Origin of the sequence: Streptomyces sp. NPDC001315 (assembly GCF_042896175.1) — a bacterium.
GTDB lineage: Bacteria > Actinomycetota > Actinomycetes > Streptomycetales > Streptomycetaceae > Streptomyces.
This window is the reverse complement of sequence record NZ_JBIAWZ010000010.1, coordinates 55,961-265,224: the sequence shown is the minus strand read 5'-3', so window position 1 is coordinate 265,224 and position 209,264 is coordinate 55,961. Positions and strand designations below refer to the sequence as shown.

Sequence of the window (209,264 nt, the reverse complement as noted above, 5' to 3'; positions counted from 1 at the left end):
CCGAACGGGATCAGGTCGTCGTCGTGGAAGGTCACACCGTAGGCCCCGAGCTCGGCCAGGCGCTGCACCGTCTCGACCGGGTCGAGGGCACCGCGGGTGGCGTCACCGAACGGATCCCTTCCCTGCCAGCCGACGGTCCACAGACCGAAGGTGAACCTGTCCTCAGGGGTGGCGTTGAAGCGCTTCGACATGTGCGGCCCTTGCTGTCGCGCAGTCCGGCGACATTGCCGGACCGTTTTGTTTGACGTGATGACTAATACGCCAAGAGGGTGCACTCGCGCTAGCCCCACAGGGCGCGCATCTCGTCATGGCTCGAGGTGAAGACAGAATCTTTCTGTGTAATCAGGCCTGATCAGAGCCGTTTGAGCCTGAGGAGTGGCTCGTGGGCCAGATTTGTTTTGTGTACGATCAAATTCGTCGTGACGCTGCTGTGCCCCCAGCTCGACAGCCTCCGCTCCTCCTGAGGAAGATCATGAAGTTCACCAATGGCTTCTGGCGTATTCGCGATGGCGTACAGATCGCCTACGCCACCGAAGTGCGTGACGTCCATTCCGAGGCGAAGCGCTTCACCACGTATGCCGCCGTGCAGCGGGTGACACGCAGGGGCGACACGCTGAACGCGCCGCTCATCTCGGTCGACTGCTTCTCGCCCGCCGAGGGCGTCATCGGCGTCCGCCTCACCCATCACTCCGGCAAGCGCCGGACCGGCCCCGAGTTCACGGTCGGAGGCGTCGAGGGCGGTGCGGGCGAGGTGCGCACCGACGGCAGCGTCACCGAGCTGACCAGCGGCCCCCTCACCCTGCGTCTGGACAGCTCCGCCCCCTTCGCGCTGAGCTTCCGCGACGCCGACGGCCGCGAGCTGACCCAGGCGGGCGCCAAGGGCGCCGCCTTCGCCACCACCGACCAGGGCGAGCACCACATGGTGGGCAAGCTCGCCCTCGGCGTCGGCGAGCAGGTCTACGGCCTCGGCGAGCGCTTCACCCCGTTCATCAAGAACGGCCAGGTCGTCGACATGTGGCAGGCCGACGGTGGCACCAGCAGCGAGCAGGCGTACAAGAACATCCCGTTCTACCTCTCGTCGCGCGGCTACGGCGTCTTCGTCAACCACCCCGGCAAGGTCTCCTTCGAGGTCGGCTCGGAGTCCGTCGGCCAGGTCCAGTTCAGCGTCGAGGACCAGGCCCTGGAGTACTACGTCGTCGCGGGTCCCACCCCGAAGGACGTCCTCGCCCGCTACACCGGCCTCACCGGGCGCCCGGCCCTGCCACCGGCCTGGTCCTTCGGCCTGTGGCTGACCACCTCCTTCACCACCTCCTACGACGAGGCGACGGTGATGTCGTTCGTCGACGGCATGGCCGAGCGTGGCATCCCTCTGTCGGTGTTCCACTTCGACTGCTTCTGGATGCGCGAGTACCAGTGGTGCGACTTCCAGTGGGACCCGGATGTCTTCCCCGACCCCGAGGGCATGCTGGCCCGGCTGAAGGCCAAGGGCCTGCGGATCAGCGCCTGGATCAACCCCTACATCGCCCAGAAGTCCCCGCTGTTCGACGAGGCCGCCGAGCTGGGACACCTGGTGCGCCGCGCCAACGGCGACGTGTGGCAGTGGGACCTGTGGCAGGCGGGCATGGGCCTGGTCGACTTCACCAGCCCCGACGCCTGCGCCTGGTTCCAGTCGAAGCTCAAGCCGCTGCTGGACCAGGGCGTCGACTGCTTCAAGACCGACTTCGGCGAGCGCATCCCCACCGACGTCGTCTGGCACGACGGCTCGGACCCCGAGCGGATGCACAACTACTACGCGGAGCTGTACAACAGGACCGTCTTCGAGTTGCTGGAGAAGGAGCGCGGCCAGGGCGAGGCCGTGCTGTTCGCCCGCTCCGCGACCGCGGGCGGTCAGCAGTATCCCGTGCACTGGGGCGGTGACTGCTGGTCCTCCTTCGAGGCCATGGCCGAGTCGTTGCGCGGAGGGCTGTCGCTGTCGCTGAGTGGCTTCGGCTTCTGGAGCCACGACATCGGCGGCTTCGAGGGCACCCCCGACGCCTCGGTGTTCAAGCGCTGGCTGGCCTTCGGCCTGCTCTCCTCGCACAGCCGTCTGCACGGCTCCTCCTCCTACCGCGTACCGTGGGAGTTCGGCGACGAGGCCGTCGACGTCGCCCGCCGATTCACCCTGCTCAAGCACCGGCTGATGCCGTACCTGTACGGCGTCGGTGTCGAGGCCCACCGCACCGGCGTGCCCTCGATGCGCCCGATGCTGCTGGAATTCCCCGGCGACCCGACCTGCCGCCCGCTGGACCGCCAGTACATGCTCGGCGCCGACCTGCTGGTCGCCCCGGTCTTCACCGAGGACGGAGAGGTCGAGGTCTACCTGCCCGAGGGCACCTGGACGCATCTGCTCACCGGCGAGACGGTCACCGGCCCGGCCTGGCGCACCGAGCGCCACGGCTACGACAGCCTTCCGCTGTACGTCCGCGAGGGCGCCGTACTGCCGCTGTCCGCCGACGACCAGCGCCCCGACGGCGACTGGCTGGACGGCACCACCCTGCTGGTCCACCCGACCGCCGAGGCCGGCTACGAGCGCACCGTGACCGTCCCGGACCAGAACGGCACCACCGCCGCCACCTTCCACGTCCGGCGTGACGGCGACACGCTGCGCGTCACCGCGGAGGGCAGCGACAAGCCGTTCACCGTGCGGGTCGCGGGCGGCGCGAGCGCCACCGGGACCGGCGAGGTGACCGTGCCGACGGCCTGAGCCGGCACGGCGGCCCGGGTACGGCCGGGGAGGGGCGGGACGCGTGTGCGCGTCCCGCCCCTCCCCCGTCCCCGGTGCCTCCGGACCGCCCTGGACGTAGGGGCCGGGCCGCTGCTCGGTCGGTCCCCGCCGGGCACCGTGGTGGGTGAGTCTGGGGGGCGAGGAACTCCTCAGGCAGACCAGCGCGTTCGCAAGGACGGGAGAAGCCGCCAGGCCGGCCCCGGTTCCCGGCTCGGCCGGTGACATCCCGTAGGCGGGCCGGCTGTTGCCGGCCGGCGCCTGACCGCCCCGCGTTCCGTACCGCTTTGCCGCTCATCGAACTCCATCGCCCCCGAGGCGCGCATCATCGAAGGAGGGAAGACCATCGACGAGGAGTGGCGATGAGGTTGTCGTTCCTTAATCCCCTCTATGCGCAGCCGGGCCCGTTCGCCTCCGTGTACCTGGACACCTCCCGAAACGTCGAGCATCCGGAGCGGGCGATCGCGCTGCGCTGGCAGCGGCTGCGCGAGAGTCTGTCCCGTCAGGGCTCGGACCGGGCGCTGCTGAACGTACTGGAGGAGGTGGTCGGCGCCGACACAGAGGTGCCGGGGGTGCACGGTCAGGCCATCTTCGCCGCCCACGGCACGCTCGTCCTGGACGGGGAGCTGCCCAGGCCGCCCGAGCACGACTCCGCGCGCTACAGCACCCTGCCGGACGCGATGCCTCTGGTCACCCAGCACGTTCCGGAGATCCCCTACATGGCCGTAGTCGTCCACTACGGCGGCCTTCCGACTGCCGAGACCCACGGCTGGGTGACTCTGGAGGCGGAGACCGGCACCTGGCCCGCGTCCACCGTCACCCCGGGTGAGCGACTGCACCGCAGGGTCGCGGTGGCGACCTGGCACCACACCTCCCTCCGGCTCGGCCACCGGCTGGACGAACGGGCGCGGCGCGCCCATGCCGACGCCGTCGTCGTGGGCGGGGACGAGTGGGCGTGCAACGTACTGATCCGCCGCCTGCCGCACACCCTGCGGGACAAGGTCGTACGCGTGGGCGGCCGGACCCCCACCGACACCGGACGCGCCCTGTTGGAGCCACAGCTCGACGGCGTCTTCCGCGGCCGCATGGCCACGCACGACCGGGAACTCGTGGACATCTTCATCGGCCGGCGTGCCCTGGACGGACCCATGACGGAAGGGCTGGCCGCCACCATCGCCGCCCTCCAGCGCGGCCAGGTCGCGGCACTGCTGCTGAACCGGCCGCCAGGGTCCTCGCTGCGGCTCTGGGCGGGCTCCCAGCCCACTCAGCTCGCCCTGACCGAGGCGGAGCTGATGTCCTTCGGCGTGCGGGCCCCGCGCGAGGAACGCGCCGACGAGGCCCTCGTCCGGGCCATCGTCGGCACCCGTGCCGAGCTGGTCGTCGTACCCGAGAGCGAGCTGAGGCTGTACGAGGGCGTGGGCGCCCTGCTGCGGTACACCGACCCGGGGACCCCGTAGTGCCTGAGCCGCTCGTGGATCAGCTCCGCGCCGGTGGTCGGCTCGTCCAGCCGATCGGGCCGGGCGGGCAGGAGCGCGTCGAGCTGTACGAGCGGCGGGCCCGCGGCCTGGTGCAACGCAGGACGGTCACCGCGGCCCGGTTCGTCCGGCTGTACGGCGCCCATGGCTACGACCAGCGGTGACGCGTCACCGCTGATAGGTCCCGACCAGGGTGCCGGAGGCCAGCTCCCTGCCCTTCAGGGCACGGTGCACGTCCTCGGCGCCCGGGTGGTCGTGCAGCGGCAGCGGCTCGGACAGGGCGTACAGGCGGAAGAAGTAGCGGTGCGGCCCGTGCCCCGGTGGAGGCATCGGCCCTCCCCAGCCCACGCGGCCGAAGCCGTTGGGCCACGGCAGGCCCCCGTGGGGCTTCTGGCCCTCCGCCGTCCCGGTGGTCCCCGGATCGATGCCGGTCACCAGCCAGTGCAGGAAAGTCGTCCCCGGCGCGTCCGGGTCCTCGCACAGGAGCACCAGCTCCGTGGCCTCCTGGGGCACCCCCGACCAGGTCAGGGGCGGTGAGATGTTCTCACCCTCCCCGCTGTACCGACGGGGGATCACCGTCTTGTCGTCGAACGCGGTGCTGCTGAGTTCAATTCCGCTCATGCGCGCCGCCATACCCGCAACGGCGGCTCCGGCACCGGTCCGCACTGCAAAACCCCCGTTCGGCCGAGCCCACCCGGGCCGCCGCCGGAAGCGGGGGTGAAGATGGCAGTGTGCCGACAAGGATCCTGCTCGAAAGCCGCCCCGGCACGGGCAAGACGACCGCCCTCCGTCGGCTGGCCGCGCTGCTGCCCGCCCACGCGGTCACCGGCTTCACCACCGAGGAGATCCGGCAATCCGGCGCCCGCGTCGGGTTCGCCCTGGAGACTCTGGCAGGCCGACGGGAGGTACTCGCCCATGTCGACCTGCCCGGCCCACCACGGGTAGGGAAATACGGCGTCGACCTGGGCGTCATGGAACGACTGGCGCTGCCGTCGCTTCGGCCGGCAGCAACCGAGGAGGCTACAGGGCGGCTGGTGCTCATCGACGAGCTGGGGCGGATGGAACTGGCGTGCACGGCGTTCCGGCACGCGGTCGACGCGCTGTTCCTCGCAGAGGTCGACGTCGTCGCCACGGTCCACACGCACCGCGATCCGTTCACCGACGCCCTCAAGCGACGCGCCGACATCGAGGTCGTCCAGCTCACTCCGGCAAACCGGGACGTCCTGCCGGGGGAGCTCGCGGCCCGGCTGCGGCAGCCGCGGACGCAGACGAAGAACTGCACCCCTCCGGGGTGAGCATTGCAGCCGCTGTGCTGTACAGCAGCGGAGTCCAGCAACGGATCACGCACGAGCCAAGGGATACTCGGTGCGGCCGGAATTCGACGCTCTACACTCCCTCACGCGCATCAGCCCAGGAAGCTCAGCCGCACCTGGCGGTTGGGATTATCCCTGTTCGTGTCCACCAAACTCCGTTAAGACAACCCCAATCGTAGCTACGCCAGGCGCCGCAACTCACCCCGTCCCGCGCGGCATCGGCAGGTCGTGCACGATGGAGAGGAGTGGGGTGCGGGAGACGACTCTCGGTAGATCTCACTGGTCGTCGCCGTCCCAGTCTCATGTGCTGGATGCGCCCTCGCGGTGGACGTCCCCGGCAAGCGCCCGCTACCAGCGTTCGTGTGCCCGTTGTCTGCGGGCGCTGCGAGAATCGGTGCATGGGGCGAGGTCCTGGCCCAGCCGCTGACCCGGTCCACGCCACGGATCGAAGCAGCGCGGGCGCGCTCGTCGGCGTTGTACATCGCGAAGGTCGCCGGGGTCTCGAACCGCAGCGCGACCTCCCCGGGACCGTCGGCTGCCGCGGGCACCACGCCAGCGGCCACCGACGGTCGCCGCCCACGCGGTCCCCTCACAGGTTCTGCCCATGGTGAGCCACAAGGACGGTGAGGAGATGGGCCAGCGCGTTGTGAGGGGGTCAGTGGCGCGAGCATCTCGTCCTCGGCCTCCGCGAGCACTTCCAAGGAGCCGGTCAGAGGCCGAGCGCCTCGCGGGCCTCGCTCGCCGTGCCGATCAACTGTCTGGCGAACTTCGGGATGTCCGACCTGCTGCACCGGGCGACCGGCATGGCGAGGCTGAAGGCCGCCCGCTCCCCGTCGATCGTCCCGAGGGCCACCGCGAACGCGGCGACTCCGCTCTCGCTCTCCTCGAAGTTGGTGGCGAATCCCCGGCGCCGGGTCCGCTCCAACTGCTCACGAAGTACAGCGAGATCAATTTCCTTCCCGCGGCCACGAGCGCCGGAGAGTGCGACGTGGTATCTGGCGTCGAGATCGTCGGCGGGCAGATCGGCGAGCATGGCTTTCCCGGCCGACGTCCTGTGCGCGGGGAGGGTGACCCCCGTACGCAGGCCGAAGCGCAGCGCGTGATGCGTCGCCTCGACGCCGTCGAGGTGGCGGATCTCCGTCCCGATCAGCGTCGCGACGTGCACCGTCTCGCCAACGCGCTCGAACAGCCGCTCCAAGTAGGGCCGCAGCTTCTCCCGCAACGGCGGTACGTTCCGTGCGGCTCCGGGGCCGAGGAACTCGGGTCCCGGCTCATACCGTTTCCCGGCGCCCTGTACCGCGAAGCCGTCACCCACGAGCGTGGCGAGCAGCCGCTGCGCTGTCGAGGGGTTCACGTCCAGGACGGCGGCCGCTTCCGTGACGCTCAGCGAGCCCTCCTTGCCCATGATTTTGAGGAGCACCAACGCCCGGTGAACCGCCTCAACCCTGCCCTGACCTGCATCTTTGCGTATCACACAATTATGCTACCGAGTATTGTGCTCGGCGCAACAGGTCGTTAGGTTTCCTGTCAGCGAGCGGGAGGGACGACCCGCGAGTCCGCCGACAGAAATGGCCGCCGCCGACGGCCCCGACACAGTGGCCCCGGCGAAAGGGCCTCGATGCGACAGCCGCCAACCGCCGTCGCGACGGCGAACATCCGGTGCGCGATCCGCACTCGGCCGAACACGGCCGGCAGTCACCCCCGCCCCCGGCAGTCGCCCTGCCCTCCTGCACCACGACACCCGCCCATGCTCAATCCGTGACGAAGGAGTCGCAACGAGTATGTTCTCCGCAGGCAGAATGAGACTCCCGCTGCGCCCCACGACGCCCGCTTCGCCGCAGGCCAAGCGGGCGGTTACCAGCGGGACCTTCGGTTCCGCGCTCGAGTGGTTCGACTTCTCCGTATACGGGGCGATGTCGGCGACCGTGTTCCCCAAGCTGTTCTTCGACAAGCTGGATCCCGCAATGGGGCTGCTCGCGTCGTTCGCCACGTTCGGCGTCGGATTCTTCGCGCGGCCGGTTGGCGGGTTCGCCTTCGGGCACATCGGTGACCGCGTCGGCCGGCGCAACGTACTGCTGACGACCTTCATATCGATGGGTCTCGCCTCGCTCGTCATCGGGCTGCTGCCGCCCTACTCCTCGATCGGGTTCGCGGCACCGTTGTTGCTGGTCGCGATGCGGTTCATCCAGGGCTTCGCGCTGGGCGGCGAGGCCACGGGGTCGCAGCTGATGACGATGGAGCACGCGCCCGGTGATCGCCGGGCCTTCTACGGCGCGCTGATGGGTATGGGCTCACCGGTCAGTCAGGTCGCCGCCAACGTGCTCCTCGCGGTCCTGTCCGGTGTCCTGAGCGAGGACGCATTCATATCCTGGGGCTGGAGAGTTCCGTTCCTGATGAGCATTCTGCTTGTCGCGGTCGGCATCTATATCCGGACCAAGGTCGAGGAGACCCCTGTCTTCGCGGAGAAGGCCGAGGCGCCGGCCCAGCGGAGCACCGGCCCCGCCGCGGTGATTCGCGGCCACGGGTGGACGATCCTGCGGCTGATGCTGGCCTACGCGCCGATCGTGGTGACCTTCTACATCGTCTCCGTCTTCGGCCTGAGCTACCTGGCCGACCTCGGCTTCAGCCGCAGCAACACCTTCACCATCATCCTGATCTCCAATTTCCTGTCGGTCATCGCGATCTGGTGGGGCGGCCGGCTCGCCGATGTCCACGGGCGCCGGAAGATCCTGATGATCGGATCCGCGGGCACCCTGTTCGCCGCTGTGGTCTTCTTCCCGGTCGTCGACACGGGGAGCTTCCCCGTCGCCCTCGCGATGGTCGCTTTCGCCCTGGTGAGCGCGCAGTTCGGGAACGCCGGCCAGGCCGCTCTGTTCGCCGAGGCGTTCCCCACCCGGATGCGCTACACCGGTTCGGCCCTGGCGCTGACCGGCACGAACCTGGTGTTCGCCGCGCCGGCGCCGTTCCTCGCCTCCTGGCTGACCGGCCTGAGCGGAGGGGGCACGCTCAGCATCACGGTCTTCTGGGTGGGCGTCACGGTCGCCGCCCTCGTGAACATGGCGCTGATGAGTGACTACAAGACCCTTGAGGGCGCCAGGCATCACTTCGACAAGTCAGGGCCGGCGGCGGGCGGGCCCGCTGACACACCCGAGGGACGGGCGGCCGTGCAGACCGGGGACGGAGTGGTGAGGTGATCGTCGAACAGCGGACCTACGTCCTGCACACGGGGGCGAAGCTCAGCGAGTACCTCGATGCGTACGCCCGCATCGGCCTGCCCGTGCAGAAGCCGATCCTGGGCGGGTTCCTCGGCTACTTCGTGACGGAGTTCGGCACCCAGAACGAGCTGAACCACTTCTGGGCCTACAGCGATCTGGAGGACCGCAGACGCAGGCGGGCCGAACTCGCCGAGAACGAGCAGTGGCAGCAGTGTCTGTCGGTCATCCGCCCAATGATCATGAGCATGTCGAACAAGATCATGTACCCGACCTCGTTCTCGCCGATCCGCTCGCTGCCCGTCGTCGGTGGCGACCCCGACACGGCGCTGGCCGAGCGCCACGACCACCACGACCACCATCAGAACTGCCAGCACCACCAGCACCACCAGCAGCCCCAGAACGAGGAGCGATGATGACCACCACTGTCGACCACGCAACGGCACCGGCGGGCGACGAGAAGCCGGTGCGGGCCCGTACCGCCGTCGTCACCGGGGGTGCGGGAGGGATCGGCCGCGCCATCGCCCACCGACTCGCGGAGCGGGGCCATGCCGTCGTCGTCGCCGACATCGACGCGGCGTCCGCCGACTCGGCAGCACGCTCGCTGCCCCGGGTCGAGGGCGTCGAACACCGAGGCTTCGCCGGGGACTTGACGTCATCTTCGGTGAATCGGGAACTCGCTGACTTCGCGGCGGGCATCGCCCCGATCGGGCTGCTGATCAACGCGGTGGGCATTTCCCCGAAGCGGCAGGGCGCGAAGATTCCCTTCCACGAGCTGACCGACAGCGAGTGGAACGCCGTGATGGCGGTCAATGTCAGCGCGCCCTTCTTCCTGATCCGCGAGGCGTTTCGGCACATGCCGACCGACGGCAGCGCCGGCATCGTGAACCTGCTGTCCGTCGCGGCGAAGATCGGCACCGGAAGCCCCGAGGGCGACGCCAGCCCGCCGTTCCTGCCGTCGACGGTCGCCTACGGGGCGAGCAAGGCGGCGCTGCAAAACCTCACCGCGAGCCTCTCGCGCGAACTGGCGCCGTTCCGGATCAGGGTCAACGGCGTGGCGCCAGGCTTCGTGCGGACCCCGATGATGGGCGACGTTCCGGTGGACGAACGCCTCCTCGCCCAGGTGCCGATGAGGCGGTTCGCGACGCCCGAGGAGATCGCGGATGCGGTCGAGTTCCTGGCGAGCGACCGGGCCTCCTACATCACCGGAGCGAGCATCGACGTCAACGGCGGATGGCTCACCTGTTGACCGCCGGGCGGCCGGGCGGACCGTCTCGGGAACGCCTTCGCCGGGCAGCCGGGCGCCCCGCCTCACGCACATCTTCGCCGCCCGCACGAGCTCAGGAGCTCAGGACCGCACGAGCGCAGGAGCGCACGAGTCAGCAAACCGATCGTCAACGCACGGGAGCAAAGCGGTATGACCATTTCTGAAGAAACCTATGACCTCGTCGTCGTCGGTTCCGGCATAGCGGGGCAGACGGCGGCGACCTCCGCCGCCGAGGCCGGCCTCTCGGTCCTGCTGCTGGAGAAGACCGGCAGGCTGGGCGGTTCGTCCGCGATGAGCGGCGGCTGGTTCGCATTCACGGGCACCGAGGAACAGGCCGCGGAAGGCGTCGAGGACTCCCCCGAGCTGTTCCTCAAGGACATGCTGGAAGTGGGCGGGCGGCTCAACGACCGTGCGCTGCTGGAGACATACCTCTCCCACCAGGAGGAGACCTACCGCTGGCTTAAGGCGCACGGAGTGGTCTTCCGTGAAGTGGAGATCAGCTCGGGACAGTCGGCCCGGCGCAGCCATAATTCCGCCATCAAGGACGTCCTCGCGGGTCTGCACCGGGACTTCACCGCGGCGGGCGGGCAGACCCGTCTCGAACACCGCGCGGTCCGGCTCGTGCGCGGCGCAACGGGTGCGGTGACCGGCGTGGTGGCCGACCACGGAGGGAGCGAGTACCTGTTCAGCGGCCGGGCCGGGGTGGTGCTGGCCACCGGAGGGTTTTCCCGGGGCACCGAGATGCTGAAGGTCTTCGCCCCCGAACAGCTCGCCGCAATCCCCTACGGCGGCAGGGGCAACACCGGTGACGGCCTGAGGATGGCGTGGAAGCTGGGCGCCGGCATGGCCGACATGTCCTTCGTCTCCGGCACCTACGGTTCCCACCCGGAGACCGGCGAGGAGTTCCACGAGCTGCTCACCGCCTACTACATGGGCGCGATCATCGTGAACAAGGACGGCCGCCGATTCGTCGACGAGTCACAGGACTACAAAACACTCGGCCGCGTGGTCCTGGACCAGCCCGACGGCCTCGGGATCGAGGTCTTCGACGCCAAGGTGCGCGCCAAGTCTCACCGGGGCATCCCGCTCAAGGACATTGACTCCCTGGAGGAGATCGGCCACGTACACAAGGCCGACACCCTGGAGGAGCTCGCCGAGGCCGCCGGTGTCGACGCCGCCGCGCTGGCGGACACGGTGAAGCGCTACAACGCCGCCACCGCGGGAGTCTCCGATGACGAGGTCGGCCGCACCAGTCTGTGCAACGGGGTGGGCGAACTGCTGCCCCTCGACACCGCTCCCTTCTACGCCTATCCGGCCAAGTCGCTGATGACCACCACGTACTGCGGACTCACGATCAACACCGACGGCCAGGTCGTGGACGTGGACGGCGACGTCATCGAGGGTTTGTACGCGATCGGCGAGGTGACCGGCGGATTCCACGGCGCCGCCTACATGACCGGCACATCGCTCGGGAAGGGCGCCGTCTTCGGCCGTGTCGTCGCCGCGCACGCCGCCTCCCGCCGGGTCGCGTGAACCTCGTCCCGGCCGTTCGCCGCACGCGTCCGCGCGGAGGCCGCGTGAGACGGAGGAGCGGGCGCACAACGTGACCGACACAGATGAGAGGACATACGACATGACCGACCAAGTTGTGCAGGACATACGGGAGTTCGACGTCGTGGTCGTCGGTTCGGGTGTCTCCGGATCCGCCGCCGCCATGACCGCCGCCCGGGCGGGCGCCAAGGTGGCCCTGCTGGAGAAGCTGGGGACCTTCGGCGGATCCGCGGCTCTTTCGGCGGGCATGTTCTGGACCGCGCCCGACCTGGACGCCTTCCGCAAGCGGATCCCCCTCGGCAACGCCGAACTCGGTGCCAGGCTGGTCCAGGACTATCCCGAGGCACTCGCCGAACTGCGGGCCGGCGGAGCACGGGTCGCCGACGAGCCACAGCTCGGCATCATGACCTACGGCATCGGCTACTCCACCGACATCAACGCGATCCTCGCCTGGTGCCGCGACAAGGTGGTGACCGCGGGCGGAGAGACACGCACGGACGCCCCCGTCCTCGGTCTCCTTCACGACGGCCTCCGGGTCACCGGCGTCGTCGTCCGCGAGAAGGGCGGCGCGCAGGTCCACTACCAGGCCCCCGCCGTGGTGCTGACCACCGGCGGTTTCCAGGGCGCCCGGGACGAGCTCACCAGGTACATCGGCCCCAACGCCGACCGGCTGCTGCTGCGCTCCAACCCGGGCAGCGTCGGCGACGGTCTGCGTCTGGCCCGCGGTGCCGGCGCGGGCGGGACGACGGCGATGAGCACGTTCTACGGACACCTCATCGGCTGCCCGGTGAAGCGTTTCGAGCCCTCGGACTATCTGCCGTTCTCGCAGTACTACTCCGGCTCCGCGGTGCTCGTGAATCTGCGCGGCGAACGGTTCGTGGACGAGACCCTCGGCGACGAACTGCTCAACCAGTCCCTCACCTTCCAGCCCGAGGCCAGGGGCGTACTCATCTTCGATCACCACGTGCGCACCACCGAGGGCACCTCGGAGCCGTTCCCGGGTCTGGGCACGATCGACCGCTACGCCGTCGCCGTCGAGGCAGGTGCCACCCACGCGGAGGCGGACACCATCGAGGAACTCGTCGACGCGATCGCGGCCTGGGGCATCGACCGGGCCAACCTGGGAGCCACACTGGACCGTTACCAGGCGGTCGCAAACGCGGGTGGCGGCGTGGCCCGCGCGGTCCCGGTCGCCGCGACGGCCCGGCCGCCGCGGACCGCCCCGTTCTACGCGCTGCTGGTCCAGCCGTCCATCACGTTCACCTTCGGCGGCATCCGCACCAACGAGCACGGTGAGGCCCTCGACCACGACGGCCGCCCTGTCCCCGGCCTCTACGCCGCCGGCGCCGACATCGGCGGACTGTCCAACTACGGCTACGCGGGGGGCCTCGCCCCCGGCTACATCACCGGTCGCTGGGCAGGCGCCTCCGCCGCCCGCGCGGTGTTGCCGCAGGCCACGGAGGACACCTCGCTCGCGGGTCGGGCGTGAGCATGCCGGAGATGGACAAGGAGGCTTCCCACATGGTGCGTACGACGGACGTCCTGGTGATCGGCGGCGGCGGCTCGGGCATGAGTGCCGCGATCTCCGCGGCCACCAGCGGCGCGTCTGTGATGGTGCTGGAGAAATGCCCGCAGGTGGGCGGAAGCACGGCGATGTCCGTCGGGTCGTTCACCGCGGCGAACACGTCGTACCAGTACCGGGCAGGCGTCAACGACAGCATCGACCTGTTCGTCGAGGACATGAAGGTCGCCAACGGGCCGTTCGAGGAACGGGAGAACAAGGAACTCCGGCGCGTCCTCGCCGAGAACGCGGGCCCGACGATCGAGTGGCTCTCCAGCATTGGCGTCCAGTTCCTCGGTCCGACGCCGGAACCCCCTTACGAGAAACCCCGCATGCACAACGTTCTGCCCAATTCCACCGCCTACCGGACGGCACTGCTGCGCGAGTGCGGGAAGCGGGGCGTGACGATCCGCACCTCGATGCGGGTCGACAGGCTCCTGCGCAATGCCGACGGCGAGATCATCGGGGCTCGCGCGGACGGCACCGACTACATCGGGCGGCGCGGAGTGGTCCTCGCCACCGGTGACTACTCCGCGTCCACCGAGCTCAAGGCCAAGCACGTCGGCGAGGACGCCGCCAGGATTCCCCCGGTCAACCCGCACAACACCGGTGACGGCTTCCTGCTCGGCGCCGAGGTCGGCGGTGTCCTGACGCAGATGGACCGCCTCTACGAAGGCCTGCGCTTCGCCCCCTCACAGCGCAGGGACCTGATCAAGTCGCTGCCCTCCGTACCAGGACTGATGAAGGCGATGCGCCTGGTCGTCGAGAAGCTTCCGAAGAACCTGCTGGCCTACGTGATCCGTGGCGCCCTGACCAGCTGGATCGGACCGAACAACACCATGTACCGGTCCGGTGCGGTGCTCGTCGGCCCGGACGGTCGGCGCCTGGCCAACGAGGACTCGGACAAGGCCATGGCCCGCGCTGTTGCCGCCACCGACGCCAACAGCGCGTACATGATCTTCGATGCCACGGTCGCTGAGAAGTTCTCCGCCTGGCCCAACCCGGTGTCGACCTTCCCTGGCGTGGCCTACGCCTACGTCCCGGACTACCGGCGTTACCGGCCCGACGTCTTTCACAAGGCGGCCACGATCGAGGAACTCGCCGCCGAGATCGGCGTCGACGGCGCGCGGTTGCGCGCGACCGTCGACCGGTGGAACGACCAGGTCACCGCCGGAGCCGACGGCGACCACGGCAGAGAGCACCTCGGCACCGGCATGCGCAAAGGTCCGTTTTATGCCCTGGGCCCCATGAACTCCTACGTCACTCTCGCGGACGGAGGCCTCGCGGTCGACACCGCTTTGCGCGTCGTACGCGAGGACGGCGCCCCGGTACCGGGACTGTGGGCGGCCGGCTCGACCGGGCAGGGCGGACTCCAACTTCTCAATCATGGCCTGCACATCGCCTGGGCCATGATCTCGGGCCGCCTGGCCGGCAGGCACGCTGCCCGCTCCGAGGACCGGACTGACCTGCGGCCCGTGAGTGTGGGAGGCGATGGGTGAGCCGGGTTCGGACCGGCTCGTTGGTCGGCGGCACTTCCGTTCCATGACGCGAGGCCCGGCCACGGGCCTGTCACAGGTCCTACGCCGGGCTCGCCCCCACCACCGGATAATTCGGGACCTCGCTCCACGGCGAACACGCGCCACGAGGCGGAAACCGGCAGCTCAAAGGTGCCATGTTCCTCTCCGCCTTCGCCCGCATGAACGCCGATCCCGCCTCCCGGACCTACTACGACAAACAACGCGCCCGCGGAAAGACCCACACCCAGGCCCTTCTCTGCATCAGCGTCCTGTTCGCCATGCTCCGCAACGGAACCTTCTAGGAGCCCCGAACACCCGCCATCACCCTCGTCGCATGAACGGGATAAACAGCCACAAACCCGGTTGCACAGCCTCGACGAAGAAGATAGGGGCCCGAGGCTGCTATGTCGTGTCAAGCCGCTTGAACAAGATCCACGATGCTCCTGGGCGTGGGGCGGTCGATCCGTTCGAGGGTCTTGAAGAGTTGGCGGCAGATGACGCGCTTGAGGCATCGCTGCGCGTCGCGGGCGGTCTTTCCCTCAGTGATCCTCCGAGCGACGTACGCGTTCGTGACGGGGTCGAGCCGCATGCGGATCAAGGTGATGGTGTGCAGGGCCCGGTTGAGCTGCCGGCCTCCGCTGCGGTTGAGCCGGTGCCTGTTGGTGAGTCCGGACGATGCGGGAATAGGCGAGACGCCGACAAAGCACGCGAAGGCCGCTTCGGAACGAAATCGTCCCTGGTGGGACCAGCTGACCAGGGTCTGAGCCGCGGTGATCGGACCGACGCCGAGCAGGTCGAGGAGCTCCGGAGCCAGCTCTGCGACCAAGGCGTGGGTGTCCTTATCGAGATTCTTGGCCTCGGCCTGCAGGGCTTGGATGCGCTGGGCGGTGGATCGCAGGGCCCGCGCCGTCATCCGGTGCTCAAGGCTCTGTGCCGGACAGTCCCGAAGCTGAGCACAGTAGGCGATCTGGGCCGGGCGCTTGAGTTTCACGGTCCTGCAAGAGGGCCGCTGCCCTCCGGCCCAACATGTCTGTTGCCCCTGTCGATGGGATGACCTGGGGATGGTGTCACCAGGCCCGAGGGGTGCCGTCGAAAACGCCCCCGACCGCGCAACGGAAAGTGCTGTCCACCGAGTGGTACAACCAGCACGGCCCCGTGCCACTACGACATTCAGACTGAGCTAACCTCCGGCAGCAAGTACTCGGTGAATGGTTGTCACGCCTCGGGTGTGTCCACCAACCTCCGCTAGGACAACGGTCATCGTACGTACCGCCTTGAGGTTCCCCCGAGATGCGGGGACAGTTGACAGCGGGTCAGATGGGACTCATGAGAGGAACATCGACCATGGCTGCCCCCAGAAAGTACTCGCTTGAGTTGCGTGAGCGTGCGGTTCGGATGTACCGCACCACCGAGCCGAAGCCACAGATCAAGAAGCTCGCCATCGATCTCGGCGTGCATCCCGAGGCCCTGCGCGGCTGGATCCGCCAGGCCGAGGCCGATGCCGGCGAGCGCGATGACCGGCTGACCACCGACGAACGGGCCGAGCTCGCGGCTCTGCGCAAGGAGAACACCCAGCTCAAGCGGGCGAACGAGGTCCTGCGGACGGCCTCGGCTTTTTTCGCGGCCCAGCTCGACCCGACCCGGCCCAGGTGACGGCGCTCCTCGAGGAGCACCCGCACCTGGGGGTCGAGCCCGTCCTGCGGGAACTGCCCGTCCCTTCCTCGACGTACTACCGCTGGCGCCGTGCCGAGCGCGAGCCGTGCGAACGCGTGCGCCGGGACGCGGAACTCACCGAGCAGATCAAGGAGATCCACGCCGACTCGGGCGGGATCTACGGCTCGCCGCGCGTGCATGCTGTGCTCAAGCGCGAGGGCGTCCATGTGGGCCGCAAGCGGGTCGAGCGTCTGATGCGCGAGGCCGACATCGCGGGGATCAGCCCGCGTCGCAAGGGCTTCACGCGCCGGGACCCCAAGGCCACCCTGGCCCCGGACCTGGTCCAGCGCGACTTCACCGCGAGTGCGCCGAACCGGCTGTGGGTCACCGATCTGACGATGATCGCGACCGGCGAGGGCCCGTTGTGGTTGTCCGCGATCCGGGACGCGTTCTCCCGCCGGGTGGTGGCCTGGGAGACCTCCGCTCGTGCGGACGCCGACCTGGTGCTGTCCACGCTTGAGTACGCCCTCGCTTCCCGCGAGGTCGAGCCCGGACAGCTCATTCATCACGCGGATCACGGCTGTCAATATACGTCGATCAAGCTCACAACACGCCTGCTGCGAGCGGGAGTTCAGGCGTCCATGGGCTCGGTCGGAGACTCGTACGATAACGCCCTCGCGGAGAACCTGTGGATGATCACCAAGACGGAGTGCATCCGCGGCCGCGTCTTCGCCACCCGGGCCGAGGCGAACCTGGCGCTGTTCGAGTACATCGATGGGTTCTATAACTCCCGGCGCATCCAGAAACGGCTCGGCTACCTCAGCCCGATCGAGTTCGAGGAGAAGCACTACGCCGGCCAGGCAACAGCCGAACGAACGAACCTGAAACCCCGTCAACCCGCACTGACCAGCTGATCAGCATCTCCCGCCCACCGGGGGAACCTCACCTTCGATCGAAGCGATGGTGCGGTAACGCACACCCACGGAAGGGCTGGACCGTACCCTCGCCACCAGCACGCACGACTTTGCCACCCGAGCCAGTCCTTGTCAGGGGCTTTCCCCTCCCACAAGGTCCTGCGAACATCTTGTCTCGTTCGCATACCTCTGGGGGGTTGTATGACGTCCGCACAGAACAACGATCAACGGCTTCTGGACCGCATCCTGGACGATCAACACTTGCGGCTGGCACCGCAGAAGGGACGAGACGACTTCTTCACCTTCTTCGCGGCCGACAAAGCGCTGCAGGACTGGGATCTCGACAACGACGAGATCCTCGACGGCATCGTCGATGGTGCGCACGACTGCGGAATCGACGGGATCTGGTCCTTCGTCGACGGCCGCTACATCACGGCAGACGCCCACCAGTACCTGACGTCACGCGCCGGCATGATTGAGCTGGTGCTGCTCCAGGCAAAGACTTCACCCGGTTATCAGGAAACAGTCTTCGAGAAGCTGCATTTCCATCTGCCCACGCTGCTCGACATGAGCCGCGACGAGGACGAACTGGCCGCCCACACCAATGCCAAGCTTCTTGAGCGCACACGACGGTTCCTACGTGTCCTCGAAGACCTGGCGTCATCGTTCCCGCAGGTTCGCGTCAAAGTCATCTATGCCAGCAAGGCCGCTGAGGGGCCGCACCCCAACGTCAAGGCCAAAGGAGACCGGCTCCGCCGGGAACTCGCGAAGATCACGTCGGACACCGAGGCAACGATCGAGTACCTCAACGCAGCCGACCTGCGGGAGCGAACCGCTCGGGGCGCCAAGGCGGTCGCGCAGCTCGTTTTCTCCGAAACACCCATGAGCACGTCGCTCGGGGAAGGCTATGTGTGCCTGGCCAGGCTGGACGAGTACTACAAGTTCATCACCTCCGAGAATCAAGCGCTCCGACTGGAGCTGTTCGAGTCGAATGTGCGCGACTACGCCGGTTCCACCTCGGTCAACAATGCAATCAGTGAGACTCTGAAGTCGGGAACCGGCGAGGACTTCTGGTGGTTCAACAACGGCGTCACAGTTGTCGCCGACGCCGCACAGATCGCAGGCAAGAAGATCGTCATCAAAGACCCGCAGATCGTCAACGGGCTCCAGACCAGTCACGAGGTCTACAGCTACTTCCAAGCCGGTGGACAGCACCGTGACCGGTCACTCCTGGTCAAGATCGTCGTCGCACCCGAGTCCGGCACCGCACGGGACAGGATCATCCGCGCCACCAACAGCCAAACCCAGCTTCCCGCTGGAGCCCTCAGAGCAACGGAATCCATCCAGAAGGACATCGAGGAAAGCCTCACGCACGGAGGTGGCTACTACTACGAGCGCCGGGCCAGCTACTACCGCAACCTCGGGTTCCCGCTCGAGCAAGTGGTATCCATGAGCCGACTGGCTCGTGAGTTCACCGCCTTTGCCCTCCGCGAACCGCACACCGCACTCAGGCACTCGGAGGCCCTGCTCCTCGACGACAAGCACTACCAGCAGATCTTCGCGCCTCGCGTGGACCTGGATCTCTACCGTCTCTGTCTCGACGTCCACACAGAACTCCGCCGTCACCTGAACCAATACGCTGAGGACCGACCGCTCCTCGGAGAAACCATCGAGAACTGGCTTTATCCCCTGGCAGGGATGTCAGCCTACGCACTCACCCGGCTGCGTCAGCCGACCCACCGCGACCTGCTCAACATCGACCTCGTCCACCTCGACACCGAGCTCATGGACCGACTGGTCGGGGTGCTCGACCAGAACTTCAAGTCCGCGCTACGCAACAACAAGGCCGGAGGCGTCGACAGGATTGCCCGAAGCACGGACTTCACCAACCGGCTCCGGCAATCCGTCATCTCCCAAAGCCGTTTTCACATCGAGCACTAATAGGGATGGGCGTGGCGTGTACGGAACTTTGTGTAAGTCCTGGACTTTCACTTGGTGTTGAGCCGTTCCGCAGCGCCGCCTTCGCCCTGGTGCGGCGGGCTTGCCCCTCCTCACGCACCGCCCGCAGGTCCAGGTGATCCTGCATCAGCTGCCGCAGCAGCTCACGCCCCGCTCCTCGAGGTGCTCCTCCAGTTCGTCGTGGGTCCATCCCGCCGCCGCCTCGCCCGACAGGAGGGCTGTCAGCGATTCAAAGCACCCGATCGAGCAGGCAAGCAGGTCAGACGTCACGCTGGTGTCGTACGGTTTCATCCGGGCTCTTCTCTTGCGGATTCGTACCAGTTGGCACCTTCGAATCCAGGGAGAAGAGCCCTGCCTCTACTGCGAGTTCACCGATTCCGCCCCCGTGCGGCGGCGGGCCGGGGTGAAAAGCCCCGGCGCCTCCTCATCCAGAGGTGACCGCGCGGGACACCCACCGCAACGGCAGCATTCCCCCTCTCCCCCTCTGCCGCCCTTCCAGCCATCCAACGGATCATCGCACGGGCCTTGCGGGGCCTCAAAGGGTTCCCGAGGGAGCATCCAGACCCTCCACCCCGAACCTGGGCGGCCACCTCCCGGGCCTCCAACTCCTCGAACAACGAGCCCATCCGCCCTCCTCACCGTCACGGCAGAGACGAACAGCCCCGCACACAACCTCGATCAGCGTTCTGCCAGCTCAGCCCTTTCCTCAAGAAGAGCCGCACCCAACGGAATTCGCGAGTGTCGACAATGCTCCGATGTCGATTGTCGTGACGTGTTTGGCGTTGCGCCACGGGGTTGTAACAGGCGCTGACGTGGGCTGTTGTCCCTGTCAGAGTCGTTGCTGCCGCCGGTGGTTGCTTGCGTCCGGGGGCGGGGTCGGGCTTATCGCCACCGGGGCGACACCGTCGAAAGCGAAAGAGGGACACCATGCGTACCAGGACAACCCGTTGGGGCTTGTCGACTGCCGTGCTCATCGCCGCGGGGCTGGCACTGACCGCGTGCGGACCCAACGACGAGACCTCCGCCGCCGAATCCTCCACCAGTTCGTCCGTCCCCACGAGTTCCACACAGCCCACCACCCAACCCACGAGTTCCGCACAGCCCATCACCCAACCCACGGCCACGAGCAGCCAAGGCTCCGCCCACGCCACGCCGTCGGGCACTCCCAAGAAGCCTGGGGTGCGCTGCACCGACCAGATCGACTACGCGGGAGACCCGAAGTCCAACGCCGAAATCAACACCATCGGCGAGCAGACCGGCTACTGCCCGCCGGTGTCCGCCTCCGCCGGGAGCGGCGTCGCCAACCCGGGTGACCACCGCACGATCGTCGGCACGCTGGAGTACCTCGCGCCCGGCAAGCTGCTCGTCAAGCCCCAGGACGGCGGCACCGACCAGGCATTCTTGGTCTCCAACGCCACGCAGATCCTCGGCGCGGCCACGATCTGCTCCGACACCGACGGCCGTGTGACCATCGGCGACGACGGCTACGGCACCTCGAAGTGCACCGTGGACCAACTGGAGACGGCTGCGAAGACCGACAGCGTGACCGTCCGCGTCAGCATGAACTCCAAGTCCGGCAGTGCCGAGACGGTCGAGGAGAAGTACCACCCGTAAGCCCCCGCACCCCGCGCCATGCGCGCCCCGTGGGCCTCTCCCCGACCTACCGCGAGCGGGGACGCCCGGCCGTACTGCGCCGAACTGATGGGACGCCTCGTTTGCGGCGGTGTCTCTCCCCCCGCGGCCGTGGCGCCGGCAGCGGTCGGCAGGGTCATGAGCGCCACCCCCAACGTGTCGTACCTCGATACGGTGACGTGGTGCGGATGGACCGTGAGTACGCCATGTGCAGGGCGCATCTGGGCGCGCAGCAGGTCGTGATCGAGGACGGGTTGGATCGTGCCGAGCAGCCCGCCTCGGCACAGTCGAGGCCGCGGTCTTCCGGGCTCAACGGGCGTCCTGTCCCCGGCTGGGTCTACTACCTGCAGACCGCCGCCCGCGTGAGCGGCGCCGGTGCCGAACCTTGCAGGATGCCGCTGCACAGTTCGACGACGCCGAGCAAAACCTCCACGAGTGCCTGGCCGCCAAGGCGGCGAAGTCTGCTCGCCAAGCTCGGCGACGTCCACGGGCACCGCAGGTTGATCCGCATAGACCCCCTCCGTCACGGACGCTGGCCCCGACACGCCCCTGACCCTGGCGGGCTGGGCGGTGCACTACGGGCCCTGCCGATCGAACCGGCATCTACAACACGCTCAAGGCCCTCGCCGGCTCGGGCACCGAAACACCGGACACCAGCAGGGTCACGCTGCTGACCCAGTTCAGGTCGCGCCGCACAGGCCGGCACTGCGCCCTCCATCAGGAGAAAGCTTGGCTCTCTGCTGGTCGGTTTGGCCCGCGGCAACTCCTGAGGCTGGGGCTCGGGGCGACCGAACGGCCGGCCATCGTCCGCAGGTCCACCAACGGCTCTGAAACACGCAGTTCGACCACGGGGCATAAGAGGCTCCTGATACAAGGTCAAACCAGCGAGGCGGTGGGTTCGGCGGATTTCTGGCTGCTGCTCGGGCCGCCAGGGGACGAACCGCGGGCGGACAATCACCGCTGTCGGCCGGACCTTGGGTCGACGGCCGGTTCTTTGTCGGCGGTGCGTCCCGGCGCGGCAACGCGATCCTGGAGGGATGTCTACGTGGGCCGACGGTTCGCATGAGACGGGCTTCGACAGGCGGCGGAGCCGAAGATGAGTTTCGAAGACGCGGTCGTCGGCTGCGCGTTGCGTGAACTGACCGAGCCGCTGCGCTGACCGTCGGACTGGCCGAAGTCCGCATCCCGGTGATCGTCCGCAGCATCGCGGCCGGCCGCGGCTGAATCGGCTGGCAGCCGTCAGTGATCGCACCGAGTCGGCGCTCCTTCAAGCACTCCTGTTCACTCGCTGAAGCCGCTTGCCGTCCGGGCCGCCGAGGTCGGCCAGGCAGGGCTGCCAGGGCGGATCGGCCACGCTGAGGCGGGTTCACACCCGGGCCACGTCCACGGGCCAGGGCGGCGGCTACGACGCCTCGGCGACCATTGGAGCCACCCGCGAATCGAAGGGAGAGGGGATGCTGCGCGCGGGACGCGGGTCGTCGGCGGTCACCTGGGCCAGACCGTTTGGTGATGGCGATATCTGAATCGCTGCGTCTTCCGCAGGGTGCGGCTCTCCGTAAGGCGCCCTTTCCGTGGGCACGGCACCGGCCCCGGGTCAGCGCACCGAGGTGAGTCCGCCGTCGACGGGCAGCAGCTGGCCGGTGATGAAGTGCGAGGCGTCGCTCGCGAGGAAGACGAGGACCGGGGCGAGGTCCCCCGGACGCAATAATCGGCACCCGCACCGTACAAATGCCTGGGCGACCACTTCGCCCTCACCGAACTCACCACCACCGTGGCGACCATCACGCGGCACTGGCGTCTTGCTCCCGTCTCCCGGCGCGCGCCGCGCGAGGTGGCCGGAGCAGCCCTGTCACCCGACCGTCTCACCATGACCGCGCTACGCCGGGCCGCCTGAACCAGAGCGGCCATTCCCCCAGGCAGCCCGGAGACGCCGGTCTGCTCCCCAAAACCGGCCCGGCCTGGCCCCGCCCCTGAAGCAGCATGCTCAGGAAGACGACACCAGCCGGGCGGATCCAGCAATCCGGCATCCCGGATTCCCACCAGTAACCGAAAGAGGAGCAATGTTCGGAACTGTCCAACTGTCCAACGGACCAACATGGACCGGGTCTTCGACACCCTCGACGTCACTCGGGACGGCGCCATCAGCAAAGACGACTTCCAGATCATGGCCCAGCGCATGCGCGCCCTGCGACCCTCCATGGACGCATAGCTCGCCGCCGAGATCGACGCTACCTTCGACGAGTGGTGGGAGGCGATCCGCAAGGCCGCCGACCGCCGACCGCCGACCGCCGACCGCCGACCGCCGACCGCCAACGGCAACGGGAAGATCACCCACGAGGAGTTCGTCGCCGCCATCGAACGGGGCTGGAAAACGACCCCGAGTACGTCGACGAGATGGTCAAGGTGTCCGAGGTCACTTTCGCCGCCGCCGACGCGGAAGGCGACGGCCGGCTCACGCCGCTCCAGATCGAGCGGATCGACTTCGGCGTGAACGGGCAGCTCAGCGCCGAGACGTTCGCCCGCATCGACCGTAACGGTGACGGCTTCGTCAGCGTCGAAAAGTTCGCCCGCGCCGCCCGCGACGTCTACAGCAGCAACGACCCGCAGATGCCCGGCGCCGTCATGTTCGGCCCCCTCGACTAACCCCCCACCTCCCGCGCACGACGGTCCCGGCACACCCGGTGCCGGGACCGCAGATCCCAGCGACCTTCTCCCACACCCCATTTGCCGGTCGGTCTTACTCCCGATATCTCCCACCCGTTTCCCAGCTCCTCCGCCGCCGGCCCTTCAGCTGGTCGGCGGTGGGATGGTGCCTGTCACTGCCAGCTCCCGGTACCACAAGGCGCTGTCCTTCGGTGTACGGCGCTGGTTCTCGTAGTCGACGTGGACGATGCCGAAACGCTTGGAGTATCCGTAGCCCCATTCGAAGTTGTCCATCAGCGACCATACGAAGTAACCGCGCAGATCGACGCCGGCGGCGAGCGCCCGGTGGGCGGAGACGAGGTGGCGACGGAGGTAGTCGATGCGCTCGGCGTCGTGCACGGCGTGGGTGCCGTCGGCGCGGACGGAGAGGTGGTCCTCGAAGGCCGCTCCGTTCTCGGTGATGGCCAGGGGCTGGTTCGGGAACCGGGTGTGCAGGTCCAGGAGGAGTTCCTCAAGGCCCTTGGGGTCGATGTTCCAGCCCATGGCGGTGTGCGGGCCCTCCTGCGCGACGAACTCGACGTGGGGCGAGCCGGGCCAGGGGGAACCTCCCATGTCCTTGTGCCCGTCATTGTTCTGACGCGAGTTCAGGCCATCCCACAGGCGGACGGTGGTGGTGGCGTAGTAGTTGACGCCGAGCAGGTCCAGAGGCTGGTGGATGTGGGTGAGGTCGCCGTCCTGGACGAACGCCCAGTCGGTGACCGCGGCGGTGTCCCTGAGGAGGTCCTCCGGGTAGTGACCGCGCAGCAGGGGCTCGGTGAAGGAGCGGTTGGCCAGCGCGTCGATGCGGCGCACGGCCTCGTCGGCGCCGTCGCCCTCGCCTCTGAGCACGTGGAAGTTCAGGGTGATGGAGTACTGCGGGGTGTTGGTGGTGACCGCCCTGAGTTGTTGGACGGCCAGACCGTGAGCGAGGTTGAGGTGGTGGACCGCGGTCAGTGCCGCAGCTCCGTCGGCGCGGCCGGGGGCGTGGGCTCCGGCTCCGTAGCCGAGGTAGGCGGAGCACCACGGTTCGTTCAATGTGGTCCAGACCTCGACGCGATCGCCGAGAGCGGCGCCGACGATGCGGGCATAGTCGGCGAAGGCGAAGGCGGTGTCGCGGTTCGTCCAGCCGCCGGTGTCTTCCAGGGCTTGGGGCAGGTCCCAGTGGTAGAGAGTGGCGACGGGGGTGATGCCCCGGTCGAGAAGGCCGTCGACCAGGCGGCTGTAGAAATCCAGTCCCTTGAGGTTGGCCGGGCCGCGGCCGGTGGGCTGGATGCGCGGCCAGGAGATGGAGAACCGGTAGGCCCGCAGGCCTAGGGACTCCATGAGATCGAGGTCGTCCTCAAGGCGGTGGTAGTGGTCGGCGGCGATGTCGCCGGTGTCCCCGTTCCATGTCCTGCCCGGGGTGTGGGAGTAGGTGTCCCAGATGCTAGGACCGCGTCCGTCCTCGGTGGCGGCGCCTTCGACCTGGTAGGCGGCGGTTGCGGAGCCGATGAGGAAGTCCGAGGGGAACGCCAGGTACTGGGTGGGTTCGTTCCGGGATGTCGGCATGCTCGTGTCTTTCTGACGTCGTTCTGACCGGGCGGGTTCCGATGGAACAGGCGAGTTGGTGAGTGGATCAGACGAGTTGGTGGGTCCAGCCGTCCGCGCGTGTCGAGGTGACACGGATGTGCCCCTCGGCGCGAATCGTGGTGAACAGGGCTGAGGTGCCGCTGATCGGGCTGGTGACCGTGACGTTCGTGGTGCTGTCCGGGCCCGGATAGACGCGCAGGGTGAGGCCGTCGAGGTAGTCGTAGTCAGGGCGGTCGTGCCGGGATCCGACCGGTAGGACGGCGCCTTCGCGCACGTACAGCGGCAGCGAGGTGTAGTCGTGCACTTCCCTGCGCCATCCTCCGCCTCGGACACGCTCGCCGGTGAAGTAGTTGGTCCAGGTGCCGCCGGGCAGGTAGAGGTCGACGGTGCCGTCGGGCTTGAAGACGGGCGCGACGAGCAGGGAGTCACCGAGCATGTACTGGGTGTCGAGATATGTGGTGGCGGGGTCGTCGGGAAACTCCATGGCCATGGGCCGCATCACCGGGATGCCGCGCTCGTGCGCGGTGATGCCAGCCTGGTACAGATACGGCATCAGGCGCAGCTTGAGGTGGGTGAAGCGGCGCATCACCTCAACGGCTTCGTCGTCGAAGGCCCAGGGCACCCGGTAGGAGGAGGAGCCGTGCAGCCGTGAGTGGGAGGACAGCAGGCCGAACGCGGTCCAGCGCTTGAAGACTCCGGGATCGGGAGTGCCTTCGAAGCCGCCGATGTCGTGGCTCCAGAAGGCGAACCCCGAGTACGCCAGTGACAGGCCTCCACGCAGTGTGTCCGCCATGGAGCCGAGGGTTGATGCCGAGTCACCGCCCCAGTGCACGGGAAACTGCTGGCCGCCGGCGGTCGCGGAGCGTGCGAACAGCACGGCGTCGCCGCGGCCACGCTGTTCTTCCAGGACTTCGAAGACGGCCTTGTTGTAGAGGTGCGTGTAGTAGTTGTGCATGCGTTCGGGTGCAGAACCGTCGAAGTAGGCGACATCGAGGGGGATCCGCTCACCGAAGTCGGTCTTGAAGGCGTCGACCCCCTGGTCCAGCAGGACGCGGAGTTTGGACTTGAACCACTCCGTCGCTTCGGGATGCGTGAAGTCGACCAGGGCCATGCCCGCCTGCCACATGTCCCACTGCCATACGGATCCGTCCTCCCGCTTGAGGAGGAAGCCCCGGGCGGCGGCCTCGTCGAACAGTTCGGAGCGCTGCGCGATATAGGGGTTGATCCATACGCAGGTGTGCAGGTTCTTCCGGTGCAGACGGGCAAGCATGCCTGCGGGGTCGGGGAAGACACGCGCATCCCACCGGAAGTCGCACCAGTGGAATGCCCTCATCCAGAAGCAGTCGAAGTGGAAGACCGACAGCGGCAGGTCGCGCTCGGCCATGCCGTCGATGAAGGAGGTGACGGTGGCCTCGTCGTAGTCGGTGGTGAAGGACGTGGACAGCCACACTCCGTAGGACCAGGCGGGAACCTGGGCCGGGCGGCCGGTGAGCGCGGTGTACCGGGTGAGGATGTCCTTCGGGGTCGGCCCGTGGATGACGAAGTACTCCAGGCGTTGAGCGGCGACAGAGAACTGGACCCGCTGGACTGCTTCGGAGCCGACCTCGTAGGAGACGTGTCCCGTGTCGTTGACGAAGACGCCGTAGCCGCGGTTGGTGAGGTAGAACGGGACGCTCTTGTAGGCCTGTTCCGAGGACGTGCCACCGTCGGCGTTCCAGATGTCGATGCTCTGGCCGTTCTTGACGAGCGGGCCGAAGCGTTCGCCGAGTCCGTAGACGGCCTCGCCCACGTCGAGGCTGAGCTGCTGGGCGAGGTAGGAGACAGGCCGTGCCGTGGTGTGACGGGTGCGGTCGGCGGGCCCCGGGTCGAGGTGGGCGTCGCGGTCAGCGGTGAAGCAGGCGATCGACTTGGGACCGCTGGTCGTCAGCGTGCGCCCGTTCGCTTCGAAGGACAGCTGCCAAGGCGAGCCGGACGTGACCCTGGCCGTGAGCCCGCCGCTGGTGAGCATGGACTGGTCGGCGTCCGATGTCACCGTACCGACGTCCTCGCCGGCCCCGGGGAGGGGGAAGCCGTGCGGGCCGGGGATGCGGTGAGCGTGATGGTCGATCCGCACCCGGATGACGTCGGCCATGGGAGACGACAGGGACACCGTCAGCGCCGGCCGGTTCAGGGTGTCACCCCGCCTGCTGATCACCGCGGTGGGCGCGAGGACCGTGATCTCATGATCTCCGGGATGAATGTCGTAGGCCTCGGCGGCGTACAGGGCGGTGACTCCCGGACGGAGTTGCCACTGGCCGTCGGTGAACTTCATCGGGCGGAATGTCCTTTGAGGAGGAGGGGACGGGCACGGCACTGGGACACGGCCGGCCGGCATCGACGGCGGGCCGGCCGTGTCGACCGGGGTTACCCCTTCAGACCGCCGGCCAGGAGATCCGCGCGCCAGAAACGCTGCAGGCTCAGGACCAGGAGAATCAGGGGAAGGACCGAGACGGCCGAGCCCATGATGATCAGGGGATACAGGTCGGTGTCTCCTGCCCCCTTGGCCAAAAACGTGTACAGGCCCAGCGTGATCGGGTATTTGTCCTGATCGGAGAGCATGACGAACGGCAGCAGGAAGTTGTTCCAGATGCCGACGAACTGCAGCAGGAACACCGTCACGAGACCATGGGTCATCATGGGCAGGGCGATGGAGGCAAAGACCCGCGCCTCGCTGGCGCCGTCCAGACGAGCGGCTTCCAACGTGCTGTCGGGAACCGCAGAAGCGGCGTAGACCCGGCACAGGAAGATGCCGAACGGGTTGATGATGACGGGCAACAGCACGGACCAATACGTTCCGGCGAGTCCGAGGCGCGCCATGAGCAGGTACTGCGGGACAGCGAGGACGATACCGGGGACGAGTACGCCGGCGAGGATGGCGGAGAAGAGGAACTCCCGGCCACGGAAACGGAATTTCGCCAGGGCGTACCCGGTCATGGAGGACATCAGGGTGGATGCCACCGCGCCGACGCCCGCATACAACAGGGAGTTGGCCGCCCACCGCCAGAACTGTCCCCCGTCGTAGGTGCTCAGGTCGTGGAGGTTGTGGAACAGGCCGGTACCGGGCGCGAAGGAAAAGCTCGTGAACAGTTCGCGGGGGGTCTTGGAGGCGGCGATGACGACCCACGCAACGGGGGTGAGGCAGTACAGCGCACCGAGGAGAAGGACGATCATCGCCAGCCAGGGCCGCCTGGCTGGGCGATCAGGGTGGGGCAGCGAGCGGGTGACCGGCCCGAGGGCGCGTTCCTGGGCGGGGGCGCTCATGCGTTGTCTCCGAAGGTGCGGCGCTGGAGGACACGAAGCAGGAGCAGCGAGAGGGTGAGAATGCCCAAGGCCAGAACGACGGAGGCGGCGGCCGCACCACCGAGATTGTCGTTCGTGAAGGCCTCTTGGTAGATCTTCATCAGAGGTACCCAGGTGGAGGAGATGGTCGTGGTCACCGGCCGCAACGTGGCCGGTTCGCTGTACAGCTGCAAGGTGCCGATGATGGAGAACAGGCCGGTCAGCACCAGGGCCGGCGCGACGAGGGGGATCTTGATGCGGAGGGCGATCTGCAGTTCGCTCGCGCCGTCGATACGGGCCGCCTCATAGACCGACGGCGAGATGGACCGCAGCGCGGTGTAGATGATCACCATGTTGAAGCCGACGCCGGACCACAGAGCGATGTTGGCGAGGGAGAAGTACAGCGTCGGGAAACCGAAGAAGTCCAGCGGGCCCGCGTCGAGTTTGCCGGCGAGGTAGTTCACCGGGCTGGTGCTCGGCAGGTACAGAAAGCCCCACAGGAGGCTGGCGATGACGCCGGGCACGGCGTAGGGCAGGAAGATGGCCGTACGGGCGAAGCCGCGGGCACGGATGCGGGGGGTGTCCAGGAGCAGCGCGAACAGCAGCGCCAAGCCCAGAACACTGGGGACGGCGATGACGCCGTACAGGAGGGTCCGGCCGAGCCCGGCGAAGTATTCGTGATCGGTGAAGACGGCCTGGTAGTTGTCGAGTCCGACGAAGGTCTCGACCCGTTGGCCGAACGCACCGCCGCCCCGGATGCGAAACCCGCGGAAGCTGAGGTAGACCGCGTAGCCGATCGGGACGATCAGGAACATGGTGAAGAAGAGGACGGCCGGAGCCGCGAACAGCCATGGTGTGGCCTGTGTCCGGATCTGCCTGCGGCGTCTCGGGGGTGGGGCGGTGGCATTTGCAGGAGGTGAGGCGGCGGTGCGTGACATAGTGCGTCCTGGTGTTCTTGGATGGGCCGCGTTACGCGGGCGGCCGGGACTCGGCCCGCGTTACTGACTGACGGTGTAGCCCGACTTCTTCAGATCGGCGACGACCGTTTTCTGGGTCACTCGGTACACGTCGCGGAACGAGGTCTTGTTGAGTGCGGCCTTGTTCAGTGCGTCGGTGAACTTGCTCTGCGCGACGTTGACGTTGGGGCCCCACACGACCGGGATGGTGGTGTTCTTGATGACCTGGTCGGCGACCTTGTAGAAGTCCTTCTGCTGCGGCATGAGCTTGGGCGGCTCATGGGTGAGGGTCGCGGCACGGCCGGCGTTGCCGCTCGGGTAGATGTCCAGGCCGAGCAGCAGCTTGGAGCCCTCGTCGGAGGCGCCCAGCCAGGCCGCGAAGTCCGCAGCCTCCTTGGCGTGCTTGGACTTCGCCGGTACCAGGTAGGTGGAGCCTCCCTGGAAGGACACGGACGCGTCCCCGGCCTTCCACTGCGGCAGCGGTGCCGAAGCCCACTTGCCCGCCGTGTCGGGAGCGACGGAGTAAAGGACGCTGGGAGCCCACGCGGCCGCGGCCCAGCTGAGGATCTTGCCGTCGTTGACCTGTGCGTTCCACTCCGGAGTAAGGAGCGGCTCGACCTTGACCAGGCCCCGGTCGACCAGGTCCTGCCAGAAGTCGGCCGTCTTCAGCGACGGCTCGCTGTCGATGCCGACGGTCCAGCTCTTGCCGTCGTTGTTCCACCATCGGGCGCCGGCCTGGGCTGCCTGGGCTGCGAAGAACTCGAACTGAGTGGGGGAGAAGCTGGCGATGTAGGCGTTCGGGTCCTTCTTGTGGATCTGTTCGGCCGCGTCGGCGTACTCGGCCCAGGTGGTGGGGATCTTGACGCCGTACTTGTCGAAGAGGTCCTTGCGGTAGGTGAACATCATGGGCCCGATGTCCTGCGGAACGCCGTAGACCTTGTCGTTGAGGGTCGTCAGGTTCCAGATGTTCGAGTCGATCTTGTTCTTGACGCTCGCGACGTCCTGGGTGATGTCCTTGACCGCCCCGGCCACCACCAGGGACGGCAGGGCCCGGTACTCGAGTTGCACGACGTCGGGGGTGTCGTCGGCCTGGTGGGCGGCGCGCAGCTTGGAGGCGGTCTCCTCGGTGCCCCCGACCTCCGACAGCTTGATCGTGACGTTGGGGTGTTCCTGGTGGTACTTGGCCACGATGGCCTTCGCCGCCGGATCCCCGCCCTTGAGGCTGTAGGTCCAGAACTGGAGCGTGACCGGCCCTCCGTCGGATGCCGAGTCGTCGCCGGAGGAACAGCCGGCCAGCGAGGCAGCCGCGAGAACGCCTGCCAGTGCGGCGGCGGCCAGTTTCCCGGGGCCTGGACGCCGCCGCAGACGGTCTGACTGGTCGGCGGACAGGGGTGATGCGCTCATTGCACGTCTCCTTCGACGTGTGGTGCGTCCCGGCGTCTGCCGGTGCTCGACATCGGGATCCTGATGTTAACGTTAACAATCTGTCAAGGCTTCTGCCGCGACCAATCCCCCTCCCACCCCCGCTGCCTCGGAGTGCGCCCTCGTGCCGACCTTCGCCAATCCCGTTCTTGCCGGCAGTCATCCGGACCCGTCGATCTGTCGGGTCGGGGAGGACTTCTACCTGGTCACGTCATCGTTCGCGTACTATCCCGGGATCCCGGTCTTCCACAGCCGCGACCTGGTGCGCTGGAGCCCTCTGGGTCACGTGGTGCACCGGTCTTCCCAGGTGTCGCTGAGCGGCCTGGACGTCTCGGACGGCATCTGGGCTCCCACCATCCGTCATCACGAGGGCACCTTCTACGTGGTCTCGACCCTGGCGAAAGGGCGCCAGGGCAGCGTCACGTTCCTCTCCACCGCCTCCGCCCCCGCCGGCCCCTGGTCCGACCCGGTCGTGCTGGACGCGGAGGGCATCGACCCCTCGCTGTTCTTCGACGACGACGGCCGCTGCTGGTTCACCGCCTGCCGCGACGCCGCCCAGCCGGACGTGACCGGCCCCGGTGAACTGTGGATGCGCGAGCTCGACCTCGAAACCCTGGCCCTGACCGGCCCGACCCACGTCCTGTGGCACGGCGCGATGCGCGGCGCCTGGGTCGAAGCGCCGCACCTGTACAAACGCGACGGTGTGTACTACTTGATCGCCGCGGAGGGAGGCACCGAACACCATCACGCCGTGACCGCGGCTCGTTCGGACACCGTCACCGGCCCCTATTCCGCGGATCCCAGGAGCCCGCTGCTCACCCACCGCCACCGCGGGGCGGCAGAACCCGTACACAACGTCGGCCACGTCGACCTCGTCGACACCCCCGCCGGGGAAACGTGGGCCGTGGCCCTGGGTGTGCGGCCGACCGACGGCACACACACGCTCGGCCGAGAGGTGTTCCTCGTACCGGTCGAATGGACCCCCAGGGGCCCCGTCTTCGCACCGGAGACCGGACGCGTGAGACTGTCGGAACGGCTGCCCGCCGGGACCACGGTGGTGGCCGGGGGCTCGCATCAAAACGGCCGAGTACGGGACGACTTCGACGGCACCGCACTCGGCCCGGAATGGAACAGTCTGCGCGGACCGGTCGACGATCTCGTGTCGCTCCGCCCCGGGCGAGACGGCCTGACCATCCGCCTGTCCCCCGAGCCCCTCAGCTCCAGAGGTACCCCCGCGTTCATCGCCCGCCGTCAGCAGCATCTGCGCCTGCGCGCCAGCACCCGGATCCGCTTCACCGCCCTCGCACCGACCCAGGAAGCAGGGCTGGCCGTCTTCCAGAACCACGACCGGCACGCCACTCTGGCGCTGACCGTCGACGCCTCGGGAATCCCTCACGTCGTGCTCACCGCCCGCGAGGCAGGCACCGACACCCGCCTCGCGGCGGTCGCCGTGGCCGACAGCGAGGTCGTCCTCGCGGTGGACAGCGACGAGTGCGGCTACACGTTCCGCGTCAAGGACCGCACCTGGACGACCCTGGGCAGCATCGACCGGCCCTTCTTCAGCACGGAACGAGCCGGCGGGTTCGTCGGCGTCCACATCGGCCTGTACGGCACGGGAAACGCCGAAGCCGGGCAGAGTGAGGCACACATACGCTGGTTCGACTACGCGCCCGTTCTCGTCCTCCCCGGGCAGGCCGAGACCGGCGGCACGGGCGGACAGCCTCAACTGACCGCCCGCTAACTTTGTGTGCAAATGACACGGTTCGGTCGCTGGTGGAACTGTCGCTGGTGGGCGAGCACCGTTGCGGGCACGGTGGGCTCTACGACGCTCTGGCCGCGGGCCGGGTCGATGTCGTCCGGCTGCGGCGGGCCCTGGCCGCGGTGTCTTTGTCGCGGGCGGCGGACGGTGGGCTGGTGCTGGCCGCCGACATCACCAGCTGGCTTCAGCCCGACGCGCACACCTCACCGCAGCGGATCCTGTGCCACACCTACGGACGGGGGCAAGGACCGGCACATTCCCGTTCCTGGCTGGCCGTACTCGGTGATCTGTGCGCTGGAAACGGGCCGCAGTTCGTGGACGGCACCGCTGGACGCGCTGCGTCTGGCGCCGGGCGCCGATGCCGCCACCGTCACCGCCTGGCAGCGCCGCGTGATCCACGAAGCCGCGAAGGCCACCAAGACGGCCCGCCCACGGACTGCTGGAACAGGGTCTTCAACTGTCCGTCCCCAGCTGCGGCCCCGTCGTCGAACTCCCCGTCGTCCATACGGAGGCCGGGCCCCTCGGCGTTTTCAGGGCTTCTCCCTCCCCCCGAGGCGTGCGAAACACGCTTCGAGGGCTGGCCCCGGGGTGGAGTGCGTGCATGGTGTCGCGGGGCGGACTGAGTGTGACGACAGTGCCTATGAGCCGGCGCGAGGAGCAGCGGTGCTGTGCCGCACGACGAGTTCCGGCGTGATCTTCTCGCGTGCCGCCTGCTCCCCGTTCAGCATCCGCACCAGCAGCTCGATGGCGCTCCTGCCGAGGTGGGCGAAATCCTGTCGAACCGTGGTCAGGGCGGGCACCAGGTATCCGGCGCCTTTGATGTCGTCGAACCCGACAAGTGACAGGTCCTGCGGCACCTTCACTCCTCGTTCCGCGAACGCTGCCAACACTCCCATGGCCATCTCGTCGTTCCCCGCGAAGACCGCTGTCGGCAGACCGGCGTCGTACTGGCAGAGTTCGTGGGCAAGGCGAAACCCACTTTCCGCGGTGAAATCCCCTTCCAGCACGACTCCCTCCGCTCCCGCGGCAGCGAGTTCAGCCTGCCAGCCTTCGACGCGCGCTCTCGCGTCGAAGGTGCGCAGGGGTCCGGACAGATGGTCAATACGCCGGTGCCCGAGGTCGAGAAGGTGCCGAACCGCCAGACGGGCGCCGAGCTCCTGATCGACCTCGACGAAGCTCAGATCGGGGTTGGGCACACTTCCGGACATCACCACCGCCACAGGCACCCCGTAAACGAGGCCGGCCAGCGCCTCCATCACGGCAGGGCGGTCGGCGACGACCGCGATCGCCTCCACCGACTGATCGGTGAGCCGCTGCAATGTCTCCACCAGGTCACCGGTGGTGCTCTCGCCCTGCCAGCTCGCCAGGCTCACCCAGTAACCGGCTTGCTTGGCAGCCGTCTCCACTCCCAGAAGGATGCGGGGCAGTTCGAACAGCTCCGACCCGACGATCACCACACCTATCGTCGACGAACGGCGGCTCTTGAGGGCCCTGGCCACACTGTTACGGCGATAGCCCAGCTTCCGAATCGCGGCCTCGACTCGGGTCCGGGTCTCCGGCCGCACCGACGGATGACCGTTGATCACACGGGAGACGGTGATGTGCGAGACGCCCGCTTCGCGTGCCACGTCCATCATTCCTGGTGGCCGGTTCATCTCACTCGTCCCCTCGCCCTCAGCCCCAGCGCAGGGCGCTTTGCCCACCGCCGATACTGTCACAGGCTTCGGAGCCACATCCCCGCAACCGTCCGGTCCACCGGGCGGCCGATGGACGGCGCCGGTCCGGACTCCGAAGCGATTGCTCAGGCCCGGTGCTGTTTCTGAGGCCTCCATGATGCCCCATGCGGTGACACACTCGCTGCGCGGCAGAAGTGTGCAGGTACTGGTTTGTCAGAGGCCGCACAGGTCGCGGTCAGGCGGCAGGCGGCGCGGAGTTCCGGATTCAGCGCCCGTGCGCATTGTGATCGACGAGTCCCGGAACAGCCCCGGCGCCCGTTGCCGTGTGCGTCCAGCGTGAGGATCGCAAGGGACGAGACGCGGTCCCGGCCGGGTCTCAGCCCGGAGGTCTCCACGTCCACGAGAGCCCAGTCGTGGAAGTAGTCGGAAAGGGTGGGCCACTTCGGGCTCGACGACAACAGTGCCATGTGAGGCTCCCCTCCCCCGGCGCGGCGGGCGGCACGCCCTCTCCACGGTGATGATTCGAACGGTGGGATTTTCGCACGCACCAGGCGCCGTTCGTGGTGGATCCGTAACGGAGAGCCAGCCCACCGGCACCGATCACCCCTACGACTACCGCGTTCGGGTAGCCAAGGAGTGAGGGATCCAGCGCTCCTCATGCCCTGCGATAGGCAACATTGCTTGGCCTCCGCGAGCAGGCTGGCTACTGTCATGACAAGCACGCGACGGCAGCGGAAGACGTGGCCGATATGCAGGAGCCATGGGGCATTCCGACAGAGATACAGCGGCTGCAAGGGCACGCCGAACGCGCCCACCCGTTGGGGGCCGTGGACGGCAGCGTCGACCTGCTGATCGGCACCTGTGCCATGGAGGCCGAGCCGTTCATGGGCTCGCCCGTCTTCTCCCGCCGCTTCGAGACCCTCGCCCGGCAGGCGACGGGCGAGCGCGCCTGGGACCGGCTCCTGAAGGTCTACGCCGACACCGCCCTGCCCGGACGCACGACCCTCAACGACATGCTCAGCGGCTGGTTGGTCGTCATGCCCTCGGTGTGCCTGGCCGAGTACGCCCTCCGCTCCGGCGCCCGGGTGTGGCAGTACACCTTCGACTACGCGCAGGCCGGGCCCTTCGGACCCACGCACGGCAGCGACGTCCAGTCCACCTTCGGCAACTGGGGCCAGGGCGACTTCACCGGGGCCGCGCCGGCCGACCTCCCGACGGCACGGGCCCTGTCCGCGAAGATGGTGGACTCCTTCGCCGCGTTCGCCCAGCACGGAACGCCTGCGATCCGGGCACTGCCGCACTGGCCGGCCTTCCCCCCCTCGCGACCGGGCGTGCCTGTCGTTCGACGTGGAGCCGCGTCTGGTGCGCGACCGGCTCGCCGACGCGCGGCGCGAGGCATGGGACGGGGTCGATCCCTTCGCCGTCTGCTGATACCTGATGCTGCCGTGGGAGCCGCCGTCCGTTGCGTGACGGCGGCTCCCACGCCGTTACCGGGCGACGTAGCCGCCGTCGACGGGGAGGGCGACGCCTACGACGAAACCGGCTCCCGGGCTGCACAGCCACAGGACCGCCTGGGCGATCTCCTCGGCCGTACCGAGGCGGTTGATGGGCTGGTTGGCCTCGGCCTCGGCGCGGTCGAGATCCCCCTTGGCGATCATGTCGCTGACCATCGGGGTGTCGATGGTGCCGGGGCAGACGGCGTTGATCCGGATGCCGCGCGGGGCGTACTCCAGGGCCGCGCTGGTGGTCAGGCCGATCACGCCGTGCTTGGAGGCGTGGTAGGAGGCACGGCCGGGGAGGCCGACCAGGCCGCCGAGCGAGGAGCAGTTGACGATGGCGCCGCTGCCCTGGGCGCGCATGTGGCGCAGCTCGTGTTTCATGCAGGCCCACACGCCGCGGAGGTTGATGGCGTTGACGCGGTCGAACCGCTCGGCGGGTTCGTCGGCGGCGTCGCTGGGCGGGATCTGGATGCCGGCGTTGTTGTAGGCGAAGTCCAGACGCCCGAAGGTCTCCACCGTGCGGTCGACCGCGGCCGCCACCTGGTCTTCGTCGCTGACGTCGCAGGTGAGGGCGAGGGCTCGGTGACCGGCGTCGGTGAGTTCCTTGACGGCTGCGTTCAGGGCGGCTTCGTCGATGTCGGTGAGGGCGACGGCGGCCCCCGACTCGGCGAAGGCCCGGGCGGTCGCCAGGCCCATACCGGAGCCGGCGCCGGTGACGAGGGCGACCTGGCCGGTGAAGTCGTAGGTGGGGTTCACGTGCGTTTCTCCCGTTGAGAGTGCGCCGGGTCAGGACGCTGCTTCGATGGTGACCTTGGTGGCGATGGCGAGGCGTTCGGTGTCGCCGTTCATGTGGCCGAGGATGATCAGGCTGGCGTCGCTGGAGCCGCTGCCTCGGTAGTAGAGGGCCAGGTTGCCCCAAGGGGCGTAGTACGCCAGGTCACCAGGCTTGGCTTCGGCGGCGTCCGGGGCGCCGGAGGTGGACAGCCGACGGGGCAGGTCAGCGATCTTCTCGGTCTCGTGGAAGTCGCTCAGGTTCAGCGTGAGCGGGAGCAGGGTGGCGAAGTCGCGGGCCGTGGCGCTGTCGTTCAGGGTGGCGCCGACCCGGTGGCCGTCGATGGTGAGCCGGAGGTTCATGGCGGTGCCCTTGTCCTCGGAGGGTGAGGCTGGTGCCGTCGGCGTCGGCGCCGGCGTTCGCTGTGAAGCGGATGCGGACGCGGACGCGGACGGCGCGGAAGACGGGGACGGGGACGTCTCATCGGTACAGGCGGTGACCGCCAGCAGTAAGGCGGCCGGTACGGTGCGTGCAAGAGTGGAACGGGTGGTCAGGCTCACGGCACCCTCCGGGGGCGTCAGTCGGGCAGGGGCTCGGCGTAGTGGCGGAAGCCGTCGCGCTGGAGGTGGATGTCGTACAGGCGGTCGGCCAGCACTTCAGGGCTGCTGTGCTCGGCGTCGGGGCGGATGGCTCCCGGGATGATCAGCTGGGCGGTGTGGATGTTCTCCGGGGCGAGCGCGTCGTGGAGCATGCGGGCGTAGGCGCTCTCGGCGGCGAAAGCGACCGAGGTGCCGGCGACCTTGAGGTTGGGGCGCACGGCGCTGCCGCCGTTGACGAACAGCAGCGTGCCGCGGCCGAGTTCGCGCATGCCGGGCAGAACGGCGTTCACCGCGGTGACCGGGCCCTTGACGGAGAAGGCGAGGGGCGCGTCGAGGTCGTCGGCTGTGGTCTCCAGGACCGGCTTCATGAAATCGGCGCGAGGCACGGGGCTGTACTGCAGGATCTCGACAGGACCCAGGGCGGCTGCCGCCGCGTACAGGGCCGCGTCCAGTGACTCGATGTCGAGGACGTCGGCGGTGAAGCCCCGTGCCTGGATGCCGTCGCGGGCCAGCTCGGCGCTCAGCCCGTCCAGCTTCTCGACGTTGCGGGAGATGAGGGCGACGGTGTGTCCGGCGGTTCCGAAGCGGCGTGCGGTGGCGAGCCCGAGGCCGGGGCCGGCGCCTACGAGGGCGAATGTCGTCATGGTGAGTCCTTGTGGGTAGTAGGGCTTCGCTCGGGCTCGCGGGGACGTGGCCGGCCCGGCGCTCGGGATCGCCGCGCAGGCCGCTCGATGTCGAGCCTCACACGCCGAGGCAAGAGCCAAAAGTGGAGAAGGACATCCGGGGAGGGAGCCATCCTGGGTCAAAACTCTCCCTCCTTCCTCAGATGCGATCGATGCCATGCTGAACGGCATGACCGGCAACGTTCCCCTCAACGAGCTGGGAGAATTCCTCAAGAAGCGCCGCGCCGAGCTGAGCCCGCGCACTGTCGGCCTGCCCGACAGCGGCGGCCCCCGCAGGGTCGCCGGGTTGCGCCGCGAAGAGGTCGCCCAGCTCGCCAGCATCAGCACCGACTACTACACACGTCTCGAGCAGGGCCGTATGCAGGCGTCCGCACCCGTGCTGGACACGCTCGCCCGGGTGCTCCATCTCGACGACGACGAACGCGGCTATCTCTTCCAGCTCGCCGGCAAGACCACCACTCGCGCCCGCAACCGGGGGCGGCAGAAGGTCCAGCCGCAGTTGCAGCGCGTGCTGGACGATCTCACCGCCACTCCAGCCATCGTGCAGGGCCGGCGCGGGGACATCCTGGCCTGGAACGCGCTGGCGGCAGCGCTGGTCACCGACTTCTCCCGGATCCCTGAGAGGCACCGCAACTACCCGCGGATCAGCTTCACGGATCCGGCCATGCGCACGCTGTACGCGGACTGGGAGACCTCCGCGCGGCTCGCCGTGGCGCAGTTGCGGATGGAAGCCGCGCAGTATCCGGAGGACCCCCGCCTGATCGAGCTGGTCGGTGAACTGTCCCTGCGCGACAAGCAGTTCGCCCAGTGGTGGGGCGACCACCGGGTCGCGGCCCGCACGGTGGGCACCAAGACGCTCAACCACCCCGTGGTCGGCGAACTCGTCCTGGACTGGGACACCTTGACCGCCAACACCGACCCGGACCAGCACCTCACCGTCTGGACGGCCGCACCAGGTTCCCCCACCCACGAGCGGCTGCGCATCCTCGCCTCCTGGGCCGCCGACCAGAATCTGCCGGCCTCTCCCCCGGTCGCCTGACCACGGAGGCCGCGCCTGTCGACGGGCAGACGGTCCGCTCCGCTTGTACATATGGGGAGATTTGACCCTTTCATTCGCCTTTGACTTTCCTTTGTGGAACTAGCATGAATATTGCGTAATCATCCCAAGAGGCTTCCTTTAAGGGTGTTTTGTCGGGATGACACATATGACCGCCGGTTCGGCGAATCTGCCCGCAGCGTTCACGAGTTTCGTCGGGCGGCGGCATGAGGTCGCGGAGATCCGCCGTCTGCTGGGCGCGGAGCGGCTGTTGACGCTCACCGGTGTGGGCGGTGTGGGCAAGACGCGGCTCGCGCTGGCGGCGGCCGCCGACATCGAGTGGAGCTACGAGCTGTGCTGCCCGACAGAGCGGCTGCTGTGGAGCCGGCTGTCCGTCTTCACAGGCGGTTTCACCCTGGAGGCGGCCGAGGCGGTCTGCGCCGGCGAGGGCATCGCCCGCCGCGAGGTACCGGATCTGCTCGATCGGCTGGTCGCCCAGTCCGTCGTCCTGACCTGTGAGGTGGAGGGCCTGCCGCGCTATCGGATGCTGGAACTCGTCCGCCACTACGGCAGGGAACGGCTCACGGACTCCGGGGAACAGCACCAACTGGGCATGCGGCATCAGGACTTCTTCCTCGGCGTGGCCGAGCGCGCCAACCGGGGCTGGTACGGTCCCGGCCAGGTGGAGAGCCTGGCCATGTTCCGTGCCGACCACACCAACCTGCTGGCCGCACTGGAATGGGACGCCGATCCTCGGATCCGGCTCCGGCTGGTATCGGCACTCAACTTCCACTGGTGCGTGGGAGGTTTCCTCAGTGAGGGGCGCCGCCGCTTCGAACAGGCACTGGCGGCCGGCCCCGAGCCCACGTCCGAGCGCGCCTGGGCGCTGCTCGGCGCGACCTGGGTGGCGCAAAACCAGGGCGACCTCACGACGGCCGACCGCTGGATGGACGAGGCGGAGCAACTGGGCGAGGTGCTGGACGACCCGGCGGTCCGGACCACGACGTCGGGGCTTCGCGGGGTCTCGGCGCATTACCGGGGACGGCCGGAGGAGAGCATCGGCCGCTACGAGGAGGCACTGGCCGTGATGACGGCTCTCGGCGACGAGCGCGAGGCGACCTCCTGGCTGCTCGCTCTGGCCTGCGGACAGGCCTACGCCGGTGATCCCCGCGCACCCCTGACCAGCGCCCGGCTGATCGCCTCCAGTGAGGCGAGCGGCGAGCGATGGGGCCGTGGGCAGGTGCTCATGGCTCTGGGTCACGGCGCCTGGGACCGGGGCGACCGGGAGGCGGCCGAGGCGCTGACCAGATCCGCGCTGGAGTGCATGCGGGGCTTCAACGACTACGCGATGGTCGCGCGGATGCTGGAACTGCTCGCCTGGGCCACCGTCGCTGGCGGCGCACCCGCCCGGGCGGCCGGACTGCTGGGCTCGGCGGACGCCCTGTGGCGCGATGCCGGCACGTCGATCGCCGCGTTCGGTCCGCAGATGGCCGGAAATCACATGAGCTGTGAGGAGGCAGCCGTCGCGGCTTTGGGCCGTAGGGCCTACGCCGCGGCGTTCACGGCGGGCGGCCTGCGCGGCACCCCCGACCGGGCCGTCGGCTTCGCCCTGGCCGCCGGGGAGAGCTCCGGCGCGGACACGGTCGCCGCAGTCGGCGGCGGCGCCCCCACGGTCGGCACGAACGACGCCGACTGCCCGCTGTCCCACCGGGAGCGGCAGGTCGCGTCGCTGGTGGCCAAAGGGTTGAGCAACCGGCAGATCGCCGCCGAGCTGGTGCTGTCACCGCGTACGGCCGACCGTCATGTCGAGAACATCCTCGGCAAACTCGGCTTCCGGTCACGGGCGTTGGTCGCGGCCTGGTGGGCGGAGAAACAGGCGTCGTAGGAGCCGCACGGGAGGGGCCCGGAAAGTCCGGGCCCCTCCCGCTTCAGGCGTCACGGCTTGTGTGGTGCGGTCACTCCGAGTGGAAGACCGGGCCCCAGCCGTCGGTGCCGGCCAGGTACTTCGCGGCGGTGTAGTCGGCGGCCTCGGAGTCGGACATCTGCGGGGCGTTCGCGCCCACGCCCGCGCCGGGGCCGGTGTTCTGGTACTCCTTGAACCGGGCCTGCGTCCAGCAGTAGTCGGTGGTCATGTCGGTCCACGGGTGGGCGGCGGTGATGCCGGAGTTGATCGTGGTGTTGCGGATCACCGCCTGCGGGGAGGCGGTCGCGGTGTTGTGCCAGGGCCGGCCCAGGTACATCGTGTTGGCCGGCACCCCGTTGGTGTAGATGGTGCTGTGGGTGATGAGGATCCCGTACTTCTTGCTCTCGTCGGTGTTCGGAGCCAGCACCGTGCCGCCGACCCAGTTGCGCATGGCGACGTTGCAGCCGTCGAACACCGCGGTCGCGTTGCCGAAGATGAAGTCGATGTTCCCCTAGATGTAACTGCCGACGAAATACTGCCGGTTCTGGTCGGTGGGGACGGGTGACTTCGCCAGGACGGTGTCCTGGCTGCTGATGATGCGGTCCTGGGTGTAGATCTGCCGGTCGCCCTCGGCGGCCAGCGCGACGGCCTGCGTCTCGTACGGACTGATCTCCGGGTGGGCCTTGGGATCGAAGGTGTTCTGGATGGTGAGGTTGGCGACGGTGACGTCGTGGGCCTTGATGGTGGCCACGGCGCTGCCCTCGGTGCCGTAGGGCGTGCCGTCGGGCTTGAGCATCCCGTGCGCCCGGTCGCCGGTGATGACGACGTCGGCGGCGTTGCCGCTGGCGCCCCGGATCATCAGGTAGGGCTTGCTGGACGGCACGGTGATCGTCTCGTTGTAGGTGCCCGGCTCGATGGAGATCGTGTACGCGCCCCCGTCCGTGGGCAGCGCGTCGATCGCGCCCTGCACAGTGTCGTAGTCCCCGGAGCCGTCGGCGGCGACCACCAGGGTGTCGCTGTTCGCGAGGTGCCGTCTGCTGGAGTACCCGGGGTAGCCGTTGGCGACCATCATGATGCGGGCGTAGTCGCGGGCGAGGTTGAGCGAGAGTTCGACGATGTCACCGAAGCCGTTGCGGAACCAGCCCGTCAGCGGGATGGGCGTCTGGTCGCTGCCCGCGAGCTGGACCTGCCTCAGCCGCTCGCTGAGCTGGCCCCAGTCGGTCTCCTGATCGACAAGTTGCGGGTCGAGCCGCGTCTCCACGGCGTACGAGTCGGTGCCCGTGGAGCTGAACCCCTGCTGGGCGATCGTGTCCTGGATGCCGCGGAACCTGGCGGCCTCGGAGACGAACTGGGCGAAGTACACCAGCGCCGCGGCCATCGCCACGTCGTTGCTGGACTTCCACAGGCTCATGGCGTGGGCCTCGGTGGCGATCCTGCTGAACACCATGGTCGTACGGTCAACCTGGCCCTCGCGCTCGAGGGAGCCGTAGTCCGACCCGGCGAGCAACTGCAGCGCGTCGCCTGCCTGCGCGCCCGGTATCCGGGCCTCCGACGACGGACCGATGTAGCGGTAGCGGCCGGTGCTGTCGTACCAGCCGACCAGGTACAGGTCGCTCGTGCGGAACCGCAGACGGAGCTCGTGTCCGTCCTCGGTGTAGATGACGGCCTCGGTGGCGCCGACGGAGTTGGGGTTGGTGTGGTCGATCAGGTCGGTGGTGCCCTCGACCGTGTTGTCGACGTCCTGGGCCTCGAAGTCGACGTTCTCGCGGAGCTGGGCGAGGAACGACAGGTAGTTGGCGGTGGTGGCGCCGTTCTCCGTGTCGAGCCGCAGGATCGGGGTGCCGGGCGCCGCCATGGCGGGCTGGGCGGTGATCAGGGCACCGCCCAGCGCTCCGGCCAGGAGGGCTGCGGACGTCACCGCGGCGACGAGGGCCAAGACCCATCTGGGTCTGCTGCGGGCGGGGTCCTGGAGGGTGGTGGTCATCGGACCCCTGCATGTCATGGGCAGCCATGGGACTCTTTGCTTTCCTTCGGTATTCCGAGAGGAAGCGCCCTCTAGGCGGAGAGCGCTTTCTCCGTGGAACACGTGATGGGTGGGAACGCAAAGAATTTCGTGATCATGCGAGGGTCGGCATGCGTGGAACTACCCATTCCGCTACCCAGGACGAGGCGGGCGTCGGCCGGCGGGCTACCGGACGAGAACCTCGGCGAGTTGGCGGCGCCACTTGCCCGACTCGTCCGAGGCGGGTGTGCCCAGCCTGGCTGTCTGCAGTCGCAGGCGGCCGGTGGCGGCGGTCAGCGTGTAGGTCTGGGCCGCTCCGGCCGGGTTCGCCTGACCGGTGACCGTGCGGGCGGTGGTGTACGACGTGCCGCCGTCACGGCGGGTCTGGAACGTGAAGTCGGCCGGGAAGTCCGCGGTGCCGCCGCCGGCCGTCGCAATGTCGGTGCGCGGGAAGAGGCGTACGGCGTCGAGGTCGGTGTCGGCCCCGAGATCGATCTCGACCCAGACCGGGTTCGCGGCCACGTCGGCGGACGTGAACTCGTTGCTGGTGTACCCCTTCGCACCTCCCACGCTGGTGAGGCGGCCGTCGGTGAGCCGGGTCCTGCCCCCAGTCGCCGTTCTCCAGGCTGTTGCTGCTGACCGGCCTGCCCAGGGCGAGGTCGTCGAGGTGGCCCGTTCCCGTGGCGGTGAAGGTCCAGGTGCCCGGCTGCAACGATCTCGCCCTTCCGACGGTCAAGCACGCGTGGTAGCCAGCGCTGTGCCCGCTAGGTCACCGCCGTCAGGGGCAGCCGGACCGCCGGGGGCAGTGGCGGGGCGGCCGGCTCGGCCCGCAGGCCCTGAAGCAGCACCGCGGCGAAGCGGTGTGAGGCGGCCACCGTGGTGACGGTGGAGGCGGCCCGGATGCCGCCGTTGGCCATGAGCATCATGATCAAGTCGTCCAGGACGAAGTCCGGTCGCAGCTCGCCCGCGACCTTGGCCCGGCGGACGAGCTCCACGACCTTGCCCAGTGCCAGCTCCCGGTCCGCGGCGAGGTCCACCGCGCGAGGGAAGGCCGAGGCCAGCGCCGCGGTGAAGCCCCGGTCGCGTGCCTGCATTTCACACGCCTTCTCGATGACCAGGCAGAAGCCGCGCCAGGGGTCCGGATCGGCCAGCCCCTCGTCGACGAGGGCCGTGCAGACGGTCATCTGCTCACCGAAGGCCTCGGCGACCAGCGCCTCCTTGGTGGGGAAGTGCCGGTAGAGGGTCGCGGGGCCGACCTCGGCACGCCGCGCGATCTCACGCATCGCCACCTCCAGCCCCTGCTCGGCGAACGTCGTGCGGGCCACGGCGAGGATGCGCTCGCGGTTGTCCCGGGCGTCGGAGCGCTGTGAGTGAGGCAAAGGGTTCGTCACCGCTCTCACTTTAGACAAACGGACGGGGTGTTCCGTTAGCGTCCGACGCCATGAGAGCACTGACATTCTCCGAGTACGGCCCCACGAACGTCCTTGAGATCACCGACGTTCCAGAGCCACACGCGGGACCGGGCCGGATCCGGGTGGCCGTACGGGCTACCGGCGTCGCTCCTGCGGACTGTTCCCAGCGTTCGGGCCGGCTGCGCGACATCATGCCGGTGCCGCTGCCTCATGTGCTCGGCGTGGATGCCGCGGGTGTGGTCGACGAGGTCGGCGTCGGGGTCAGCGGGGTCCGGCCGGGCGACGCCGTCTTCGGCATCGTCGATCTCGCGGTGCTCGGCGGCGCGAACGCCGAGTACGCCGTCCTGGCGACCTGGGTGCCGAAGCCGGACGCGCTGAGCTGGGAGCAGGCCGGCGGCGCGGCCGCGAACGTCGAGACGGCCGTGCGCACCCTCGACCTGCTGAAGGCCGGCCCCGGTACGACGCTGCTGATCGAGGGCGCCGCGGGCGGGGTCGGCACGGTGGCCGTCCAGCTCGCGGTGGCCCGCGGCGCGACCGTCATCGGTACGGCCGGCGCGCACAACCACGAGTTCGTCGCGGGGCTGGGAGCGATACCGACCACCTACGGCCCCGGACTGGGCGAGCGTGTCTCCGCCCTCGCACCGGACGGTGTCGACGCCGTCCTGGACTGCGCCGGATCCGGTTCGCTGCCCGACCTGGTGGACCTCGCCGGAAGCCCGGGCCGGGTGGTGACCATCGCCGACCTGGACGCCGCGAAGTACGGAGTCCACCTGTCGGCCTCGGCGGGGCCCGGAGGGGACCCGCAGGCGGTCAAAGGGCTGGCCGAGGCCGCCGCCCTCGCCGAACAGGGCCTGTTCACCGTGCCCCTCGCGGCCACTTCTCCCCTGGAAGACGCGGCCGAGGCACACCGACTGAGCGAGACCGGCCACGCCCGGGGGAAGATCGTTCTCACCCTCTGAGCAGGTCGGGCGAAGTCGCCCTGAAGGGACGCGGAGCTGCGCTCGCCATGATGTGAGGCTGGACCGGCGGGTGGCGGTGACGCCACAGAGCGGAGGGCCCGCGACGTGCGCGGGCTTCCCGCCCCTCTCACACGGCGGCGCTCCGCCGGGCGACCGTGGGTGTCACATGCCTCGTGCGCCGATGGCGCCGTCGGGGGCGATCTCGTCGATGCGGGCGACGTCGTCGGCGGTCAGCTTCAGCTCGGCGGCCGCGATGTTCTGCGCGACGCGCTCGGGGTTGCGGGAGCCGGGGATCGGGACGATGTAGTCCTTCTTCGCCAGCAGCCAGGCCAGGGCCAGCTGGGAGAGGCTGACGCCCCTGCTCTCCGCGAGCTTGGTGAGCTCGTTGACGAGGGAGACGTTCTGGTCGAAGTTCTCCGGGGCCCACCAGGGGATCATGTTGCGGATGTCGCTCGGGTCATAGTGCTCGCGGGACTTCACGGCGCCGCTGAGGAAGCCGCGGGCCAGCGGGGAGTAGGCGACGAGGCCGATACCGAGCTCCTCCAGGACGGGGAAGAACTGCTCGGAGTCGTGGGCGAAGACCGAGTACTCGTGCTGGAGGACCGAGATCGGGTGGACCGCGTGGGCGCGGCGGATGGCATCGGTGTCCGTGTTGGACAGGCCGAGGTACTTGACCTTGCCGGCGTCGACGAACTCCTTCATCACGCCGACCACTTCCTCGATCGGGACCTCGGGGTCGGGGCCGTGCTGGTAGAGCACGTCGATCACGTCGGTGTTGAGGTTGCGGAGGCTGTTGTCGACGACCTCACGGATGTGGTCCGGCTTCGAGTTGGGCGCGAAGGTCGGGGTGAGGCCGAACTTGGTCGCGATCGTCACCTCGTCGCGGATGGGCGCGAGGGCGTGGCCGAGCAGCTTCTCGCCCTCTCCCCAGCCGTACATCTCGGCGGTGTCGAAGTGGTTCACGCCCAGCTCGTGGGCGCGGCGGATGGCGGTGATCGATCCGGTGTCGTCCGAGGGACCGTAGGCGAAGGCGGTGCCCATCGCGCCGTAGCTGATCTCTGAGACGGTCAGGCCCTGGCGGCCCAGATTGCGCTGCTGCATGAGTGACTCCCAATAGGTTCAAACCAAACGGTTCGGTTCGAGCATACACACGTCCGCCGCCTCTGCCAAACCGAACGGTTCGGTATGGCGGCCTGGGCGTGTGGCTCCGGCGCGGGCGCGGGCGTCGTCGTGGTGGATGGGTATCCCGGTCGAGAGCGGCGTACCGGACCCGCCGTGGGTGAGGGCCACGATCTCCGCCGTGATCGACAGGGCGGTCTCCTGGGGTGTCCTGCCCCCGAGGTCCAGGCCGATCGGTGACTTGAGCCGACCCAGCTCCGCCTCGGTCAGCCCCGCCTCACGGAGCAGATCCAGGCGCTGGAGGTGGGTGCGCCAAGAGCCCATGGCGCCGACGTACGCGACCGGCAGCCGCAGTGCCCGGGTCAGCAGCGGGACGTCGAACTTCGGGTCATGGGTCAGAACGCAGACGACGGCGCGCCGGTCGAGCCGCTGGGTGTCGAGGTAGCGGTGCGGCCAGTCGACGACGACCTCGTCGGCGTACGGGAAGCGTTGCGCGGTGGCGAAGGTGGGCCGTGCGTCGCAGACCGTGACCCGGTAGCCGAGGAACGCCCCGGCCTGCGCGAGCGCCGCGGCGTGGTCGATCGCGCCGAAGACGAGCATGCGGGGAGCGGGCAGGGCGCACTCCACCAGCAGCGTCAGCGGGCCGGCGCCGCTGGTGTGCGGGCCGACCTTCACCGTCCTGGTGCCTCCCGCCTCCAGTGCGGCGCGTGCCTGGGCCAGCGCCTCCCGGTCGAGACCGGCGTCGCCGAGACCGCCGACGTGACTGCCGTCGTCGCGTACGGTCATCGCCCGCCCCAGCAGTTGCCCTGGGCCCTCGACGACGGTGGCCAAGGCCGTGGCCCGGCCGTCGGCGGCGTCCGCCAACGTGGCGCGCAGTTGCGGGCGTTGCGGGGAGTCGATGCGCTGGACGAGGACGTCGAGTTCGCCTCCGCAGGTGAGGCCGACCGCGAACGCGTCGTCGTCGCTGTAGCCGAAGCTGTGCACCGCCGCGCCGAACCCGGCGTCCTCGGCCAGCAGTTCGGTGCACAGTGCGTGGACGCTGCCTTCGACGCAGCCGCCCGAGATGCTGCCGAGGGCGGTGCCGTCCCGGTCGACGGCGAGCGTGGCGCCGGGTGGGCGCGGTGCGCTGCCGCGTACGGCCGTGACGGTGGCCACCGCGAGGGGCGCGCCCTCGTCCTCGTCGAGGCGCCTCAGTAGTTCCTTGCCCAGTTCGAGCATGAGTGTCGTTCCTGCCAGGCGTGTTGAGGGATCAGCCCAGGAGTTTGTCGAGGGTGATGGGCAGGTCGCGGACGCGGATGCCGGTGGCGTTGTGGACGGCGTTGCCGATGGCCGCGGCCGCGCCGACCGAGGGGAGTTCGCCCAGGCCGCGGGCGCCGAGCTCGCTGACGACCGGGTCGGGCCGGTCGAGATAGTGGACGTCCAGGTCGGGGATGTCGGCGTTGACGGGCACCAGGTAGTCGGCGAGGTTCCCGGCGGCGAACCGCCCGGACTCCTCCATGGGGTTGGCCTCCAGCAGGGCGTGTCCGATGCCGAAGATGACCGCGCCGGAGATCTGGCTGCGGGTGGTCCGCGCGCTCATGATGCGGCCGGCGTCGATGACGGTCGTGAACCGGGTGACGCGGGGTTCGCCGGTGAGGCGGTGCACCTTCACCTCGCAGAAGTGCGCGCCGAAGCTGTTCAGGGCGTACTGGTCGGGCGGCGGGGGCGCCGACGAGGCCGCCGTGGCCTGGACCCGGGGCAGGCCGATGGTCTGGAGCAGGCGCCGGAAGGTGACGGAGCGTCCGCCGCCGCTGATCCGTCCGTCGCTGTAGGTGACGTCGTCCTTGTCCAGGCCGTGGAAGGGCGAGCGCTCGTTCTCCACCGCCTGGTCGATCAGGGCGGTGACGGCCGCGCGGGCCGCCGCCTGTACGGCGGGGACGGAGCTGGCGGTCGCCAGGGAGCCGGCGGCCATCGCTCCCGCGGGCAGCGCGGAGTCGCCCAGGTCCGCCGTGACCCGTTGCAGCGGGATGCCCAGGGCGTCCGCGGCGGTGACGGCGATGACGGTGCGCGCCCCGGTGCCGAGATCGGCGGTGGCGGTGCCCACGGTGGCGGTGCCGTCGGCCTCGAACCCGACCCGGGCCTGGGCGGGGATACGGCCGCCCCCGTAGATGGCGGTGGCCATGCCCATGCCGATCAGCCAGTCGCCCTCACGGCGTGAGCGCGGCCGGGCGTTGCGGCGCGACCAGCCGAACCGCTCGGCCCCGACGCGGTAGCACTCGTCCAAGTGCTTGCCGGACCAGCGCAGTTGGGTGCCGGGGACGGTGACCGCGTAGTTCTTGCGCCGCAGCTCCAGCGGGTCCATGCCGAGCTTGTCGGCCAGTTCGTCCATCGCCGTTTCCACGGCGAAGGCGCCGGGTGACTCGCCGGGGCCGCGCATCGCGCAGACCGGCGGGACGTCGAGTTCGACGAGACGCTGGTCGATCGCGAGGTTCTCCGTCTTGTACAGCAGGGTCGAGGTGCCCTGGGCGGGGAGCATGGGCCATGCGCTGACGGCGGGATCCTCCGCGTCCGACTCGTGCGCGACCACCTTCAGCATGCCGTCGGCCGAGGCGCCGAGCCGCACCCGCTGGGTGAGGGCCGAGCGGTGACCGGTGAGGACGAAGACCTGCTCGCGGGTGAGGACCAGCTTCACCGGCCGCTTGAGGTCCCGGGCCGCGGCGGCAGCGAGCACCGGCTCGCTCCAGGTGGGCGCCTTGCTGCCGAACCCGCCACCGACGTACGGGTTGACGACCCGCACCCGGTCCGGCTCGACCCCGATGCGGGCGGCGATGCTCTGGGCGTGGATCAGCGGGGCCTGGGTGCCGGTGTGGATGGTCAGGTGCCCTTCGTGCCAGATGGCGAGGGCGGCGTGCGGCTCCATCGCGGCGTGACTCTGCGCGGGCTGGGTCACGGTCGTGGTCACGGTGACGTCGGAGGAGCGCAGGGCGTCCTCGATCGAGTCGACCCCGGAGGCCAGCACGGTCGACCTGGCCGGTCCCCCGCGGTCCGAGGGGGGCGCCGTGGTGCCCGGTGACTCGGCCGACAGGGAGGTCCGCGGCTCCTGTGCGTCGTAGGTGGCGGTGACGAGACCGGCGGCATAACGGGCCTGCTCGAAGGTCTCGGCGACCACCAGGCCGATGATCTGGCCGCGGTAGCGCACTCTGGTGTCCTGGAGCGGGGCGTAGTTCTCGACGATGGGGCCGCCGGCCGGCGCGTAGAGCTTGAGCGGGTTGAACGGCGTGTACACGGCGACGACACCAGGGGCCTTGGCCGCCGCGGTGGTGTCCATGGCGCGCACGGTGCCCTTGCCGATCGTGGCCTGCACGAGATAGCCGTACGCCTTGCCCTGTGCCTGGTAGTCGGCGGCGTACCTGGCCCGTCCGGTGACCTTGGGCCGGGCGTCGACGCGGTCGAGGTCGCGGCCCACGGGAGACAGCGTCATCGGGCACCTCCGAGCTCGGTCAGGGCGCGCTGCACGGTGCGGCGCACCAGGGTGGTCTTGTAGGCGTTGTGGGTCAGTGGGCGGGCTCCGTCGTCGGCGAGCGCCGCCGCCGCCTCGAACGTGGCGGCCGTGCGGGGGCGGCCGGCCAGGGCGCGTTCCACCGCCGGCAGCCGCCAGGGGCGGGTGCCGACGCCGCCGACCGCGACACGGGCCTCGACGACGGTGTCCCCGTCCAGGCGCAGGGCGACGGCGGCCGAGGCGAGGGCGAACTCGTACGACTGCCGGTCACGGATCTTCAGGTACGACGAGCGCCGCGCCCAGGCCAGCGGGGGCACGGTGACCCCGGTGATCAGCTCGGCGGGCTTGAGGACGTTCTCGATGTGCGGGGCGCTGCCGGGCAGCCGGTAGAACTCCCGCAGGGGGATGGCGCGTTCGCCGTCCGGGCCGCGCAGGCTCAGGACGGCGTCGAGGGCCATCAGGGCTACGGCCAGGTCGCTGGGGTGCGTGGCGACGCAGGAGTCGCTGGTGCCGAGGATCGCGTGGATGCGGTTCTCGCCGTGGAGGGCGGAGCAGCCGCTGCCCGGTTCGCGCTTGTTGCAGGGGGTGGTCACATCGCGGAAGTAGCCGCAGCGGGTGCGTTGCAGGAGATTGCCGCCGATGCTCGCCATGTTGCGCAGCTGGGGGGAGGCGCTGAGGTCGAGCGCCTGGCTGATGACGGGGTAGTGGGTGCGGACCAGGGGGTGCGCGGCCACGTCGCCCATGCGCTCCAGCGCGCCGATGCGCAGTCCGCGCTCGTCGCGGGAAATGCCGTGCAGCGGAAGGCGGTTGATGTCGACCACACTGCGCGGGGTCAGCACGCCGAGCTTCATCAGGTCGACCAGGGTGGTGCCGCCGGCGAGGTAGGCGCTGGAGTCGTTCGACCGGTCCAGTGCGGAGCGCACGCTGGTGGGTGCGGTGAATGCGAAGGTGCGCATCAGCTCATCGCCTTCTTGCCGTCCTGCACGGCCCGCACGATGTTCGGGTAGGCGCTGCACCGGCAGATGTTGCCGGACATGTGCTCCCGGATCTCGTCGTCGGTGTGCGCGCGCCCCTCCTCGACCAGCGCCACGGCCGACATGATCTGGCCCGAGGTGCAGAAGCCGCACTGGAATCCGTCGCAGTCGACGAACGCCTGCTGCATCGGATGCAACCGGTCGGCGGCGGGCTCCAGGCCCTCGATGGTGGTGACCTCGCTCCCGTCGGCGGCCGCCGCCAGCGTCAGACAGGACAGCACCCTGCGGCCGTCCACATGGACCGTGCACGCACCGCACTGGCCGCGGTCGCAGCCCTTCTTGGTGCCGGTCAGCTCCAGACGCTCGCGCAGGGTGTCCAGGAGTGTGGCGCGGGGGTCCAGGTGCAGGGTCTGCGCGCTGCCGTTCACCTTCAGGCGCACGGTCAGCGTGCCGTCGGGCGCGGAGTCGGCGAGGGTCGAGCCCTGGGCCACACCGACGGCTCCGACGCCGACGGCCCCCACGGCGGCGGTGCCGCCGAGGAAGCCGCGACGGGAGAACCGGGAGCCGGTCTGCCTGTGTTGTCCTGTGGATTCCTGCATGAGCGCTCCTGGATGCCTCGTCGGGGAAGGGTCCATGGGCACCGGGCGTCAGAAGTGGGCCGCCGCATTCCGACCCGTACAGCCCGGTGGACGCTCAGCATGGCAAGGACCCGGCAGCGGAGGAAGGGACCGTTTGTCCGCCCATCGACGATCCCTGGCTGAGGTCTTGCCGGGCACGCTCAGGCGCTGATACGCCCGTGCGCGAGCACGTTGAGGAGCTGGAGCTTCTCGTGATCCTCCGAGCCCGGGGTCGCCGTGAAGACCAGCAGCGCCTGGGCCTGGTTCTCGGTGAACAGCACCTGGCAGTCCAGGTCGAGCGGGCCGACCTCGGGGTGCAGCAGCGTCTTGCGCCGCCCGACCTGCACGGCGACCTCGTGCAGCTCCCACAGCTCCCTGAACTCCTCGCTGCGCCGGCGCAGATCGTCGACCATGGCCACGAGGCGCGGGTCGTCACCGCCACGCGACAGCGCAGCGCGCAACCCCGCGACATGGGTACGGCTCTGCAGCGCGTGGCCGGCCTGCGCGTAACGGCCGCGTGCCCGCGGGTCGGTGAACCACCGGTAGAAGCCGCTGCGGGCCATGCCCGTGTACCGGGTCTCGTCGCCCAACAGCGCGGTGGCGAGACGGTTCTGTACGAGGGTTTCCGCGAGGTCGGAGATGACCTGTGCCGGGGTGTCCTCCAGTCGGTCCAGTACCCGCATCAGTCCTGGGCTGACGTGCTCCTCACGGCGCACACGTACCGGGACGCCGTGCCCGGCGAGGCGGAAGAGGTGGTCGCGCTCGTCAAGACTGAGCCGCAGGGCGCGGGCCAGCGCGGCGAGGAGCTGCTCGGACGGGCGCGGGCCGCGCTGCTGTTCGAGGCGGGCGAGGTAGTCCGTCGACATCCCGGCGAGCACCGCGACCTCCTCACGGCGCAGCCCGGTCGCCCGGCGCCGCGCGCCCTTGGGGAGGCCCACGTCATGGGGCTGAAGTGCCTCGCGGCGCCGCCGCAGGAAGTCCGCCATGGCTGCCTGATCGAAATGCTCCATACCCCCATCATCCGAGCGGGCGGTGACGGCAGCCAGGGATTGCCGATCCCTGGCTGAGGCGCGACGCGGGGACCGGCCTCCACTGAGGCGTCGTCAGGCACGGTGGTGCCGACCCCGGCGGCGCATACGATCCGGACCGCATGCGCGGGAGCATCTGCCGAGCCCTGGACACGGCCGACATCGGCGAACCGGCCGTCTTCCCAGGGTCATCAGATGTGGAAGCCGCCGACCTCGATGCGCTGTGCCGTGACCCGGCGCATACGGCCGGACAGGACGGCGGCGACCGTGGTGCCGATGTTGTCGGGGTTGCCGATCTCTCCGAAGGCGCTCAACTGGCCGATGCCGGCGTTGTTGACGAGGCAGTCGAACGTCTCACGTCCCCAGGTGTCGCTCAGGGTCGTACGGATCTCCGCGACGGAGGCGTCGAGGGAGCCGAAGTCGGCGACGTCCTGCCGGAGGGCGACGGCCGTGCGACCGAGGTCCTGGACCTCCTTGACGACCCCGGCGGCCTCCTGCTCGTTGGAGCGGTAGGTGATCACCACGTCCAGGCCCTCCCGGGCCAGGGCCAGCGCGATGGAACGGCCGATGCCGCGGCTGGCTCCGGTGACGATGGCGATCTTCGTGCTGTCGGTCACGGGACTCTCCTCCGGTTCTCACCGAGCGGTTCGGCTCGGTGGTGCGTGCACCGTCCGTCGCCATCGACCGAGCTGGCTCGGCGAACGGGACGAGGCGCATCCCCCAGCAGCATCACCGCCCCTCCCGCCGGTCGCATCTTTTCCTGGACGGCGACGGTGCGGGTGTCAGATGCCCCGTCGGCCGATGGCGCCGTCGGGGGCGATCTCGTCGATACGGGCGACGTCGTCGGCGGTCAGCTTCAGCTCGGCGGCCGCGATGTTCTGCGCGACGCGGTCGGCGTTGCGGGAGCCGGGGATCGGGACGACGTAGTCCTTCTTCGCCAGCAACCAGGCCAGGGCCAGCTGGGAAAGGCTGACGCCCTTGCTCTCCGCGAGCCTGGTGAGTTCGTCGGCCTTGGAGAGGTTCCGGTCGAAGTTCTCCGGGTCCCACCAGGGGGCGGTCTGACGGAAGTCGTCGGCGGCGTACTTCTCACGAGGGGTGACGGCGCCGCTGAGAAAGCCGTGGGCCAGCGGGGAGTAGGCGACGAGTCCGATGCCGAGCTCCTCCAGGACCGGGAAGAACTGCTCGGAGTGGTGGGCGAAGACGGAGTACTCGTCCTGGAGCACCGAGATCGGGTGCACCGCGTGGGCGCGGCGGATGGCGTCGGCGTCGGTGTTGGACAGGCCGAGGTACCTGACCTTGCCTGCCTCGACGAGCTCCTTCATCGTGCCCACCACGTCCTCGACCGGGACGTCCGGATCGGGGCCGTGCTGGTAGAGCACGTCGATGACGTCGACGCCGAGATGACGCAGACTGTCCTCGACCGACTCCCGGATGCGCTGCGGCCGCGAGTCCGGGACGAAGCCCGGGTCGATGCCGAACTTGGTCGCGATCGTCACCTCGTCGCGGACGGGCGCGAGGGCGTGACCGAGCAGCTTCTCGCCCTCGCCCCAGCCGTACCCGGCCGCGGTGTCGAAATGGGTCACGCCGAGTTCGTGGGCGCGGCGGATCGCGGTGATCGACACGGTGTCGTCCGAGGGGCCGTAGCCGACGGCGGTGCCCATCGCGCCGTAGCCGATCTCGGAGACGGTCAGGCCCTGGCGGCCCAGCCTGCGCTGCTGCATGAGTCACTCCCAAATGGTTCAAACCGAACGGTTCGGTTCGAGCCTAGGCATGCACGCCGCCCTCGTCAAACCGAACGGTTTGGTAGTCTGGGGCGCATGGCCCCCCGCACCAGTACCACCGACACCACGATCGACCGCATCATCGCCGCGGCCACCACCGAGTTCGCCGGCCACGGCATCGCGGGAGCCCGGGTCGAGCGGATCGCGAAGGCGGCGCGAACCAGCAAGGAGCGCGTGTACGCGCACTTCCGCGGCAAGGAGGCGCTCTACCGGTTCGTCGCCGGCCGGGAACTCGCGGGCATGGCCGAAGCCGTCCCGATGGACGCCACCGACCTGCCGGGCTACGCCGGCCGCCTGCACGACCACGCGGCCCGCCATCCCGAGCGCCACCGGCTGATGATGTGGGGCCAACTGGAACTGCCGGCCGGGGTACCCGCCGCCGACGACCCGTTCCAGGAATCGCTGCGCCACAAGATCGAACAGCTGCGCAAAGCACAGGACGCAGGCCACCTCGATCCCGCGTGGGAGCCCGAGGACATCCTGGTGTTCGTCAGCCAGCTGGCCCTGTCATGGGTCAGCCAGGCCAGTCTCGCTCCCGCCGACGAGGAACGCGACGCCTTCCTCGCGAGTCGCCGCGCGGCCATCGTCGCCGCCGTCCAGCGCCTGTTCCCCGCTGCCGGCGACACGGGCCCGGCTACCGCCGCCTCCTGAGGGAACACGTCGCCCGCAAGGGCAGACGAAACGGGCACGGCATAAGCCGCGGCTCGGACCGGGGACTCGCACATGCCGTCCGCGAGGCCGTGCTGACGAGTTGTCCTCCGGTGAAACGGCGCCTTCCAACCAGGCTTCGCAGGACCAGTCCCGTCCCCGCAGCCAACCCTGCGGGGACGTGACTGGCCGCTACGCGCTCACGGCCCGGGTCTCAAGGGGCGCGTCGGCCCGCGCACCCCGGTCGGCGAGGTCGCGCAGTTGGTCGGCGGCGAGCGCGTACCCGGTGTCCGGGTGGGCGGTGGAGCGGGCGAAGACCATGCCGTAGACCTGCCCGTCGGTGGTCAGCAGCGGTCCGCCGGAGTTGCCGGGGCGGACGGTGGTGCGGAGCTGGTAGACGTCCCGGGTCGCCGTGGACTCGTCGTAGATGTCCATACCGACGGCATTCATACGGGTCGACACCGTGGCCGCCCGCAGATCCAGGCCGCCGTTCTGCGGGTATCCGGCGACCACGGCGGAGCTGCCCCGCATCGCGTCGTCATGGGCGAAGGAGACGGCCGGCGCGTCCAGACCGGCCACGCGCAGGACCGCGACATCGGTGTCCGGGTCGAACAGGACGACGGTCGCGGGCAGCCGCTCCCCCACCCCGCCGACCTGCACCGACGGGCGGTCCACACCGGCCACGACATGGGCGTTGGTCATCACCAGATCGTCGCCGTAGACGAAACCGCTGCCCTCGGAACCCCGTCCGGTGTCACCAAGCTGCCCGGTGACCTTCACCGTGCTCTGCTGCGCGGTACGCGTCACCGTGGCGGTCACGGCATCGCCGGAGGGCTCGGCAACCCCGGTGGCCGGCTCGCTCTGGAACGGGTTGAGCACCTGGGGGAATCCGGCCCGGCCGAGCGCACCGGAGGCCTGGTCGACCCACGTGACCGTCTGCTCCGGCAGCCGGTCGGCAAGGGTGTGCATGGTCGTCGACTCGCGTATCTGCTGCTGCAGGGCGGTCGAGGTGTGCGGGGATCCCAGGGCCGCGTTGCCGGCGATCCAGACGACACCGAGAAGAGCGGCGGCACCGGCCAGGGCGCCGCCCGCACCGTCGGCCCAGCGCAGCGGGCCTCGTGCCAGGAGCCGGCCGCGCAGCCAGGAGGCGGGCCGCCGGGCCAGCACGGAACCGACAGCGGCCGGGACGAGCACCGTGAGAAGGGCAGCGGTGTTCACGGCCGCCGCGGAGTCGCCGACTCCGTCGAGAACCCACGGCAGAAGAGCCAGACCGAGCAGTGCCCCCGCCACGGTCAACGCGAACACGACCACGGAAGCCGCGAGCCCGCGTCGGAAGCCCGACACGACGAACAGCAGCACGGCCAGCAGGATGAACAGGTCGAGCAGTGTCACGGAAGAATCCCTTTCCTGTCCCCAGAACCGATCAATTGGCTCGGGACAGGAAAGACGTCCGGCGGCATTCTCACCGTCCCCGAATGTGAGTCATATCGCTCCGGCAGAATTCCAGGAATACGGCAGAAAGCGGTGGGATTTCCTCTCCCGGGAAACCTTTTATCCTAGGAGTGGATTTCCTAGCCGCCGATCGCTGACATCGGGCGGTCCGGCTGGACGAACGTCGGGTCGTCCAGGCCTGCGCCCGCCTTCTTGCCCCACATCGCCGTCCGCCAGATACCGGCGATCTCCTCGTCCGGCGCTCCCGAGCGCAGCGCCGCCCTCAGGTCCGTCTCCTCCGTCGCGAACAGGCACGTACGCACCTGGCCATCCGCCGTCAGGCGAGTGCGGTCGCAGGCGGCGCAGAACGGGCGGGTCACCGAGGCGATGACGCCTACGACGTGCGGGCCACCGTCCACCAGCCAGCGTTCCGCCGGGGCCGAGCCGCGCTTCTCCGAGCCCTCCTCCGTCAGCTCGAAGCGAGTGCGCAGCGACGTGAGGATGTCCCCGGCCGTGATCATGCCGTCGCGCTTCCAGCCGTGCTGGGCGTCCAGCGGCATCTGCTCGATGAAGCGGAGCTCGTAGTCGTGCTCGACCGCCCAGGCCAGCAGGTCCGGGGCCTCGTCGTCGTTCAGGCCCGGCATCAGTACCGAGTTGACCTTCACCGGGGTCAGGCCCGCCTCGCGGGCCGCGCACAGGCCCTCGATGACGTCCTTGTGCCGGTCCCGGCGGGTCAAGGTCTTGAAGACGTCCGGGCGCAGGGTGTCCAAGGAGACGTTCACCCGGTCCAGGCCCGCCGCCTTCAGGGCGGGCGCGGTGCGCTTGAGGCCGATGCCGTTGGTCGTCAGGGACATCTGCGGACGCGGCTCCAGGGCCGCCACCCGCTCCACTATGCCCACCAGACCCGGACGCAGCAGCGGCTCGCCGCCCGTGAAGCGGACCTCCTCGATACCCAGCGAGGTGACCGCGATGTCGATCAGGCGGACGATCTCGTCGTCCGTGAGGAGGTCGGGCTTGGCCAGCCACTGCAAACCCTCCTCGGGCATGCAGTACGTACAGCGCAGATTGCACCGGTCGGTCAGCGAGACTCTCAGGTCGATGGCCTGCCGGCCGTAGGTGTCGATGAGCACGCGCTTCCTATTTCCCCTCACGCCTTCAAAGGAATTTCACAGAGAATCGCACGCCGTTTGAATTTCGGAAGCCGCACCGGAAACGCGGTGAATCGGTCCGGTGACCCGAGTCAGGGGCAGGCCGGTGCTCCGGTGGGCGTGGGCGATGATTTCGGCGGTGATAGAAATGGCTGTCTCCTCGGGGGTGCGGGCGCCGAGGTCGAGGCCGATCGGTGAGCGGAGCCGGGCCAACTGCTCCTCGGTGACGCCGACTTCGCGCAGGCGGTCGAGTCGTGCGTCGTGGGTGCGGCGGGAGCCCATGGCGCCCACGTAGCCGACGGGCAGGTCGAGGGCGAGCTGGAGCAGCGGGATGTCGAACTTGGCGTCGTGGGTCAGGACGCAGACGGCGGTCCGGGCGTCCACGGCCGTCCGGGCCAGGTAGCGGTGGGGCCAGTCGACGACCACCTCGTCGGCGTGCGGGAGGCGGGCTTCGGTGGCGAAGACGGGGCGGGCGTCGCACACGGTGACGTGGTAGCCGAGGAAGCGGCCGGCCTGGGCGAGGGCGGCGGCGAAGTCGATGGCGCCGAAGATCAGCATGCGGGGGCGGGTGGCGGCCACGTGGACGAGGACGGTGAGCTGCTCGGGGCAGGTGTCGGCGTCGCCGCCGAGCGAGACAAGTCCGGTGCGTCCGCTGCGGAGTTGGGCGGTGGCCCGGTCCCCCACAGCCCGGCCGGTCGGTCCGTCGCCGAGCGCGCGGTCGGCGATCCAGCTGTCGCCGAGCACGCTCAACGTGGCGCCGAGCAATCCCTCAGGCCCGTCCACGACCTGGGCGATGGCGGCGGGCCGCCCCTCGACCGCCGCGGCGAACGCGGCGCCGAGATGCGGCCGGGCGGCGGGGGCGATGCGCTGGACGAGCACGTCGAGTTCGCCGCCACAGGTCAGCCCGACGGCGAAGGCGTCGTCGTCGGAGTAGCCGAACCAGGCCCGCTGGGCCGGCCCTCGGTCCCGCAGCACCTGCCGGCACAGCTCGTACACCGCGCCCTCGACGCAGCCGCCGGAGATGCTGCCGATGGCGTTGCCGTCCTCGTCCACCGCCACCGACGTACCGATGGGCAGGGGTGCGCTGCCGGTGACGTCGACGACGGTGGCCAGGGCGAAGGGGCGTTCCTCACGGCACCAGCGGTGCAGTGTGTCCGCGATGTTCAGCATGAGGGACTCCAGAACAGACGGTCGCTGTCGCAGAAGGTGGAGCGGGCCGCCGCCGCGTCCACGGGGGCGCATGCGCGGCGGCGGCCCGGGGAGGCCCGGCAGCCGTACGGGGGGTTCGGCTGCCGGACCGGCCTATGGGCGTGCCGGGATCAGAGCAACGCCTCGGCGGTGATGGGCAGTTGGCGGATCCGTCGGCCGGTGGCGTTGAAGACCGCGTTGCCGATCGCGGCCGCCACGCCCACCTGGACGACCTCGCCGAGTCCCTTGACGCCCAGCAGGTTGCCGGCGTTGTCCTCGCCCTCCAGGTAGATCGCCTTGATCTCGGGGACGTCGGCGTTCACGGGCACCAGGTAGTCGGCGAGGCTGGAGTTCACGATGCGTCCGTCGCGGTGGTCGGTGACCGTGTGCTCCAACAGCGCCTGGCCGATGCCGCCCACGATGCCGCCGACCGCCTGGCTGTCGGCGAGCTTGGGGCTGATGATCCGCCCCGCGTCGTACACGCCGAGCATCTTGCGCACCCGCACGAGCCCCAGGTCCGCGTCGACCGAGACCTCGGCGAAGGTCGCGCTGTAGGCGAAGTAGGCGGACCGGTCGGAACCGGGCCCTTCGTAGGCGCCGTTCGCTTCCAGGTGAGAGCGGTCGTTGCGGGCCAGCAGGCTCTTGTACGTCTCCCCTCGCGCCGTGTTGTTCCGGTCGTGCAGTCGCCCGTTGCGCACCACGACGTCGTCCGCGTTCACCCCGTACAGCGGCGACTCGCGGTCCTCCACGGCCAGCTTGATCGCCTGCTGCCGCACCTTGTTACAGGCGTCGACGACGGCCGAGCCGACACTGGCCATGGTCGACGAACCGCCGTGCGGCGAGGTGAACGGATACTCCGAGTCCCCCAGCCGGAACGTCGTCGTGCGCATGGTCAGCCCCAGGGCGTCGGCCGCGACCTGGGTCTGGGACGTGTACGTACCCGGCCCCATGTCGGTGGTGGCCGCCTCCACGACCGCCGTGCCGTCGGCATCCAGCCGCGCCCTGGCCTGCCCCGGATACCGCCCACAGTCGTAGGCCCCGGCGGCCATGCCCAGGCCGATCAGCAGGTTCCCCTCCCGTGTCGAGCGCGGCTCGGGGTTGCGGCGGTCCCAGCCGAACTCACGGGCGCCGACCGTGTAGCACTCGCTCAGCCGTCGGGAGGAGAACGGCTCGTTGGTCGACTCGTCCTCGGCCGGTTCGTTGCGCCGGCGCAGTTCGATCGGGTCGATGCCGATCTCGTGCGCGAGCTCGTCCATGGCCGACTCGATCGCGAACGACGCGGGGGCGAAGCCGGGCCCGCGCATCCAGATCGGGGTGTTCACGTCCAACGGCACCTGCCGGTACGCCTGGCGGACGTTGGGCATGCTGTACATCATCTGGCCCGTGCCCAGCACGGCCTCGAAGAACGTCTCGTACGACGACGTCTCGTGGTCGATGTCGTGGATCGCGGCGTTCAGCTTGCCGCGCCGGTCGCTGCCGAGGCGCAGCCGGTACTCGTAGGCCGGCCGGAAGCCGGTGCCGAAGTACATCTGCTTGCGCGAGAGCACCAGCTTCACCGGGCGCCGCGTCACGCGCGCGGCCAGCGCGGCGACGATGGTGTGCGGCCAGCAGCGCAGTCCGCTGCCGAAGCCGCCGCCGACGAACGGGTTGATGACCCGCACCGCGTCCGCCGGGAGGTCGAAGACCGCGGCGATCTCGTCGTGCGTGCCCATCACCCACTGCGTCTTGTCCCACACCGTGAGCCGGTTTCCGTCCCAGCGGGCGACGGTGGCGTGCGGCTCCATCGGGTTGTGGTGGTTGCGCGCCAGTTCGTACGTCAGGTCCAGCCGCACCGCCGAGGAAGCCAGACCGGCCTCCGCGTCCCCGCGCGCATAGGGCGTCGGCTCGCCCGGCGTGGCCTTGGTGATGTCGGTCGAGGGCTTTTCGGCGTCGTAGCGGACCTTGACCAGGCTGGCGCCGTGCTGGGCGGCCTCCAGCGTGGTGGCCACCACGACGGCAACCGGCTGGCCGTGGAAGAGGACCTTGTCGTCCTGGAAGACCCGCAGTCTGCGCCCTTGCGGGTTGTTGGAACCGGCGTTGTCGCGATACGGCAGTTTCGGGGCGTTGCCGTGATGGATCACCCGCAGCACGCCCGCGTGTTTCTCGGCGGCGCGTGTGTCGATGGACCTGATGCGGCCACGTCCGATGCTCGCGTCGACCATGACAGCGTGCACGACACCCTTGAGGTCGTGTTCGGCAGCGTACTCCGCCTGGCCGGTGACCTTGAGCCGGCCGTCCACGCGGGACAGCGGCGCACCTACGGCTGCCTGCGGCTGGGGGCTCATCCCATTTCTCCTACCGTGCGCAGCTGGCGTTCGACGGTTCGCTTCAGGAGCTCGACCTTGAACCGGTTGTGCTCAAGGGGGCGGGCGCCGTCGGCCGCGTGACTCGCGGCCTCGGCCCACAGCCGGTCCGAGGGGCGCTCGCCGATCAGGGCCCGCTCGACGGCGGACAGCTTCCACGGCACCGTGGCCACACCGCCGGCGGCGACCTTCGCCTCGCGGATCACTCCGCCGCGTACATGCAGCGCGACGGCCGCCGAGGCGAGCCCGAACGAGTAGGACTGCCGGTCGCGGATCTTCAGGTAGGCCGACTTGAGCGGGCGTGGATACGCCGGGATCTCGACCGCCGTGATCAACTCGCCCTGCCTGATGTTCTGTTCGCGCTGCGGGGTGCTGTCGGGCCGGAGCAGAAAGTCGGCGAAGGGCAGGCTGCGCTCCTTGCCGTCCGGGGCCTGCAGGTGGACGGTCGCCTCCAGGGCGGTCAGGGCGACGGCGAAGTCGGAGGCGTGCACGGCCACGCAGTGATCGGAGCCGCCGAGGATCGCGTGGCCGCGGTTGTAGCCCTGCAGGGCGGCACAACCCGAGCCGGACTCGCGCTTGTTGCAGTCGGCGGTCACATCGCGGAAGTACGTGCAGCGGGTGCGCTGCATGATGTTGCCGCCGATGGTGGCCATGTTGCGCAGCTGGGCCGAGGCGCCCCGCAGAGCCTGGGCAGCCACCGGGTAGAGGGAGTTCAGCTTGGAGTCGGCGGTCGCCACGGACATCAGGGCCAGCGCGCCGATGCGGATGCCTCCGCCCTTGGTGGCGGTGATCTCACGCAGGGGCAGGGCGCTGATGTCGACCACCGTGTCGGGGGTCTCGACGGTCTCACGCATCAGGTCGACCAGCGTGGTGCCGCCGGCGATGTAGCGGCCGCCGCGCCTGCCGGCGTCCAGGGCTTCCCGGACGCTGCTCGCACGGGTGTAGGCGAAGGGATACACGGGCCGCTCCTTACTTCCGGGCGGCGGTCTCGACCGCGCGCACGATCTTGACGTAGCAGCCACAACGGCAGACGTTGCCGCTCATGTACTCCCGGATCTCCTCCGGCGAGCTGGTGTGGCCCTCCTGGATGCACGCGACCCCGGACATGATCTGGCCCGGAGTGCAGTACCCGCACTGGAAGGCGTCCTCGTCGATGAACGCCTGCTGCAGCGGGTGCAGTTCGTCGCCCTTGGCCAGGCCCTCGATCGTGGTGACCTCGGCGCCCTCCAGCCGAACGGCCAGTGTCAGACAGGAGTTGACCCGCTGCCCGTCGACCAGCACCGTGCACGCCCCGCAGGCCCCGGCGTTGCAGCCCTTCTTGGAGCCGGTCAGGTCGAGGTGCTCGCGCAGCAGATCGAGGAGCGAGGTGCGGTTGTCCACCGTCACGGTCCGGCGGGTGCCGTTGACGGTCAGGGAGACCCGGCTGGAGGGCGCCGCCTCCGCGGCGGCGGCCTCCTCCGAGCCGGCGAGGAACGTCCCTCCGGCCACCACGGCACCGCCCACCACGACACCGGTGGCGATGACGGTACGTCGGCTGGGTCCCGAGGGGGACTCACCCGATTCGGTCGAGGGTGGAACAGCGGATTCAGAGAGGTCAGCAGACATACATACGCCTTCGCATCACGGACGGGACAGACGTGAACAACAGCGGGGCAGCAGGCGCGGGATCAACGCCACCGCGGGAAAGCGCGACCCTGCGCCTTGTCAGGGCGGCTGGTCACGCCGGAAGTCTTGCATCAGCGGCAACACTTGCGGCAGGGAGACTTTTATCCCCCCTTTGCCTTCTCATGGTCTTCTGCATGACAAGGAGACGGTGAGCCAGCGCAATTCTTGAGGCATGCCACATTTCGCCCGCCGCCGGGCAACAGCCTGACTCTGCCAGTGGTAGGAACCGCGAACGTAGGCACATTCCTGCCCTGGGTGATTTCCCGGCGGCGAGGCATGCTCGTCACCGTGCCTGGACGGAAGGCAGCCGGGCGCGAGAGCACTGCTAGGAGATCCCCCACATGACCACCGTTGCTGCTTACGCCGCTCCCGCCGCCAAGGCTCCGCTGGAGCGCACCACCATCGAGCGGCGCCCGGTCGGCGAGTTCGACGTGCTGATCGACATCAAGTTCGCCGGTATCTGTCACTCCGACATCCACCAGGTCCAGGAGGGCTGGGGTACCGCCATCTTCCCGATGGTCCCCGGTCACGAGATCGCCGGTGTCGTCTCCGAGGTCGGCCCCGGTGTCACGAAGTACCAGGTCGGCGACCGGGTGGGCGTCGGCTGCTTCGTCGACTCCTGCCGCGAGTGCGACCACTGCAAGGCCGGTCTGGAGCAGTACTGCACCGGCGGCGGCATGATCCAGACGTACAACTACCTCGACAAGGACGGTCAGCCCACCTACGGCGGCTACTCCGAGAAGATCGTCGTCGACGAGAACTACGCCGTCCGCATCCCCGACGGCCTCGCCCTCGACGTGGCCGCACCGCTGCTGTGCGCTGGCATCACCCTGTACTCCCCGCTCAAGCACTGGGGTGCGGGCCCCGGCAAGAAGGTCGCGATCGTCGGTCTGGGCGGTCTCGGCCACATGGGTGTCAAGATCGCGCACGCGCTGGGCGCCGAGGTCACCGTCCTCTCCCAGTCGCTGCGCAAGAAGGACGACGGCCTGAAGCTGGGCGCCGACCACTACTACGCCACCAGCGACCCGAAGACCTTCGAGGAGCTGGCCGGCACCTTCGACCTGATCGTCTCCACGGTCTCGGCCCCGCTGGACTTCAGCGGGTACGTGAACCTGCTGAAGATCGACGGAGCCCTGGTCAACGTCGGCGCCCCCGAGGAGCCCATCTCCGTCAACGTCTTCCCGCTGATCATGGGCCGCCGGTCGATCGCCGGCTCCGCCATCGGCGGCATCGCCGAGACCCAGGAGATGCTGGACTTCTGCGCCGAGCACGGCTTCGGCGCCGAGATCGAGGTGATCGCCGCGTCCGAGATCAACGAGGCGTACGAGCGGGTGTTGGCGAGCGACGTCCGCTACCGGTTCGTGATCGACACCGCGACGATCTGACCCCGGATTCACCCCGCCCCCGAGAAGGGGGGAGGAGTTCTTCCCTGGGAGAATTCCTCCCCCCTTCTTTCTCTATCCAGGCCGAGCTCAAGATGCAGAAAATGCGCTTACGGGCCAATCTTGATGGAAAACCAGGCGCCCGGAGTATCACGCATCAAGCACCCTTGCCGGGAAATCAGGGGAGCGTATCGTGACCGAACTCGACATGGCCGAGCTGGCATTCAACGGATTCGTCGGGCAATGGACAGAAGGCACCACCGACGGCCGGCGCGCGCCCCTGCTGCGCCGCCCCTCCGAACTGGGCCTGGCCTACGAGGACGTGACGTTCCCGTCGATGGACGGCGTACCGCTCGAAGGCTGGTTCATCCCGGCCGACTCCGACCGCCTGATCATCCACAACCACTTCTCCCCCGGCAACCGCTACGGCTACCCCGGACACCTGCCGGGCTGGGACCGATTCGGCGGCTTCGAGGTCAACTTCCTGCCCACCTACAAGGGGCTGCACGACGCCGGCTACAACGTGCTCACCTACGACCTGCGCAACCACGGCATGAGCGGCTACGGCAACGGCGGCATCTGCACGATCGGCCTCACCGAGTACCGCGACGTCATCGGCTCCCTCCGGTACGTGAAGACGCGCCCGGACACGGCGGGCATGAAGAAGGCCCTGCTGTCGGTGTGCCTGGGCGGCAACTCCACCGCGGTGGCGTGGGCCAAGCACCCGGAGGAGTTCGACGAGATCCAGGCGATGGTTCTGCACCAGCCGTTGGAGGGCAAGTCCATCGGCGAGCAGTTCTCCAAGGCGATCGGCTTCGAGGGCGGCTACGACCGTCTCGACCAGGCCGTCCTGGAGCGCACCGGCTTCCACCTGGCCGAGCAGTCGCCCGCGAAGTACGCCTCCGCGATCACCGTGCCCACCCTGGTCGGACAGGTCCACGACGACGTCATGACCACCCCGGAGGCCGTGCAGGCGGTCCACGACGCCATCCCCGTTGACAAGGAGATGCACTGGATCTACGGCACCTCACGCCGCTTCGACGGCTACAACTACTTCAGCGAGCACCCCGAAGTCGCCGTCGCCTGGTTCGACAGCCACGTCCGCTGACCGGCGGCGAGGGAAAGGCCAAGGACATGTCCCCGACGGACAACTACATCTTCGACCTCGACGACCACGTCACCCGCACCCCGGTGTCGTACAAGAACCGGTTCGGCATCACCATCGCCGCGGACCTCTACCGGCCGCGGGACTTCGACACGTCCCAGCGCCATCCGGCGATCATCGTCGGCGCACCGCACAGCGCGGTCAAGGAGCAGGGCTCGGGCATCTACGCCCAGACCATGGCCAAGCGCGGCTTCGTGGCGCTCGCCTTCGACCCGTCGTTCAACGGGTACAGCGGCGGCGAACCCCGGCACATCACCTCGCCGGAGATCTTCACCGAGGACTTCAGCGCGGCCGTCGACTACCTGGGCACTCGTGACTTCGTGGACCGCGCGCGCATCGGTGTGATCGGCATGTGCGGCAGCGGCGGGTTCGCCGTCAGCGCCGCCCAGGTCGACCGGCGCATCAAGGCGGTCGCCACGACCAGCATGTACGACATCGCCCGCGCCTACTCCAAGGGCCACCGCGACTCGATCACCGACGAGGACCGCATCCGTATCCTCGACGAGCTCGCCGAGCAGCGGTACGCGGACTTCGAGGCCGGGCATCCCGCACTGGCCCCGCGCGGGGCGCCCATCGGATTCGACGAGAACACCGACCCGATCGGTCGCGAGTTCGGCGAGTTCTACTCGACCCCGCGGGGCTACCACCCCAACGCCATCACCCAGTTCACCTGACCAGCACGATGGCGTACCGATCGGTCGCGAGTTCGGCGAGTTCTACTCGACCCCGCGGGGCTACCACCCCAACGCCATCACCCAGTTCACCCTGACCAGCACGATGGCGTACATGAACTTCTCGCTGCTGGACCACATCGCGTCGATCTCGCCGCGGGCCCTGCTGTTCGTCGTGGGCGAGCACGCCCACTCGCGCTACTGCAGCGAGGACGCCTGCGAACTCGCCGCGGAGCCCAAGGAGTTGTACGTCGTCCCGGGCGCCGGCCACGTGGACCTGTACGACAGGACGGAGCTGATCCCGTTCGACAAACTGGAGGAGTTCTTCACCAAGAATCTCGCGTGAGCGCCACGTCGCGTACGTGACGGGGGCATCCGGACGGCCGGATGCCCCCCGTACGTCTATGGGCCGTACGTCTTATACGGCGTCGGTGAGGGACCGGAACTCGTCGTCGGTGAGGTCGAGCAACGCGGCGGCGGTGTTCTCCTCCAGGTGTGCGACCCGAGAGGTGCCGGGAATCGGCAGCATCACCGGGGACCGGCGCAGGAGCCAGGCGAGGGCGAGCTGGGAGGGGCTCGCGCCGTGCTGCTTGGCCACGGCGTCCAGCGGGCCGCCCGGGCGGGCGAGTTCGCCGGTGGCGATCGGGAACCAGGGGATGAACGCGATGTTCTCGGACTCGGCGTACTCGAGGACGTCCTCGGCCGACCGGTTCGCCAGGTTGTAGAGGTTCTGCACGGAGACGATCTCGGCGTGGGTGCGGGCCTCCTTCAACTCCTGGACCGTCACCTCCGACACTCCGATGTGGCGCAGCTTGCCCTCCTGCTGCAGCAGGGCCAGCTCACCGATCTGGTCGGCGAGCGGAACCTTGGGGTCGATGCGGTGCAGCTGGTACAGGTCGATGCGCTCGAGCCCGAGATGACGCAGGCTCAGTTCCACCCGCTCGCGCAGGTGCTCGGGGCGGCCGTTGGGGCGCCAGTCCCCCGGGCCCGGGCGGAGGAGGCCACCCTTGGTGGCGATGACCAGGTCGTCGGCGTAGGGGTGCAGCGCCTTGCGGATCAACTGCTCGTTGACGAACGGCCCGTAGGCGTCGGCCGTGTCGATGAAGGTGACGCCCAGTTCCACGGCCCGGCGCAGCACCCGGACGGCCTCGTCCGGATCACGCGGCTCGCCCCATACACCGGGGCCCGTCAGCTGCATGGCGCCGTAACCGAGACGGTTGACCGTCAGGTCGCCCCCGAGGTCGAAGGTGCCCGAGGCTACGGCGGGGCGCTCGGTGGGCTGCGTACTCATAACAGGTCCTTTGAGAGAGTGCGAAGGTCCGGACAGGCCATCGGCCTGCCTATTCGAGGCTTACACCGCCGCCCAACACGGAAAAGGGAGAGATCCTTCCCCCCTTCCGACATGTTGGCTCCTTTGCCGACAGGGCTCCCACAGGCTGAGAGGGAGTTACAGCTGCATGTAGACGCTCTTGGTGTACAGGTAGGTGTCCATGTGGGCGGCGCTCCCCTTGGAGCCGTAACCGCTCAGCTTCGTGCCGCCGAATCCGACCAGCGGATCGATGTAGCCGTAGCAGTTCACCCACATCGTGCCGGTGTGCACGCCCTGGACCACTCGAAGCGCGGTGGACAGGTTCTGTGACCACACCGCTCCGCCGAGGCCGTATTCGCTGTCGTTGGCGATGGCGATGGCCTCGTCCACGTCGTCGAAGGGCAGGATCGACAGGACCGGGCCGAAGATCTCCTCGCGGGCGATGCGCATCTCGTTGGTCACGCCGGCGAAGACGCTCGGCTGGACGAAGTATCCGTTCGCGAGGTCGCCCCCGAACCGCTCGCCGCCGCGCAGCAGTTCGGCCCCTTCGGCGCGGCCGACGTCGATGTAGGAGAGCACCTTGTCCAGCTGGGGCCGGGAGATGACCGGGCCCAGCGTGGCGTCGGCGTCGAGGCTGTGCCCGACGCGCAGGGTGTCCGTGAACGCCAGCAGCCGCTCGGTGAACTCCTCGACGACGGGCCGCTGGACCAGCACCCGAGTGCCGGCGAAGCAGATCTGCCCGGAGTTGGCGAAGACCCCCATCGCGGCTCCCGGCACCGCCTTGTCCAGGTCCGCGTCCGCGCACACGATGTCCGCCGACTTGCCGCCCAGCTCCAATTGGAGCTTCTTGATGTTCACGGTGGACGCCTCGATGATGCTGCGCCCGGTCTGGGTCGAGCCAGTGAAGGCGATGCGGTCGACGTCGGGGTGGGCCGCCAGCGCGTGACCGGCCTCCTTGCCGAGGCCCGTGACGACGTTGACGACACCCGGCGGCATTCCGGCCTCGTGCAGGATCTCGGCCACCCGCAGCACCGACAAGGAGGCGTCCTCGGACGGCTTCAGCACGGCGGTGCACCCGCTGGCCAGAACCGCGCCGATGATCCAGAACTGGCTGTTGAGGGGACCGTTCCACGGAATGATGCCGCCGATGACCCCGACCGGTGCCTTCAACGTCATCGTGGCGACGTTGCCGGGGATGCCGTTCATCAGCGTCTGACCGCTGATGTTGGCCGCCTGGGAGGCGAAGAACGACACCATCTTCAGCAGGGCGGGCTTGGTGGTGCGCAGCCTCGTGACCGGGGTGCCCATGTCCAGGGCCTCGATCTGGATCAGTTCCTCGAACCTTTCGTCGAGGATCTGGGCGATGCGCGTCAGCAGCGCCTGGCGTTCGTACGGGGTCCAGGTGCTCCACCGGCCCTTGAACGCCTTGCGTGCGGCGAGGACCGCGCGATCGACGTCGGCCTCGTCACCGGCGGCGAGCCGTGCCAGGACCTCGCCGGTCGAGGGGTTGACGGTGGTCAGCGTCTGCCCGGACGCGGCCGGGACACTCTGGCCGTCGATGAGGTGATGATGCGCCTCGCGGGAAATGAAGACCTGGGCCTGCTTGCACAGGGCGGAGTTCTGCTGGGATGTGGTCACTGCTTGCCTCTCAACGGACCTTCGATACGCCGTAGTCGAAACGCCGTCAGCCGGAATACGTCAGTGGAATCACGTCAGTCGAAGACGAAGACGCCCTTGCCGATCTGACGTCGGTCGAACAGGTCGTAGGCCCGCTCCGCGTCCTCCAGCCGGAACTCGTCCGTGAACAGCGACTCCACGTCCAGGCCGCGCTCGGCCACGAACAGGGCGCACTCCTCCTGGAGGTTCTTGCTGAAGGTGAGCGAGCCCATGACGGTCTTCTGCAACTGGATGAGGTCCTCGCTGTCCAGCTCGACCTTGCCGAAGACCCCGACCATGCACGCGGTTCCCCAGCGCCGGAGTGCCTGGACCGACTGACGGCGCACGGTGGCGTTGGCGCTGCACTCGATGGACTTGTCCGCGCCTTCGCCGTCGCGGGTCAGCGCGCGGACCGCGGCCACGGGGTCCTGCTCCCGTACGTCGACGACGTGGTCGGCGCCGAACCGTTCGGCCATCTCCAGGCGGGAGGGCTCGACGTCGAGGGCGATGACCCGGGCCCCGAAGGCCTTGGCCAGCATGGTGCAGCTCAGGCCCACGGGGCCCTGCCCGAAGATCGCCACGGTCTCGTCGGCGGACAGGCCGACCCGCTTGATCGCCCCGAAGGCCGTTCCGGTGCCGCACGAGATGGCCGCACCGGTCTTGTACGAGAGCGAGTCGGGCAGGCGGATCAGCGTGTGCGCGGGGACCTTCATGAGGTCCGCGTGTCCCCCGTCGCCGTCCAGACCGCCGTATACCGTGCGCCCGTTCGGACAGTACTGCGTCCAACCGGAACGGCAGTACCGGCAGGTGCGGCATCCGTCGTAATGGTGGACCATGACCCGGTCGCCGACCTTGGCCTCGCTGGGTCGCACGGCGTCACCGACGAGTTCGACGACTCCGCACGGCTCATGCCCTTCGATCACCAGCTGAGCTCCGGTACGCGCCGGGCCGTGCAGGTGATTGAGGTCGCTCCCGCACATGCCGGAGGCCTTCATCCGGAGGACCACTTCGTCCGGCCCGGGGACGGGGTCGGGGAACTCGCGGAGATCGAGCTTGCCCTCGCCCAGGAAGACAACTGCTTTCATGTCAGTGCTCCTCGATGGTCGGGAGGATCAGCCGGGCAGGCCGGGACGCCGAGCCGCGGGAGACGGGCCCGAGAGCGAGGGGCCGACAGACGCCCCCGCCGCTGGCCGTACGTCATGTGTGGCGGCGGAGCCCTCCGGTCCACCGTCGGCGTCGCCGTCCGGGGCGATCTGCGCCAACGCCTCTGGGGACGTGTCCACACCGGCGACGGCGTTGAGCAGGGTCACGACGACGTACATGCCCGAGACGGCCAGGATCACCCCGACGACGCCGGCGCTGTTGAACAGCCACAGGACGATGAAGGGCGAGAAGATCAGGCAGACGCGACCGACGGTCTGGGCGAAGCCGCCGCCGCGGAAGCGGAAGGCGGTCGGGAAGAACTCCGGGGTCGTTCCCAGACTCAGGGTCAGGAACGACGCGACCGTGGCGACCAGGACGAAGCCGACGGCGATGACCAGGGCAGGCGATGTCATGAACGGATAGATGCCGGCGAAGACCGCCGCCAGCGACCCGAACATCATGATGCTCTGGCGCCGTCCGAGGCGGTCGACGATGAACGCGCACAGCAGCGGTCCCGCGACGTAGCCGGACATGATGGCCGCGTTGAACCCGAGGGACTTCGACACGGTCATCCCCTGCTCCACGAAGAACGTGGGCATCCAGCCGGTGACGGCGTAGGAACCGAACAGACAGGTGACGGTCAGAATCAGCGCCATCAGCGTCCGCCGGATGACGGGGCGCGAGAACAGCACCGTGATCGGCACCCACTCGGCCTTCTCGTCCGTCGCGTCGGCCGCCCGGTCCGTCGCCGGAGACTGGCCGGCCTCCGGGCTCGGGACGCCGGACTCCAGCTCGATCTTCCGGATGACGGCCTCGGCCTCCTCGTACCGCCCACGCGACTCCAGCCAGCGCGGGGACTCGGGCATACCCCGGCGCAGCCACCAGGCGATCATGGCGCCGACACCCCCGATGACGAACATCCCGCGCCAGGACCACCCGGGAATGACCACCCAGCCGACCAGCGAGGACAGGGAGACGCCGAGCCCGGCGAATATGCCGAGCAGGCCCAGGTAGCGGCCGCGGCGGCCACGCGGGATGAACTCGGTGATCATGCCGTAGCAGATGACGTACTCGGCGCCCATCCCGATGCTCATCACGCCTCGCAGGGCGATGAGCACCTCCATAGACGGTGCCAGCGACGCGCACAGGGCGAGAATGCCGAAGAGCGCCAGGCTGAACTGGAAGGCGAAGGCGCGTCCGACCCGGTCGCTGAGCCAGCCGGCGAAGATCGCGCCGATCGCGAGACCGGCGAAGGTGACCGACAGGAAGAGCGAGTTCAGCTCCAGCGTCGAGAAGCCGGTGTCCAGCACCGACGCCAGCACACCGGCCGACAGCGTGTTGTCGAACGAGTCGAAGAACATGCCGAGGCCGACCAGCAGCACCAGGCGCCGGTGGAACGTGCCGACGGGGAGACTGTCGAGCCGCTGGCCCGCGTTGACGTGGGTGTTCATCGGCCGGCCCCTTCCGGGACGGCTCCGGTGATACGCGCCTGGTCGGCCAGGCGGGGAGTACGAGTTGCGCACGGATTCGGTCGACATTGTCCGGTCATGCGGCTTACTACCTTCGGCTCGGTGTCCGGCGCGCGGCGGCGCGAACACGACGATGTGTTGGTGAAGCGGCCCTGCTCATGGGTGGACCGTCGGGAACAAGTTGAACTGGCGGCTCCGCCTGGACACGTCGGTGGGACATGCCGGCGGCTCAACAGCGACGGTGCACAGCTCCTCGCAGCGGTGCTTGAAAATATCCTGCATTATGAGACTTCGTCAATGGCCGAGACCGAGGGGTCGGCATTCGCGGCGCTTCGTTCAGCAGGACCGGACCATTGCAGGAGCGAACCACATCACAGCAAGCGGCGCGGTCCGCGAGGAGAGGGCTCTACGGCGTCAGGGAACACCTCGACGCAAAGGTGAAGGGCGTGGCGCCGCGCGGGCTTCGACCGTCCCGCGCCTTGGGGCGCGTCAGTCGCGCTGCTGCTCCAGCAGGCGCTCCGACATGGTCGCCGCCGCCTGCTTGACGGCGAGCACCGCATGCTCGACCTCGACATCGCGACGCTGGTTCTCGTCCCAGGCGACTCCGACGCTGCCCAGGGCCGTCTTCTGGTCGGTGAGAATGGGCGCGGCGACGCTGTAGACGCCGGGGTTGAACTCGCCCACGGTCAGGACGTAGCCGGCCTTCTTCATCTCACCCAGGATCGCGCGGAATTCGCCCCACGTGGCACCCAGGCCGGCGTTCTCGATCTCCTTGCCCTGACGGGCGTAGATGGCCTTCAGCCGGTGATGGGGAAGGTGGGCCAGGATGACCTTCGACACCGCTCCCTGGAACAACGGGCGCCGCTGCCCGCGACTGAACCGGTTCGCGGGGCTCGACGGGGCTCGGTGTTCGCCGACGCACAGGACCGAATCACGGAACGCGGTGCACAGAAGCGCCGAGTGCCCGATCTTCTCGACCAGCTCTTCGAGTACGCCATGACTGGCCAGGAGCAGCGGATCGGTCAGGCGGATCTGCAGGTCCATCTCGATGATCCGCGGACCGAGGGTGTAGTAGCCGTTGCGCGCCGAGCTGAGCAGACCCGCCTCGTGCAGCGTCTTGATGTAGCGATACCCCGTCGACCTGGAGGTCTCCAGGGCCTCGATGATGGCGGCCGTCGACCACACGGGTTCCGTTTCGCTGAACAACTGCAAGATGTTGAGCATCTTGGCCAGGCTGCCCGCGCCGTCCGGAGTCGCTGTCGCCGTCACCTTTGTGACGATATTCCACATTGTGGGATATCGTCAACAATTACGATCGGCATGCCGCCCCATGATAGTGCCCTGCCGTGTGGGGGGCTCGGCTCAGCTCGGCCGCGGCACCCCGGTCACGCCCGCGGGACCGCCATGTACTTGTACTCCAGGAACTCGTCGATGCCCACGCGACCGCCCTCGCGGCCCAGACCCGAGGCCTTGACGCCGCCGAACGGCGCGGCGGGGTTGGACACGATGCCGGTGTTCAGGCCGACCATGCCGACCTCCAGGGCCTCCCCCACCCGGAAGCCGCGGTCCACGTCCTGGGTGAACAGGTAGCCCGCCAGGCCCCACGGGGTGTCGTTGGCCATGCGGACCGCCTCCTCCTCCGTGTCGAAGGGGACGACGGGCGCCACCGGACCGAAGATCTCCTGGGACATGAGGTCCGACTCCGCCGAGACGTCCGAGAGGACGGTGGGCGCGTAGAAGTAGCCCGGGCGGTCCGGCCGGTTGCCGCCGCAAACGACCTTCGCGCCCTTGCCGACGGCGTCGTCGACGAGTTCCTGGACCTTCCGCAGCGCCTTCTCCTCCACGAGCGGCCCGACCTCGATGCCCGGTTCGGCGCCGTCGCCCACCGTCAGCGCGCCCAGCCGTGCGGCGAGCAGGCGGGCGAACTCCTCGGCGACGGGCCGCTGGACGAAGATCCGGTTCGCGGCCGTGCAGGCCTCGCCCATGTTGCGCATCTTGGCCGCGACCGCGCCTTCGACGGCACGGTCCAGGTCGGCGTCCTCGAAGACGAGGAAGGGGGCGTTGCCGCCGAGCTCCATCGACGAGCGCATGACGTGCCGGGACGCCTGCTCCAGCAGGCGGATGCCCACCGCGGTCGAGCCCGTGAAGCTGATCTTGCGGGCGATGCCGCTCGACATCCACGGCGAGACCACCGAGGACGGGTCGGTCGTGCACACCACGTTGAGGACGCCCGCGGGGAGCCCGGCCTCTACCAGGATGTCCACGAGTGCCAGGGAGGAGAGCGGGGTGAGGTTGGCGGGCTTGAACACGATCGTGCAGCCGGCCGCGATCGCCGGTCCGATCTTGCGGGTGCCCATGGCGAGCGGGAAGTTCCACGGAGTGACGAGCACACAGGGGCCGACGGGTTCGCGGGAGACGAGGATGCGGTTCTTCCCGTCGCCCGTCGTCGTGAGGTCGCCGCCGATGCGGACGGCCTCCTCGGAGAACCACCTGAAGAACTCGGCGGCGTAGGCGACTTCGCCCTTGGCCTCGGCGAGCGGCTTGCCCATCTCGGTGGTCATGATGAGGGCGAGCTCGTCCTGGCGCGCCATGATGAGGTCGTAGGCACGGCGCAGGATCTCGCCGCGCTCACGGGGACTCGTCCTGGCCCACTCCTTCTGCACACGACCCGCGGTCTCGATGGCGCGCAGCGCGTCCTCGGCGCCGCCGTCGGCCACGGTCGCGACGACCTCCTCGGTCGCCGGATTGACGACGTCGAAGCGGGCACCGGACGCGGCCTCGCCCCACTGCCCGTCGATGAAGACGCCGGTGCTGACTTGGGCGATGGCCTCGCGTGCCTGCTGCGAGAGGCGGAGGGCGCTGACATCGGTGGTCATGAGAGTCCTTCTCTTCCCTGGGTGGGGCGGTCTGTGGAAGTGGTGGTCGCACGCGGGTCGAGGACCTGGGCCAGGTGCAGGCCGGGTCTCGAAGGGTCGAGCTGGTCGGCCTGCCGGGCGCAGGAGAAGCCGTCGGTCAGCACGGCGACGTCGTGGTCGGTGGCCCTGAGCGCAGGAGCGAGCGCGATTTCCGCGACCTGCATGCTCACGTCGTAGTGCTGGGCCTCGAAGCCGAAGTTCCCGGCGACACCGCAGCAGCCGTCCGCGTCGACGACGGTACGCACACCAGCCGCCTTGAGCGCCGTGCGCTGGGCGGCGGCCCCGAACACCGAGTACTCGTGGCAGTGCGTCTGGAGTACGGCCCGCTCCGGCACCGGACTCGCCGGGGACGGCTCCCAGCCCGCCGACACCCGCTCCGCGACGTACGCGGCGAAGCTGCGCACGCGCGCCGCGACGCGCCTGGCCTGCTCCGTGGGGACCAGTTCGGGCAGGTCCTTGCGGAGCGCGGCCGCGCAGCTCGGTTCGATGACGACGATCGGCCGGTCGGTGCCGTCGTCGAGCGCTTCGGCGGCCTTGGACAGCAGCCGTTTCGCGGTGCCGAGCTGGCCGGTCGAGATCCATGTGAGGCCGCAGCAGGCGTCGGCGGAGCAGGCTACGGCGTCGCCGGCGTCCGCGAGGACACGAGCCGCCGCACCGGCCACCTCGGGCCGGAAGCCGCGCGTGAACGTGTCCACGAACAGGACCACTGAGGCTTCACCGGCACCTCGGACACCGGCGTCGGCGATCTCGCGCCGCCACTCCCGCCTTCCGGCGAACCGCGGCAGCGCGCGCTTTGTCGTGAGCCCACCCGCTACCGCCGCGACCTTGCCCAACGGAGTCGCGAGGACCGCGTTGACGAGGCGGGAGAGACGGCCGGTGAGCTTGAGCCAGCGCGGGAGCCAGCCGAGCGAGAAGTGCGCGAGCGGCCGTAGGCGGCGCCGGTAGTAGTGGTCGAAGAACTCCGACTTGTACGTGGCCATGTCCACCCCGGCCGGGCAGTCGGTCGAACAGGCCTTGCACGACAGGCACAGGTCCAGCGCCTCCCGGACCTCCTTCGACCGCCAGCCCTCCTCGACCGTGCGCGCGCCCCGGACCATGTCCTGGAGGACGCGGGCACGGCCGCGGGTCGAGTCCTTCTCGTCCCGCGTGGCCCGGTAGCTCGGGCACATCACCCCGCCACTGTCCGCGCGGCACCGGCCCACGCCGATGCAGCCCTGCACGGCGTGCACCCAGGGATCCGTCCCGGCGGACGTCGCCGGGTGCAGGTCGAAGCTCGTACGCCACTGGCGCTGCGGCACTCCCGCGAGGGCGAGGTGGGCGTCCATGGGATCGGGATCCGTCACGGAGCCCGGGTTCAGGATGCCCGCGGGGTCCCACAGCCGGCGGCACTCGGCGAACGCGGCCATCATCTCGGGCGAGTACATGAGGGGCAGCAGCTCGGACCGGGCCCGACCGTCCCCGTGCTCGCCGGACAGCGATCCGCCGTGCCGCACCACGAGTTCGGCGGCCCGGTGGGTGAAGCGGCGGAAGACCGCGCGACCCTCCTCGCTGCGCAAGTCGTAGGTGATGCGGATGTGCATGCAACCGGCGCCGAAGTGCCCGTACATGACACCGGTGAGTTCGTGTTCGGCCAGGAGTTCCCGGAGGTCCGCGAGGTAGTCGGCGAGCCGCTCGGGTGCGACCGCGGCGTCCTCCCAGCCCGGCCACGACTCGCCCCCGGAGGCCAGCCGGGAGGAGAGTCCCGCCCCGTCCTCGCGGACCCGCCAGAGCGAGGCACGCTCGGCCGGGTCCGCGGCCGAACGGCCTTGTACCAGCCGCCCGTTCTCCGCCAGCCTCGCGAGCAGCTTGTCCGCCTGGGCGCGTACCGACGCCGGGTCGTCGCCGTCGAGGTCCACGAAGAGCCAGGCCCGGCCCTCGGGCAGGCCCAGGACGGAGTCGGGGCCCCGGCGGTGGCGCATCGTGGCGACGATGGCCTCGTCGGTGCCCTCGACGGCGGCCGGCGAGAACTCCAGGATCGCCGGGATGTCACGGGCGGCGTCGACGACGTCCTCGTAGCCGAGGCAGACGAGCAGCGCGCTCGCCGGCTTCGGTACGAGCTTCATGCGCGCGCCCACGACGACGGCCCATGTCCCCTCGGAGCCGACGACGGCGCGCGCGATGTTGAACCTCTTCTCCGGCAGGAGGTTGTCGAGGTGATAGCCCGACACCTGCCGGGGAATGCGGCCGAGTTCGAGGCGGAAGATGCTCAGGTTGTCCTGCGCGAGCCGCTCCAGTGCCGCCGCGAGGGACTCCGCCCGGCCGGCCGAGAACGTGTCGGCGGGATCGGTGGCCCGCAGACCCGTCTCGGTCGCCGTCAGGCGGGCCCCGTCGGACGTGACGAGGTCGATCTCCGCCACGTGGTCGGAGGTGCGGCCGTAGCGGACCGAGTGGTTGCCGCACGCGTCGTTGCCGATCGCTCCGCCGACCGTGGCGCGGTTCTTGGACGAGGGGTCGGGCGCGAACGTACGACGGCCGCCGGTCGCGCGTTCCACCTCCCGGGAGAGCGTCGCGAGGACGACGCCGGGCTCGACGTCGACCGTCCCGGCCTCCTCGTCAACGGCGCGGACACGGTCCATGTGCCGGGAGAAGTCCAGGAGGAGCCCGGGGCCAATGGCGTTGCCCGCCATGGACGTTCCGCCCCCTCGGGCGATGACCGGTGTGCCGCTCGCCCGGCACACCGCGACGGCGGCCACGACGTCGTCGACGGTGCGCGGGAACGCCACGGCGAGCGGTTCGACACGGTAGTTGGAGGCGTCGTAGGCGTACTCGGCGCGTCTGCGTGGCGACGCGTCCGCCCGCACTCCTGCCTCCGCGAGTTCCCGGAGCAGCGCCGGGCGGCCGGCGGAATCGGTCATGGGCATGAGCTCTTTCTCGCGAGGTCAGGCAGGGGCCGGCGGCCGGTGTCGGCTCAGAACCGGTGCAGCACCGCGCGGAAGAACTCGGTCGGCTCCACGGCCTCGACGGGCACCGGACCCTCGTCGGCCAGGAACTCGTACCCGGTCTCGGGGCCGTACTTCTCTCCGCCCGCCGTCACCCTGCCGTTGATCTGGAAGAGGATCTCGATGGAGGGGAACTGGCCCGCCTGGTACACCGCGCCGGCGTCCAGGCGCAGGAAACCGATCCGCAGATCGCGTTCGGTGAAGCTGCCCAGCCACTTCTCCCGGACGCCCGCGTCCCCCTTCTGCCAGTCGTAGGCCTCGGGGTTCATCGCGATGACGTCGGTGTACCGCGGGGTCGCGAACTCGAGCTTGCCGCCGGTGGCGTGCTCGAAGATCGCCTCCGAGCCGTCCTTGGTACGGGACACTCCATCGGCGTCGGTGTAGTGGTACAGGCCCTTCTTGAACTCGCCGGTCCTGGCCAGTTCGGCGTTGACCGCCTCGCGCTGCGCGACGCTCAGATAGCCGGCGCCGCTCGCCCCGCCGCATTGCAGAACCATGGTGCGCAGTCCCTCGGGGCGCTCCTGGGGGCCGTAGTGGACGCTCTCGGGGAAGTACCCGACCCACCCCTCCTCCAGGACGTCGGTCTCGGTGTAGGGCAGCCGGCCCTGGATGACGTAGCGGATCTGGTCGAAGTTGTGCCGGTGGCGGGGGGTCCGCCAGCCACCGCCGCCCGTGAGACCCATGTTCAGGTCGTAGTTGTTGGGCGAGCCGTCCTCTCCGAACAGCAGGTGCTTCTGGTCGAGCGTTCCCTCACGCATGGTTCCGACCCGCTCGCTGCCGGTGTCGGATGCCTTGCTGACGCGCATCTCCGCTCCTTCACACATTCGATGTCGTCCCGCGAAGGGAGTCCTTGACGGGAGCCACTTCCGTTGACGATATCCCATAATGCGGGATAACGTTCAAGCGCCCGCTGGATTGAGTGCGACGCCGTGAGGATCGACGATGACGACGACACCCCTGACTCACACCCCGTACGACTCCGGAGTACCGGCGTCGGCACGGGACTTCGGCGTCGAGGGGCGGGTCGTCCTCGTCACCGGTGCCGCCCAGGGCATCGGCCGTGAGCTGGCCCGCCAGTTCGCCGCGGCCGGTGCCTTCGCCGTGGTGGCGGACCTCAACGTCGACAAGGCGGAAGCGGTCGTGAAGGAGATCCACGACGCCGGCGGGACCGGCCTGGCCGTCGGGGTGGACGTGGCCGACGAGGCATCCGTCGCGGCGATGGTCGACACCGTCGTCGAGAGGTGGGGCCGGGTCGATGTGCTGATCAACAACGCTTCGATCTTCGCGACCATCACGAAGGGGCCCTTCGACAAGATCCCCGTGGCGGACTGGGAACAGGTGCTGAAGGTCAACGTCACCGGGACCTACCTGTGCGTGCGGGCCGTGGCCCCTCATATGCGTACGGCGGGCTTCGGCCGCGTCATCAACATCTCGTCCGACTCCGTGACCCGGGGCACCGTCAACTACCTGCACTACGTCACCTCGAAGTCGGCGCTGATCGGTATGACCAACTCCCTGGCGCGCGAGCTGGGCGGCCACGGGATCACCGTCAACTGCGTGCGGCCCGGCATGGTCGCCACGGAGGTCGAGCGCACCGTCAACCCCACCGTCGAGGTGCGTGAGCGCGCGGCGGCGCAGCAGTGCATCCCGCGCGGGATGGTCCCGACCGACCTGGTCGGCGTCATGTTCTTCCTGGCCGCACCGGCGTCCGCGTTCATCACCGGCCAGACGATCGCGTGCGACGGCGGCTACACCCACAGCAGTTGACCCACCCGACAAGCCCCACGCAGTCCGAGGAGACCGAGCCGCCCATGAGGCAGTACCCGCACCTCTACATCGACGGTCGATGGACGGAACCGACCGAGCCCCGCGCACTGGAGCTCGTCGACCCCACCCGCGAGGAGCCCTTCGCCAGGGTGACTCTGGGGGACGCCGCCGACGCGGACCGCGCGGTCGCCGCGGCCCGACGCGCGTTCGACAGCTTCTCCACCACCTCCCCTGACGACCGGATCGCGTTGATCGACCGCGTCATCGACGTGTACGAGTCGCACCTTGACGAGTTCTCCGAGCTGATCGCGCGCGAGGTCGGCATTCCCGTCGGCAACCGCGCCCAGGTCACCGGCCCGGCCGAGCACATGAGGGTGGCCCGCGACACCCTGCGCGCGTATCCCTTCGAGGCGCGGGTGGGCGGCGCCGTCGTCCGGCGCGAGCCGATCGGCGTCTGCGCGCTGATCTCACCGTGGAACTGGCCGATCCAGACCGGCGTCATCAAGGCCGTCTACGCCCTGGCCGCCGGCTGCACGATGGTCGCCAAGCCCAGCCTCAACTCCGCCGCCAGCGGCGCGCTGCTGGCCCAGGTACTGCACGAGGCCGAGGTGCCGCCGGGCGTGTTCAACCTGGTGAACGGCACCGGCCGCGAGGTGGGCGACCGACTGTCCCACCACCCAGACGTGGACATGATCTCCTTCACCGGCTCCACCGCCGCCGGCAAGCTGGTAGGAGCCGCCGCCGCGGGCACCGTGAAACGCGTCTGCCTCGAACTGGGCGGAAAGTCGGCCAACATCGTGCTTCCCGACGCCGACCTCGAACAGGCCGCCCGCTGGAACATCCGGCGCGCCTTCTTCAACGCCGGCCAGTCCTGCCACGCCCCCAACCGCATGCTGGTGCACGAGAGCCAGGTCGAGCAGGTGGTGCCCTTCCTCGTCGACGAGGCCCGCCGCTATCACCTGGGCGACCCGCTGGAGCGTACGACGACCATGGGACCGGTCGTCAGCGCCGCCCAGTTCAAGTCGATCACGGACCACATCCAGAGCGGTCTCGACGAGGGCGCCCGTCTCGTCACCGGTGGCGTCGAGCGCCCCGAGGGGCTCGACCGGGGCTACTTCGTGCAGCCCACGGTGTTCACCGGCGTCACACCCGACATGACGATCGCCCGCGAGGAGATCTTCGGCCCCGTCCTGGCCGTGCTGCCCTACCGCGACGAGGACGACGCCCTGCGCATCGCCAACGACTCGCCCTACGGGCTCGGCGGCTATGTCTTCGGTGGCGACCGCGAGAACGCCCGGCGCGTGGTGAACGGTTTGCGCGCCGGACGGGTCAGCTACAACGGCGCGGCCACGGACTCGTACACCCCCATGGGTGGTTACAAGCAGTCCGGCATCGGCCGCTCGATGGGCCGGTTCGGTCTTGAGGAGTATCTCGAAGTCAAATCCGTGTACGGGTTCGAGGACGAGGCGCAGGAGTTGCCGGCCCTGTTCGGCTGAGCCATCCCGAGTCGGTCAGGAGCCGTCAGAACATGAGCAACGAACCCACCCGCCTGCTGCGCAACCCCGCCAAGGAGAAGCTCTCCCGGGGCGAACCGGTGTTCTCGATGACGATTCGCCTGGTGCGGACCGTCGACATCGCCGCCATCGCCCACACCGCGGGATTCGACTCCGTCTACATCGACATGGAGCACAGCAGCTTCCCCCTGGAGGCCGCGGGCCAGATCTGCATGGCCTGCACCTCCCTGGGCGTCACTCCCCTGGTCCGCGTGCCCGGCCTGGACCCGTTCTTCATCGCCAGGGTCATGGACGCCGGCGCCATGGGGATCGTCGTACCCGGTGTGCAGTCCGCCGACGAGGCGCGCGCCGCGGTCCGTGCCGTCAAGCACGCGCCCTTGGGCGAACGTTCCCTGGCGGGTGCGGCGCCCCAGCTGCTCTACCGGTCCCTCCCCGCCGACCAGACCGTCCGCGAACTCGACCAGGCCTCCATGGTCGTGACCCAGATCGAGTCACAGGCCGGTCTGGACGCGGCGGACGCCATCGCCGCGGTGGACGGCGTGGACATCCTCTTCGTGGGCGCGAGCGACCTCAGCGTCGAGCTGGGGGTGCCGGGGCAGGTGGACCATCCCGAGGTGCACAAGGCGTTTCTGCATGTCATCGACGCCTGTCGAGCGCATGGAAAGGCTGTGGGCATCGGTGGACTCGGCGGGCGGCCGGACCTGGTCCGGCAGTATCTGGAACTCGGCGCCGGCTATGTCTCCACCGGCAACGACATCTCCTTCCTCAGCGCCGCCGCGGCACAGAAGCGCCGGCAGTTCGACTGACCGACTTCGGCCAATCGACTTCGACCGACCGGCTTCGACTGACCGGTTTCGACTGACCGACACGTCATGGAACAGGAAGCGCACATGAAGATCTGCGTATACGGCGCCGGAGCCGTGGGAGGGCACATTGCCGGACGCCTCGCCGCGGCACAGGCCGAGGTCTCGATCGTCGCGCGGGGTGAGCAGCTGGCCGCGATCCGGCGGCAGGGGCTGCGGGTGGAGACCCATGACGGAGAGCTGGTCTCCCACCCGGTCGCCACCGACCGGCCCGGCGATCTGGAGCCGCAGGACCTCGTCATCGTCGCGGTCAAGGCCCCGGCTCTGCCCGCCATCGCCGAGCAGGTCGGTGCCCTGCTCCACGAGGACGGCTCGGCGCTGTTCGTCATGAACGGCATCCCCTGGTGGTACTTCCACGCCCACGGCGGCCCCTTGGACGGCACCCACCTTCAACGGCTGGATCCCGGGCGGGCGTTGTGGGACCACGTCGGTCCGGAGCGCGCCGTGGGCGCGGTCGCCTACACCGCGTGCAGCGTGATCTCACCGGGGGTGATCCGTGCCGAGAACCCGCGCAACCGCCTGGTCGTCGGACGCCCCGACGGCCGGCCCGACGCGAGGCTCGACACCCTGGCGTCGCTCCTGAACCCCAGTGGACTGGAGACCAGCGTCACGCCGAGGATCCGTGACGCGGTCTGGGCCAAGCTGCTGATGAACCTGATCGGGGGCTCGCTGGCCGTGCTGAGCACCTCGCCGATGAAGGACGTCCTCGACAAGCCCGCCATCGCCGGTACCGCGAAGGCGATGGCGGCGGAGGGCGCGGCCATCGCCCGTGCCCTGGGCTGCGACCCGGGCGCCCCCTACGAGGGCCTGGCCAAGCTGGCGAAGTCCGGGCATCTCCAGAGCATCGCGCAGGACCTTCAGGCCGGCCGGCCCATGGAGATCGACGCGATGTTCCGCGTCCCCCTCGACCTGGCCGAGCTGATGCAGGTCCCGACCCCCAACCTGGACCTGGTGATCGAGCTGGCCACCCAGCGGGCCCGTGCCGCGGGCCAGTATCGCGACACCAGTACCGTCGTCGACGTCTCCCGGTGAACCGGCCCGGCCGGAAGGCCGAGGGGCCTGCCCCAGCTCATCCCAGCGGCAGGGCCTCGCCGGAGCGTTCGGCAGCCGACGGCCGACGGCGCCGGTGGCGGACGATCAGGACGGAGCCGGCCAGCAGTCCGAGGGAGGCAAGAGTCAGCTGACCGGCGAGGGACGGGCAGTCCGACGGAGTGTCGTAACCGCCGTCCTCGAGACCCGCCTGACGCTCGAAGTGGTTGAACGCGCCGGGGAAGAACGCCTCGTCGAGGGCGTAGAGCGCGGGGAACGCGGCAGGGCCGGCGGCGAGTGAGAAGGCCGCCCACTGGTCGGCATGGCGGGCCTCGTGCTCGGCCAGGCGGTGCGCGCGGGGCGTTTCCGTCTCCATGCGCTGGTCGGTGAGGAAGACCGTGCCGAACATGGTGCCGGCACGGACGACCCCGTCGTCCAGGACCACGGCGGTCGTTCCGTTGTCGCCCTGGTACACCTCACCGCCCTGGCCCATGCCGTAGAGGAGGGCAGCCCCGGACACCGGCGCGTTGACCACCGTACGAGCGGCTTCCCACAGACCGGAACCCCCGGCGGCCTGGGCGGACGGTGCCGGGCCGGCGCGGAACTCGCCGGCGGAGCCGGCCGCCGTGAAGGACAGCGCGCACACCAGTTGCACCACCGTCCCGGCGACGACCACCGCCACCCGCCGCCGCGACGGCACGCGACCGCGCAGCGTTCCCACGGCGGCGAGGACCAGACCGAGCAGGCCGCCGCAGATCAGACAGGCGGACCACCACAGCACCTTGAGGGTCCAGGGGTGTCCCGGCCGTGTGACGGAGGGCTGTTGGTCCGGAGCGGCCGTCTGCCGCGGTGGGACGAGCGTTGGGGTGGTGGGGCGGGTCAGTGTGGACGTGGACATGGGGATATCTCGGCGTCGGGGTGGGTGGCTTCGCTCATCGCGCTGCGGCGCGTCGCCGCAGTCGCAGCACCGGGACCAGGTTCAGCAGCAGCCCGATCGCCGCGACGCCGGTGACCAGGTTGAGGCCGGGGCGGTAGGCGGTGAAGTCGGCGCCGCTGTCGCCCGCTTGGGCGATCACGGCGGTGAGGACGGCGAGGACGAGGGCGGCGCCGACCTGGCCAGAAGTCTGCACCAGGCCGGAGGCGAGGCCCTGTTCGGAGTCGTCGATGCCTTCGGTGGCCTGGGCCATGATGGCGCTGTAGCCGAACGCGAAGCCGCCGCCGAGGAGCAGCAGGGACGGGAGCATGGCGGTGACGTAGTCGGGTGAGGAGCCGGCCGTCGCCAGGAACCAGACGTAGCCGAGGGTCAGCGAGGTCATCGAGGTGATGATCAGCGGTGCGGTGCCGAAGCGGTTCACGAGTCGGCCGGTGAGGGGCGAGCCGACGGCGACGATCAGACCGACCGGCAGCAGCGCGAAGGCCATGCGCAGGGGCGACCAGCCGAGCCCGTCCTGCAGGAACAGCGTCATCATGAACTGGAAACTGAGGTAGGAGCCCATCAGCGCGACGATGCTGAGGTTGGCCCGGACCGTGGTGGCCTTGCGCAGGATGCCGAAGCGGACCAGCGGGTGCCGGACCCGCTGCTCGATCAGGACGAAGGCGAGCAGCAGCAGGACGGCGACGCCGAAGGCGGCGAGGGTCGCGGCGGAGGTCCAGCCCGTCTGCGGGGCGGTGACCACGGCGTAGACGGCGAGCAGCATGCCCGCGGTGAGGGTGACCGCTCCGGCCGGGTCCTGGCCGCCGGTCTCGGTGCGGCGATCGCGCGGGATCAGGATCAGGCCGACGACCAGCGCGAGCAGGGCGAGCGGGACCGGCATGAGGAAGGTCCAACGCCAGCCGATCCCGGTGAGCAGACCGCCCAGGATCAGGCCCGAGGAGTAGCCCAGGGCGCCGAAGAGGCTGAAGACCGACAGCGCCCGGTTGCGCTGCGGGCCCTCCGGGAACGTCGTGGTGAGGATCGACAGGCCGGCGGGCGCGGTGAAGGCGGCGGCCACGCCCTTGACGAAGCGGGTGGCGATCAGCAGCGAGCCGCTGTCGACGAGCCCGCCGAGCAGTGAGGCGGCGGCGAAGACGGCCAGCGCGATGAGGAAGACGCGGCGGCGTCCGAGCAGGTCGGCTGTGCGGCCGCCGAGCAGCATCAGGCCGCCGTAGCCGAGGACGTAGCCGTTGATGATCCACTGCAGGGAGCCGGTGGCCATGCCGAGGTCGTGGCCGATGGAGGGCAGGGCGACGCCGACCATGGAGACGTCGAGGCCGTCGAGGAACAGCACGAGGCACAGCACGGCGAGGACGGCCCAGAGGCGGGCGGTCCAGCGCGGTTCGGGGGCGGCCGAGGGCAGCGTCCGGGGGCGGGACTGGGTCAGGGACATGGGGAAAGGGGTCTCTTTCCTGGCGGATGAGCAGGCAGGTCGGACGCCTCGGCGCTGAGGGAACCGGTTCTGTCGGTGGGAAGAGGGCCGGACCGGGGGCGGGGACGCGCGGCGCGGTGGGCCTCGTGACGAGCGTGCCAGGAAAAGCCGTACACGAAAAAGGGAGAGCCTCTTCCTAGGCGCGGGGCGCGTAGGAGGAAAGGCTCCCCCTTTTGAAGGGAATAGCTGGGCGACGAAGGGAATGCCTGGGGGACGGTCAGGCGGAGCTGTCGCTGGTCGAGTGGCTGGGGTCCGCCGCCCAGGACGCCAGCATGCGCAGGCTGTCGTGGGTCGGGGTACCGGTTTCGGCGGTCCAGACGATGATCGCCAGGTCGGGATCGGCGGCCCAGGTGACGGCGTTCCAGTCGAGGTGCAGGTCGCCGACGACGGGGTGGCGCAGGTGCTTGGTCCCGGTGTCCCGGACGGCGACGTGGTGGGAGCCCCACCACTGGCGGAACTGCTCGTCCCGGACCAAGAGTTCACCCACCAGAGCGGCCAGCTGCGGGTCCCCGGGGTTGTTCGCGTTGTGCATCCGCATCTGGGCGATGGCCAGCCGGGTGACGCCCTCCCAGTCCGCGTACAGCTCGCGCATCGCGGGGTCGGTGATGAGCAGCCTGATGTAGTAGCGCTGCTTCTCGGGGATCTTTCCGAAGTCGGTGATCAACGCGGCACCCATGGCGTTCCAGGCGACGATCTCGGTACGCGGACCGATCACGAACGCGGGAGTGTGCGCCATGTCGTCGAGCATGCGCTGCAACTGCGGCTGCGCCTTCAGGCGCGGCTGCCGGCGGGGCGGGCGGAATTCGTCCTTGGCCGCGAGCTCGTACAGGTAGGCGCGCTGGTCCTCATCCAGGCGCAGCACCCGGGCCAGGGACTCCAGCACCGACGGCGACGGCTGGATACGGCCCTGTTCGAGGCGGGCGTAGTAGTCGGTGCTGATGGCCGCCAGTATGGCGACCTCCTCACGGCGCAGGCCCGCGACACGACGCGAGCCGCCGTCGGGCAGACCGACGGCGGCCGGGTCGAGCTCGGCGCGGCGCGCCTTGAGGAATTCCCCCAGATCGTGGCGGTGAGGATCGCGGTTCATGCCATCACCCTGACACCGGAACGCGGTGTTGTCAGGGGGAGAGATTTGTCCCTGGAAGTCCTCACCGCCGAGAAGACGCGCTGCCCTGCGGGATCAGCGGACGCGGCTCCACTTCCCGGTGAGCTGGACGAACTCGCCACCCACGATGGAGCTGGCCAGGGACGTCCCCGCCGTGTAGTCCTGGATGTGGGTGACGATGTCGCCGGAGACGGGTTCGACCCAGCGCACGACATACAGGCCGTCGCGGACCTTGGTCGCGCTGTAGTCCATGGTCTCGGTCTTGCCCTTGTGGTCGCCCGTTGTCAGCACGAAGCTGACCTCGGACTCCGATGCGAAGGTGATCTCCGCCGCGAAGGGGCCGAGCTCCGCCAGCCAGGTCTGGCCCACGCTGGGGAGAATTGCGTTGGTCTCCATCGGTACTGCCTCTCTATGACGGCGCTCGGCCCCGCGCGGTCAGCGGACGCGGGACCACTTCCCGTGGAGCTGGACGAACTCGCCACCGATGACCGAGCTGGCCATGCAGGTGCCCTCGGTGTAGTCCTCGATGTGAGTGACGTGGTCACCGGCGTCCGGCTCCGTCCAGCGCACGACGAACAGGCCGTCGCGAAGCTGGGTGGTGGTGTACTCCATCGTCTGCTTGCGGCCCTTGATGGCGCCGCCCGTCACCTCGAAGCTGACCTGGGTCGCCGAGTCGAAGGTGATCTCCACCGTGAAGTGGCCGAGCGGGGTGTCCGGGCCGAGGTCCGCGAGCCACGTCTCACCGACGCTGGGGAGAGTCGCGTTGCTGTCCATCAGTACTGCCTCTTTCTCTGAGCCTTTGAGCGGCGGTGCGGGGTGTCGTCAGCCGAGGGTCTTGACGACTTCCTGGGCCAGCGGGACGGCCGAGGCCGGGTTCTGGCCGGTGATGAGGGTGCGGTCCACCTCAAGGTGCGGGGCGAAGTTCTCCTCGCCCTTGTGGTAGTCCGCGCCGACGTCCGCGACGAGACGGTCCTCGAGCAGCCACTTCGCCCGGTCGGCGAGGCCGTTCTGGATCTCCTCGGAGTTGGACAGACCGGTCAGGCGGTAGCCGGAGAACGGGGACTTGCCGTCGGCGTCCACGGTGGACAGCAGCGCGGCCGGGCCGTGGCAGACCAGCGTCACGAGCTTGCCGGAGGCGAGCCAGTCGCCGAGCAGCTTGCCGGCCGCGGGGTCGTCGGAGAGGTCCTCCATCGGGCCCCAGCCGCCGGGGACGAACACCGCGTCGTAGTCGTCGATGTTCACGTCCTCGATGCGGACCGGGTTCGCCAGTTCGGTGGCCTCCTTGAGGGCGGTCCGCATCCGCTCGGCGCCCTCCTCGCCGCCGTTGAAGTCCGGGGTGAGGCTGAGCGCGTCGGCGGTCGGCGGGACGCCGCCCGGGGTGGCCGCGGCGATCTCGTAGCCGGCCTCCTTGAAGACGCCGTACGGGCCGATGGCCTCCTCGGCCCAGAAGCCGGCCGGCTGCTCGAACCCGTCGGCCAGGGTCCAGTGGTCGGCGGCGGTGATGAGGAAGAGGATCTTCGCCATGGGGTGCTCCCTGGGGTGAGTGCGGGCGGTCAGCTGTTCGCGGCCTGCTGGACGACGTGGCTGTCGGCGGCCTGGATCAGGTGCGTGAGCTTGCCGTCGCCGACCGTCCACAGGTGGATGAAGCGGGCGTCCGACTCCTCGCCGGACTTGGCCACGGCGTGGTAGTGGCCACGGACGAACACGTGCTCACCGGCGTCGTAGAAGTCCTCGGCCACCGCGCCGAAGGAGGTGAAGCGCGGCGCGAGGCGGCCGAAGAAGTCGCCGCCGGCGCTGGCCCAGGTCTTGTAGACGCCGCCGTAGGGGAAGCCGGGGGTGATGTCCCAGACGATCTCGGGGTCGATGACCTCGGCGACCACGTCCGGGGCCATACCGGAGTCGTAGAGACGGCGGACGAGAGCGAGGTTCGGGGAGTCGGACATGGTGCTGCTCCTTTACGGGTCAGGCTGCGGGTGAGGTTCGCGGGTTCAGGCGGCGAGGGCGGCGCGGCCGGCGCGGAAGAAGGCGGTCTGCTGCGCGACGCGGGCGCCGAGGCCCTCGGCGGTGGCGATGTCCGACTTGTGGACGGCCTCCGGACCAGCATCGGTCGGAGTCTGGGCACCCGCACCGACGAAGTAGCCCAGACGGTTGATGTCGTCCTCGCTGCCCCCGGTGGAGGCCCAGCCCGGCTGGACGCCGAGGCTGACCCAGTGCATGCCGTGCTGGGCGGCCATGGTGAAGAAGTAGCCCAGGGTGGAGGACTTGTCGCCGTTCTTGGCACCGGAGTTGGTGAAACCGGCGGCGATCTTGTCGACCCAGGTCTGGGTGAACCAGCGCTTGCTGCTCGCCTCGGCGAAGGCGTGGAAGGCGGCGGAGGCGGTGCCCATGTAGGTGGGGGCACCGAAGATGATGGCGTCGGCGGCGTCCAGCTGCGCCCACTGCTCGTCGGTGATCGTGTCCACGGGGATGGAGATCACCTCGGCACCGGCTTCCGCGGCACCGCGCGCCACGGCCTCGGCTATGACGGCGGTGTGGCCGTAGCCGGAATGGAAAGCGACGGCGACCGTGGGGCGGGAGGTGGAGGACATGGGGGTATTGCTCCTCGAAAAGGATCCCGAAAGGGATTGCGTGAATCGTTCCCTGGAAGCATGGCACGGAATTCAACAGCGAAGGTAGGAAGGATTCGTCCCTGGCTTTACGACGGGAATCACCTGCCGATTTTACGAATTCATGGCGGGAGCCGCCGCCCAGCAGGAAAGGAAACGCAGACCCTCGTATGCGCGCGAGCCGGGTTCGGCGCTCCAGACGATCAGCTGCTGATCGGGGTCGGCCACGCAGGTGAGGGCGTCCCAGGCGAGCGAGAGCCGACCGGCGACCGGGTGGTCGAACACCTTGGAGCCGCCGGTCCGGGGCACCACCGGGTGGCCTCCCCACCACTGACGGAACTGGTCGTCCTGCACCGACAGCTCACCGACGAGCTCGGCCAGCCTCCGGTCGCCGGGGCAGACTGCGGCCTGGTGCCGCAGCACGGCCACGGCGTTGCGGGCGGAGTCCTCCCAGTCGGCGTACAGCGTTCTCATGGCCGGGGCGGCGAAGAGCTGCCGGACGTAGTTGCGCTGCTGCTGGGGGACCTTCGCGAAATCGGTGCCGAACAGGGCGGCGGCCATCGGGTTCCAGGCCAGGATGTCCAGATGCCGGCCGAGGATCACGCCGGGGGCCACGCTGAGCTCGTTCAGCACGGTGCGCAGCCGGGGGTGCGCCTTCTGGGGGGCTCGCCGCCGCGCGGGTCCGGCTTCCTTTCCGGCCAGCTCGAACAGGTGGTCCCGCTGGTCGTCACTGAGGTGCAGGACCCGGACGAGCTCGGCCAGCACGGACGCGGAGGGGGCTGTACGGCCCTGCTCCAAGCGGGTGTAATAGTCGGTGCTGATGGCGGCCAGCACGGCCACCTCGTCCCGGCGCAGCCCGGCCACGCGTCGCCGCCGGTCGGTTTCGGGCAGCCCGACCGTACGGGGGCTGAGCTCGGCCCGACGGGCCTTCAGGAATTGACCCAGCTCCTTACGGTGCGCGCTGCTGTTCATACTGGCCAGTGTGCGCCGTCCGCCACTCGGCTGGGTAGGACGGTTTTATCCCTGGATACCTCTCTCCTGGGGTGGAATTCTCCTCCGTACGGGTCCTGCGGGCGGTGACAGAGTCGGCGACAATTGTTTTTCACAGGCCGTCGGCGCTTCTGTACACCTTTTTGACCGTCGTCGACGAATCCGGCACGTCCGGGTGACACCGCTGCCCGAGCAACGCATCAGGAGAAGAGACATGCGCGCAACCGTGATCCACGCCCCCGGTGACATCCGGGTGGAGGACGCCCCCGAGCCCAAGATCCTCAATCCGACGGACGCGATCATCCGCACCGTCGCCACCTGCGTCTGCGGCTCGGACCTGTGGCCGTACCGCGGCCTGGAACCGGTCGGCGACCCACACCCGATGGGCCACGAGTACGTCGGCATCGTCGAGGAAGTCGGCAGCGAGGTCGGCAACGTCAAGCCGGGCCAGTTCGTGGTCGGCTCCTTCGCCACCTCCGACAACACCTGCGCGAACTGCCAGAAGGGCTGGCAGTCCTCCTGTCTGAACCGCGAGTTCATGGGCACCTGCCAGGCCGAGTACGTGCGCATCCCCAACGCCCACGGCACCCTGGTCGCCACCGACGAGCACCCCTCCGGTGACTTGGTGCCGAGCCTGCTGGCCGTGTCCGACGTGATGGGCACCGGCTGGTACGCGGCCCTCGCCGCCGAGGTCAAGCCGGGCTCGACAGCCGTCGTGGTCGGTGACGGAGCCGTCGGCCTGTGCGGTGTCATCGCCGCCAAGGAGCTCGGCGCGGAGCGGATCATCGCCATGTCCCGGCACGAGTCCCGGCAGAAGCTCGCCCTGGAGTTCGGCGCCACCGACATCGTCAGCGAGCGCGGCGAGGAAGGCATCGCCCGCATCAAGGACCTCACCGGCGGCATCGGCGCCGACTCCGTCCTGGAGTGCGTCGGCACCTCCCAGTCCATGAGCCAGGCCCTGCACTCCACGCGCCCGGGCGGCAACGTCGGCTTCGTCGGCGTCCCGCACGAGGTGGCCGTCGACGGCCAGGAGCTGTTCTTCTCCCAGGTCGGCCTGCGCGGCGGCCCGGCGCCCGTGCGCCGCTTCCTGCCCGACCTGATCGACCGCGTGCTGTCCGGCCACATCAACCCGGGCAAGGTCTTCGACCTCACCCTCCCCCTGGAGCAGGTCGCCGAGGGCTACAAGGCGATGGACGAGCGCCGCGCCATCAAGGCCCTCCTCACGCCCTGACCCGGTCGCCTCGTGGGCGTGAGCTGCGCCGGCCGCGCTCACGCCCACGAGGGCACACCCCGCCGCACGGTCGTAAAGGAGCAAGCCCATGACGGCCTTGACGAACGACGAACTGACCCGGATCGAGTCCGCCGAGGAACTTCAGATGGCCCCCTTGCGCAGCGACGGAACGCCGCGCACACCCGTGCCGATCTGGGTCGTCCGCGACGGAGACGACCTCTACGTACGCTCCTTCCGCGGCAGCGCCGGCGCCTGGTACCGGGCGGCCCGGGCCAGCCACGAGGGCCGTATCCGCTCCGGCGGCGTCGACAAGGACGTCACCCTCGTGGAGGTCACCGACCCCGGCGTCAACGACCGCATCGACGCCGCCTACCGCACCAAGTACGGCCGCTACGGCGCGAGTTACATCGACCCGATGGTGGCCTCGCGGGACACGACCCTGAAGCTCGCACCCCGCTGAACAGCGGCAATCTCACCCCTCCAGGAGAAGCACCTTGCTCGGTCTCGAACTCGTCGTGGTCCTGGGCGTGGCCGTGCTGGTGGGCAACGTCGTGGGACAGCGCCTGGGCATAGCCCCGCCCGTCGTCCTGCTCGTGACGGGTGTGCTCCTGGGGTTCATCCCGGCGGTGCGGGAGGCGCAACTGCCCCCGGAGGTCGTGCTGTTGCTCTTCCTGCCGGTACTGCTGTACTGGGAGAGCCTGACCACGTCCCTGCGCGAGATCCGCACCAACCTGCGCGGCATCCTGCAGCTGAGCACCGTGCTCGTCATCCTCACCGCCTGGGCCGTCGCCGCGACAGGGCACGCCCTCGGGCTGCCCTGGGGGCCGGCCTGGGTGCTCGGCGCGGCCATGGCACCCACCGACGCGACCGCGGTCGGCGTCCTCGCCCGCGCCCTGCCGCGCCGCCAGGTCACCATCCTGCGCGCCGAGAGCCTGATCAACGACGGCACGGCCCTGGTCGTCTACGGCCTCGCCGTCGGCATCACGGTCGGCGAGGAACACCTGAGCATGCCGCACGTCGGCGGGCTGTTCCTGCTCGCGTACGGCGGTGGAGCCCTGGTCGGGGTGGTGGTCGCGTGGGTCAACATGAACCTGCGGCGGCGGCTGAAGGACCCCCTGCTGGGCAACCTCGTCATGATCCTGGCGCCGTTCACCGCGTATCTGCTGGCCGAACTGGTCGAGGCGTCCGGCGTCCTGGCGGTGGTCGTCAGCGGCCTGATCATGTCCCAGGTCGCCCCGCGCATCATCCAGGCCGAACACCGCACACAGGCACTGGCGTTCTGGCCGCTGGCCACCTTCCTCATCAACGGGGCGCTGTTCGTCCTGGTCGGGGTGGAACTCCAGTACGCGGTCCGCGACCTGGGCCGCGCCGATCTCCAGGACGCGCTGATCGCGGTCGGTGTCATCTGCGTGGTGCTCGTCGCCGTGCGCTTCGCGTTCCTGTACGCCTCCACCTACCTGGTCCGCGCGCTCGACCGCCGCCCCCAGCAACGCACGCTCCGGGTCGGTCACCGAACCCGTGTCGTCAACGGGCTGGCCGGCTTCCGGGGCGCGGTCTCGCTCGCGATGGTGCTCTCGGTGCCGCAGACCCTCGACTCGGGCGAGCCGTTCCCCGACCGCAGCTTCATCGTCTTCGTCACCTCCGGCGTCATCCTAGTGACCCTGGTGGTGCAGGGACTGCTGCTGCCGGTGGCGGTGCGCTGGGCGCAGCTGCCACCCGACACGTCGGTCGACGAGGAACACGACCTCGCCGAGACCACCGCCATCGAAGAGGCGATCAAGGCAATGCCCGAGCTCGCCGCCGGCCTGCGGAGCGATCCGAAGATCACCGAGTGGCTGCGGCAGGAGTACGAGGCCCACCTGGCGTCCCTCCAGGCCAGGAGCGCGGGCGCCCATGACGACCCCGCCGTGCTCCAGCACCAGGACTACCTCGCGCTGCGCCTGGCCCTCATCGCCAACAAACGCTCCACCGTGGTCAGGCTCCGCGACGAGCGCCAGATCGACGACACCGTACTGCGCCGCCTGCAGGCCGCCCTCGACAGCGAAGAGGTGCGCCTGGCCGGGGGCGCGGCGGTCGAATGACTCATCCCTGAGGAAGGACTTTCCATGAAGGCCATAGGACTGACTGAATTCGGCGGGCCCGAGGTGCTGCGGGTCCTGGACCTTCCGGTCCCCCAGGCCCGGCCGGGCGAGATCCGGATCCGTGTACACGCGGCAACGGTCAACCCCGTCGACACGCTGGTGCGCCGCGGAATCGCCTTCGTCTCCGACGCCGAACCGCCCTACGTGCCCGGGATGGACGCGGCCGGCGTGGTCGAGCAGATCGGCGAGGGAGTCGACACCGATCTCACTGTCGGCGACCGCGTCATGGCCGTCGCGGTCGTCTCCGGAATGCACGGGGCATACGCCGAACACCTGGTCGTCCCCGCCGAGTCGGTGGTCCGCGTACCGGCGGGTGCGACCGACGTCGAGGCCGCCACCCTGCCGATGAACGGGCTCACCGCCCGGATGGCGCTGGACCTGCTGGAACTTCCCGTAGGCGCCACTGTGGCGGTCACCGGAGCGGCCGGCGCGGTCGGTGGCCTAGCCGTCCAGCTGGCCAAGGCCGACGGGTACCGGGTGATCGCCGACGCGGCGGCCAAGGACGAGCAGTTGGTGAAGGAACTCGGCGCGGACGTCGTATTGCCGCGCGGCGCCGAATTTCCGGACCTGGTACGCAAGGAGGTGCCCGAGGGTGTCGACGGACTCGTCGACACCGCGGGCATCGCCGCTCAGGCCGTCCGCGCCGTGCGCGACCGCGGCCGGGTGGCCTCGTCGGTCGGCGGCACCCAGGTGCCCGCCGAACGCGGCATCGAGACCCGGTTCACGTTCGTGCCGCAGTACGCACGTGAGCACGCCAAGCTCGACCGCCTGCGCGAACTGGCGGAGAAGGGCAGCCTCACCCCTCGGGTAGCGCGGACGCTGCCGGCCGAACAGGCCGTCGAAGCACACCGGTTGCTGGAGGCGGGCGGCCGCCGGGGGCGCACGGTCCTCGCCTTCTGAGCAGACCCCAGCGCAGAAGGTGCCGCTCACCTCAGACCTTCTTCGGCTTCTTCGGGGGTTTCGCCGTGCTGCCGCGCACGGTGAGTGTGGTGGCGATCTCCACGCCGATCTGTGCCGGCCTCTCGCCGCGGCCGAGAGAGAGCGCGAGTTCCGTGGCGGCCGCCGCCATCTCCGTCAGCGGTTGGTGAACCGTCGTCAGCGGCGGGTCCACCCAGGCCACGACGGGCAGGTCGTCGAAGCCCACGACGCTGAGGTCATCGGGAATGGTGAGCCCCAGTTCGCGGGCCGCCTGGTAGACGCCCAGTGCCTGTAGGTCGTTCGCGGCGAAGACGGCGGTGGGCCGGTCGCTCCGCGTCAGCAGTTCACGCGCGGCTTCGCCGCCGCCTTCCCTGGTCAGCGGTGCACTGACCACCAGGCCGGGGTCGGCGGGCAGGCCCGCTGCCTCCAGGGCGGATGTGTAGCCGGCCTGTCGCGCACGGAAGCAGGAGACGTCCCGGGGGCCGCCGATCATCGCGATGCGGCGGTGCCCGAGCTCGATCAGGTGCCGGGTCGCCGACTGACCACCGCGCCAGTTGGTGGCGCCGACGAAGGGCACGTCGTCGGGGGGCTCCTCCGTCGGGTCGAAGACGACGAACGGGATGCCCTTGGCGCTGAGTTGCTCGCGTTCCTCGTCGGACAGCTGGGCCACGGACAGCACGCAGTGCGGTCGGCGGCCCACCATGTCCTTCACGGTCCGGGTGGGCGCGTCGTGCAACCCGAACTCCGAGACCATCACGCCCACCCGGTTCCTGCTGGCCACTCGCTCGACGCCACGGATGATCTCGACCGCCCAGAGGCTCTTCAGTTCGCGGAACACCAGCTCCATGGTGGTGTTCCGGCTGCCCGGCGGCTTCTTGTAGCCGTAACGGTTGATCAGTTCCTCGACGCGGGCACGGGTGCCGCTGGAGACGCCCGACCTGCCGTTGAGCACCTTCGAGACGGTGGGGATGGAGACTCCGGCCGTCTCGGCGATGTACGCGATGGTGACCGGTCCCCGCGGTTCGTCCGGGAGGCCCTGCGTGTGTTCCGCCGACACGTCCGCCCCGTTGTCCGCCACGCTCGCCCACCCTCGCTGCCACAGCACTTCATGTTGTCGTTGATCCCCGGCTCATTGTGGCACTTCAGGCAGGCGAGCGACGGCCTCGTGTGCTTCCCGTACTTGTTCCGTAGCGCTTTGTGTTTCGCGGTCGACCCGGCCGCGGACAGCGGGTCAGGTGCTGGATCCGGTCACCGTGCCGCCGGAGCGGGTGACGTGGTACGTCACGGTGGTGCCGCTCCAGAAGTGGAAGGTGAGGGTGACCGGCGCGCCGTCGGTGAGGCTGCCCAGAAAGGCGGCGGTGAGGTCGATCGCCCCGCCGGGGTAGTCCGGGGAGAACGTGGTGTTGAACTGCTGGTAGGAGGTCCAGGTGGCGGTGCCGGCGTTGGACCCGTCCGCGTACTTCGCCTCCATGGTGGCCAGTTGGTCACCCCGGAAGTCCGTGGGGATGACCAGGCCGCTGCTCGTGCCGGACGCGTTCGACAGCACGGGGGCGTCGTACGTGCGGATGTGGACGGGCCAGGGCAGGCCGTAGGAGAAACGGAACTGGATGGTCGAGTTCACCCCGTAGGCACGGTCCCCGGCGAGGCTGGTGAGAGCGGCGTCGGTGAGGGTGACCCGGTCGCCGGAGACGGTGTAGTCGCGGCCCTGGGTGAGCTTCCGGTTGCCCTGCCACACACCGCGGAAGGAGGTTCCGTTCGGGTTCAGGGTGAGCGTCTGCGCGCCGATGGCACCCGACTTGGGCAGGTACACGGTGTCACTGGAGGCGGTCCCGGAACGCGTGGTCCAGGCGGACCTGATCCGGTTGATCAGCTCGAGGTCACGCCACTGCAGGGTCTCCCTGTTGAGGTAGTTGAAGGCGTCCCACAGCGCGGTGGTGACCCCGTTGACCCGGGCCTCGTAACCGAGTTGCTCGAAGTACTTGAACCCCTCGCCGCGCTCGATCATGGCCGGGTGGTTGAAGTCCGGGTAGTTGAGGAGACCGAACTCCCCCAGGTACACCGGGATGCCCTTGGCGACGAAGATGTCGTGCATGCCCGTGAAGGCCTGCGCCATGTCCTGCTGCGAGGTGGCGTCGTAGCGGGTGTAGCCGGCGATGTTGACGCTGAAGGGCCAGAAACCGTAGTAGTGCACGGTCGCGGCGATGTTGTCGTCGTTGAGGGAGGCCATCTCGGCGGCGAGGGCCTCCATCAGTGACTGGCTGGGCGTGCAGTACACCGTGGGCAGGAGCAGCAGCCTGTCCGTGTTGCCGCCGCCGGAAGCGCGGACGATGCGGTGGAACGAGGTGTTGAGCTCGTTCAGCAGCTCCTGCTTCTGGGCGTCGATGGCGTTGTTGAACTGCGGCTCGTTGACGCTCTCGAACAGCAGGAGGCGCGGCTCGTCCCTGAATTCCTCGGCGATCTGGGTCCAGGTGGCGTTGAACCGGGCCAGCACCCCGTCGTGGTCGGAGGGCATGTCGGCGATCCACGTCCACGAGTCGTGGTGGAGGTTGAGGTCCACGTAGAGGCCGTCGGCGATGGCCCAGTCGACGACCTGCTTGACCCGCTTCATGAAGGCGGGGTCGATGGTGTAGGGCGCCGTCGTCGACTGGTGGCTGCCCCAGGTGACGGGGAGCCGGACACTGCGGAAGCCCTGGGCCTTGACGGTGTCGAGCAGGGCCTTGGTGATCGGCGGGTTGCCCCAGGACGTCTCGTCCGGGATGGCGTCCAGGGTGTTGCCGAGGTTCCAGCTGGGCTGCATCGCCTTGACTACGGCCATGCGGTCGGAGGGCACGGCGGGCGCCTTGGTCGCTTGTGGGGCGGCGAAGGCTGCGCCGCCCCAGGCGAGTTGGGCCACCGCCACGAGTGCGAGAAACAGGCCGACGCAACGGCGGAGCGGTCTGGGGCTTCGGTGGCCGTTCTCATGCCCATGCCTCGTGAGGCGTTGTGTCCGGTGCATGGTGAGATCCCTTCTGTGCGGGTGGGTGGGTGTCTTAGAGCTGCGGTTCGGGACTCCTCGTCAGCGGGGGCTGGGGACGTAGTCGAACCAGTCGAAGTGCACGGCGCCGTCGGCGGCGTACAGCCCGACGACCCGGCCGGTGAAGCCTCCGGCGACCTCGGTCGAGAGGTAGCGGCCGTCCAGCGAGGCCACGTCCGTCCTCGTCCCGTCGGGTGTCTCGACGCCGAAGACCAGGGAGTCGGGGCCGGTGCGCGAGTCGTGGGGCTCGGGTGCCTTGCCGGTGCGCACGGTGAGCACGAAGGGGCCGGTGGGCAGCGCGAGTTCCGCTGCCACGGAGCGCAGCGACCCGATACGGGCGATCACCCGGACAGTTCCCTCGGACGTGGCCTCGATGGCGTAGTGGTGCCGCTCGTCCAGGCGGACGGCCAGGCCTCCGGTGCCTTCGGAGCAGTCGACGAGGGTCCGCGCCTCGAAGCCGAGGTGCTGCTGGCGCCGCCCGAGGAAGATGACGCCGGGCTCGTCCAGGGAGGTCCCGCGGGCGCGCAGGGTGAGATGGCTGGGGCGCTCCTTGGTGGAGTAGTGCTCGGCCGGACGGTCGTTCAGCGAGATCCAGGAGGGCCGCAGCTCGTTCGCGTCGAAGTCATCGCGCGCGTCCGGCGCCGGGGTCGGCACCAACGGCCAGGGCATCTGCGGGAGTTCGGGGTTGACCTCACCGACGACAGGCCAGCCGTCGACCCAGTCCACCGGAGCCAGGAAGGTCTCCCGGCCCAGGATGTGCCAGCCGGGGGTGCCGCCCTGCGGACGGACGCCCAGCAGCACCATCCACCAGGAGCCGTCCGTGGCCTGGACGAGATCGGCGTGACCGGTGTTCTGGATGGGCCGGTTGGTGCTGCGGTGGGTCAGGATCGGGTTGGCAGGGCAGGGCTCGAAGGGGCCGTTGGGAGAGGTGCCGCGGGCGATGGAGACACCGTGGCCGCGCTCGGTGCCGCCCTCGGCGATCATCAGGTACCAGTAGTCACCGATCCGGTACAGGTGCGGGGCCTCCGGGGCGGCGGCACCGGGGGTGCCGGACCACACCGGCTGCGGCTCGCCGAAGGTCTCGCCCGTGTTCGGGTCGATACGGACCTGGGCGACCCCGGAGATGGTGCACCAGCAGTTCCCTTCCTCGTCCCAGGCCAGGTCGGGGTCGATGCCGGGGACTCCGGGGAGACGGACCGGGTCGGTCCAGGGGCCGGCGGGGTCGGTCGCGCTGACCACCAGATTGCCCTCGCCCGGGGCGACATTGGTGACGATCAGCCAGAACCGCCCGTCGTGATGGCGCAGGGTGGGCGCGTAGAGACCGCCGGAGGAGGGGGTGTCCGGGGGCAGGCGGAGCTGGCTGGGCCGGTCCAGGGCGTTGCCTATCTGGGTCCAGTGCACCAGGTCCCGGCTGTGGAAGAGGGGGATGCCGGGGAAGTACTCGAAGCTCGAACAGGCGAGGTAGTAGTCCTCGCCGACACGGCAGACGCTGGGGTCGGGGTGGAAACCCGGGATCACCGGGTTGGTGGCGGATGCCGTCACGTTCTCGTCGTACACCTCGTCAGGTCCCTTCGGTTCTCGGTCTGTGGTTCGGTGGGTCTGCACGGGCAGGTCAGGGCGCGAAGGTCAGCGTGCGCAACCGCTGTTCGCCGGTGAGGACGATCTGCAGGTCGTGTACGCCCTCCAGTTGCTCGGCGAGAGGAGCGGTGACGGTGGTCCAGGCGTAGCGGTCGCCGGTGACGGGCACCTCCAGGGAGGCCAACCTGCGCTCTCCCACATGGAGTTCGAGCACGGCGGCGTCCCCCTCCCCCGTCCGGGACACCTCGACCGCGAGCCGGCCCGCGCCGCTCAGGTCCACCTGACGGAAGAGCAGCGTCGCGGTCTCGCCGGCCGGGGTCACCACGTCGCCGTCCTCGCGTGTGGCGTCGACCAGGGCGAGGTTCTCGTAGTCGTCGAAGTCGAGCGCGCGCAGCGGGCCTTCGAGCGGGCTGCGCGGACGCGGGGCGGGGCCGGTGACGGTCAGCTGCGCGGTCAGGGCGGGAGCCGCCGCCGAACGGGCGAGCACCAGTTCGTAGCGCCCGGGGTCCACGGTGAAGGCGCCCGTGGTCACGTCCCAGTGGCACAGCGCCTCGGCGACCGGCAGCCGGAACTCCAGCTCCGCCGTCTGGCCCGCCGCCAGGCGCGCCTTGCGGAAGGCGACGAGTTTCAGCCGCGGAGCCTGGTAGCGGGCGTCCAGGGCGCGGGCGTAGAGCTGCACGGTCTCCGTGCCCGCGCGCGGCCCGGCGTTGCGCAGCGAGACCCGGACCCTGATCTCGCCGTCTTGGCCCAACCCCTCCTGGTCCAGGGCGAGTTGGGTGTAGTCGAAGCGGGTGTACGACAGGCCGTGGCCGAAGGCATAGAGCGGGGCGGCGCGGTGGTACTGGTATGTCCAGCCCGCCTTGATGATGTCGTAGTCCAGTCGGCCGGGCAGCTCGTCGTCGCCGCGGTACCAGGTCTGCGGGAGGCGGCCGGCCGGGTCGGCCTCGCCGCGCAGTACGCGGGCCAGGGCCCGGCCGGTCTCCTGGCCGGCGTGCGAGATCCACAGCATCGCGGGCACGTGCTCGTCGGCCCAGTCCAGCGCGTAGGGGTAGCTGGACATGACGACCAGCACGGTGTCGTCGTGGACCGCGACGACCTCGCGCAGCAGCCGGTCCTGCTGGGGCGGCAGCCGCAGTCCGGCCCGGTCCGTGGTCTCCTTGCCGTTGATGTGCGGGTCGTTGCCGAGCACGACGACCACGGTGTCGGCGCTCCGCGCGGCCGCGACGGCCTCGGCGACGCCGTCGCGCACCACGGTCCGGGTGAACCGGACGACCTGCTCCGGGTTCTCGGCGGTCATGGTGAGGACGCCGGTGTCCGGATCGGCCTGGGCGTAGCGACTGTTGCAGATGTTGAAGAGCAACTCCGCTCCGTCCTCGGCGGGTTCGAGGCGGAAGGTTTCGTGGACCTCCCACTCACCGGGCTGGTCCCGGTCGGCGGCGACCTGCTGGTCCGCGTCGCGCAGTGAGGCGTAGCGGCCGGTGACGGCGGAGCGCAGGGTGAGCACACCCAAGTCCCAGTCGAAGAGGTCCCATTGGGCGGCGGGGTCGGTGTCCTGGGCGTCCGTCACGGCCAGCCGGCCTTCCGTGCCTACGGCGGTGAGGGCGCGGCCGTCGGCGGTGCGCAGCACGATCCGGTCGACGCCCTCGACGCCCTCGACGCCGAGCCCGTCGGCGACGGTGATCCGGTACGGGTGGCTTCCGCTGTACCAGTCCTCGAACAGGGTGCAGGCGAGCGGACCGACCACGGCCACGCGTCGGTCCGTGGCGAGTGGCAGCACTCCGGTGTTCTTGAGCAGGACGACCGACTCGGTGGCCGCGCGCAGCGCGAGCGCCTGATGGGCCGGGGAGTTGACGACGTCCCAGCCGATCCCCGCGTAGGGGTCCTCCTCGGGGTCGAACTCACCGAGCCGGAAGCGGATCGACAGCTGACGGCTCACGGCCCGGTCCACGTCGGCCATCGACAGCAGGCCGCGCTCCAGGGCGGCGCTGATCCGGCCGAAAGTGGTGGCGCTGTCCTCGAAGTGGTCGGTGAAGCTGTCGATGCCGGCCTTCAGCGCGGCGGCGTGCGACTCGGCGTGGTCGTCGAAGTAGTGCTCCGGGTCGACCAGGTTCGAGGGGGCGTCGGCGTCGCTGACGACGAAGAGTTCGTGGCCGGTGGGCTTCGCCCACTCCCGCAGCTGTTGCTTCAGGAGCGGACTGACGTGGCAGGGGCGGCCGTTGACGAGGTTGTAGGCCGCCATCACGCCGGTGGCCGCACCGGTGGCGATGGCGAGCCGGAAGGCGGCGAGGTCGTACTCGTGCAGGACCCGGGGCCGCAGGCCGGAGGAGGTGGTGCAGCGGTCGTCCTCGTTGTTGTAGGCGAGGAAGTGCTTGAGGACCGGCGCGGTGCGCAGGTGGTCCGGGTCGTCGCCGGACATGCCGCGGCAGAAGGCGGCGCCGAGCCGGGCGGAGATGAGGGCGTCCTCGGAGTAGCCCTCCTCGTTGCGGCCCCAGCGCGGGTCGCGCAGCAGGTTCACCACGGGGGCCCAGCCCTGGAGGCTGTTGCGGCCGGTACCGACGACCGGGGGGCGGTGGTGGTGGAAGGCACGCTGCTCGACGGAGACGGCCTCGGCGACCTCGTGGACCAGGTCCTCGTCCCAGGTCGCGCCCAGGCCGACGGCCTGCGGGAAGGTGGTGGCCTCGCCGAGCCACGCGACGCCGTGCAGGGTCTCGGTACCGGTGCGGAACTCGGCGACACCCAGGCGGGGAACGGCGGGCGCGTACTGGTGCAGCATCGCGACGCGTTCCTCCGGCGTGAGTCGGCAGAGCAGGTCTTCGACGCGTTCGGCCAGCGGGCGCCCCGGGTCGCGGAAGGGCAGCGTGGCGGAGACGGCAGCGGTACTCACAGGTGAGGTCCCTTGCGGAGTGCGACGACGGGGGTGGACGGCACCGTACGGCCGGGTCGCAGGGCCTCGATGCCGTGTTGAAGCGCTTCGACGCTGGCATGGGGCACTGAAGACGTCAAGAGAAAGTTTCCAAGAAACTTCAGTTTCTAAAAGAGCGATCCGGTTTCCTGCACGGCCCTTGCCTGGTGCTCCAGGGCGCGCTTAACCTCTCGGCGATGTCGAAGCGCTTCGACAGGCGGGCAACGATCCGCGCCGCCTTTCGACGTCCTCGAAGCCGCTCATGCCTCCCGCACCGAGGTCACGCGGCCACTGCGCAGCCCTCTCGCACGACGTTCCTCACAGAACCTCAGAGCCGAAGGACCGCCCACCATGAGCATCGCAATGAATCGCAGAACCTTCGTGAACGGCGCCGCCGCCGTCGCCGGGGCCGCCGCCCTGTCCCCCTTGCTGTCCGCGTGCGGAAGCGGCTCGTCCAACTCGAAGGGTGGCACCAACTCCCGGTCGGGACTGGCCGCCGCGCTTCCCGACTACCGGCCCAGCACGTCGGTGAAGCCGGACATCCCGTCGGTCACCGGGCCCGCCGGAGCGTTCACCAGCCCGGGCTTCCTGTCCTACCCGGCCCACCCCGTGACCACGGTTCAGGGAATCCCCGGCAAGGGCGGCAGCTACACCGCGGTGACACCGATCTGGGGGACCCTGCCCCCGCCGGACAACTCCTACTACCGGGCCATGAACAAGGCCCTCGGCATCGACCTGACCATGAAGCCGGCGAACGGCAACGACTACGCGACCGTCGTCCCGACGATGACCGCGTCCAAGAAGCTGCCGGACTGGGTCCAACTGCCGTCCTGGTGGAACGCCACCTTCAACGTCAGCGCGCTGGCGGGCACCCAACTGGCCGACCTCACCCCGTACTTGGCCGGCGACAAGATCAAGAAGTACCCGAATCTGGCCGCGATCCCCACCGGCGCCTGGCAGGCCGCCGCCTGGGAGGACAAGATCTACGGCATCCCCTCCTTCGCCGCCGGCATGGCCGTGGCAGGAGCCATCTACTTCCGCGCGGACATCCTGGGAGCGAAGGGCATCACCGCGGACCAGGTCAAGTCCGCCGACGACCTGTGGAACCTGGGCAAGGAGCTGACCGACGCCAAGCGCGGTGTGTGGGCCTTCGACGACGTGTGGACCTACCTGTACCAAGCGTGGGGCGTTCCCTCCAAGTTCGCCGTCAAGAAGGGCAAGCTCGTGCACAAGTACGAGATGCCCGAGTTCCTGGAAGCCCTGAACTGGCACTACCGACTCGCCAAGGCCGGCTATGTGCACCCGGAATCACTGGCGGGCGACACCAACAACGGCATCTCCCGGTTCTATGCCGGAAAGTCCCTGATCCAAGGCGGCGGCACCGGCGCCTGGAACCTGGCGGACCACCAGTCCGGCGTCGCCGCGAACAAGAACTACCGCCGCGCGGCCTTCGACATCATCTCCGCCGACGGCACATCCACACCCCAGACCTTCCTCGGCCCCTCCACCAGCATCATGAGCTACCTCAACGCCAAGCTCAAGGGCGACCAGATCGAAGAGCTGCTGTCCGTCGCCAACTACCTCGCCGCGCCCTTCGGTTCAGCCGAGTACACACAGATCGTCTACGGCGTCGAGGGTGTCCACTACACGATGGTCAACGGCATCCCCGCCTACACCGACGAGGGCAAGAAGACCGCACAGCAGCAGACGTTCAACTTCCTGGCCTCCGCGCCGCAGGTCGTCAGTAACCCGGGTGCCAACCAGGTGACGAAGGACTACACCGCCTGGCAGGCCCGGACCGTGAAGCACGTCTACAAACCGGTGTTCTGGAACATGAACATCACGGTGCCCAAGCGCTTCGCCACCGCCGACACCGCACAGGCCGTCGAGGACGCCATCAAGGACTGCTACCACGGCATCAGGAAGGTCTCCGACGTCCAGGCCACCATCGCGTCCTGGAAGTCCAGCGGCGGCGACCGGCTGACCGACTGGTACCAGACCGCCGTACTGGAGAAGAACGGCAGCGGCCAGTAACAGACGACGGCGTGCGGACCGGCCGCTTGGCAGCGGCCGCCGCACAGCGAGGAGGAGCGGTGGCCGCCACGATCACCACCAAGAACAAGAAGGAATCCACGTCGGCAGCGGTCGAGGGAGGTGAGGAGTCCGCTCCCCCGGCGAACCGCATGAGTCTGCGGTTGCAGTTACGCCGGGACAAGTCGCTGATCATCATGACCCTGCCGGCGGTCGCGCTGCTGCTGGTCTTCAACTACGCACCGCTCTTCGGCCTCATCACCGCCTTCGAGTACTACGACCCGCTGGTCGGGGTGGTGCACAGCGACTGGGCCGGCCTCGACCAGTTCCGGCAGCTCTTCGACGACCCGCTGTTCTGGGCGGCACTGCGCAACACCCTCTGGCTCAGCTTCGTCCAGCTGATCCTCTTCTTCCCCGTGCCGATCGGGCTGGCGCTGCTGCTCAACACGGTGCTCAGCGAACGGTTGCGGAACTTCATCCAGTCCGTGGTCTACCTGCCCCACTTCTTCTCCTGGGTGCTGGCCATCACCCTCTTCCAGGAGATGCTCGGCGGTGCCGGAGTGCTCAACCACTTCCTCGCCCAGCACGACCTGGGTCCCTGGAACATCATGACCAACCCGGACACCTTCGCTCTGTTGGTCACCTCCCAGGCCGTGTGGAAGGAGGCCGGCTGGGGCGTCATCGTCTTCCTCGCCGCGCTCGCCGCCATCGACCAGAACCTCTACGAGGCCGCCGCCGTCGACGGCGCGGGCCGCTGGCGCCGGATGTGGCACATCACCCTCTCCGGCATGCGCGGCGTCATCGTGCTGATGCTCGTCCTGCGCCTGGGGAACGCCCTGTCCGTCGGCTTCGAGCAGTTCCTGATCCAGCGCAACGCCGTCGGCCACGACACCGCCGACGTACTGGACACCTTCTCCTTCTACTACGGCATCGCCACCAACAACTACAGCTACGGCGCCGCGGCCGGACTGTTCAAGAGCGTGATCTCCCTGCTCCTGATCTGGGGCGCCAACAAGGTCGCGCACACCTTCGGTGAGGACGGGTTGTACCGCAAATGAGCCAGACGCTGACGCCAACGCAGACCGCCTCCGCCCTCCGGCCCGACCGCCACCGCGGCCGTCCCGTCTGGGAGGAGAAGCCGACCCTCGCCGGGCAGACGCTCAAGGGCGGCGTCCTTGTCCTGGTCCTCGCCGCCGTCCTGGTGCCGCTCTACATCGTCGTGCTCACCAGCTTCTCCACCCCCGGGGCCATCAACCGCGCCGGCGGACTGGTGCTCTGGCCCGACGGCTTCACCCTCGGCGCCTACCGGCAGATGCTCACCGACGGTCCGGTCACCCGCGCTCTCCTGGTCAGCCTCGGCATCACGGTCATCGGCACGGCGCTGTCCATGGTGGTCTCGGTGATGTGCGCCTACGGCCTCTCCCGGTCCCGCTCTCTCGGCCACCGCAGCATCCTGACGGTGCTGATCGTCACCATGTTCGTCAGCGGCGGGCTGATCCCGACCTACCTCGTCGTCACCGGCCTCGGGGGCTACGGCCAGTACTGGGCGCTGATCCTGCCCAGCGCCGTCTCCGTCTTCAACATCCTCGTCCTGCGCTCCTTCTACTCCGGCACCGCCGCGGACCTGATCGACGCGGCCCGGATGGACGGGTGCAGCGAATGGCGCATCCTCTGGTCGGTGGTGCTGCCCACCTCCCGCGCGGTCACCGCGGTCGTGGCCCTGTTCTACGCCGTCGGCTACTGGAACGCGTTCTTCAACGTGATGCTGTACATGCCGACCGACAGCGCGAAGTGGCCACTGCAGTACGTGCTCCTCCAGTACGTCAACTACGGCCTGACCATGCCCGGTTCGGTCAACAGCGGCTACGGCGGCACCCACATGCAGACGGCACCGCAGTCGCTCCAGATGGCCGTGGTGGTGCTGACGCTGGTCCCGATCCTGCTCGTGTACCCCTTCATGCAGAAGCACTTCAAGACGGGCGTGCTCACCGGGGCCATCAAGGGCTGACCCGCGGCAAGCAGAAGGCATCGCGGTGTGCCTGGATCAGACGCCCTCTCAGGCGATTCTGGTCGCGAGGATGCCACCGTCGACATCGATCGACGCGCCGTGCACATAAGCCGCCTCGTCGCTCACGAGGTAGCGCACCGCCCAGGCGATGTCGACGGGGCGGCCGGGCGCGCCGGCCGGGATCGAGGTGGTGAGGTGGGCCAGCACATCCGGGTCGGAGTTGCCGGGGGTCGTCGTCGCACCGGGCGCGACGGCGTTCACCCGCACACCGCGCGGCCCGTACTCGGCGGACCAGGCCCGTGTGAGCTGTTCGAGTGCCGCCTTCGTGGCCGGGTAGAGACCCACGAACGGAGTACCGACCCGGCCCATCCACGAGGTGATGTTCACGATCGCGCCCCAACCGCGTTCCGCCATCGCGGGCGCGAGCGCGGCGACGAGGCCGTGCGGCACGCGGATGTTGGTCGCCAGGAGCGCCTCCACCGCCCCGTCGCCGAGGCTGTCGGTGGGCCCGACGGGGAAGATGCCCGCGTTGTTGACGAGAATGTCCACGCGGCCTCCGAGCGCCTCGGTCGCACGGCGCGCGAAGTCCCGCGTCGCGTCGGCGCTCTCGGCCAGGTCACCGAGTTCCACCGAGGCACGGCCACCGGCAGCCTCGACAGCGGCCGCGACACGGCCTGCTCGCGACTCGTCGCGTCCGTGAACGAGCACGTGCGCCCCGCTCGATGCCAGCACATGTGCGATCGCTTCGCCGATGCCGCTGGAGGAACCGGTCACTATCGCGGTGCGTCCGGCGAGGCGGTTGTCTCTGGGCAACGAGTGAAGCGATTGGTCTTTCGAAGTCATGCCGACCATCGTCCCGAAGCAGTGCTGTGGCGGCTTGCCGAATCTCGTCGATTGCTTGCCGGATCCGCTCACGGTCCGCTCCGGGGCCGTGAGCGGTCTTGTTGAATAGCGCTATGACCTTGGGTATGAACGCCCCAGCGGCACAGGAATCGATCGCCGCCAGCCTCGGCCGTGCCGCCGCGTGCCTGCGCCGTCACGTCGAGCATCCGCATCGTTCGAAACCGCTGGGTCTCCTGCTGAACCGCTCCGCGGTCACCACCCCGCTGGTGTACACGAAGTACGCGCCGAGCTTGTCCGTCGTGCTCAGCGGGCGCAAGCGCGTCATCATCGGCGACGATGACGCGCCGTGGGGTCGCGAGCGCTTTCTGATCACGCCCGTCGACCTGCCCGTATTCGGCAGCGTGATCGCGCTCGGCGAGGAGAGGGACTTCCTCTCGGCCACCTGGCGACTCGATCCCTTGGTCGTCGCCGAAGTGGCCTCACGACTTCCCCGGCGGGCGTCCGACGCGCCGCCCGAACGCCTCGGGACCATGACGCCGCAGCTGGCGGAGGCCATCGACCGGCTCTTCCGCTTGCTCGACGCACCCGAGGAGCAAGCGGTGCTTGGACCACTCCTTGAACGTGAGATCACGTTGCGGTTGCTGCAGACCGACCAGGCGCCGCGCGTGCTCGCCGCCGCCGACTCCGCGCGTGCCGACCTCGTCGCGAGCGCGGCCAAAGCCCTGAGCAGCGATCTCAGCAGCCCGTGGACCCTCAACCGGCTCGCCGAGACGGCGGGAACCAGCCCGGCGACGCTGACCAGGCGGTTCCGGCAGGTCACTGGCATGACGCCCATGCAGTACCTCAAGCGCCTGCGCCTGGGCGAGGCCCGCCGCCGCCTCCTCGTCCTCGACGATTCCGCCTCGCATGCGGCGGCCATGGTCGGATACGCGAGCGCCGCACACTTCTCACGCGACTACCGCGCCGCCTACGAGGTGACTCCGACGGAAGACGCGAACGAGTGGAGAAGGCGCACGCGGGCGAGCGGCTGACCTCACGAATGCGGGCGCGCTCCCGATCCGCCCCTCGGGCGCCGGCCAACAGGTAGGCGCGGCGCACCGAGCCCGGCGCGTCCAAGGTCCGGCCGAGCTGATGGCAGGCGCCGTCGCAGAACGCCGTGAAACGGCCGACCTCGCAGTGGTGGCCGTCCGAGCCCACACGTCCGCTACTGATCCGCTCTCCAGCCGTCGTCGGCATCCGAAAGTCAGCGGAACCTGGGCAGTTGGCCGGCAACTCCGCCGGCCGCCCCGCTCCGGAACCGCCGGCAGAGCCGCTTCTTCGGGCTCCTTGGCCGGCCTTCTCTCCGGATCGGGTCTGCACGCCACGAGGTGACGTAAGGCGTACGCCACGGCACCGGCCGGGGGCACCAGCAGTCACCAATACGTCATCTGGACGCTCGCTACCTCCCCAGCGGTGCTGCAATCGTCTGTTCGCATCATGGAAAGCCACCATCCACCTTCTGAACAGATGAAAGCCGGGGCATCCGACCTCAGCGAGGAAGCCGACCCGACGGTGCGCGTCACACCATCGCCCGAGCACCTGGAAGACACCCAGGAGTGCGGTGAAACGCCCGTTCCTGGCGACCACTTCGAACCCCTCTAACCTCACCCCCCAGTAGGGACAGACATGCACAGACACCCCATACCCCGGCCGGGCACACGATGCCGCGGCCGCTTCCTGGCATTGCTGGCGGCAGCTTTGCTGTCGGTGCCCATGCTGGGCATATCGGCAGCTCCCGCCGTGAGTTCGCCGTCAGCTGCCGCAGATCCCGCTGCCGCCCAGGAGCAGGCCGCGATCAAGTCGACCCACGACATCACGCTCGTCACTGGTGACGTCGTGACGGTCACCACGTTCGAAGGCGACACTCCGCCGGCCGTCCGGGTGCGACCTGACGGACCGTCGCACGGTCTGGCCGTCATCCAGCACTCGGAGACGGGAACGTATGTCGTTCCGCAGGCCGCGCGGCAGGCAATGATCGACGACGCGGTCGATCCCGAGTTGTTCGACGTCGAGCGGCTCGTGGCGGAGGGCTACGACGATGTGTCCACCAAGGTGCTTCCGCTGGTGCTCGACAACAGCGAAGGCGCCGGCGTACCGAAGGCCGCCCCGCAGGCTCGGATCACCAGCAACCTGCGGAGCATCAACTCGCGCGGCGTCGGCGTGCCCAAGGCCAAGGCCGAGGCCTTCTGGCGGCGCAACGACAGCACCGGCGAGCGCAAGACGCTGCACGTCGGCAAGATCTGGCTGGACGCCAAGGTCAAGGTCGACCTCGCCCAGTCGGTGCCCCAGATCGGTGCCCCCGCCCTGTGGAAAGCCGGGTTCGACGGCAAGGGCGTCAAGGTCGCGGTACTCGACACCGGTGTCGACGCGACCCACCCCGATCTGGCCGGACGGGTCTCGCTGCAGGAGAACTTCACCGACACCGCCGACGCCGTCGACCACCTCGGCCACGGCACGCACGTGGCGGCCACGATCGGCGGCTCGGGCACCGGAAACGGCGCGAAGGGCGTGGCGCCCGAGGCCGACCTCATCTCGGGCAAGGTGCTCAACAACAGAGGCAACGGCTACCTCTCGGACATCATCGAGGGCATCGAGTGGGCCGCCGCCGAGCACGCGGACATCGTCAACATGAGTCTGGGTACGTCCGACCCCGACGACGGAAGCGGCCCGCTCAGCGCCGCCGTCGACCAGGCCACGGCCGAACACGGCACGCTCTTCGTCGTGTCGGCCGGCAACTCCGGCTGGAACACCATCGGCAGTCCGGCCTCGGCCCGGGACGCGCTCACCGTGGGGGCGCTCAACCGGGACGGATCCCGTGCGGGCTTCTCCAGCACGGGCCCGCGGATCGGCGACTTCGGCGTCAAGCCGGAGATCTCCGCCCCGGGGGTCGGCATCGTCGCCGCCCGTGCCAAGGGCACCTCGCTGGGCAACCCGGTCGACGAGCTCTACACCTCGATGGACGGCACGTCCATGGCGTCGCCGCACGTGGCCGGCGCCGCGGCGCTGCTCAAGCAGGCGCATCCCGAGTGGACCTGGCAGCAGCTCAAGTCCGCGCTGGTCGGCTCGGCCCAGCCGGGCGACTACCGGGTCGAGGAGGGCGGTTCCGGCCGGGTCGACGTCGCACGGGCGCAGACCCAGCTCGCCTACGCCGTCCCCGCCGCCGCCGACCTCGGTGCCGCGCCGTTCGTCGACGGCGGGCCGTACAAGACGCTGGCCCGCGAGGTCGCGTTCCATAACGACGCCGCCACCGCGCGCACCTTCACGCTCACGGCGTCGGTCACGTCGTCCGCGGGTGCCCCGCTCCCGGACGGTGCGATGCGCCTGTCCACGAGCGAAGTGACCGTGCCCGCCGACGGAACGGCCGCCGTAACGATCACCGTGGACCCGAACCTGCTGACCGCCGAGACGCCGTACTCCGGGCTCGTGACCGCCGCCGCGACCGACTCGACCGCGTCGGTGCGGGTACCGGTCTCGTTCTACGTCGAGCCGCCGTTGCGGACCATCACGGTGCGCGGCACCGGCACCGACGGCAAGCCGGTACTCGACGACAGCCTCCTGCTCGTCCAGGACGAGACCGGCACCAAGACGTACCAGGGGGTCTTCCGGAACGGCGTGGGGACCGTGCGCGTCAAGCCCGGCACCTACGTCGTCGAATCCCTCCTGCTGACCCCCGACGCGGGCGGCGAACAGGTCAAGGACGTCGCGATGTACGTCAAGCCCGAGGTCCGCATCGGGGACACCGGCATCGAGCTGGCGCTGGACGCGCGCAAGTCCACGGAGATCACCTACCGCACCGGCCGCACCACGGAACAGCAGATCGGCTCACTGGGCTACTGGCGCAGCACGCGCCCGGGCTTCAACACCCTGGTTGCCCTGCCGCCGGACTTCAAGCACATCAGGCTGTTCCCCACCCCGGCCCCCAAGAACGGGACGCAGGAGATCACCGTGTACTCAACACGGACCGCTCCGATCCTCGACGCCAAGGCCGGCCGTACGCGCCTGCATCCCACCCAGCTCGACTCGGCCAAGCGGTTCGATGGCAAGGCCGAGCTGAAGCTGGTCGACGTCGGGGACGGCTCAGCGGACGGCTTCGCAGGCAAGGACGTCAAGGGCAGGCTCGTGCTCGCCACCCCGGATCCGGAGGCCATGTCCTCGGTCGTCGAACGGGCGGCCGCCCAAGGCGCCGCGGCGGTCGCGATCGGGAACACCGGCCCCGGCCGCCTCGTCGGGGCGGTGGACTCGCAGGCAGCCCCGGCGTTCGCACTGCCCGGGGAGGACGTGAGTGCCCTGCGCCGTCTCCTGCACCATGGAAAGCACGTCGAGGTCGACCTCGTGGGCACCCTGCTCACGCCGTACGTGTACGACCTCGTCACCCCCTTCACCGACACGGTCCCGCGCGGCCCGCTGACGGTCGGGGTCGACGAGTCCAGCCACGCGCACGTCAGCGCCCGGATCCATGAGCGAGGCGGTGCGGCCGGTCCCGCGAACTACACGAACTACATCCTGCGGTGGAACGGATCCGACGCTGTCCGCTACGTCCCGGTCGGCACCCAGCTCGCGGTACGGCGTGGTGCCGTGCTCGACGAGTGGTTCAGCGCCAGCTCCGAGACCTCCTACAACGCCGGGGTCACCTTCGACTCCTCGGGCGGCTCCGTGTGGTTCTCGGACATCGAGAACGGCAGACACCGGTTCCAGCAGCCGGGTCACCGCACGGTCGACTACTTCAAGACCGTCAACACCTCGAAGTTCGGGGTGCTGAAGACCAAGGGCAACACGCTCTGGGTCGTGACGGACCGCCTCTTCGATCCCACCGGCCTGCACCTGATGCGGGACTGGCAGGGCGACGCCAAGCGGATGACGCTGTACCGCGACGGCACCCAGCTGTACACGAACCAGCTGTCGGACTTCGGGGCCATCTCGGTGCCCTCGGGTGAGGGGGACTACAAGCTGGTGGTCGAGGCGCGACGGGACGCTCCCGGGTGGAAGTACTCGACCCACATCACCACCACGGCATCGTTCCGGGCGAACCCGCAGCCGGGCTCGGCCGACAGCCCCATCTCCATCCCGCAGGTCGTCTACGGCACCGGAGTCGACCTGTCCAACCAGGTCCGCGCCGACCGGCCACAGACCCTCACGGTCACGGCCCGCCCCTCACAGACCGGCGAGGCGGAGGTCACCAAGGTGCGGACGTGGATCTCCTACGACGACGGCCGGACCTGGAGCAGCCTCAAGCTCGCCCCGGCCGATGCCGACGGCGTCTGGAAGGCGAAGTTCAGGGTTCCCGGCGGCGCGTCGGAGTACGTGAGCCTGCGCACCGAGGCGACCGACGCGAACGGGCACTCGATCGACCAGACCGTGGAGCGTGCCTTCGGGGTCAGGTGACGGTCAGGACGATGTCCACATGAGCCGACGGCGATCGGTGCCCTCTTCGAGCGAGGGCCACCGGTCGCCGTCGGCGCGTCCGGAAGGCAGGCGTCACTCCGGCTCCGGCGGCAGCAGCCCCGCCCTGGACGCCGCCACCGCCAGCGCGGTGCGGGACGAGACACCGAGCTTGCGCATCGCCCCGGACAGATGCTGGCCGACCGTGCGGTGGCTGATGTACAGCATTCCGGCGATCTGCCGGTTCGTCATGCCCCGCGCGGCAAGGTCGGCCACCTCCAGCTCCCGGGGTGACAGCTGGTCGCCGTACCCCTGCGGCCCGCGCCGCCAGGTGCGCACCACCTCGGTGCCGTTCTCCCGCAGCACCTGGGCGACCCGGTCGGCGTCCCGCTTTGCGCCCAGCTCACGGAGTCGTCGCTCGGTGTCCGACAGCAGCCGCAGCGCATCGTCCTGACGGTCCGTCGCGATCAGACATCGGCCGCGACGCTCCAGGGCGAGCAGTTCGTCATACGGCCGCGGCAGTGCCGCCCACGCCGCGGCGGCGTCGGCGAACAGTTCGGCGGCGTCGCCACGGCTCCTCGCCTCGGCCGCGACGGCCCGGCAGGTGGCCAACGCCGCGGCCGGGGCCGGCGCGGTGCGATCGCCGAGCCAGCGGGCGAACTGCCCGAGCAGCGCGTCGACTTCCGCGTCGGCGCCGGCCGCGACCAGTGCCTCGACCCGGACGGGAAGCACGTCGGTCGCCCACAGCCACAGGCCCTTGCGGGCGATCGTCGCGACCAGGTCCGCCGTGACGTCCAACGGCTCGTCGACCGCGACGTCGAGCAGGCCCGAGCGGCCCAGGGCCGCCGCCGGGACGACCATGGCGTCCACCATGCCGCGCCGACCGGTTTCGTCGAGCAGGTCACGCAGCCGTCGTTCGGCGGCGCCCCGGCGGCCTTCGACCAGATCCAGCAGTGCGAGGACCCCGCTCGCCTCGATCCTCGCCTCGCGCAGGCTCGCGGCGGACTCCGCCACCTCCGCGGCTCTGTCCGCCAGGCCTGCCCACGCGCCGGTGTACCAGTCCAGCTGGGCCCGGGTGCTGTGCGCCATGCCGAGCGACCGCTGGTAGCCGGTGGTGTGGATCTCCTCGACGGCACGTGTCAGGAGGTGCTCAGCCTGCTCGTACAGCCCCCAGGAGATCGCCATGTGACCAAAATTGATCAGCGCGCGTGCGATCTGCCGCCGCTCGTCCACGGTCTCGGCGTCGTCGCGCAGGATCTCGCGTGCCGCCTGCCATCCGGCTTCCTCACCGAGCATCAGCAGGATCAACGCCCGGTCGACGGCCAGCTCCAGGCGCTCCGTCCGGGTCCGGACCTGCGCCATCGGTTCATTCGCGCGCTCCAGCCAGGCCAAGTGTGAACTCACGGGCCACGGTCCCCGCGGTACCGCCAAGGACAGCATCGCCTTCGCCGCAAGGGCGGGCCGGGCAGCCAGGTCGGGCACAACCGCCTCGATCTCCTCGTAGACGACGTCGAACTGTGCCAGTTGGAGCAGGAGGCGACCCAACAGCAGCCTGATCTCACCGCGATCACCCGCCGCGAGGCCGGTATGGGCCAGAACGGAGCGCAGTGCGCTCGTCACGTCTGTGGCCGTGCTGCCCAGCGAGGCGCCCCCGGCCGCCGTGAACCGCCCCATCTTCCGCGCCAGGCGGACCTGAGCCTCCACCGGGTGCTCGACCTCGCTCAACACGTCCAGCAACAGCGCCACCGCTGTGTGGTCGTCACCGGATTCCCAGGCCAGATCCGCGGCCTGCTCGCTGCGGACGGACCATCCGCTCATGTCGTTGGCTTCGCGAAGGTGCCGCATCAGCCGGGTCACCGGCTGCGGATCGAGGTGCTGCAAGTGTTCCGCGGCGCGCTGGTGCAGCCGCCACCGCTCCGACGCCGGGATCGCGTCCGCCACGGCTTCCGCGTCGAGCACGTGCCGGAACACCAACTGGCCGTCACCCGCATCACGCAGCAGCCCCGCGGCGAGGCTGCGCGCGATTCCGCTCCGGCCGGCCTCGCCGTCCACGCCGGCGACCGCGGTCAGCAGCGCCACGTCGGCCGCTTCGCCCAGCACGGCGGCGGCCTCCAGCACCCGCCGGGCCTCCGTGGGAAGACGGTCCACGCGCTCCAACACCGAATCCCGCAGCGTCGGTGGCACATGCAGCTCGTCGAGCGCCCGGCGGGCCCACGCGCCGTCCCGATGGACGATGTCGCCGCGCTCCCGCATCGACCGGACCATTTCCTCCATCGCCAGCGGGACGCCGTCGGTGCGCTGGTGCAGCAACACGGCGAACTGCTCAGAGACCTCGTCCGCGCCGAGGATCGACCGGACCAGCTCCCCGGTGTGCCGCACATCCAGCGGGGAAAGCTCAACCCTGGCCAGTGTCATGCCGGCGGGGCGGCGAGACGTCAACCGCCGTAGAAGCGAGCCGAAAGGGACGTCGTCCGGGCGGTATGTCAGCACGATCGACATTCGCAGGTCACCAGAGGCGCACAGAGTGAGCAGCCATTCCAACGTCGCCGAATCCGCCCAGTGCGCGTCCTCGACCACAAGCGTCGCGACACCAAGCCGCTCGAGCAGTTCCGTCATCGCGCGCAGCAGCCGGTGCCGAGTCTCCTTCGGGTCGTCCAGCGCGTCCAGTGGCGGCGGCAACTCCTCAGCCCACTCGGCGAACAACGGCCGCAACGCGCCGCCGAGCGGACTCAGCGCAAGGCCCGACAGGGTCGGTCTCAGACGCCGCACCCCGTCCACGACCGGACCCAGCGGGAACGGCTCGCGCACAGGCGGGCACGGCGCAAGCAGGACCGCGTGATCCGCGACAGCCCTGAGTGCCTCGCGCAGCAGCCGGGACTTGCCGATACCGGGTTCGCCCTCGATGAGCACCAGCGAGCATCCGGACCGCAGCGCCCGCGTCACGCCGGCGAGGGCGTCGTCCCGGCCGACGAGGGCGGGAGTTCCCGCCGCGGCCATGACAGCACCCGCCGGACCGTCCTGGCTCGTGCCACTTGCGAGTCCTGAGCCCTCACGGTGTCGTCCGGTCTCCGTCACCATCAGAGCTCTCGGCTCCCCTCAGTAGTCCACGCGGTGGCGTGTGATGCCGCACGCCACCGGCAGGAGGCTAAGCGACATCGCGTCACGCTGTGAAGGCGCCGACGAGACGCACGAGTTAATACGCGTCGCGGTACAGCGGTCGTCACGAAAGGCTGCTCAGCACCTGAACCCTGTCCTGGACGGGCGAGCCCCTGACCACCATGCCCCGTCCACGCGGTGCGGCCGCATCGGCGCCGGGGAGCACCTGCCACCATGCTGAAAGCTGATTGGTTTCAGACGACTGGCCGGGAGGGGCGGAGTTCGTGCTCCACCGGGGTGACCATGCCCATCGTGTTGACACCGGACCCCAATTCCACTCCGCGATCGGAGTGGATGACGGTGGTGTCCGACCGCGGGGAGGGATTGCCGATGGCCAGGGCCAGGGCGTTGGTGGTCAGGGAAGTAGTGGACGAGGCATCGATCGACCAACCCACCACGCGTCGCGAGAAGGTATCCAGAGGACCGCGCAGTACACCTCGCCTTCCAGAGTGGAGTACTCCGTCGTGTCGATGACCCATACCCGGTCCCGCACGTGGCGGGTGCAATTGCGCTTCACGAGGTCGGTGACGGAGGGGTCACGTCCTTGGCGCGGGGGCGCCGGTTCGCCGGGCAGACCGTGCAGGCCGGCGCGCTGCATCAGCAGCTCCACTGTGCCGTGGCCGACATGGATGCTCAGGCCCAGGTCGCCGAATGCACACGGTGAACGACGCTGGCAACCGGGCCTATAGCGCCCGCCCTGCGCATAACGCCCACGGGTACAACCCCAGGTCAGAAGCCCTTCACGGCCGATTCAAGGATCGCAACGCACTCCACGCGGTGGGTCATCGAGAACACGTCGACGTCCAAAGGCAGCCTGATGCGCGGACGGTGTCAGCCCCGCACCCTGTACTCAAGATCCGGACCATACTCGGGCCAGACACCGCCAACTACCCTTTGAACGACGCATACGACCTGGTCAGAGCTATATGCACCCTGTACTACCAGCAGACGAAGAACCTTCTGGTGTCGCATTCGCCGAGGAAGCTGGGCTTCTTCTAGAGGCACGAAAAAATGCGCCTGACCTGGGCTTTTGTCCGTCAGGCGCCTTCCTCTCGACCCGTCCGGGACAAGGGCCGACTTACGTCATAACTCCCAGTTCCTCCCATCGCTGTCCCGCTCCTGACCAGTACTTCCGGACCAGTCACGGACCAAACCCCGACTCACCCTTCAGACTCCGCGCCCTGGCTGACTCGGTCCCACTCCCGCATGGACTCCTCGATGAGGCGGTTGGCGACGGCGAGCCGGTCGTGACGCTCTGACGTCATGTGAAAGCCGGGGCCGACGGCACGGAGACCGACCCCGGCCCACCGCGCGCCACCACACCGGAGGCTCCTCGATCCGGAGAGCCTCCGGTGCGCCCAGCAAGTGATCCAAATCCGGCGAGTGATCGAAAAGACGGAGCACGGTTCCGAACGGCGGCTCAGCGCGGGGGAATTCCTCCACGCTGCCCCTGCCGACCCTTCGCCCGAACATTCCCCCACCATCGAGAAGAACGAGGAGCCATGCCCAAGGCATACGTCTTCACCGAGTACGGCGGTCCCGAGACGCAGACCTTCGTCGACCTCCCCAAACCCGTGCCGGGGCCGGGTGAGCTTCTGGTCGCGGTGCACGCGTCCGGGGTGAACCCCGTCGACTGGAAGGTGCGCGCCGGCTACGTGCGGGAGGTCCTGCCGCTGACGCTGCCGGCGGTCTTCGGCACGGAGGTCTCCGGTGTCGTGGAAGAGATCGGCGATGGGGTCGAGGGGTTCGGGATCGGAGACGAGGTCTTCGGGGCCCTGCCGTTGAACGGCGGCTACGCCGAATACGCGCTGTTGCCCGCCCAGGCCGCGACCCACAAGCCGGCCACCGTGTCGTTCACGGACGCCGCGACCCTGTCGGTGTCGGCGGCCACCGCCCACCAGGGCATAGGCCAGCTGAACCTCAAGCCCGGTGCCACCCTGCTGGTCAACGGAGCGGGCGGCGGTATCGGTGTTGCCGCCGTGCAGATGGCCCTCCACCTGGGCGCCATCGTGATCGGCACCGCCAGTCAGGATAAGGCGGAGTTCGTCTCGTCCCTCGGAGCCACCCACGTCGCGTACGGACAAGGAGTGGCTGACCGGATCACCGCGGTCGCCCCGAACGGCGTGGACGCCATCCTCAACCTGGTCGGCGGCGCCGCCCTGTACGCCGTCGCCCACCTCGCCGCGGACAAGTCCAGGATCATCACCGCTGCGGATCCGACGGCAGCATCCGAACTCGGCGGTGGCTACTTCCAAGTGGCGCAGCACGGGGAGGCCCTCTGGCACCTCGCAGACCTGGTCGAGTCCGGCGCGCTCGATCCGCACGTCAGCAAGGTCGTGCCCTTCGCCGAGGCGGCGAAGGCTCTTGCTGCGGTCGAAGCCGGCCATTCTCTGGGCAAGACCGTCCTGAAAGTGCGGTGACGGACGCGGCGCAACCGGCCCCAACACGGGGTATCTCCTCTCGGCCTGAACTCCGGTCTCATTGCCAGGGCAAGAAGGCCGCGCAGCAGCAACTCGTAGGCCATGGAGGCCCGTTCGACGGGGTCGGTTTCGACGGCTGGCAGAGTTCCCGGCCAGCTGGCATGCCACGGGCGCCGCCTCGATTCCGATGATCAAGGTGAGCATTCACGCGAGCCCCGAGCAACTGCCCGCTCCCGGGGGCCGAGCCAGACTTCGTCGTCGGCGGGTACCTTGCGGCAGCCAACCGAGAGCAGCATAGGGAAAGCAGGTGACTCACTGTCAACAGTTCACTGACTGCTGTTCGTTTATTCTTCGGGTCCGCTGCAGCTGCGATCACCAGGGCTGTCTGTCGTGTCCGATATCGCGTCACGTGCGCACCGTTTGCGGCCAGGCGGGCGGAGCCGCCATTCAACAGGCCGCCGTGACTCCGGTCGCTCACGCGTCGACGGCACATGCTTACGGTTCAGTGCCACGGAGTAGCCACCCTGATGGACGGGCCCTCCCCGGAGAGGCCCCGGACGGGGTACGGTAACGACTCGGACTTGGCGTCGCGGACATGTAGTCTATGAATCGTTGCAGTTCAGAGCCGGTTCACGAGCTCCTGCGGTTGGTAAAGTTGAGTACGAGAAGGGCGCCGACGGCGGTGTCCTGTCGCAGGCTGTCTCCTACCTGTCGTGGTTGGACTCCGCGCGTCACGAGTTCGAGGCGCTGGTCAGAAAGAAGCTGGGCTCCGAGGTCGCCGAGTCGATCGACTGGCGGAACCCTCGGATGGTCTGCATCGCCGCTGGCTTCTCGCACCACGACCGAGTCGCGGTGCACCGTCTGCGCGAGCGGATCGACCTGGTGCGCTACCGCGTCTTCGAGGGTGGGCTGCTGAGCCTGCTGCTGATCGAGTCCACGCCCGGATCTACGAGACCGATCTCGGATCGGCGCCAGAGCCGCGAGCGGGAGGTCACGGCTGGTGCCGCCAGCAAAGACGAGAAGACGTCCGCTCAGGCGACCGCGACCGCGGGTGCGATTCCTGGCTGCCTGCAGGACCTGTACGGCGAGCTGGACGAGGCCCTCACCGCCTGGGGCGAGGTCGAGGTGGCTCAGCTTCGGCACTACATCGCCTACCGCCGGATGGTGAACGTCGCCTCCGTCATCTTCCGCCCGAAGCACGGGGCGATCCTGGTCTACCTCAAGGTCGACCCGGGCACGGTCGAGCTGGAGGAGGGCTTCTCGCGCGACATGCGCGGTATCGGCCACCTCGGGACCGGCGACCTGGAGGTGCGTATCGCCTCGGCAGCCGACCTGGAGAAGTCGGGACCGCTGATCCGGCGGGCGTTCGAGGCGGCCTGACGCAAGACGAAGGGCGGCTGGTACATCGGTTTTTCGATGCTCCAGCCGCCCTTTGGCGTCTGTGGTCCATCAGCCCTGGTCTGGTCGTTCTCATGCTCATGCCTCCGGCCCGGCCAGGACGAAGTCGTTCTGGGTCAGAGTGTGTTGCGTTGCCTGCAACAGTCGCTGTTCTGCCACGTCGGCGTAGTGCGAGGACAGCTCGATGCCGACGAACTGCCGGCCCTCGCGCAGGGCGGCGACGCCTGTCGAGCCGCTGCCGGTGAACGGGTCGAGGACGGTGCCGCCTTCGGGGCAGATCCTCACGAGCTGCTGCATGATCTCGACCGGCTTCTGGGTGATGTGGACGCGGTCCTTGCGGGGCTGGGAGGCGATGAAGTGGCCGGGCAGGTAGAGGTCCCGGTCCTTTTCGAGGCTGCCCTTGACGCCCCAGATGATGAACTCGGCTGACTGCTTGAACCCACCCTTGCGGGGTCGGCTGGCCGGCTTGATCCAGGGAATCGTGCCGCTCCAGGTCCACCCAGCCATCTGCAGGGCGTCGCTGGTGGTCGGCTCCTGTCGCCAGTCGGAGAAGACCATGACGACGGAGTGTTCGGTCGCGGCCCGGTACGCCTCAGTGAGCAGCACGGTCAGCCAGCTTCGATAGCTCCGCTGGTCGCGGTTCTCTCCGGGGAAGTTCTGCAGGTCGTGCGCCGATCCGGCGGTGACGTACTTGGCGCGGGCGGTACGGCCGGTGCGGTCCGAGCTGGTGCGTCCGCCGGAGTTGTAGGGAGGGTCGGTGATGACGGCGTTGACGCTCTCGTCCGGGAGGGTCTTCAGCACGGTGAGGGCGTCGCCTCGGTGCAGCGTGTAGCTCATGTGCGGGGCCTCTTTCAGGGCACGACGGGACTGGGCCCGCTCCGGACGGCGGTCAACAGCGGCCTTTCGGAGCGGGGTTGCGCCGGAGGTTAGCCGCGTTTCCCGGCCGCACCTAACGAGCCTGTGCCGCACTCCGGGCCCGGGTTCGACGGCCGTTTGGTGCGGCCGGAATCCAGGTCTACTGTCTCGCCACGTCACCGAGGGGGAGCCCAGCTCCACCCCAGCTGACCTGTGCTGATGCGTGTTGCCGCGTCCAAAAACGAGGGCTGGAAAGCACGTTGACCCCCCGTTCCCGAAGCCGTGAGGAGACCCGGTGCACCGCCTGAGATTACGAGCGCGGCTGGTTGCCGCGCATGACCTGAGACCGGCATCCGGGAGCTACCAACTCCCCTGCCCCGGGCCCGCCCTGAGAGGCGGATTCACATCGGCGCGGTGCCGACGGCTTTGCACGAGAAGTCGGCACCGCGCCTCCTACGAACCGCGAGGAGCCGCTGCGATGCAGCACGCCCTGATACGCCCACGCCCTGACCCAACGCCGTTGCCCAGCCGGGCCGTCCGCCCCGGCGAACGGCAGCGGCGATGAAGAAGACCACCGGAGCCGTCGTCGGTCTCTTTGCCTCTGGTCCGCTGCTGCTGGCCGTTCCGATCCTCGCCGTCGGGGCCGGGAATGCCTCGGCCTCCTGCTCGACCGGCGGTACACAGGCTGTGGATACCTCAGCCGTTGCCGCTCAGGTGAAGGCGATCCTGGACGGCGGGGGCAAGGGTACGGTCTCCGTGCCGGGCCTGGACGACCCTGCCGAGCAGATCTCCAATGCCAAGACCATCCAGGCCACCGGCGTCGCGATGAACATCCCGACCCGGGGCCAGATCGTGGCCCTGGCGACCGCTCTGCAGGAGAGCGGCCTGCGGAACCTCAACTACGGCGACCGCGACTCACTGGGCTTGTTCCAGCAGCGGCCGTCGCAGGGGTGGGGCACCGCGAACGAGATCCTCGACCCGGTGCACTCCTCGACGATGTTCTACGAGGCGTTGGAGAAGGTCTCGGGCTGGCAGTCCCTGTCCGTCACCCAGGCTGCCCAGGCGGTGCAGAGGTCTGGCTTCCCCGAGGCTTATGCGAAGTGGGAGCCCTTGGCCACCGCCTTGCAGCAGGCGATCGAGCCGTTGCTGTCAAAGGCCGGCGGCGCGTCACCGAGCCCTTCGCCATCCGGCTCGGACAGCACGGCCAGTCCTCCGCCGAGTACCGCAGGCGACTGTACGACTGGCGGGGACGGCACCGACTTCGGAACCATCCCGCCCGGCGCGGTGCCGACCGGATACAAGATCCCGGCAGACGCTCCGCCCAAGGTCCAGACGGCGATCCGCTGGGCGCTCGGCCAACTCGACACCCCATACCAGTGGGGCGGGAGCTGCACCGGCTCCCACGGGCCCGACCCCATGGGTCGCTGTGACTGCTCCTCCCTGATGCAGCAGTCGTACAAGGCCGCCGGGGTCACCCTCACACGGACAACGTACACGCAGGTCAAGGAGGGTAAGCCGGTATCGGTCGACGCTCTCCAGCCCGGTGATCTCGTCTTCACCGAGGGGACTGCCGAAGTCCCGGAACACGTCGGGATGGTCGTCGGCCAAGGCTTGATCGTGCACGCCCCGCACAGCGGCGACGTGGTCCGCCTCGCGACCCTCGCGTCCTGGAAGCCGCAGATTCTCGCGGCCCGCCGAGTCGTCTGACCGGCGCTTCTCTCCCTCCCCCTTCCTGCACTGGCGCTTCGCCCTCTCGGGCTTTGGCATGCACTAAATCGAACTGGAGTTCTCACTCATGTACCTCGCCGACAAGGTCATCCAGCTCGCCTACGACCCTGGGATCAAACCGAACGAGGGCGGGCTGCCGGGCCTGTCGGTCCTCAAGCAGGTGATGGGCTCGATCAACCTCTTCGGGATCATCGCCGTGGTCGGCGCGCTGGCCGTCAGCGCGGGAGTGTGGGCCTGGGGCCACCACTCCGGCGGCCACCAGGCCGAGGCCAGCGGCAAGAAGGGCGTGCTGGTCAGCGCCGGCGCGGCCCTCCTGCTGGGTGCCGCGAATGGTGTGGTGGCGTTCTTCAGCACGCTGGGGACGCAGGTCCACTGATGTCTCCCCGCTCCACGAACCCCGGCGGCGCTTCTCGCGTGCGCCGTCGGGCGTTGCTCGGCACCGCTGTCCTGGTGGTGCTCGTCGCCCTCGCCGGCCTGGCCGCCTACCTCACCCGCGACGGCAGGACCTCCTCCAAGGCTCCTGCACCGCAGGCGAGTTCGGCTTCCCCCTCCTCCCCGACCGCTTCTGCTTCCTCCTCGTCACCGCCGCACGGAAGCGGCAGCGCCCTGTCCGTTCCCCCGTCTACGCACGACCCGATCACCTTCGGGAAGGCGGCAGCCGCAGCGCTGTGGTCCTACGACACCCGCGCCTACTCCCAGCATGAGCTGCTGGCCGCCCTGCACAAGTGGCTGACCAGCGAGACGAAGTACGCCGACGCCGCCTCGGTCGACGCACTCGTCCCCTCGCCCGTGTTGTGGAAGGAAATGGCCGCCAACGGCCAGTTCGCCACCGCCACGGTGAACGAAGCCCACTTCCCAGACTCGTTCGCCCAGGCCCTCCAGGAAGATCCCGGGGCGATCACGCAGACGTACGTCTACGCCGTGACGGTCTCCGGCAAACAGTCGATCGTCTGGAACGGCTCGCCGCACGGCGGCGCCGAGAACCGCGTGACCACCCTCGCGGTCCAGTGCCGCCCCTCCCAGCCCTGCGCCCTGGCCGGTGTCCTGCCGGCCGTCGCGCCCTGACCCCCACCCCAGAAAGGAGGTACCACCATGGGAGTCTGCGACTTTCCACTGATGGACAAGGTCTGCGGCGCCGTCGACTTCGCCACGAACCCCGCCGGGACCGTCACCGACGGCATCGGGGCGTGGATCGCGAAGTCAGCGGGTGAGCTGGCCGCCAGCGCAGCCGATCTCGCCGCCAAGGCCGTCAACGAAACCACCGCCATCGATCTCAACGCCGGTTGGTTCCGGGACAACTACGAGTTGCTGTTGCCCATCGGCCTCGCCTTGACCGTCGGCACGTTCTGCATCCAGTTGATGTTCGCGGCCTGGCGACGGGACGAACGCGCCCTCGCCCAAGCGGCGATCGGCACGATGACCGGCGTCCTCTTCTCCTTCTGCGCCGTCGCCTTCACCTCCGTGGCCATCACGGTGGTCGACGCTCTGTCCGACGGCCTGTTCCAAGCAGCCAACAGCTCAGTGGACGACGCGATCCGCCGCGTCATCAAGGTCAACAACCTGGGGGCGTTGTACGGCCTCGGCTGGACAGTCCCAGCCCTGGTCGCCTTCGGTTGCGCGATCGGCGCGTTCATGTACTGGGGTGTCATGGTCGCCCGCAAGGTCGGCGTCCTGATCATGGTCGCCCTTGCCGTCTTCGCCGGATCCGGCGGCGGCTGGGAGGTCGCCAAGCGCTGGCGACGGGGCTGGATCGAGGCCACCGCCACCCTCGTCGTGTCGAAACTGCTGATGACCGTGGTCTTCCTTATCGGCGTCTCGGCGATGGGCAAGTCCGATACCAAGGACGGAATGGCCGCCCTCTCCGACGCGATGGCCGGCATCGTCGTCATGGTCCTGGTCCTGCTCTGCCCGTACGCCACCTACAAGTTCGTCCACTGGGCGACCGACGGCGGCGGCCACGACGACCTGCACCGCACCGGCGTCGCCGGCATGGCGGTCGCCACAGGGGCCGCGAAGACCGCGGGCAGCCTCGCAATGCAGGCCAGCACCGGCACTCCTGCTCCGCAGGGGCCGAGCCAGGTCCCCGGCGCGGGCAGCGACGGTGTCGCCTCCGGCATCAACCCCACCGGCGGCAACCTGAGCAAGGAGGGCATCGACGCCGGACCCCCGAAGCCGCAGACCAGTTTCCGGTACGGCGAGGACCCGAACGCCTCCGGCGACAAGGGCCGGGCCCTGATCCAGCGCCCCGGCATCCCTGCGCTGATCACACGGCCTGCCGACACCGAAGCAGGAGGCTCCGAGGGGGGCGCTCCCTCCGCCGCCCAGCCCGCTGGTGCGTCGGCTCCGGGCAGCAGCTTGACCCGCGCAGGTGCCGTGTCGCCCAGCGGTCCCGCTGCACCGCCGCCGCCCTCCACCGGTCCGTCGACGACCGGCTCCCCGACTCCGACGAGCTGGGTCTACCCCAACCAGCCGCCGTCCAGGTCCTGACCCACCACCACCCAGGGGCGGGCTGCATCCCTCCAGCCCGCCCCCTTCCCCCGACCACCCGAAACGGAGTCCTGCCATGACCTCCAGAAGAGCGCCGCGCCTTTCGCCCCTTCCCGCCCGCTCCCACTGTCCTGGAACCGCCATGTCTGACAACCCCCAGGCCGAAGCCACCACGGCCACCGTGAAGTTCCCGCACCGCAGCAGGCGCGGCATCCTGCTCGGCCTGACCGCCCCACAACTGATCTGCGTGAGCCTCACCGGCCTTCTCCTGCTCGCCGTCATCCTCACCCGTGGCATGGTCGGCGCCCTCGAACTCATCCCGCTGTGGGCCACCATCGCCCTGCTCGTCTTCGTCCGCTACCGAGGCCGAGCCCTGGCCGACTGGGCTCCGATCGTTACCCGGTACGTGCTCCGCCGGATGCGGGGCCAGTTGATCTGGCTCGCCCGGCCCTCCCGCCGCCCGGTCCGCGAAGGAGTCCTTCACCTGCCCGGTACCGCAGCCAGCCTGGGTGTGGTCACCGCACCCGACCGCCGGTACGGCGCCGTCCACAACCCCCACACCGGCACGCTGACCGCCGTCGTCAAGGTGTCCTCCCGCGCCTACGCGCTGCTCGACCCGGGCACCCAGAACGCCAACGTCAATGGCTGGGGGCGTGTCCTCGCCGCGCTGGCCCGCACCGGTCAGGTCGCCCGGATCCAGGTGATCGAGCGCACCGTGCCGGACTCCGGCGACGCCCTTCGCCGGTACTGGGAGGAGCACGGCCAGCCCGACGCCCCGGTGGCCGGCGCGATCTACAGCGAGCTGATCCAGAGCGCGGGCCCGGCTGCGGCTCCGCACGAGGCGTACGTCGCGGTCTCGCTGGACGCCAAGGCCGCGCGACGCCTGATCAACCAGGCCGGCGGCGGCCTGACCGGGTCCTTCAGCGTCCTGGCACAGTTGACCTCGACCTTCGACCAGGCCGCACGCACCGCCGGACTCAATCCCACCGGCTGGCTCACCGCCCACGAGATCGCGGCGATCGTGCGAACGGCATACGACCCCAAGGCCCTTGCCGCACTGGACCGTTGGTCCTCCTCCGGGCGTCCCGAGGCTGCCCCCGCCGCTGCTGGCCCAGTCGTGGTCGTCGAGAAGTCGGACCACATCGCGACCGACTCCGCCGTCCACTCCACGTACTGGGTGGAGAACTGGCCCCGCACCGAGACGTCGGCAGGCTTCCTGCACCAGCTCCTGTTCACCGCCGGGGTGCGGCGGACCCTGTCGCTGTCGTACGAGCCGAAGGGACTGGACGCCGCCCTGCGCGATGTCCAGCGCAAGAAGGCTTCGGTCATCGCAGACGCCTCTGAGCGCGCCCGGCGCGGCCAGGTCGACTCCGAAGCGGACTCGATCGAGTACCAGGACATCAAGTCCCGTGAACGCCAGCTCATCGCGGGCCACGCAGATGTCGCCCTGACCGGCCTCCTGACCGTCTCGGCCGACTCCGAGGAGGAGCTGCGTTCCGCCTGCGCGGTCGTGGAGACCGCGGCGGTCGGCGCCCAACTCGACCTCCGGCCACTCACCTGGCAGCAGGCAGAAGCGTTCACCGCCGCCGCCATGCCGCTCGCCCTCGCCGCCTGACGCCAGCCCTCCCCCCTTCCGAAAGAGCACCCCCATGTCCCGCACCGCCACCCCGACCGCGCAGGACTTCGTGCCCTTCGCCACCGCCGCGCTCGACTTCCACCGCGCGCTCAACGTTCCAGGCGGTCCGCTCGTCACCACCCGCGCCGAGCTGGACGCCCTGCACGCCCACCTCGTCTCGCTGCACGGCCTGCTCGACGCCCACGCCGCCCGCACAGGCCGACTCGTGCCGATCGAGGGCGACCCGCTCCGCGCCGCCCGCACCCGGATCTGGCAGGCCGCCAACCACGTCCACACCGCCTACCACGCGGCCCCCCGGCCCGACTCCGGCGAGGTCCCCGACCGCGAGGCGTGCCAGGCCGGCCTGCCAGAAGGCGCACCGGAACTGACCATCTGCCAACGCCACCAGCGCACCGCCCACCTGGTCCGACGCCGCACCACCCGGGCCGACCTGCACACACCGTTCACCGGCCTCGTCCGCCACTGACCCTGCCTTCCGTCTGGAGAACGTTCATGCCCCGTACTCGCGCCAGCGCCTCCCACCTGTTCGTCCCCCGCAAGGCATCGCGGGCCGAGCAGCGCGCCGCCCGCGCCGGTTTCGCCGAGGCCCGACGCCAGGCCCGCCTCGCCGGAGCCCCGCCCAAGCGCCGCGACGAGGAGATCCTCGACCCGGAGCTGCGGCCGACCTATCCGCCGTCCGGACGGCCCGGCTCCTCCTCGGCACGCGGCGGCAAGCTCAGCTTGCCCGCCCACCGGATGACCACCGCCACCGTGTCCGGGGCCTATCCCTTCCTCGCCGAGGGCGGCCTGGGCGCGGAGGGTATCTTCATCGGCCGCGATGTCCACGCGGAGGCCGCGTTCTGCTATGACCCGTTCTCGCTGTACAGCAGCGGCCGGATTGAGGGCTTCACCAACCCAAACGCGGTCCTGGCCGGGATCATCGGCATGGGCAAGTCCGCGCTGGCCAAGTCCATCGCGACCCGGTCGATTGCCCACGGTTACCGGGTCTACGTGCCCTGCGACCCCAAGGGCGAGTGGACGGCCGTCGCGCAGGCTCTCGGCGGCTACAGCATCGCGCTGGGGCCAGGGCTCCCGGGCAGGCTGAACCCCCTGGATACTCCGGCCCGGCCCGCCTCGGTGAGCGAGGAGGACTGGTCGACCGAGGTCCGCAAGCGCCGTCTCCTCCTCTTGGCCGGCCTCGCGCGCACCGTGCTGAAGCGCGATCTCCAGCCGATGGAGCACACGGCCCTCGATCTCGCGCTGGACCTGGTCGTCACCGAAGCCGAGGCAGGCGGCACCGTGCCCCTGCTCGGCGAGATCGCGCACACCCTCGGCTCGTCCGAGCGCCTCGACCGGGCTCTCGGCGACCAGGCCGGGCGCATGGGGGCCGCCGCGCAGGACCTCGCGCATGCCCTGCGCCGTCTGGTCCACGGCGACTTGAGCGGCATGTTCGACGCGCCCTCGACCGTGGCCTTCGACCCGACCACCCCGATGCTGTCCATCGACCTCTCCCGCCTGGGCGGCTCGGGCGACGACACAGCGCTGGTCCTCGCGATGACCTGCGCGAGCGCCTGGATGGAGTCCGTGCTCGCCGACCCGGACGGCGGCCGACGCTGGGTGATCTACGACGAGGCATGGCGTGTGATGAGGCACGTCGGCCTGCTGGAGCGCATGCAGAGCCAGTGGAAGCTCAGCCGAGGTCTCGGCATCGCCAACCTGATGGTCATCCACCGCCTCAGCGATCTGCTGAGCGCGGGCGACGCCGGCTCACGCGGCCGGGTACTGGCGGAGGGCCTCCTCGCCGACTGCAGCACCCGCATCATCTACCGCCAGGAGCCCGACCAGCTCCCCGCCGCCGCGTCGCTGCTCGGCCTGACCGGTATCGAAACCCAGGCCGTGTCCGCCCTGAACAAGGGCCGGGGCCTGTGGAAAGTCGCAGGTCGGAGCTTCATCACCCAGCACATCCTGCATCCGGCCGAGCGCGAGCTGTTCGACACGGACGCCCGGATGCATGCAGACCCCCGTGAGTTCACTTCAACTGACGATTCCTCAATTCCTAGGCTGCGCAAGGAGGCGCGGCAGTGAACCTCCGTGGGGTCGCGGGTTCCCGGTCCGGGCTCGTCCCTGGTCTCCGGTTCGGTGCGGTCGAGGACGCCGAACCGCTCCAGCTCCACCCAACACCCGGCCCGGCCGCGAGTCCGACAGCGGCGCACCAGCCACTGACGGGAACGACCGCCTCGCCACAGCCCGAACCGAGGAGTTCACCGACCTGTTCCACGAGGCCGTCACGGAGGACTTCGGCGCGGTGGCCCGCCTGCATCAGATGCTCGATACCGCCTCCGAGTGGTGTCACACCCACGGTGCCCGAAGCAGCGCGTCCGAGTTGGACGCCATCGCCTCCCGGCTGACCGACCTCGGCGAGTAGCTGCATCTCGTCGCCGAGAACGTCGACCACGAGATCCGCTCCCGGTCGCACCAAGCGGCAGCAGCAGCCCGCCACTCGCCAGCGGCACACGCGCTTGCTGCCGCGTTCGCGGTGAGGCACCCGTACAGAAACGAGGAACAACCGTGCCCGCCTCTCCCGACTCCTCCGCCACCCCTGACTGCCAGCCGCAAGATGCCAGCGAGCGGGCGGCATGGCGGGTGCACGTCCAGGCCCTGGCCTCCGCCGCCGACGGCATCACGCAGGCTTCGGACCAGTGGGACGCCGTCTCCGACTCGTACTGCGACGAGGACGGCTGGCCCGTCGACGAAACCGGCTACGCCGACGGCAAGGTGGCCCGGGACGCCGCCGCCTGGGAACACGTCGAGACCTTCCTGACCCACGGCCCCGAAGTCCTCGCTGGTGTCCGGGCCGCCGCGCAACCGGCCGACTACCTTGACGGCCCGATCAGCGCCGACCTGCTGCGCCTGCGTGGGATCGACTCCGTACTGGAGCGAGCAAGCGAGATCCGCCGCGAGTGGGATCAGGTCATCGCGCTCATGGAGGGGTCCATGCCCGGGTCGCGGGAGCTCTACGAGGAACAAGCCCGCGAGATCCGCAACTCCGAAGGCTGGCACTACGCCGACGAACTCAGCTACAGCGGAGCGGCGTTGGCCGGGGCTGCCGATCACCTGACCGACCGGATCGGCGTCGGCCAGTCTGCACACACCGGGCGTGTCCAGGCGGCCCTGGCCCGATCCGCCTCCGGCCAGCGCGGTGCCTCTGCCACTTCGCCGCCAGCCTCGGCGGCATCGGACCCCCCTGCCCCGCGCCGCTCGCGCTGACGCCTCTAGCACCAACTTCCGGCGAGGCCAAACCGCCCGATCACCGGATCCTCAACGAACGCCACTACCCCCATCGCCCCCGCCCGGCTGCGGCTTCCCGCCGTCGACCGCTGGGGACGGCCGGCCACGGAGAAGCCCACATGCGCCCCGATCAGACCCTGATCACCCTCCAACGCGAGGGCACAAGCATCACTGCGCGCACCAACGAACCCTCCATCCAGGAAGCCGCCGCTGGCACGTCGGAGCATGACCACCCGTACAGCCACTTGACCACGCCGCTTCGGCAACGCGGACTGTCCTGCACCGTCGAGTACGGCCTCAGCGACTACATCGTCCACGCTGAACTCCCCGACGGCAGGGCCCTGATCATCTCTCCGCCCCAGGAACCGCCCACCGACCACCCGCCCGGGTATCCGGAGAGCTGGTTGGTGACGCGCGGGCATCCCGACGACTCCACGCTCCACGAGGTGATCTACGACTCGGCGCCCGACGGTCCTCACGCCCGGCATGGCGGCAGCATCCCCCGCCTGCTCGCCGCCGTCGACACGCGCCTGGACCAGCTCGGCCTGCCGCCTCGACCGGAACCGCAGCGTCCTGACCAGAAGACGGCTGCCGACGCAGTAGAACCGACGGCGCCCCGAGTCGCCGCCGCTCTCGCGGTCTCGCCGACCGCCCGGTGCACGACCCCAGCCGAGTGGCCGTCAGCTTCGGCGGTACGTCCCTCCCTGCCTCCCGCCCGACCTTCGTCCGCACCCGGTCGCTGACCGCTGCCCAGCTTGGAGCCCGCCATGTCCCGCACCAGCAGAACCATCCCCGCCCTCGACCGCCCCTCTCCCCCTGCGCGCACCGGATGGATCCACCATGCCCACCCCCGAGCACGACCAGCTTCCCGACGTCGCGGTCGGCCGCCACCCCGACTTCGGCATCGTCGCCTCCAACCCGAAGCGCCTGGCCGCAAGTGCCTGGATGTTGAGGGGATTCGACTTCCGCCCCGTCCCCAACCACCCCAACCTGTACGCGTTGGCCAACCAGCAGCGTGATGGTCAGGGCCGTGCCACCCAGGCCGTCGCGCTGCTGCGCAAGGCCGGCTACCGGGTTGACGTGGACGCCGCGTTCGACCCCTCGCCAGCATCCGGACCAGCGCCCGCCCGCGACCGGCGGCCCCCTCGCGTTGAGCCGGACGTCGCGTTCGCCGAGCATCCGCAGCTCGGCGTGGTCGCCGCCACCGCTGACGGTTCCTCCGCTCTCGGCGGCCGACTCCTCCTGGAAGAGCACGGCTGGCGGCATAACCCGAGCCTGGACATCTACACCCTGCCTATCACCACCGACCGCAGCGAGGCACTCGGCAGGGTCGCCACTGCCACGCTGGCGATGCACCGGTCCGACCTCCAGGTGGCCGTGCAGCCCCTCCTCGCCCAGGACGTAGCCACGCGCCGCTCACCCGCGCCCGCGACGGCAGCGCGCCACCAGCGCAGCCAGGGCTTCACCACTCACAAGTTCCCCATCAGCGCCACCGCGCTCGCCACCAGTCCCGCCCGCGCCGGCCTGCCGGGTAAGGCGCCGGTTGCCGCGCCCGCCGCCTCCGGCCCAACGGCCCGCCCGGTGGACCCGCGCATCGCGTTCTCCCGCAACCGCTGACCCAACTAAGGAGCAGTTCCCATGGCCGTGAAGACCATTTGGCAGATCACCCATTCCTGTGGGCACCAGGCTGAGCGAGACCTGTCCGACCGGGCGGCCGACCGTCGCGCGGGGTTCGCCGAGTGGCTCGCCAAGCAGGAGTGCTCTGACTGCTGGCGGGCCGCGAAGGAGGGCGACGAGCAGGACAAAGCCGCCTGGCTGGAGGCCAAGCGCGCCGAAGAGCAAGCCGAGTCCGAAGCCTGGTCGGAGCAGTACCGGATGCCGTCCCTGGAAGGAACCGATCGCGCCGTCGCCTGGGGCGTGCACTGCCGCCACCAGGTCCTGGCTGCCGCGTACACCGCTCTGGTCCTCGAAGGCGAGACCAGCGAGGCGGAGTGGGAGGAGACCGAGGAGGTGGCTCGCAGGATCACCCGCGCCGGCTGGTGGATTGATCAACGCTCCTCCGAGCCCGGCGACCTGACCGAGCTGCTCGAGGCGGCCACCGGAGCCGACCGGCCCACCGAGAACCCCTACTTCTGACCGCCCGGTGCCCCGCCCCGGTGGGGCACCGAATCTCTCTCCCTGCCAGTGATGCGGATATCCCATGCCTGAGTACCCCTTGCGTTGCGATGTGCGGCGCACCGAGAGCACCACCGATCTACTCGCCGACCTGCACCGCAGCGAGCCCGGCTTCGCCCCTACCTGCTCACCGCCTGGTCGCCGGAGTTGACCGCCCAGGACGCCGTCGTCCTGCCGTACCTGGCGCTGCTGCTCGACGAGCCCCTGGCCTCGCCGAAACCGCGGACCGGACACACCGCGTCCCGGCGGCTCACCTGGCACTGCGCGATCCGCAACACCACCGGTCAGGCACTCGATGACAACGACTGGCTCGAACTGACGCGCGAGGTCCTCGACGTCACCGGCATCGAGCCGCACGACGACCCGGCGGCCTGTCGGTGGGCGGCCCTGCGCAACACGACCGACGGCGTCGACATCGTCATCCGCCAGGACGGCCGCTGGGCCCGGCTGCACAACGACGCGTACTTCGCGCGCTCCGCCTGCACGGACTTCGCCTACCATCAGGGCCTCGACGAGCCGCGGTGACCTCAGACGTCTATCACCCATCTCCGGCCGGGCCGAATCGCGAATTCTGCGGATCCTCTCTCCCCGACGGCCCGGCCACCCGGGCTCCCGTTCGCCACCCCCTTCGAGGTAGACGCTGTGATCGCCCACCTGCAGCACGCCAGCCACGCCACCGGTCTGCTCACGTATCTGTACGGGCCAGGCGAGCGCGGCAACCACACCAACCCCGGCCTGATCGCGGGGAACGGCCACGGCACCCGATCGAGAGGCTCACCCAGCCCGACGCCCTGCCGTATCTGGCCCACGCCCTCGACGGCCCCACGCCCAACACCCCGCACCCAGGAGACCCACATGCCTGCCCCCTACATCACCATCAACACTGAGCCCAGCGGCAGCGTCTCGGCGAAGGGCGCCAGCGACGACCTGTCCGCCGCGCTCCTCAAGCACGCCGGTTTCCAGCAGATCGAGGACTGGTACGGCCGACGCCACCGCCTGCCGACCACCACCCCGCAGGCTGAGCGCATCGCCGTCGCCTCCCACGCAGCCGAGATGCTCCGCGCCGCCCGGTACAGCGTCGACTTGGACCCCGACCTCGACACCAGCCGGTCGACCACCCCGGCCAACGCTCTCGGGCTCTACACCGCCGGAGCCGAAGTCCTGCGGCTGACCGACCAGATCAGGGCCGCCGAGAACGGTGCCGGCCTTGCGCAGGCGGTCGATCACCTCCTTCATCCCGAGAACGGCGTCCTGGAACGCGTCCGGGAAGCGCTGGAGACGGCAGGCGAGCAGATATGCGACCTTGACGACGAGGCGTACGCACTCGCCGACCGGTTCGGCTTCGCTGCGGAGTTCGTCAGCGCAGCGCAGTCCGAACTCATCGGAGCGGAACGTGAATTGCACCGTGTCAGCGGCTCGCAGCAGGACCATGCCAAGGCACAGACGCAGTCCCCCGCTCTACCCGACGCCCGAAGCGCGGCTCTCGCCACGTCGCCCGCAGCGGACAAGGCCAAGGCGTCTTCGACGCTCGGAACTCCGTCTCCGGGGGTCGGTACGGCCGCACGTCCGCCACAGGTTTCCAGCCCTCGGACCCGGTGAGGCCGATGCTCTCCTCCCTTACTCCGTCCGTCGGGCTGGCGCGCACCTATCTCATGCGGGCCACCGACGCTCTGGCCAGCGCATCCGCCATCAGACCGGCCAGCGCCCCGCCCCGGTCACCGCGCACCCGATGACCTCGGCCTGACCTCGACTGCCGCCCCCTTCCTGAAGCAGGAGCTGCCCCGATGACCAGCAGAAGAGCGCCGGGCACCCCGCCTCGCCTTGTCCGCTCTCCCTCCTTGGATCCGCCATGCCCGCCCCGCGTACCAGCGCGCCCTCGACCACCACCGGCTCCGACGCGCTTCTCTACCTCCTGTTCGGCGTCCTCGGCGCCGCCATCGCCTTCGGCTCCCTCGCCTGGCTGACCGGCAACCTCACCAGCGTTCTCGTCGGCACCGGCCCCTGGGCGCCGTTCAAGGCCACCGACGCGCTGCTGCACCCCGACGTGCTGTGGCCGCACCTGAGCCCCACCGCCCTGCTGGTCGGTGCGCGGCTCGTCCCCGGACTGCTCTCCGTCTGCCTCACCGTCACCGGCCTGCTTCTGTGGCTGCGGCTGCGCGGTGGTGCGAAAAACGGCCTCGCCCGCAAGCAGGATCTCGCCCCTCTGATGGACAAGGAGATCACCGCCAAGGCGAAGAGCCTGCGGCCGAGCCTGTCCGGTCTCAAACCGAAGGAGGTCGCTCCCGCCGACCGCGGGATCCTCGTCGGCACGCACTCCCCGGGCCGGGCCGAGGTCCGCGCCTCCTGGGAGGACGTGATCGTCGCGATCATGGCCCCGCGCTCCGGCAAGACGTCCGGGCTGGCGATCCCCGCGATCCTTGCCGCTCCCGGCCCGGTGCTGCTGACCTCGAACAAGGCGGCGAACGACGCCTTCACCGCGACGGTGGACGTCCGCGCCAAGGTCGGCACGATCTGGACGCTCGACCCGCAGCAGATCGCCCACCATCCGCGCGAGATGTGGTGGGACATCCTGGCCAACGCCCGCGACCTGGCCGGGGCAAAACGTCTGGCCGGGCACTTCGTCGCCGCCAGTGTCGACGATTCCAGCGGCTCCGACTTCTGGTCCACCGCCGCGAGCAACACGCTGGGCGCGCTGTTCCTGGCCGCCGCCAGCCATCGGCGCCCGATCACCGATGTCCTGGCCTGGCTCGCCTCCCCTGCTGACCGCACTCCGGTGGACCTGCTCACCGATGCCGGCCACGGCGCGGTCGCCGCCCAGCTCCAGGGCACGGTCAGCGGGGCCACGGAAACGCGGGACGGCATCTATGAGACGGCGCGGCAGTACGCGAGCTGCCTGCTCGACCCGGACGTCGCCGCATGGGTCACCCCCAGCAAGCACCTTCCCGAGTTCAAGCCCTCCGCGTTCGCCACCTCCCGCGACACGTTGTACCTGCTCAGCAAGGACGGCGGCGGCTCGGCATCCGCGATCATCGCCGCGGCGGCCGACGCGGTGATGCGCGCGGCCGTGGTCGTCGCCGAGCGCTCCGGCGGGCGGCTCGACCCGCCTGCCCTGTGCGTTCTCGACGAGGCCGCCAACGTGTGCAAGATCTCCGATCTCCCGGACCTGTACAGCCACTTGGGCTCACGGGGCGTGATCCCGATGACGATCCTGCAGTCCTACCGACAGGGCCAGCGGTGCTGGGGCGAGGCAGGCATGGACGCACTCTGGTCCGCCGCCACGATCAAGATCGTTGGAAGTGGCATCGACGACGCCGACTTCGCCGACCGCCTGAGCAGGCAGGTCGGTGACCACGACGTGCAGACCACGTCGGTGTCGACCAGCGATGGCGGCAGGTCCACCTCGGTGAGCATGCGTACCGAGCGGATCCTGCCCCCCGACGCGATCCGCGCGCTCCCCAAGGGGAAGGCGCTGCTGCTCGCCACCGGCATCCGGGTGGCGATGCTCGACCTGCGGCCCTGGTACAAGGAGCCCGCCGCCAAGGTGGTCGGTCCCGCCTCGGCCCGCGCGACGAAGGCCATCACCGAGCGGGCCATCGCCAAGTCCCCGGGCCGCGACGACTTCGGGCTGTCGGCATGAGCGCCCCGACACTCAAGGTGCTCTCGCTCGGCGCCGGGGTCCAGTCGACATGTCTGCTGCTCATGGCCACCGAGGGCCATCTACGTGTCCAGGCCGACGTCGACTTCACGGCCTGACCCTCCCTCCCCTACCTGTTCAGGAGTCCCCCCGTGTCCTCGCGCACTCCACCGTCCCCTCTGGTGCGCTCCGAACGCCTCGCCCGGTCACCGCTCGTCCGGTGCGGCGGCCACTGGTGGCTGGTCACCGGTTCCGGCTCGATCCCCGCCACCGATCCGACGTTCACCGGCGAGCTGGACCGCTTCGCCGCCGCGATGGCCGCCGCCGACCAGACCATCGCCGATCTCCGCTCCCAGCAGGACGATCCGTCGACTCCCCGCCCCGGGCGGCAGCGATGAACCCGCTGCTGAGTGCCGAGCAGGCGGTGCTCGGCTCGGTGCTACTCGACCCCGGCCAGTTGGCGCACCTCGACTGGCTCGCGCCGGATCATTTCCACCGGCCTGTCCACCAAGCGCTGTTCGCCGCCCTGCGCAAGCTCCGGACCGAGGGCCACCCCGCCGTGGCGACCAAGGAACCGGTGCCGCTGTCCTGGGTGACCGACGCGGTCGACGAGGCCAGCCACCACGTCCGGGGACTGACCGCGGTATACGCCCACACGCTGATCTCGGCCTGCCCGCGCCCCGAGCACGCCCCGGTATACGGCCGGATGGTGCTGGAGGGAGCAATCCACCGCACCGTGACCGAGCACGCGATCCGCCTCCACCAGGCAGCCCGCGCTGACGCCCTCCAGGGCGAGGTGGAGGGAGCGCTGCACCATGCGGACGTCCTGGCCGGGGTACTCGGGGACCTCGCGCGCCGCTGGGGTTCCGAACCGCACCCGGTCGCCCCGGCCACGCCGCCCTCCACAGCCCCCGCCGCGCCGCCGGTACGAGCGGACAAGGTCGCCAAGGACGAGCAGTTCCTGCTGGCGGTCCTGGTCGAGCAGCCGAAGGCAATGGACGAGGTCGTCGGCTGGCTGCGACCGGGCGACTTCGCCGTCCCCGCCCACGGCCAGCTCTACCGCTGCCTGGGCGCACTGCACCACCGCGGCGAGCCCATCGACCGGATCACCGTGCTGTGGGAAGCCCAGCGGCGCGGTCTGCTCGCCAACGGCACGCTGACCACCGAACAGCTCACCGCCATCTGCGACGGCGTCGGCCCCGGCAGCGCCGAGTGGCTCGGCGAACAGGTCATGCGCTCCTCCGTCGCCCGTACTGCCGCCACCTCCGCCCGCGCCATCCACGCCCTGGCTGAGAACGAGACCCTGGCCCCCGGAAGGCTCATCAACCACGCCCTGCACGCGCTCGGGCCGCTCGACGAAGTGCGCGCCCGCTGGCAGACCGCGGACGGCCACCCCGCTCCGCCACCGCCCCCCGTGCCGCCGGCCGAGGGGCAACCGACGACGCGGGTCCACGCCGCCCTCGCCCGCAGCACACCACGGCCGACCGCACGGCCCTCGGAACACCCAGGCCCTGCCTCCACGCCATCAGCCGCGCGACCGCCCTCGCGCACCCACGGCTGAACCGTCCTCACCCTCCAACCCATCCCATCCGACTGTCCCCACCTCTGGAACGCACCGTGGACAACACCCCTATCTCCGACGCCTTGGCCCTGCACGCCACGGCCTCCGCCTTCGACTCCCAGCACGGCAAACTGCCGACGCCGGGAGCCCTCCACCGCTCACCCAATGCCGTCGCCGTCGCCGCGCGAATGCCGTTGATCGGCTCGCTCTGCTCGGGTTACGGCGGCCTGGACCTCGGGGTCCAAGCCGCCCTCGGCGGCACCCTGGCCTGGCACGCCGAGATCAACCCCGACGCCGCGCGCATCCTGGCCCGGCACTGGCCCGGCGTGCCCAATCTGCAGGACATCACCGCCGTCAACTGGGCCGATGTGCCTCGGGTGTGCGTCCTGACGGCAGGTTTCCCTTGTCAAAGACGTCTCCGTCGCCGGCCGCCGGGCCGGACTCAACCCCCACACCCGCTCGGGGCTGTGGCTGCACGTCGCCCGTGCGGTCGAAGCCCTCCGCCCCTGCTTGGTGGTGATCGAAAATGTCCGCGGACTCCTCACCTCGCCCGCCGGTTCCCCTGGCGACGTGGAATTCTGCCCGTGGTGTCTGGGAGACGACCCAACCCAGCCTCCTGTGCGGGCACTTGGTGCCGTACTCGGCTCCCTGGCCGATCTCCGGTACGACGCTAGGTGGCTCGTACTTCGTGCCTCCGACATCGGAGCCCCCCATCGTCGCGAGCGGACCTTCCTCGTCGCCTGGCCCGCCGAGCACCCTGCTCAAGACACCGACGAGCAACATCGGCAAGAACGGCGGCTCCCAACACCCGTCCAAGAGGAAGAGCGGCGGCCACGGACCGAACCTGGCCGACGAGGTGGAGTGGCTGCTGCCCACGCCGAAGGCGTCCGACGGAACCAAGGGCTCGCCGAACCAGCGGCACGGCAACGGGGACCTGACGCTGCCGAGCGCGGCAGCATCGCTGCTGCCCACCCCGAGGGCGAGCGACACCGACACCCCGGTCCGCCGCCGTCAGGGCAAGGGCTGGCGGCCTCCCCTGCCGACGGCAGTCCTGCCGCTGTGGGCGGAGGCCGCCCCGGAAGCCGAGGAACCGACGAGCGATGGGGAGCGTACGCCCCCGCCATCGCCCAATGGGAGAACCTCACCCGCCCCGCCCCGCCCCGCGCCGCCGCCCACCGACGCCGCCGGACGTCTCCGGGCCGACTTCGTGGAGTGGATGCAGGGCCTGGCCCCTGGCTGGGTGACCGCCACTCCGGGACTCGGCCGACCGGCTCAGCTCACCGCGCTCGGCAACGGCGTGGTCCCCCAACAGGCTGCCCGCGCCGTGCAGTTGCTGGCACCGCCCTTCCCGCGCTGCCCCCGCTGTACCGCGCCGTAGCGCTCCATTATCCGGTTTTCCCGGCCGCACCAAACCGCGGTACCTCCGCATCCTCTTGCCCATGCCGACCTGCGAACGGAGCACCGCCGTGACCTCCAGAAGAGCGCGCCGCATTTCGCCCACGCCCTGCTCGCTCACTCCCTTGGATCCGCCATGTCCGACCCCAGCAAGGCCACCCCCGAGCCCGAGCCGTTCCGCGTTCCCGACGGCGATCTCGACGATCTCGCCAGCACCCTCGCCAAGACCATGGCGGAGGTACGCCAGCACGGTGTCATCCTCGACCGCCTCGCCTCCGAGCCCGTCTCCGCCCCTCGGCCCATCGACGACACCTCCACCGCAGACACGGCCGGCGCCGACAAGGCCGGCGCCGCGGCCTCGGTGTTCATCCTCGCCTTGGGCGGCGAGGCATACGCCGTCGAGCTGGCTGCTCTCAGCGACTGGGTGAACTACCTGTTCCTGCCCGTCTACGGACGGGAGATCAGCACCACCCGGCCGTGGTGCGACCGGTGGTACGAGCACCCCGAGGCCGTTGCCCGGCTGCACGCGCTCTGGCTCGCGTGGCAGCAGCTCACTGACGCCGAGGCCGGCCTGTCCGGTCCCTCGACGTGGCACCGCGACCACCTTGACCAGGCCCTGGTTCATCTCCGAGCCCCCGACGGCCCCTTCGCCGCATGCACGACGAGCCCCACCCGGCCCAACCACCGTGTGCTGGCCACCCCGGCGCCCGAGCTGACGGAAGCCACCCAGCGACCGAACCCTCGGAGGCCGGTGTGAGCAGCGCCCGCTTCGCCTTCGCCGCCCACCCGGATTCCATCGCGGACCTGCGCGAACTTCCCGACAAAATCCGTGACCTGGCGCTGCTGGAACTGCAGAACCTGGTCCACGGCAGCGACGACTGCCTGCCACTGACCGGCCGCCTCGCGGGCTACCACAAGGTCTACGTCGACCCGGCGGTCTCCTACCGAATGGTCATCCAGTTCCGCCCGGCCCCGCCCACCTCGACCCACAAGCGCGAGATCTACCTCGTTGCGGCCGGTGCACGGGAGGACTACGCGGTCTACCGCACGGCCCAGCTCCGCGCCAACCGCACCAACCTCAACCGGCCCACCGACACCGACGCGGCAGCCGAAGCCCGAGTCCAGGCAGCCCGGTCCCGATCCCCCCACACATTCGACCCGATTGCGCCCCTCCCAACCAGCGCACCGGCGGCAGCCAGGCCCACCGCGCCCGCCGCCTCCCGAAAGGCCCCCATGCGATGACCGACGACCGTACGCCCCTGGCCCGCACCGAACTGGCCGGGCTGCTCACCGACGCCGCGCAGAGCGTCTCCGGGGTCCTGACCACCGAGTACCCCACCTCCGCAGGCCGCTCCTACCTGCATCCCGTCCTCGGCGCGCTGTCCGTCGGCCCCCGGGTGGTCTGTGAGCTGAACGACCGCCTCGAAGAGTTCGTCATCAAGGAGCCACTTCCCTCCACCCCCGCCGGCCTGTTCACTCTGGCGTCCTACGCTTCCGCGCTCGGCTGGCTCACCGAGTCCCTCGCCGAGCTGACCGCCTCCGTGGACCAGATCTGCACACGTGTCGGCATCCCCGCCGAGCCTCCGGACCCGGCCTTCGCCGCGCCCTCGTCGGCGGAGCAGAAGGATGAGTTCGACTTCGCGTTCAGCGCGCTGGAGCTGGCCGCCATCCGCAGGGCCGCTGAGGCTGCCGGCCTCAGCCCCGGCGACTACGTCGAGGTGCTCTCGAGGTCCCTCCTCGCCGCCTCCCGAATCACCGACGCCTGCATGGAGATATCCAGCAGCCTGCTCGAAGACGCCGCGTACGTCCTCGGCGAGGGAACCGACCACGTCTGGATCGGCGAGGGGCCCGACAGCCTGCCCACCCTGGTGCGCTCCCTGCTCGCCCGGATGGAGGCGGCCGTATGAACCCCCATGACATGACGAAGCGGCCCGGCGCGCACTTGGTCGCCGAAGAGTTCGGAGTCGAGGACCCCTGGACGCTGAGCGACGACCATCCACCCCGCGACCCACTTCACCTCGTCGGAAGGATGGTCGCCGAGGCCGCCCGCAATGTCGACGAGTTTCACGGCGAGCTGACCCGCGCCGCCGAGTCCGCGATCGAGCTTCTTGAGCCCGTCGGACGGGACGATCACGCTGGCATGTATGGCTGGCACGGCATCCTGCGCACCACGGGTCCGCAGATCGAGCTGCTCGCCGCCCGCCGGAGTGCGGCTTACGAGCAACTGACCCGGGCCGTGTCCACGTATCACCGCCTTCTGCCCGAGTCCGACGCCGAGCCAGCCTCGAAGGCACCCCTCCAGAGCCTGGGCCCGGCCCCGGAGCAGACACCGAGGCGGGACGACGACTGGGCCATCACGGATGGTCGCCAACTCGCGGCTCTTGAGGCAGTCGCAACGGGCAGCTTGCGCTTCCACCAGAGCGCGGTCTACGGCCACACCTGGCTCTCTGACGGGGACGGCAACCGGCCGAAGGTACTAGCCGAGACCGCCGAGCGGCTGCTCGCGGACAGGCTGCTGGAGAAGGACACCAGCACGTCGCCGTACCGGCCGGGGCAGCTCATGTCGCTCACACCGCAGGGCGAGGAGGCACTCCGGGTCTCCCGGACAACAACGCCGCGTGTATCCGCTGCCCTCAGCCGCAGCAACCCCGCCTCGGCTCCTGGCAGTGCGGTAACCAACCCCACGCCCGTTTCCCCCGCCGGCACGACCGCCAAGCCCTCCCGCTCCCGATGAAATCCCCGGAAGGAAGACCCTCATGTCCACCGTGACCTACACCCGCCACCTGGTCGAGCACCGGTACGGCCGCCCGCTGAAGGACCTCCGGCGCGACGGCGCGCACGACGGTTCGGGCGCTCCCGTTCTGCCGATCGCGCTGCGGCGGCTCGGCGGCCTGGCCGAGACGAACGCCCATGGCCGTGCCGCCCGCCGCAACCTCGACGCGGCCTGGCAGCGCTGCCGCTCCGGCGAGCACGCCCTCGACGACCTCGTGCTGCGGTACGCGGCCGAAGTCGTGGACCTCGAACGCCAGGAGCAGTCGGAAGCCGAGGCGGTCTGGGACCTGCTGGACGTCCGCCTCCTGCTGGACCACCCTGCCGCCCGCCGGCCTTCGGCCCGGCGAACCGGACCCGCATCGGGCGATGAGGACCTCGTAGCCGTCGCCCGACAGGTCGCCGCCCGTCTGCCCCGTCTCAACCGCGAAGCCCTGCGCCAGGGCCTGCGCGCCCGCGGCATCCACGTCAGCAACGGCCGCCTCGGCACGGTGCTCCAGCGTCTACGCGCCGAGCGCGACCTTCACTGATCCGATCCCGCGCCGCCCGATTCGCCCTTCCCGGCCGCGCACCGCTGCTGACCACACCCTTGGAGGAGCCGTGCCGTACGACCTGAACGACGAGCGGTGGCGCGAGTACCACGTCACCCCGCGATACCTGGCCGGATCGACCTTCACCGGCGATCCCGCCCTCCGGCCCCTCCTCGACGTGGGCTGGAAACTGACTCACGACGAGATGGGCATTATGTGGAATCAGGTTTGTCAAGGTTCACGGGGTGTGCCTCTTCTTCGAGGAAGTCCTGAGCTGACGGGACGCAGATCGGGTGTGTGCGTGGAGCGGCCCCCTCCTGGGGACGGCGGTGAGTGACGAGTTGCCGGGGTGATCACGTCGCGGGTGGGCCGCCGAGCTCGGCGAACCCGTCGGATTCTTCCTCGCCCGCCACCGCCAGGGCCCGTACGACGCCCGCTGTACCCTCAGCTGGACTGATCTCCGGTTTGAGAGGCAGGGGGGTGACGGCCCGCGTTCCTCCTCCGGCTTCGGATCCTCCTTGCACGTGCCGAGGGGGTCCGGACCCCCTCGGGGTTCGCGATCCGCGCGGATCGCGCCGCCCGCACTCCTGCAAGGTCGCGCTAGGTGGCCGGCCGGGCCTCGGCTTCCGCCGCCGCAACAACCTCGTGAACGAAGGGCATCACGTCTTCCACGCTGTTGCGGGCTTTACCTCCCGAGCGCGAACCCCTCCCGCCCGTACGGCCGGCCTCCTCGGCCAGGTGCAGGTCCATCTCCGCCTCCAGCGCGGCCTGCATCAGATGACGGGCGATCTCCGGCAGCAGCCCGCCCTCGCCCATCAGCCGCAACCCGCCGTCGGCACGGACCCGCTCAGCCGCCAGCTCCGCCAGCTCGTCCAGCACCAGGGGGCTCAGCCCCAGACCCACGGCCGCCTCACGGCCCTTCGTCGTCATGTGTGCCACATCCGCACCGTCAACGCTCCGGTCCAGCACCGCAACCGACACGCCGTCAGCCGTCTCGATCAAGTGACCATTCTTCGCACCCATCAGGTGTCCCTTCGGAATGGGTGTCCACCTGATTCATTCCTGACACTCCCCGGCATACCCGGCGATGCGCCGGCGGCGTTGGGCACGGCAGCGCGTGCATGAACATCCGACCCCTGCGGATACGCGTGTGAGACTCCGCACGGGCGCCGCAGTGTGCCGGGCCGGGCCGGTCAGCCGCTCGCCACGGCGAGTCCGCTGGTGACGACATGTCGGAACCTACCGGGGAGACCGTCATCGGCGGTGGATGGGACCGCTGGTGGTGCTGAGCCTGCGCTCTGGGGCGCCGACGCGGGTGGCGATGATCTCGGCAGCGATGGAGAGGGCGGTCTCCTCCGGGGTGGTCGCGCCGATGTCCAGCCCGATCGGGGAGTGCAGCCGGGCGAGTGCCGCGGGTCCGAGTCCGGCGGCGCGCAGGTCGTCGCGGCGCTGGGCGTCGGTGCGGCGGGATCCCATGGCGCCGACGTAGCCGAGCGGCAGCCACAGGGCCAGTTCGAGCAGCGGCAGGTCGAACTTGGCGTCGTGGGTGAGGACGCACACCACTGTGCGGGTGTCCAGGGCGCCGCTGTCGGCGAGTGCGCGCAAGTGGCGGTGCGGCCAGTCGACGACCACTTCGTCGGCGGCGGGGAAGCGCTGGGCGGTGGTGAAGACCTCGCGGGCGTCGCAGACGGTGACGCGGTAGCCGAGGAACTTGCCGATCCGGGACACGGCGGCCGCAAAGTCAATCGCACCGTAGACCAGCATCTGCGGCGGGGTGCTGTGCACGGTGGTGAGGACGGTCACCTCGCCGGCGGCCGGATCGCAACCGCCGTGCGGGTCGTAGTGGTGTGCGCCGTCGCGGCCGAGCGTGAGCAGGGCGCGGCTGTCCCGGCTCGCGGCCAGGTCCAGGCCCGGGTGGCCGAGGCTTCCGGCGTCGTCGTGCTCGGTGATCGCCATGGTGGCGCCCAGCAGGTGTGCGGGACCGCCCACGACGGTGGTCAACGCGACAGGGCGGCACTCGGCCATGGCGACGAGGACCCGGCTGAGGACGGCACGGGCGGTGCTGGTGACCGGGCGGACCAGGACCTCGATCGTGCCGCCGCAGCTGAGCCCGACGGCGAAGGCGTCGCTGTCGCTGTAGCCGAACGCGGCGCACTGCGGCTCGCCGGTGGCGAGCACGTCCCTCGCCAGGTCGTACACCGCTCCCTCGACACAACCGCCGGAGATGCTTCCGAGGACCTGGCCGCCGGCATCGACGGCCACGCAGGCACCGGCCCCACGGGGGGCGCTGCCCCGGACCCCGGTCACCGTGGCGAGGGCGAACGGGCGGCCGTCCTCGCACCACTGCCGCAGATCCGCGGCGATCTCGATCATTGCGATCCTCCTCAGCCGATGTGCCGAAGGCCCGTCAGACGCAAGGGCGCCCCCCGGATGGGCTGTTCGTGGCGGTCGCCGGCCGCCCGTCAGATGGGGCGGTCGGGCGACCTCGCGGTGCGGCCTCGTAAGAGCAGAGCTCCGAGATCGCCCTCCTGGAGTGAGCAGCCGGCGCTACCGGGCGGCGGCGACGGCCGCTCCGGCCGGACGGTGGGACCGTCAGAAGACGGAGGTCTGCTCGATCAGCTGGTCGGTGACGAGCATGTACGGCGGGTCGAATGTGATCATCAGGTCGGGCGCCGCCGTCTCGGCCGCCATCACCGCGGTCGCGCTGCAGGCCCAGAACACGGGGACCTCGTCCGGGGCGAGGTCCGGCGGCGCGCCGAAGTCGGGCGCGGACAGGTCGGCGATGCCGATCGCCGACGGGTCGCCGAAGTGCACCGGCGCTCCGTGGGTGGCCGGGAAGCGCGAGGTGACCTGGATCGCCCGTATGGCGTTGGGCGTCGTCATCGGCCGCATGGTGACCGCCAGAAGGCCGGCGAAGGGACCGGCGGGCTCGCACGGGATGCTCGTCGTGTAGACGCGTCCGGGCCCGCGCACCACCCCCGCCCGGTCCAGCGCGTGCTCGAACGTCAGGCTGCAGCCGAGGTAGAAGGTGACCAGGTCGTCCCGCCACAGGCCGCTGACGTCGCCGACCCGGTCCACTAGGCGCCCGTCGCGCCAGACGCGGTACCGGTACAGGTCGGTGCGAATGTCGCCCCCGGGGGCGAGCGGGCCGGGGCTGGGGTCGCCCGGCGCGGACATCCACAGCAGCCCGCACGCCTTGGCGTTGCGCTGGCAGAACCGGTGGAAGTCGGCCGCGTGCTCACCGGGCAGGATCACCACGCTCGCTTGCGTGTAGCCCTCGGGCACGGTGTCCAGAGCCCCGTCCCACTCGCCCTTGGCGATCTGCGTGCGCAGGCTCGCCGGGTCGCCGAAAGCGGCGCGGTCGGTCACCGCGCCCGTGGTCACGTCACGTCCCATAGCGTCTCCTTGAGTGCATCACGGGCGGCGTTGGTCCCCGAGACGGTGAACTCGGTGTATCGCCCATCGAATTGTCCATACGGACCCCACAGTGAGCCGCATGGGGCTGCCGAGGAAGTAGGTCGTGCAGACGTGCCGGCGTTCCAGATGAAACAGTGCAAGCCTTCGCTGTTTCTGCCAACCGGCCGCGAACGTCCGTCAGCGCGGTGCTGCGGCGGAAGAGGCCGCGGCGAGGTAGGCGTCCCGGAAGCTGAAGTCCGACAGCTTCGCCACGTCGGTGTGTGTCTTCACCACGCCCTTGTCGATCAGATACGCCTGGAAGGCGTCCACCACGGACTGGTCGAAGGCGCCCTCGACATTGACGGTCGGCAGTTCCACACCGTCCCAGTCCGAGGCGTCCTTCTGCTGGGTGTACTTGACCAGCACGGCGACGATCGCGTCGCGGTCGTCCGGCTTCAGCAGGCCGTCGTAGCCAGCGATGGCCTTCATCAGGGCGTTCACGAACGCCTGGACGGTCTTCCTGTTCCCCATGATCTTCTCGCTCGCCTGCACCCAGCTCGGGAAGCCGGGCGCCACTTGGCCGACGGAGGCGATCCGGACGCCAGCGCCATCCTTGACGGCCTTGGAGGCAAGCGGCTCGAACATCCAGGCGGCGTCGACCGCGCCGCTGGACAGGGCGGTCACCATGTCGGGCAGGCCGAGGACGGTGAACTTCACGTCCGAGGCCGTCAGCCCGGCGCCCTGAAGGACCTTCTCCGCGAAGTACTGGCTGCTGGTCGAGGGGCCGATGACCGCGATCTTCCGGCCCTTCAGGTCCGCGGCCGTCTTGACCTCGCCGGAGTCGGCCAGTTCCTTGCGCACCAGCAGCCCGGGAATCCGGGTCCGCACGTCGTAGGTGTTGGTGGCGAGCACCACCGGGTCCTTGAGTCCGGTCGCCGCCGCGTTGAAGAAGGCGGCGTTCGGCTGTCCGATGGCGAAGTCGATCTCACCGCCCGACAGCAGAGCCGGCAGGTCGCTGGTGTTCTTCACCGGCACGAACTCGACTTGCAACCCCTCCTCGGCGAAGAACCCCTTCTCCTTCGCGATGTACAGGGGGACGTCCGCGGCCCCTCCCACGGAGTTGACCCGGACGGTGGTGAGCCCGCCGCCCGCGTCGTTCCGCCCCGTGGTGTCGCCGCCGCAGGCGGCGGCGAACACCAGGGACACCAACGCCGTGAATCCGGCGACGCGGCGGGCCAGCCGCCGCCACCGCAATGCGCTTGCCATGTGCTTTCTCCAATCATCAGGGGGACCGAGGTGGGGCGCCGCGGTCCCCCGAAGGCGCGCCGTCAGGACTTCCACGGCACGAGCCACTTCTCCAGAAGCGCGAACAGCGCCGCCGAGGCGAAGCCGAGCAGCGCCGTGGTGGCCAGTCCCACGTACATCTGCTCGATCTGGAAGACCTGCCAGCTGTTCCAGATGAGGTAGCCCAGGCCGCTCTCGGCACCGGTGAACTCCACCGCGACGATGACCAGCAGCGCGACGTTCATCCCGAGCTTCAGCCCGGCGATGATCATCGGCAGCGCGCCGGGCAGCGCGACGTCGAAGAAGGTCATGCGCCGGCTCGCGCCGAAGCTCGCGGCCACCTCGAACCGCGCGGTCTCGATGCCGGCCACCCCGGAGACGGTGTTGACCAGCACGATGTAGAAGACCGTCACCGCGATCACCAGGTACTTCGAGGTCTCCCCCAGGCCGAAGACCAGGATGAACAGCGGGAGGATCGCCAGCTTCGGGATCGGGAAGGTGGCATCGATGAGGGGCTGGACGAGCGCGCGCACCACGGGCACCAGCGCCATCACGAGCCCCAGCAGCACGGCCGGAACCGCTCCGATCACGAACCCGACAGCGATGCGGGACAGGCTCATGCCGAGGTGGCCGAACAGTTCTCCATTCGCCACCGCTTCGGCCAGCGCCGCCGCGACGGCCGTCGGCGCGGGGAAGAAACGCGCGTCCAGCAGTCCGGTCCGGGACGCCAGCTCCCAGGCCACCAGAAACCCGACGGAGGAGGCAGCCGACAGCAGCAGGGTCGTCCGGCGGCTCATCGGCCTGCGCACCACCCGGATCCGGCGGCCCGGCGACGCCGCGGGGGCCGCGGCGTCCGCGGTGCTCGCCGCGCTCACTCCGTCACCCCCGCCGTCTCCGGCGCCAACAGGTTCCAGATGCGGCCGAACATCTCGCCGTACCGCGGATCGGTACGCACCGACTCCACCGACCGGGGGCGTTCGAAGACGGCGGACACGTCGACGATCTCCCGGACACGGCCCGGCCGACCGCTCATGACGAGGACGCGGTCGGCCAGCACGAGCGCCTCGTCGAGGGAGTGCGTGACGTAGACGACCGTCTTGGCCGTCTCCTCCCAGATCGTCAGCAACAGGTCCTGCAGCACGAGCTTCGTCTGCTCGTCCAGCGCCGCGAAGGGCTCGTCCATCAGCAGAAGCTGGGGATCGGTGGCGAACGCCCGCGCGAGGCTCACCCGCTGGCGCATGCCGCCGGAGAGCTGATGGGGGTAGGCGGCAGCGAAGGCATCCAGGCCGACCTTCGAGATATACCGCCCGGCGATCTCCCGCCTGCGGCGTGTCGGCACGCCCTGCGCCTTGAGCCCGAACGCGACGTTGTCCGTGACGGTCATCCAGGGGAAGACGCCGTGTTCCTGGAAGACCATGGCGCTCTCCGTCTTCGGCCCGTCGCCGTCGCCGGGCGGAGCCGGCCTGACCTCGATGCGGCCTCCGGTCGGCTGCTCCAGGCCGGCCATCGCCCGCAGCAACGTGGTCTTGCCGCAGCCCGAGGGCCCGACGATCACGAGGAACTCCCCCCGCGCGATGTCGAGGTCGACGCGGTCGAGCGCCCGCACGATCCGTTTTCTGACAGTGAAGTCGACCTCGAGGCCACGTACCAACACCTTCGGCTCATCGGGCATTCGGGCTCCCCTGGGGCAGGATCGTGGCGTGCAGCACCGGCGTGCCGGTCTCCCCCGCGGTCGCGCGCAGGGCGTAGTCGACGTCGGCGAGGCCGCCCTCGTAGGTGGACATCAGGTCCAGGGGCAACGTGTCCGAGGCCAGGAGCGCCAGCGCCCATTCGACCGACTCCCAGCTGTGGCCGCGCACGGCCTGGACGCCGATCTGTTTGCGCGACAGCTGCCATACGGGAAAACGGCTGAGCGGCTCGGCCGAGGCCGCCGCCAGCACGAGGCGGCCCCTCTTCGCCAGGAGGTCCACGGCGAAGCAGACCGTGTCGTCGTTGCCGGCGGCGGCGTCGACGACCAGGTCGGCGCCCCTGCCCCCGGTGAGACCGAGGACTCTCTCGAGTACCTCGGCCTCGGTGGTGTCGCCGTCCGGTCCGGTCATGGCCACGGTGTCGGCGCCGAGGCGGCGGGCCACCTCGAGCCGGGCCTTGTCCCTCGCCCTGCCCACCGCGATCACTGTGGCGCCCGCCTGCTTGGCGGCCACGACCGCCCCGATGCCGGACTGTCCCGGCCCCAGCACGACCACCGTCTCACCGGCGCGCACCCGGCCGTCCAGACAGACCCACTGGTAGCCGTTGCCGAGCGGCAGCCCCAGGGTGGCCAGCGCCGACGGCACCGAGCCGGGGACGCGATGCGGCACCGCGGACGGGTGGACGTACATCACCTCGGCGTAGCCGCCCCAGATTGCTGGCGCCACGGACAGCGGCGTCGACCCGAACCGTACGGCGCCGGGGTTGGCCGATGTGTCGGACGCGAGGCACGACCGGAACTCCGACGTACGGCAGAAGTGGCAGTGGCCGCACGGCAGGTACTCCTCCAGGAGCACCCGGTCCCCGTCGGCGAATCCCCACCGCTCGGCGGCGATCTCGCCGACGTTGGCGAGGGTCCCGACGTTCTCGTGGCCCATCACCCGCTCGGGCAGGTCGGCGCCGTACATCTTGACGTCCGAGCCGCACATCCCGGCCGCTTCGACGAGCAGCAGCCCGTCGGTCGGACCGGTTTCAGGGACCGGGAGTTCGCGCAGTTCCGTGCGGCCGGGTGCCGTGGTCACCGCGGCGGTGACGATGTCGCCGGCTTTCACCGCGGTCCTCATGCGCCGACCTGCTCGCGCTCGAAGACCAGGATGAGGTAGCCGGTGGTGGACGAGTTGTAGATGATCGGCTGGATGGTCCGCAACTGCCAGCCGTCGGCGTCGTGTTTGTCGAGTGCTTCCTGCATGCGCTCGGTCACCAGCTCCGGTGTCACCCCGGTCGCGCGGATCTCCACGACATGGTGCTGCTGCATCGGGCTCCTTCGATTCTGTGCTGGCCGCGGACCGGTCAGTGCCAGTAGGCGAGGGTCATGGTCTTGGCGGCGTCCTTCCAGTCGGTGCCGTGGGGTACGAGCGCGTCCGCGCCGCGCACTTCGGCGACCGCCTCGGGATCGGTTCCAGGAGGTGTCCGGCCGGCCTCCACGTCGTCCATGGCGCGCAGCAGCAGCCGGCGGCAGGCGAGCACGGCGCGGTCGGTGGAGCCGAGCGCCTCGCTGCTGCGGTCGACGATGGGGCCCATGCCTTCCTGGAGCGCGAAGTCCTGGGTGTTGACTCCCTGGATGCCGGTGAAGGTCTTGGTGCGCTGGACCTCGCGGTCGATGAGGTAGTCGTTGGACTGGTTGCGGATGAGCCAGTAGCTGCCGGGGATGTTCTCGTCCTTGCCCCTGCCCATCTCCGACTCGTGCTCCTCCCACCACTCGTCGGTGATGGGGAACCGGTCGTCCATCGAGTACAGCGTGTTGTAGACGTAGGTGTGCTCGTCGTCGATCGGCACCCAGATGTGGCCGAACACACCGGGGAGTTCGGGCTGCCTGCCGTCGAGGCCGACGAAGAAGCCGCGGCACTGCTGCGCCGGCATCAGGTACTGGTAGATGCGCAGGTACGTCGTGTCGTTCCCGACATTGCGCAGGCTGGCGTAGCGGAAGCCGTAGTCGGTGAAATCGACGTCGAGCCGGGGGTGCCGGTCGAGGTTGCGCAGCAGCCGCGGGTTCTCCAGGTCGTTGTTGTGCGCGAACGAGCTGTGCGCGGTGTCGATGCCTCCCTCGATCGCCTGGAGGAAGTTGCAGTGCTCGCCGGTCTTGGAGACGCGGCGGTGGGTGGCCGGGGCGCGCAGCCACTCCTGGTCCGGCACGGGCGGCGTGAGCTGCTGGGGGCCCATGTAGGTCCACACGATGCCGCCGGCCTCGTAGGTGGGGTAGGCTTTCATGTTCACGCGGAAACGGAACTTGCTGTCGGGCTGTTCGGTCGGGACGTCGACGCAGGTGCCGAGCGTGTCGAACTTCCAGCCGTGGTAGACGCAGCGCAGACCGCACTCCTCGTTGCGCCCGAAGAACATGGGCGCCTTGCGGTGCGGGCAGTAGGCGTCGAGCAGGCCGATGCTGCCCGCGCTGTCCCTGAAGGCGACGAGGTCCTCGCCGAGCAGCCGCACCCGGATAGGCGGGCAGTCGGGCTCCGGGATCTCCTCGCTGAGGCAGGCGGGGATCCAGTAGCGGCGGAACAGCTCACCCATCGGCGTACCAGGTCCTACGCGGGTCAGGCGCTCGTTGAGCTCAGGTGTGATCCTCATCGGCTTCTCCTCTCGGCGGCCCGGGCGCGGCTCGGCTCCGGACCACGGGACGGTGGTGCGTTCTCAGATACGGGTGTAGAGAAGGCGGGCGTTACCCTCGGTGATCTGCTGACGCTTGTCGGCTCCGAGCCAGTCGAGGGACTGGAGCAGCGAGAGGATGTCGTCGTAGGAGCGGCCGGTCTCCGGATTGACCGGCGACCCGCTGCCGGGGACCTCTGTGCCGAACAGCACCCGGTCGGCGCCGACGACGCGCAGCAGCAGGTCGAGGCTGTGCGCGTCGTGGACCAGAGAGTCGAACCAGATCCGGGAGAGCGAGGTGTCGAAGTGCTCGACCTCCGGGAGGGGTTCGCCGCCCTTGGAGTCGTAGGACTCGACCTCGGTCTGCTCGAGGTAGCGTGCGGCGCGCCAGCGGCCTATCTGGTAGGGCACCGAGCCGCCGCCGTGGGACACGATCAGCTTGAGGCCGGGGAAGTCGGTCAGGGCGCGGCTCTCGGCGAGTGAGATCACCGTCCGGCTGGCCTCGGTGATCATGTGCTCGCTGTAGGACTCCCGTGTGGACTTGCAGCCCGCCGAATGAACCAGGGCCGGGACGTCGAGTTCGACGAGCTTCTCGAAGAGCGGATACCACCACTCGGTGCCGATCCGTGGGATGCCGAGGTCTTGGCCCTCGGCGGGATCGGGGTTGACGAGCACTCCGACGAAGCCGAATTCGCCGACGCAGCGTTCGAGCTCGTCCAGCCACTGGTCGGGGGTGGTGCCCACGGCCTGCGGGAGCGCGGCGACGCCGCGGAACCGCTCGGGGAAGGCGGCGACCTGGGCGGCGACCGCGTCGTTGGTGGCCCTGGCCCACCAGCGCACGATGTCGGCCGGCCCTTCGGAGTGCATGAGCTGGAAGGGCCGCGGGGAGATCAGCTGGATGTCGGTGCCGACCGCGTCAAGCAGGCCGACGTGGCGTTCGGCGGCCTTGAGCACACCGGCCGGCGGCAGCTTCACGCCGGAGCGGCCGTGGGCGCCGCGTCCTGCGAGGAGGATCGACCGGTAGGCGTAGAGCTCCGCTGGAGCGCTGACGTGGCCGTGGATGTCGATGACGGTCAAGACGGAATCGTCTCCTTAGCTTGAATGGCCGAAGGGCGGGTGTCGGACGCTGGGTTCACAGGTCAAGCACGATCCGCGGGGACTTCGAACGCGAGACGCAGATGAACATCGACATGCCCTCCTCGCGCTCGGCGTCGCTCAGGATCTGGTCGTGGTGCTCGGGGATCCCGTCCAGGACGTGCACCTCGCACGTCCCACAGACGCCCTCCTCACACGACGAGGGCAGCTCGGGCAGGACGTCGCGGAGCGTGTCCAACACGGTGCGGCCGCTCTCCACCCAAACGACGCGGTCGGTCCGGGCGAGTTCGACCTCGAAGCCGTCGCCGGACCTGGCGGCCTCGGCTTCGGCGAGCGCCTCCTCGGAGGAGGAGAACCGTTCGATGTGGAGCCGGCCGGCGATGCCCAGTTCCTCGCACCGCTTCCGCACGGTCGTCAGCAGCGGCTCGGGCCCGCAGCAGTAGACGAGGGCGTCCGGTTTGACTCCTGCGAGGATTCCCTCGATGTCGAGGAGCCCTTCCCTGTCCTGGGGGACGATCTCCACGTTTCCACCGTACTCGGCCAGTTGGCCGAGGAAGGCCATCGAGGTCAGGGTGCGCCCGCCGTAGTGCAGTTCCCACCGCTTGTGTCCGGCCAGCGACCGCATCATGGCCAGGATCGGGGTGATGCCGACGCCCCCGGCGATGAAGACGTACGCGTCGGACTCGGCGAGTTCGAAGTGGTTGCGCGGGCCGCGTACGGTCAGCTGGGTGCCGACGGGGAGTGCGGTGTGGATCTCCTTGGACCCGCCGCGTCCCCCGTCCTCGCGCAGCACGGCGACACGGTAGCCCGTACGGTCCGACGGATCGCCGCACAGGGAGTATTGGCGTACCAGGCCCGAGGGAAGTTCGAGTTCGAGGTGGGCTCCGGGCCGCCATGCGGGGAGCGGCGTACCGGCCGGGTCGGTCAGCAGGAGCGAGACGACTCCGTCCGCCTCGTACTGGATCTGACGCAGCAGCAGCCGCAGGGTGTGCTCCTCGGTGGTCACCGCGCTCACCCGACCCTCGTCTGGAGGGAGTGATAACCCGCCTGCTTCCGCGCCTCGCGGAGGCTCACGCCGTTCTGGACCTGCTCGCGGATGCGTTCTTCCGCCGCCTCGATGTCCCGGGAGACCTCGAGGACTTCCTCGGCCCGGTGCGCGGGGACGGCGACCACGCCGTTGGCGTCGCCGACAAGGACGTCACCGGGCCGGACGACGACACCGCCGATCTCCACCGGCACGCCGACCGCTTCCAGCTGGACCCGGTCCTTGCCCGTGCGCATCCAGTTGCCGCGGGTGAAGAGCGGGTAGTCCAGGGCGAGCGCGCGGCGTACGTCGCGGCAGACACCGTCGACGACGGTGCCGGCGACGCCCTTGCGGCCGGCGAGGATCGTCATGAGGTCGCCCCAGACGGTGACGTCGAGGCGGCCTCGGTTGTCGAGCACCGCCACCTGTCCGGGAGCGATGTCGTCGACGAAGTCGCCGACGCTGCCGCCGGTGACGTAGTCGTCGCAGTACTTCACGGTGAACGCCGGGCCGGCCATCTTGAAGCCGCGGTCGAGCGGCATGATGCCGAGGCACTGGCCGGGGATCCCGAGCCTGTCCAGGGCGTCGCTCACCGTCGGGGTCTCCAGATCCCCTAGCGCGGTGAGGAGTTCGGGCGAGAGTTCGGTCGTTGTCATGAAGCTGCTCCTGCCGTGTGTGCTTCGTAGCTCGCGCCCATCACCTCGGTGATCGGCATGCCCGCGCGCACGTCGGCCGCCATGGCGGCCTCGCGGGCCGCCATGGCCTCGGCGGTGGCGACGACCTCGTGGGCCTGCTGGGCGGGGACGAAGGTGATGCCGCTGCCGTCGGCGAGGACGAGGTCGCCTGGGGTGACCGCCACGCCTGCGAACGTCACCGGCTCGCCCCAGGAGGCCTCGACGATCCGGCTGCGAGCGGTGATCGGGGTGACATCGGGGGCGAACACCGGGTAGCCGCATTCGCGGCTCTCGTCCACGTCGCGGCACGGGCCGTCGAGGAGGGTGGCCTCGATGCCCTGCAGCGACGCGGCCAGCGACAGCAGTCCGCCCCATCCGGCCATCACTCCGCCCGGGTGGGACACCACCAGGACGTCGCCCGGTCCGGAGGCGGCGACCGCCGCCGTGCACAGGTGCCGTGGCCTTCCGTCAGGTCCGGTGGCGGGCGCGGTCCGGCCGGCCGGAGCGAGTTCGACCGTCACCGCGCGGCCCACGACCTTGAACTGTCCGGTCCGGCACACGACACCCGGGACGGCGCCCGTCAGGCCGTGACGGTCGAGGGCGTCGGAGACGGCACAGGTGTCCAGCGCGGCGAGCCGGCTCAGCAGATCGGTGGGGGTCAAGCTCATAGGGGTTCTCCCGGGGCAGTCGGCGATGGGCGATGGCTCCGGCGGGCCGCCGGTGTCCCCGCCTTGGGGCGGAGGGGGCGGGTTCACTCCCACCGCAGGAACGCCATCCCGCAGCCGGTACCGGCGGCCGTGCGATAGCAGGGGATGTACTCGGACCAGGTGACCGCTCGGCCCTCCATGGCGCCGGCGACTGTGATCCAGTTGCGGATCTCGGACGAGCCCGACTGCAGCAGTTCCTGCGGGACCGAACGGAGGTATCCGGCGTCGCCGGCAACGATCGCTTCGAGGACCGCGCGGTCGAGGTCCTCGTTCACCACGAAGTGGCTCAGACCGCCCGAGGCCGCGAAGACGACCTTGCGGTCGCTGCCCGAGCGGCGCACCCCCTCGGCGAGGGCACGGCCCAGGTCGTAACAGCGGGCCGCGGTGGGCTGGTTGGGCGGGAAGTACGTGTTGAGCAGCACCGGGACAACGGGGACGTTCCGCTCGCCCAGCAGCCTGCGGATGACGAAGCCGTAGGCGTGCCCGAAACCCCGGCCCGGGGGCATCTCCTGAAGCGACGTGATGTCGAAGCCGAGCGCGACACCGGCGGTCACCAGATCGTGGGCGAGGTCGGGCGCGCCTTCGAAGAAGTGGACGTCGTCCATGGCGTAGCCGACCTTGACGTTCTCGAAGAACTGCCCGGCAGGGGCGTTCTCCAGGATGCCGGTGTGCCAGTCCTTACCCCAGTAGATCCCGATCGCGGGCTGGATCGACTTGTCGAAGACTTCGCCCTGGTCGTCACCGACGACGACGACCGCGTCGACGTCCAGCGCCGAGATCTCGCGGGCGAGCCGGTCCATCGAGTCGTGGCAGGCACGGTGGCGCCGCTCCCAGAGTTCCTCGCCCAGTTCGCCGGCGAAGCGTTGGCCGGCCGCCGCCCCCAGCTCCTCGAAGGTACGCAGCACACCGGACTCGTCGAAGAGTTCGGGGTTGGTGCGGTCCTGGTCCGCCCGCTCACGCCACAGGTCCGGCTCGTTGAGGAGCATCGGGCTGTGCGACGTGCCTATTCCACCGACGATCTGGGCCATCCGTAGAGCTCCTCGGAAAGAGTGACACCGCTCACGAAGAAACAAACTTGTGCGCTACTGTAGGCCCGCAGGTTCCACGAGGCAAGATCTGCGCACGCCGGACGTGTCAAGGAGGACTCCGCATGACAGAAACACCTGCCGGGATCGGATCGCAGGAGCTCGAGACCGCCCTGCGGCTGGGAGCCGCCACCCTGTTCGAGGCTGCGGGAACGGCCGGCGCCCTGCCCTCACGGATCACGCCCGTCTCCCCCGGCCTGCCGGTGAGCGGCCGGGCCTTCCCCGTCACGCTGCCCCCGGGCGACAACCTGTGGCTGCACCACGCGATCTACGCCGCGTCACCCGGCGACGTCATCATCGCCACCGCGGCGGGCGGTTACGAGTACGGCTACTTCGGCGAGGTCCTCGCCGAGGCGGCACTCGCCCGCGGCATCGCGGGGCTGATCATCGACGGAGGGGTCCGCGACACACGCCAGACAGCTGACCTGGGATTTCCGGTGTTCAGCGAACGACGGTGCATCCGCGGCACCGGCAAGAACCCCGCCCTGGCCGGCTCGCTCGGCAAGCCGGTCGTCATCGGCGGCACCACGGTCCACACGGGCGACCTGGTCGTCGGGGACGCCGACGGAGTGGTGGTGGTTCCAGCGGCCGAAGCGCGTCAGGCGATAGCCGCCGGCATTCAGCGGGAGCGCAAGGAGGCGGAGTTGATACGCCTGTTGCGCGAGGGCAAGCGGAGCATCGACTTGTACGGCATGCCGGCCGTCGAGGGGGCCGTGTGATGCGTCGCGCCATCGAGGTCGAAGGGCTCGGCCACCGCGGGCAGCCGATCCCCGTCGCGTCCCTGCACCGGGGCATCCTGGCAAGCGGCGGCATCGCCGGAATCGACCGCAAGAGCGGCGAGCTCACCCCTGACAGAAACGAACAAGTGCGACTCGTCTTCGAGAATGTCCGCGCGGTCCTGACCGCCGCCGGCGCCACCGTGGACGACGTCGTCAAGATGACCTTCTTCGTCACCGACAGAGCGCTGCGCGACGCGGTGAACGCCGAATGGACCGCGATGTTCCCCGACCCCGGAAGCCGTCCGGCGCGCCACACCCTCACCCAGCAGTTGCCGCCGGGTATGGCGGTCCAGTGCGAGCTGCTCGCCGTGCCGGGGGCCGCACCGAGGGCGGAGGAATCATGACGGTCCACGCGCTCGCCGGACTTGAGCTGGACGCGGCCGGCCACCTGGCCGCACCCCCGATAGCCGCACCCCCGTCGCCGCCCCCACTGCCTTCGGGCAGGTACGTCGATGTGGGCGGGGCGTTCCTGTGGACCGTCGACACCGGTTCCGGCGGCACCGGGGCCGACGACACCGGGACCCGCGGCGATCCGGTGCTGCTGCTGCACTCCGGGGTCGGCTCGGTGGAGCTCTGGGCCCACCAGCTGGCGTCGCTGTCACGGGCCGGCTTCCGGGCCATGGCCTACGACCGCCGGGGGCACGGGCGTTCCCGTGATGTCGGGGGCGTCCACGACGAGGCCGCCGACGCCCTGGCGATCGCCGACCGGCTCGGGCTGGACACCGTGCACCTCGTCGGGGTGGCGCAAGGCGCGCGGATCGCCAACCAGATGGCCCTCCGCCATCCCGACCGCGTGCGCACGCTGACCCTCGCGTCGAGCATGGCGGGCGTGAGACTGCGTGGTCCGCAGGGGGCGGGCACCGCCCCGCTCCTCCCGGAGCTGTTCGCCAAGCTGCCCGCGTGGTTCCGCGAACTCGGCCCGGCCTATCGCGCAGCCGACCCGGAAGGGGTACGCCGCTGGATCGCGGTCGAGAGCGCCGGTGCCGACCGACGCCCGCCGGACGGTCCCCCACCCGGCCGGATCGATCCTGATGCGCTGCGCGCCCTGACGTGTCCGGTGCTGCTGCTCACGGGAGACGCCGATCCGTTCCTGCCGCCACCCATGGTCCGCGCCCTCGCCGGGTGCTACGCGCATACGTCGCTGGCCGTGCTGCCGGAGTGCGGTCACTCGCCGCAGTGGGAGCGCCCGGACCTCTTCGGCCTGGTCCTCGAGACGTTTCTCCGCACCGCCTCGGAACCGGGCGGCTGACCCGACCTCCGCGCCCCGATGAGCCAGGGGACAACGTAAGGCCCGGTGACGCTCTGGGGGAGCAGGCGTCACCGGGCCTTACCGCATCGGAACCCGTCGTGTGTGCGACTCAGAGCGTGAGTGTCTGCTCGGCGAAGACACTCGCGGGATCGATCGTGTCGCCCACCAGGCCCTGCTCGTGCAGGAAGCCCGCCAGCGTCTCGAGGACATGCCGCTGGCCCGCGAATCCGTAGGGCAGCGGATCTCCCGAGGCCACCGAGTCGGCGGCCTCGGGCGGCGTGATGCCCACCTGGCCGAACAGATCGACCAACTCCGCCGTACGGCGCAGTACTTCCGCCTTGGCCCGCTCGAACGCCGCGTACACGTTGAGCACCACCCACGGATGTTCCTCGGCGATGGAACGCCGGATCACCACGCAGTGGTTCACCGGCAGGATCCCGGTCGAGGCGAGGTAGCGCAGCCCCTCGGCCCGGCCGTCGTCGAAGAGCGGGCGCACCGGCGCGTGCCGGCCGCCCTGGGCGCCGCCGCGGTCGATCAGATTGGTGCCGGTGAGATGCACCAGCGAGGCGTCCAGCTCACCGCGGACGAACATCTCCGCCAGTGTGTCCGTGCCGTCGAGCTGACTGACCGTCACGCCGGGCGGCGGGGTGAAACCGGTCGCGTCGCCATGGCTCAGCCCCGGCGGTCGCTCCATGAACCAGGTCATGTCGCAGGGCGCCACACCGAACTCGTGCTGCAGCGCCCCGCGCGACCAGACCGCCGAGGTCTGCTGGTACTCCGGCACGCCGACCCGAGCGCCCTTCAGGTCCTCGGGCCGCCTGATGTCGCTGTCCGCCCGCACCACGATGCCGGTGTGGAAGAAGCGGCGCATGGTGAACACGGGCAGCGCGACCCAGTCCCTGACGCCCTGTGCGTACTGGATCAGCAATGTGGCCAGCGACATCTCCGAGATGTCGAAGTCACTGAACTTGAGCTGGCGCCAGAACATCTCCGAGGGGTGGACATGGCTCACCGTCCAGTCGATCCCCTCGGGTGACTGATTCGCGAGCGGGTCGGTGACCAGGCCTGGCGACAGGCAGGCGCTGAGGCTCAGCCGCGTCATCTCCGTCTCCTTGCGTGCTTGCGTGGACTCCCCCGCTTTCGGGCGGGGGAGGAGGCCGGTCGGCTCAGTTCCGCTGGTAGTCCTTGTTGGTGCCGCCCTTCTGCGACTTGAGGTAGCCCTCGACGTCGCCGAGCGGGTCGATGGACACCCGCATCCGGGCGGCCACCATGTCGTCGGACCACATCGCGTGCTCCAGCGGCAGGTGCTGGTCGAGGTTGATGGCGATCTTGGCGTGGGCGAGGACCGAGGGGTTGCGGGTGCCGAGCTCGGTGGCGATCTTGAGGGCCTCGTCCTTGACCTCTCCGGCTGGCACCGAGAACGTCGCCAAGCCGAGCCGCTCGGCCTCGAGGCCGCTCAGATTGCGGCCGAGCAACTGCAGGAGCACCGCCTTCTTGCGCGGGATGCCTTCCTTGATCACCTGGGCGGTGACGCCCTGGCCGAAGCTGCCGCGCAGCACCTCGGGCATGCCGATCTGGGCGTCGTCTGCGACGATGACCACGTCGTGCGCCATCATCAGCGAGAATCCGCCGCCCAGGCAGTAGCCGTGGACCGCGGCCACACTGATCTTCGGGTAGTTGATAAGAGCGAGCGACAGGCGGGCCGGTGCCTTCATCCGGCCCCAGTCGTACACGGGCTTGAAGGAGGCCCGGAAGTCGCGCAGATAGTGCAGGTCCATACCGGCGGCGAAGGACGGGCCGTTGGCCTGGGTGAGCACCACCTGGATGCCGTCGTCGTCGCGCACCTCGTCGAGCGCGTCGATGTAGCCGTTCAGGATGTCGGCGTCGAACGCGTTGCGCTTCTCGGGGCGGTTGATGGTGATGACGGCGACCTTCTCGTCGTACTTCTTGTCGAGCAGGATCTTGTCGGACATGGGCCGGCTCCTTTTCTGTTTCTACGAAGCTGTCTGCGCCGAGTCCCGTGTGGCCGTGACGGCCGCCAGGACGCGCTCGGCGGTGAGCGGAAGGTGGCGGACGCGTCCGCCGGTGGCACGGGCGACGGCGTTGGCGACGGCTCCGGGGACGCCGAGGTTCGCGAGTTCGCCGACCGCCGTGATTGCTGAGAAGTCCCTCGGATCGTCCGCGGATTCGACCAGTTCGATCTCCAGCGGGGGTACGTCGCAGTGGCCTGCCAGTTTGTAGCTGTCGAGGCCGGTGGTGACGATCGCGCCGTCGCCGTCGGTGATCAGGCGCTCGTAGAGCGTCTGGCTCAGGCCGAAGACGAAGCCGCCCTCGAGCTGGCCTCGCACGGCGGGCGGGTTGAGCACCGGGCCGATGTCGGCGACGAGATGGGCGCGCAGGACGCGTGTGACTCCGGTGTCGGGGTCGACGGCGGCCTGGACGGCCAGGCCGCCGAGTCCTGCCCGCAGTGTCCGGAACTCCTGGCGTGAGACCCCGGCCGTCGCGCTCACGGTGACCTCGCCCCGGGCTGCCGTCAGGTGGCCGAGCCATCCGGGATCGTCCGGCGGCCGCGCCACCTCCAGTGCGGCGAGGAGTTCGCCGCACGCGGCAGCGGTCGCGCGCCCCACGACCACGGTGACCCGGCTGGCGCCGGCGCCGGCGTCCGTGAGGCCCGCGTCGGTGCCGGCTCCGGTCACCACGACTTGGTCCACGGGGACGCCGAGCCGGTCGCTCACGATTCGGCGGAACAACTCGTAGCTGCCCGCGCCCTGGTCGGGGACACCGACGTCGAGCAGGACGCCGCCGGCGGTCGCGCGCAGCCGCACCGTGCTCTCGCCGGGGCCGGGGCCGCGGTGGAAGACCGAGTGACCGACGCCGAGGAGCAGACCGTCACGCTCGCCCGTCTCCCATGAGGCCGACGCCCTCGCGAGCCGGTCGACGATGCCGGCCATCCCGGCGTGTGCGGCGTGTTCGCGTCTGAACTCGAGTGGATCCACACCCAGTTCGGCTGCCAGCTCGTCGATGTGGGATTCGGCCGCGAACGCGAGCTGGAACTCTCCCGGGGAGCGGACATGGCCGCCGGGAACGTTGTTCGTGTAGACGCCGAGTGTTGTCTCGTCGACATGGGGCACGTCGTACGCGCCGACGGCGAATCCCAGCAGCGGCAGGACACCGGTTGGCATCGGTTTGAGGGCGGCGAAGGCACCGCCGTCCAGGGTGATGCGGCCTTGGTGGACATGCAGCCTGCCGTCGCGCAGCCCGGCCCGGAGCTCCACCGAACCTCCGTGGCGGGCACCGGTCGCGGCCAGTTCCTCGGCGAAGGGCAGGGCGGCGCGCACCGGCCGCCCGGTCGCCTCGGACAGCAGGAGGCACGGCCCTTCGACGAAAGGCGAGCCCTTCGCTCCGAAGTCGCCGCCGATCTTGACCGGGTGGATGACGATCGTGGACTCGTCGCGGCCGCCGATGGCCGCGAGATCGCGCCGCAGTTTGAACGGCTCCTTGTGCGCGGCCCACACATGGACCAGTGGCCCGGTGGCGTCGACCAGGCAGGTGTGCGGCTCCAGGGGCGCGGAGTGGGAGCGGTCCCAGGTGTAGGTGTGTGTGACGACCAGGTCGCACTCCCCCAGCGCGGCCGAGGCGTCACCGGAGTTCAGCGATCCGCTGCCCTGGACGTTGGGCGCGGGCCGGCCGGGCACCGGGTTGGTGTAGCCGTCGTACCCGGGGTGGAGCACGACGGCGCCCTCGGCCGGCGCTTCGGCCGGGTCGGTCACCGCGGGCAACGGCTCGTAGGTGACGTTGACGAGTGCCGCGGCACGCAGCGCCGTCCGCCGGTCGGTCGCGGCGACCGCGGCGATGGGCTGGCCGGCGAACAGCACCCGGTCGACGGCGAGGACCGGGTAGTCGGCGGTGAACCGCCCGAACCGCCGTGCCCCGGTGGAGGCGCCGGTGAGCACGGTGTGCACACCGGGGAGCTTCTCCGCCTCACTGGTGTCCGCGGAGACCACACGGGCGTGGGCCTGGGTCGAGCGCACCAGCGCGGCGTGCAGCGCGCCGGGGCACGGCACGTCGGCGGCGTAGACCGCGGCACCGGTCACCCGGTCGAGGTGGTCCACCGACGGCACCACCGTCCCGTCGGTGAGAGGCCTGCCGGTCATGCCGCCCTCCTGCCGTCGTCGAGGCACCGGGTGAGCGCGCGGCCGAGTGCCACACCGGCGAGGTGACGCCGGTAGTCGCCGCTGCCGCGGTGGTCGGTGACGGTCTCCAGGTCCGCGGTGGCCTCCCGCGCGCATGCCTTCAGAGCGGGGGTGTCGCCAGGGTGCGAGCCGGCCAGTGCGGGGATGTCGAAGACGCGGGGCGACGCAACGGCCGCGCCCACGACCGCCCGTACGGAAGCGATCGTGCCGTCGGCGCCCAGGTCCATCCGGACACCGGCGTTGACCGTCGCATAGTCGTCGAGGCTGCCGGACTGGATCTTCGACCAGCCGGTCCGGGACGTTGGAGGCAGTCGCGGCACCCGGACACGCCGGATCACCTCGTCCGCGGCCAGGGTGCTCCGCCACGCGCCGGCCGACAGGCCGGCGATCGGGACGGTCCGTTCGCCGCGCGGCGACACCATGTCGGCCTCGGCGCCGATCACGGCAAGGAGCACCGCGGGGTCCTGGGCCGGGTCAGCGTTGGCGAGGTTACCGCCAATCGTCCCCGCCGCCCGCACCCGCACGTTGCCGACATCGGAGAACAGCTCGGCCAGACGCGGGTGACGCGCGGAGAGTTCGGGGTCGGCGGCCAGTTCGCCGTGGGTCGTCAGCGCGCCGATCTCGAGAGCGCCGTCCTCCAGGACGGTGACGCCCGAGAGTCCGGGCACGCGGCGCAGCAGGACGAGTGCCGACGGATCGCTGCGGCGGTGGGTGATCTGCAGGCAGACGGTCACCCCTCCGGCGACGAGCCGGGCGCCCGGGTCGGCGGTGAGGATGCCGGCCGCCTCCTCCAGCGTCGCCGGTTCACGCAGAAGTACGGTCATGTCAGCACCCGGTCGATCGCCCGCTGGATGCCGTAGTAGCCGGTGCACCGGCACAGCGTCAGCGCCATCCGCGACGCGCGCTCCCCCGCCGTCAACTCGCCCGCGTCCGGCGTGTCGACGAGCGCGGAGGCCATGACGAGCTGGCCCGATGTGCAGAAGCCGCACTGGAAGGCGCCTTCCTCGATGAAGGCCCGTCGGAGCTCACCGGCGCGCTCACGCGCGGCCAGACCTTCGGCCGTGACGACGTCACGGCCGTCGGCTAGGACGGTGAGCGTGTGGCAGGAGCCGGCCGGGGTGCCGTCGAGGAGCACGGAGCACACCCCGCAGAAACCGACCTCGCACCCGATCTTGGTGCCGGACAGTCCCAGTTCGTCGCGGAGGAAGTCGACAAGTCTCTGGTCGGCGGGGACCCGTGCCGTCACGGACTCGCCGTTGACGGTGAGGCTGATCTCGGTGAGCCCGTCGGCGTCGGGTTCATCGGGCACCGGAGGCTCCCTTGAGCGGGCGGGTGCCGAGCCGGCTCCGCCAGGCCTCGTTGGCGAGGGTGAGGGCGTTCGCCGACGGATCGGTGTCCGCCAGCGCGCGGGCGCGTTCCCAGGCTGTGTCCATGAGTTCGGCCGGGGGCACGACGTGTTCGACGAGACCGAGGCCGAACGCTTCCTCCGCCGGCATCTTCTCGCCCGTGGTAGCCATCCGCAGCGCGCGGCGCGGGCCGATGATCTCCGCGAGCGCGGCGACGACCGGACGCGGGTAGCGGCCGTGCAGGAACTCGGGGACGCGGTACCAGGCGTCGTCGGCGATGACGACGGTTGCGCAGGTGCTGAGGAGGTGCAGTGCCGCGCCGATGGCCGGACCGTGCACCGCGGCGACCCACAGGATCGGCGAGCTGTCGAAGGTTTCTATGAGCCGCACGCCGGCCGGCGGCACGCCCGGGATCCGCTTGGCCTTGAGATCGCCGCCCGCGCTGAACACCGGGCCGGTCGCGGACAGCAGGCCGACCTTCACTCCGGAGGCGGCGAAGTCGTCGTGGGCGGCGATGGCCTCGTCCACGAGTTCCGCCGTCATCGCGTTGCGCCGGTCGGGCTGGTCGAGGACGAGGTGTCCGACGCCGCCGACGACCTGCGCCTGGACCGCCGTTGCCGTTTTCATGGTTCTCCTTCTTGCTTCGTCACGCGTCGTGGGAGCGAGCGGGGTCGTTCCGGGTACGGGCTTCGCGGTGTCAGGCCTCGCCCGCCGGGCTCAGCACCACCAGGGCGTCAAGGGCGCAGGCGCGGTCGGCGGTCACCGTGAGCGGGTTGATGTCGACGGCTTCGACCAGGTCGCCGAGGTCGGTGGCGAGGGCGCCGATCGCGATCGTCGCGCGGTGCACCGACTCGATGTCGTGGACGGCGTTGCGGTAACCGCCCACCAGCCGGCCTGCCTTGGTCCGCGCCAGGAGGGCGGCCGCCGTCTCCTGGTCGAACGGGGGCAGGCCGACGGCGACGTCGTCGAGGATTTCGACCGCGACACCGCCGGAGCCGACCGCGACCACCGGGCCGACCTCGAGGTCACGGCTGAGGCCGAGCACCAGTTCGACGCCGCCGCTGACGAACTCGCTGACCAGCACCTCGGCCTGCTCACCCGGGGCCACGCGGGCCACCGCCTGGGCGAGCTTGTCGAAGGCCTCGCGCACGGTGGTCGCGTCACGCAGATCGAGCAGTACTCCTCCGATTTCGGACTTGTGGCTGATCCCGGCGCCGGCGACCTTGAGTACGACCGGAAAGCCGATCTCCTCGGCGGCCTTGACCGCCTCTTCCGCGGACTGCGCCAGCCGGTCGGATGTGACGGGTATGCCGTAGGAGGCGAGCAGTTGCTTGGAGTCGTGCTCGGACAGGGGCGTCGGGACGCCCGGGCGCTGGAGCTCGGTGAGCCGCGCGCGGATGGCGTCCAGGTCGGGATGGGGCGACTGCCGTTCCGCCCGCCTGGCGGGTGTGGCGGCCCGGCCGGCCTTGGTGACCACCGCGAGCGCGCGGCTCGCCTCCTGCAGCACGAAGACGCCGTCGAGGCCGTCGCGGACCGAACGGGCGTGGTCGGTGAGACTGTACGACGACAGGGACATCGCGCCCACCGGCTTACTCACGGCACCGGACCTGACCTGCTCGGCGAGCTGGCGGAGGTACTTCTCCTCGCGCGGCTTGAGGGGGCTGCGCGGCAGTTCCTCCTGGACCAGGACGACGTCGACGTTGGGGTCGGCGGCCACGGCCTCGACACACTGGCGGTAGATGTCCGGGTTGGAGAGTCCGGGGAATCCGGTGTCGAGCGGGTTGCCCAGTGAGGAGCCGGTGCCGAGGAGTCCGGCGACCTTCTCGATCGTGGCGTCGTCGAACTTCGGGAAGGTGATGCCCAGGCGGGAGGCGTAGTCCATGACGAGGTCCTTGAGGCCTCCCGAGTGACTGATGACACCGATCCGGGGGCCGGGCAGGCCGCCGGAGTGCAGCAGCAGTTCGACGGCGTCGACCAGTTCGTCCTGGGTGCTCACGGTGACCACACCGAGTTCGGCGGCGAGCGCCTCGAACGCCTCCAGGGAGCCGACGACCGATCCGGTGTGGGCGAGCGCGGCGGCACGCCCCTCCGGCGACGCGCCGACCTTGAGGACGACGATGTGCTTGCCGAGTTCCCGGGCGCGCAGGCAGGCCTTGCCGAACGCGTCGAGATCCTTGATGGACTCCACGAAGCAGGCGACGACTCTTGTCGCGTCGTCCTCGACGAGTTCGGCGACGAAGTCGGCGCAGCCGACCAGAAGTTCACTGCCCGAGGCCACGACGGTGGTGGGCCGGATCGCGCGGTCCATGAGCGCCTCGTAGGTGAACATGAGGACTCCGCCGCTCTGGCCGACGAGCGCGACGGGACTGCCCTCGCCCTCGGCAACCCGTGACAGGCTGAGCGTCATCACGCCCGACTCCTGGCGGTAGAAGCCGCCGAAGCTGCCGCCGGTGACGGGGACGTCGCTGCTGGCCGCGATCGCCCGGACCTTGTCCGCGAGCGCGCGGCCGTCGTCGTCACCGCCCTCGCCGAACCCGGCCGCGTGGATCGCGATGCTCCGTGCCCCGGCGGCCAGGGCCTGCTCCAGCGCCGCGGGCACCGCGGTGGCGGGGATGCTGAGAATGACGTGGTCGGGCGTCTGAGGGAGCGAGGCCAGGTCGGGGTAGCAGGGTCCGTCCCACAGTTCCCGGCGCCGGGGGTTGACCGGGTACACGGCGCCGGCGTATCCCGTCCGCGTCAGGTCGGCACGTTGCCGTGCCGTCGGTCCCTTGTCCGAGGCGCCCACGATCGCGATGTTGGCGGGATGCAGCATCGCGGTCAGCGGCCGCGGGGTGGTCGTGGACGTCATACGAGTTCCTCCGTGATCGACGTGTAGGTGCGACGGTGGTAGACGAGCGGCGTGTCCTCCGACGCACGCCCGCCGACGGCGAGACCGAGCACCAACTGGTGGTCGCCGACCGTGTGGATGTCATGGAGCAGGCACTCCGCGTGCGCGACCGTGTGCCGCGACAGAACCGGCACGCCGCGCGCAAGGCCGGACGGCTCCCACGTGATGCCGTCGAAGCCGCTGGCCGGCGCCGCGAAGTGCTGGGAGACAGCGGCACCGGACGAGTCGAGTACATGGACAGCGAAGGCACCGTGCCGGCGGATCGCCCCCAGCGTCCTAGATCCCGCTGCCAGGCTCACCATGAGCACGGGCGGCTGGAGCGAGATCGATGCGAAGGCCGTGACTGTCGCACCGCGCGGCACCGCACCGGGGCCGAGGGTGGTGACGACCGTGATCCCCGAGGGGAAGCTGCCCATGATGTTCCGGAACTGGTCGGAGCCCAGGTTGTCTTCGACGTCGGTGGGCGGGCGCGGCAGTCGGGTGGCACTTTCGAGCGATCCCATACCATCTCCTGCTCTTAGTAACCAATTAGTGCACTACTGACAGGAGGTCGTCGGCCTCATGGCCGATCGCCGTCGAGCGGCCGACGACCCCGCTGTCCGTTCAGCGCGCCCTGACGCCGGGCCCCGGCTTCGGCCCCTCGCCCTGCCCCAGGCCCACCGCGGCGCGGCCGAAGGCGACGGACGCCAGGTCCCAGGTGAATGCGACGTGTTCGGCGGCGGTGTTCACGTCGCGCCACCAGCGCTGGATGGCACCCGACTCGTAGACGCCGCTTCCGCCGCTGGCCTCGTAGAGCGTGTTGACGGCCTCGCGTACCTGCTGCACGGCGAAGGCCAGGTCACGTTGCCGGCGCGCCCTGGCGACGGTGTCGAAGACCGGCCGGGCGGGCGCCTTGTCGGCCTCCTCCGCGTGGTGGAGCAGAAGATAGGTCGCGGCGTCGATCTGGGACGCCGCCTTCGCGATACGGGCGAGCGCGGTGCCGTTGGAGGCCTGCGCGATCGGCGGCAGGCCCTCGAGGCGCCGGCGGGTGCTGCTGGTGAAGACCTCGAGCGCGGCCCGCCCCGCTCCGACCGCCGCCCCCGGCAGGGAGAACGGCCAGACGGTGTCGTACGCCTGGCGGTACAGGCCGCCCTCATGGATCGCGGCGCCAGGAGCGTTTCCCGCGCTGAGATCGGCGAACCGGACCGCCCGGTGCTCGGGGATGAAGGCGTCGGTGACCACGAGGGACTTGCTGCCGGTGCCGCGCAGGCCCACCGTGTACCAGTCGTCGACGATCTCGACGTCGCCGCGCGGGATGAGGAAGTACCACGGCTCGGGCGCGCCGTCGCCGTCGGACACCAGCCCGCCGACGAGCACCCAGTCGGAGTGGTCGATGCCGCTGCAGAACCGCCCTGTCCCGCCCCGCCACCTGAATCCTCCGGGGACCCGCTCGGGAGGACTGCCTCCGAGCCGGATGAGCGAGGCGATGAGGCTGCGCGGGTCGGCGAACACCTCGTCCTGGGCCTGCTCCGGGAACAGGGCGGCGAGCCATGTGTGTCCTGCCAGGACGCCGTAGACCCAGCCGGTGGACGCGCAGGCCGACCCGATCTCCGCCTGGACCTCCAGGAGGGTCGCGAACCCCAGTTCGGAGCCGCCGTACCGCTTGGGCGTGACGATCCCGAACAGGCCCGCGTCGACCATCTCGGCGATCGAGTCGGGGCTGACGGAGCGCGCCGACTCGGTCTCCTCGGCCCGCCCCGCGATGCCCTCCTTGAGCTTGCACGTCGCGGCGAGCGCTTCCTCTCGTGAGACGAGCACCGCCGGCGGCGGCCGGTCGTCGGTCGGTCCGGCGGCGTTGACTGCGTTGGTGGTCATGGTGCTCCTAGTCAGGGGCCACGGCATGGTTGAGGCGCTGGTCAGTGGCCGGCGGCGGCCAGTTTCTCGATCCGGCTGCGCTCGTCCGGGCTCAGGAACCAGCGGTAGTGATGGACCTTCGACACCGGCGGCAGGCCGGACGCGATCTCATGCCAGGTCTCGGCACGGTCGGTGCTGTGGTAGACCTCACCGGTCGCAGTGCCGAGGAAGAGTTCGGCCTCGCCGTTGTGACCGTGCAGCGACATGGCCTCGAAGTTGCCTTTGACGTCAGCGGGAAGGCCTTGGACGGCTTCGTGCCAGGTCTCGCCGAAGTCGAAGCTCCGGATCACACCCGCGTGAGCGGTGCCGAGCTGTTGCTCGGCCCAGGTGCGCGGCGGGTCGCCGGCACCGGCGGCGTACACGGTCGTCTCGTCGTCGGGGTCGAGGACCAGCGCGTCGGGGTAACCGAGGCGGTCGAAGCGGGTCTGGACGTGCTGCCAGGTCACGCCGGCATCGAGCGAGCGGTAGATGCCCTCACCGCCGACGAGGATGATCTTGGCGGGGTCGTCCTCGCGGATCACGGTCCGGTGGACGTCGCGGTACCAGAGATCGGTGTCCTTCTCGTAGGAGTCGATCTCGGTGAACGACTCCCCCGCGTCCCGGGTGCGCAGCAGCGCGCCCTGCTCGACACACACGTAGAAGGTGTCGGGGTCGCTGTCGTGCCAGGTGATGTTCTTGACATGGGCCAGGTGCGGGGGCGGCGGGAACGTCCACTTGTCCGTGCCCGGCACCTCGGTCAGCGCCGGAAGCAGCTCCCACGTCCTGCCGAGGTCGCGGCTGCGGTAGAGGCCGGGAGGCTCCACCCCGGCGTAGCAGACGACGCCCTCGCTCCGCCTCTGGACGGCGACATGGAAGACATGCCTCTCGGCGATGCCGTCCATCGACTCGGCCCAGGTGAGGCCGCCGTCCCGGCTGATCCACAGCCCGCCCTGCCCGTGTCCGCCGACGAGAACGGCTCCCGACTCGGCGTCGTAGGCAATCGAACTGACGTGAACTTGCTCGATCGAGCGACGCGACTCCCGCCAGGGGGCGCCGACGCTCGCGCGGGTGAAGTGGACAACGCCGCGGATGGTGCCTACGAGCAGTTCGGTGGCCGGGTCGACTGTCCTTGTGCGGTTCTGCCCGTTGGGCGAGAGGCACACCAACATGGTCGATCAACTCCTCGAGTACGCTTCGTCGAAGGTAGCGCATTTGTTTGTTAGTTCGCAACCCTCTTGGGCTCAGCGGCAGTTGAGGCTGCGATCCCTTATCCGGGGCTCTCACGGATGCGGCTGGGAGGTGGCCGCGCCAGAGGTGGCAGCGTGCGTGGTGGCCTGTCCCACCGGGCGAGGTCCAGGGCGCCTGTGCCACTCGCATGTGGTCGCGCCCGGCCGCGGACGGGTCGGGGTCGTCCCAGGAGGTCGTTTCCACGGCGGAACGGTCCCGTTGCCGGGCGGGAGCCGGGCCGGAGCCGGTCAATTGGCGCATCGCCCCCGGGTCGTGGCCGACGCCCGCGCCCGGAGCGACGCCGCGGGCGCGTTCGCGTACTGCTCGCCGGCCGTCAGCCGTTCGCGTCACTCCGGGGTCGGAACGCGTGCACATCTGCCGGGTCGACGCACATCCACGCCTCACTGCCCGGCGCCGGCGGCGCCGAGACTCCGTCGGACCAGACGCGGTAGATGACGTGGTCGCGCGTGACGACGTGCTCGGCGTGATTGCCCGAGAACATCTCGGACCGGTAGGTCACCGGCCAGGCGTTCGGCCCGGTGGGCTGCTCGGCTACCACCCGGGCGCGCTCGGGCCGGAAGACGGCGACCGCTGTCGAGCCGGCCTCCACGTCGACCGAGGCCCTCCCGGCCACCACCTTGCCGAGCGGTGTGCTGATCACCGCGCCCTCGGGAGTGACGGACTCGACCTGGCCCTGGAGTTCGTTGGCCGAGCCCACGAACGTCGCCACGTAGTGGGACGCCGGCAGGGAGTAGAGGGTGCGCGGGTCGGCGAGCTGGGCGACGGTGCCCCTCTCCAGCACGGCTATCCGGTGCCCGAGCTCCATCGCCTCCTCCTGGTCGTGCGTGACGTAGACGGCGGCGAAGCCGAACTTGCTCTGCAGTGCGGTGAGTTCGACGCGGAGGTCCTTGCGTACCTTGGCGTCGACGTTGGAGAGGGGCTCGTCGAAAAGGACGAGGGAGTCCCCCGAGACGAGTGCGCGGGCGAGAGCCACGCGCTGCTGCTGACCACCGCTGATGTGGTTGGGATACGCCGAGACGACCTCGCCGATCCCCACCACGGAACAGATCCGTTCGACTTCGTCCCGCAGCTCCCCGCGCCTGACGCCGCGCTGGCGGAGCGGATAGGCGATGTTGTCGAAGATCGACATGTTGGGCCACAGCGCGTAGGACTGGAACACCATGCTCAGCGACCGTTGCTGGGGCGGACGGTCGACCCTGGCCTCGGAGGAGTAGACCTGGCGGCCCTCGATCAGGATCTCGCCCGAGTCCGGGTGCTCGAGTCCGGCGATGGAACGCAGCAGTGTGGTCTTCCCGCAGCCGCTCGGCCCGAGCAGCACCAGGCACTCGCCCGCACGGACGTCGAGGGAGACTCCGTCGACGGCGGGCACCTTGGCACCGTTCGAGCGTACGAAGTGCTTGCGCAGGTCCCGCACGGAGAGCACCGGCCGGTCGGCCTCGGTGTCTCGCGAGGCCTTCTCCACCGTGCGGGTGGCGGACTTCATCAACGACATAGCAGACTCCTTTGTCAGCCGTTCGAGAGGATCACGCGGCCCGCCCGCGCCGCTCCGAGGCCGCCCACCGCGAGGCCCTCCGGCCGTACCAGACGGCGAGGAACACGACCACCGCGGAGACGACCGTCAACACGGACGCCAGAACGGCCACCTGGGAGGTGGAGCCGTTCTGCTGAGTCTCGAGGATCTGGTAGCCGATCACGGGGTTGGTCACGCCCGCGAGCAGCGACGACACGGTGACGTCACCCATCACGCGGACGAAGACGATCGCCCACGAGCCGACGAGACCGGGAATCAGCAGCGGCAGCACCACTCGCCAGAAGGTGCGCCACTCGCCCGCCCCCGAGATGGCCGAGGCCTCGGTGAGTTCCTCGCCGACACCGGCGACGGCGGCGTCCGAGGTGATGGAGGCGTTCGGGATGTTGAGCAGCAGGTAGCCGAGGAACAGGATGGTGACCGTGCCCGCCATCCAGAACGGCGAGCCGGTGAAGGTGAGCACGATGCCCACCACGAGGAGCAGGGTGCCGAGCGTCGCGGGCAGTTTGATCCCGGCGTCGACGACCCGGCCGAGGACCGGCCCGGCGCGCCTGATGTAGAGCGAGACGACCGCGGTGACCAGGGCCACCACCGTCGCGGCCGCCAGGGCGAGCAGCAGGCTGTTGCGCAGACCGGCCTGCATCTGAGGGTTCGACAGGAGGGTGGTGTATCCGTCGAGGCTGATCCGGTCCCACTGGATCGAGGGCTGCCAAGTGCCGGTCAGGGCCACGACGAGGAGTCCGCCGAACGGCAGGACGGTGGTCAGCAGCACGTACAGCACCATCAGGGCGCGGGCCGGGGTCCGCCACCGGCCGAGCTTCAGGGGAACCGTGCGGGTTCCCTTGGAGCCCATGGTCGCGTGACGGTTGCCGCGCAGAACCCGTGTCTGCAGGAACCACACGATCATCACGGCGACCGAGATGATCGATGACAGCCCGACGGCAAGCCCCCGATCCGCGGGAAAGGTGTTGCGCAGCGCCGTCACGATCTCGTTGGACAGCATGCTGATGTCCGCGGGCGTACCGATGACGACCGGGATGTCCACTGTCACCAGGGCGACCCAGATCCACAGCAGGGCCCCCGCGACGACGGCCGGCATGACGGACGGAAGTGTGACCTTGCGCAGTGTCCCCAGTGCCCCGGCGCCGCTGATCCGGCTCTGCTCCTCCAGGTTGGAGTCGAGCGTGCGCAGGGCCGGGGCGATCATCATGTAGGTGAACGCCACTCCATAGACCGAGAACACGAAGACCATGCCGTGCCAGGAGTAGATGTTCATGACGGGATCGGCGTTCTCGGTCCCGAACAGCCCCAGGAACCATCGCCAGGCGTTGTTGACGTAACCGGCCTCGGGCGCGAAGAGCATGATCCAGCCCATCGAGCCCGCTATCGGCGGTACCAGGAACGGCACCATCGGCAGCAGATCCGACAGCAGGCCCATACGGGCGTCGGTGCGCTCGTTGAGCCAGGCAAGCCCTCCGCCGACGACCACGGCGATCACGGTGCTCGCCAGGACGATGGTCAGGGTGTCGAGAACGGTCCTGCCCAGGTCAGGATGTTCCAGGGTTCGCCGGAGCGGGTCCAGAGTGAACGAGCCGCCGGTGAAGAACAGCTTGAGTACGACAGCGCCCAGCGGGATCACGGTCAGGACGATCGCCGCCAGGGCCAGGAGCAGGCTGAACGCAGAGAACGGCGACATCCGCCGATGCCGGCGCGCCGCTCGCAGCCGCCCGCCCCGCGGAACGGGAATGCTCGTCACCATGCCTCCTTGCAGGTGTCGGAAGTCGGGATGTCTGGCCGCGGGGCGCTACGACGCCGTCGCGGGCGTCACCCGAGCGGGCAGGGTCAGGGGCGCGCGAAAGGGCCAATGCTCCTTCTCCACCGTGCCGGTCAGCTCAAGCGAGCCAGTACCGTTGATCACGGACTCGAGCGCCGCCAGAACGACGGGCCGCGCGATGTTCTTGCCCGGGCACGAGTGGATTCCCGCGCCGAAGGTGAGGTGGGGGTTGGGCGAGCGTCCGATCCTGAACTCGTCGGGGTTCTCGAAGACTTCGGGATCGCGGTTTGCGGCAGGGAAGACCAGCGCGACCGGGTCGCGCTCCTTCATCCGCACCCCGGCGAACTCCAGATCCTTGGCCGCGGTGCGGGCGAAGCCGAGCTGGGGCATGTCGAGGCGCAGGAACTCCTCCACCGACTCGGCTATCAGTGCGGGGTTGCCGCGGAGGGTGCTCTGCAGTTCCTGGTCGAGCAGCAGTCGCTGCAGCATGTTGCCGAGGCTGTGGGACGTCGCCAGCCACACGATCAGCATGGGCTGGCGCACGGCGCCGACGACCTTCTCGGGGTCCAGCGGCTGCCCGTCCGGCCTGCGGGCCTGCACCAGGGCCGTGGCGAGGTCGCGCGAGGGGTCGCGCGGGTTCGCCCGTCGGTCCGCTATCAGCTCTGCCGCGACACGCTGGAGGTTCTCGTGGGCCTCGGCCACCTCGGCCGGATTCTGGTGGCCCGGCTGGCCGCCGTGGACGTACATCCGGCACCAGCGGTCGAGATCCGCCGGGTCGACGTCGTCCATCGCGAAGACCTTGGTGACGGTGAAGGCCATGAGCGGCCCGCAGTAGTCGCGGACCAGGTCGACGTCGTCGCTCTCCACCGTCGCCGCGACCAGGCGCTCTGCCTCGGCGCGGACGGCGAGCATGATCTCCGCTTCGACAGGGCCCGAGAGCACCGGTGCCATCGCGTCGCGGAACCAGGTGTGCTCGGGCTGGTCGACGTGCATCAGCGGGCGGTTGTGCACCGGGGCGCCGGCCCTCGGCTTGGTCATGATGTGGAGCACGGAGTTGACGAAGAGGTCGTTCTGTTTGGCCGCCTCGACGACGTCGCGGCGACGGGTGAGTGCCCAGAATCCACCCCACTGCGAGGAGTGGGCGACGGGACACTTGGACCGCATCTCGTGGAGGAAACGGTGAGGGTCCTCGGTGAACTCCGGGTCCATCGGATCGAAGTCCGACTCCTGCCCGGTTCCGACAACGCCGGCATGGTCCGACATGGTGCTCCTTTCGGGATGGTCTGAGCCGGGTTCCTGCCCCGCGGGCAGGAACCGGCCTTGTTCGTCAGCGGATGTGGGGCGCCCCTGGACACTTGGGGACATCAGTTCTTGAACGGCCCGATGAGCTCGTCGTGCCGCTCCTTGGCCTGCTGCATCTGCTTCAGCGTGGGCGGGACGAACGTGTCCGGGATGTGGTCGTACGGGCCGTAGGAGCCGACACCGGTGTTCACGGACTCCGAGCCCTTGGGCGTCAGCAGGAAGTAGGAGAGCAGGCGGGCGGCGGCCGGATGCGACGCCTTCGCGGAGACCCCGAATCCGTGCGTGGGCCAGAACGCGTCCGGCATCGAGACGAATTCGACCGGGGCACCCTCCGCCTTCATCGACTCCACCACGAACGGCAGGCTCTGAATGGCCAGCCAGCCCTCTCCCGCGGCGACGGCACTGTGCATGGGCTCGAGACCACCCTGCGAGGGACCGCGCTGGGCGGCGAGCTTGCCAAGGTAGCCGGTGCCGTACTTCTCGGCCAGGAGGTTCAGTGTCAGCAGCTGGTTGATGTCGTCGAGGCCCGCGCTCGAGTAGGACAGGATCTTGCCCTTCCAGAAGGGGTCGAGCAGGTCCTCCCAGCTCTTGGGCACCTTGCCGGCGGGCACGTGCCGGGTGTTGTAGACCAGACCGGACTGGATCGTCTGGATCAGCGCGGTGCCGAGGTCGTCGTAGATGTACTTCTTCGGATAATCCGGGACGAAGTCGAGCACTCCCGTGTCCCGCAGCGGCACGATCACCCCGCGACGGGCGGCGTCGGCGTAGTAGTCGGGCTGCGCCGAGATGACCACGTCGGCGGAGGGGGCCCCGGCCTCGACCTCGCTCTCGTAGCGGGCTATCAGGTCCGTGCCACCGATCCGCTGGATCCGCAGATCGATCTTCGGGTAAGCGCGCTTGAAGGCCTTCTCCAGTGCCTTGATGTCGGTCGGGAGGAAGTCCGTGTAGACGAGAACGGTTCCCTCCTCCTCCGCGGCCGCCGTCATCTCCTTCACGGAGCTGAAAACAAGGTCGGCGCCGCTCGCACTCGCGGTGGGGGGCTTGCCGCAGGCGGCGGCCACCAGCATCAGTACGGTCGCGCCGAGCAGTGCCAGGAACTTACGCATGGACTCATCCCATCTTCGTGTGCGGGCCCGAAGGCGTGACGGCCTCGGGCAACAGCGAGTCACCTGCGCTGCAACACAGCTCACAGCGCCGGACGCTATCGCACAAGTGCGTCTGTCGGAACGGCCCGTCAAGGGTTTTCTGAGATTCCCGCCGACCGCGCCCCCGGGCCCGCCCGCACGGCGAAGGTCCGGCACGGGCGGCTCTGGCGCCCCGAGGGTGCCGACACGGGCGATCAGATGCCGCGCCTGGACATGGCCATAAAGGAGCCGCACGATTACCTGGCACGCCGCGAATTCCGCGCCGGCCGTCCGATCGACGGGCAGGCTCGGAAAAGGCAGCCGCGCGCATGGGCCCCACTCCGGAACCCCTGCGTTCACGAGGCCCCTGGCGAGTCTCCGTTTCCCCTTCTGGCATGCAACATGTGCGATACTGTCGTAAGGTAGATGCTTCGATCGAATGTCGAGGTGACGATGCCGAGCTCAAAGTCCGACTGGACGCCCAGCGTGCTGGGGAACGCGATCCTTCAGCTTCTCACCCGTAACACCATGAGTGGCTACGACCTCAAGAAGCGTTTCCACTCGTCCATCGGTAACGGGTGGCACGCGTACGACACGCAGATCTACCGGGAGTTGAAACAGCTGGAGGCACACGGTTTCGTCAGCGGACGGACCGCTCCGGGCGTTTCCGGGCCGCAGCGACGCCTGTACTCCCTCTCGGAAAAGGGCTTGTCCTCGGTCACCGAATGGCTGACTTCCTCGATGGATCTCGACCGCATCAAGGATGAGGTGGGACTGCGGACGTGCACCGCGGATCTCTTTCCCGAAGGCTCCTTCGAGGATTTCGTCCACTCGGTCGCGGCCCAGTGGGAGAAAATGCTGCAGCACCAGCGTATGTCGCTGCAGGTACTGACCGAGCAGTACGGCGGCGGGCCGGAGACGTCGGACGACACCGTCTACGGCCGCCAGCTGGCCATCGAGATGACGATCCTCACCACCGAGGCACGGCTGGAGTGGACGCGTCGTGTCCTGAGGGTCATCCGGCGCCGGCGGCGCCTGGCCGAGGTCGCTTCGGGAAGCGCGTGACCGTCGCCCCGTGGCCGGCCCGCCGACTCGCTCCGGTCGGTAGGCGGGGAGTGACATGAGGTGCCGGGCGCGACATGCTGGTCCCCGCCGCGCCTCAGCACCCTCCGCGGCCTCCGGTGACCCCGGCGGCCGGATCCGCGTCACTCGGTCTCGTCCCAGGGCGCAATCTCCGCGACGTGACGGGCCGCCAGCCGCCCGGAGATCATGAACTCGGCGATGTCGCCCATCGAGTTGTAATACGGGCCCCACATCGATCCGCATTCCCCGATCGCGTAAAGCCTGGGAATCGGCTGGTCGCGGGAGTCGAGGACCCGCTGAGAGGCGTCGTGCTTCGGTCCGCCGTGCGTGTTGACGAAGGTCGGCAGCATCGGGCCCACCGCGTAGAAGGGGCCTGTGTCGAGAGGCGTGAGGAACTCGGCTCGTCCGTGATGCCGGTCCTCTCCCGAGGCGCACATCCGGTTCCATTCGCCGACCGTGGCGGTGAGCTGCTCCGGGTCGATGTGCCCGCCTCGTGAGGCCCCCGGATAGGAGGGGAAGACGCAGCGGTTCGCCAGTTCCTCGATGGTGTCCGCCTTGATGATCCAGCCGCGCTCGAGTTCGGCGGCATTGTCCTCGCTCCACGCGGGAACACGTGAGTTCTTCGTCGTCATGGCCGCACCGGCGTCGAACGCCTTCTGGTCGAAGATCTGGAATGCGGGCACGTTCGCGAACTCGGCCGTCGCCACGTCCATGGCGAACCAGGGTTCCCGGTTGCCGAAGCCGTGGTGCAGCGTGGCCATCTCGGTCGTCTCGTCGTAGAAGCGACGGCCGTGCTTGTTCACCCAGATGACGCTGCCGGCGTCCTTGAAGAGACCCGCGTTGTATCCGTAACCGGTCATGCGCATGAACTCGTGGGTGACGTATACCGTGTCGGGGTCGACCTGCACGCCCCAGGAGAGCGGGCCCGTGACCGAGTTCATGTGCCAGAGCTGGGCTCCCGCGGCCTGAGCCATCTCTATGCCCTCTCCCGTCAGGTTCGAACTGCCGGAGAATAGGGTCGGACAGTGGCTGATGTACTGCTGCCGCATCCGTTCGTTGAACTCGAAGCCGCCCGTCGCCAGCACGACGCCCTTCCTGGCCTTGACCGAGACGGACCGGCCGTCGGGCGCCGACGCCCTGACGCCAAGGATCTCCCCCAACGCCGGATCCTGGATCAGCGCGGTAACGGGTGTCGAGTACTCCACCCGGGCACCCTGGCTCTCCGCCAGTCGGGCGATCGACTCGAACAAGGCGGCGCCGCCGGGGGCCTTGATGAAGCTGACCCCGAGGAAGCCCTCGGCACCGGGTGCCTCGGGGAACTCGGGGAAGAAGCCGTCAGCCCTGAACGGCTGCGCGTCGGGCTTCGCGGGGAAGCCGAGACGGCTCTCGAAATCGGCGAGGTGACCGAGCCCGTCGAGGTAGGCGAGCAGCACGTCCTTCTCGGTCTGCCCGCCGCACATCCAGTCCAGATACTCGAGCGACTTGTCGTCGTCGACCGAGGCGACGAGCAGCGAGCCCGCGATGCACGCGGAGTTGCCGCCTCCCGCCGCCCCCTTTTCCAGCACCAGCACGTCCTGGCCCGCGTCGGTGGCGATCGCGGCACAGGTCGCCCCGGCGCCCCCGTACCCGGCGATCACGACATCGGCCTCCATGTCCCAGCACTCCGGCATCCAGGCCGGGCGGGTGGCGCTCTCCGTCCGCGACGTCATCGGGATCCTCCTCGCTGTCGGTCCCCTCGGGGCACCGCCGTTCACATGGAAAACTCACGAACTTCTGCGATACTCTCCGTGGGTCGGTCGAACCGTCAAGTCCCCGGAGCCCACGAAGGAAACGGGCAAGGCCGCCCTTTCGCGGATGGCTTTGCCCTTGCCAGGTCTTCGGGAGCCGCCGCGATCGGGCGGTCACGGTGATGCCCCCGGGGACGGTGAACGCCTCCAGGGCATGCTTGCCGCCGGTACGGCCGTAGCCCGCTGAACTTCCTTCCGTCGAACGGCTTTCCTCGATTCCGTTGCCTCCGCCCTGGAACGTGTGGATGCTGACGTTGCCGCAGGCCAACTGGTTCGCCACCACCCAGGCCCGCGTCGGATCCTCGGAGCGGCCGGCAGTCGACCACCCCTCACGGCGAACCACGGAGACAGGCTCATGCTGAACATCGCGGACGCACTGCATCGCTGGTGCCGTGAGGCACGCCCCTTCGCCCTGGCCACCGTCGTCGACGTGCGCGGCAGCGCGCCCTTGCCGGCCGGTACGTCGGTCGCGGTGGACCAGGGTGGCAACGCGGTCGGCAGCATCTCCGGCGGCTGCGTCGAGGGGGCGGTGTACGAACTGTGCCGACAGGTACTGCGCGACCAGGGCGCTCCCCAGCGCGCCTGGTTCGGCTACTCCGACGACGACGCCTTCGCCGTAGGACTGACCTGCGGCGGAGAACTCGACGTCCTCGTCCAGCGCATCGATCCCGCAGCCCATCCGCACCTCGGCACGGCCCTCGCCGAGGTGGCCGAAGGCCGACCCGCCGCCCTGGCACAAGTCGTCGCCGGCCCCGACGGACTGATCGGCCCCACCCTGAGCGTTCTCGGTGACAGCTGGATCGCCGACGGCGTACTGGGCGTAGGGCCGACGGGCCAGGCCGTGGCGGACCGGGCCACTGCCCTGCTGCGAGCGGGACGCACCGCGCTCGTCTCGCTCGGCGGGGACACGGACACCTGCCCCGACCGGCTCTCCGTCCTCGTCCACGTGGCCGCCACCCGCCCCCGCATGCTGATCTTCGGCGCGGTCGACTTCGCCGCCGCGCTCAGCCAGGCCGGCCGCTTCCTGGGCTACCACGTCACCGTCTGCGACGCCCGCCCCGTCTTCGCCACCAAGGCACGCTTCCCCCACGCCGACGAGGTCGTGGTCGACTGGCCCCACCGCTACCTGGAACGCACCGAAGTGGACAGTCGTACGGCCGTGTGCGTTCTCACGCACGATGCCAAGTTCGACATCCCCCTGCTGCAACTCGCACTCGACCTGCCCGTCGGCTACATCGGCGCCATGGGATCCCACCGCACCCACACCGAACGCCTGCACCGCCTGCGCGAAGCCGACGTCACCGAGGAGCAGTTGGCCCGGCTGCGCTCCCCGATCGGCCTCGACCTCGGCGCCCGCACCCCCGAGGAGACCGCGGTATCCATCACGGCCGAGATCATCACCCACGCCAACCACGCCAGCGGCCTGCCCCTGTCCCAACGCACCGGCCCCATTCACCGGCCGACTGCTCACGGCCTTGGCGATGACCAGCCCATCGGCGAAGACGTTTCCGCACGGTTGGAAGCCGAGACCGCGGTCGCGGAACCCGACTGGTCACTCGCTACGGTTCGGGCCCTGGCAGCGAACCGCGGGGACGGACATTGATTCATCACCGACACCGGACACGGCACGGATGCAAGTTCGCGCGCAAGGCCCCTTTCGTCGACCTCTAGGGCATGGCGGCGGGGGTGTGCGCCATCACTGCCAGGATGGGACAGTTGGTTACCTGCTGCGCCGACCACCGGGATGCCCTCTGCCCGGCCGTACCTTCCTAGCGCTGGACGGGGGTTTCGCGCAGCTGTCCTCGCCAGGAGCCGTGGCCATCCTGTGCGTGACGGGAGGGATCAGAGCGTGCCGATCACGACCCGGCTCGGAAAGTCCTCGCCCATGTGGATGGGCTGGTGGGCGACAGCGGTCTCGGCCGAGTCGTAGGCCGGCATGCCGGTGTTGAGGTTGCGGTCCCACCGGAGGTGGCAGCTGGACGTCACCTGGACACGAAGCCGCTCCCACGGGGCCAGGATGCAGGCGATGTTCCGCAGGCTGACGGTGAACTCGTACACGTGCCCCGGTTTGGGTGGTGCCGGCCGGTGGCCGGGGCGGGAGGCGCCGGTGGCGTAGCTGTCGCGCCAGGAGGCGCGCACGGCGGCCGTCGTTGAGCCCGATCGAGACGCCGTCCCGCGAGACCTTGCACAGCCGGACCACGAAATCGGTGTCCGGGGCGCTGGAGGAGGCGTGGAAGGTGGCGCGGACCTCGCCGAAGAGGGTCAGCGGTGCGGTGAGGGGTTCAGAGGTGTAGGTGAGGACGTCGCCGCGGGCCTCGATACGCCGCTGGTCGGCCGGGCCCGGCCGGAAGCCGTGGATCATCGTGGCGCCGCCGACGGTCGGTACGGGATCGAGCGGGTCGTAGTCGTAGGCGGCACGGGAGTTGCTGCCCGGGTGGTCGAGGAGCCGGCCCCCGTCGGCCAGGTACCAGGTGCGGTGCGCGGCGGGAGCGGGCAGCTGCTCGAAGCCGCGCCAGCGGTTCTCACCGGGGAAGTACAGCAGCACCGCCGGGATGCGACGCAGCACGGTGTCGGCGGCTGCCTTCTGAGCATGCTGCTTCTTGGCGTGCCAGTCCCGCGACGACCTGCCGCAGATCGTGATCGGCATGGCGGTGACCCGGGACAGGATCCCGGTCCGCTGCTGGTGCTGGCCGGGCAATGCCTCCGACCAGAGGCTGATCCGGCAGGTCCAGGAAGAGATGCGCGACTGGATCCTCAGCAAGAGCGTGTGGGTGACCGACCGCGGCCTCTCCTCGGAGGAGAACCGCCGCTACTGCGCAGCGGCAACCATGCCTACATCATCGGCGAGAAGCTCCGCTCCACAAGTCCGGAGGTGAAGGCCGCCCTCCCGGCAGGGCCGCTACACCGAGATCGCCGAGAACATGCGCGTCAAGGAGGTCCGGATTGCCAGCTCAGCTCCAGCGTGCTCGACTCGGGATTGGTGCCGATCACCGGCTCGGTGTGCCAGCCGGCGAGTATCGCCAGATCGGCCGCGGTGACGTCCGGGACCATCAACTCCATGGGCACGGGGTTTTGGTCGAACTCGAGCACCTTGCCGACCTCGGCCGACCCCACTTTCTGCGACTCCATCTCGTGGGGCTCCGGCCTCAGTTGGCGACCTTGATGCCCACCGGGACCGTGAAGGCCTCCAGTGCGTGACGGCCTCCCTTGCGGCCGTAGCCGCTGAACTTCCGGCCGCCGAACGGCATTTCCTCGATTCCGCTGCCTCCGCCCTGGAACGTGTTGATGCTGACGTTGCGCACACCAGCTGGTTGGCGACGGCCCAGGCCCGCGCCCGATCCTCGGAGAACACGTAGTTCACCAGGCCGTAGTCCGAGTTGTTGGCCACGGTCACCGCTTCGTCGTCCGAGGAGACCGTGATGAGCGAGATGACCGGACCGAAGATCTCCTCGCGCACTGCCTTCATGTCGGGCCGGCAGTCGACGAGCAGCGTGGGCGCGGCGTAGAAGCCCGGCGACAGGTCGGGCCGGTCGCCGCCGACGGCCACGGTGGCGCCTTCCGCCACGACGGACGCGATGTAGTCCTCGATGCGGTCACGCTGGGCGGCGCTGATGACCGGGCTGACCTGTGTGCCGGGGGCGTTCGCGGGGCCGATCGTGAGCGTCTTCGCGAAGGCGGTGAGACGCTCGACCAGTTGGTCCCGGACGCTCTCGTGCACGATGGCCCGGGTCGGCGCGCCGCAGATCTGACCGCTGTGGAAGACCCAGGTCAGCGCCAGGGTCTTGACGGACTTGTCGATGTCGGCGTCGTCGAGCACCAGGCAGGCGCCCTTGCCGCCGAGTTCGAGGAGCACGGGCTTGAGCCGCTCGGCCGCCGTCTTGGCGATCTCGACACCGACCTTCGGGCTGCCGGTGAAGCCGATGCCGTGCACCCCGGGATTGCGGACCAGTTTGGCTCTGGCGGCGCGGGCCGCGCGGCTGCACGAGGCCGCGGGGACAGCGTCCGTCGTCGTGGACCTCAAGTTCGGTGCCGCTGACCGAGTTGACCACACCGGGCGGGAATCCCACCTCGGTCGCCAACCGGACGAGTTCCAGCGCCGCGAGCGGGCACTGCGGCGGCGGCTTGATGATCACGGTGTTACCGGTGATCAGCGCGGGCCCGCCCATCGTCGAGATGTTGACGAGCGCCGCGTTGTAGGCGCCGAAGACGGCGACCACACCGAGCGGCTTCCGCGTCGCGACACCGGAGAGCAGCTCGCCGCCCATGGCGACGCGCGGGGGAAACTTTCATCGAGGTCGAGCGTGGCCCGGTCCGCCGACGCATGAAATGCCGTGATCGCGACGTCGAGCGTCTTGCCCGCGGACCCCTGCTCGACGCCGCCCATCTCGGCGCCGAGCAAGGGCACCAGACGGTCGCGTTCCTCGTCGAGGCGCTGTGCCAGGGCGCGCAGGAGCTCGGCGCGCCGGGTCTTGGGGGTCGCCACCCAGTCCGCGGCGGCGGCGCCGGCGCTCTGGATCACCGCCCGTACGTCGTCCAGGGTCGCCTCGGGCGCGTGCCCGGCGACGCCTTCGGTGGACGGGTGATCACCGCGTACTCGCCGCCCCCGCCGGGCAGGTCCTTGCCTCCGGCGTGCATCGGGACGATCACGGCCGCGGGCGTGGTGTCAAGTGCGGTCACAGCTCGACCTCCTGGGCGTCCCCGTCGTGGAGTTTCACACCAGCGCGCAGTTCCTGGAGGCTGAAGATGATGGTGGAGTCCTGGAACCGTGGCCGCGGCCCACCATCTCCACCGCCGACTGCTCGACCAGGTTGATGATGGGCAGAGGCACGTTGAGGTCACGCCCCAGCGTGGTGGCGAGCGCGACGTCCTTGCGGCCCAGGTCGAGGGCGAAGCCGGCCGGGTCGTAGCGGTGCTTGAACGCGACCTCGGCAGCATGAACGTCAAAAAGAGGCCCTGGCCGTAGGCACCTTCGCGGAGCACCTTGAGTAGTGTCCGGTGGTCGATGCCCGCCTTGGCGCCGAGGCTGAGCACTTCGGAGAGCAGGCCGAGGGTCGACAGGCCCACCGCGTTGTTGGCTATCTTGGCGACACACCCGGCGCTGACAGGGCCGACGTGGAAGATCTCGCGCGCCAGGTGCTCGAGGACGGGGCGCACCCGTGCGAGTTCGTCGTCCTCCGCACCGACGAAGAAGGTCAGCGTTCCCTCCCGGGAGTGCTATGTGCCACCGCTCACCGGGGTGTCGATCGCGGATGCGTCGCGCGCCTCGAACGCCTCGCGGACCTTACGGATCGTCAGCGGCGAGCTGGTGCTGAGGTCGGCGTAGAGTGCGCCGGGTCTGATGCCCTCAAGTATGCCGCCGGGACCGAGCGCGACGGCCTCGACCTGCGGTGGGCCGGGCAGGGAGCTGAGCACCAGCTCGCTCTGCGACGCGACCTCGGCCGGGCCGCGGGCGAGACTCTCGCTGGATAAGCTTTTCTACGGCCCCCGTCGACCAGTTGCCCGCGTCGCAGTGCGGGGCCGCGGCAGGGCGTTCACCGGCGGGGTCGCCAGCCCGCTGAAGTCGATCCGGACGGGACAAGTAGGCCATCTATGCGCTACTGAGTGACTGCGGGTGGCGATCCCGGGGCAGCTGCCGCACAGACCATGAACCCGCCAGGCGTGACCTGGCGGGTTCATGGTCCGACACCACGGATGCGGAGCGGGGCCCCGCTGAAGCGTTCCGAGGTCCGGAGAGGCTCTGATCACCGGCCATCGTCCGGTGGTTCAGCCGACCGCCTCTTCCGCCGGGGCGCCTCGAGGGGCGTCTCCAGGCGCCCACCGCTACGCGGAAGGCGGAACGTCCGCGGTGTTCACGTTGTTGACGCTCCCGACGGCAGTTGATGTCGTATGCGAAACAAGACCAGCTCCGCCGGGGGCAAAGACATCTGGTAGGCCCCGGGCAGCGCCGTCTCGTCCACGCCGTGCTCGCGCTGCGGCACCACACCGGTCGGGCTCCCTGACGGCATGGTAGGTGTCCTCTTCCATGGGTTCGCAGTGATTACGTCTATAGAGTTGCTTCAGCCTCGCGATCACCTTGGACTCGTTCCCCTTGTCCTGCCGACAACTTGTATGCCGCCGTCAGCATCCGGAAGAAGAGCCGCCCACCTCCCTCGCGCGCAGATTGGACCGTTCCTGTCTTCGGCGATGACCACGGGGACCTCCGCTCGCGAGCAGCAGCGCGGGCGGCTGGATGAGGAGAGGCGTGCGGTTGATCCACTTGTTGAACCAGGACTGCGAGACCTCAAGGGCCCGGCAGGAACAAGCTCGACGGCGCGGAAAGCGAGCGCACCGACAGCGTCTGGGCGATCGCGTGCGGGATGCCGAACACGGTCCGCTGGGACGCGCTGAACTCCGCGATACTCACCGATTCATCGCGCCCTTCACCCACAGGACCATCGAGCGCTTGAGGACATCACGCTCCATCAGCAGTTCTGCGCGCTCATTGTCCCACTGCTCCTTCTGCGCCCCGCAGCCGGGCCGGTTCCTCCCGCTCCGACTCGCTCCTTCTGATCCACGGCCGCGACGACCGCGTCGTCTCCTACGAGACCTCGCTGTTCCTGCTGGCGAACATCCCGGACAGCCGCCTGGTGGTGCTCAACCACTGCGGCCACTGGGCGATGGTCGAGCATGCCGACGAGTTCAACCGGCTGGTCACGACTTCGTCGCCAACAACTGAGCCACGGGCCGACCGGCCGGGGATGGTCTGTACGACACCGCCGCGCCGGCGGCGCCGTGCAGGCCCTCCTCGTCTGTCAGCGGCCCTCCTCGGCGAGGTCCTGCTCCAGGGCGTGTGCCGCCGCGTTCAGGGTGGCGACCAGGGACCGCAGGCGGTGCGGGTCGTAGCGCACGCTGGGCAGCGACACCGACAGACCGGCCAGCGCGGCGCCGTCCCGGTCACGCACCGGTACGCCGACAGCGACCAGACCGCGTTCGGACTGCCTCTTGTTGACGGCGAATCCGTTGCGCCGCAGCCGCCGCAGCTCAGACCGCAGTTGGTCGGGATCCGGGCGCTCGGCCGGACGCTCCCGGTACCGCTCGGCTGCGTACACCTCGTCCAGGTCCTCGTCGGAGAGGCCGGCGAGCAGCAGCAGGCCCGCCGTGGTGCGGTGGGCCGGGAACACCATGCCCTCGCGTGAGCCGACCCGCAGTGCCTGCCGGCACTCGACGCTGGCGATGAACCGCACTGTGTCCCCGGTGCGCACGAACAGGTTCGCGGTCTCGTCCAGCAGGTCGACGACCCGGTGCAGATGCGGGAGGGCCGCTGCCCGCAGCCGGTCGACCAGTGACTGGGAGTGCGAGGCGAGTTCAAGGACCGGGCCCGCGCGGTAGACGCGGGCCTCGCCCTGGACGGCGAAGTCCCGGTACACCAGCATCGCCAGGATCCGGTGCGCGGTCGACCTCGCGACGCCCAGCCGCTCGGCGATCTGCGACACGCTCGCGCCGCCCTCCATCTGCAGGATGGCTGCGGCCCGCAGCGCGTGGTCCACGCTGGCGATGGGGTAGGGCGGCGGGGTCTTGAGCGGCTTGTCCATGAAACGGCGCACGCTGTGGCTTGTGACTCACTCCTCCCTCGCCCATGACATCGCCTCGGGCTCCCCGGTGCGGCTGCAGGCCGTCGCCGCGGAGGGGCAGCCCGAGGTCACCCCGGCTCTCGAAGAGCTGTACCGGGGCTTCGAGAACGAGCTGCTCGTACCACTGTGGACCGAGATCGGCGACCTCATGCCGGCCCACCCGCGCTCGCGCGCCGTACCGCACATGTGGCGCTGGCAGCGGCTGCGCGAGCTGGCCGCCCAGGCCGGCGACATCGTCCCGGTCGGCCGCGGCGGCGAGCGCCGCGCCATCGCGCTGGCCAACCCGTCCCTCGGCGGACGGCCCTTCGCCACCCCCACGCTGTGGGCGGCCATCCAGTACCTGATGCCCGGCGAGGACGCCCCCGAGCACCGCCACACCCAGCACGCCTTCCGGTTCGTCGTCGAGGGCTCGGGCGTGTGGACGGTCGTCGGCGGCGACCCGGTGCCGATGAACCGCGGCGACTTCCTCCCGCAGGCCGGCTGGAACTGGCACGCCCACCACAACGCCACCGCCGAGCCGATGGCCTGGATCGACGGCCTGGACATCCCCTTCCAGTACGTCACCGAGGCGCAGTTCTTCGAGTTCGGCCGCGAGGAGATCAGCGACGCCGAGCGGATCACGCCGGAGCGTTCGCGCTCCGAGCGCCTGTGGGGCCACCCGGGCCTGCGTCCGCTGTCGGCCGTCCCGGCCACGCCGGGCAGCCCGCTGCTGTCCTACAAGTGGGAGTACACCAACGCCGCCCTGGCCGACCAGCTCCTGCTGGAGAAGGAGGGCTTCGGCGGCACCGTCGAGCCCGGCCACGCCGCGGTGCGCTACTCCAACCCGCACGACGGCTCCGACGTCCTGCCGACCATCCGCGCCGACTTCCACCGCATCGTCCGCGGCGCCGAGACCGCGCCGGTGCGCGAGACCGGCTCGTCGGTCTACCAGGTCTTCGACGGCTCCGGCGTGGTGACCGTCGGCAACAAGTCCTGGACGGTGAGTCGCGGCGACCTGTTCGTCGTCCCGTCCTGGGAACCGTTCTCCGCCAGGTCTGAGAGGGCGTGTAGATCTTGAACGCGTGGCTTCCCGTTCGGTGGGTCGTTGCTCTGGTATGAGCGAGTTGGAAGGGCAACGGGCTGTGCTGGCAGCCAAGTTCGAGGCGATCCTGCCGCATCTGGACGAACGGCAGCGTCGTCTGCTGATAGGGGCGGAGGCTCGGTCGCTCGGCCACGGCGGCATCAGGGCGGTGGCCCGTGCCGCAGGTGTTCGTGAGGCCACTGTGTCGCTCGGGGTGCGGGAACTCGACTCCGGAGAGGCTCCGTTGGGGCGGGTCCGCAGGGCCGGCGGCGGCCGCAAGCGCGTCGTCGACCTGAACCCGGCCCTTCGGGCGGCGCTTCTCGCTCTGGTCGAGCCCGATGTCCGCGGGGATCCGACGTCGCCGTTGCGTTGGACCACCAAGTCCACCCGGAAACTCGCAGCGGAGTTGACCCGGCAGGGCCACAGGATCTGTGCGGATACGGTGGGCGACCTGCTGCGAGAGGAGGGCTTCAGCCTGCAGAGCAACGCCAAGACTCTGGAGGGCAAGCAGCACCCCGACCGGGACGCGCAGTTCCACTACCTCAATGAGCAGGCCCGCAACCATCAGGACGGCGGGGCTCCTGTGATCAGTGTGGACACGAAGAAGAAGGAACTGGTCGGCCCTTTCAAGAACAGCGGCCGTGAATGGGAGCCGAGAGGCGAGCCGGTGCGGGTCGACACCCACGACTTCCCCGACCGTGAGCTGGGCCGGGCAGTGCCCTACGGCATCTACGACGTCGCCGCAAACACCGGCTGGGTCAACGTGGGCACCGACCACGACACCGCCGGGTTCGCCGTCGAGTCGATCCGCCGCTGGTGGAACGGCGCCGGGCAGGCTGCCTATCCGATGGCCAGCCGGCTGCTGATCACCGCCGACGCGGGCGGCTCCAACGGCTACCGCACCCGCACCTGGAAGACCGAGCTCGCCCAGTTCGCAGCCGAGTCCGGCCTGGCGATCACTGTCTGCCACCTGCCTCCCGGAACTTCGAAGTGGAACCGGATCGAGCACCGGCTGTTCTCCCACATCACCATGAACTGGCGCGGCAGGCCCCTGACCAGCCACGAAGTCATCGTCCAGAGCATCGCCGCGACCACCACCAAGACCGGCCTGACGGTGCACGCCGAACTCGACACCGCTCAGTACCCCACCGGCATCCAGGTCAGCGACGACGAGATCGCCGCCCTGCCGATCACACGGCACCGCTTCCACGGCGACTGGAACTACACCCTCCACCCCCAGCAGCCGCTGGACGCAACACCGACGAACAACACGCCGGACCAGGCCCCCGCGAACACATCACATCAACTCGCGCCACGTTTACTGCAGGACCCGGAACTCACCGGTATGACCCGCCAACAGCTCAGCGCACTCATCGACACACTGACTCCCGCGCTCGAGGTCCAACGCGAGCAAGTGCTCCGCACGCGTCGCGGTCACGAGCGACTGGTCGCCCCCGGCACAGGCGCCAAGGCCAAACTCACCCCAGCCGACCGGGTCCTGGCCACCGTGCTCCACCTGCGCAAACTCGCCACCATGGACCTCCTCGGCCAACTTTTCGGCGTCACCGCCATGACCATCAGCCGCGCGAAACAGGAAGTCCGTCCGCTCCTGGAAGCGCACGGCCACGACATCTCTGCCTCCACCGCTCGCTTCCGCACACCATCCGATATCGCGACGTTCCTCGCGTCCAAGCCCACCTGAAGCAAGATCAAGAAAACGTGTTAAAGATCTGCACGCCCTAAAGCGACTGCTCCCGGAACTGCCGCGGAGGCAGCCCGTAGCGTTCCTTGAACGCGCGGCTGAAGTGGCTCGCCTGCTTGAACCCGAGCCGCAGCGCGAGTGATTCCATGGTGCCGGTGAGCGGCGCCCGCTGGGTCAGGATCGCGTGTGCCCTGGTGAGACGCTCCTCCATGAGCAGCCGCACCGGCGAGGTCCCCTCAGCGTGGAAGAGAAGGTAGAGATAGCGCTCGGAGATCCCGATCTCGTGGGCGATGACAGCAGGAGTCAACGACGCGTCGGAGTGACGCTTCCGGATGCACTCGCGAGCGCGGGCTCGGTGCAGGTCCTGGTACTCGTCCCCGTCTGCATTGCTCCCAGACTGCCAGCGCAACGCCGCAGTCAGTACGTCCAGTGCATTGTCCAGCAGCGGCGCAGTCACCTCGGCCTCGACGTCCGCCACCCGCTCGGCCAGCGACTGGAGCAACCCCGATGCAAGCGCTCCGATGCCGTTCAGGCCGCCGATGCTGAGCGCCGTGACGCCCTCGACATTTCGCAGCCTTCGCGTGAGGAGGTCTCGCGGAAAGCGCGCCACGACCTGCTTCGAGTCCTGCCGGAACGCCACCCGGTAGGGCCGCGCGCTGTCATACAGGACCAGCTGACCGGGTTGAGTGAGCTCGGCGACCCTGTCTGCCTGCGAGTAGACGATGTCACCTTGAACAAGAAGACTCACGAACAGGTAGTCGCCGCCCGTGCGACGGATGAGCCCTGTCGACCGCTCGACCTGGTGCGGCCGCGCCGCAACGGTGCACAGGCGGGACTCGCCGATCTGGCCGCCTACGATCTGGCCCTCGAAGCCGCGGCCATCGTCCGCAGCCTGCGTGGGATTGAGGTCCACGAAGGTGTCAGAGATCGCCTCGCGCCAGAACTCGAAACGTTGAGCCGCGCTGACGTCCCGGGTCGTCTTCTGCACCGTGAGCACGGCCGCCCCCTTTCGACAGCTCGCCTCTTGTAACGCGCGTCTGAAGTGGCACCCAAAATATCTGCGGCTGACCACTTTTGCACTAGTGCTGCGAGCCCCCTCACATCCAGCGACTCCCTCATGACTCTCGCGGTCCGCCGCCCCGTCGAGGACCCGCTCCTGCGCTCGGCGATGCATATCCGATCGAGCCTCGTCGTCTCGAACAACGCGGTCGCCGTCCACCAGGACCGCTTGCACGCCCTCACCCAGCCCGGCCATGTGCCGGCCTTCTACGACCTGGAGCGGATCACCAGCACGGCGGTGGACCTGCGGGTCGCGGAGGCCGAGAACCGCATCGCCCTGCAGGCGATCAGCCACGTGATCGAGGCCCGCGACGCCGCCGTGACCGCGGACCGGGCACCAGCACTCCCACTGGCCCAGGCCGCTGTCGCCCGCTCCGCGCACGCACCTCGTGCCCTGGGCCAACCCCCGACCGGTCCGCCCCGTCGGCCACAGTCGGCCCGTCGGTGGCCGCGACCGGGCCACGCCGCTAACCGGTTACTCCGCGTCTTCGTCACGGTGGGCTTCCCCGAACCGGGAGCACACCACGCGGGCCAGCTCCTCCACCATCAGCCCAACGCGCCGCCCGTCCGCGATCCGGCGCTCCACCACGGCTTCCCCGTCAGGGTGCTTCTCGGCCTGGGTGTCCACGGCCCACTGGCCGTCGGCCACCATCGCGATGTCCCCCAACCGTCCATGGCTGCCCTGCGCCGCGGATCTTGCGCTCCAGCCCGGCACCGACCCAATGTCTACTCGACTCCACCACGCCTGCTGCCCCTTCGGCTCTGTGCGGCCGAGCGCCGCAACCGAGTTGCGACAACCGGCCGCGCCGATCCATTCCCCGGCCCGCCGGTCTCTCACCTTCGGCGGCCAGTTCTCCCACGGCAGACACCACCTTCCCGGAAACGACTACGTACTTCGGCGCACCGCATGTCAACGTACGGATGTCGGGAAAACCGCAGGTCAACGAAGGGACTGTCCACTCGTGAACGCCTCCAGCAGCCTCCTGCCCGCTGTCATCCGCCCCGCCGTGGAGGAACGCGCCTGGCTCTCCAGCGACCACTGCGCGGGCCCAGTGCTCGAACTGCTCGGGGCACTCGGCTGGGCAATCGTCGACACCCCGGAGGCCAACGTGCACTGCACCAGCCCGGACGGCCGCGTCTACGTCGGCTGGCTCCCCGAGGACACCGCCGCCTGGAAGCGCGGCATCGTCTGGCAGGTCCGGGTCATCCCCGCCAACGCCGAGCCCTGGCTCCAGGAGTTCGGCCTCTACACCCCCTCCGAGGCCGTGGCCGGTTTCCTCGCCGCGCTCATCGCCGGCCCCAGCCGCACCGCCCCGCAGCCGGTCTCCCTCCGGACCACCGCACGCACCACCCCGCCGCCGGTCGGCTCGCGTGCCGGGCTGCCCGGCCCCGACCAAATCGAGAGGAACACCCCTTGGCCCACCGCGCGCCGCTGACCAACCACCACGCCGACGGCACCGACTGCCCGGCCGAGCACAAGCACACCACCTCCGACAAGCCGCTCCACCCCGACTGCCCCGGCCGCGCCTACACCCAGGCCATCTGCTCGTGCGGCGACTGGCAGATGAAGAACCCCGGCAAGAGCTACGTCAACGAGTCCCGCAGGCGACACCTCGCCAGCCAGCCCAAGCCGACCCCGACCGGCCCGAAGGTCTTGCGCAACCTGCTCCGCCTCGAGTCCGCTGACGCTCCACCACCACACATGCTTCACCCGCCCATCTCGCTCCCGGAGGTTTCCGTGCCCCACCACCTGACCGTCGGCCACCTGCTCCGCCAACTTCAGAACCTCGACCCCAACCTGCCGATCCGCCTGGCCGTCAACCCCGACTGGCCCTTCGCGCACTACCTCGGCACCGACGTCGTCGTGGGCGACGGCGCGGCGTTCATCGCCGAGGACGGACAGGAGGGCTACCTCCCGGCAACTGTCCGCGACGCCCTCGCCTGGGCCTGACCCCCGTACCGACCCGTCCAGGAGGCCCCGATCTCACCGAGACCCCACCCTTTCGCCGCCCGCCCGCTGCACGCCCTCGCCGTGCGGCCCATGCCGTCGGGAGTGAGCGGCGCACTGGTCCAGCGCGTCTCCGCCCTCCCGGGGGGACCGCTCGACGTCTCCTGGCTCCCGGCGGGCGCCCCCAGGCTCCCGCTCGGCCGTATCCGCCTGCACTGGGAGCCCGCCTCCCGAGCGGGCTGGGACGTCACCGCCCACCTCGGCCTGGCGACCACCGAGGTCCTCCTCGCCTCCTGGCCCGCCGCCCCCGACAACTGGCCGCGCCTGGTCCACCCCACCCTCCACGAGGTGACCGGCCTGTGCGCCGCCCTCGCGGTCGCCACCGTCGCCTTGGACCTCTCCAACCGCCTCGCCGAGGTCTGATCGCAACAGCAGAAGGCCGCCCTGCGCCGTCCGGCAGGGGCGGCCTTGCCGTACGCCCGCCCATCCGTATGTTGCGTACGCTCATCACCGACGAACGAGGGGGACACGATGGCCGACGACCAGCAGCTCTGGGGGGATCCGGAGGTCGCCGCCCACCTGGGCATCAGCGTCCGGACCGCCCGCAGCCGCAAGAGCTGGCTGGAACACCGCACGGTCCCACGTCGGACGCATACTCCAGCATGCTACGCAAACTGTGTTCGTTGCTGGTGCTAGGAGCAGAATCGTGCTGCCCTGAACCGACAGCACGTATTCCTGACGTGTCGTATGACGCGGGCCCGATGGTCAGCCGCTTTCCACGCCAGCGGTGCGAGGTCCCGCGAGATCTTGGACAGATTGGCTCCAGAAGGCACCAGGGCAAACAAATGGCTTGACACCGCGCAGCTGCGCTGGCCTCTTGCCGTCCTCAGCCTGCGCCACGTGTACGGCCCCCGCTTCGCCTCGGTCCAACGGCGGACGAAGGTAAGCTCCTGCCGATCAATCATGTTGACGGAAGGCGGAGTTCACGTGGCAGCGGCGCGCCGACGACTCGGAACGGTCTTCGTCCACGGGCTCTTCTCCTCCAGTGCGGTTTGGGCTCCCTTCCAGGAGCTGCTGGCTTCGGACCCTGATCTCAACGCCGTCGAGACCCTGTCGTTCTCGTACACGTCCCGGCCAGCCTCGTTCAGTCCGCTACGCCGCATCCCGTCGTTCGACGACGTGGCTGACAACCTGCGGGGCTTCCTGGAGGTGGATGCACGGGACTTCGACAACCTGGTGCTGGTCTCCCACAGTCAGGGTGGCCTGGTTGTCCAGCGCTACCTCGCCAGAATGCTCGGCGAAGGCCGGGGCTCCGAACTGGCCAGGATCCGGCGCGTGGTGCTGTTCGCCTGTCCCAACCTCGGCTCCGAACTGGCGCTCACCCTACGCCGCGCGGTCTGGTGGGGTCGGCACCCGCAGGAGCATCAACTGCGACCAATCACCGCTGCCGTAACCGAAGCGCAGCGGGCGGTCGTGACCCGCATCGACCACGCGAAAGCGGTTGCTCCCGACACGTGCCCGATCGCCATCACAGCGTACGCTGGCGATGCAGACAACATCGTCAAGCCGGCCTCGGCCCGAAGTGTCTTCCGGGACGTCGGCGTGCTCCCCGGCGACCACTTCACCATCGTCCGGCCGGACTCACTGGAGCACCGCTCGTACACGGCGCTTAAGCGACTTCTGCTCACTGACCCCGACACCTGGCACCAGTCGGCTGCCACCGACAGTGAACCCGATGACGGCACCGCCGTCGGCGGACCTCGGCCCACGCCGGGCGTCCCGATGAACAATCCCCTGGTTACCGGCACCACCGGCCGAGTCGGAAAGCAGAGCACCGGTGCCGATCTGGACCCGGCAGTGAGCGGCCTACGCCGGGTGACGGAGTGGAACGCGCGCATGCTCGGCGTCAAGCCAGCGATCGAGGCGCAGGGAGCCCGGGGAGACCTACCGCTCTACGTGCCGCGCGACCACGACCGCGAACTGCGACGTGCCGTAAGGGAGATGGCGACGACCGGAGGGCTGATCGTGCTCCTCGGCGAGCCGTCCACGGGCAAGAGCCGTTCGGCTTACGAGGCCGTCATCGCCGAACTGCCCGACTGGTGGCTGCTGCGCCCGCAAGACGCCCCGGAGTTGGAAGAGCTGGTCGACCTCGGTGCGGGCCGAGCGGTGGTGTGGCTGGACGACCTCAGGCACTTCGTCGACGCCCAGCCGACGCTGTCCACGGCGACCCTGCTGCGGCTGCTCGATCCTCGGGAACCGAAGGTGATCGTCGGCGCGCTGTGGCCAGAGTCCTACGACCGCCATACTGGGGCAGCGGAAGCGACCGATGCCGCCCCCAGCAGGACGTCGACCGAGGCCCGCGAGGTCCTCCAACTCGCCAGGATCGTAGACGTGGTCGGCGAGCTGAGCGAGTCCGAGCAAGCAGCCGCCGAAGCGGCTGCGGGCAGGGATCCGCGAATCGCTGCGGCGCTGGCAGGCTCCGACTTCGGCCTTTTCCAGACCCTGGCCGGTGCACCCGCCCTGGTCCGTCGGTGGCGTAGCGGCGATGTCTACGGCAGGGCACTGATGAATGCGGCGATCGACGCTGTCCGGCTCGGGGGACCGGAAATCCTGACTGTCGACTACCTACGCGCGGCAGCACCTGGCTATCTCACGTCGGCCCAGTGGGCCAGAGCGACACCCCAGTGGCTGGACAGCGCGCTCGACTACTGCACCACGATGGTGAACGGCGCGACCGCGGCTCTCTCGCCGACAGCCGGTGATCAACCCGGCAGCGTCGTCGGTTACACCATCGCCGACTACCTGCTGCGTACCGGTGAGCGGCACCGGCGCTTTCTCCCGGTCCCGGCCGAGGCGTGGCAGGCCATGCGCGACACAGTTACGGACACCCGGATCCTGACCGAGCTCGGGTGGAGCGCCGAGTGGCGACTGCTGTACGAGCTGGCGCACGACTTCTACCGGGCAGCTGGCCCGGATGGTGTGGTTCGCCGAGCACAACTGCTCAAGAGGCAGGGATTGACCGCCGATGCTCGGCAGCTCCTCGAACCGCAGGCCGTGGAGGGACAGACTCAGGCGATCGACGCCCTGGTGGCTTGGGCCCGATCGGACCTCGACGATCCGGAGCAGTTGACCGCCGAGCTCGTCCGGTACGCGCCCGTCCATCAGAGCGCGGCCGTAGAACTGGCCAGAGCACTAAACAAGGCCGGACGCTCTGAAGAGAGCCTTGCCCATTGGTCAGCGCTGGCCGAACAGGGCTATCTGCCCGCCACCGATTTCGCTGCGGATTGCCTGCTGAGCCTCGACCGCCGTGCTGAGGCCGTCGAGTTGCTCCGTGCCCAGGCGCGAACCGACCACGCCAGACGATTGCTGGTGGACCTGCTCCTGGAGGACGGCTCGGCGGCGGGCGCGGCCGAGGCCGAGGCGCGGTTGCGGCGCTGGCTGGCGGAGGGAACGGCGCTTGGCCGACTCGCGGATCTACTGCGGGACCAGGGGCGCACAAATGAGCTGGAGGAGATGGCCGATGAGGACGCCGACAGGGCAAGGGACGTCGTAGTTGACCTCTGGGTGGCACAGAGTGCCCGTGATCCCAAGGTGGCCGAGCACGCTGTCGAACGTTGCCGACGATGGAGCCAAGACGAGCACAGCATTTGGCGGATGATCAATCTGCTGAACCGACTCGACCGCACGAATGAGGCGATCGAAGTAGCAGTCGCCTTCGAGCACGAGCACGGCGGCAACGACGATCTCAATGCCTTGATCACCTCAATGCTGCTGGAACAGGGTCGCGCCGACGAGCTGTTGGCCCGTGCCGACGCAGGCGACCGTCATGCCCAACGGATCGTCGCCAAAAGACTGTTGGAGGAGGGACGGATCGCCGAGCTGGAGCAACGGGCCGCATACGGCGAGGGGGTAGCGTGTGGCATCCTCAGCGACTGGCTGGAGGAGCAGGGGAGAGTGCCGGACGCCGTGGCGTTGTGGCGCCGCCGGGCGGACTCGGCACCCGGCGGCTCCCGCTACCCGTTGATCGAGATGCTTGAGAAACATGGCCTGGACGACGAGCTGCTGGAGCTGTTGGAGGCGGAGCCCGGGCCGCTGGGGAAACGCAACGGTCGGCGGCTGGCAGCGCTGTTGGTGAAGAAGGGCCGAATCGCCGAGCTGAGGGACCGGGCTGCTGCGGGCGACGAGTACGCCGACACCGAGCTGATCGCCCATCTGTTGAGGCATGGCAAGTACGAGGAGACATGCCGACGCGCCGCAGCAGGCAGCGGGGCGGCCACTCGTCTGTTGTTCTCCTGGCCAGAAGGCGGGCAGCAGGTCACGCCCGGCCTTGAAAGGTACGGTCTGCGTCTGGACGGCACGGTCGCAGTCCCTTCCGCCCCGGAAGACTAATCCCGAGTGGCGCCCTACGGCTGCTTCGTAGCTGGTCAGCGCCCCCGTTTGAGGCACGGCCTCTCGAACCCGGCCGAACCGCATCTCGACCCTCTGCGCTGTTGATGTCGAATTGTTAAATTTGATTCAATTCCACCTGTTAGTCCAAGTAGGTACCGGCGAAGGCACCGTCGAAGCCGAGTGCGATCAGGCCCTGCTCGACGCTGGGGTAAGTCATCCCGTCCGGGATGGCGATCATGGCGTCGAAGTCGGCGCGGCTGATCTCGGGCTCGAGCCACTGGTTGCTGCAGCGGCAGCGGACCCAGACATTGCGGCCGTGGTTGATGAGCAGCCAGTCGCGCCGGGCCCGGCAGGCCGAGCACATCACGGGGATCCCGCGCATGGACAGCTCCGGCGGGTGGCTGAGGCAGCGCGTCGCACCGGGTCCACTGGGCGGCTGTGTCTCGTACTGGAGTTGCGGCAGCGGATCGTTTCCGGCGGGGACCGCAGGCAGGACGGGGGGCGGCTCTACGTGGTGGTCGGTCGTTCTGAGCACGAGCGTCATCTCCCGGTCGAGGGCCTTCTCTTCATCCGTAAAAGCGGGTGGAGCCTGTTGTCCAGGGGTTTCGTGCAATCCGGCAGGCCGGTGGCGGGCCCGCCGGACTGCTGGTCAGCGGCGCGGCGGGCGGCTGTGCGGGTCCGGTGCGGCGGGCCTTGGCGAGGCCGGGGGCGCGGTCCGGACGCCGATCCGGTTGGCCGGAGGCGTGGCGCGGCCGGTGCTGGCCTGCGGGCGTCGAATAGCTTCGCCCGGGTGGGCTGGGAGCTGGGCGAGGCGGCACAGTCGCCAGACCAGGACGTCGTTCACGTTGTCGGCCGTGTCGAGTTCGCGCATCGCCATGGCCTCCTGCAGGAGGGCCTTCGGGTCGTGGCCTGCCTGCTCGGCCTGAGCCAGGGTGGCGGCCAAGGCGTCGTTCTTCGTGCTCGTGCCGGGTCGGGTGCGGTTCTCGGGCAGGGCGGCGCGGATGGTGGTCTCGTAGGCGCGGCGCTGGGCTTCGGGCAAGGCTCGGCCCTGGTCGCGCAGGGCCTGCATGGGTGCGGCAGCGGCCTGGCGGTAGGCGGCGCGAAGGTGCTCGGCGGTCTGACGGGAGGCTTCGGCCTGCTGGGCGTGACCGCGTGCGGAGTGCCAGCGTGCTGCGGCCAGAGCCGCCAGGACCAGGGTGGAGACGAGCATGGCGGTGGTTCCGCCGTCTTCTCCTCGGCCGAGCGCACCGCCGGCCTGGATGATCCCCCGGGCCGCCGAGCGGATCGCCCGGGTGTCAGCGCGTTCGGCCCGGACGTGGCTGCGGGTGGCTCGTTCGAAGGAGCGAGCGGCGGCGCTAAGTTCGGCACGGGTGGCGGCCGGAGAGGTCTGGGCGACCGCGTCCAGAAGTTCGCCCACTCCTACAAGTTGGGCTGCGGCATCGTCATCGTCGCTGTCCAGGAGGATCGCGGCGCGCTCGGCGACCCCTGTGGCGGTGCGTCGCCCCCGTGCTGGCGGCGACCAGTCCGATGGGCCACTGTCGGCCTCCCGCATCATGACCGCGTCGGGAGTTCCGTCGGCAAGGCGGCGCTGGACCTTCGGATAGGAAAGGTCGGGGGCCAGGGTCGAGCCCGCGAACCAGACCGGCTCGCGGTCACGGTTGCGGTCCCCGGGCAACGCGACCGTGTAGCCGAGGACGTCACCGGAGGGGGCGTGCCGGAGCTTGACACGCAGGCCCGCCTCACGAAGGCGGGTGAAGAACTCGGCTTCGCTGGCGGCTCCGGCGACGGCCTGGCGGACGGCTTCGCGCAGCGTCTCGCGCGGTGTCTCCAGTCGGCCGCTCCGCTCGGCTTTGAAGCGCTCGGCGCTGGTGGGCGTCCGGGCTCCGGTGCCGTCGCCGGGCTTGAGCCGGCGCAGGCTCATCTCCTGTTCGATGCGGCGGCATTCGGCCTGGGCCTTCTTGAAGTCGTAGTTCATCCTTGGGCGGCGCAGGTCGCCGCGGACCATTGTGGCCAGGATGTGGATGTGGTCGTCTGCGTGGCGCACCGCGACCCATCGACAGCCGTCCGGATCGCCCTCGGGGGCGAGGTTGACGGCGTGGACCAGGCGGCGGGCCACGGTGTTCCACTCCTCGTCGGTCAAGGTGCGGTCGCCGGGATCGGTACGCACCGAGCAGTGCCAGACGTGCTCGGCCGGCGCCTTGTCGCCTGCCTGCTTGACCCGCAGGTCCAGGGCAGCAGCGAGCCGGGCCAGGGTGACCTTGGGGTCGGGGTCGGGGCTGGTGTCACGGCCGGGGTCGGGGGCGAAGCCGTCCCAACTGCCGACGAGGTGAGGGTCGGTGTGCTCGTCGCGCTTGCCGGGTCCGTACAGGTAGACGAGCAGGCCATGGGTGCGCGAGCCGCGTCGGATCTTGGGGACCATCAGAGGCGCTTCTTCACGAGGGTGTCGGCCGCGTCGTCTACGCGGGCCAGGACGCGGGTCAAGGTCGTGAGGGCGTGGTCGAGTTCGCCGGGGCGGGGCTGCCCTCCAGCGTTGTAGACGAAGGCGATCTGGTTGATGTTGTTGCCGACACGGGAGATGGCGGTGCGCAGGGCGGCCAGCTCGTCAATGGCGGCGTCGAGCTGTTCGTTGGTGTGCGCGGTGGTCGAACCGCGGGCGATGGCAAGGCCGGCGGCGGCGAGGAAACGGGCGACGGTGACGGCGCGCTGCTTGGCGGCGGCGGTGATCTCGGTCTTCTCGGTGTCGGACAGGCGGGTGGTCGTCTTGTGGGTGCGCTGGCTCGGGTTGCGGGCGCGTCGGCGCGGCTTGCGGTCGGGGAACGCAGGTTGGCTCGGGCTCTGCTGCTCGCACGGGGCGCGGTCGTCTGCTTCTCCTCCTACGACGGGCGCCCCCTGGTGCCGGGAGTCCGGCTGGTCACCGTGCACCCTCGCTCGGGGACCAGCCGGACTTCCCCCGCCCCCCTGGGCGGGGGCAAGTGCATGCGATGGGCCGTAGGACCGTCGTATGCGACAACTTGCTCCGCCGGGAGCCGTCGTGGGGTCACGCTGCTGTCCGGACGTGGTGGCTGCCGGGTCGTTGGCGGTCACTGGCTCGTCTCCGGGTCGTGCTGGTGGATGTCGCGGACGACTTCCTCGATCCAGTCCATGGCGAGGACCGGGTGGTGGAGGGTCCAGGGGCAGCTGTGTGGGCGTCGTTGCACGGTCCAGGTGTTGTCGGGGCCGGATTCGGCGCGGTGGAGGTGGCCGCGCTGGTGCAGGACGGTCAGCCAGGTGTCCACCTCGGCGGGTGTGGCGGGGTTCGTGCGCATGACGGTGCTCTCCGGTTCGCGGGAGGAGGTCGTAGGGCTGGGTGTCCGGGGCAGGTGACCGGCCGAGGTGTCCGGCTGGTCACCCGCTCCCATGGGGTGTGCGGTCAGCTCCGGGGGTTGGTGACCGACTGTCCGTGCTGCTGGCGGAGCTGGGCCATCAGGGCGGTCAGCGTGTCGCTGGACAGCGGGATCTGCTGACCGCGGATCGCTTGAGCGACCACCTTGCGGGTCAGTTTGTCCTCGGCCCTGACCGCTGACCGGGCGATCTCCAGCAGTTCCTCGGTGTCCGGGTCAGGTCGCCGGCCACCGGTTGCCCGGGTGGCGCGGTCAGTGACCGGGGGCGGAGTGACCGGCCGGTCAGCGACCCGTGGGAGGTTGTCCGGGTGACCGGTGACCGACTCGGTGACGGCCTGTCGGTCACCGACCGCCGGGGTGGTGTCCGGCTGTCCGCCCAGGTCAGCAGGCTTGGGCTCCCGGTCATGGTGACCGCTGTCCTGGCTGCTGCTGTCCCCTGGGGCACTGTCCCCGGTCAGTGTCCGGGCATCCGGGGTCTTCTTGTCCAGGGACAGGCGGGGCCGGTCGGTCAGGGCGGTGACCGCCTGTCCGGCGCTGACCTGACCGGGCTGCGGCTGCTGCCGACCGGCTCGGTCAGTCCGAGTGACCAGGACAAGCTCGGACTGACCTGGGTGACCGGCCTGGCCGAGGTCATCGCGGTCACTTCGGTCGCTTCGGTCACTGTCCTTGACCGGCCCCCGGGCGATGAGGATGTACAGGTGCACCGCTCCGGCCAGGGCCAGCGGGGCGATGGTGGACAGCACCGCGACCACCGTGTCTCCGAGCCGCAGCCCGGTGGCCGAGGTGTTCTCCGCGTTGAGCCTGACCGCGTGCAGCGCATTGGCCCAGATGCTGGCAGCGGTGGCCGTGCCGAAGAGTGTCCAGACGTAGAACCGGGCGCGCAGCGGTGCGTCACGCAGGACCAGCAGAGCGCGGATGCCGTACGCGATGAACCCGTCGATTACCAAGGGGAAGAGGTAGGTCAGCAGCCCCCGGACATGGATGGCGACGGCCATCTGCTGCAGGGCGTCGTAGGACAAGGCGCATCCCGCACCGCCAAGGGCGATGACGACCGCGCGGTCCCACCCGGTGACAGGCGCCGTGCTCGGCGCGCTCGCGATGCTCACGCCGCCGTCCCGAGGTCGTCGCGGCCCAGGTGCTTGCCGTCGGTCTCGGGGGATGGGGTGGTCATCGTGGTCTGCTCCAGGTCTCGGTTGCGCAAGGCCCGGCGGGTCTCGCGGTACAGCTTCTGGGCGTGCTCCTCGGTGACCTTCAGGAGCCAGGCCAGGCGCTGTTCGGTGAGGCCGTGGCGGTAGGCGGCGCGGACGACCGCGCGGCGCTCGACCTTGGTGAGGTGGACGTCGCGCCCGGCGACGGTGGCGTTGACGCGGCTGTAGTCGAGACGGCTGGCGAGCTTCTCGTGCAGCGGCGCACGCTCCTCCTCCGTCATTCCTCCACGGATCCCGTGGGTGTCGCCGCCTTCCAGGGCGGCGTCCAGGCAGGTGCGGCGGACCGGGCACTGGCCGCACAGCGACTTCGCTGCGGTGATCTTGGCGGTCTCGTCGGGCTCGGGGAAGAAGATTTCGGGGTCGACCGGGTTGTACTCGGTGCTTTGGCAGACAGCCTGGTCCTGCCAGGTGTGGTCGCCGAGCGACCGGTGGCGGGCAGGGCTCAACGTCGTGGGGGTCATGCTGGTTGCTCCGATCGCGCTCCGCGCGCCGTGGGCGTTGGCGGAGTAGTGCGCTGGGTCGGGAAGTGGGGTGGCGCGCTGGCGGCGCGGCTGGCGTGGTGGCCTGCGGCAGGTCAGACCACGTGGGGCTGGCGTCTGCGGTCGACGGGCTCGAAGGTGACCCGGGTGGTCATCTCGGCGAGCCGGGAGGCGACGCGGTCGCCCAGTTGGTCGCGGAGGTCGCGCATGGCGAGGTTGGTGGTGACCAGCGTCGGGAGCATCAGGTTGTACCGGCGGTTGATCAGCCGGTACGTGATCTCCTCGACCCACTCGGAGGCCTTGGCCGCACCGAGGTCGTCCAGGATCAGCAGCGGGTAGCGGCTGACCGTCTCCAGCTCGCGCTCAGTGTCGTGGCCGGGGCGGGGGCGCAGGTCCGCATACAGGTCGGCGGCCGTGGTGGCCCGCCACCGGAGGACCAGGCCCGCTTCGGCCAGGGCCCGGACCGCGCCGTATGCCTGGTGGGTCTTGCCCGCGCCGGTGACGCCCGCCATGAGCAGGCTGGGTCCGGTGGTGATCTGGCGTCGCGCGCCGGGGTTCGGTGCCTCGGATCGGGCGATCACGTCGCGGGTCCAGGCCAGCACGTCAGGGTGGTCGGCCCGGGCGGTCCAGTAGCGCGGGGGCAGCCGGGCTTCCAGCAGGGCCAGCGGGGTGTACGGCTCGGCGTCAGCCGGGGCGTCGGGGAGGTTCTGCGGGTTCATGCCGCGGGCGGCAAGGATCCGCTGCAGTCGCTGGAGGGCTCCTGCGCCGAGGAGTTCGGGCTCGCGGCTCATCACAGCTCCTCGGCGTACGCGGCGGCCGCGTCTGCCGGGTTGGTCCACGCCCGGTGGGCCGTGCCGGTCCGGGATGCGGCCTGGACGGCGGGGACTCGGGCGTTCATGGCGTCGTTCACGAGGCTCGGCAGCCGGGAGGGATGGCCCTGGATCTCGGCGTAGCGGGCAAGGCCGGCGCGAACGTGCTCCACGTCGATGCCTTCGGCGAGCAGCTTCTTCAGCAGGCGCCCGAGGTGTCCGAGGACGTCACCGGGTGGGCGTTGGACGCAGGAGGTCACGTACTCGGCGAGGAGATCCGCGGCCGTGGTGGCGCCGGGCGCTGTGCGCCCCGTAGGAGAAGAAGATCCAGGATCCAAGATCCTAGATCCGGACGTCGAGGCCTCGTCGAGCTCTCGGTGAGTCTTCGATGAGACCTCATCGAATAGGCCCTGACCTACAGTTTCCTTGCCCTGGCCGCTGGCCGCCTCCCTGTCGACAGGCTGCACGTTCCCGGGGGCGGGCGGCGCTGTGGTGCGGTTGCTGGGCAGACCCGGGAGTGGTGCGGGACCCGGGTCGAGGGCTCGTCGACGGTTCGACGAGGTTTCGGCGAGGCCTCCCTGGGGGTTCGCGTCGACCTCGGCGCAGGCTCCCTTACAGGGGCCGCACCGCCTGTCGCTGTGATGAGCGACGCACACCGGGAGGCGTGACTGGCTGGGCCTGTCGATCTTCTGGTGCTCGTACCAGCCGGTGATGTGCAGGTACCGCTTGCCGTCGCAGCCGGTGTACCGGCAGATCAGGCCGGCGTCGGCGAGCTGCTGGAGGTCTTCCTCCACGTGGACGGGGGTGTGCTCGGCACGCAGCGGCCAGAGGAGGCCGGCGATGATCGCTGGGTTGTCCCGGTGCCTGCCGTGGTCGTCGGCCTGGGTGAACAGGCCGATGTAGGTGACGACCGCGGTAACCGAGCAGGCCGCAACCCGTTCGTTGACGAACAGGTCCGGCTTGACCGTCCGAATGCGGGCCATCAGGAAGTGCCTCCGATCGCGCAGCCGCGTAGATCCGCGCGGATGGGCGGGAAGCTTCGGCCTTGGCCGGGGAGGCCGGGCCTTTCTCGTAGGGCTAGCAACATGCAAGACTCTCCGGTGAGGTGTCGTCCCGTAGTGCCCATACCGAGGCTCGGGACGGCATTGATGTGGTCGAGGCCCTTGCCGGGGCCATTGATCAAAATCGTTCGGTGCCCGGGAGTTGCCGCTCCTGGGCATCGGCGTTTCATGCGCGAGTGACAGGCCGCCTCACGCTGCGTACGGCGGGGACCATCCCGCTCCTCTCGCTACTGCTCCAGTGGCTCCGACCAGGGCTTCCAGGTCGGCACAACATTATTCTGTGATCCACAAGCATGAACATACGCTTTACTGTTGCCCTCCTGTCAACAGCAGAGTGCTGCAAGCACCCCCCTCCAGATCCGTCACAGCAATGAAGTACCGTGATCCGGCAGAAGGGATAGGAGTGCGATGCCCAGACAGACCGATCCGCTGTCACCGGACGACGGCGACCGTGTGGGGCGTGACCTTGCCGCGCAGGTACGTCGGCGGCTGAACGCGCTGTTCGAGAGCCGGCTCGATCCGGACACCGGGGAGCCGTACACGCACGCGAAGGTCTCGCGTGTCATCGCGGAGTCCGGCTGGCGCAAGGTCTCCCCCAGCACGATCGGACAGACGCGCTCGGGAGAGAACGACAACCCCACCATCAAGACGCTCGACTCACTGGCCCGCTTCTTCCGCGTCAACATCAACTACTTCCTCGACGAGAAGACCGCGGAGCAGGAACAAGAGGTCGTACAGGGCCTGGCCCTCCTCGACCGGTTCAAGTCGGAAGGCGTGCGCAGCATCGCGTTCCGGGCCAAGGACCTGTCTCCGGACGGTTTGCGGGTCATCGAGGCGGTCCTCGACCAGGTCCGCAAGGCGGAGGGGCTGGAGGCCCGCAAGGACGACAACGACATCTGAGTCGTCCGTCCTGAGGGGCCGAAGCATGGGGTCGGAACGACGGGACCCCACTGCGCCCCAGACGAAAGTGATCACGTGCGCGAGCCGCGCGACGCCCGGTGATACCCCCGGCAGCGGCACCGCAGTCAGCAAGGAAACACCCTGAGCATGTACGGATGGATACCGTCCCAGCGAAAGCGGGACGCGCGGCGCCATGCGCGCCAACGAGAGGAGCGGCTCCGCGCGCAGTGCCTGAGCAATCTGGCCGGAGTACGCATACCCGACCCGTTCAGCCTGGACGAGTTCTGCACTGAGCTGTCCAAAGCCCGCGGACGTGACCTGTTCGTCCAAGCGCTTCCGGAACTGGGCGGTACGGACGTGCCGTGCGGGTTGTGGATCGCATCAGAATCCAGCGACTTCATCTTCCACGCAGCCGCGGTCAGCGAGCACCACCGCCAGCAGGTCATCCGTCACGAACTCGGCCACCTCCTGCTCGAACACGACAGCAGCGGCGGTTTCAGCGACCTCCTGGCGGCACTGCCGCAGGACATCGACAAGGAAGCTGTGGCGTCCGCCTTCGGACGTACCGCCTACAGCACGCAGATGGAGCAGGACGCCGAGCTCATCGCGACCATGCTTCCGGAGATCTTCCCCGACCTTCTCGACGCCCAGCGTGCCACCAGTCCGGATGCCATCCCCTCCCGGATCGACGCCGCCCTCACCCACCCCCGCAGGAACCGCTCGTGATGCACATCCTCGTGGCGGTCCTGCTGTGGGCCGTCTTCTTCTGGCGCATGCCCTCCCTGCGGCACAGCGCCAAGCAACGCACCCTCTGCGTCGCCTTCGCCGCCCTCGCTCTGGCCATGACCTTCGAGATCCCACAGGTCGCGGACTGGGTCGACGCCACCACGGGCCTGGCGAACTTCGCCTACCTGGCCAAGCACCTGATCGGAGCCGTTTCGGCCTCCGCGGTCCTCAGCTTCGTCGTCGCCATCGTCAAACCTGAAGGGTTCTTCGGCCGCACCCGCCTCGTCGTGCAGACCGTCAGTTACACGGCGATGGTGGTCACCTTCCTGCTCGCCCCAGACCGCCCAGGCTACGAGCAGTACTTGGAGTCCAACGCCGACTCACCCTGGGCGATTACCCACGTGGCTGTCTTCACCGTCTACATCGGCCTGTCCATGACCGCCGCAACCTGGCTCTTCCTCTACGCGGCACGCCACGCGCGCGACGGATGGGTCCGTGCCGGCCACGCCTTCCTCGGACTCGGCTGCGGACTAGGCATCGGCTATTCCCTCGTACGTCTTTGCTACATCGGCGCCTGCCTTGGAACTCCTCCCGTGGACGCCACAGCCGACTGGCACGAAAGCGTGTGCGATCTCCTGAAGATGGCAGCGATCGTGTGCATCGCGCTGGGCAGCTGCCTGGCGCCCATCTCCGTCGCCACCCGCACCGCCCGCCAATGGCGAGCCCTCCGTGACCTCGCACCCCTGTGGCAGGGCCTCACCACTGCGGCACCCCACGTCGTCCTGCAGAGCGAACTCCCCCGACGCCGCGTGGAACGCCGGCTGAGGCGACGCGTCGTCGAAATCGAGGACGCCATCCTCGCGCTGTCCGAGCGAGTACCCGCGTCGCTCCAAGACGAGGCACACGAACACGCCCGCCGGCTTACTCCGGACCCGACAGCACGGGGCACCAGGGCCGAAGCCGCGTGGCTCGCCACCGCCGCAGCTCTCGCCCCCACCAAGGCCCACCGCGGCAACCACCCCGAACCCACCGTCGACCACGCCAGCTTCCACGTCGAACTTGACTGGCTGCGCCGCGTCAGTGCCGCCTACAACACCCCCGAAACCCGCGCCTTCGCCACCCAGGCGGCCGCGCGGCTCGACCTCGCGAAGGCGACGACCACCGCATGAGCACCTCCCCTACGACTGCTGTCCGGCCGGCGGCCACCGACGCCGCCTCTGCCCCCCTGGCCGCCGATCTCCACCAGGCGCGTCCGGTCGCACACGCCATCAGCGAGTGGCTCCACCCCAAGACGTGGATCGTCCTCGTCAGTCTCCTCACCGGCTGGCACGCCCAGCACTACGCTGGCCTCGGCTGGAGCCTGATCACCATCCTCTTCGCCGCCGTCATCCCGATGATCTTCATAGATTCCGGCATCCGCCGTGGCCGCTGGGCCGATCGCAACGTCGGCGCCCGCAACGCCCGCCTCCTCGTCATGGCCGTCATCATCACGTCCGTCCTCATTGGCATCGCGCTCATCGCCCTCTTCGACGGCCCAACCAGCCTGATCGCCCTGACGATCACGATGATGGCCACCCTGGCCTTCCTCGCGGTGATAACCGTCGCCTGGAAGATCTCGGTCCATCAGGCCGTCTCAGCCGGCGCAGTCGCCATCGCCGCACTCCTCTACGGCCCCTGGATGCTCCTCGGCTTCATACCCGTTGCCGTCGTCGGCTGGTCCCGCATCGCACTGCGTGACCACACTCCGGCGCAGGTCGCCGCGGGGACGATCGTGGGGGCGGCGGTAGCAGGGGCGGTGTTCTCGGGGCTGGCGTAGTCCGGCGGCGCCTTCCATGGTGGCCTGTCGATCGTGTACATCGCGTATGGCGTGAAGCCCGATCGCTGGGCGGACACTCACTTCAAAATGCGCTCACGGTGGAGGCGGCGGTGCTGAGGTCGCGATGACCGGCTCATGCTGGGCCCGTGACAGGCGAAACCTCAGAGGTGGCGCGGAACGCTGCCGCCGCTGGGTCAACAGGGCGCCGGCCCTGGCGAGATCCTCGGGTGTGTCGACAGACAGCCCTTCATCCGCGACCCGGAGCATCCGTACGCGGTAGCCGTGCTCGACGAACCGCAGCATCTCCACCCCTTCGGCTCGCTCCAGCGGGCCTTGCGGGAGCTGCCGGAAGCGGCTGAGAGCCTCGCCCTTGAAGCCGTAGAGACCGAGTTGGCGCAGGTAATTCGGGCGGTCTCCCCGCGGGTAGGGAATCGGCTGGCGGGAGAACATCAGCGCGTTGCCCTCGGCTCCGACAACGGCCTTGACGACGTTGTGGTCCAGAACGGCGGGCGCGTCGTCCAGCTCGGTGTACGCGTTCACCGCGAAGGTTCCGGACGGCAGGCGCTCCAGTTCCTCGGATACGGCGTCGATCGCTGCAGGGGCGATGAAGGGTTCGTCACCCTGAACGTTGATGTACGCGTCCGCGCGGAGGCGTTCCGCGCACTCCGCCACGCGGTCGGTACCGGTGAGATGCTCTCCGGTGCGCAGACACGCGATGCCGAGCCGACGGCACGTCTGCTCGATGCGCTCGTCGTCGGTGGCGACCACGACGTCGTCGAGGCGTTGCGCCTCCAGGCAGCGCTGATGAACGTGCCAGAGGAGCGGCCTGCCTCCAAGCGAGGCCAAGGGCTTCCCGGGGAATCTGGAAGCACCCCAGCGGCACGGAATGACGGCTATGCGGCGGTGCACGGTGCTCTGCTGCGAGGCGGTGGTGGCCACAGCGTTCTCCCGTCGGCGAGTCTCAGGAACTTGGAGGGCTGGTGAGGAACGCCAGCTTGGAGCGGACGGTAGGCGAGGCAGCGTTCTCGAAGGACCGCCACTCGTAGCCGCTGACCTCTTCGGCTTGGAGGATCACTGCCTGCGGAGTCACCAGGCGGAAGGCCCAGCGGAAGTCCACGTGCTGGTGGGCCGGTTCGCCTTTGGCGGGGTTGGCCGCGATGTCGTGCACGTCGATGTCGAGGGGAACGGTCCCGAACCCCGAGAAGGGGGCGACGGCCTCGCGGGGAATGCCCGCTTCCTCGTTCAGTTCGCGCAGAGCCGCATCGGAAAGTCCTTGGTCACCCTGCTCGTTGTGCCCGCCGGGCGCGAGGAATTTACCCGTTGCGTTGTGCCGGATGTGGAGCACTTGGTGGTCGTCGTTGATGACGATGGCGCTGCAGGTGACGTGTGCAGGGAACCTCCTGCGGCTGGTGGGGTCGTCTTGGCCGGCGAGGACGTCGAACAGCGGGGCCAGGGTGTTGTACTCGTCCGGATGCCGGGTGAGGTAGGCGTGCACGCTGTCGCGGATGTGGTCGCGGGGGATCGGCATGAGTCACCTGTCGAAGTGGTCGAGCCAGATCCGGGCGATGGTCTGGCGGTCAGAAGCGGGCGTGGCGTGGAGGCCGGGTTGGAACTGGCCGTTGCTGAGTGCGGCGGTCGCCGCGACGATCTCGGCCTGGACGAGATGGATGTAGGTGCCGACGGCGGCACCGTGGACGAAGTTGACGGCGCCTCCGTCAGCGAGCACGTAGAAGTAGTGGCCCGTCACCTCGTAGCGGGTGAGTTGGTCGCCCACTGGGGTACGGCGGTAGAGGCCGTGGAGACTTCCGAGTTCGAGTTCGTCTTCCGAGGAGGTAACCGAGGCCAGGTACGCCCCGTTCCGAAGGGCGGCAAAGTCCCCTTGCCGGAGAGCCAGGTTGCCGGTGGCGCAAAGGACGAGTTCGGCGTCCTGGAGCGCCTCGGTGGTGGACGAGCTGGTACGGAAGCCTTGGGCGCGGGCCTGGACCCCCTTCACCGGGTCGCTGTCGTAGACGGTCACGCGCAGGTCCTGGGCACGCAGCGTCTGGGCGACGGCCCGGCCGACCTTGCCGAATCCAATGACGCAGGCGTTCCGGCTCGTCAGGATGTCGCCGCGGCCACGGACGAGAGCATCGGCGGAGAAGACGATGGACCGTCCCACGAGGTGGTCCTCGCAGTCCTTCAGCGGGGACCGGGCAACGGAAACGACGGGACACGGCAGATGGTCGAAGGCGGCGTATCGCTGATGTCCGTTCTCGGTGTCTTCGACAACGCCGAGGACACGGCCGGAGAACTTGCCAACCAACGTCTCAAGGCACGGAGCGAAGTAGCCGCCGATGTCCAACAGGACGACCTCCTTGCCGGCGGCCGTGTCTTCCAAGAAGTCCAGCGCCGTGGTCGAGTCGGCGAACAGTTCGCGGCTGAGGTCGTAGACGGGGAACGTGCGCCGGACTTGGGCGAGTGTGCTCCGGTCGATGGACCTGGGCTTCGGCAGCACTGCTCGGACCGCCGTTGTCGTGGCCATCGCGCGGAGGAAGGCCGGCCGTTCCGGGAGCAGGTGGGTGATGATCAGTGACGTGATCCGGCTGTCGCCGGGGAACTGCGTCGTGATCTGCCGGAAGAAGGCGTCCAGTCGTGCTTTCTCAGGACTTTCCACTGCAACTCCTCCCAAGATCCGATGGGTTCATGCCGCCCGGCTGTACTCGGGGAGTTCGGCTGCCAGAGCCTGCATGTGGGCGTGCATGCCGCTGTGAAGGTCGACCTGGGCCTGCCAGCCCAGAAGTTCGTGCGCACGGTGCGGGTTGGCCCGAGTGGTGAGGACATCGCCGTTGCGCGGGCCCTCTTGGTGAAGCTGGATGTCACGCCCGGCAAGTCTCTTGGCCACGTTGACCACTTCGAGCAGAGACGCACTGGAGCCACCGCCGATATTGATCGCGACGTGGGCCGTGGGGACGGTGCTCGCGGCGATGGTGGCGGCCACGGCGTCGTCGATGTACGTGAAGTCGCGGCGCTGGTGTCCGTCGCCGTACAGACCCAGCGGTTGGCCGGTCAGGGCCGCTTGGAGGGCTCGGTGGGTGAACATGTCGGAGCGCTGCCGTGGTCCGTACACCGTGAAGTACCGCAGCGCGACAACGCTGGTGGGGCAGTGGGCTCTATCGGCGTATGCGAGGCAGAGCTGCTCCTCGGCGAGCTTCGTGACCGCGTACGGAGATGCCGGTTGTGGGCGGTCCGTCTCGATGCTCGCACCGCCGTTGGTGGGGCCGTAGACGCTGGACGACGAGGCCACGACGACCCGGGGCACGCCCATCCGGGTGCAGGTTTCCATGACACGGTGGGTAGCGAGGACGTTGGACGCGAGGTACTCGCCGAACCGGGAGCCCCAGGAGGGACGTACGCCAGGGATTCCGGCGAGGTGAAAGACCGTCTCGGCGTCGACGAGCAGCGGCTCGATCGCGCAGTGGATCAGGTCGGCGGTGAGGTGGATGTACCCGGGCAGTTCCTGTAACGCAGCGAGGTTCGCTGCGGCCGTTCGGTCTGTGGCCGGGTCTCGGCGGTCGACACCGATGACCGTGGTTCCGGCCCGGACGAGGGCGTGTGCGAGGTGGGAGCCGATGAAGCCGGCGGCGCCGGTCACCACCGCTCGTCGGGGGACGGCGGTGCCAGGGCGAGGTGCTTGGTGTGGCACTGGGTTCTCCAGGAAGCAGGGAGGTTGAAGGGTTCAGGTGAGCCGGGCGAGGACGCTCCGGCCGCGGGTGATCAGGTGGCGGTCGTCCTGCTCGTGTCCGCGGACCAGGGCGGTGGCAGCTTCGATGGCTCCGAAGGACTCCAGCAGCCTCTGTTCCGTCTCATTGAGCGGCGTTCCGTATCCGGCGAAGAACGCGGCACGGAGTTGGGGCGCCGCCTGCCAGTGGCGGAACTCGAGTCGGGCGAAGTCGCGAATGCGGGCGTCTCGCCGCATGTGCTCGAAGTCGCAGATGCCGAAGGAGTCGCCGAGGAGCCAGTTGCGTGGCTGGTAGTCGAGGTGGCAGACCGCGCTGTCCATCCGCGTGCGCGCGAGGACGTTCGCGTAGCTGTTCAGGCGCCTGTGTTCCTCTGCGGAGATGAGGGTGGCGCTGCCCGCTCGGTCGATCCAGTTCTGCAGCCGTTGCGCCAGCACCGCTCCGATCGCACCGCTGCGCGGACCGGCGGTGGCCCGGTGCAACATCCCAACCATGCGGCCGGCTTCATGGTGTGCTCGTTCCTCCTCGTGAGAGCCTGCGGCCAGGATGTCCACCGGTACGCCGGGCACGGCCGTCAGGAGCAGGGTGCGAGTGGAGTCGTGGCGCCCAAGCAGCCTGGGAGCGTGGCCGACCAGGTGGTGTCCCCAGGCCTCGTATGCCTGAACTTCCCGCAGGTACCGCTCACGATTGTCGTGCTGCTTGGCGAAGTAGAGGCATCCTCGTCCGTCGGTCAGTCTCAGCAGACGAGGCGGAAGCGCGTGGTCGGGCAGCACACGGACGTTGCCGAGGGCCTTCCTCGCCAGTTCGACGCGCGGATCGTCACGAGTGGTGATCATAAGCCGGCCCCCGACGTGGTGATGGGCGTGGCGAAGTGCTCGGTGTCGTTGTGCCGGTCGAGCAGCCATCGCCGCTGGTCGAGACGGTTTCGGTGTCGCTGCCAGCGGGTGAGGGAGCCGTGGGAGACGCCGAAGCCCGCCGGGGAACCGAGGGGAATGCCCAGGAGCAGGGTGTGCGCGGCGATCACCGTCTCGCCGTGCGCGGCAATGAGAACCCGGTCCCCGTCGTGCTGAGCGATGAGTTCCTTCAGGAG

At 69.5% G+C, this 209,264-nt stretch carries 179 protein-coding genes and 12 pseudogenes (1 of these 191 cut by a window edge); 80 read left to right on the top strand and 111 right to left on the bottom strand.

What is annotated here, in order from left to right:
* Window positions 1-191 (bottom strand): annotated as a pseudogene (locus tag ACFY16_RS26750) (xylose isomerase); the annotation flags it as partial.
* Between the two features lie 281 nt (window positions 192-472).
* Between ACFY16_RS26750 and yicI (ACFY16_RS26745) the strand changes: the two are divergent.
* The 3 genes from yicI (ACFY16_RS26745) to ACFY16_RS26735 all read left to right on the top strand — a co-directional run bounded on the left by yicI (ACFY16_RS26745) (window position 473) and on the right by ACFY16_RS26735 (window position 4,400).
* A complete protein-coding gene (yicI, locus tag ACFY16_RS26745) occupies window positions 473-2,743 on the top strand; it encodes an alpha-xylosidase (protein ID WP_390649725.1) in 2,271 nt (756 codons plus the stop codon).
* A 380-nt stretch (window positions 2,744-3,123) separates the two neighbouring features.
* A complete protein-coding gene (locus ACFY16_RS26740; RefSeq protein WP_390649724.1) occupies window positions 3,124-4,218 on the top strand; it encodes a hypothetical protein in 1,095 nt (364 codons plus the stop codon).
* Window positions 4,218-4,400, top strand: a complete 183-nt coding sequence (locus ACFY16_RS26735; protein ID WP_390649723.1) for a hypothetical protein — start codon at window positions 4,218-4,220, stop codon at window positions 4,398-4,400. The genes ACFY16_RS26740 and ACFY16_RS26735 overlap by 1 nt, the downstream gene beginning before the upstream one ends.
* 4 nt (window positions 4,401-4,404) lie before the next feature.
* On the opposite strand, the gene ACFY16_RS26730 is transcribed toward ACFY16_RS26735, so the two are convergent.
* Entirely contained in the window at window positions 4,405-4,857 is a 453-nt protein-coding gene (locus ACFY16_RS26730; protein WP_390649722.1) for a YbhB/YbcL family Raf kinase inhibitor-like protein, read from the bottom strand.
* Between the two features lie 110 nt (window positions 4,858-4,967).
* Between ACFY16_RS26730 and ACFY16_RS26725 the strand changes: the two genes are divergently transcribed.
* The gene (locus ACFY16_RS26725; RefSeq protein ID WP_390649721.1) at window positions 4,968-5,531 is read left to right on the top strand and encodes a nucleoside-triphosphatase; all 564 of its coding nucleotides are present in this window, start codon (window positions 4,968-4,970) and stop codon (window positions 5,529-5,531) included.
* A gap of 727 nt (window positions 5,532-6,258) precedes the next feature.
* Here ACFY16_RS26725 and ACFY16_RS26720 read toward each other — a convergent pair.
* Window positions 6,259-7,023, bottom strand: coding sequence for an IclR family transcriptional regulator (locus ACFY16_RS26720; protein ID WP_390649720.1), 765 nt, complete (start codon window positions 7,021-7,023; stop codon window positions 6,259-6,261).
* 325 nt (window positions 7,024-7,348) lie between these two features.
* On the opposite strand from ACFY16_RS26720, the gene ACFY16_RS26715 reads away from it, so the two are divergent.
* From ACFY16_RS26715 to ACFY16_RS26685, 7 genes and pseudogenes are all read left to right on the top strand, one after another.
* Window positions 7,349-8,743 (top strand): MFS transporter, encoded by a 1,395-nt coding sequence (locus ACFY16_RS26715; RefSeq protein WP_390649719.1) that lies wholly within the window; start codon window positions 7,349-7,351, stop codon window positions 8,741-8,743.
* Entirely contained in the window at window positions 8,740-9,177 is a 438-nt protein-coding gene (locus ACFY16_RS26710) for an NIPSNAP family protein (protein WP_390649718.1), read from the top strand. Before ACFY16_RS26715 ends, ACFY16_RS26710 begins: the two co-directional genes overlap by 4 nt.
* Window positions 9,177-10,010: an SDR family NAD(P)-dependent oxidoreductase gene (locus ACFY16_RS26705; protein ID WP_390649717.1), complete on the top strand. Its 834-nt coding sequence runs from the start codon at window positions 9,177-9,179 to the stop codon at window positions 10,008-10,010. The genes ACFY16_RS26710 and ACFY16_RS26705 overlap by 1 nt, the downstream gene beginning before the upstream one ends.
* Before the next feature lie 168 nt (window positions 10,011-10,178).
* The gene (locus ACFY16_RS26700) at window positions 10,179-11,561 is read left to right on the top strand and encodes a flavocytochrome c (protein ID WP_390649716.1); all 1,383 of its coding nucleotides are present in this window, start codon (window positions 10,179-10,181) and stop codon (window positions 11,559-11,561) included.
* Between the two features lie 100 nt (window positions 11,562-11,661).
* Window positions 11,662-13,068, top strand: a complete 1,407-nt coding sequence (locus tag ACFY16_RS26695) for an FAD-dependent oxidoreductase (protein WP_390649715.1) — start codon at window positions 11,662-11,664, stop codon at window positions 13,066-13,068.
* Between the two features lie 32 nt (window positions 13,069-13,100).
* A complete protein-coding gene (locus tag ACFY16_RS26690; RefSeq protein ID WP_390649714.1) occupies window positions 13,101-14,639 on the top strand; it encodes an FAD-dependent oxidoreductase in 1,539 nt (512 codons plus the stop codon).
* A gap of 59 nt (window positions 14,640-14,698) precedes the next feature.
* Window positions 14,699-14,959 (top strand): annotated as a pseudogene (locus ACFY16_RS26685) (transposase); the annotation flags it as partial.
* A 110-nt stretch (window positions 14,960-15,069) separates the two neighbouring features.
* Here the strand turns inward: ACFY16_RS26685 and ACFY16_RS26680 are convergent.
* On the bottom strand, window positions 15,070-15,648 hold the full coding sequence (locus ACFY16_RS26680) for a transposase (RefSeq protein WP_390649713.1): 579 nt from the start codon (window positions 15,646-15,648) through the stop codon (window positions 15,070-15,072).
* A gap of 353 nt (window positions 15,649-16,001) precedes the next feature.
* Between ACFY16_RS26680 and ACFY16_RS26675 the strand changes: the two genes are divergently transcribed.
* From ACFY16_RS26675 to ACFY16_RS26665, 3 genes are all read left to right on the top strand, one after another.
* Complete coding sequence (locus ACFY16_RS26675) at window positions 16,002-16,310, top strand: transposase (protein WP_390649712.1); 309 nt, start codon at window positions 16,002-16,004, stop codon at window positions 16,308-16,310.
* Window positions 16,307-17,224, top strand: a complete 918-nt coding sequence (locus tag ACFY16_RS26670) for an IS3 family transposase (protein ID WP_390649711.1) — start codon at window positions 16,307-16,309, stop codon at window positions 17,222-17,224. Before ACFY16_RS26675 ends, ACFY16_RS26670 begins: the two co-directional genes overlap by 4 nt.
* A 201-nt stretch (window positions 17,225-17,425) precedes the next feature.
* Window positions 17,426-19,165 (top strand): AIPR family protein, encoded by a 1,740-nt coding sequence (locus ACFY16_RS26665; RefSeq protein ID WP_390649710.1) that lies wholly within the window; start codon window positions 17,426-17,428, stop codon window positions 19,163-19,165.
* Window positions 19,166-19,309: 144 nt separating this feature from the next.
* On the opposite strand, the gene ACFY16_RS26660 is transcribed toward ACFY16_RS26665, so the two are convergent.
* Entirely contained in the window at window positions 19,310-19,474 is a 165-nt protein-coding gene (locus ACFY16_RS26660; protein WP_390649709.1) for a hypothetical protein, read from the bottom strand.
* A gap of 636 nt (window positions 19,475-20,110) precedes the next feature.
* On the opposite strand from ACFY16_RS26660, the gene ACFY16_RS26655 reads away from it, so the two are divergent.
* Window positions 20,111-20,797, top strand: coding sequence for a hypothetical protein (locus tag ACFY16_RS26655; RefSeq protein WP_390649708.1), 687 nt, complete (start codon window positions 20,111-20,113; stop codon window positions 20,795-20,797).
* Window positions 20,798-22,409: 1,612 nt separating this feature from the next.
* On the opposite strand, the gene ACFY16_RS26650 is transcribed toward ACFY16_RS26655, so the two are convergent.
* The gene (locus ACFY16_RS26650) at window positions 22,410-22,520 is read right to left on the bottom strand and encodes an SDR family oxidoreductase (protein ID WP_390649707.1); all 111 of its coding nucleotides are present in this window, start codon (window positions 22,518-22,520) and stop codon (window positions 22,410-22,412) included.
* A 689-nt stretch (window positions 22,521-23,209) separates the two neighbouring features.
* Here ACFY16_RS26650 and ACFY16_RS26645 point away from each other — a divergent pair.
* Window positions 23,210-23,458 carry a hypothetical protein gene (locus ACFY16_RS26645; RefSeq protein ID WP_390649706.1) on the top strand — a complete coding sequence of 83 codons (249 nt, stop codon included), beginning with the start codon at window positions 23,210-23,212 and terminating at the stop codon, window positions 23,456-23,458.
* A gap of 144 nt (window positions 23,459-23,602) precedes the next feature.
* Here the strand turns inward: ACFY16_RS26645 and ACFY16_RS26640 are convergent, their stop codons facing one another.
* From ACFY16_RS26640 to ACFY16_RS26620, 5 genes are all read right to left on the bottom strand, one after another.
* On the bottom strand, window positions 23,603-25,045 hold the full coding sequence (locus tag ACFY16_RS26640) for a GH1 family beta-glucosidase (RefSeq protein ID WP_390649705.1): 1,443 nt from the start codon (window positions 25,043-25,045) through the stop codon (window positions 23,603-23,605).
* Window positions 25,046-25,112: 67 nt separating this feature from the next.
* A complete protein-coding gene (gene yicI, locus ACFY16_RS26635) occupies window positions 25,113-27,377 on the bottom strand; it encodes an alpha-xylosidase (RefSeq protein WP_390649704.1) in 2,265 nt (754 codons plus the stop codon).
* 92 nt (window positions 27,378-27,469) lie between these two features.
* The gene (locus ACFY16_RS26630; RefSeq protein ID WP_390649703.1) at window positions 27,470-28,366 is read right to left on the bottom strand and encodes a carbohydrate ABC transporter permease; all 897 of its coding nucleotides are present in this window, start codon (window positions 28,364-28,366) and stop codon (window positions 27,470-27,472) included.
* Entirely contained in the window at window positions 28,363-29,322 is a 960-nt protein-coding gene (locus ACFY16_RS26625; protein ID WP_390649702.1) for a carbohydrate ABC transporter permease, read from the bottom strand. Before ACFY16_RS26625 ends, ACFY16_RS26630 begins: the two co-directional genes overlap by 4 nt.
* 60 nt (window positions 29,323-29,382) lie before the next feature.
* On the bottom strand, window positions 29,383-30,744 hold the full coding sequence (locus ACFY16_RS26620; protein WP_390649701.1) for an ABC transporter substrate-binding protein: 1,362 nt from the start codon (window positions 30,742-30,744) through the stop codon (window positions 29,383-29,385).
* A 142-nt stretch (window positions 30,745-30,886) separates the two neighbouring features.
* Between ACFY16_RS26620 and ACFY16_RS26615 the strand changes: the two genes are divergently transcribed.
* Together ACFY16_RS26615 and ACFY16_RS26610 are read left to right on the top strand one after the other, a co-directional pair.
* Window positions 30,887-32,503 carry a glycoside hydrolase family 43 protein gene (locus tag ACFY16_RS26615; protein WP_390649700.1) on the top strand — a complete coding sequence of 539 codons (1,617 nt, stop codon included), beginning with the start codon at window positions 30,887-30,889 and terminating at the stop codon, window positions 32,501-32,503.
* 2 nt (window positions 32,504-32,505) lie between these two features.
* Window positions 32,506-32,911 (top strand): annotated as a pseudogene (locus ACFY16_RS26610) (transposase); the annotation flags it as partial.
* 248 nt (window positions 32,912-33,159) lie between these two features.
* Here the strand turns inward: ACFY16_RS26610 and ACFY16_RS26605 are convergent.
* Window positions 33,160-34,155: a LacI family DNA-binding transcriptional regulator gene (locus ACFY16_RS26605; protein ID WP_390649732.1), complete on the bottom strand. Its 996-nt coding sequence runs from the start codon at window positions 34,153-34,155 to the stop codon at window positions 33,160-33,162.
* A gap of 791 nt (window positions 34,156-34,946) precedes the next feature.
* On the opposite strand from ACFY16_RS26605, the pseudogene ACFY16_RS26600 reads away from it, so the two are divergent.
* Window positions 34,947-35,507: pseudogene (locus tag ACFY16_RS26600) on the top strand (carboxylesterase family protein); the annotation flags it as partial.
* A gap of 177 nt (window positions 35,508-35,684) precedes the next feature.
* Here ACFY16_RS26600 and ACFY16_RS26595 read toward each other — a convergent pair.
* The 3 genes from ACFY16_RS26595 to ACFY16_RS26585 form a co-directional block, all read right to left on the bottom strand.
* A complete protein-coding gene (locus tag ACFY16_RS26595; protein ID WP_390649699.1) occupies window positions 35,685-36,452 on the bottom strand; it encodes an SDR family NAD(P)-dependent oxidoreductase in 768 nt (255 codons plus the stop codon).
* 30 nt (window positions 36,453-36,482) lie between these two features.
* Window positions 36,483-36,830 (bottom strand): cyclophilin-like fold protein, encoded by a 348-nt coding sequence (locus ACFY16_RS26590; RefSeq protein WP_390649698.1) that lies wholly within the window; start codon window positions 36,828-36,830, stop codon window positions 36,483-36,485.
* Between the two features lie 215 nt (window positions 36,831-37,045).
* Window positions 37,046-37,711, bottom strand: a complete 666-nt coding sequence (locus tag ACFY16_RS26585; RefSeq protein WP_390649697.1) for an SDR family NAD(P)-dependent oxidoreductase — start codon at window positions 37,709-37,711, stop codon at window positions 37,046-37,048.
* 196 nt (window positions 37,712-37,907) lie between these two features.
* On the opposite strand from ACFY16_RS26585, the gene ACFY16_RS26580 reads away from it, so the two are divergent.
* Window positions 37,908-38,789 carry a helix-turn-helix domain-containing protein gene (locus ACFY16_RS26580; RefSeq protein WP_390649696.1) on the top strand — a complete coding sequence of 294 codons (882 nt, stop codon included), beginning with the start codon at window positions 37,908-37,910 and terminating at the stop codon, window positions 38,787-38,789.
* Between the two features lie 157 nt (window positions 38,790-38,946).
* Entirely contained in the window at window positions 38,947-40,671 is a 1,725-nt protein-coding gene (locus ACFY16_RS26575) for a LuxR C-terminal-related transcriptional regulator (protein ID WP_390649695.1), read from the top strand.
* 70 nt (window positions 40,672-40,741) lie between these two features.
* Here the strand turns inward: ACFY16_RS26575 and ACFY16_RS26570 are convergent.
* The 3 genes and pseudogenes from ACFY16_RS26570 to ACFY16_RS26560 all read right to left on the bottom strand — a co-directional run bounded on the left by ACFY16_RS26570 (window position 40,742) and on the right by ACFY16_RS26560 (window position 44,082).
* Window positions 40,742-42,544, bottom strand: a pseudogene (locus ACFY16_RS26570) (pectinesterase family protein).
* 333 nt (window positions 42,545-42,877) lie between these two features.
* A complete protein-coding gene (locus ACFY16_RS26565; RefSeq protein WP_390649694.1) occupies window positions 42,878-43,261 on the bottom strand; it encodes a discoidin domain-containing protein in 384 nt (127 codons plus the stop codon).
* A 194-nt stretch (window positions 43,262-43,455) separates the two neighbouring features.
* Window positions 43,456-44,082: a TetR/AcrR family transcriptional regulator gene (locus ACFY16_RS26560; protein ID WP_390649693.1), complete on the bottom strand. Its 627-nt coding sequence runs from the start codon at window positions 44,080-44,082 to the stop codon at window positions 43,456-43,458.
* Window positions 44,083-44,132: 50 nt separating this feature from the next.
* Between ACFY16_RS26560 and ACFY16_RS26555 the strand changes: the two genes are divergently transcribed.
* On the top strand, window positions 44,133-45,062 hold the full coding sequence (locus ACFY16_RS26555) for an NADP-dependent oxidoreductase (protein WP_390649692.1): 930 nt from the start codon (window positions 44,133-44,135) through the stop codon (window positions 45,060-45,062).
* A 162-nt stretch (window positions 45,063-45,224) separates the two neighbouring features.
* On the opposite strand, the gene ACFY16_RS26550 is transcribed toward ACFY16_RS26555, so the two are convergent.
* The 8 genes from ACFY16_RS26550 to ACFY16_RS26515 form a co-directional block, all read right to left on the bottom strand.
* Window positions 45,225-46,163, bottom strand: a complete 939-nt coding sequence (locus tag ACFY16_RS26550) for an aldo/keto reductase (RefSeq protein ID WP_390649691.1) — start codon at window positions 46,161-46,163, stop codon at window positions 45,225-45,227.
* A gap of 18 nt (window positions 46,164-46,181) precedes the next feature.
* On the bottom strand, window positions 46,182-47,399 hold the full coding sequence (locus tag ACFY16_RS26545; protein WP_390649690.1) for an XdhC family protein: 1,218 nt from the start codon (window positions 47,397-47,399) through the stop codon (window positions 46,182-46,184).
* Window positions 47,400-47,430: 31 nt separating this feature from the next.
* Window positions 47,431-49,641, bottom strand: coding sequence for a xanthine dehydrogenase family protein molybdopterin-binding subunit (locus tag ACFY16_RS26540; RefSeq protein WP_390649689.1), 2,211 nt, complete (start codon window positions 49,639-49,641; stop codon window positions 47,431-47,433).
* Window positions 49,638-50,615 carry an FAD binding domain-containing protein gene (locus ACFY16_RS26535; RefSeq protein ID WP_390649688.1) on the bottom strand — a complete coding sequence of 326 codons (978 nt, stop codon included), beginning with the start codon at window positions 50,613-50,615 and terminating at the stop codon, window positions 49,638-49,640. The genes ACFY16_RS26540 and ACFY16_RS26535 overlap by 4 nt, the downstream gene beginning before the upstream one ends.
* A complete protein-coding gene (locus tag ACFY16_RS26530; RefSeq protein WP_390649687.1) occupies window positions 50,615-51,232 on the bottom strand; it encodes a (2Fe-2S)-binding protein in 618 nt (205 codons plus the stop codon). The genes ACFY16_RS26535 and ACFY16_RS26530 overlap by 1 nt, the downstream gene beginning before the upstream one ends.
* 179 nt (window positions 51,233-51,411) lie before the next feature.
* Entirely contained in the window at window positions 51,412-52,260 is an 849-nt protein-coding gene (locus ACFY16_RS26525) for a helix-turn-helix transcriptional regulator (RefSeq protein ID WP_390649686.1), read from the bottom strand.
* 209 nt (window positions 52,261-52,469) lie between these two features.
* Complete coding sequence (locus tag ACFY16_RS26520; RefSeq protein WP_390649685.1) at window positions 52,470-52,895, bottom strand: SDR family NAD(P)-dependent oxidoreductase; 426 nt, start codon at window positions 52,893-52,895, stop codon at window positions 52,470-52,472.
* A gap of 165 nt (window positions 52,896-53,060) precedes the next feature.
* Entirely contained in the window at window positions 53,061-53,999 is a 939-nt protein-coding gene (locus ACFY16_RS26515; protein WP_390649684.1) for an aldo/keto reductase, read from the bottom strand.
* A gap of 96 nt (window positions 54,000-54,095) precedes the next feature.
* Here ACFY16_RS26515 and ACFY16_RS26510 point away from each other — a divergent pair, with 96 nt between their 5' ends.
* Window positions 54,096-54,710, top strand: a complete 615-nt coding sequence (locus ACFY16_RS26510) for a TetR family transcriptional regulator (protein ID WP_390649683.1) — start codon at window positions 54,096-54,098, stop codon at window positions 54,708-54,710.
* Between the two features lie 189 nt (window positions 54,711-54,899).
* Here ACFY16_RS26510 and ACFY16_RS26505 read toward each other — a convergent pair whose 3' ends face one another.
* The 6 genes from ACFY16_RS26505 to ACFY16_RS26480 form a co-directional block, all read right to left on the bottom strand.
* Window positions 54,900-56,099: a MarP family serine protease gene (locus ACFY16_RS26505; RefSeq protein ID WP_390649682.1), complete on the bottom strand. Its 1,200-nt coding sequence runs from the start codon at window positions 56,097-56,099 to the stop codon at window positions 54,900-54,902.
* A gap of 179 nt (window positions 56,100-56,278) precedes the next feature.
* Window positions 56,279-57,268, bottom strand: coding sequence for a GTP 3',8-cyclase MoaA (moaA, locus tag ACFY16_RS26500; RefSeq protein ID WP_390649681.1), 990 nt, complete (start codon window positions 57,266-57,268; stop codon window positions 56,279-56,281).
* Window positions 57,269-57,304: 36 nt separating this feature from the next.
* Window positions 57,305-58,456: an XdhC family protein gene (locus ACFY16_RS26495; protein ID WP_390649680.1), complete on the bottom strand. Its 1,152-nt coding sequence runs from the start codon at window positions 58,454-58,456 to the stop codon at window positions 57,305-57,307.
* A 149-nt stretch (window positions 58,457-58,605) separates the two neighbouring features.
* Window positions 58,606-60,798, bottom strand: a complete 2,193-nt coding sequence (locus ACFY16_RS26490; protein WP_390649679.1) for a xanthine dehydrogenase family protein molybdopterin-binding subunit — start codon at window positions 60,796-60,798, stop codon at window positions 58,606-58,608.
* Window positions 60,795-61,775: an FAD binding domain-containing protein gene (locus tag ACFY16_RS26485; protein ID WP_390649678.1), complete on the bottom strand. Its 981-nt coding sequence runs from the start codon at window positions 61,773-61,775 to the stop codon at window positions 60,795-60,797. Before ACFY16_RS26485 ends, ACFY16_RS26490 begins: the two co-directional genes overlap by 4 nt.
* Window positions 61,776-61,785: 10 nt before the next feature.
* A complete protein-coding gene (locus tag ACFY16_RS26480; RefSeq protein ID WP_390649677.1) occupies window positions 61,786-62,421 on the bottom strand; it encodes a (2Fe-2S)-binding protein in 636 nt (211 codons plus the stop codon).
* A 401-nt stretch (window positions 62,422-62,822) separates the two neighbouring features.
* On the opposite strand from ACFY16_RS26480, the gene ACFY16_RS26475 reads away from it, so the two are divergent.
* The 4 genes from ACFY16_RS26475 (at window position 62,823) to ACFY16_RS26460 (ending at window position 66,045) form a co-directional block, all read left to right on the top strand.
* Complete coding sequence (locus tag ACFY16_RS26475) at window positions 62,823-63,866, top strand: NAD(P)-dependent alcohol dehydrogenase (RefSeq protein ID WP_390649676.1); 1,044 nt, start codon at window positions 62,823-62,825, stop codon at window positions 63,864-63,866.
* A 190-nt stretch (window positions 63,867-64,056) separates the two neighbouring features.
* Window positions 64,057-64,971, top strand: coding sequence for an alpha/beta hydrolase family protein (locus ACFY16_RS26470; RefSeq protein ID WP_390649675.1), 915 nt, complete (start codon window positions 64,057-64,059; stop codon window positions 64,969-64,971).
* Window positions 64,972-64,997: 26 nt separating this feature from the next.
* Entirely contained in the window at window positions 64,998-65,702 is a 705-nt protein-coding gene (locus ACFY16_RS26465) for an alpha/beta hydrolase (RefSeq protein WP_390649674.1), read from the top strand.
* Window positions 65,703-65,814: 112 nt separating this feature from the next.
* Window positions 65,815-66,045 carry an alpha/beta hydrolase gene (locus tag ACFY16_RS26460; RefSeq protein ID WP_390649673.1) on the top strand — a complete coding sequence of 77 codons (231 nt, stop codon included), beginning with the start codon at window positions 65,815-65,817 and terminating at the stop codon, window positions 66,043-66,045.
* A gap of 72 nt (window positions 66,046-66,117) precedes the next feature.
* On the opposite strand, the gene ACFY16_RS26455 is transcribed toward ACFY16_RS26460, so the two are convergent.
* From ACFY16_RS26455 to ACFY16_RS26420, 8 genes are all read right to left on the bottom strand, one after another.
* Window positions 66,118-66,990 (bottom strand): aldo/keto reductase, encoded by an 873-nt coding sequence (locus tag ACFY16_RS26455; RefSeq protein ID WP_390649672.1) that lies wholly within the window; start codon window positions 66,988-66,990, stop codon window positions 66,118-66,120.
* 156 nt (window positions 66,991-67,146) lie between these two features.
* Entirely contained in the window at window positions 67,147-68,646 is a 1,500-nt protein-coding gene (locus ACFY16_RS26450) for an aldehyde dehydrogenase family protein (protein WP_390649671.1), read from the bottom strand.
* A 74-nt stretch (window positions 68,647-68,720) separates the two neighbouring features.
* The gene (locus ACFY16_RS26445) at window positions 68,721-69,749 is read right to left on the bottom strand and encodes a zinc-binding dehydrogenase (protein WP_390649670.1); all 1,029 of its coding nucleotides are present in this window, start codon (window positions 69,747-69,749) and stop codon (window positions 68,721-68,723) included.
* A 27-nt stretch (window positions 69,750-69,776) separates the two neighbouring features.
* On the bottom strand, window positions 69,777-71,258 hold the full coding sequence (locus tag ACFY16_RS26440; RefSeq protein ID WP_390649669.1) for an MFS transporter: 1,482 nt from the start codon (window positions 71,256-71,258) through the stop codon (window positions 69,777-69,779).
* A 507-nt stretch (window positions 71,259-71,765) separates the two neighbouring features.
* A complete protein-coding gene (locus ACFY16_RS26435) occupies window positions 71,766-72,545 on the bottom strand; it encodes an IclR family transcriptional regulator (RefSeq protein WP_390649668.1) in 780 nt (259 codons plus the stop codon).
* Window positions 72,546-72,661: 116 nt separating this feature from the next.
* Window positions 72,662-74,152, bottom strand: coding sequence for an NAD-dependent succinate-semialdehyde dehydrogenase (locus ACFY16_RS26430; protein ID WP_390649667.1), 1,491 nt, complete (start codon window positions 74,150-74,152; stop codon window positions 72,662-72,664).
* A complete protein-coding gene (locus ACFY16_RS26425; protein WP_390649666.1) occupies window positions 74,149-77,085 on the bottom strand; it encodes an FAD-binding and (Fe-S)-binding domain-containing protein in 2,937 nt (978 codons plus the stop codon). The genes ACFY16_RS26430 and ACFY16_RS26425 overlap by 4 nt, the downstream gene beginning before the upstream one ends.
* 53 nt (window positions 77,086-77,138) lie before the next feature.
* Window positions 77,139-77,975 (bottom strand): hypothetical protein, encoded by an 837-nt coding sequence (locus tag ACFY16_RS26420; protein ID WP_390649665.1) that lies wholly within the window; start codon window positions 77,973-77,975, stop codon window positions 77,139-77,141.
* Window positions 77,976-78,111: 136 nt separating this feature from the next.
* Here ACFY16_RS26420 and ACFY16_RS26415 point away from each other — a divergent pair, with 136 nt between their 5' ends.
* From ACFY16_RS26415 to ACFY16_RS26400, 4 genes are all read left to right on the top strand, one after another.
* Window positions 78,112-78,936 (top strand): SDR family NAD(P)-dependent oxidoreductase, encoded by an 825-nt coding sequence (locus ACFY16_RS26415; RefSeq protein WP_390649664.1) that lies wholly within the window; start codon window positions 78,112-78,114, stop codon window positions 78,934-78,936.
* A gap of 44 nt (window positions 78,937-78,980) precedes the next feature.
* Window positions 78,981-80,432 carry an aldehyde dehydrogenase family protein gene (locus ACFY16_RS26410; protein ID WP_390649663.1) on the top strand — a complete coding sequence of 484 codons (1,452 nt, stop codon included), beginning with the start codon at window positions 78,981-78,983 and terminating at the stop codon, window positions 80,430-80,432.
* A 32-nt stretch (window positions 80,433-80,464) separates the two neighbouring features.
* Complete coding sequence (locus ACFY16_RS26405; protein WP_390649662.1) at window positions 80,465-81,256, top strand: HpcH/HpaI aldolase/citrate lyase family protein; 792 nt, start codon at window positions 80,465-80,467, stop codon at window positions 81,254-81,256.
* Between the two features lie 84 nt (window positions 81,257-81,340).
* Entirely contained in the window at window positions 81,341-82,345 is a 1,005-nt protein-coding gene (locus ACFY16_RS26400; RefSeq protein WP_390649661.1) for a ketopantoate reductase family protein, read from the top strand.
* Window positions 82,346-82,382: 37 nt separating this feature from the next.
* Here the strand turns inward: ACFY16_RS26400 and ACFY16_RS26395 are convergent, their stop codons facing one another.
* The 9 genes from ACFY16_RS26395 to ACFY16_RS26355 all read right to left on the bottom strand — a co-directional run bounded on the left by ACFY16_RS26395 (window position 82,383) and on the right by ACFY16_RS26355 (window position 89,430).
* On the bottom strand, window positions 82,383-83,240 hold the full coding sequence (locus tag ACFY16_RS26395) for a hypothetical protein (protein WP_390649660.1): 858 nt from the start codon (window positions 83,238-83,240) through the stop codon (window positions 82,383-82,385).
* Window positions 83,241-83,274: 34 nt separating this feature from the next.
* On the bottom strand, window positions 83,275-84,708 hold the full coding sequence (locus tag ACFY16_RS26390) for an MFS transporter (RefSeq protein WP_390649659.1): 1,434 nt from the start codon (window positions 84,706-84,708) through the stop codon (window positions 83,275-83,277).
* Window positions 84,709-84,964: 256 nt separating this feature from the next.
* Complete coding sequence (locus tag ACFY16_RS26385; RefSeq protein ID WP_390649658.1) at window positions 84,965-85,834, bottom strand: helix-turn-helix transcriptional regulator; 870 nt, start codon at window positions 85,832-85,834, stop codon at window positions 84,965-84,967.
* A 93-nt stretch (window positions 85,835-85,927) separates the two neighbouring features.
* Entirely contained in the window at window positions 85,928-86,248 is a 321-nt protein-coding gene (locus ACFY16_RS26380) for a hypothetical protein (RefSeq protein ID WP_367324560.1), read from the bottom strand.
* Window positions 86,249-86,287: 39 nt separating this feature from the next.
* Window positions 86,288-86,626, bottom strand: coding sequence for a hypothetical protein (locus ACFY16_RS26375; protein ID WP_390649657.1), 339 nt, complete (start codon window positions 86,624-86,626; stop codon window positions 86,288-86,290).
* A 48-nt stretch (window positions 86,627-86,674) separates the two neighbouring features.
* The gene (locus ACFY16_RS26370; RefSeq protein WP_390649656.1) at window positions 86,675-87,376 is read right to left on the bottom strand and encodes a type 1 glutamine amidotransferase domain-containing protein; all 702 of its coding nucleotides are present in this window, start codon (window positions 87,374-87,376) and stop codon (window positions 86,675-86,677) included.
* A 29-nt stretch (window positions 87,377-87,405) separates the two neighbouring features.
* The gene (locus tag ACFY16_RS26365; protein ID WP_390649655.1) at window positions 87,406-87,795 is read right to left on the bottom strand and encodes a nuclear transport factor 2 family protein; all 390 of its coding nucleotides are present in this window, start codon (window positions 87,793-87,795) and stop codon (window positions 87,406-87,408) included.
* 45 nt (window positions 87,796-87,840) lie between these two features.
* Entirely contained in the window at window positions 87,841-88,440 is a 600-nt protein-coding gene (locus ACFY16_RS26360) for a flavodoxin family protein (RefSeq protein ID WP_351836729.1), read from the bottom strand.
* A 132-nt stretch (window positions 88,441-88,572) separates the two neighbouring features.
* Complete coding sequence (locus ACFY16_RS26355) at window positions 88,573-89,430, bottom strand: helix-turn-helix domain-containing protein (protein WP_390649654.1); 858 nt, start codon at window positions 89,428-89,430, stop codon at window positions 88,573-88,575.
* A 232-nt stretch (window positions 89,431-89,662) separates the two neighbouring features.
* Between ACFY16_RS26355 and ACFY16_RS26350 the strand changes: the two genes are divergently transcribed.
* The 4 genes from ACFY16_RS26350 to ACFY16_RS26335 all read left to right on the top strand — a co-directional run bounded on the left by ACFY16_RS26350 (window position 89,663) and on the right by ACFY16_RS26335 (window position 93,720).
* Window positions 89,663-90,679, top strand: coding sequence for a zinc-dependent alcohol dehydrogenase family protein (locus ACFY16_RS26350; RefSeq protein ID WP_390649653.1), 1,017 nt, complete (start codon window positions 89,663-89,665; stop codon window positions 90,677-90,679).
* An 88-nt stretch (window positions 90,680-90,767) separates the two neighbouring features.
* Window positions 90,768-91,139 carry a DUF2255 family protein gene (locus ACFY16_RS26345; RefSeq protein ID WP_390649652.1) on the top strand — a complete coding sequence of 124 codons (372 nt, stop codon included), beginning with the start codon at window positions 90,768-90,770 and terminating at the stop codon, window positions 91,137-91,139.
* A 34-nt stretch (window positions 91,140-91,173) separates the two neighbouring features.
* Window positions 91,174-92,760: a Na+/H+ antiporter gene (locus ACFY16_RS26340; RefSeq protein ID WP_390649651.1), complete on the top strand. Its 1,587-nt coding sequence runs from the start codon at window positions 91,174-91,176 to the stop codon at window positions 92,758-92,760.
* Window positions 92,761-92,784: 24 nt separating this feature from the next.
* Window positions 92,785-93,720: an NADP-dependent oxidoreductase gene (locus tag ACFY16_RS26335; RefSeq protein WP_390649650.1), complete on the top strand. Its 936-nt coding sequence runs from the start codon at window positions 92,785-92,787 to the stop codon at window positions 93,718-93,720.
* 31 nt (window positions 93,721-93,751) lie between these two features.
* On the opposite strand, the gene ACFY16_RS26330 is transcribed toward ACFY16_RS26335, so the two are convergent.
* The 4 genes from ACFY16_RS26330 to ACFY16_RS26315 form a co-directional block, all read right to left on the bottom strand.
* Window positions 93,752-94,795: a LacI family DNA-binding transcriptional regulator gene (locus tag ACFY16_RS26330; protein ID WP_390649731.1), complete on the bottom strand. Its 1,044-nt coding sequence runs from the start codon at window positions 94,793-94,795 to the stop codon at window positions 93,752-93,754.
* Between the two features lie 174 nt (window positions 94,796-94,969).
* The gene (locus tag ACFY16_RS26325) at window positions 94,970-96,733 is read right to left on the bottom strand and encodes a cellulase family glycosylhydrolase (protein ID WP_390649649.1); all 1,764 of its coding nucleotides are present in this window, start codon (window positions 96,731-96,733) and stop codon (window positions 94,970-94,972) included.
* Window positions 96,734-96,793: 60 nt separating this feature from the next.
* Complete coding sequence (locus tag ACFY16_RS26320; RefSeq protein WP_390649648.1) at window positions 96,794-98,293, bottom strand: glycoside hydrolase family 43 protein; 1,500 nt, start codon at window positions 98,291-98,293, stop codon at window positions 96,794-96,796.
* A 70-nt stretch (window positions 98,294-98,363) separates the two neighbouring features.
* The gene (locus ACFY16_RS26315; RefSeq protein ID WP_390649647.1) at window positions 98,364-101,213 is read right to left on the bottom strand and encodes a glycoside hydrolase family 3 C-terminal domain-containing protein; all 2,850 of its coding nucleotides are present in this window, start codon (window positions 101,211-101,213) and stop codon (window positions 98,364-98,366) included.
* Window positions 101,214-101,582: 369 nt separating this feature from the next.
* Here ACFY16_RS26315 and ACFY16_RS26310 point away from each other — a divergent pair, with 369 nt between their 5' ends.
* From ACFY16_RS26310 to ACFY16_RS26300, 3 genes are read left to right on the top strand one after another with little or no spacing between them, the layout of a single operon-like run.
* Window positions 101,583-103,265 (top strand): Tat pathway signal sequence domain protein, encoded by a 1,683-nt coding sequence (locus ACFY16_RS26310; RefSeq protein ID WP_390649646.1) that lies wholly within the window; start codon window positions 101,583-101,585, stop codon window positions 103,263-103,265.
* Between the two features lie 59 nt (window positions 103,266-103,324).
* Window positions 103,325-104,320, top strand: coding sequence for an ABC transporter permease (locus tag ACFY16_RS26305; protein WP_390649645.1), 996 nt, complete (start codon window positions 103,325-103,327; stop codon window positions 104,318-104,320).
* Complete coding sequence (locus tag ACFY16_RS26300; protein ID WP_390649644.1) at window positions 104,317-105,270, top strand: carbohydrate ABC transporter permease; 954 nt, start codon at window positions 104,317-104,319, stop codon at window positions 105,268-105,270. The genes ACFY16_RS26305 and ACFY16_RS26300 overlap by 4 nt, the downstream gene beginning before the upstream one ends.
* Before the next feature lie 48 nt (window positions 105,271-105,318).
* Here the strand turns inward: ACFY16_RS26300 and ACFY16_RS26295 are convergent, their stop codons facing one another.
* Complete coding sequence (locus ACFY16_RS26295; protein WP_390649643.1) at window positions 105,319-106,113, bottom strand: SDR family NAD(P)-dependent oxidoreductase; 795 nt, start codon at window positions 106,111-106,113, stop codon at window positions 105,319-105,321.
* Between the two features lie 125 nt (window positions 106,114-106,238).
* Between ACFY16_RS26295 and ACFY16_RS26290 the strand changes: the two genes are divergently transcribed.
* Both ACFY16_RS26290 and ACFY16_RS26285 read left to right on the top strand, forming a co-directional pair.
* Window positions 106,239-107,144, top strand: a complete 906-nt coding sequence (locus ACFY16_RS26290) for an AraC family transcriptional regulator N-terminal domain-containing protein (protein WP_390649642.1) — start codon at window positions 106,239-106,241, stop codon at window positions 107,142-107,144.
* Window positions 107,145-107,892: 748 nt separating this feature from the next.
* Window positions 107,893-111,534, top strand: coding sequence for a S8 family serine peptidase (locus ACFY16_RS26285; RefSeq protein WP_390649641.1), 3,642 nt, complete (start codon window positions 107,893-107,895; stop codon window positions 111,532-111,534).
* Between the two features lie 93 nt (window positions 111,535-111,627).
* On the opposite strand, the gene ACFY16_RS26280 is transcribed toward ACFY16_RS26285, so the two are convergent.
* Both ACFY16_RS26280 and ACFY16_RS26275 read right to left on the bottom strand, forming a co-directional pair.
* Window positions 111,628-114,528, bottom strand: coding sequence for an AAA family ATPase (locus ACFY16_RS26280; RefSeq protein ID WP_390649640.1), 2,901 nt, complete (start codon window positions 114,526-114,528; stop codon window positions 111,628-111,630).
* A gap of 353 nt (window positions 114,529-114,881) precedes the next feature.
* Entirely contained in the window at window positions 114,882-115,085 is a 204-nt protein-coding gene (locus ACFY16_RS26275; RefSeq protein ID WP_390649639.1) for a hypothetical protein, read from the bottom strand.
* Window positions 115,086-116,189: 1,104 nt separating this feature from the next.
* Between ACFY16_RS26275 and ACFY16_RS26270 the strand changes: the two genes are divergently transcribed.
* Both ACFY16_RS26270 and ACFY16_RS26265 read left to right on the top strand, forming a co-directional pair.
* Entirely contained in the window at window positions 116,190-117,107 is a 918-nt protein-coding gene (locus ACFY16_RS26270) for an NADP-dependent oxidoreductase (protein WP_390649638.1), read from the top strand.
* A 657-nt stretch (window positions 117,108-117,764) separates the two neighbouring features.
* Window positions 117,765-118,487 (top strand): annotated as a pseudogene (locus ACFY16_RS26265) (DUF5655 domain-containing protein); the annotation flags it as partial.
* A 96-nt stretch (window positions 118,488-118,583) separates the two neighbouring features.
* Here the strand turns inward: ACFY16_RS26265 and ACFY16_RS26260 are convergent.
* Window positions 118,584-119,342, bottom strand: coding sequence for a DNA-methyltransferase (locus ACFY16_RS26260; protein WP_390649637.1), 759 nt, complete (start codon window positions 119,340-119,342; stop codon window positions 118,584-118,586).
* A gap of 579 nt (window positions 119,343-119,921) precedes the next feature.
* Here ACFY16_RS26260 and ACFY16_RS26255 point away from each other — a divergent pair.
* The 23 genes and pseudogenes from ACFY16_RS26255 to ACFY16_RS26145 all read left to right on the top strand — a co-directional run bounded on the left by ACFY16_RS26255 (window position 119,922) and on the right by ACFY16_RS26145 (window position 140,542).
* On the top strand, window positions 119,922-121,067 hold the full coding sequence (locus ACFY16_RS26255) for a C40 family peptidase (protein WP_390649636.1): 1,146 nt from the start codon (window positions 119,922-119,924) through the stop codon (window positions 121,065-121,067).
* 88 nt (window positions 121,068-121,155) lie between these two features.
* Entirely contained in the window at window positions 121,156-121,464 is a 309-nt protein-coding gene (locus ACFY16_RS26250; RefSeq protein ID WP_390649635.1) for a DUF6112 family protein, read from the top strand.
* Window positions 121,464-122,153: a hypothetical protein gene (locus ACFY16_RS26245; protein ID WP_390649634.1), complete on the top strand. Its 690-nt coding sequence runs from the start codon at window positions 121,464-121,466 to the stop codon at window positions 122,151-122,153. Before ACFY16_RS26250 ends, ACFY16_RS26245 begins: the two co-directional genes overlap by 1 nt.
* A gap of 27 nt (window positions 122,154-122,180) precedes the next feature.
* Window positions 122,181-123,575 (top strand): ATP-binding protein, encoded by a 1,395-nt coding sequence (locus tag ACFY16_RS26240; RefSeq protein ID WP_390649633.1) that lies wholly within the window; start codon window positions 122,181-122,183, stop codon window positions 123,573-123,575.
* Window positions 123,576-123,717: 142 nt separating this feature from the next.
* Window positions 123,718-125,190: an SCO6880 family protein gene (locus tag ACFY16_RS26235; protein ID WP_390649632.1), complete on the top strand. Its 1,473-nt coding sequence runs from the start codon at window positions 123,718-123,720 to the stop codon at window positions 125,188-125,190.
* A gap of 34 nt (window positions 125,191-125,224) precedes the next feature.
* Window positions 125,225-125,677, top strand: a complete 453-nt coding sequence (locus tag ACFY16_RS26230; RefSeq protein ID WP_390649631.1) for a DUF6238 family protein — start codon at window positions 125,225-125,227, stop codon at window positions 125,675-125,677.
* Window positions 125,678-125,703: 26 nt separating this feature from the next.
* The gene (locus ACFY16_RS26225) at window positions 125,704-127,275 is read left to right on the top strand and encodes an ATP-binding protein (RefSeq protein WP_390649630.1); all 1,572 of its coding nucleotides are present in this window, start codon (window positions 125,704-125,706) and stop codon (window positions 127,273-127,275) included.
* Between the two features lie 483 nt (window positions 127,276-127,758).
* Window positions 127,759-128,457, top strand: a complete 699-nt coding sequence (locus tag ACFY16_RS26220; RefSeq protein ID WP_390649629.1) for a hypothetical protein — start codon at window positions 127,759-127,761, stop codon at window positions 128,455-128,457.
* A 140-nt stretch (window positions 128,458-128,597) separates the two neighbouring features.
* Window positions 128,598-129,221, top strand: coding sequence for a hypothetical protein (locus ACFY16_RS26215; RefSeq protein WP_390649628.1), 624 nt, complete (start codon window positions 128,598-128,600; stop codon window positions 129,219-129,221).
* Window positions 129,222-129,318: 97 nt separating this feature from the next.
* A complete protein-coding gene (locus ACFY16_RS26210; protein ID WP_390649627.1) occupies window positions 129,319-130,095 on the top strand; it encodes a hypothetical protein in 777 nt (258 codons plus the stop codon).
* Between the two features lie 21 nt (window positions 130,096-130,116).
* Complete coding sequence (locus ACFY16_RS26205; RefSeq protein WP_390649626.1) at window positions 130,117-130,614, top strand: hypothetical protein; 498 nt, start codon at window positions 130,117-130,119, stop codon at window positions 130,612-130,614.
* A 186-nt stretch (window positions 130,615-130,800) separates the two neighbouring features.
* Window positions 130,801-131,178 (top strand): hypothetical protein, encoded by a 378-nt coding sequence (locus ACFY16_RS26200; protein WP_390649625.1) that lies wholly within the window; start codon window positions 130,801-130,803, stop codon window positions 131,176-131,178.
* Between the two features lie 330 nt (window positions 131,179-131,508).
* Window positions 131,509-132,252 (top strand): hypothetical protein, encoded by a 744-nt coding sequence (locus ACFY16_RS26195; protein WP_390649624.1) that lies wholly within the window; start codon window positions 131,509-131,511, stop codon window positions 132,250-132,252.
* Window positions 132,253-132,502: 250 nt separating this feature from the next.
* Window positions 132,503-134,290 carry a type IV secretory system conjugative DNA transfer family protein gene (locus ACFY16_RS26190; protein WP_390649623.1) on the top strand — a complete coding sequence of 596 codons (1,788 nt, stop codon included), beginning with the start codon at window positions 132,503-132,505 and terminating at the stop codon, window positions 134,288-134,290.
* A gap of 149 nt (window positions 134,291-134,439) precedes the next feature.
* Window positions 134,440-134,685, top strand: a complete 246-nt coding sequence (locus ACFY16_RS26185) for a hypothetical protein (protein WP_390649622.1) — start codon at window positions 134,440-134,442, stop codon at window positions 134,683-134,685.
* Window positions 134,682-135,848, top strand: coding sequence for a DnaB-like helicase N-terminal domain-containing protein (locus ACFY16_RS26180; protein WP_390649621.1), 1,167 nt, complete (start codon window positions 134,682-134,684; stop codon window positions 135,846-135,848). The genes ACFY16_RS26185 and ACFY16_RS26180 overlap by 4 nt, the downstream gene beginning before the upstream one ends.
* A 188-nt stretch (window positions 135,849-136,036) precedes the next feature.
* Window positions 136,037-136,198 (top strand): annotated as a pseudogene (locus ACFY16_RS26175) (DNA methyltransferase); the annotation flags it as partial.
* Between the two features lie 115 nt (window positions 136,199-136,313).
* Entirely contained in the window at window positions 136,314-137,318 is a 1,005-nt protein-coding gene (locus ACFY16_RS26170; RefSeq protein WP_390649730.1) for a DNA cytosine methyltransferase, read from the top strand.
* Window positions 137,319-137,379: 61 nt separating this feature from the next.
* On the top strand, window positions 137,380-138,000 hold the full coding sequence (locus ACFY16_RS26165) for a DUF4913 domain-containing protein (protein ID WP_390649620.1): 621 nt from the start codon (window positions 137,380-137,382) through the stop codon (window positions 137,998-138,000).
* The gene (locus ACFY16_RS26160) at window positions 137,997-138,485 is read left to right on the top strand and encodes a hypothetical protein (protein ID WP_390649619.1); all 489 of its coding nucleotides are present in this window, start codon (window positions 137,997-137,999) and stop codon (window positions 138,483-138,485) included. Before ACFY16_RS26165 ends, ACFY16_RS26160 begins: the two co-directional genes overlap by 4 nt.
* Entirely contained in the window at window positions 138,482-139,150 is a 669-nt protein-coding gene (locus ACFY16_RS26155) for a hypothetical protein (protein WP_390649618.1), read from the top strand. Before ACFY16_RS26160 ends, ACFY16_RS26155 begins: the two co-directional genes overlap by 4 nt.
* Window positions 139,147-139,977 carry a large ATP-binding protein gene (locus tag ACFY16_RS26150; protein ID WP_390649617.1) on the top strand — a complete coding sequence of 277 codons (831 nt, stop codon included), beginning with the start codon at window positions 139,147-139,149 and terminating at the stop codon, window positions 139,975-139,977. Before ACFY16_RS26155 ends, ACFY16_RS26150 begins: the two co-directional genes overlap by 4 nt.
* Window positions 139,978-139,999: 22 nt before the next feature.
* Complete coding sequence (locus ACFY16_RS26145) at window positions 140,000-140,542, top strand: hypothetical protein (protein ID WP_390649616.1); 543 nt, start codon at window positions 140,000-140,002, stop codon at window positions 140,540-140,542.
* A gap of 600 nt (window positions 140,543-141,142) precedes the next feature.
* Here the strand turns inward: ACFY16_RS26145 and ACFY16_RS26140 are convergent.
* The 14 genes from ACFY16_RS26140 to ACFY16_RS26075 form a co-directional block, all read right to left on the bottom strand.
* Window positions 141,143-141,544 carry a hypothetical protein gene (locus tag ACFY16_RS26140; RefSeq protein ID WP_390649615.1) on the bottom strand — a complete coding sequence of 134 codons (402 nt, stop codon included), beginning with the start codon at window positions 141,542-141,544 and terminating at the stop codon, window positions 141,143-141,145.
* 252 nt (window positions 141,545-141,796) lie between these two features.
* Window positions 141,797-142,915 carry an XdhC family protein gene (locus tag ACFY16_RS26135; protein ID WP_390649614.1) on the bottom strand — a complete coding sequence of 373 codons (1,119 nt, stop codon included), beginning with the start codon at window positions 142,913-142,915 and terminating at the stop codon, window positions 141,797-141,799.
* Between the two features lie 219 nt (window positions 142,916-143,134).
* Window positions 143,135-143,938, bottom strand: a complete 804-nt coding sequence (locus ACFY16_RS26130; protein ID WP_390649613.1) for a D-glutamate cyclase family protein — start codon at window positions 143,936-143,938, stop codon at window positions 143,135-143,137.
* 198 nt (window positions 143,939-144,136) lie between these two features.
* Window positions 144,137-145,204 carry an ABC transporter substrate-binding protein gene (locus ACFY16_RS26125; RefSeq protein ID WP_390649612.1) on the bottom strand — a complete coding sequence of 356 codons (1,068 nt, stop codon included), beginning with the start codon at window positions 145,202-145,204 and terminating at the stop codon, window positions 144,137-144,139.
* A gap of 62 nt (window positions 145,205-145,266) precedes the next feature.
* The gene (locus tag ACFY16_RS26120; protein ID WP_390649611.1) at window positions 145,267-146,097 is read right to left on the bottom strand and encodes an ABC transporter permease; all 831 of its coding nucleotides are present in this window, start codon (window positions 146,095-146,097) and stop codon (window positions 145,267-145,269) included.
* Window positions 146,094-146,894 carry an ABC transporter ATP-binding protein gene (locus tag ACFY16_RS26115; RefSeq protein WP_390649610.1) on the bottom strand — a complete coding sequence of 267 codons (801 nt, stop codon included), beginning with the start codon at window positions 146,892-146,894 and terminating at the stop codon, window positions 146,094-146,096. Before ACFY16_RS26115 ends, ACFY16_RS26120 begins: the two co-directional genes overlap by 4 nt.
* Window positions 146,884-148,032, bottom strand: coding sequence for a zinc-binding dehydrogenase (locus ACFY16_RS26110; RefSeq protein ID WP_390649609.1), 1,149 nt, complete (start codon window positions 148,030-148,032; stop codon window positions 146,884-146,886). The genes ACFY16_RS26115 and ACFY16_RS26110 overlap by 11 nt, the downstream gene beginning before the upstream one ends.
* A complete protein-coding gene (locus tag ACFY16_RS26105) occupies window positions 148,029-148,223 on the bottom strand; it encodes a hypothetical protein (RefSeq protein WP_390649608.1) in 195 nt (64 codons plus the stop codon). The genes ACFY16_RS26110 and ACFY16_RS26105 overlap by 4 nt, the downstream gene beginning before the upstream one ends.
* Before the next feature lie 35 nt (window positions 148,224-148,258).
* On the bottom strand, window positions 148,259-149,536 hold the full coding sequence (locus ACFY16_RS26100) for a Rieske 2Fe-2S domain-containing protein (protein WP_390649607.1): 1,278 nt from the start codon (window positions 149,534-149,536) through the stop codon (window positions 148,259-148,261).
* A gap of 63 nt (window positions 149,537-149,599) precedes the next feature.
* Window positions 149,600-150,631 carry an amidohydrolase family protein gene (locus tag ACFY16_RS26095; protein WP_390649606.1) on the bottom strand — a complete coding sequence of 344 codons (1,032 nt, stop codon included), beginning with the start codon at window positions 150,629-150,631 and terminating at the stop codon, window positions 149,600-149,602.
* Window positions 150,632-150,686: 55 nt separating this feature from the next.
* Window positions 150,687-151,655: a PDR/VanB family oxidoreductase gene (locus ACFY16_RS26090; protein ID WP_390649729.1), complete on the bottom strand. Its 969-nt coding sequence runs from the start codon at window positions 151,653-151,655 to the stop codon at window positions 150,687-150,689.
* A gap of 5 nt (window positions 151,656-151,660) precedes the next feature.
* On the bottom strand, window positions 151,661-152,329 hold the full coding sequence (locus ACFY16_RS26085) for an RraA family protein (RefSeq protein WP_390649605.1): 669 nt from the start codon (window positions 152,327-152,329) through the stop codon (window positions 151,661-151,663).
* Window positions 152,326-153,015, bottom strand: coding sequence for an RraA family protein (locus ACFY16_RS26080; protein ID WP_390649604.1), 690 nt, complete (start codon window positions 153,013-153,015; stop codon window positions 152,326-152,328). The genes ACFY16_RS26085 and ACFY16_RS26080 overlap by 4 nt, the downstream gene beginning before the upstream one ends.
* An 83-nt stretch (window positions 153,016-153,098) precedes the next feature.
* Complete coding sequence (locus tag ACFY16_RS26075; RefSeq protein WP_390649603.1) at window positions 153,099-154,082, bottom strand: hypothetical protein; 984 nt, start codon at window positions 154,080-154,082, stop codon at window positions 153,099-153,101.
* A 122-nt stretch (window positions 154,083-154,204) separates the two neighbouring features.
* On the opposite strand from ACFY16_RS26075, the gene ACFY16_RS26070 reads away from it, so the two are divergent.
* From ACFY16_RS26070 to ACFY16_RS26060, 3 genes are read left to right on the top strand one after another with little or no spacing between them, the layout of a single operon-like run.
* Window positions 154,205-154,858, top strand: coding sequence for an RraA family protein (locus tag ACFY16_RS26070; RefSeq protein ID WP_390649602.1), 654 nt, complete (start codon window positions 154,205-154,207; stop codon window positions 154,856-154,858).
* On the top strand, window positions 154,858-155,262 hold the full coding sequence (locus ACFY16_RS26065; protein ID WP_390649601.1) for a RidA family protein: 405 nt from the start codon (window positions 154,858-154,860) through the stop codon (window positions 155,260-155,262). The genes ACFY16_RS26070 and ACFY16_RS26065 overlap by 1 nt, the downstream gene beginning before the upstream one ends.
* Window positions 155,259-156,167 carry an alpha/beta fold hydrolase gene (locus ACFY16_RS26060; RefSeq protein WP_390649600.1) on the top strand — a complete coding sequence of 303 codons (909 nt, stop codon included), beginning with the start codon at window positions 155,259-155,261 and terminating at the stop codon, window positions 156,165-156,167. The genes ACFY16_RS26065 and ACFY16_RS26060 overlap by 4 nt, the downstream gene beginning before the upstream one ends.
* A 109-nt stretch (window positions 156,168-156,276) precedes the next feature.
* On the opposite strand, the gene ACFY16_RS26055 is transcribed toward ACFY16_RS26060, so the two are convergent.
* The 14 genes from ACFY16_RS26055 to ACFY16_RS25990 form a co-directional block, all read right to left on the bottom strand.
* Complete coding sequence (locus tag ACFY16_RS26055; protein WP_390649599.1) at window positions 156,277-157,269, bottom strand: ABC transporter substrate-binding protein; 993 nt, start codon at window positions 157,267-157,269, stop codon at window positions 156,277-156,279.
* Window positions 157,270-157,333: 64 nt separating this feature from the next.
* On the bottom strand, window positions 157,334-158,140 hold the full coding sequence (locus ACFY16_RS26050) for an enoyl-CoA hydratase/isomerase family protein (RefSeq protein ID WP_390649598.1): 807 nt from the start codon (window positions 158,138-158,140) through the stop codon (window positions 157,334-157,336).
* Between the two features lie 21 nt (window positions 158,141-158,161).
* Window positions 158,162-160,321 carry a xanthine dehydrogenase family protein molybdopterin-binding subunit gene (locus tag ACFY16_RS26045; protein WP_390649597.1) on the bottom strand — a complete coding sequence of 720 codons (2,160 nt, stop codon included), beginning with the start codon at window positions 160,319-160,321 and terminating at the stop codon, window positions 158,162-158,164.
* The gene (locus ACFY16_RS26040; protein WP_390649596.1) at window positions 160,318-161,184 is read right to left on the bottom strand and encodes an FAD binding domain-containing protein; all 867 of its coding nucleotides are present in this window, start codon (window positions 161,182-161,184) and stop codon (window positions 160,318-160,320) included. The genes ACFY16_RS26045 and ACFY16_RS26040 overlap by 4 nt, the downstream gene beginning before the upstream one ends.
* The gene (locus ACFY16_RS26035; RefSeq protein WP_390649595.1) at window positions 161,181-161,669 is read right to left on the bottom strand and encodes a (2Fe-2S)-binding protein; all 489 of its coding nucleotides are present in this window, start codon (window positions 161,667-161,669) and stop codon (window positions 161,181-161,183) included. The genes ACFY16_RS26040 and ACFY16_RS26035 overlap by 4 nt, the downstream gene beginning before the upstream one ends.
* The gene (locus ACFY16_RS26030) at window positions 161,659-162,333 is read right to left on the bottom strand and encodes an enoyl-CoA hydratase/isomerase family protein (RefSeq protein ID WP_390649594.1); all 675 of its coding nucleotides are present in this window, start codon (window positions 162,331-162,333) and stop codon (window positions 161,659-161,661) included. Before ACFY16_RS26030 ends, ACFY16_RS26035 begins: the two co-directional genes overlap by 11 nt.
* 70 nt (window positions 162,334-162,403) lie before the next feature.
* Window positions 162,404-164,554, bottom strand: a complete 2,151-nt coding sequence (locus tag ACFY16_RS26025; protein WP_390649593.1) for an acetate--CoA ligase family protein — start codon at window positions 164,552-164,554, stop codon at window positions 162,404-162,406.
* Window positions 164,551-165,096, bottom strand: a complete 546-nt coding sequence (locus ACFY16_RS26020; RefSeq protein ID WP_390649592.1) for a flavin reductase family protein — start codon at window positions 165,094-165,096, stop codon at window positions 164,551-164,553. Before ACFY16_RS26020 ends, ACFY16_RS26025 begins: the two co-directional genes overlap by 4 nt.
* A 100-nt stretch (window positions 165,097-165,196) precedes the next feature.
* The gene (locus ACFY16_RS26015; protein WP_390649591.1) at window positions 165,197-166,447 is read right to left on the bottom strand and encodes an acyl-CoA dehydrogenase family protein; all 1,251 of its coding nucleotides are present in this window, start codon (window positions 166,445-166,447) and stop codon (window positions 165,197-165,199) included.
* 41 nt (window positions 166,448-166,488) lie between these two features.
* Window positions 166,489-167,634, bottom strand: coding sequence for a WD40/YVTN/BNR-like repeat-containing protein (locus tag ACFY16_RS26010; protein WP_390649590.1), 1,146 nt, complete (start codon window positions 167,632-167,634; stop codon window positions 166,489-166,491).
* A 392-nt stretch (window positions 167,635-168,026) separates the two neighbouring features.
* Window positions 168,027-169,205 carry an ABC transporter ATP-binding protein gene (locus ACFY16_RS26005; protein ID WP_390649589.1) on the bottom strand — a complete coding sequence of 393 codons (1,179 nt, stop codon included), beginning with the start codon at window positions 169,203-169,205 and terminating at the stop codon, window positions 168,027-168,029.
* A gap of 31 nt (window positions 169,206-169,236) precedes the next feature.
* Window positions 169,237-170,937: an ABC transporter permease gene (locus ACFY16_RS26000; RefSeq protein WP_390649588.1), complete on the bottom strand. Its 1,701-nt coding sequence runs from the start codon at window positions 170,935-170,937 to the stop codon at window positions 169,237-169,239.
* Between the two features lie 108 nt (window positions 170,938-171,045).
* The gene (locus ACFY16_RS25995) at window positions 171,046-172,278 is read right to left on the bottom strand and encodes a cytochrome P450 (protein WP_390649587.1); all 1,233 of its coding nucleotides are present in this window, start codon (window positions 172,276-172,278) and stop codon (window positions 171,046-171,048) included.
* 101 nt (window positions 172,279-172,379) lie between these two features.
* Window positions 172,380-173,423 (bottom strand): extracellular solute-binding protein, encoded by a 1,044-nt coding sequence (locus ACFY16_RS25990; RefSeq protein WP_390649586.1) that lies wholly within the window; start codon window positions 173,421-173,423, stop codon window positions 172,380-172,382.
* Between the two features lie 471 nt (window positions 173,424-173,894).
* Here ACFY16_RS25990 and ACFY16_RS25985 point away from each other — a divergent pair, with 471 nt between their 5' ends.
* Window positions 173,895-174,506, top strand: a complete 612-nt coding sequence (locus ACFY16_RS25985) for a PadR family transcriptional regulator (protein WP_390649585.1) — start codon at window positions 173,895-173,897, stop codon at window positions 174,504-174,506.
* Between the two features lie 140 nt (window positions 174,507-174,646).
* On the opposite strand, the gene ACFY16_RS25980 is transcribed toward ACFY16_RS25985, so the two are convergent.
* The gene (locus ACFY16_RS25980; RefSeq protein WP_390649584.1) at window positions 174,647-176,233 is read right to left on the bottom strand and encodes an FAD-dependent oxidoreductase; all 1,587 of its coding nucleotides are present in this window, start codon (window positions 176,231-176,233) and stop codon (window positions 174,647-174,649) included.
* A gap of 433 nt (window positions 176,234-176,666) precedes the next feature.
* Here ACFY16_RS25980 and ACFY16_RS25975 point away from each other — a divergent pair, with 433 nt between their 5' ends.
* Window positions 176,667-177,914 (top strand): XdhC family protein, encoded by a 1,248-nt coding sequence (locus ACFY16_RS25975; protein ID WP_390649583.1) that lies wholly within the window; start codon window positions 176,667-176,669, stop codon window positions 177,912-177,914.
* Window positions 177,915-178,153: 239 nt separating this feature from the next.
* Here ACFY16_RS25975 and ACFY16_RS25970 read toward each other — a convergent pair.
* The 9 genes and pseudogenes from ACFY16_RS25970 to ACFY16_RS25930 form a co-directional block, all read right to left on the bottom strand.
* Window positions 178,154-178,958, bottom strand: a pseudogene (locus tag ACFY16_RS25970) (CocE/NonD family hydrolase).
* Between the two features lie 281 nt (window positions 178,959-179,239).
* Window positions 179,240-179,440 carry a hypothetical protein gene (locus ACFY16_RS25965; protein ID WP_390649582.1) on the bottom strand — a complete coding sequence of 67 codons (201 nt, stop codon included), beginning with the start codon at window positions 179,438-179,440 and terminating at the stop codon, window positions 179,240-179,242.
* A gap of 17 nt (window positions 179,441-179,457) precedes the next feature.
* A pseudogene (locus ACFY16_RS25960) lies at window positions 179,458-180,242 on the bottom strand (aldehyde dehydrogenase family protein).
* Window positions 180,243-180,390: 148 nt separating this feature from the next.
* Window positions 180,391-180,492: pseudogene (locus tag ACFY16_RS25955) on the bottom strand (aldehyde dehydrogenase family protein); the annotation flags it as partial.
* Window positions 180,459-180,848: an aldehyde dehydrogenase family protein gene (locus ACFY16_RS25950; protein ID WP_390649728.1), complete on the bottom strand. Its 390-nt coding sequence runs from the start codon at window positions 180,846-180,848 to the stop codon at window positions 180,459-180,461. The gene ACFY16_RS25950 and the pseudogene ACFY16_RS25955, both read right to left, overlap by 34 nt.
* Complete coding sequence (locus ACFY16_RS25945) at window positions 180,827-180,988, bottom strand: hypothetical protein (RefSeq protein WP_390649581.1); 162 nt, start codon at window positions 180,986-180,988, stop codon at window positions 180,827-180,829. Before ACFY16_RS25945 ends, ACFY16_RS25950 begins: the two co-directional genes overlap by 22 nt.
* A 537-nt stretch (window positions 180,989-181,525) precedes the next feature.
* Window positions 181,526-181,750: pseudogene (locus ACFY16_RS25940) on the bottom strand (NAD(P)-binding domain-containing protein); the annotation flags it as partial.
* Between the two features lie 841 nt (window positions 181,751-182,591).
* The gene (locus ACFY16_RS25935) at window positions 182,592-182,714 is read right to left on the bottom strand and encodes a hypothetical protein (protein ID WP_390649580.1); all 123 of its coding nucleotides are present in this window, start codon (window positions 182,712-182,714) and stop codon (window positions 182,592-182,594) included.
* Window positions 182,715-183,102: 388 nt separating this feature from the next.
* Complete coding sequence (locus ACFY16_RS25930; RefSeq protein ID WP_390649579.1) at window positions 183,103-183,882, bottom strand: IclR family transcriptional regulator; 780 nt, start codon at window positions 183,880-183,882, stop codon at window positions 183,103-183,105.
* A 22-nt stretch (window positions 183,883-183,904) separates the two neighbouring features.
* Here ACFY16_RS25930 and ACFY16_RS25925 point away from each other — a divergent pair.
* Both ACFY16_RS25925 and ACFY16_RS25920 read left to right on the top strand, forming a co-directional pair.
* Window positions 183,905-184,960 (top strand): annotated as a pseudogene (locus tag ACFY16_RS25925) (cupin domain-containing protein); the annotation flags it as partial.
* A gap of 55 nt (window positions 184,961-185,015) precedes the next feature.
* Complete coding sequence (locus ACFY16_RS25920) at window positions 185,016-186,683, top strand: ISAzo13 family transposase (protein ID WP_390649578.1); 1,668 nt, start codon at window positions 185,016-185,018, stop codon at window positions 186,681-186,683.
* Between the two features lie 37 nt (window positions 186,684-186,720).
* Here ACFY16_RS25920 and ACFY16_RS25915 read toward each other — a convergent pair whose 3' ends face one another.
* Window positions 186,721-187,680 (bottom strand): helix-turn-helix domain-containing protein, encoded by a 960-nt coding sequence (locus ACFY16_RS25915; protein WP_390649577.1) that lies wholly within the window; start codon window positions 187,678-187,680, stop codon window positions 186,721-186,723.
* Between the two features lie 537 nt (window positions 187,681-188,217).
* A complete protein-coding gene (locus tag ACFY16_RS25910; RefSeq protein WP_390649576.1) occupies window positions 188,218-188,409 on the bottom strand; it encodes a hypothetical protein in 192 nt (63 codons plus the stop codon).
* A 295-nt stretch (window positions 188,410-188,704) separates the two neighbouring features.
* Between ACFY16_RS25910 and ACFY16_RS25905 the strand changes: the two genes are divergently transcribed.
* The 4 genes from ACFY16_RS25905 to ACFY16_RS25890 all read left to right on the top strand — a co-directional run bounded on the left by ACFY16_RS25905 (window position 188,705) and on the right by ACFY16_RS25890 (window position 194,079).
* Window positions 188,705-189,178: a DUF317 domain-containing protein gene (locus ACFY16_RS25905; protein WP_390649575.1), complete on the top strand. Its 474-nt coding sequence runs from the start codon at window positions 188,705-188,707 to the stop codon at window positions 189,176-189,178.
* Window positions 189,157-189,693: a hypothetical protein gene (locus tag ACFY16_RS25900; RefSeq protein WP_390649574.1), complete on the top strand. Its 537-nt coding sequence runs from the start codon at window positions 189,157-189,159 to the stop codon at window positions 189,691-189,693. Before ACFY16_RS25905 ends, ACFY16_RS25900 begins: the two co-directional genes overlap by 22 nt.
* Window positions 189,694-189,795: 102 nt before the next feature.
* Window positions 189,796-190,113: an esterase gene (locus ACFY16_RS25895; RefSeq protein ID WP_390649573.1), complete on the top strand. Its 318-nt coding sequence runs from the start codon at window positions 189,796-189,798 to the stop codon at window positions 190,111-190,113.
* 564 nt (window positions 190,114-190,677) lie between these two features.
* Complete coding sequence (locus ACFY16_RS25890) at window positions 190,678-194,079, top strand: hypothetical protein (RefSeq protein WP_390649572.1); 3,402 nt, start codon at window positions 190,678-190,680, stop codon at window positions 194,077-194,079.
* A 139-nt stretch (window positions 194,080-194,218) separates the two neighbouring features.
* On the opposite strand, the gene ACFY16_RS25885 is transcribed toward ACFY16_RS25890, so the two are convergent.
* The 8 genes from ACFY16_RS25885 to ACFY16_RS25850 all read right to left on the bottom strand — a co-directional run bounded on the left by ACFY16_RS25885 (window position 194,219) and on the right by ACFY16_RS25850 (window position 200,938).
* Window positions 194,219-194,623, bottom strand: a complete 405-nt coding sequence (locus tag ACFY16_RS25885; RefSeq protein ID WP_390649571.1) for a hypothetical protein — start codon at window positions 194,621-194,623, stop codon at window positions 194,219-194,221.
* Window positions 194,624-194,728: 105 nt separating this feature from the next.
* Window positions 194,729-196,498, bottom strand: coding sequence for a relaxase/mobilization nuclease domain-containing protein (locus ACFY16_RS25880; protein ID WP_390649570.1), 1,770 nt, complete (start codon window positions 196,496-196,498; stop codon window positions 194,729-194,731).
* Window positions 196,498-197,001, bottom strand: coding sequence for a plasmid mobilization protein (locus tag ACFY16_RS25875; protein WP_390649569.1), 504 nt, complete (start codon window positions 196,999-197,001; stop codon window positions 196,498-196,500). The genes ACFY16_RS25880 and ACFY16_RS25875 overlap by 1 nt, the downstream gene beginning before the upstream one ends.
* A gap of 158 nt (window positions 197,002-197,159) precedes the next feature.
* Complete coding sequence (locus tag ACFY16_RS25870; protein WP_390649568.1) at window positions 197,160-197,384, bottom strand: hypothetical protein; 225 nt, start codon at window positions 197,382-197,384, stop codon at window positions 197,160-197,162.
* Between the two features lie 104 nt (window positions 197,385-197,488).
* The gene (locus ACFY16_RS25865; RefSeq protein WP_390649567.1) at window positions 197,489-198,565 is read right to left on the bottom strand and encodes a DUF2637 domain-containing protein; all 1,077 of its coding nucleotides are present in this window, start codon (window positions 198,563-198,565) and stop codon (window positions 197,489-197,491) included.
* Window positions 198,562-199,128 carry a WhiB family transcriptional regulator gene (locus ACFY16_RS25860; protein ID WP_390649566.1) on the bottom strand — a complete coding sequence of 189 codons (567 nt, stop codon included), beginning with the start codon at window positions 199,126-199,128 and terminating at the stop codon, window positions 198,562-198,564. Before ACFY16_RS25860 ends, ACFY16_RS25865 begins: the two co-directional genes overlap by 4 nt.
* Window positions 199,129-199,241: 113 nt before the next feature.
* Complete coding sequence (locus ACFY16_RS25855) at window positions 199,242-199,937, bottom strand: ATP-binding protein (protein ID WP_390649565.1); 696 nt, start codon at window positions 199,935-199,937, stop codon at window positions 199,242-199,244.
* Entirely contained in the window at window positions 199,937-200,938 is a 1,002-nt protein-coding gene (locus tag ACFY16_RS25850) for a hypothetical protein (RefSeq protein ID WP_390649564.1), read from the bottom strand. The genes ACFY16_RS25855 and ACFY16_RS25850 overlap by 1 nt, the downstream gene beginning before the upstream one ends.
* Window positions 200,939-201,424: 486 nt before the next feature.
* Here ACFY16_RS25850 and ACFY16_RS25845 point away from each other — a divergent pair, with 486 nt between their 5' ends.
* The 4 genes from ACFY16_RS25845 (at window position 201,425) to ACFY16_RS25830 (ending at window position 204,458) form a co-directional block, all read left to right on the top strand.
* Entirely contained in the window at window positions 201,425-201,916 is a 492-nt protein-coding gene (locus tag ACFY16_RS25845) for a hypothetical protein (protein WP_390649563.1), read from the top strand.
* A 147-nt stretch (window positions 201,917-202,063) separates the two neighbouring features.
* The gene (locus tag ACFY16_RS25840) at window positions 202,064-202,642 is read left to right on the top strand and encodes a secondary metabolite protein (protein ID WP_390649562.1); all 579 of its coding nucleotides are present in this window, start codon (window positions 202,064-202,066) and stop codon (window positions 202,640-202,642) included.
* Entirely contained in the window at window positions 202,642-203,811 is a 1,170-nt protein-coding gene (locus ACFY16_RS25835; RefSeq protein ID WP_390649727.1) for an MAB_1171c family putative transporter, read from the top strand. The genes ACFY16_RS25840 and ACFY16_RS25835 overlap by 1 nt, the downstream gene beginning before the upstream one ends.
* A complete protein-coding gene (locus ACFY16_RS25830) occupies window positions 203,808-204,458 on the top strand; it encodes a hypothetical protein (RefSeq protein ID WP_390649561.1) in 651 nt (216 codons plus the stop codon). The genes ACFY16_RS25835 and ACFY16_RS25830 overlap by 4 nt, the downstream gene beginning before the upstream one ends.
* 93 nt (window positions 204,459-204,551) lie before the next feature.
* On the opposite strand, the gene ACFY16_RS25825 is transcribed toward ACFY16_RS25830, so the two are convergent.
* The 6 genes from ACFY16_RS25825 to ACFY16_RS25800 form a co-directional block, all read right to left on the bottom strand.
* The gene (locus tag ACFY16_RS25825) at window positions 204,552-205,397 is read right to left on the bottom strand and encodes a 3-deoxy-manno-octulosonate cytidylyltransferase (RefSeq protein WP_390649560.1); all 846 of its coding nucleotides are present in this window, start codon (window positions 205,395-205,397) and stop codon (window positions 204,552-204,554) included.
* Between the two features lie 22 nt (window positions 205,398-205,419).
* Window positions 205,420-205,986, bottom strand: a complete 567-nt coding sequence (locus tag ACFY16_RS25820; protein WP_390649559.1) for an NUDIX hydrolase — start codon at window positions 205,984-205,986, stop codon at window positions 205,420-205,422.
* Between the two features lie 3 nt (window positions 205,987-205,989).
* On the bottom strand, window positions 205,990-207,111 hold the full coding sequence (locus ACFY16_RS25815; protein WP_390649558.1) for an adenosylhomocysteinase: 1,122 nt from the start codon (window positions 207,109-207,111) through the stop codon (window positions 205,990-205,992).
* A 27-nt stretch (window positions 207,112-207,138) separates the two neighbouring features.
* Complete coding sequence (locus tag ACFY16_RS25810; RefSeq protein ID WP_390649557.1) at window positions 207,139-208,089, bottom strand: NAD-dependent epimerase/dehydratase family protein; 951 nt, start codon at window positions 208,087-208,089, stop codon at window positions 207,139-207,141.
* Window positions 208,090-208,173: 84 nt separating this feature from the next.
* Window positions 208,174-209,010, bottom strand: a complete 837-nt coding sequence (locus ACFY16_RS25805; protein ID WP_390649556.1) for an aminoglycoside phosphotransferase — start codon at window positions 209,008-209,010, stop codon at window positions 208,174-208,176.
* On the bottom strand, window positions 209,007-209,264 hold the final stretch of the coding sequence (locus tag ACFY16_RS25800; RefSeq protein WP_390649726.1) for a histidine phosphatase family protein. It continues 345 nt past the right edge of the window; only the last 258 of its 603 coding nucleotides appear in the window; the start codon falls outside the window, past its right edge; it ends in the stop codon at window positions 209,007-209,009. Before ACFY16_RS25800 ends, ACFY16_RS25805 begins: the two co-directional genes overlap by 4 nt.

What these genes read in the sequence shown, in the direction of transcription:
- ACFY16_RS26455 (WP_390649672.1), bottom strand. Translation starts at nt 66,990, where the DNA reads ATGAGTACGCAGCCCACCGAGCGCCCCGCCGTAGCCTCGGGCACCTTC.
- ACFY16_RS25830 (WP_390649561.1), top strand. Translation starts at nt 203,808, where the DNA reads ATGAGCACCTCCCCTACGACTGCTGTCCGGCCGGCGGCCACCGACGCC.
- ACFY16_RS25870 (WP_390649568.1), bottom strand. Translation starts at nt 197,384, where the DNA reads ATGCGCACGAACCCCGCCACACCCGCCGAGGTGGACACCTGGCTGACC.
- ACFY16_RS26165 (WP_390649620.1), top strand. Translation starts at nt 137,380, where the DNA reads ATGTCCGACCCCAGCAAGGCCACCCCCGAGCCCGAGCCGTTCCGCGTT.
- ACFY16_RS26590 (WP_390649698.1), bottom strand. Translation starts at nt 36,830, where the DNA reads ATGAACCTCCGGCTCACCATCGACGGCCACCGGGTCGGCGCCACCCTG.
- ACFY16_RS26030 (WP_390649594.1), bottom strand. Translation starts at nt 162,333, where the DNA reads ATGAAAACGGCAACGGCGGTCCAGGCGCAGGTCGTCGGCGGCGTCGGA.
- ACFY16_RS26345 (WP_390649652.1), top strand. Translation starts at nt 90,768, where the DNA reads ATGACGGCCTTGACGAACGACGAACTGACCCGGATCGAGTCCGCCGAG.
- ACFY16_RS26605 (WP_390649732.1), bottom strand. Translation starts at nt 34,155, where the DNA reads ATGGACGTGGCACGCGAAGCGGGCGTCTCGCACATCACCGTCTCCCGT.
- ACFY16_RS26385 (WP_390649658.1), bottom strand. Translation starts at nt 85,834, where the DNA reads ATGAACCGCGATCCTCACCGCCACGATCTGGGGGAATTCCTCAAGGCG.
- ACFY16_RS26025 (WP_390649593.1), bottom strand. Translation starts at nt 164,554, where the DNA reads ATGACGTCCACGACCACCCCGCGGCCGCTGACCGCGATGCTGCATCCC.
- ACFY16_RS26060 (WP_390649600.1), top strand. Translation starts at nt 155,259, where the DNA reads ATGACGGTCCACGCGCTCGCCGGACTTGAGCTGGACGCGGCCGGCCAC.
- ACFY16_RS26515 (WP_390649684.1), bottom strand. Translation starts at nt 53,999, where the DNA reads ATGCAGCAGCGCAGGCTGGGCCGCCAGGGCCTGACCGTCTCCGAGATC.
- ACFY16_RS26195 (WP_390649624.1), top strand. Translation starts at nt 131,509, where the DNA reads ATGCCTGCCCCCTACATCACCATCAACACTGAGCCCAGCGGCAGCGTC.
- ACFY16_RS26350 (WP_390649653.1), top strand. Translation starts at nt 89,663, where the DNA reads ATGCGCGCAACCGTGATCCACGCCCCCGGTGACATCCGGGTGGAGGAC.
- ACFY16_RS26070 (WP_390649602.1), top strand. Translation starts at nt 154,205, where the DNA reads ATGACAGAAACACCTGCCGGGATCGGATCGCAGGAGCTCGAGACCGCC.
- ACFY16_RS26475 (WP_390649676.1), top strand. Translation starts at nt 62,823, where the DNA reads ATGACCACCGTTGCTGCTTACGCCGCTCCCGCCGCCAAGGCTCCGCTG.
- ACFY16_RS26705 (WP_390649717.1), top strand. Translation starts at nt 9,177, where the DNA reads ATGACCACCACTGTCGACCACGCAACGGCACCGGCGGGCGACGAGAAG.
- ACFY16_RS25980 (WP_390649584.1), bottom strand. Translation starts at nt 176,233, where the DNA reads ATGACGTCGCGGACGGAGAGCGCCACCCGCCCGGCCTGGATGCCGGAG.
- ACFY16_RS26655 (WP_390649708.1), top strand. Translation starts at nt 20,111, where the DNA reads ATGCGTACCAGGACAACCCGTTGGGGCTTGTCGACTGCCGTGCTCATC.
- ACFY16_RS26085 (WP_390649605.1), bottom strand. Translation starts at nt 152,329, where the DNA reads ATGACAACGACCGAACTCTCGCCCGAACTCCTCACCGCGCTAGGGGAT.
- ACFY16_RS26150 (WP_390649617.1), top strand. Translation starts at nt 139,147, where the DNA reads ATGAACCCCCATGACATGACGAAGCGGCCCGGCGCGCACTTGGTCGCC.
- ACFY16_RS26555 (WP_390649692.1), top strand. Translation starts at nt 44,133, where the DNA reads ATGAGAGCACTGACATTCTCCGAGTACGGCCCCACGAACGTCCTTGAG.
- ACFY16_RS26535 (WP_390649688.1), bottom strand. Translation starts at nt 50,615, where the DNA reads ATGCGCACCTTCGCATTCACCGCACCCACCAGCGTGCGCTCCGCACTG.
- ACFY16_RS26000 (WP_390649588.1), bottom strand. Translation starts at nt 170,937, where the DNA reads ATGTCGCCGTTCTCTGCGTTCAGCCTGCTCCTGGCCCTGGCGGCGATC.
- ACFY16_RS26675 (WP_390649712.1), top strand. Translation starts at nt 16,002, where the DNA reads ATGGCTGCCCCCAGAAAGTACTCGCTTGAGTTGCGTGAGCGTGCGGTT.
- ACFY16_RS26050 (WP_390649598.1), bottom strand. Translation starts at nt 158,140, where the DNA reads ATGTCCGACAAGATCCTGCTCGACAAGAAGTACGACGAGAAGGTCGCC.
- ACFY16_RS26080 (WP_390649604.1), bottom strand. Translation starts at nt 153,015, where the DNA reads ATGAGCTTGACCCCCACCGATCTGCTGAGCCGGCTCGCCGCGCTGGAC.
- ACFY16_RS26255 (WP_390649636.1), top strand. Translation starts at nt 119,922, where the DNA reads ATGAAGAAGACCACCGGAGCCGTCGTCGGTCTCTTTGCCTCTGGTCCG.
- ACFY16_RS26230 (WP_390649631.1), top strand. Translation starts at nt 125,225, where the DNA reads ATGTCCCGCACCGCCACCCCGACCGCGCAGGACTTCGTGCCCTTCGCC.
- ACFY16_RS26640 (WP_390649705.1), bottom strand. Translation starts at nt 25,045, where the DNA reads ATGCCGACATCCCGGAACGAACCCACCCAGTACCTGGCGTTCCCCTCG.
- ACFY16_RS25880 (WP_390649570.1), bottom strand. Translation starts at nt 196,498, where the DNA reads ATGGTCCCCAAGATCCGACGCGGCTCGCGCACCCATGGCCTGCTCGTC.
- ACFY16_RS26715 (WP_390649719.1), top strand. Translation starts at nt 7,349, where the DNA reads ATGAGACTCCCGCTGCGCCCCACGACGCCCGCTTCGCCGCAGGCCAAG.
- ACFY16_RS26460 (WP_390649673.1), top strand. Translation starts at nt 65,815, where the DNA reads ATGAACTTCTCGCTGCTGGACCACATCGCGTCGATCTCGCCGCGGGCC.
- ACFY16_RS26010 (WP_390649590.1), bottom strand. Translation starts at nt 167,634, where the DNA reads ATGTTGGTGTGCCTCTCGCCCAACGGGCAGAACCGCACAAGGACAGTC.
- yicI (WP_390649725.1), top strand. Translation starts at nt 473, where the DNA reads ATGAAGTTCACCAATGGCTTCTGGCGTATTCGCGATGGCGTACAGATC.
- ACFY16_RS26130 (WP_390649613.1), bottom strand. Translation starts at nt 143,938, where the DNA reads ATGGGACGTGACGTGACCACGGGCGCGGTGACCGACCGCGCCGCTTTC.
- ACFY16_RS26040 (WP_390649596.1), bottom strand. Translation starts at nt 161,184, where the DNA reads ATGACCGTACTTCTGCGTGAACCGGCGACGCTGGAGGAGGCGGCCGGC.
- ACFY16_RS25805 (WP_390649556.1), bottom strand. Translation starts at nt 209,010, where the DNA reads ATGATCACCACTCGTGACGATCCGCGCGTCGAACTGGCGAGGAAGGCC.
- ACFY16_RS26215 (WP_390649628.1), top strand. Translation starts at nt 128,598, where the DNA reads ATGCGCCCCGATCAGACCCTGATCACCCTCCAACGCGAGGGCACAAGC.
- ACFY16_RS26575 (WP_390649695.1), top strand. Translation starts at nt 38,947, where the DNA reads ATGACACATATGACCGCCGGTTCGGCGAATCTGCCCGCAGCGTTCACG.
- ACFY16_RS26495 (WP_390649680.1), bottom strand. Translation starts at nt 58,456, where the DNA reads ATGCTGAACATCGCGGACACACTGCACCGCTGGTGCCGTGAGGAACGC.
- ACFY16_RS26440 (WP_390649669.1), bottom strand. Translation starts at nt 71,258, where the DNA reads ATGAACACCCACGTCAACGCGGGCCAGCGGCTCGACAGTCTCCCCGTC.
- ACFY16_RS25845 (WP_390649563.1), top strand. Translation starts at nt 201,425, where the DNA reads ATGCCCAGACAGACCGATCCGCTGTCACCGGACGACGGCGACCGTGTG.
- ACFY16_RS25840 (WP_390649562.1), top strand. Translation starts at nt 202,064, where the DNA reads ATGTACGGATGGATACCGTCCCAGCGAAAGCGGGACGCGCGGCGCCAT.
- ACFY16_RS26135 (WP_390649614.1), bottom strand. Translation starts at nt 142,915, where the DNA reads ATGATCGAGATCGCCGCGGATCTGCGGCAGTGGTGCGAGGACGGCCGC.
- ACFY16_RS26145 (WP_390649616.1), top strand. Translation starts at nt 140,000, where the DNA reads ATGTCCACCGTGACCTACACCCGCCACCTGGTCGAGCACCGGTACGGC.
- yicI (WP_390649704.1), bottom strand. Translation starts at nt 27,377, where the DNA reads ATGAAGTTCACCGACGGCCAGTGGCAACTCCGTCCGGGAGTCACCGCC.
- ACFY16_RS26405 (WP_390649662.1), top strand. Translation starts at nt 80,465, where the DNA reads ATGAGCAACGAACCCACCCGCCTGCTGCGCAACCCCGCCAAGGAGAAG.
- ACFY16_RS25920 (WP_390649578.1), top strand. Translation starts at nt 185,016, where the DNA reads ATGAGCGAGTTGGAAGGGCAACGGGCTGTGCTGGCAGCCAAGTTCGAG.
- ACFY16_RS26645 (WP_390649706.1), top strand. Translation starts at nt 23,210, where the DNA reads ATGGTCAAGGTGTCCGAGGTCACTTTCGCCGCCGCCGACGCGGAAGGC.
- ACFY16_RS26205 (WP_390649626.1), top strand. Translation starts at nt 130,117, where the DNA reads ATGGCCGTGAAGACCATTTGGCAGATCACCCATTCCTGTGGGCACCAG.
- ACFY16_RS26415 (WP_390649664.1), top strand. Translation starts at nt 78,112, where the DNA reads ATGACGACGACACCCCTGACTCACACCCCGTACGACTCCGGAGTACCG.
- ACFY16_RS25885 (WP_390649571.1), bottom strand. Translation starts at nt 194,623, where the DNA reads ATGACGCTCGTGCTCAGAACGACCGACCACCACGTAGAGCCGCCCCCC.
- ACFY16_RS25855 (WP_390649565.1), bottom strand. Translation starts at nt 199,937, where the DNA reads ATGAGCCGCGAGCCCGAACTCCTCGGCGCAGGAGCCCTCCAGCGACTG.
- ACFY16_RS26700 (WP_390649716.1), top strand. Translation starts at nt 10,179, where the DNA reads ATGACCATTTCTGAAGAAACCTATGACCTCGTCGTCGTCGGTTCCGGC.
- ACFY16_RS26420 (WP_390649665.1), bottom strand. Translation starts at nt 77,975, where the DNA reads ATGCGCGTCAGCAAGGCATCCGACACCGGCAGCGAGCGGGTCGGAACC.
- ACFY16_RS26660 (WP_390649709.1), bottom strand. Translation starts at nt 19,474, where the DNA reads ATGAAACCGTACGACACCAGCGTGACGTCTGACCTGCTTGCCTGCTCG.
- ACFY16_RS26180 (WP_390649621.1), top strand. Translation starts at nt 134,682, where the DNA reads ATGAACCCGCTGCTGAGTGCCGAGCAGGCGGTGCTCGGCTCGGTGCTA.
- ACFY16_RS25820 (WP_390649559.1), bottom strand. Translation starts at nt 205,986, where the DNA reads ATGCCGATCCCCCGCGACCACATCCGCGACAGCGTGCACGCCTACCTC.
- ACFY16_RS26480 (WP_390649677.1), bottom strand. Translation starts at nt 62,421, where the DNA reads ATGTCTGCTGACCTCTCTGAATCCGCTGTTCCACCCTCGACCGAATCG.
- ACFY16_RS26525 (WP_390649686.1), bottom strand. Translation starts at nt 52,260, where the DNA reads ATGGAGCATTTCGATCAGGCAGCCATGGCGGACTTCCTGCGGCGGCGC.
- ACFY16_RS26055 (WP_390649599.1), bottom strand. Translation starts at nt 157,269, where the DNA reads ATGACGCGGCTGAGCCTCAGCGCCTGCCTGTCGCCAGGCCTGGTCACC.
- ACFY16_RS26245 (WP_390649634.1), top strand. Translation starts at nt 121,464, where the DNA reads ATGTCTCCCCGCTCCACGAACCCCGGCGGCGCTTCTCGCGTGCGCCGT.
- ACFY16_RS26015 (WP_390649591.1), bottom strand. Translation starts at nt 166,447, where the DNA reads ATGACCACCAACGCAGTCAACGCCGCCGGACCGACCGACGACCGGCCG.
- ACFY16_RS26110 (WP_390649609.1), bottom strand. Translation starts at nt 148,032, where the DNA reads ATGAGGACCGCGGTGAAAGCCGGCGACATCGTCACCGCCGCGGTGACC.
- ACFY16_RS26620 (WP_390649701.1), bottom strand. Translation starts at nt 30,744, where the DNA reads ATGAGCGCATCACCCCTGTCCGCCGACCAGTCAGACCGTCTGCGGCGG.
- ACFY16_RS26740 (WP_390649724.1), top strand. Translation starts at nt 3,124, where the DNA reads ATGAGGTTGTCGTTCCTTAATCCCCTCTATGCGCAGCCGGGCCCGTTC.
- ACFY16_RS26395 (WP_390649660.1), bottom strand. Translation starts at nt 83,240, where the DNA reads ATGTCCACGTCCACACTGACCCGCCCCACCACCCCAACGCTCGTCCCA.
- ACFY16_RS26580 (WP_390649696.1), top strand. Translation starts at nt 37,908, where the DNA reads ATGCTGAACGGCATGACCGGCAACGTTCCCCTCAACGAGCTGGGAGAA.
- ACFY16_RS26695 (WP_390649715.1), top strand. Translation starts at nt 11,662, where the DNA reads ATGACCGACCAAGTTGTGCAGGACATACGGGAGTTCGACGTCGTGGTC.
- ACFY16_RS26430 (WP_390649667.1), bottom strand. Translation starts at nt 74,152, where the DNA reads ATGACCACCGATGTCAGCGCCCTCCGCCTCTCGCAGCAGGCACGCGAG.
- ACFY16_RS26325 (WP_390649649.1), bottom strand. Translation starts at nt 96,733, where the DNA reads ATGCACCGGACACAACGCCTCACGAGGCATGGGCATGAGAACGGCCAC.
- ACFY16_RS26335 (WP_390649650.1), top strand. Translation starts at nt 92,785, where the DNA reads ATGAAGGCCATAGGACTGACTGAATTCGGCGGGCCCGAGGTGCTGCGG.
- ACFY16_RS26065 (WP_390649601.1), top strand. Translation starts at nt 154,858, where the DNA reads ATGCGTCGCGCCATCGAGGTCGAAGGGCTCGGCCACCGCGGGCAGCCG.
- ACFY16_RS26125 (WP_390649612.1), bottom strand. Translation starts at nt 145,204, where the DNA reads ATGGCAAGCGCATTGCGGTGGCGGCGGCTGGCCCGCCGCGTCGCCGGA.
- ACFY16_RS26380 (WP_367324560.1), bottom strand. Translation starts at nt 86,248, where the DNA reads ATGGAGACCAACGCAATTCTCCCCAGCGTGGGCCAGACCTGGCTGGCG.
- ACFY16_RS26585 (WP_390649697.1), bottom strand. Translation starts at nt 37,711, where the DNA reads ATGACGACATTCGCCCTCGTAGGCGCCGGCCCCGGCCTCGGGCTCGCC.
- ACFY16_RS26045 (WP_390649597.1), bottom strand. Translation starts at nt 160,321, where the DNA reads ATGACCGGCAGGCCTCTCACCGACGGGACGGTGGTGCCGTCGGTGGAC.
- ACFY16_RS26155 (WP_390649618.1), top strand. Translation starts at nt 138,482, where the DNA reads ATGACCGACGACCGTACGCCCCTGGCCCGCACCGAACTGGCCGGGCTG.
- ACFY16_RS26295 (WP_390649643.1), bottom strand. Translation starts at nt 106,113, where the DNA reads ATGACTTCGAAAGACCAATCGCTTCACTCGTTGCCCAGAGACAACCGC.
- ACFY16_RS26225 (WP_390649630.1), top strand. Translation starts at nt 125,704, where the DNA reads ATGCCCCGTACTCGCGCCAGCGCCTCCCACCTGTTCGTCCCCCGCAAG.
- ACFY16_RS26625 (WP_390649702.1), bottom strand. Translation starts at nt 29,322, where the DNA reads ATGTCACGCACCGCCGCCTCACCTCCTGCAAATGCCACCGCCCCACCC.
- ACFY16_RS26190 (WP_390649623.1), top strand. Translation starts at nt 132,503, where the DNA reads ATGCCCGCCCCGCGTACCAGCGCGCCCTCGACCACCACCGGCTCCGAC.
- ACFY16_RS26105 (WP_390649608.1), bottom strand. Translation starts at nt 148,223, where the DNA reads ATGCAGCAGCACCATGTCGTGGAGATCCGCGCGACCGGGGTGACACCG.
- ACFY16_RS26540 (WP_390649689.1), bottom strand. Translation starts at nt 49,641, where the DNA reads ATGACGCTGTCTCCCGTGGGCCGCGACCTCGACCGCGTCGACGCCCGG.
- ACFY16_RS26490 (WP_390649679.1), bottom strand. Translation starts at nt 60,798, where the DNA reads ATGAGCCCCCAGCCGCAGGCAGCCGTAGGTGCGCCGCTGTCCCGCGTG.
- ACFY16_RS26465 (WP_390649674.1), top strand. Translation starts at nt 64,998, where the DNA reads ATGTCCCCGACGGACAACTACATCTTCGACCTCGACGACCACGTCACC.
- ACFY16_RS26290 (WP_390649642.1), top strand. Translation starts at nt 106,239, where the DNA reads ATGAACGCCCCAGCGGCACAGGAATCGATCGCCGCCAGCCTCGGCCGT.
- ACFY16_RS26530 (WP_390649687.1), bottom strand. Translation starts at nt 51,232, where the DNA reads ATGCAGGAATCCACAGGACAACACAGGCAGACCGGCTCCCGGTTCTCC.
- ACFY16_RS26370 (WP_390649656.1), bottom strand. Translation starts at nt 87,376, where the DNA reads ATGGCGAAGATCCTCTTCCTCATCACCGCCGCCGACCACTGGACCCTG.
- ACFY16_RS26375 (WP_390649657.1), bottom strand. Translation starts at nt 86,626, where the DNA reads ATGGACAGCAACGCGACTCTCCCCAGCGTCGGTGAGACGTGGCTCGCG.
- ACFY16_RS26100 (WP_390649607.1), bottom strand. Translation starts at nt 149,536, where the DNA reads ATGAGGATCACACCTGAGCTCAACGAGCGCCTGACCCGCGTAGGACCT.
- ACFY16_RS26510 (WP_390649683.1), top strand. Translation starts at nt 54,096, where the DNA reads ATGGCCCCCCGCACCAGTACCACCGACACCACGATCGACCGCATCATC.
- ACFY16_RS26690 (WP_390649714.1), top strand. Translation starts at nt 13,101, where the DNA reads ATGGTGCGTACGACGGACGTCCTGGTGATCGGCGGCGGCGGCTCGGGC.
- ACFY16_RS26260 (WP_390649637.1), bottom strand. Translation starts at nt 119,342, where the DNA reads ATGAGCTACACGCTGCACCGAGGCGACGCCCTCACCGTGCTGAAGACC.
- ACFY16_RS25930 (WP_390649579.1), bottom strand. Translation starts at nt 183,882, where the DNA reads ATGGACAAGCCGCTCAAGACCCCGCCGCCCTACCCCATCGCCAGCGTG.
- ACFY16_RS25990 (WP_390649586.1), bottom strand. Translation starts at nt 173,423, where the DNA reads ATGCGTAAGTTCCTGGCACTGCTCGGCGCGACCGTACTGATGCTGGTG.
- ACFY16_RS26210 (WP_390649627.1), top strand. Translation starts at nt 129,319, where the DNA reads ATGCCCACCCCCGAGCACGACCAGCTTCCCGACGTCGCGGTCGGCCGC.
- ACFY16_RS25965 (WP_390649582.1), bottom strand. Translation starts at nt 179,440, where the DNA reads ATGGAGTCGCAGAAAGTGGGGTCGGCCGAGGTCGGCAAGGTGCTCGAG.
- ACFY16_RS25985 (WP_390649585.1), top strand. Translation starts at nt 173,895, where the DNA reads ATGCCGAGCTCAAAGTCCGACTGGACGCCCAGCGTGCTGGGGAACGCG.
- ACFY16_RS26365 (WP_390649655.1), bottom strand. Translation starts at nt 87,795, where the DNA reads ATGTCCGACTCCCCGAACCTCGCTCTCGTCCGCCGTCTCTACGACTCC.
- ACFY16_RS26075 (WP_390649603.1), bottom strand. Translation starts at nt 154,082, where the DNA reads ATGGCCCAGATCGTCGGTGGAATAGGCACGTCGCACAGCCCGATGCTC.
- ACFY16_RS26390 (WP_390649659.1), bottom strand. Translation starts at nt 84,708, where the DNA reads ATGTCCCTGACCCAGTCCCGCCCCCGGACGCTGCCCTCGGCCGCCCCC.
- ACFY16_RS25975 (WP_390649583.1), top strand. Translation starts at nt 176,667, where the DNA reads ATGCTGAACATCGCGGACGCACTGCATCGCTGGTGCCGTGAGGCACGC.
- ACFY16_RS26355 (WP_390649654.1), bottom strand. Translation starts at nt 89,430, where the DNA reads ATGAACAGCAGCGCGCACCGTAAGGAGCTGGGTCAATTCCTGAAGGCC.
- ACFY16_RS26235 (WP_390649632.1), top strand. Translation starts at nt 123,718, where the DNA reads ATGTCTGACAACCCCCAGGCCGAAGCCACCACGGCCACCGTGAAGTTC.
- ACFY16_RS26115 (WP_390649610.1), bottom strand. Translation starts at nt 146,894, where the DNA reads ATGCCCGATGAGCCGAAGGTGTTGGTACGTGGCCTCGAGGTCGACTTC.
- ACFY16_RS26445 (WP_390649670.1), bottom strand. Translation starts at nt 69,749, where the DNA reads ATGAAAGCAGTTGTCTTCCTGGGCGAGGGCAAGCTCGATCTCCGCGAG.
- ACFY16_RS26400 (WP_390649661.1), top strand. Translation starts at nt 81,341, where the DNA reads ATGAAGATCTGCGTATACGGCGCCGGAGCCGTGGGAGGGCACATTGCC.
- ACFY16_RS26280 (WP_390649640.1), bottom strand. Translation starts at nt 114,528, where the DNA reads ATGGCCGCGGCGGGAACTCCCGCCCTCGTCGGCCGGGACGACGCCCTC.
- ACFY16_RS26665 (WP_390649710.1), top strand. Translation starts at nt 17,426, where the DNA reads ATGACGTCCGCACAGAACAACGATCAACGGCTTCTGGACCGCATCCTG.
- ACFY16_RS25995 (WP_390649587.1), bottom strand. Translation starts at nt 172,278, where the DNA reads ATGTCGGACCATGCCGGCGTTGTCGGAACCGGGCAGGAGTCGGACTTC.
- ACFY16_RS26550 (WP_390649691.1), bottom strand. Translation starts at nt 46,163, where the DNA reads ATGCAGCAGCGCAATCTGGGCCGCCAGGGCCTGACCGTCTCAGAGATC.
- ACFY16_RS25850 (WP_390649564.1), bottom strand. Translation starts at nt 200,938, where the DNA reads ATGGCCCGCATTCGGACGGTCAAGCCGGACCTGTTCGTCAACGAACGG.
- ACFY16_RS25835 (WP_390649727.1), top strand. Translation starts at nt 202,642, where the DNA reads ATGCACATCCTCGTGGCGGTCCTGCTGTGGGCCGTCTTCTTCTGGCGC.
- ACFY16_RS25860 (WP_390649566.1), bottom strand. Translation starts at nt 199,128, where the DNA reads ATGACCCCCACGACGTTGAGCCCTGCCCGCCACCGGTCGCTCGGCGAC.
- ACFY16_RS26410 (WP_390649663.1), top strand. Translation starts at nt 78,981, where the DNA reads ATGAGGCAGTACCCGCACCTCTACATCGACGGTCGATGGACGGAACCG.
- ACFY16_RS26730 (WP_390649722.1), bottom strand. Translation starts at nt 4,857, where the DNA reads ATGAGCGGAATTGAACTCAGCAGCACCGCGTTCGACGACAAGACGGTG.
- ACFY16_RS26240 (WP_390649633.1), top strand. Translation starts at nt 122,181, where the DNA reads ATGGGAGTCTGCGACTTTCCACTGATGGACAAGGTCTGCGGCGCCGTC.
- ACFY16_RS26630 (WP_390649703.1), bottom strand. Translation starts at nt 28,366, where the DNA reads ATGAGCGCCCCCGCCCAGGAACGCGCCCTCGGGCCGGTCACCCGCTCG.
- ACFY16_RS26545 (WP_390649690.1), bottom strand. Translation starts at nt 47,399, where the DNA reads ATGCTCGAACTGGGCAAGGAACTACTGAGGCGCCTCGACGAGGACGAG.
- ACFY16_RS26005 (WP_390649589.1), bottom strand. Translation starts at nt 169,205, where the DNA reads ATGTCGTTGATGAAGTCCGCCACCCGCACGGTGGAGAAGGCCTCGCGA.
- ACFY16_RS26425 (WP_390649666.1), bottom strand. Translation starts at nt 77,085, where the DNA reads ATGACCGATTCCGCCGGCCGCCCGGCGCTGCTCCGGGAACTCGCGGAG.
- ACFY16_RS26250 (WP_390649635.1), top strand. Translation starts at nt 121,156, where the DNA reads ATGTACCTCGCCGACAAGGTCATCCAGCTCGCCTACGACCCTGGGATC.
- ACFY16_RS26360 (WP_351836729.1), bottom strand. Translation starts at nt 88,440, where the DNA reads ATGTCCTCCACCTCCCGCCCCACGGTCGCCGTCGCTTTCCATTCCGGC.
- ACFY16_RS26310 (WP_390649646.1), top strand. Translation starts at nt 101,583, where the DNA reads ATGAGCATCGCAATGAATCGCAGAACCTTCGTGAACGGCGCCGCCGCC.
- ACFY16_RS26020 (WP_390649592.1), bottom strand. Translation starts at nt 165,096, where the DNA reads ATGGGATCGCTCGAAAGTGCCACCCGACTGCCGCGCCCGCCCACCGAC.
- ACFY16_RS26270 (WP_390649638.1), top strand. Translation starts at nt 116,190, where the DNA reads ATGCCCAAGGCATACGTCTTCACCGAGTACGGCGGTCCCGAGACGCAG.
- ACFY16_RS26300 (WP_390649644.1), top strand. Translation starts at nt 104,317, where the DNA reads ATGAGCCAGACGCTGACGCCAACGCAGACCGCCTCCGCCCTCCGGCCC.